This is a genomic window from Streptomyces sp. NPDC051109 (assembly GCF_044455885.1).
Taxonomy (GTDB): Bacteria; Actinomycetota; Actinomycetes; order Streptomycetales; family Streptomycetaceae; genus Streptomyces.
The window spans coordinates 1-228156 of record NZ_JBITFF010000013.1; the positions used below are offsets into that span (position 1 = coordinate 1).

Below are 228156 nucleotides of genomic sequence, written 5' to 3' on the forward strand. Positions count from 1 at the left end.
TTGTCGTCCTTCTCGCGCAGCAGCTTCTTCTCGCGCGCGTAACGGTTCACCAGACCCGTCAGCGCGGCCCGGAAGCCCTCCTCGTGCGTACCGCCCTCATGCGTGTGGATCGTGTTCGCGAAGGAGTAGACACCCTCGGTGTACTGCGAGTTCCACTGCATCGCGATCTCGACCGAGAGCATGCGCTCCTTGTCCTCGGCCTCGACGTCGATGACGGTCGGGTGGATCAGCTCGCCCTTGCGCGAGTTGAGGTACTTCACGAAGTCGACGATGCCGCCCTCGTAGTAGTACTTCACCGTGCGCGCGGTGGGCTCGGCCGCGTCCGCGTCGGGGTCGTCCGCGCCGACGGTGGCCTTGGCCGACTCGCGCTCGTCGGTCAGCGACAGGGTCAGGCCCTTGTTGAGGAAGGCCATCTCCTGGAAGCGCCGCGACAGCGTCTCGAAGGAGTACTCGGTCGTCTCGAAGATGTCGCCGTCGGCCCAGAACGTCACGGACGTGCCGTGGTCGTCGGTCTCCTCGTTCTTGGCGAGGGCCGCCGTCGGCGCACCGAGCTTGTAGTCCTGCGTCCAGCGGTAGCCGTCGCGCTTGACCTCGACCGCGACCTTCGTCGACAGGGCGTTCACGACGGACACGCCCACGCCGTGCAGACCGCCGGAGACGGCGTAGCCGCCACCGCCGAACTTGCCGCCCGCGTGCAGGACGGTCAGCACGACCTCGACAGCCGGCTTCCCCTCCGACGGCACGATGTCGACCGGGATGCCGCGGCCGTTGTCGATGACCCGCACGCCGCCGTCGGCGAGGATCGTCACATCGATGGTGTCCGCGTGCCCGGCCAGGGCCTCGTCGACCGAGTTGTCCACCACCTCGTACACGAGGTGGTGGAGCCCGCGCTCACCGGTCGAGCCGATGTACATGCCCGGCCGCTTGCGGACCGCGTCCAGGCCCTCCAGGACCTGGATGTTGCTGCCGGTGTACGAAGACTCACCGGCTTCACCGGCTGTGGACTCGTTCTTCTCGTTGGGGTTGCCCGAATCGGCCACGAAGCGCCCTTTCTGGCACAGCACAGGCCGTACTCCGGGCCAGCAGGCATGCAAGCAGGAGCGGCTGCGTCGATCTGCGTTGTCAGCGTTTGTCAGCGAGATCCCGCCCGAAGGCGGGATTGGCTTCAGTCTACCGGTACCACGGACATGAATGGGGGTTTGCCGGTACCTGAGTACGCATGTGCCGCCCTGAACCTCCTCTCTCCGACTCCCCATATCCGGGATGGGGCTCCAAGAGGCTCACGCGGGCGTCCAGCGCTTCGGCCTGTCAACCTCCCACTACCGTGAGGGACGCCACGCGGTCCGGGGCTATCCGTACGTGTCCCCCGGGCCCGTACTGCCCGGCGCGCGCAGCGGCCCGTACCGCTTCGGGCGCCCGCCCGGGCCCTGGACCTTGATCATCCGGACGGTGCCCTGGCCCAGGTCCGCGTTGAGCCGCGCCACCAGCTGCGGGGCCAGCAGCTTCAGCTGCGCCGCCCAGGCCGAGGAATCACAGCGCACGACCAGTTCACGGTCCTCGTACCGGTCCGGTTCACAGTGCGCCGCGATCTCCGGCCCGACGATCTCCGGCCAGCGCTCCATCACGCCCGCGACCGCCATCGGCATCTCCCAGCCGTGCTCGGTGCGCAGCCGGTCCAGCGCCGCCATGAGCGGCATCGGGTCGCGGCCGTCCGCGCGGGCGCCCGAGCGCAGGCCGGGGCGGTGCTTGTTCTTCCCGCCGGCCCCGTTGCCCCGGGCCCGCGCCTGCTCGCGGGCCGCCGCCAGTGCCTGCCGGGCGAGGTCCACGCCCGAGGGCTCGGGGACCTTGCGCGGTTCCGTCGTACGGGGTTCCTGCTCGCCGCCGCTCACAGCCGGGTCACCTCACCGCCGGACACCCCGAACCGGGCCCCCGCCAGCACCCCCGGAACGTCGTCGTTCACCGCCGCCGTGACCAGAACCTGCTCGCCCGGGGCCACCAGCTCCGCGAGCCGCTCCCGGCGCCGCGCGTCCAGCTCGGCGAACACGTCGTCCAGGATCAGCACCGGCTCCGCGCCCTCCGAGCGCAGCAGCTCGTACGAGGCCAGCCGCAGCGCCAGCGCGTACGACCAGGACTCGCCGTGGCTCGCGTACCCCTTCGCCGGGAGGTCGCCCAGGCGCAGCAGCACGTCGTCCCGGTGCGGGCCCACCAGGGTCACGCCGCGCTCGATCTCCTGCTTGCGGACCTCGGCCAGGGCCGCCAGCAGCACCTCGTACAGCGCTTCGCGGGTGCGGGCCCCGCCGCCCTCCACGGCGTCCCCGGCCTCGCCGGCGGCCGAGGACTTGTACGCGAGCCCCAGCGGGCCGCCGCCGGGCGCGAGCTGCTCGTACGCCTTGTCCGCGAGCGGCAGCAGCGTCGCGATGAGGTCGAGGCGCTGCGCCAGCAGCTCCGCGCCCGCGCGCGCGAGGTGCTGGTCCCAGACGTCGAGGGTGGAGAGGTCCATGGAGCGGCCGCCGTGCCGGCGGGCCATCGCCGCCGACTTCAGCAGGGTGTTGCGCTGCTTGAGCACCCGCTCGTAGTCCGACCGGACCCCCGCCATCCGCGGCGAGCGGGCCGTGACGAGCTCGTCGAGGAACCGCCGGCGCTCCCCGGGGTCCCCCTTCACCAGCGCCAGGTCCTCCGGCGCGAACAGCACCGTCCGTACGATCCCCAGGACGTCCCGGGGTCTGACCTGCGAAGACCGGTTGATGCGGGCGCGGTTGGCGCGCCCCGGATTCAGCTCCAGCTCGACCAGCTGCTGCCGCGCTCCGTGGGTGACGGCGGCGCGGATGACGGCGCGGTCCGCGCCCATCCGCACCAGCGGGGCGTCCGAGGAGACGCGGTGGCTGCCGAGCGCGGCCAGGTAGCCGATGGCCTCGACCAGGTTCGTCTTGCCCTGGCCGTTGGGGCCCACGAAAGCCGTGACGCCCGGGTCGAGGGGCACCTCGGCCCGGGCGTACGAGCGGAAGTCGGCCAGTGAGAGATGCGAAACATGCATACGGCGCCGACCTCCCCCGGCTTCCTGCTGCTCTGCTCTGTGCTGCTGTGTGCTCCTGCGGAGCGGTGGTGGAGCGGTCGTGGACTAGGCCTTCTCGACCGCGTGGCCGCCGAACTGGTTGCGCAGCGCGGCGATCATCTTCATCTGCGGCGAGTCGTCCTGGCGGGACGCGAACCGCGCGAAGAGCGAGGCGGTGATCGCGGGCAGCGGCACGGCGTTGTCGATCGCCGCCTCCACCGTCCACCGGCCCTCGCCCGAGTCCTGCGCGAAGCCGCGCAGCTGCTCCAGGTGCTCGTCCTGGTCGAGGGCGTTCACGGCCAGGTCCAGCAGCCAGGAGCGGATGACGGTGCCCTCCTGCCAGGAGCGGAAGACCTCGCGGACGTCGGTGACCGAGTCCACCTTCTCCAGGAGCTCCCAGCCCTCGGCGTAAGCCTGCATCATGGCGTACTCGATGCCGTTGTGGACCATCTTCGCGAAGTGGCCCGCGCCGACCTTGCCGGCGTGCACGGCGCCGAACTCGCCCTCCGGCTTGAGGGCGTCGAAGATCGGCTGTACGCGTGCGACGTGGTCCTTCTCGCCGCCGTACATGAGCGCGTAGCCGTTCTCCAGGCCCCACACGCCGCCGGAGACACCGCAGTCGACGAAGCCGATGCCCTTGGCGGCCAGCTCGGCGGCGTGCTTCTCGTCGTCGGTCCAGCGCGAGTTGCCGCCGTCGACGACGACGTCGCCGATCGAGAGCAGCTCGGCGAGCTCGTCGACGGTGGACTGCGTCGCCGCACCTGCCGGGACCATCACCCACACGACCCGGGGGGCCTGCAGGCTGTCCACAAGTTCCCGCAGGCTGTGGACATCGGCAAGGTCCGGGTTGCGGTCGTATCCGATGACGGTGTGGCCTGCGCGGCGGATGCGCTCGCGCATGTTGCCGCCCATCTTGCCGAGACCGACGAGACCAAGCTCCATCAGGTGGTTCCTTAAGCGTTGTGGCCGTCTGTGCCGGGTTCCCCGCACAACACCGGGGGGACCCAGGCTCCGAGCCTACGCCGGGCGCTGCCGCGGGGCGCCACGGGCGCTCCAGAGAGGGTCGTACGGGGCCGTAGGAAGGGGCCGCGGGCCCCGTACGGGATCTGCGTACGGACGTCCGGCGCGGGCCGTTCCGTACGGGCTCCGCGTTCGGGGCGAACGCCGTCGGGCCCGGCCCCGCGCCTGCGAGACCGGGCCCGACGTACGCGCGCGTCAGCCGGACAGGCGCACCGGCATGATCAGGTACTTGTACGCCTCGTCCGCCTCGGCGTCGACCGCCGGGCGGCCGCTCAGCAGCGCCGGCTTGGTGGACGTGGTGAAGCTCAGCTGCGCGGCCGGCGAGTCGATCGCGCTCAGGCCGTCCAGCAGGAAGGTCGGGTTGAAGGCGATCGAGATGTCGTCGCCCTCCAGCTTGGCGTCCACACGTTCCACAGCCTGTGCATCGTCGGAGGAGCCGGCCTCCAGGATCAGCACGCCCTGCTCGAAGCTGAGGCGGACCGGGGTGTTGCGCTCGGCGACCAGGGCCACGCGCTTGACGGCCTCGACGAACGGGGCGGTCTCGATGACGGCGATGGAGTTGAACTCCGTCGGGAACAGCGTGCGGTACTTCGGCAGGTCGCCTTCGAGCAGGCGGGTGGTGGTGCGGCGGCCGGCGCCCTCGAAGCCGATGAGACCCTCGCCCGCGCCGGAGCCGGACAGCGCCAGGGTGACCGTGTCACCGCTGGTCAGGGACTTGGCCGTGTCCAGGAGCGTCTTGGCGGGCACCAGGGCCACGGCGGAGGCGTCCGGGTTCTCCGGCTTCCACAGGAACTCGCGGACCGCGAAGCGGTAGCGGTCGGTGGAGGCCAGGGTGACGCGGTCGCCCTCGATCTCGATGCGGACACCGGTCAGCACGGGCAGCGTGTCGTCGCGGCCGGCGGCGATGGCGACCTGGGCGGCGGCGGAGGCGAAGACCTCACCGGGCACGGTGCCGGTCGCGGTCGGCATCTGCGGCAGCGCCGGGTATTCCTCCACAGGCAGGGTGTGGAGTGTGAACCGCGAGGAGCCGCAGACCACGGTCGCCCGTACACCGTCTGTGGAAATCTCCACCGGGCGGTTGGGGAGGGCGCGGCAGATGTCGGCGAGCAGCCGGCCGGAGACGAGGACGGTGCCGTCCTCCTCGACGTCCGCCTCGACGGAGACGCGGGCCGAGACCTCGTAGTCGAAGCCGGAGAGGGACAGCGTGCCCTCCTCGGCCTTCAGCAGCAGGCCCGCGAGAACGGGCACCGGCGGCCGGGCCGGGAGGCTACGGGCAGCCCAGGCCACCGCCTCCGCGAGTACGTCGCGCTCCACCCGGATCTTCACCGGAACCGCCTCCTGCTGTTGCTCGCTCGTCTGCCGGCCTTCGTTCTCGGCCCGGTGCCTCGATGCCCTCGATGGCTCGGAGCCTCGGTGCCGGGCACCAGTCTGACGTACGGCGCCGACAGTCGGTGCTGCCGGAGGTCAAGTCGGGAGCGAGGTGTCGGGGAGGCGTCCCCACCGAGTTGTGCACAGGACCCGCTTGAAAACCGAAACCGGGCTAACTCTCTATGGGGGTAGTAGTAGGGCCTGTGGAAACGGTGGATAAGCCCGTTTTCGCAGGTCAACCCGCGTTTTTTATCCACCGGCCCTGTGGGTGACACCGGTGGACAACACCGTGTGTCTGTGGAGAACGAAAACTTCTGCACAGGCCATCCCCAGATGACCCCGACTACTCCACAGGTGTGTCCCCAGGTTTCCCCCAGTACTCCACAGCCCAAACGTCGACTTCCGTGTGACGGCTTTCACTCCGGGTGGTGACGGGAGGTGGAATGTTGCCGAACAGTGGACAGCGGTGTGGGTAACTCATCGGATCCTGTGCACAGAGTGCGGGAACCTGTGGGTCACCGGTGGACAGAGGAGTGGATGACCCTGTGGATGAAAGTTCTGTCCACAGCCTGTGGATGACGCTTGCGCACAAATCCACAGGGGGCTGACCAGTGCTGATGGTGCCTCATCCCGTAGCCCTGTGGACAGATTGTGGGCGACGGAAGCAGTCCCCAGCCTGTGGACGGAAGAAAGTCGGGGAATCTGTGGATGAGTTGCTCCACAGGGGGCGTATTCGAACAGACCAGGGGCGCACGGACGAAGAAGGGCGCCCCCGAAGTACCCCGGGAGCGCCCTCTGGAAGCGTTTGAAGGGGCTCAGCCGGGCCGTCGGCTGAGCTGGAGAGGCCCCTGGCTCAGCCGTTCTTGATGCGGTTGGTGAGCTCGGTGACCTGGTTGTAGATGGACCGGCGCTCCGCCATCAACGCCCGGATCTTGCGGTCCGCGTGCATGACCGTGGTGTGGTCGCGGCCGCCGAACTGCGCCCCGATCTTGGGCAGGGAGAGGTCCGTGAGCTCCCGGCACAGGTACATGGCGATCTGCCGGGCGGTGACCAGGACGCGGCTGCGCGAGGAGCCGCACAGGTCGTCCACGGTGAGGCCGAAGTAGTCCGCGGTGGCCGCCATGATGTCGGTGGCCGTGATCTCGGGGGCGGAGTCCTCGCCGCCGGGGATCAGGTTCTTGAGGACGTCCTCGGTCAGGCCCAGGTCGACCGGCTGCCGGTTCAGGCTCGCGAAGGCCGTGACCCGGATCAGCGCCCCCTCCAGCTCGCGGATGTTGCGCGAGATGCGGGAGGCGATGAACTCCAGTACCTCCGGCGGGGCGTTGAGCTGCTCCTGTACGGCCTTCTTGCGCAGGATCGCGATACGGGTCTCCAGCTCGGGCGGCTGGACGTCGGTGATCAGGCCCCACTCGAAGCGGTTGCGGAGCCGGTCCTCCAGGGTGACGAGCTGCTTGGGCGGCCGGTCGGAGGACAGCACGATCTGCTTGTTGGCGTTGTGGAGCGTGTTGAAGGTGTGGAAGAACTCCTCCTGCGTCGACTCCTTGCTCGCAAGGAACTGGATGTCGTCGACGAGCAGGATGTCCATCTCGCGGTAGCGCTTGCGGAACGCGTCGCCCTTGCCGTCGCGGATCGAGTTGATGAACTCGTTGGTGAACTCCTCGGAGCTCACGTACCGCACGCGGGTGCCCGGGTACAGGCTCCGCGCGTAGTGCCCGATGGCGTGCAGGAGATGCGTTTTGCCAAGGCCCGATTCCCCGTAGATGAAGAGGGGGTTGTAGGCCTTCGCGGGCGCCTCGGCGACGGCCACCGCGGCGGCGTGCGCGAAGCGGTTGGACGCTCCGATGACGAACGTGTCGAACAGGTACTTGGGGTTGAGCCGGGCGGTCGGCTCCAGCGGGCCCGAGGTCGATCCGCCCGACGGGGACGGGGGAGGTGCGGGCCGGCCGGGCGCCGGGCGCGGGGCCGGCTGCTCGTACTGCTGCTGCTCGTACTGATGGGACTGCTGGGGCTGGCGGGGCTCGTACTGCTGCTGCTCGTACTGCTGCTGGTCGAAGGAGCCCTGCTCGTACCCGCCGGAGTCGGACTGCTGGAGGTAGCCCGGCTGCGGGGAGGCGTACGGATCGCGCTCGGGGAAGCCGCCGAGGCGGGGCTGCTGCCAGCCGTAGTCGTCCTGCTGGCCTCCGCGGGGCCAGGAGCCGGGCTCGGGGCGCGACTGCTGGTAGTCGGGGTAGGCGGGGCGGGCGCTCGGGAGCTGGTCGTCGTTGGGGCCGCCGGCGCCGTTGTGGCCACCGCCGCGCTGGCCGCCGTACGGCTCGTACGACTCGGAGCGCTGCTGGGTGGAGGCGGGCAGGGGTGCGGGCTCGCCGGCGGAGTCGTCCACGGTGATCGCGATGCGGATGGGGCGGCCGCACTCACGGCTGAGCGCATCGCTGATCAGCGGGGCGAGCCGGCCCTCCAGGACGCGCTTGCCGTACTCGTTGGGGACGGCGAGCAGCGCGGTGTCGGCGACGAGGGCCAGGGGCTGGCAGCGTTCGACCCACTGCTTGTCCTTGGGCTCGATCGCCTGCTGTCCCTCCCCGAGGAGCTTTTCGAGCACCCTTGGCCACACTGCGGCAAGATCGGCAGGTACGTCAGCCACAGAGCACGCTCTCTCACAGGGGTCCCACGAATGTGTGGTTCTTTGGGACGGTCGGGACAAAAAAACCGGGATCAGACAACGGTAGTCAGGCCGACGGGTACGGTTCAAGTCGTTGTCCACAGCCTGTGCACAGTGTGGGGGCACGTCGCCTCGGTTTGACCGGATGGCGTAGCCGCGCGTACCGTAACGAGGTCGAGTTGTCGATGGCTGCTGCCGCCTGCCTACCGATGGGCGAAGATCACCTTTTGTGATCGTTTAGCGGTGCCACTCGGGCGAACACGCGAGTTTCCTCGTGGGCGCACGGTGACAGCCAGGCGATGTCCCGCCACAACGATTCATTCTCTGGAGCCCCCGAGTGAGCAAGCGCACCTTCCAGCCGAACAACCGCCGTCGTGCCAAGACCCACGGCTTCCGTCTCCGGATGCGTACCCGTGCCGGTCGCGCGATCCTGGCGAACCGCCGCAGCAAGGGCCGCGCCGCCCTCTCCGCGTAACAACACGCAGGTCGTGACGTCGTGCTGTCTCCCGAAAATCGGCTGAGGCGGCGTGAGGACTTCGCGAGCGCGGTACGTCGGGGCAAGCGGGCAGGTCGCCCGCTCCTCGTCGTCCACCTACGTACAAGCGGTGCAACGGACCCGCACGAGCCGGGGGAGATCGATCCCTCGACGCGTGCGGGTTTCGTCGTCAGCAAGGCCGTGGGTGGTGCCGTCGTCCGTAACCGGGTGAAGCGCCGTTTGCGCCATCTTGTCCGCGAGCGGCTCTCCCAGCTGCCCGCCGGTAGCCTGGTGGTGGTGCGGGCATTGCCCGGAGCGGGTGACGCCGGTGCCGATGAACTGGCCCGGGACCTGGATGCCGCTCTGACGCGGCTCCTGGGAGGCGTGGCTCGATGAAGTACCCGCTGCTCGCATTGATCAAGCTGTACCAGTGGACGATCAGTCCGCTGCTCGGGCCGGTGTGCCGTTATTACCCCTCGTGCTCGCACTACGGGTTCACGGCCATCGACCGGCATGGTGCGGTGAAGGGGACGGTTCTGACCGGCTGGCGGATCCTGCGGTGCAACCCGTGGTCCGCCGGCGGTGTCGATCATGTCCCACCCCGTAAACGCCCGCGTTGGCACGAGCAGCTGCGCAGTGCGTTGCGTAGATCTCGCAATGCTCAAGGAGCCTGATTAGTGGACACGATTGCCAGTCTGTTCAGCTTTATCACCACGCCCGTGTCGTGGGTCATCGTCCAGTTCCACAGCCTGTACGGCGCGATCTTCGGCCCGGACAGCGGCTGGGCCTGGGGCCTGTCCATCGTGTCCCTGGTGGTATTGATCCGCATCTGCCTGATCCCGCTCTTCGTGAAGCAGATCAAGGCGACGCGTGGCATGCAGGCGCTCCAGCCGAAGATGAAGGCGATCCAGGAGCGCTACAAGAACGACAAGCAGCGCCAGTCCGAAGAGATGATGAAGCTGTACAAGGAGACGGGTACCAACCCGCTCTCCTCGTGCCTCCCCATCCTGGCGCAGTCCCCGTTCTTCTTCGCGCTGTACCACGTGCTCTCGGCCATCGCCAACGGCCAGACCATCGGCGTCATCAACCAGTCGCTGCTGGAGAGCGCGCGTCAGGCGCACATCTTCGGTGCCCCGCTGGCGGCGAAGTTCACGGACAGCGCCGAGAAGGCGGCCTCCCTGGGCGCCTCGATCACGGACGTCCGCATCGTGACCGCGGTCATGATCGTCATGATGTCGCTGTCGCAGTTCTACACCCAGCGTCAGCTGATGCAGAAGAACGTCGACCTCTCGGTCAAGACGCCGTTCATGCAGCAGCAGAAGATGCTGATGTACATCTTCCCGCTGATCTTCGCGGTCATGGGCATCAACTTCCCCGTGGGTGTTCTCGTCTACTGGCTGACCACGAACGTGTGGACCATGGGCCAGCAGATGTACGTGATCAACCAGAACCCGACGCCCGGCAGCAAGGCGCAGGACCAGTACCTCACGCGCCTGCTGAAGCACGTCAGCACGCACGGCGAGGTCAAGGGCCGGGGCAAGAAGAAGATCGTCGCGGCGATCGTGGCCAAGGGCCCGGACCGCAACGACAACGAGCGCAAGTTCATCACGGCTCTCACGAAGCAGGGTATGGCTGCTCAGGCGGACGGGACCGTGATCAAGAGTGTCGAGGCCACGGCCGATGCGGACGCGGCGAGCGGTGGTGCCGCCAAGCGGCAGCAGCCCAAGCGGCAGACGAAATCGCAGCGCCAGACGCCCCCCAAGCCCTCTTCCAAGAAGTAAGAAGGAGTCCCTCCCGTGACGGAAGGCACCACCACCGCCGCCGCTGAGAGTGGCGACACCCTGACCCGCCTTGAGCAGGAGGGTGAGATCGCGGCCGACTACCTCGAAGGTCTGCTGGACATCGCCGACCTGGACGGGGATATCGACATGGACGTCGAGGCCGACCGGGCCGCGGTGTCGATCGTCAGCGACTCGGCCAGCCGTGACCTCCAGAAGCTCGTGGGTCGCGACGGTGAGGTCCTGGAGGCTCTGCAGGAGCTGACCCGCCTCGCCGTGCACCGCGAGACCGGGGACCGCAGCCGGCTGATGCTGGACATCGCGGGCTTCCGCGCGAAGAAGCGCGAGGAGCTGGCGGCGCTCGGTGCCCAGGCGGCGGCGGACGTGAAGGCGTCCGGTGAACCGCTGAAGCTGGCGCCGATGACGCCCTTCGAGCGCAAGGTCGTCCACGACGCCGTGGCGGCTGCCGGTCTGAAGAGCGAGTCGGAGGGCGAGGAGCCGCAGCGCTTCGTCGTCGTGCTCCCGGCCTGACAGCAAGCCTGAGTGTTCGGCCCCGTCTGTGTCGCAGACGGGGCCGAAGTTTGTCAGCCTGGCAGTGCCGGTCTCGGTGGTGCCAGTTCACGCAGTGCGTTTTCAACGATCCATGCGGTACGGAAGGACGGTCCCCGTGACGGAGGCAGCGGAGCTTCCCCCGGCGCCTGAAGAGGCGCGCGCGGTGTTCGGCGAGTTTTTCCCGGAAGCTGTGCGGTATGCGGAGCTGCTGGCGGACGCGGGGGTCAAGCGCGGCCTGATCGGCCCGCGTGAGGTGCCGCGACTGTGGGAGCGGCACCTGCTGAACTGCGCGGTGCTCTCGGAGGTGGTGCCCGAGGGCGTCACCGTGTGCGATGTCGGTTCTGGCGCCGGCCTGCCCGGCATCCCGCTGGCTCTGGTGCGGCGCGATCTGAAGATCACGCTGTTGGAGCCGTTGCTGCGGCGGACGACCTTCTTGCAGGAGGCCGTGGAGCTGCTGGGCCTGGACCACGTCACGGTCGTGCGCGGCCGGGCCGAGGAGATGCTCGGCAAGGTGCAGCCGGTACACGTGGTGACGGCGCGGGCCGTGGCGCCGCTGGACCGGCTGGCGGGCTGGGGCGTGCCCCTGCTGCGTCCGTACGGGGAGATGCTGGCGCTCAAGGGCGACACCGCCGAGGAGGAGCTGGTGGCGGCGAAGACCGCACTGGCGAAGCTGGGTGTGGTGAAGACCTCGGTGCTGCAGGTGGGCGAGGGTGTGGTGGATCCCCTGTCCACCGTCGTCCGGGTGGAGGTCGGAGAAAGCCCCGGCGGGGTGAGGTTTGCGGCCAAGCGGGCTAAGGCCGCCCGTACCAGCCGAACCCGTCGGCGTCGCTGATTTCTGGGGCGTTGAGCCCCATAGGTATGGATTTCGGAGTGTCGTAGCGGCCCGAAGACCCTGTCTGGGCACTGTCCGGGCATCGTGTTTCACGTGAAACGTCGCTCTCTGCTGCACGGAATCATCAGCCGCGGCCGTGCGGCTGCGTCCCCCCGTCCCCGTAAAGGAGAAGGGGGGACGGAGTTGTCCACAACGGTGGATTCATCCACAGGAGTACGGGCCCCGCTGGTTCGCGACCCGGGTGTCATGGCAGGCTCTGTTCATCGCGAGCCTGATGCCGAGGAGAGTGACACCGTGCGGTCCGACGCCAACCTCGCGGGGCCGATGGCCGACCCGGTCCCCGGTCCCCGCTCTGAATCAGCGGGCGACGATGTTTCACGTGAAACATCGTCGCCCCTTGTAGACAACGACACGCCCATCGGCCGTGCCGCCCAGCTGGCGGTCGAAGCGCTGGGGCGCGCCGGCGAGGGGCTGCCCCGCCCGGCGCAGACACGGGTCATCGTGGTCGCCAACCAGAAGGGCGGCGTGGGCAAGACCACGACGACCGTGAACCTGGCGGCCTCACTGGCCCTGCACGGCGCGCGGGTCCTCGTGGTCGACCTCGACCCGCAGGGCAACGCGTCCACGGCGCTCGGGATCGACCACCACGCGGATGTGCCCTCGATCTACGACGTGCTCGTGGACAGTCGGCCGCTGCTGGAGGTGGTCCAGCCGGTCGTCGACGTGGAGGGGCTCTTCTGCGCTCCGGCCACGATCGACCTGGCGGGTGCGGAGATCGAGTTGGTCTCCCTCGTGGCTCGCGAGAGCCGGCTCCAGCGGGCCATCCAGGCGTACGAGCAGCCGCTGGACTACATCCTGATCGACTGTCCGCCCTCGCTGGGGCTGCTGACGGTGAACGCCCTGGTGGCCGGCGCCGAGGTGCTGATCCCGATCCAGTGCGAGTACTACGCACTGGAGGGTCTGGGTCAGCTGCTGCGCAACGTCGATCTGGTACGGGCTCACCTGAATCCGGCGCTGCACGTGTCGACGATCCTGCTGACGATGTACGACGGCAGGACGCGGCTGGCCTCGCAGGTGGCGGAGGAGGTGCGCACCCACTTCGGCAAGGAGGTGCTGCGCACGAGCATCCCGCGTTCGGTGCGCATTTCCGAGGCCCCCAGTTACGGCCAGACCGTGCTCACCTACGATCCGGGTTCGAGTGGTTCTCTTTCCTACCTGGAAGCAGCGCGCGAGATCGCGCTGCGGGGGGCCGGTATTTCGTACGACGCCCAGCACGCCCATCTGGGCGCGGGCATGAACAGCACGCAGAGTGTGGCGGAGGGGATCCAGTGAGTGAGCGACGTAGGGGTCTGGGGCGGGGGCTCGGCGCGCTGATCCCCGCCGCTCCCCAGGAGAAGATGCCGCCGGTGATCAGTAGCGGCTCGACGTCTCCGTCGGCGGTGCCGATGTTGCCTTCGGAGCGCGGGGTCGCGGCGGCGAAGCTGGCTTCGCTGGCGCAGGCCGATGTTTCACGTGAAACATCGCTTGCGGCGACGGCTGCGCTTGCTGTGGCGGATGAGCCGGACGCGGTGGAGTCCGAGGCCAATGTGGTGGCCGGGGCGACGTTCGCCGAGCTCCCGATGGACTCGATCACGCCGAACCCGCGACAGCCCCGTGAGGTGTTCGACGAGGACGCGCTGGCGGAGCTGGTCACCTCCATCCAGGAGGTGGGTCTGCTCCAGCCGGTGGTGGTGCGGCAGTCGGCTCCGGGCCGCTACGAGCTCATCATGGGTGAGCGTCGCTGGCGGGCCTGCCGGGAGGCCGGGCTGGAGCGTATTCCTGCGATCATCCGGGCGACCGACGATGAGAAGCTGCTGCTCGACGCGCTGCTGGAGAACCTGCACCGCGCGCAGCTGAACCCCCTGGAGGAGGCGGCCGCGTACGACCAGCTGCTCCAGGACTTCAAGTGCACGCACGACCAGCTGGCGGACCGGATCGGGCGATCGCGTCCGCAGGTGTCCAACACGCTGCGGCTGCTGAAGCTCTCGCCGCCGGTCCAGCGCCGGGTGGCCGCGGGTGTGCTGTCCGCCGGACATGCGCGGGCGTTGCTGTCGGTGGAGCACTCCGAGGCCCAGGACAAGCTGGCGCACCGGATCGTCGCCGAGGGCCTGTCGGTGCGTGCGGTCGAGGAGATCGTCTCGCTGATGGGCTCGGAACCCGAGGGACCCGTGAAGCCGAAGGGTCCGCGGGCCGGCGCCCGAGTGGCTCCCGCGCTCAGTGAACTGGCGACGCGGCTGTCGGACCGGTTCGAGACGCGCGTGAAGGTGGATCTGGGCCAGAAGAAGGGCAAGATCACCGTCGAGTTCGCTTCGATGGAGGATCTGGAGCGGATTCTGGGGACGCTGGCGCCGGGCGAGGGCCGGGTGCTGGAGCAGGGTCTGTCCGGGGAGTGACCCCCCGGCCGCCGAGGGGCGGATCGTGCCGGTGCGAACCGGCGCGGTCCGCCCCTTTGCCTTGTTGCGGTTTCGCCTGATTCGGGCTGTGGATACGATGCGCTCATGGGGCGTCGGTTGGTACCACTCACGCTGGACAACCTCCAGGACCTGCCTCGGCGTTGCCGGGCCTGTGTGTTCTGGGAGTTGGATCCCGTCAGTGGTGAGGCCGCCGTGAAGGCGGGCACCCCGGCACTGGAGAAAGAGGCGTGGATCTCCGCCGTTCTGCTGGAGTGGGGTTCGTGCGGCCGCGTGGTCTACGTGGACGAGGTCCCGGTGGGATTCGTGCTGTACGCGCCGCCGGCGTACGTACCGCGGGCCACGGCCTTCCCGACGAGTCCGGTGTCCCCGGACGCGGTCCAGCTGATCACGGCGTGGATCATGCCTGGCTATCAGGGTCAGGGCCTGGGACGGGTGATGGTCCAGACGGTGGCCAAGGACCTGCTGAGGCGGGGGTTCCGGGCGATCGAGGCGTTCGGGGACGCGCGCTGGGAGGGCCCGGCCTGCCTTTTGCCGGCGGACCACTTGCTGGCCGTGGGCTTCAAGACGGTGCGGCCGCACCCCGTCCATCCGCGCCTGCGGCTGGAGATGCGCTCGACGCTCTCGTGGAAGGAAGACGTGGAGCTCGCGCTCGACCGGTTGCTCGGTGCGGCACGCAAGGAACCCGCGCTGCGCCCGCTGTGATGTGAGAACGGGGCCGCCCCTCAAAGGGGCGGCCCCGTTTCACGTGAAACATCCCCGGCTGCCGCCGGGTGGAGCTTCCAGCCGTCAGACGGCCGGCTTGATGGTCACGAAAGCGTCGAGGTCACGCAGGATGGCGGCCTTCGGCTTGGCGCCCACGATCGTCTTCACGACCTCGCCGCCCTGGTAGACGTTCAGGGTCGGGATGGACATGACGCCGTACTTGGCGGCCGTGTCCGGGTTCTGGTCGATGTTGAGCTTGACGATCTCGATCTCGTCGCCGTACTCGGCCGCGATGGCCTCCAGGGACGGGGCGATCTGGCGGCACGGACCGCACCACTCGGCCCAGAAGTCCACCAGAACAGGCTTGTCGCTGTTCAGGACCTCGGTGTCGAAGTCGGCGTCGGTCACGTTCTTGAGGGTGCCGGCCACTGCGGCCTCCTAATTCTTTCCTGCGGGGTGTGGGGTGTGGGGATGGGCGAGGGGTCAGACCGTCGCGTGCGCCTTCTCGGCGTCCGCAAGGGCGGAGAGGAAGCGCTCGGCGTCCAGGGCCGCGGAGCAGCCGGTGCCCGCGGCGGTGATGGCCTGACGGTACGTGTGGTCCACGACGTCTCCGGCGCCGAACACGCCGGTGAGGTTGGTGCGCGTCGAGGGGGCCTCGACCTTGAGGTAGCCCTCCTCGTCGAGCTCCAGCTGGTCCTTGAACAGCTCGGTGCGCGGGTCGTGGCCGACGGCGATGAAGAGGCCCGTCACGGGGAGCTCGGAGGTCTCACCGGTCTTCGTGTTGCGCAGGGTGAGGCCGGAGAGCTTCTGCTCGCCGTGGATCTCGGCGACCTCGCTGTCCCAGGCGAACTTGATCTTCGGGTCGGCGAAGGCGCGGTCCTGCATGGCCTTGGAGGCGCGCAGGGTGTCACGGCGGTGCACGATGGTGACGGACTTGGCGAAGCGCGAGAGGAAGGTGGCCTCCTCGATCGCGGTGTCGCCACCGCCGACGACGGCGATGTCCTGGTCCTTGAAGAAGAACCCGTCGCAGGTCGCGCACCAGGAGACACCGCGGCCGGACAGGGCGTCCTCGTTGGGGAGTCCGAGCTTGCGGTGCTGGGAGCCGGTGGTGACGATCACGGCCTTGGCGCGGTGCACGGTGCCGGCGGTGTCGGTGACGGTCTTGATGTCACCGGTGAGGTCCACGGACACGACGTCGTCGGGGACGAGCTCGGCGCCGAAGCGCTCGGCCTGGCCGCGCATGTTGTCCATGAGGTCCGGACCCATGATGCCGTCCTGGAAGCCGGGGAAGTTCTCGACCTCGGTGGTGTTCATCAGCGCGCCACCGGCGGTGACCGCGCCTTCGAAGACCAGCGGCTTGAGCGAAGCGCGTGCGGTGTACAGGGCGGCGGTGTAGCCGGCCGGCCCGGAACCGATGATGATCACGTTTCGTACGTCGCTCACGGGTTTCTTCCTCGTCTCTGTGGACTGCACGCTGCTTGCCTGAAGGGGCCGTGTGTTGTCTCACCCCACCCAACGGATCCTACGGCGCATGCATTCCCGGCCCGCTCCCTCACGGTCGCGAAGGTGTCAGCTTCGAGGATATGTCCTGGTCAGTAGTGGTTTGTCGGTGACTGTCGACGGGGTGTTCGTGCACCTGACGTCCACGAGGTAGGCGTCCACCTTGGCAGAGTCGCCGGGGTGCGGCAGGACGAGGAGGTAGACCTCGGTGCCCTGGTAGCTGCCTCGTTCGGCCGCGAGCGGGGTCTCGGAGCGACCGGTGGCGTCCTGGACGCAGGCCGGCACGGAGGAGGCGGTCGTTCGGTTGCCGTCTCCGGGAGCCAGGCCCGGCGAGGGCATGGTGTTCTCCAATCCGTACGTGTTGTTCGGCTGTTCCTGCTGCGGGACGGCCTTGGCGCCGGGCCCGGAGGCCAGGAGCCGGTGCACGTTGTCCGGGAGGCCCTGCGCCGTGTACGTGCCGTCGGTGGGGGCCGCGGTCGTCGCGCTCGTCGCGGATCTGCGGGCGGCGGTGTCCGGGGAGCCGGTCCCGATCAGGTTGCCCGCGAGGAAGATCCCGAGAGCGCAGGCGGCCGCTCCTGCCAGGCCGGCGATGACGGCGATCCTCCGGCGTGCGCGACGGCGCCCGGGACCGGTTGCTCCGGCCGGGTGACCCGCGGGCCGGCCGGTACCCGGACCAGAGGGTGCGGCGGGCAATGTTTCACGTGAAACATCGGCGGCCGGAACGGGCTCTGCTCTGGGCGCGGTGGAGTCGAGGAGGGCTTCGGCGGCGAGGGCGGCGTCGATGCGCCCGGCGATGTCAGCGGGCATCCGGGGCGGCCCCGGCAGGGTGCCCAGGAGCCCGCGGATCTCCTCCAGGGAGGCGTGGACGTCGGCGCACAGCGGGCAGCCGCCCAGATGGCGTCGTACTTCGGCGGTCCGGGCCGGGGAGAGGAGCCCTTCGGTCAGGTCGGAGATCTCCGAGACGTCAGGGTGCCGGATCGTGCCGGTTGTGGGAGTCACGTTCGTCCACCTCCGCCCTTCACCGTGTCTGCGTCTGGGGCTGGCTGACTGGGGTCTGCCGCTGGTGGGACGGGTGTCCCCGGCGTCCGGTTCCTTCCCCGCTCGGCGGCGGTGTTATCCCCGGCATTCGAGCGCAGATGAGTGAGCATCGGGAGGAGTTTCGCCCGGCCGCGCGCACACCGGCTCTTCACGGTGCCGGTGGGGACGTCGAGGATGCGGGCGGCCTCGGCGACGGGGTATCCCTGCATGTCCACCAGGACCAGGGCGGCCCGCTGCTCGGCCGGGAGCGTGCCGAGAGCGGCCAGGAGCTGCCGGTGGAGCTCCTGGCGCTCCGCCGGCGCCTCGGCGGACTCGTGGGGCTCCAGAAGGCGCTCCAAGCGCTCCGTGTCGTCGAGGGGCGAGGTCCTGCGGGAGGCGGCCTTGCGGGCCCGGTCGAGGCAGGCGTTGACGGTGATGCGGTGCAGCCAGGTGGTGACGGCCGATTCGCCGCGGAACGTATGGGCCGCCCGGTAGGCGGAGACGAGGGCGTCCTGCACCGCGTCGGCGGCTTCCTCGCGGTCGCCGAGGGTGCGCAGGGCCACGGCCCACAGCCGATCGCGGTGGCGCCGCACCAGCTCCCCGAAGGCGTCGGGATCGCCGGCGGCATGCAGCGCCAGCAGCTCCTGGTCGCTCCGGTCGTCTCCCGTGGCTGAATGCATCACACCTCCCCTCCGGAAGGGAGCGTACGGGTCGGGCGGGCTGAATACGAGGCACCGCTGCGCAGACTGCGCAGCGGTCCCGTATCTGTGGCGGCCCGTCCTATTCGGCCGTGCCGAGGACCTTGATCTCGTTGATGCCGCCCCGGTAGCCGCCGGTGCCGTCCGAGGGCAGTTCGATGACGTGGACCAGCACGTAGCGGGTGCGGATCGGGGTGTCGAGCGTGGCCTGGAGCTTCTTCTGGGCCGTCTCCGGCTTGGTGATCGCCTGGTTGAAGTCCGAGAACGAGTCCGGCGGGGAGGCGTCCGCTGCCGCGGCGCGCACCTGGACCTTCTGGCCCGGCACGCTCAGCTCTATGTCGACTTCCGACACGTTCTGCACGCTGCCGAGGTCGACGATGATCCCGCTGCCGTCCAAGCGTCCGGTCAGGTTCCCGAAGTTGGCGTATCCCTCGTACCGGGGAGTGATCCATCCCGAGTCGGGGTTGTTGTCGACGGCCTTTCCGCTGTCCTTGGCGTTCACCCCGTCCTCGCCTCCGTACGCGATGACGGAGGCGTGCTTGATGGTGAGCGGCTTGCCCGGTTCCTTGTTCTTCGGGGCGTCCTCGGTGTGCGGATTGGGCTGCGAATTCCCTGAGCCGGCGTTGTTGCGTCCCAGCAGCGTGTCGGCGAGCTGCCAGCTGCCCAGGCCGAGGGCGGCGATGAGCAGGGCCGCGACACCCCACTTGAGGACCCGGCCGGTACGGCTCTGCAGCGGCGGTGGCGGAGGCGGAACAGCGCGCGGCGGGGCCGCGGGCGCGCCGGGCGGCATGGGACGGCCGTAGTTGCCCTGCTGGTAGGTGGTGTGCTGGTACTCCGGCGGAGCGGTGAAAGCGGGCTCCGGCGGCCGGATGCGCGGCATCGCGGCGACGGCCTTCGCCAGTTCCTCCGGGGTGGTGCAGGGCGGCTCCTGCCGGGAGGCGGTGGCCCCGTCGTTGGCGAGGGCGCGCATGGCGAGCTCCCCCAGCCCCCGGTGCACTCCGGCACGGACCTGGTCGGGCGCGATCAGGCCGACGCCCTTGGGCAGGCCGGTCAGCCCGTACGCGTCGTTCTCGTACGGCCAGCGCTGGGTCAGGGCGGCGTACAGCAGTGCGCCGATGGCCTCGGTGTCCGCACGCTGCGGGGTGTCGCTGGTGATGCCGCGCAGGGCGGCGTTCACGGCGAGCCCGCGGATGCGGTACTGACCCGTGGAGGTGCGCAGTATGGCGCTGGGCGTCAGCCGCAGGTGGGCCAGGCCCTCGCGGTGTGCGGCGGCCATGGCCTGGGAGACCTGGGTGACGAGCTGGTAGGCCTCGTGGGGCTCCAGGGGACCCGCGGCGAGGATCGCGGTCAGCTCGGTGGCGTCGGGCAGCCACTCGTGGACGACGTAGACGAGGTCGTTCTCCTCCACGGCGTCGAGGACGTGGACGAACCGCGGGTCGCCGAGCAGCGCGGAGGAACGGGCGGCGGCCAGGACGGCGCGGGCCCGGGGGTGGTCGGCGGGCAGCAGATGGACGCCCACGGCACGGCGTAGCTTCTCGTCCATGGCGCGCCAGCTGCTGAATCCGTCCAGACGGGTGACGCACTCTTCGAGGCGGTAGCGCCTGGCGAGCTTGTGGCCGCTGTGGAGTTCGGGGGCGGCAGCAGGAGCCGCTTTTCTGCGTTCGCCGTCCTTTTCGGGCATGGGTCCGTCCGCGGCTCGTCCGTTCTGGGTGTCCACCCCGTCGGCCGTGGCCTTCGCCGCATCTGCGGCCGGCGGCTCGTTGCCGCCGTTGTCGGCCACGTCGACGGCAGCCGTGCTACGTTCCGCCACCGTCGTTCCTGCCTCCCCATCCGTTACGCGCTGTCGGCCAGTCTGCGAAGCCATGCCAATTGTGCCCACAGTCCGGCGCTATGCACGACACGCGAAGGGGTCCGACGGTTGTGCGCATCAGCGACCCATGCGGCCGCGGACCATTCCGACCATGGCGTTGAGCTCTTCGATGCGCATCCGCTTGGCCGCCACGAGGAAGACGGCGGCCAGTGCGACACCGCCGGCGGCCAACGCCGCGAGGGAGCCGGTGACTCCGCTGCCGAGCCACTGGGTGACCGCGTAGGCGGCCGCGCCCGCCACGGCGGCCGCGGGGACGCAGGCACCGGTGAGGCGGGCGTAGGTGCGCATCACGTGGGCGCCGTCGAGGTCGCCGCCCAGCCGGGTGCGCAGGCGCCGCCAGGCGACGCCGACACCGACGGTGTAGCCGAGGCCGTAGGCGGCGGCCATGCCCACGACCGCCCAGCGCGCGGGGAGCACGAAGAACGCGGCGGTGGAGACGGCCGCGTTGACGCCGGCGACGATGACCGTGTTGTAGAAGGGCGTCCGGGTGTCCTCGTAGGCGTAGAACCCGCGCAGGACGACGTACTGGACGGAGTACGGGATGAGTCCGAGGCCGAAGGCCATCAGGACGTAGCCGATGTTCTGGGCTCCGGAGCCGGAACCGGCGTACAGCAGCGTGGCCATGGGGACGCCGAGTGCGAGGAACGCGAACGCGCAGGGCACGATCGCGACGGCCGAGGTGCGCAGCCCGTAGGAGATGTCGTCGCGGACCGCGGCGGCGTCCCCGTCGTGGGCGGAGCGGGAGATGCGCGGCAGCACGGCCGTCATGACGGAGACGGTGATGATGGCCTGCGGCATCTGCCACAGCAGCAGCGCGTAGTTGTAGGCGGTGATGCCGGTGCCGGGGTGGCCCTGCTTCTCCGCGACGGATCCGGCCCAGGTGGCCAGCTGCGTCACGACGACGAGGCCGACCTGGTTGGCCAGGACGAAGAAGAACGTCCACTTGGCCAGGCGTGCGGCCTTGCCGAGGCCGTGGCCCCGCCAGTCGAAGCGCAGGCGCGGCCGGAAGCCGGCGTCGCGCAGGTAGGGCAGCATCGCCAGGGCCTGGACGGTGAGGCCCAGGAGGGTGCCGAGACCGAGCAGGCGGACGCCCTCGGGGGTGACGGTGGTCGCGCTGACACCGGAGGTGGTGAAGCCGCCGAAGGCCCAGATGAAGGCTCCGAACGTGGCGATGACGACGATGTTGTTGAGGACGGGGGTCCACATCATCGCGCCGAACCGGCCGCGTGCGTTGAGGATCTGACCGAGGACCACGTGCACGCCCATGAAGAACATGGTCGGCAGGCAGTAGCGGGCGAAGGCGACCGCGACGTCCATCTGCTGCGGGTCGGAGGCGAGCTTCGGCGACATCATCGTGATGAACACCGGCGCCGCGAGTACGCAGATCGTGGTGATGGCGGCCAGCAGCACGACGACGAGCGTCAGGAGGCGGTTGGCGTAGGCCTCGCCCCCGTCGTCGTCCTGCTTCATGGCCCGTACCAGCTGGGGGATGAAGACGGCGTTGAGCGCGCCGCCGCCGACCAGCACGTAGATCATCGTCGGCAGGGTGTTGGCGATCTGATACGTGTCGTTGAACGTGCCGACGCCGATGGCACCGGCGATGACGAGGGTCCGCAGGAAGCCGGTGATGCGGGAGACGATCGTGCCGGCGGCCATGACGGCGCTGGACTTGAGGAGGCCCGAGGCGCGGCCGGCGGGCTTGCTCGGCGCCGGGGCGGCGACGGGGGCGTCCTCCGCCGGGGTGCCGACAGTTCCCTGCTGGTCCCGGTAGAGGTGTGCGAAGGCGTCGGGTTCGGGCTTCTCGTCCGCCGCCTTGGTGACCAGGGAGTCCACGCCGACGAACTGGGTGGTCGTGGCGTGGTCGCCGTAGGGCAGGTGCCGGGAGGGCCCGTCCGGCTCGGGCGGCGGGGTCTGGGCCCAGACCTGCGGGTCGGGGGCGTGCGCGGGGGCCTGCGGGGCCGCGTAGAGCGGTCCGGGCTCCTGGTAGGTGCCGGGCGGGGGCGGAGGGTGCGAGGCCCGGTCGTAGAGGACCTCGGCTACGGGGTCCTGGGCTGACAGGTCCTGGGACCGGTACGGGTCGTAGTCGTAGGCGTCCTGGACGTACGGGTCACGGTCCGGCGCGGGCGCAGGCGCGGGGACCTGCCCGGCCACCGGGGTGCCCGGGGCAGCGCCCTGGTAGGGCGCGGGCCCACCAGTGCCCTGCGCGCGGTCACCGTCGTACGGCGCGTTCATCGAAACCCCACCTCATCGTCCCCAGGCCGACCGGCCACGGCATCGCTCAACGGTCCACTGTCTCACCCGTGCCGGACGGCCCGGTGCTTTGCGGTCCGGTGTCCGGGGTCTCGTCACTCGGCTGCGTGCTCTCCTCGGCGGCCGCACGGGCCGCGACGCGCTTGCGGCTGGCGTACATCTTGATGCCCGCCAGGACCAGGAGGAGGACGCCGCCGGCGATGACGAGCATGACCGTCGGGGTGATCTCGGTGGCCTCCACGGTGAACTTGCGTGCCTTGCCGTAGGGCACGCCGTCCGTGGTGAAGAGCTGTGCGGTGACCTCGACGGGACCGCTCGCGGTGGCGTTGGCGGTGAACTTGACCGTCTGGCTGTGTCCGCCCGTGACGGTCACTTCCTGCTCCGCCTGGCCGCTGTCGCCGAACATCAGGCGGGTGGGGTTGGCGGACTTCACCCGCAGGACGAGGTTGTGCACGTCCTGGACGAGGCTGTTCTGGACGCTGACCGGGATGGTCGCGCTGTGTCCGGACAGGGTGGCGTCCGACTTGGGGACGACCTTGACCTTCTCGGTGAGACCGATCAGGTACTCCTGTACCTGGTCCCGGTAGAGCCGCGCCTCCTCGGGGCGGCCGCGCCAGGAGGTGGACATCTCGCGGTTGGTGGTGTTGCCGAAGGGGATCTCCACGCGGTCGGGCGCGCTGAGGATCACCTTGAAGTGGTCCAGGGTGTTCTGGGTGGTGCGGATCTTCTCGAAGGCGGAGACCGGGAGCTCCGTCTTGCGCAGCGCCTCGGGGTACTGGCCGGCGCCCGGGACCTGGGTGTTGACGCCCGCGTCGGGCTTGGCCGCGGCCGCGGCGTCGAGGTCGGCCGGCTGGGTCCAGCGGCCCGCCTGCAGGCCCCGTACGGCCGCCGCCATCGTCTGCACCTGGCTGGTGGACGGCATCCGCTGCGGGGTGACGACGAAGCTGCGCTGGTTGTCGGTCTTCTGCAGGTTCAGGGCGAGGCTCTGGGCGAGGAACCGCTGCACGGCCAGCGTGGCGTTCCCGGCGTTCAGCATGTCGCCCGCGAAGGCGGTGGACAGGTCGGCGTCGGCGACCACGGCGGTGGTGCCCGCGCCGATGGGACGGGCCGCGGAGGGCGTGTAGCCGAGGGCGCCGGTCTCCTGGAGGCTGTCGCTGCGCGTCAGTACGTTATGGGCCCCCGCCGAGGTCGCCACGTTGACGATCGACGGGTCGATGGCGCCGTCCAGGGGCCAGGAGAAGTCGGTGGACGGGGTGACGTGCAGGACGGTCTCCACGGCCTGCTTCGCCTTGTCGGTGGCCGGCCGCAGCTGCCCGAGGGTGCCCGAGACGTCCTTGCCCTGGTGGGCGAGGGAGGCGATGTCGGGGTCGGCGAACGGCAGAGCGACGATCTTCTTGCCCTGTACCGCGGCTTCCAGGGAGCTCAGCCACTGCTCGGCGACGGCCTTGTTCTTGCCCTGGACGATCCGGCCGTCCGGCATGCGGTAGCGGTAGCCCTTGGTCATGGCGTCGACCGTGTAGAGCAGGTCGGGGTCGATGACCCAGGTGACGGGCAGGTCCTTGCCGAGGGCGACCATCTGCTGGAGCCGCCCGCCGGGCTTGAGTTCCTCGGCGAGGGAGTCGTCGAGGAAGACGGGGGTCTGCAGCTCGTCCGAGCCGGTCTCCGCGGTCAGACGCGTGGTGGAGATCAGCGGCCACAGGTACGTGAGCTGGGACCGCTTGGAGGCGGCCTCCGGCTGCCAGGGCAGGAAGGTCCGCTTGATGCCGAGCACCTGCTCGTACTGGCGGCTCTCGGTCTCCCCGGACAGCGAGACGCCGAGCTGGTAGACGCCGTCCTTGTCCAGCTCCAGCTTGTTCACCGGGACGTTGAGGGTGAATTCCTGCTTGGCCTTGGACGGCAGCGGGGGGATCTTCACGGCATAGGCCGGGTCGATCTCACCGGGATCCGTTCCGGGCCGGAACCCGGCGCGCTCCGCCGCCTCGTCGATGGAGGCACGGTCGCCCAGGGCGGGCCCGACCCGCAGACCCACGTGCGCGCCGGTGATCGTCTCGCGGCCGTTGTTGACCACGCTGCCCGAGATGGTGAGCGTGTCGCCCTTGACGGGGGCCGCGGGGGCCATCCCGTCCAGCTGTACGTCGACGCTGCCCGAGTCGGCGGCCTGGGCGGCCTGCGGGGCGGGCGAGTAGACCAGAGCGGCGAGCACGGGGGTCCCGGCCAGCAGCACGACTGCCCGCCGCAGCCAACGACGCCGGGCAGGTGCGGGGGGTGCCCCCTGGATGTCTGCCGCCTCGGCCACGCGCTAGCCCGTCCCTCGAAGTGTCAGTGGTCGTCGTTTGTGCGTCCACGCATGGTAACGAGACCCGCTGTGCGCGAGTGCCGCGCCTTGCCCCACATGATCGGGGCCACCCCGGGGGCGCCGCATGCCGGGGCGGCCGTAAACGCGGGAGCCCTCGCCGGGCGGGGCACGTACCCTTTTCTGTTGTGCCGAACGCCAACGAAGACAACCCCAGTGCCCTGAGTCAGGTGCAGCTCCGCGCGGTCAGTGAACTGCTGCGGGTCGCTCCTGTCGCCGACGAGCTCGGCCGCCGGTTCCAGGAGGCCGGCTTCCGCCTTGCCCTGGTCGGCGGGTCCGTACGCGATGCGCTGCTCGGGCGTCTCGGCAACGACCTCGACTTCACCACCGACGCCCTCCCCGAGGACGTCCTGAAGATCGTCCGGCCGTGGGCCGACTCGGTGTGGGACGTCGGCATCGCCTTCGGCACCGTCGGAGCCCAGAAGAACGGCTTCCAGATCGAGGTGACCACGTACCGTTCGGAGTCGTACGACCGCACCTCGCGCAAGCCCGAGGTCTCTTACGGCGACTCGATCGAGGAGGACCTGGTCCGCCGTGACTTCACCGTGAACGCGATGGCGGTCGCGCTCCCGGAGAAGGAGTTCGTGGACCCGCACGGGGGCCTGGAGGACCTCCAGGCGGGCGTTCTGCGCACCCCCGGCACCCCGGAGGACTCCTTCTCCGACGACCCGCTGCGGATGCTGCGTGCGGCGCGCTTCGCCGCCCAGCTCGACTTCGAGGTCGCTCCCGAGGTGGTGGCGGCGATGAAGGCGATGTCGGACCGGATCGAGATCGTCTCGGCGGAGCGGGTGCAGGGCGAGCTGAACAAGCTGCTGCTGTCCGCGCACCCCCGCAAGGGCCTGGGCCTGCTCGTGGACACGGGGCTGGCCGACCACGTGCTGCCCGAGCTGCCCGCCCTGCGGCTGGAGAGTGACGAGCACCACCGGCACAAGGACGTCTACGACCACTCGCTGATCGTGCTGGAGCAGGCCATCGCGCTGGAGCACGACGGCCCGGACCTGGTGCTGCGGCTGGCAGCCCTGCTCCACGACATCGGCAAGCCGCGCACCCGCCGGTTCGAGAGCGACGGCCGGGTCTCCTTCCACCACCACGAGGTGGTGGGCGCGAAGATGACCAAGAAGCGCATGACCGCGCTGAAGTACTCCAACGACATGGTCAAGGACGTGTCCCGGCTCGTGGAGCTGCACCTGCGCTTCCACGGCTACGGGGACGGTGAGTGGACCGACTCCGCGGTGCGGCGCTACGTCCGCGACGCCGGACCGCTCCTGGACCGGCTGCACAAGCTCACCCGGTCCGACTGCACCACGCGCAACAAGCGCAAGGCCAATGCCCTCTCCCGCACCTACGACGGCCTGGAGGAGCGCATCGCGCAGCTCCAGGAGCAGGAGGAGCTCGACGCCATCCGTCCCGACCTGGACGGCAACGAGATCATGCAGGTCCTGGGCGTAGGTCCCGGTCCGGTGATCGGCAAGGCCTACGCGTTCCTGCTGGAGCTGCGGCTGGAGAACGGCCCGATGGAGCGTGACGCCGCCGTCGCCGCCCTCAGGGAGTGGTGGGCGGCGCAGGCCTGATCAGAGGCCGGCCGGGTCGATGTTTCACGTGAAACATCGACCCGGCCGACGCGGTCGTCACGTCACGCTTGCGCGCCCCGCCGCATCAGGTAGACCGCGGTCACCGCGTAGAGGGCGGCCACGCTCATGATCAGCGTGGCGGAGCGCCCGTCCGGGGGGAGCATCAGGGCGGCCACGGCCGCCGCACCCACGAATGCGATGTTGAAGAGCACGTCGTAGACGGAGAACACCCGGCCGCGGAAGTCGTCGTCCACATGGGACTGGATGGCCGTGTCGGTGGAGATCTTGGCGCCCTGGGTGGCAAGGCCCAGCACGAAGGCCGCGACCAGCATCGGGCCGGGCGCGAAGAACAGGCCGAGCGGGGGCACCAGGACCGCTGCCCCGGCGGAGCAGGCCGTGATCCAGCCGCGGGTACCCAGCCGGCCCACCATCCAGGGGGTGACGACGGCTGCCGCGAAGAAGCCGGCCCCGGAGACGCCGACCGCGATGCCCAGCAGGGCGAGGCCGGCGGACTCGCTGTCCGACCAGGAGTACCGGCAGAGCATGAGCAGCATCACGAACAGGGCCCCGTAGCAGAAGCGCATCAGGGTCATGGCGATGAGCGTCTGGGCCGCCTCGCGCCGGGAGGCCAGGTGCCGCAGCCCTTCGGCCATGCCCCGGACGGTCAGGGCCATCCCCTGGGCGACCGAGGGGTGGACCCGCCCCGCGGGGTGGTCCGGGCCGAGCAGGCCCACGGCCAGGCGCAGCGAGATCAGGGCGGCGCACAGGTAGAGCCCGGCGCCGAGCAGCACGACCAGGGCGTTGGAGTCGGAGGCCAGCAGCCGGACGAGGAAGGCGAGCCCCCCGCCGGCGACGGCCGCGAGCGTCCCGGCCGTGGGGGAGAGCGAGTTGGCGGTGACCAGCTGGGCGGGGGCGACGACGCGGGGCAGCGAGGCGGCGAGCCCGGCCAGGACGAAGCGGTTGACGGCGGTGACCGACAGGGCCGAGGCGTAGAAGAGCCAGTCGGGGACGTGCGCGACGATCAGCACGCCGGTGACGCAGGCCAGGAGCGCCCGCAGGAGGTTGCCGTAGAGGAAGACCTGGCGGCGGCGCCAGCGGTCGAGCAGCACCCCGGCGAAGGGGCCGATCACCGAGTAGGGGAGCAGCAGGACCGCCATGGCCGAGGCGATGGCCGCCGGCGAGGTCTGCTTCTCGGGGGAGAACACCACGTACGTGGCGAGCGCCACCTGATACACGCCGTCGGCGGCCTGGGAGAGCAGCCGTACGGCGAGCAGGTTGCGGAAGTCCCTCAGGCGCAGGAGTACGCGCAGATCACGTACGACAGGCATGAGGGCAAGGGTCACATACGCGGAGGGTCCCCGGGCACATTGCCCGGGGACCCTCCGCGGAAGAACAGTCGAGGACCAGGTGTCCGAAGACCCTTGGGCTCCGACTTAGCGCTCGACCTCGCCCTTGATGAACTTCTCGACGTTGGCCAGGGCCTCGTCGTCGAAGTACTGCACCGGCGGGGACTTCATGAAGTAGCTCGAAGCCGACAGGATCGGGCCACCGATGCCGCGGTCCTTGGCGATCTTCGCGGCGCGCAGGGCGTCGATGATGACACCGGCGGAGTTCGGGGAGTCCCACACCTCAAGCTTGTACTCAAGGTTCAGCGGGACGTCGCCGAAGGCGCGGCCTTCGAGGCGGACGTAGGCCCACTTGCGGTCGTCGAGCCACGCCACGTAGTCGGACGGGCCGATGTGGACGTTCTTCTCGCCGAGCTCACGGTCGGGGATCTGCGAGGTGACGGCCTGCGTCTTGGAGATCTTCTTCGACTCCAGGCGGTCGCGCTCCAGCATGTTCTTGAAGTCCATGTTGCCGCCGACGTTGAGCTGCATGGTGCGCTCAAGTCGGACACCGCGGTCCTCGAACAGCTTCGCCATCACGCGGTGCGTGATGGTGGCGCCGACCTGCGACTTGATGTCGTCGCCGACGATCGGGACACCGGCCTCGGTGAACTTGTCGGCCCACTCCTTGGTACCGGCGATGAAGACCGGGAGGGCGTTGACGAAGGCGACCTTGGCGTCGATGGCGCACTGGGCGTAGAACTTCGCCGCGTCCTCGGAGCCGACGGGCAGGTAGCAGACCAGAACGTCGACCTCGCGGTCCTTGAGGACCTGGACCACGTCGACCGGGGCCTCGGCGGACTCCTCGATCGTCATGCGGTAGTACTTGCCCAGGCCGTCCAGGGTGTGGCCGCGCTGCACGGTCACGCCCGCGTTGGGGACGTCGCAGATCTTGATGGTGTTGTTCTCGCTGGCGCCGATGGCGTCCGAAAGGTCGAGGCCGACCTTCTTCGCGTCGACGTCGAACGCGGCGACGAACTCGACGTCACCCACGTGGTAGTCGCCGAACTGGACGTGCATCAGACCGGGGACCTTGGCCGCCGGGTCGGCGTCCTTGTAGTACTCGACGCCCTGCACCAGCGAGGCGGCGCAGTTGCCCACGCCGACGATGGCTACGCGAACCGAACCCATTCCGGTTGCTCCCTGTTTGTTCTCGGACGAGGCCTGCGAGATGCAGGCCTCACTTTGCTGTTTCGTCGGGCGGACCGGGTCGTCTCTGATCCCTTCCCGCCCGCTCACTCTCGATGAGCTCGTTCAGCCAGCGCACTTCGCGCTCCACGGACTCCATGCCGTGCCGCTGCAGCTCAAGCGTGTAGTCGTCGAGGCGCTCCCGCGTACGGGCGAGTGAGGCGCGCATCTTCTCCAGGCGCTCCTCCAGCCGGCTGCGGCGGCCCTCAAGGACCCGCATGCGCACTTCCCGCTCGGTCTGACCGAAGAAGGCGAAGCGCGCGGCGAAGGACTCGTCCTCCCAGGCATCGGGGCCCGTGTGGGACAGGAGCTCCTCGAAGTGCTCCTTGCCCGCTGCCGTCAACCGGTAGACGATCTTGGCGCGGCGCCCTGCGAGTGAAGTGGCGAGAGCGTCTTCCGGGGCGTTGCCCGGCTCTTCGATCAACCAGCCGTTGGCGACCAGCGTCTTGAGGCAGGGATAGAGAGTGCCGTAGCTGAACGCCCGGAACACCCCAAGCGAGGTGTTGAGCCGCTTGCGGAGCTCGTACCCGTGCATGGGGGATTCGCGGAGCAGGCCGAGGACGGCGAATTCGAGGATGCCTGAGCGCCTGCTCATCCGCCTGCCTCTCCCTCGCCTCTGAGTTTTATACCGAGCTGATGTATCGGCTCGATACATCCAGACGATAGAACGGGCCGTCTTCGACGACAAGGGGTGACGTGGTGACCGGCGTCACATCACCAATTCGTACCAGGCGAGTTGCCTGATTTGGGGTGAACTTCGGCACTGTTCGGGTTTTGAGCGTGCGTAGTCTGTGGGCCATGACAACGGGGGAACCGGAATTCACCTGCCGCTTCCAGGCCACTCGCCTGCCCGAGGAGTAGTCGTTCGATGAGCGAGCACCGCCGCAAACCGCCGCAGCCCGAGGGGGGCGGACGTGCCTCGGCCCGTCGGGCCGCCCAGCGCCCCGGCCGGGGTGCCGGACCCGCACGCGACGTGCCCACCGCGTCGCCCAGCGGACCGTACGCAGAGCCGCCCGGTCACGGCGGCCGTGCCGACGCGCGCCGGGCCGCCTCCCGCGGATCCGGAGGGCGGGCACGCGGCGCCGCTGGCGCAGGCGCGGGGCGCGGCGCGGGCCGCCCTGACAAGCGACTGATCAACTACCCGCGCTCCGACAAGAGCGGCTGGCAGCGGTTCGTACCGTCCTGGAAGCTGGTCTGCGGCACGGCCCTCGGCTTCTTCGCCGTCGTCACGGCGGGCGCCGGCATCGGCATCGCGTCGGTGAACACCCCCGACCCGAACAAGGCGGCCCAGGCCCAGAACAACGTCTTCTTCTGGGCGGACGGCACCCAGATGGTGGCCACCGGCGGCTCGATGAACCGCCAGATCGTGCCCATCGACAAGATCCCCAAGTCGATGCAGAACGCGGTGATCGCCGCGGAGAACGAGTCCTTCGAGACGGACAAGGGCGTCGACCCGATGGGCATCGCCCGCGCCGTGTGGAACATGGCCAAGGGCGGCTCCACCCAGGGTGGCTCGACCATCACCCAGCAGTACGTGAAGAACACGTACCTGGACTCGGACCAGACGCTGAAGCGGAAGGTCACCGAGCTCTTCATCTCGATAAAGCTGGGTGTGTCCGAGGAGAAGGACACGATCCTCGCCGGCTACCTCAACACCGCCTACTACGGCCGTGACGCCTACGGGATCCAGGCGGCCGCGCGGGCCTACTTCGGCAAGGACTGCAAGGACCTCACACCGTCCGAGAGCGCCTTCCTGGCCTCCGTCCTCAAGGGGCCCAACCTCTACAACCCGGACGGCGGCGTCGGTACCGCGGCCACCCCCGAGAAGAACACCGAGCGGGCCAAGGAGCGCTGGGCCTGGGTCCTGGACCGCGAGGTCGCGGTCGGCAGGATGCAGAAGGCCGAGCGGGACCAGTTCACGGAGTTCCCGAAGATCGTCGACTCCGAGCAGGCCCGGAGCCTGTCCGGACAGACCGGCTACCTCGTCGACACGGCCAAGAAGTACGTGATGAAGGTCACCGGCCTCACGGCCGAGGAGATGGCCCGCGGCGGCTACCAGATCAAGACCACCTTCCAGAAGCCCAAGGTGGACGCCCTGGTCAAGGCCGTCGAAGACACCCGCAACAACTTCCTGGACGAGAAGGCCCGCCCCGAGTACGACACCTTCGTTCAGTTCGGGGCCGCCTCGGTGGACGTGAAGAGCGGGGCGATCGTGGCCCTGTACGGCGGCCCGGGCATGGACAAGAAGTACTTCAGCAACAACGCCGACACGCTCGGTGTCCCGGTCGGCTCGACCTGGAAGCCGTACGTCTTGGCGGCCGCGATGCAGTACGGCACCCAGAACTCGCACGGCCAGGGCATCTCGGCCGACAGCAAGTACAACGCGAACGACCTGACCGTCATCAACAACCGCGACGGCAAGCCGCTGCGGGACGCCTCGGGCAAGCCGTTCAAGCAGAAGAACGAGAGCACGTACCCCTACGGCTACGTGACCCTCAACGAGGCGATGGAGAAGTCCATCAACGTGCCGTTCGCGCAGCTCGTCTTCGACGTCGGCCACAACAAGGTCCGGGAGGTGGCCGAAGCCACGGGCATCCTCAAGGACTCGATGAACCCGAACAACGACGCCTCGTTCGCCCTCGGCACCTCGACCCCGAGCGCCATCCGCATGGCCGACTCGTACGCCACCTTCGCCGCCTCCGGCACCCACCACGACCCGTTCTCCGTGACCAGCGTCGAGAAGGACGGCAAGGAGCTCCCCGGCTTCGGGGCCCCCAAGGACCAGCGGGCGATGGACGACGCCATCGCCGACAACGTCACCAAGGTCCTGGAGAACGTCGTCGACAACGGAACCGGCACCAAGGTCAGGAAGCTCGGCTTCACCCGGCCCGCCGCGGGCAAGACCGGAACCACCGACCAGAACAAGTCGGCCTGGTTCGTCGGCTACACCCCGGAGCTGTCCACCTCGGTCGCCCTGTTCCGTACCGACCCGAACTCGGCGGACAAGAAGCTGATCTCCATGAACGGCGTGGGCGGCGTGGACTCCATCCACGGTGGCGACATCCCGGCCGCGATCTGGACCGAGTACATGAAGGAAGCCCTCAAGGGCGCCCCGGTCAAGGACTTCCCCGAGGCCGAGAAGATCGGTGTCACCGCGGACGCGTCCGGCGCGCCCACGCCGTCCCCGTCCTTCTCACCGGCGCCCTCCCCCTCGCCCTCGCCCTCGGCGAGCTCCTCCCCGCCGGTCTCCCCCTCTCCGACGAAGGGCGGCAAGCCGACCTGCAAGCCGTGGGAGCTGTACTGCGTCCCGGACCCCACCGGCGGTACCAACAGCGGCAACACCAACGGGGGCCCCGGCGGAATCGGCGGACCCACCGGGTCACCCTCGGGAACCCCGTCGGGCAAACCGGGCCGCCCCGGCGGCACCAGCTGGGGGACCTCGATGGGAACCGCGGGCTGACCCGCCCCCCTGCTCCGGCGAGGGCCGTCGCACACCGTGCGGCGGCCCTCCCGCATGTCCGGCCCCGTACGGCAGGATGAGCGCATGACGAAGGTGCACGAGGACCGGCCCGTACTGCCCACCCAGCAGGACGAGGTCGCCGCGGCCGGCAGTGAGTTCCTCGGCGGCCCCATGGGCCGCTACGCCCGGCTGGGCGGCCACTGGCTGACCCCGGTCCGCGTCGTGGTCCTCGTGGCCCTCGGGATGTTCGCGCTCGGCATGGTGCAGAAGCTGCCCTGCTACGACTGGGCGTGGTTCCGGGGAGCCGGCTCCCAGTACACGCACGCCTGCTACTCCGACATCCCGCACCTGTTCTCCGTACGCGGCTTCGCCGACGGGCTCACGCCCTACTTCGACCGCCTCCCCGGCGACATGGAGTACCTGGAGTACCCGGTCCTCACCGGCCTCTTCATGGAGGTCGCCTCCTGGCTGACCCCCGGCAGCGGCTCCATGCAGCACCGCGAGCAGATGTACTGGATGGTCAACGCCGGGATGCTGATGGCGTGCACCGCGGTCATCGCCGTCTGCGTCGTGCGCACCCACCGCCGCCGGCCCTGGGACGCACTGCTGTTCGCCCTCGCGCCCGCCTTCGCGCTCACCGCGACGATCAACTGGGACCTGCTGGCCATCGCCCTGACCGCCGCGGGGATGCTCATGTGGTCCCGCGGCCGCACCCTGCTCTTCGGCGTCCTCATCGGCCTGGCCACCGCCGCCAAGCTCTATCCCGTCCTGCTGCTCGGCGTGCTGTTCGTGCTGTGCTGGCGGGCCGGGAAGTGGCGGGCGTTCGGCTCCGCAGCCCTCGGCGCGGCCGTCGCCTGGCTGGTGGTGAACCTGCCCGTCATGATCTACGCCTGGGACGGCTGGAAGAAGTTCTACACGTTCAGCCAGGAACGCCCGATCGACTTCGGCTCCGTGTGGCTGCTCATCTCCCAGCGCTCCGGGAACCCCCTGCATGACGCCAACACGTACGCGACGGGCCTGACGCTGCTGCTGTGCGCGGCCATCGGCCTGCTGACGCTGACCGCCCCCCGCCGGCCCCGCTTCGCGCAGCTGGCCTTCCTGGTCGTGGCCGCGTTCATCCTGGCCAACAAGGTCTACTCGCCGCAGTACGTGCTGTGGCTCATCCCGCTCGCGGCGCTGGCCCGCCCGCGCTGGCGGGACTTCCTGGTCTGGCAGGCCGGCGAGGTCGTGTACTTCTTCGGGATCTGGCTGTACCTCGCCTACACGACCAGCGGTGACAAGCACCAGGGCCTGCCCGTGGAGGGCTACCAGCTGGCGATCGCCGCCCACCTGCTGGCGACCCTCTACCTCTGCGCGGTCGTCGTCCGCGACATCCTGCTGCCCGAGCGGGACGTCGTACGCCGCGACGGGTCGGACGACCCGTCCGGCGGCGTCCTGGACGGGGCCGAGGACGTGTTCGTGCTCTCGGACGCAGCGAGGGCGCCGCAGGACGCGGCGCCCTCGGAGGGACAGCGGGTGGAGTGGGGCATGGCCCGCAGGGACTGACCGGTCAGGCGTCGAGCACCCGGTCGAACTGGGTGGTGGTGTGGCGCAGGTGCGCCACCAGCTCGTCGCCGACCTTCGGCTCGGGGGCGTCCGACGGCACGAACAGGATCGACACCTGCATGTGCGGGGGCTCCGCGAACCAGCGCTGCTTGCCCGCCCACACGAACGGCGACAGGTTGCGGTTCACGGTCGCCAGACCCGCCCGGGCCACGCCCTTGGCGCGCGGCATGACCCCGTGCAGGGCCTTGGGGGCTTCCAGGCCCACCCCGTGCGAGGTGCCGCCCGCGACCACGACCAGCCAGCCGTCGGATGCTGCCTTCTGCTGGCGGTAGCCGAACCGGTCGCCCTTGGCGACGCGCGTGACGTCCAGGACGGCGCCGCGGTACTCGGTCGCCTCGTGGTCGCCCAGCCACAGCCGGGTGCCGATCCGCGCCCGGAAGCGGGTCTGCGGGAACTGCTGCTGGAGCCGGGCCAGCTCCTCGGCCCGCAGGTGGCTGACGAACATGGTGTGCAGCGGCAGCCGGGCCGCGCGCAGCCGGTCCATCCAGCCGATGACCTCCTCGACGGCGTCCGAGCCGTCCGGGCGGTCCAGCGGCAGGTGCAGGGCGAAGCCCTCCAGGCGCACGTCCTCGATCGCCGCGTGCAGCTGGCCCAGGTCCTGCTCGGAGATGCCGTGGCGGCGCATCGAGCTCATGCACTCGATGACCACGCGGGCGCCGACCAGGCCGCGGACCCCGTCCAGCGAGGACACCGAGCGGATCACCCGGTCCGGCAGCGGCACCGGCTCCTCGCCCCGCCGGAACGGGGTGAGGACGAGCAGGTCGCCGCCGAAGAAGTCCTTGATGCTGGCGGCCTCGTACGTGGTCCCGACGGCCAGCACGTCGGCGCCCAGCCGGGTCGCCTCCTCGCAGAGCCGCTCGTGGCCGAAGCCGTAGCCGTTGCCCTTGCAGACCGGGATCATCCCGGGGAACTGGTCCTGGATCTGCTTCTGGTGCGCACGCCAGCGCGCGGTGTCGACGTAGAGCGTGAGCGCCATGCCCGTCCGGAGCCTCTCTCGAAAAAGCTGCCTGTGCAGCGGTGCGGTGTGTGGGTGGTGCGGCAGCGGGTCAGCGGCGCGACATGTAGATGTCGAGCGCCTTGTGCAGCACCTTGTTGAGCGGGAAGTCCCATTCGCCGACGTACTCGACGGCTTCGCCGCCGGTGCCGACCTTGAACTGGATCAGGCCGAACAGGTGGTCGTTCTCGTCCAGCGTGTCGCTGATGCCGCGCAGGTCGTAGACGCTCGCACCGAGCGCGTACGAATCGCGCAGCATGCGCCACTGCATCGCGTTGGAGGGCCGCACCTCGCGCTTGTGGTTGGCGGATGCGCCGTACGAGTACCAGACGTGCTGGCCGACGGTGAGCATCGTGGCGGCGGCCAGCGGCTCCCCCTCGTGCTTCGCGATGTACAGCCGCATCCGGTTCGGGTCCTCGGAGTTGAGGGCCGTCCACTGGCGCTGGAAGTAGCTGAGCGGGCGCGGGCGGAACTTGTCGCGCTCCGCCGTGATCTCGTACAGCTCCTGCCAGACCGGCAGGTCCTCGTAACCGCCCTGGACGACCTCGACACCGGCCTTCTCGGCCTTCTTGATGTTGCGGCGCCACAGCTGGTTGAAGCCCTTGAGGACGTCGTCCAGCGAGCGGTTGGCGAGCGGCACCTGGAAGACGTAGCGCGGCTGTACGTCGCCGAAGCCGGCGCCGCCGTCCTCGCCCTGCTGCCAGCCCATGCGGCGCAGCTTGTCGGACACCTCGAAGGCGCGGGGCTCGATGTGGGAGGCCTCCACGTCCCGCAGGCGCTTGACCTCCGGGTCCTGGATTCCGGCCTTGATGGCGGCGGAGTTCCAGCGGCGGATGACGACGGGCGGACCCATCTTCACGGTGAAGGCGCCCTGGCGCTTGAGGTGGGCCAGCATCGGCTGGAGCCACTCCTCCAGGTTCGGGGCGTACCAGTTGATGACAGGGCCCTCGGGCAGGTACGCGAGGTACCGCTTCACCTTGGGGAGCTGCCGGTACAACACCAGGGCGGCACCGACCAGTTCGTCGTTCTGGTCGAACCAGCCGAGGTTCTCGGCGCGCCACTCGTTCTTCACGTCGGCCCACGCCGGGACCTGGCAGTGGCTAGCCGAGGGCAGGCTCTGGAGGTATCCCAGATGCTGCTCTCGGCTGATGGTCCTCAGGGACAGGCTCATGCGGGGCGTCTCCTCCGGCGGCTTCGCTGGCTATGGCGCGAAGCCTACTGCGACAAGGGCGCCACCCATCTGGGGGACGGGCCGGGCCCGGGCCGGTGAGTGGCCGGCGCCCTGTCGCCGAGGAGCCCCGGTCAGCCCGCCCAGCCGCCGAAGAGACCGCCGTGCGCCATGCCGAGGTAGAAGCCCACGGCCGAGGCGCCAAGCCCGATGATCAGTGCGAAGCGCTCGCGTGTCGTCTCCGAGATGAACTGTCCGTACGCGCCGGTCAGGATGCCGACGAGCCCGGTCCACGAGCTGAGCAGGTGCAGATTGTCGAAGAAGCCCGTGACGAACGCCACGGCGCCGAGCACCACCGTGGCCACCATGAGGGTGTCCTGCAGCGGGTGGGGTTTGCCATCGGTTGCGAAGAGCGAGATGGAGGACTGGGACCGCATTGCCTGTGCCATCGGAAGGCACCTCCTGGCTGAAGCAGAGCGGTGCACGGGCGCCTCCGGCAGGGGCCGGGGGCATAGCACCGAGCACACCCGATGAATACAGAGTGTGGCCTCCTCCCGCCGGATTTCAACCGGAAGGAGTCGAGCAGGTAGTCTGTACAGCTGCGCGGTGTCTGCTCACAGACGCCGTGCGCACGCATCACGACCCTCCTGCCACGGAACGACCGTGGCCGCTGAGTCCGAAGGAGGTGGGTTCCACATGCGTCACTACGAAGTGATGGTCATCCTCGACCCCGATCTCGAGGAGCGCGCTGTCTCCCCGCTGATCGAGAACTTCCTCTCCGTCGTCCGTGAGGGCAACGGAAAGGTCGAGAAGGTCGACACCTGGGGCCGTCGTCGTCTCGCTTACGAGATCAAGAAGAAGCCCGAGGGCATCTACTCGGTCATCGACCTTCAGGCCGAGCCTGCGGTCGTCAAGGAGCTTGACCGACAGATGAACCTGAACGAGTCGGTTCTCCGGACCAAGGTCCTTCGCCCCGAGACCCACTGAACTTCGGTTCAGCGGTAATCGGGACCGAGTAGCACAGCAGCCCAGCAGCAATCCCCGCCGAGAGGTTCATCCATGGCAGGCGAGACCGTCATCACGGTCGTCGGCAATCTCGTCGACGACCCCGAGCTGCGCTTCACCCCCTCGGGTGCGGCGGTCGCGAAGTTCCGTGTCGCGTCCACCCCCCGCACCTTCGACCGCCAGACCAATGAGTGGAAGGACGGCGAGAGCCTGTTCCTGACCTGCTCGGTGTGGCGGCAGGCGGCCGAGAACGTCGCCGAGTCCCTTCAGCGAGGCATGCGCGTCATCGTGCAGGGCCGGCTGAGGCAGCGGTCGTACGAGGACCGTGAGGGTGTCAAGCGCACGGTCTACGAGCTGGACGTCGAGGAAGTCGGCCCCAGCCTGAAGAACGCCACGGCCAAGGTCGCCAAGACCACCGGTCGCGGTGGCCAGGGTGGATACGGCGGCGGTGGCGGCCAGCAGCAGCAGGGCGGCGGCGGTGGCTGGGGCGGAGCCCCCAGCGGCGGCGCCCCGCAGGGCGGCGGAGCTCCCTCCGACGACCCGTGGGCGTCCAGCGCGCCGGCCGGCGGCCAGCAGCAGCAGGGCGGCGGGGGCGGCTGGGGCGGAAGCTCCGGCGGCTCCAACGGTGGCTACTCGGACGAGCCTCCCTTCTAGGGAAGCTCGCATCCCCACTTCTTGATCACACAGGAGAGACACAATGGCGAAGCCGCCTGTGCGCAAGCCTAAGAAGAAGGTCTGCGCATTCTGCAAGGACAAGACCGCGTACGTGGACTACAAGGACACGAACATGCTGCGGAAGTTCATTTCCGACCGCGGCAAGATCCGTGCCCGCCGCGTCACCGGCAACTGCACGCAGCACCAGCGTGACGTCGCCACGGCCGTGAAGAACAGCCGTGAGATGGCGCTGCTGCCCTACACGTCCACCGCGCGATAAGGAAAGGGTGACCGACTAATGAAGATCATCCTGACCCACGAGGTCTCTGGCCTCGGCACCGCCGGCGATGTCGTCGACGTCAAGGACGGTTACGCTCGCAACTACCTGGTCCCGCGTGGTTTCGCGATCCGCTGGACCAAGGGTGGCGAGAAGGACGTGGCGCAGATCCGCCGCGCCCGCAAGATCCACGAGATCGCGACCATCGAGCAGGCCAACGAGGTCAAGGCCAAGCTTGAGGGCACGAAGGTCCGTCTGGCCACCCGTTCGGGTGACGCCGGCCGTCTCTTCGGCTCCGTGACCCCGGCCGACATCGCCACGGCGATCGAGGCTTCCGGTGGTCCGAAGGTCGACAAGCGCCGCGTCGAGCTGGCTGCCCCGATCAAGACCCTCGGTTCGTACCAGGTCTCCGTGCGTCTGCACGCTGAGGTCGCCGCGAACGTGGGCGTCGAGGTCGTCGCCGCCTAAGTGCTGCGAGCGAAGGGCCGCACCCCTGTGGGGTGCGGCCCTTCGTCGTTCCCGGGATCCCGCTGGCCGGTGTTTCACGTGAAACACCGGACGGTCCCTCGCGTGTTTCACGTGAAACAACGGCTCGCGGTCAGCGGGTCGCCCCCGACACCAGCCAGCGTCCGGAGCGGGCGCGCAGTTGGAGGGTGGCCATCCGGACCAGCATCATCAGGGTCATGGCCCACCAGAGCGCGGTGAGACCGCCGCCGAGGGTCGGGACGAGCAGGGCGGCCGGGGTGAACACGGCGAGCGTCACGAGCATGGCCCAGGCGAGGTAGCGGCCGTCGCCCGCGCCCATCAGGACCCCGTCGAGCACGAAGACGATGCCGCACACGGGCTGGGACACGGCCACGACCAGCAGGGCCGGCAACAGAGCGTTCTCGACCACGGGGTCGCCGGTGAAGAGTGGGATGAACAGCGGGCGGGCGGCGACCACCAGAGCGCCGAGGACGATGCCGGAGGCGATCCCCCACTGCACCATGCGGCGGCAGACGGCCTTGGCACCTTCGGTGTCGCCCGCGCCCAGGTAGCGGCCGATGATGGCCTGCCCGGCGATGGCGATCGCGTCGAGGGCGAAAGCGAGCAGGCTCCACAGGGAGAGCAATATCTGGTGGGCTGCGATGTCCGCGTCGCCGAGTCGCGCTGCCACGGCGGTGGCGATCATCAGGACGGCGCGCAGGGACAGCGTGCGCACCAGCAGCGGAACACCGGCTTGGGCGCAGGCCCGGATGCCTGCGGGGTCGGGGCGCAGGGAGGCGCCGTGCGTACGGGCTCCGCGGACGACCACGAACAGGTAGGCGCCGGCCATGGCGCACTGGGCGATCACCGTGCCCCAGGCGGAGCCGGCGATGCCGAGGCCGGCTCCGTACACGAGGGCCCCGTTCAGGCCCGCGTTGAGGGCGAAGCCTCCGATGGCGACGTAGAGCGGGGTGCGGGTGTCCTGGAGGCCGCGGATGACGCCGGTCGCGGCGAGCACCATCAGCATGGCCGGGATGCCCAGGGCGGAGATCCGCAGATAGGTGACCGCGTAGGGGGCGACGGTGTCCGAGGCCCCGAAGAGGGAGACCAGCCAGGGCGCCGTCGGCAGCAGGACGGCGACGACGGCGGCGCCGATCAGGAGGGCGAGCCAGATGCCGTCCATGCCCTGTCGGATGGCTGCTCGGAGGTCGCCCGCGCCGACCCTTCTGGAGACGGCCGCGGTGGTGGCGTAGGCGAGGAAGACGAAGACGCTGACGGCGGTGGTGAGCAGGGCCGCGGCTATGCCGAGGCCGGCCAGCTGGGGAGTGCCGAGGTGCCCCACGATGGCGCTGTCGGCCATCACGAACAGGGGTTCGGCGACGAGCGCGCCGAAAGCCGGGACGGCGAGCGCGAGTATCTCGCGGTCGTGCCGTCTCGGAGCAGCCTTCAGCGGGGCGATGGCCTGTGTCATGCGCTCAATCTAATCTTCCACAGGTAATGGACGCAATGCTCTTTGGATCCTTACCTGCGAGTTGGTTCACACGTTCTCGACACCCCGTTGGAGGCGTTCTCGAAACTGGGGCCAAGAAATTTCTCCCCCACAGCCCGTGGAGGAAGAAATCGCAGGTCAGGATGGGTGGTTGGGTAGGGCAGGTGATTTTGTCCACAGCGCCGTCCCCCGGTCCGTGCACAGCTTCCGGCGACTTACCCACAGCATTGGGTCGGTCATCCACATCTCATCCACACAGCCTGTGGATAACAAGATTGGCTGACGTCGCTCCCGGCCCTACCGTTGTGCGTTGCCCGACTCGCCGACGGCGGGATTCGGGTGCCCCACATGTCAGAGCCGTGTCGTAGAAAGAGTGGCACGGCGAGGTCCGCGTTGCGGACGGGAGGAGGCGGCCCGGTGAGTATGCCCGAGCCCATGGACGACCCTTGGGCCGACAGCGGTCCGGGTGACCGTCTGCCCGCCCGTCCGCGCCGTAACAGCGAAAGCCGGGGCCGCGGGGACGAACAGCACGAGCGGGGGCGCGAGGCCGGCTCCTGGGACGGCGGCGGCTTCGAGCGCGTCCCGCCGCAGGACCTCGACGCCGAGCAGTCGGTGCTCGGCGGCATGCTGCTGTCCAAGGACGCGATCGCGGACGTCGTCGAGGTCATCAAGGGCCACGACTTCTACCGCCCCTCGCACGAGACGATCTACCAGGCGATCCTCGACCTGTACGCCAAGGGCGAGCCGGCCGACCCGATCACCGTCGGCGCCGAGCTGACCCGCCGCGGCGAGATCAGCAAGGTCGGCGGTGCCTCCTACCTGCACACGCTCGTCCAGTCGGTGCCGACCGCGGCGAACGCCGAGTACTACGCGGAGATCGTCCACGAGCGGGCGGTCCTGCGCCGCCTGGTCGCCGCCGGCACCAAGATCACGCAGATGGGATACGCGGCGGACGGCGACGTCGACGAGATCGTCAACAGCGCCCAAGCCGAGATCTACGCCGTCACCGAGCAGCGGACCTCGGAGGACTACCTGCCGCTGGGCGACATCATGGAGGGTGCCCTCGACGAGATCGAGGCGATCGGCTCGCGCAGCGGCCAGATGTCCGGCGTCCCGACCGGTTTCACGGACCTCGACTCACTGACCAACGGCCTGCACCCGGGCCAGATGATCGTCATCGCGGCCCGCCCCGCCATGGGTAAGTCCACCCTCGCGCTCGACTTCGCCCGGGCCTGCTCCATCAAGAGCAACCTGCCCAGCGTGATCTTCTCCCTCGAAATGGGGCGCAACGAGATCGCGATGCGCCTCCTGTCGGCCGAGGCCCGGGTCGCACTGCACCACATGCGCTCCGGCACCATGACGGACGACGACTGGACCCGGCTGGCCCGCCGGATGCCGGACGTCTCCGCCGCCCCGCTCTACATCGACGACTCCCCGAACCTGTCGATGATGGAGATCCGGGCGAAGTGCCGACGCCTCAAGCAGCGCAACGACCTCTCGCTCGTGGTCATCGACTACCTCCAGCTCATGCAGTCGGGCGGCTCGCGCCGCCCCGAGAGCCGCCAGCAGGAGGTCTCGGACATGTCCCGAAACCTCAAGCTGCTGGCCAAGGAGCTGGAGGTGCCGGTGATCGCGCTGTCGCAGCTGAACCGTGGTCCCGAACAGCGCACCGACAAGAAGCCGATGGTCTCCGACCTGCGTGAGTCGGGCTCCATCGAGCAGGACGCCGACATGGTGATCCTGCTGCACCGCGAGGACGCGTACGAGAAGGAGTCGCCCCGCGCGGGTGAAGCGGACCTGATCGTGGCGAAGCACCGTAACGGCCCTACGGCGACGATCACGGTCGCCTTCCAGGGCCATTACTCGCGGTTCGTGGACATGGCCAACACGTAGCATCCGATCATGGATGCCGTATCTGAAGACCTGGATCTGCTCCCCACGACCCGGCGTGCTCTGAGGCACCGGATCGCCATCGCCCAGAGCGAGGGGCGGGCGCCGTCGGTGGTGGCGGCCGTGGCCCGTGGCGGCGAGGTGGTCTGGGAGGGCTCCCGGACCTCCGTCGAGGGGCACGGGCCCGACGGGAACGTGCAGTACCGGATCGGATCGATCAGCAAGACCTTCACCGCCGTTCTGGTGATGCGCCTGCGGGACGAGGGTCTGCTGTGCCTTGAGGACCCGCTGGAGAAGCACCTGCCGGGGACGGGCGCCGGAGAGGTGACGATCGCCCAGTTGCTCTCCCACACCGGCGGGTTGGCGGCGGAGACGCCGGGCGAGTGGTGGGAGCGCTCGCCCGCGGCGCTGCGGCCCGAGCTCGCGGACGTGCTCGGCGAGGAGCCCTTCCGCTTCCGGCCGGGCCGGCGCCACCACTACTCCAACCCGGGCTACACGCTGCTGGGTTCGCTCGTCGAAGCCGTGCGCGGCAAGTCGTGGGACGAGGTGCTCCGGTCCGAGGTGCTGGAGCCGTTGGGCCTGGACCGTACGACGGCGCAGCCGCAGGCCCCCCACGCGGGCGGTTGGGCGGTGCATCCCTGGGCCGACGTGATGATGCCCGAGCCGTCGGAGGACCTGGGGCTGATGGCGGCTGCCGGACAACTCTGGTCCACGACGCGGGACTTGGCGCGGTTCGCGGGGTTCCTCGCCCGGGGTGACGAGCGCGTGCTGAGCGCGGCGTCGGTCCGGGAGATGCGGACGCCGGCTGCGCCGCCGGAGCCCGGTTTCGCCGACGGCTACGGGTTCGGCGTGCAGCTGACGGACACCGGTGGGCGCAGGCTCGCCGGCCACACCGGTTCGCTGCCGGGGTTCGTCGCGGGGCTGTGGCTGAGCGAAGCCGACGACGTGGCGGCCGTGGTGCTGGCGAACTGCACGTCGGGGCTGCCCGCCGCGACGGTGGCCGCGGAGCTGGTGGCGATCGTCGCGGACGCGGAGCCGCCGTTCCCGCAGCCGTGGCGGCCTTTTAAGGAGGCCGATCCGGTCGCCCTGGAACTGTGCGGCCCCTGGTACTGGGGTACGTCGCCGCAGGTGCTGCGGCTGAAGGCGGACGGGCTGATGGAGCTCGCGCCGGTGAGCGCGACGGGTCGGGCGGCCCGGTTCCGGTCGGAGCCCGACGGCAGTTGGACCGGCCTCTCCGGCTACTACGCGGGGGAGACCCTGCGGGCGGTCCGGCGCGAGGACGGTTCGGTGAGCCATCTCGACCTGGGTTCGTTCGTGTTCACGAGAGAGCCCTACGACGCACAGGCACCGGTGCCCGGCGGGGTGGACCCGCAGGGCTGGCGGGGAATCGGCTAGCGCGTCCGGCGGGCTCAGGCCACGAGTTCGCGTTCCAGCGGGGTGCGGAAACGCGGGGTGATGCGGGCGTCGCCCACCCAGCGGGCGAGGCGGGCGGCCTCGGCTGCGACGGCCCCCTCGGCTGCGCGGCCGGGGTCGCCCAGCAGCCGCCAGACGATCTCGCCGTCCGCCCGCTGGGCCCAGCCGCCGACGATCTCACCGTTCCACCAGACCGTGGGGCCGATGTTGCCGGCGTAGTCGAAGAGTGCGGGCCGGTGCGCGGGGTCGAGGTGGAAACTCCGGTCGGCCCAGCCCATTCCGCTGGGGTCCAGGCCGGGCAGCAGCGCGGCCCAGGGTTCCGGGGCGGGTTCGGACGCGGTGTCGCCGGGCCCGACCAGGGCGGTGCTGCCGTCTTCGAGGCGGACCTGGTCCGGGCCGATGGCGGCGAGGGCCTTGCGGACGTCGGTGAGAGTCCAGCCCGTCCACCACTTCAGGTCCGCCTCGGTGGCCGGTCCATAGGCGTGCAGCCAGCGGCGGGCGATCTCGGAGCGGGCCTCGGCGGGAGGTACGGCGGGCCAGGGCTCGGTGTGCACCCAGCGGAACTGGCTGGAGGTCCACGATCCGCGCGGCCGGTCACGGCGGATCCGGCCGTCCGCGGCCAGGAGCCGGATCACACGGGTGGCGACGCCGGTCTCGGCCTCGTACTTCTTGCCCCGGCCGACGGTGATCTTCCGGCGCAGTGCGGGCACGGCCGCTGAGAGCTGGCTGCCGGTGCAGGGGCCGTGGGCGTCGAGGGCGTCGAGTGCGGCGGCCTCGGCCCTGGCCAGCCAGTCGGCATCGAGGCCCTGGCCGTCCTCGTCGAGGTGCTTGAGCAGCGTGAGGCGCTCCTTGACGGCGATGCCCCGTGCGGTGGAGGAGTCCACGTACGGGGCGAGTTCGTCGGAGACGGCGAACAGGGTCCTGCGCATGCTGAGCAGTCGCACGAGGGAGACGTCCTCGTAGAGCGCCTTCTCGACGGCGGCGGGGCCGCCTTCCGCGAGCCGGGCGCGGGCCGAGAGGAACAGGGTCGCGGCGTCGGTGGCGTGCAGGGCGACGACGGCGTCCGCGGCCTCGGCCACCGTGGCGGCACGTGCCGAGGGAGCCAGGCGGTGTCTGCGCCCGAGCCGGTGGCGGCGCTCGGCGGTGGTGATGAGAGGGAGGCTGGGGCTCATCCTCCCGATCGTAGGCCGGGCCGCCGACGTCGGCCCGGCCTGCCGTGCGGGCGATCAGAGGGAGAGCTTGAACCCGACGTGGGACGCGGTGAACCCGAGCCGTTCGTAGAAGCGGTGGGCATCGGTGCGGGTCACGTCCGAGGTGAGCTGCACGAGTCGGCAGTTCTCACGGCGGGACTCCTCGATGGCCCATTGGATGAACCGGGTCCCCAGGCCGCTGCCGCGCTCGTCGGCGTGGACCCGGACGCCTTCGATGATCGAGCGAGTGGCTCCCTTGCGGGACAGCCCGGGGACGACGGTGAGCTGGAGGGTACCCACGACGCGCCCCTTGCGGACCGCGACGACCACGTGCTGGTTGCGGTCGTCGGCCAGGCGCTTGAACGCAGCGATGTACGGGGTGAGGTCGTCGGGCGACTCGCGAGTGGCTCCGAGCGGGTCGTCGGCCAGCATGGCGACGATGGCGGGCAGGTCCTCCTCGGTAGCGGGGCGGATCACCGGCTCGTCGGGATCGGTCATGCAGAGGTTCCTTTCTCGGCCGCCGCTCTCAGCCCGCTGCCACGGTGAGCGGGGCCCAGCGACGGGTCCAGTCGCCGGGCAGTCCCGGGATGTCGCGGGTCATGACGGCGTTGAACGCCACGGAGCCGAGGCCGCGGTCCTTGAGCCAGGCGAGGAGATCCTCGTGGCGCACGTCGATGTCGGTCCGCAGCGGACGGTCGGTGGCGGCGGCGAGTGCGGTGACGAGTGCCTGGGCACCGGCCGTGTCGCGCGCGATCAGCGGCCCGATCACATGGGTCTCCATGTTGGGCCAGATCGCGGCATAGCCGACGAGCTCGCCCCGGCCGTCCTCGGCGACCAGCAGCCGGTCCGCGAAGGCCGGAAGCCGCGTGATCATGTGTGTCCGGTCCGTGCCGAAGACCTCGGTGTCCAGCTGGACGATCCGCGGGATGTCCTCACCGGTCGCCGGCCGGACCGCCACGGGGCCCGCCTCGGGCGCCGGGTCCGAGGCCTCCCGGCGGAAGCTGCCCCGGAGCATCTCGGCACTGCCGGTGGCGTCGAAGCCGAGTTCCTCGTAGAGGGGGCGGCCGTAAGGAGTGGCGTGGAGGGTGAGCGGGACGCCCTTGAGCAGGTCGTCGCAGACATACGTCATCAGCCTGCGCCCCAGGCCGCGGCGGGCGTAGCGCTCGGCGACGAGGACCATCCCGATGGCGGCCAGCTCCGGTCCGGCGTGGGTCTGCCCGTACGAGGTGACGACGCAGGCGGCCGCGAGCCCGTGTCCATCGGGGGCGTCGATGCCGTAGCCGTTGCCGGCAGCGAGGAGCAGCCCCCATTTGTGCTCCTCGCGAGGCCACCCGCGGTCTTCGGAAAGGTCGGCGCAACTGCGGAGATCGTCCACGGTCAGCGCACGGATCGGCAGGTCGGTGAGGTGTGGTGGTGTCACGGGCCCAGACTGGATCATCAGCCGGGGGGCGTCCAGAGGATTTGGGGTCGATGTTTCACGTGAAACATCGCGAGGTCTCGCACCCGGACTTCCGCGGCGAGGTGACGTGGTGGGGACGGGCGATGTTTCACGTGAAACATTCGCTGCCTCTGCCACTCCGCGGGGAGGTGCCCTGGTGAACTGAACGGGCTAGCCTCGCCTGCCATGACCCTCCTTCACCTCTTCGATCTCGACGGGACGCTGATGTACGGCTCGGCGGCGCCCGTTGAGATCTCCCGGCAGCTCGGCCTGAACGCGGAGATCGCCGCGCTGGAGCGTGCGTTCGGTGCGCAGGAGATGGGGCCGCACGAGTTCTCGGTGGCGGCGCATGCGCTGTGGGCGGGGCTGACGCCCGGGCACGTCCGGGCGGCCTTCGACGGAGCACCGTGGTTGACCGGGATTCGCGAGGTGTGGCGGGAGATCAGGGAGCGCGGCGACTACTGCGCGGTGGTCTCGCTGTCGCCCTCGTTCTTCGTGGAACTCCTGTTGGAGTGGGGTGCGCACGCGGCACACGGCTCGGTCTTCCCGGAGGTGCCCTTCACCCGTCCCGTGGAGGCGGCCGGGATCCTGACGCCCGAGGGCAAGGTCGCGGTGGCGGACCGGCTCTGCGCGCAGTTCGGGGTGAGCCGGGCCGACTGCGTCGCGTACGGGGACTCGTCGACCGACGCGATGCTCTTCGACGCCGTTTCGGTGTCCGTTGCGGTCAACGCACGGCCATACCTGGCGGAGCGGGCGACATACGTCTACGAGGGCCGGGACCTGCGAGAGGCGTATCAGCTGGTCGCAGTGGCACGCACTGAAGTCCAAGCATCTTAAGAGGAAAGGCGGTTCGCAACGCGGACTTTCCGGGTTTTCCCGCGAGTAGTTGGGGCGGCTGGCAGGCTCTGAGGCCCAGAACCACGGATTCGAAGGCCGTGGCGTGCTTACCGACCGAGATGTTCGAAGCGAGGCACCGCATGGACGCTCCGCCCACCAGATCGGCCAGACGGACGGCCCGGATACCGTCCGGGGGCGGTGCGGTCGAGCCCTCCCCGGACGCGGTGCTCATCCGCCGCACCCTCGAAGAGATCGCACCCATCGCCGACAGGGTGACTTCGTACTTCTACGCCCTGGTCTTCACCGGGCACCCGGAGGTGCGGGGCATGTTCCCGGCCGCCATGGACGCACAGCGAGACCGGCTGCTGAAGGCACTGCTGACCGCCGCCGAGCACATCGACGACCCGGAAGTGCTCGTCCCGTACCTGCGCAGGCTGGGCACCGGGCACCGGAAGTACGGGACGATGGCCGGGCACTACCCGGTGGTCGGCGAGGCCCTCATCGGCGCGCTGTCCCGGTACGCACAGCAGACCTGGGGCCCCGAGACACAGGCCGCGTGGGTGCGGGCGTACACGGTGATGTCCCAGACCATGATCGACGCCGCGGCGGAAGACGAGGCGAGGAGTCCCGCGTGGTGGCACGCGGAGGTGGTCTCGCACGATCTGCGCACCCCCGACATCGCGGTGCTGACGGTCCGCCCCGACCAGCCGTACTCCTTCCTCGCGGGCCAGTACACGACCCTGGAGACCCCGTGGTGGCCCCGGGTGTGGCGGCACTACTCCTTCGCCTCGGCGCCGCGCGCCGACGGGCTGCTGTCCTTCCACGTCAAGGCCGTTCCGGCCGGATGGGTCTCCAACGCACTGGTGCGGCACGCCCGGCCCGGCGACGTCTTGAGGCTCGGGCCGCCGGCCGGGTCGATGGTGGTGGACCACAGCACCGACAACGGGATGCTGTGCCTGGGCGGCGGGACCGGCATCGCCCCGATCAAGGCGCTGATCGAGGACGTGGCGGAGCACGGCGAGCGCCGCCCGGTGGAGGTGTTCTTCGGAGCGCGCAGCGACGGCGACCTCTACGACAAGGACACCCTGCTGGGGTTGCAGCGCTCGCATCCCTGGCTGTCGGTGCGCCCGGTGGTCGGCGAGGGCCTCGCGGGCCAGCTGCCCCAAGCGGTGGGCGAACACGGACCGTGGAGCTCGTACGACGCGTTCGTCTCGGGGCCGCCCGCGATGATCCGCAGCGGTGTGAGCGAGCTCAAGCGGATCGGGATCCCCGGCGACCGGATCCGCTTCGACGCGGTCGAGGAGCTGGTGGGCGCGGCGGGCTGAGGCCGGGGCGTCCTGCCGGGGCTGCCTTCCGGGGCCCGGGCCGAAGCGACCCGGGCCGAACAGATCGCGGAACGGTCAGGGATCAGCCCAGGTCGGGGGCGTGCATGGCGCGAACACCTTCGATGTTGCCGTCGAGGTAGTGACGCAGGGACAGCGGGACGAGATGCACCGCGGCGATGCCGACCCGGTTGAAGGGCACGCGGACGATCTCGTACTCGCCGGCGGGCTCGTCGACTTCGGGGCCGTGCCGCTGGCTGGGGTCCATGGACTCAAGGTGGCAGACGAAGAAGTGCTGCACCTTCACTCCGGTCACCCCGCCGTCGGCGATGTGCTCGACGGTGTCGACGAAGCAGGGCACCACATCGGTGATCTTCGCGCCGAGTTCCTCGTGGAGCTCTCGGTGGAGGGCGTCGACCACGGTGGCGTCCGTGGGCTCCACTCCCCCGCCGGGGGTGACCCAGTACGGATCGACGCCGGGCTTGGTGCGCTTGATGAGGATCAGGTCGCCACCGTCGAGCAGGATCGCGCGGGCGGTGCGTTTGACCACGGGACGTTCGGTCATGGGAGAAGAGTGGCCCAGACGGAGGTGTCTGAAACGCGTGTCGGCGAAACGCGCCGCACACCGGAAGCGGAGGCTCACCAGTGGGCGGCGGCGCGCAGCAGCCGGTCGTGCGCACGGGCGAGGTGGGCGAGGGCGAGACTGCCGGTCCGAACGGCGAGGAACCAGGTGCGCAGCGGCGGTACGGGCGGCTCCAGCAGGGCGACGATCTGCCCCCGGTCGAGGGCGTCCTGGCACAGATACCGAGGCAGGACGGCAAGTCCGGCTCCGGCCCGGACGCACTCCAGTACGGCCCGGAGGTCGGGGGCGACGACGGTGGCGGCATCCGGCCGGGTGCCGGGCCGGGTCTCGAAGACCGCGGCCCAGTAGCGGGCGACGAGCGGCAGCGTCTCGTGGACCTCGACGAGCGGAATGCCGTCGAGGGCGACCGGGCCTGCCTCGCGCAGCCGGTCCGGATCGACGAGGGCGGCCCAGTAGGGCGCGGCGACCAGCACGTGCTCCTCGTCGCACAGGGCGGTCGCGCTGAAGAGCCCGCCGCGCGGGCGTGCGGTGGTCACGACGAGGTCGTGGTGGCCGGCGGCGAGCCCGTCGAGGGCCTCCTCGGCTCCGGCCTGGAGCACGGTGCGCAGGGTGTGGCCCTGACCGACGAGCGGAGCGAGGGCGGGCAGGACGCGTACGCACAGGAACTCGGGCGGACCGGCCAGGTGCAGGGTGCGTAACGCGCCGGCGGCTTCGCGTTCCGCCTCGGTTATCCGCAGCAGGGCGTCGAGGTGCGGGGCGGCCTTGTGGGCGAGTTCGTCACCCACGGCGGTGGGGGTCACCCCGCGGGCCCTGCGGTGGAACAGCGGTCGGCCCAGCTGGCGTTCGAGGGTGCGGATCTGTGAGGTGACGGCGGGCTGCGACAGCCCGAGGAGCGCGGCGGCCCGGGTGAACGAGCCCGCCCGGTGGACGGCGACGAAGGTGCGCAACAGGGCCAGGTCCATGAAGGCCCCTCTCGGTGGGGGCCTTCAACTATAAATATGCCGATAGGCCCCTGTCGTTACCGTGATTGGACTCTGACGCTGAGTCAACTAGCCTTGTGCGCGTGGTTCTTCGCGCGCGGAACCCGGAGCGGTCCGAGCCACTAGGGGGGAGGCTCGGACCGTTCTCGTTCCGGCTGGTCAGGCGCCCGTACCCGCCGAGTCGAGGGCCCCCAGCACGTCCGCGACCAGGTCATCGGTGTCCTCGGCCCCTGCGGACAGGCGGATGAACCCCTCAGGCACGGGGTCGCCGCCCCACCGTCCGCGCCGCTCCGCGGTGGACCGTACGCCGCCGAAGCTGGTGGCGTCCTCGACCAGGTGCAGGGCGGCCATGAACCGTTCGGCGTGCGCGCGGTCCGGCAGGGTGAAGGAGACGACGGAGCCGAAGCCCCGCATCTGCCGGGCGGCCGTCTTGTACGACGGATCCGAAGGCAGCCCGGGGTAGCGCAGCCCGGTGACGTCCGTACGGTCTGCCAGCGCCTCCGCGACGGCCAGCGCGTTGGCCCACTGGCGCTGGGCGCGCAGCTGGATGGTGGCCAGGGAGCGGTGGGCCAGCCAGGCCTCCATCGGGCCCGGGATGGCACCGACGATCTTGCGCCAGCGCCGGACGGCGGCGGCGAGCTCCGGGTCGCGGCAGACGACGTAGCCGAGCAGGAGGTCGCCGTGGCCGGTGAGCCCCTTGGTGCCGCTGGCGACGGAGAAGTCCGCGCCGAGTTCCAGAGGCCGCTGACCGAGCGGGGTGGCGAGGGTGTTGTCCACGGCGACGAGGGTGCCGCCCGCGTGGGCGGCGTCGACCAGGCGGCGGATGTCGCACACGTCGAGCCCGGGATTGGAGGGGGTCTCGATCCACAGCAGCCTGGCCCCGCCGAGCACGGCGAGCTGCGCGTCGTCGCCGGTCGGGGCGGTGCGGACGTGGATCCCGTACGTTTCCAGCTGCTCGCGTACCAGCGGCAGCGCCTGGTAGCCGTCGTCGGGCAGGACGACGGTGTCGCCGGTCCGGGCCTGGGAGAGCAGGACGGCGGAGACCGCGGCCATGCCGGAGGCGAAGACGACGGTGTCCACGCCGTCCTGGCCGGGTGCTTCGAGTTCCCCGATGGCCCGCTCCAGGAGGGTCCAGGTGGGGTTGGTGTCGCGGCCGTAGGTGTACGGGCCCGCCACATCGCCGGGAAGGTGGAAGTGGGCGGCGAAGACGGGTCCGGGCAGGGGCGGTTCGTTCTTGACGGGGGCGGGCAGGCCGGCGCGCACGGCCCGGGTGCCGTCGCCGATCCGGTCCGCCGGGGCTCCGGCAGCCGCTCCTGCTCCTGCGCCGGCCGCCGTCGGCCCCTCGGCGTGGTCGGTCATGCGGTGTGCTCCTTCACTGCCTCGCGTACGGCGTCCAACAGGCCCGTGCTCGCCGCCTCGACGAGTTCCAGGCACTGCTCGAATCCGTCGAGGGAGCCGTAGTAGGGATCCGGTACGTCGGCCTCCGCGGTGCTCGCCGCCGGGTCGTAGGAACGCAGCAGCCTTACCTTGGCGGCGTCCTCGGGGGTGGGTGCGAGCGTCCGCAGGTCCCGCAGGTGCCCGGCGTCGAGAGCGATGACGAGGTCGAGGCCGGCGAACCAGGAGGCCCGGAACTGCCGGGCCCGGTGGCTCTGCTCGTATCCGGCGGCCTCCAGGACGGTGACGGTGCGCGGATCGGCGCCGTCCCCTTCGTGCCAGCCGCCGGTGCCGGCGCTGTCCACCTCGACCACGGCGTCGAGCCCCGCCTCGGCGACGCGGGCGCGGAAGACGGACTCGGCCATCGGGGAGCGGCAGATGTTGCCGGTGCAGACGAAGCACACGCGGTACATGGCGGTCGGCTCAGTTCTTGTCGGGCAGGGCCATGTTCACGGCCCAGGAGACGACGGAGATGATCAGGCCGCCGATCAGCGCGGTCCAGAAGTTGTCCACGTGGAAGCTCAGGTCGAGCTGCTTGGACAGCCAGGAGGTCAGCATCAGCATCAGGGCGTTCACGACGAGGGTGAACAGTCCGAGGGTGAGGACGAACAACGGCAGCGAAAGGAGCTTCACCACGGGCTTGACGATGAGGTTGACCAGGCCGAAGACCAGCGCGACGAGGATGAGTGAAAGGGTCCGGTGGCCCAGGGAGCTCTTGTCGTCGAGCGTGATGCCGGCGAGCAGCCAGATGGCGACGGCCAGGGCCGCCGCGTTCGCGAGCGTCTTGACTACGAAATTTGTCATGTGTCTGATCGTGGCAGAGAAGATCCCGGTGGGACATCGGCAGATCAGCGGATGCCAGGGAACGTGAGAGAGCAAGGGGCACAAAGACGATGAAGGCCTTCCGGCTGGACGAGCTCGAGGCGGAGCGGCTCGCGAACGACGGCGCCTATCTGCAGTTCCTGCGTGAGCGGAACATGTCGGTCGGGCTGTACGCCCTCGACGCCGGCCAGAGCGACCCGCAGCAGCCGCACCGCCAGGACGAGGTGTACTTCGTGGTGAGCGGCCGGGCTTCGGTCACGGTCGGGGAGGAGACGACGACGGTGGCGCGCGGCAGCGTCGTCTACGTGCCCGCCGGGGTGGTGCACAAGTTCCACCACATCACCGAGGACCTGCGGGTATTGGTGGTGTTCTCCCCGCCGGAGGCCTAGCCGGGCGGCCCCGACCCAGGGTCGGACCCCCTGATTCCCCTAGGGGGCGGATCAGGGGAGTCCGGGGGCTGGCGGGCCCCCGGGAGGTTGGGCGGCCTCCTAGCATCGAGAGCAGGAAGTCACGGCTCAGGAAGCTCAGGAAGAGGTTGACGACATGGACGGCATCCGAGAGACATTCGCAGGCATGCCCTGGTGGGTTAAGTGGGTCGCGATCCCGCTTTTGGTGCTCTTCGTCTTCGGCGGTGTCATCACCAGCATCCTCGGCGCCCTGATCTCGTTCGTCTTCAAGCTGCTGCTCTTCGTCGGCCTCGTAGCCGGCCTGGTCTTCATCGTGAAGAAGTTCACCGGCAGCGGTACGAAGTCCTCCTCCCGCGACTGGTAGGTCTCCATGGCACGGGCCAATCCCCGGGTCAATCCCGGGGATTAACCCGAGCGGGGGAACGTCAGGTGGCAAATCGCCCACACCGCGGGAATCGGCGGATAGAGTGGCAATCTGTGCCGTTCCCTGGACGTCGGACGCCGGTGATGCCGCCCTGACCTGCGGTTTCTCCAGATCCGGCCACGTGTGACCCCCCGGGAGTCGCGGCATGTGCGGGGGCGGCCCCCGCAGGGCGGGCCCTCCCCAGGCCCGCCGCCACGCCTGGGGGTGAGCTTTGTCTTCGGTTCACAATGCCGGTGTGCCGACGCTGATCGGTTCGGTGCAGCGCGCGTTGAGGCTGCTCGAAGCAGCGGGTTCCCATAGCGACGGAGCCCCGGCGAAGCAACTGGCGCGCGAGGCCGGGCTCCCACTCCCCACCGCGTACCACCTGCTGCGCACCCTCACGCACGAGGGCTATCTGCGGCGCGAGAGCGGCGTGTTCGTGCTTGGTGCCGCCGCCGGGCGGCTGGCGGGCGGCGGGCTGCAGCAGAAACGTCGCAGCATGATCGTCGACTCCCTCGCGCACTTCCGCGACGCGGTCGGGGCCCCCGTCTACTTCGCGGTGTTCCGTGAGGGTGAGATCGAGCTCGTGGGTGTTTCGGACACTCCGGCCAACCCCGCCGTCGAGGAGTGGGCCGATTTCCGCGCGACCGGCCATGCGCACGCCATCGGACAGTGCCTGCTGGCCCAGCTCGATGAGAAGACGCGCAGGGACTACTACGAACGGCACCCGGTCGAGGCCGTCACCCAGTACACCGTCAGGGACCAGAGCGCCCTCGAATACCGCATCGGCTCTCTCGGACGCATGGAGCCGGTTACGGAGCGTCAGGAGTACGCGCTGGGCACGGTCTGTGCAGCCATCCCCATCACCGCGGGCGATACCGCCGCAACAATGGCGATTTCCCTCCCTTTGCACCAGGAGGAAAGATTGCTGTATGTGGTCGATCGACTACGGAGTGAAGTAGGCGCGCTGTTGAGCACCCTCTCGTTCTCTATCAGTATCTGAAAACTCACTCCTTGTGATCTGCATGAGCTTCCACCACCCTTGTCAAGAGGGCCTTGGGGGTTCATTCCTGGCCACTTCCACTACAGCGGGGTAGTCCATGCGCGAGTCGGTACAGGCAGAGGTCATGATGAGCTTCCTCGTTTCCGAGGAGCTCTCCTTCCGGATCCCGGTGGAACTCCGGTACGACACCCGTGACCCCTACGCAGTGCGCCTGACGTTCCACCTTCCCGGAGACGCCCCTGTGACCTGGGCGTTCGGACGGGAGCTGCTCCTCGACGGCATCAACAAGCCGTGCGGCGACGGCGATGTGCACATCGCCCCCACCGACCCCGAGGACCTGTCCGACGTCCACATCCGGCTCCAGGTCGGCTCTGACCGGGCCCTCTTCCGCGCCGGCGCGGCGCCGCTCGTCGCCTTCCTCGACCGTACCGACCGGCTTGTTCCGCTCGGTCAGGAGCGCAACCTCGGCGACTTCGAGGACAACCTCGACGAAGCGCTGGACAGGATCCTGGCCGAGTCGCGGCAGAACGAGCAGAACGCGGGCTGAGCGGACCGCACGCGCCGAGCCGCCCCGGGCCCCCGAGCCACCCGGGTCGCTCAGCGCTTGCGCCGCCGTCCCCGGCCTCCGCGGACCGGCGCGGAGGCCGCCGCTCCGGCCGGGGATCCCGGCCGGTCGGCAGAGACCACCAGCGCGGCGAGCGCCGTTGTCATCGGAACCGAGGCCACCAGGCCGATCGATCCGACGAGGGTCCGTACGATCTCCTCCGCGACCAGCTCGCTGTTGGCCACCGAACCCATGCTGCTGTTCGCAATCGAGAACAGCAGCAGAAGCGGAAGCGCCGCGCCCGCGTAGGCCAGGACCAGGGTGTTGACCACCGATGCGATGTGGTCGCGGCCGATCCGGATGGCCGCACGGTACAAGGAGCGGGACCCCATCGACGGGTCGGCCTGGTGGAGTTCCCAGACCGCCGAGGTCTGGGTGACCGTCACGTCGTCCAGCACACCGAGGGATCCGATGATGATGCCCGCGAGCAGCAGGCCGCTCATGTCGATCTCCGGGTAGAGCCCGTGGATCAGCCCGGTGTTGTCGTCGGTGTTTCCGCTGAGGAACGCCCAGTCGACGAACACCGAGCCCAGCAGCCCGATCAGCAGCAGCGAGGCGAGCGTGCCCAGAACGGCGACGGAGGTACGGGCGCTCAGTCCGTGGCACATGTAGAGCGCGATGAGCATGATCGCGCTGGCGCCGACGACCGCGACGACCAGCGGGTTCGAGCCCTGGAGGATCGCCGGCAGGATGAAGAGTGTCAGCACGCCGAAGCTGACGACCAGCGCGATCAGAGCGAACAGGCCGCGCATCCGGCCGACGACGACCACCGCTACCGCGAAGATCGCGGCCAGCACCGCCAGGGGCAGCTTGCGGTTCACGTCGACCACGGAGTACTGGAGATCCCGGGGCGCGTCCGGCGCGTACGCGACGACCACCTCTTGGCCGTCCTTCAACTGCCGTGGTGCGCCCGGCTGGACGATCTCGAAGAACGTGCGGCCCTTGTCGGGTCCGGTGGTGACCTCGATGGTGGCCTTCTTGCACTCGCCGGTCTGCGCGGCCTTGGCCTCGCGCCCCTCCGGGGTGGAGACACTGCCGGTGGCCGGCACCTGCGAGGCGTTCACGGATTTGCAGTCGACCTGTTCGAGCGCGGTGACGACGCCCTGCTGGGTCTGCCGGTCGAAGCCCACCCCGGAGCGCTCGTGGGCGGGTGCGCCGCCCGGCCAGAGCACCACCATGCCGACGAAGACGGCGACGGCGAAGGGGATCAGGACCGCCGCGATGACCTTGCGCAGGTGCTTCGAGACGGGGGCCGCTGGTCCGTGGCCGTGGGAATGACCGTGGGAGTGGCCCTGGGCCGGGCCCTGGGCATGTCCGTGGTCATGCCCGTGGTCATGCCCGTGGCCCCCGTGTGCGTGGTCGTTGTGACCCGTGGGCTCGGTGGGCTGGGTGGGAGGCTGCGGCGAGGACGTCACCGGCAGATCATCGCAAGAGTTGAGGGGGCCCACTGTTCAGCACGCCACAGATGACGCTAGCGTGGGGGCACCTTTGCACAACGCGGGAGCTCGGAGCACCGGGCTGAGAGGGCGCTGATCACCGTACGCGCAGCACACATGCGTGCGGGAAGAGGCTGCGTCGACCGCCGAACCTGTTACCGGGTAATGCCGGCGTAGGGAGATCAGGTCTCATGACCATTCATGACGCACGCACGCCTGCCGTCAGCCAGGACGGCGACGGCCCCACCGAGCGCCAGCCGGGCTGGCACAAGGGCTACGTGGCGGGCTCCCGCCCCGACATCCGGGTGCCGGTCCGCCAGGTCCACCTCACCAATGGCAAGGACGTGACGCTCTACGACACGTCCGGGCCGTACACCGACCCGCAGATCGAAACCGACGTACGGCGCGGCCTGCCGCCGCTGCGCGAGAACTGGATCATCGGCCGCGGTGACACCGAGGAGTACGCGGGCCGCCCCGTGCGCCCCGAGGACGACGGCATCAAGCACACCTCGCCGCGCGGTGGCCTCAAGAACCTCGACGCGGTCTTCCCGGGCCGCCCGCGCCAGCCCCGCCGGGGCCGTGGCGGTGCCGCCGTCACGCAGCTCGCGTACGCCCGCCGCGGTGAGATCACCCCGGAGATGGAGTACGTCGCGATCCGCGAGAACGTCTCCCCCGAGGTCGTCCGCGAGGAGATCGCCGCCGGTCGCGCGGTGCTCCCCGCGAACGTGAACCACCCGGAGATCGAGCCGATGATCATCGGCAAGCGATTCCTGGTGAAGGTCAACGCCAACATCGGCAACTCCGCGGTCACCTCCTCGATCGAGGAGGAGGTCGACAAGATGACCTGGGCGACGAAGTGGGGCGCCGACACGGTCATGGACCTCTCGACCGGTCGCAACATCCACACCACCCGCGAGTGGGTGCTGCGCAACTCCCCTGTCCCGATCGGCACCGTGCCGCTGTACCAGGCGCTGGAGAAGGTCGATGGCCGTGCCGAGGACCTGACCTGGGAGATCTACAAGGACACGGTCATCGAGCAGGCCGAGCAGGGCGTCGACTACATGACGGTCCACGCCGGCGTGCTGCTGCCGTACGTGCCGCTGACCGCCCGCCGCAAGACCGGCATCGTTTCCCGCGGCGGCTCGATCATGGCCGCGTGGTGCCTGGCGCACCACAAGGAGAACTTCCTCTACACGAACTTCGAGGAGCTCTGCGAGATCCTCGCGGCGTATGACGTCACGTACTCGCTGGGCGACGGCCTGCGCCCCGGCTCCATCGCGGACGCCAACGACGCGGCGCAGTTCGCGGAGCTGAAGACGCTGGGCGAGCTGAACACCATCGCCAAGCGGCACAACGTGCAGACCATGATCGAGGGGCCGGGCCACGTCCCGATGCACAAGATCAAGGAGAACATCGACCTCCAGCAGGAGATCTGCGAGGAGGCGCCGTTCTACACGCTCGGCCCGCTGACCACGGACGTCGCTCCGGCGTACGACCACATCACCTCCGGCATCGGCGCCGCGATGATCGCCTGGTGGGGCACGGCGATGCTCTGCTATGTCACGCCGAAGGAGCACTTGGGCCTGCCCAACCGCGACGACGTGAAGACCGGCGTCATCACGTACAAGATCGCTGCGCATGCGGCCGACCTTGCCAAGGGGCACCCGGGCGCCCAGGAGTGGGACGACGCCCTGTCGGACGCGCGGTTCGAGTTCCGCTGGGAGGACCAGTTCAACCTGGCCCTCGACCCGGACACGGCCCGAGAGTTCCACGACGAGACGCTTCCGGCCGAGCCGGCCAAGACCGCGCACTTCTGCTCCATGTGCGGTCCGAAGTTCTGCTCGATGAAGATCTCCCAGGACATCCGCCGTGAGCACGGCGGCGACCTGAAGGCTGATGAGATCGAGGCCGGCATGGCGGAGAAGTCCGCCGAGTTCGCGGCGAGCGGCAACCGGGTGTACCTCCCGCTGGCCGACTGACCCGCCCTGGCGGTCGGCGCTGCTCTGGGGAGGAGGAGGGGACTTCCCAGGGCAGCGCCCCGGCTGCTCTGGGGAGGAGGAGGGGACTTCCCAGGGCAGCGCCCCGGCACGACGCGATGTTTCACGTGAAACAGGGACGGACGGACCGTTGCGGGCCGGGCCGCGGTATTACTGCGTGCCGCCGTCCGGGCTGCTGAAGTCCGGGCTGGTGAAGTCCGGCGGGGTGTAGCCGGGGCGGGGGCCCTGTGACGGGGACCCCGGGCTGGTGAAGTCGGGCCGGGTGTATCCCAGGTTGGGGATGCGCCCGGCCTTCGGCGTGTGCGGGGCCGGATATGCCGGCGCCGCGCTCGGATCGGCCAGCGCGTCCCGCAGGAACGGCAGGATGCCCCGCTCCAGCAGGGCACGCCGCCAGGCCTCGCGGGCCCGCGTGACCTCGTCGGGTATCGCATTGGCCTCATCCTCGGCCACCACCTCGGTCGCCCGGTTGCGGACGGCCGTCACCAGCAGCCCGATCACCGCGAACAGCAGCGAGACCACGGTCAGTGCACCGAACAGCCAACCCGCCGTCAGCATCGTTTGCGCGAAGGCGGGTTCGGGCTCGACCGCCTTCAGGATGTAGCCCACGAGCAGGAAGATCAGCATGGCGGTGCCCGCCAGGACCGGTGCCAGCACGGCGACCACGGCACTGACGCCCGCGCCGTCCTCGCCCTCGCCCTGCTGCCCGGCACCTTGGTCCCCGGCCGAACCGGGGGTGGACAGTACCTCGTCGCGCCGCTCTCCGCGGAGTTTCACGTAGTGGTCGTATTCGGCCGCGGCAGCGGCCGTCAGCAGCGCGCTGGCCCCGATGGCCATCGTGCGCAGTTGTTCGGCGTTCAGGCGCTCGCCGAGGGCGGCGAGCTCGGGCCGTTCGTGCGCGGTGCGCAGCGCCTCGTCGAGGAGCCGATCGAACTCGGGTCGGTCTTCGGTCAGCAGGTGCGGAGCGCTGTTCATGTGCATCCCCCGATGCTCCGTAGGGACCGGTTTGCCCGCGTAGACCCGGGCGCCGGCACAAACGGAGGAGAGCCTGCTACGGATAGGGCGATGGTAGAGCGCCCATGCCACGGCGTGACAGGGGCTTTCCCGAAATTACCCCCGTTCTGATAACCCTCAGTCGTTCAACGGGAGTTGCACGACCAGCAGTTTGCCCGCCATCGTGACTCCGCCGTCCATCGCGATGGCGAGTCCCTCCGCGTACACGTGCGGGCCGTTCACGGCCTCCGGGCCGCGCGACTCGTCGCCGTCCTCGGTGCCCACCTCGCCCAGCAGGTACGGGATCGGGCTGTGTCCGTGCACGACGCGGCCGCCGCCGTAGGTGTCGAGGAGTTCGCGTACGGCCTGGGGGCCGGTCTCCTCGTCGCGGAAGGCGAACCGCTTGGTGAACTTGCGGAACAGGTCCCAGGTGATGTCGGCGTCGTTGCGGTTGAGCAGCTCGTGGATGGTGTCGTTGACGTCCTCGACGGAGTCGCCGTAGTCGAGGTACGCGGTGGTGTCGGAGTGCAGCAGCAGGTGCCCGTCCTCCAGCACGGCGGCGTCCAGCCGCTGCATCCACTGCAGGTGTACGTCCTCCAGGCGCTCCATGTCGGTGCGCTGGCCGCCGTTGAGGAGCCAGGCGGCCTGGAAGGTGGCGGTGCCCGCGCCCGAGGCGACGGGGGTGTCGCCGAACCGCTTGGCGCCGATGAGGAGCAACTCGTGGTTGCCCATGAGGGCCTTGCAGTAGCCGCCCGCGGCGGCGGCCTCGGCGGACAGCCGCATGACGAGGTCGATGACGCCGATGCCGTCGGGGCCGCGGTCGGTGAAGTCGCCGAGGAACCAGAGGCGGGCGTTGCCGGCCGACCAGCGGCGGTCGGCGTCGATGAGGCCCTGGGCCTGGAGCTCGTGGACGAGCTCGTCCAGATAGCCGTGCACATCGCCCACCACGTACAGCGGTCCGGGGCCCGCGGCCGGGGACTCCTGGGGAACGTAGTGAATCTGGACGGTGTCGCCCGGTCCGCCGCGGCCGATGATCGGCAGGTCGCGGTGGGTGGGCGTGTAGCCCTCGTCGAGTTCGTCCCCGTCGGCCGGGGCCGGTCCGCCCGTGGCGGGGTCCTGGCCCGTGGGCGGCTGCGGGGGCACCGAGGGCTGCGGGGGTACCGGCGGGGGAGGGGGCACCGGCGCGCCCTCCCCGTAGTACGCGGGGTACTCGCCGTACACCGGGGCCTCTTCGGGCTGCGCGCCGGGCACGCCGTACGGGACGGGCTCGGTGACCGGGACTCGGAAGTCCCGCAGCGTCTCCGTCCGCATCGCGGGTCCCTGACCGGCCCCCTGAGTCATCGACCCCTCCACCACCGTCGCGCTGCCGTACACCTGCGGACCCTCCTGACCTCCTGGGCGGAGGGTCCGTGATGTCGTGCGCCCATCATAGGAATGCGGCTCGCGCTCTGTGACGCACCAGGGGTGGTGAATCCTGGGCGGAACCAATAGTTCCTGCCGCTTTCTCCCGAAATAGGTGTTGCCGAAATCCCCGGCGGGGCCGTCGGCCCCGCCGGTATCGCGTGGCGACCGTCAGTCCTTGGCCGGTGAGCGGGGCGGGCTGACGGTCGTACGCGGCTGCCTGCGCTGCGAGGAGGTACGGATGATCAGCTCCGTCGGGACCACCTGTTCCACCGGGCGGCCGGTGTCGACCCCCTCGATGGCGTCGATCAGCAGCTGTACGACGGCGGTGCCGATGCGGCGCGGTTTGAGGGAAAGGGTGGTGATGGGCGGTTCGGTGTTGGCGTACACGGTGGACTCGCTGCAGCAGACGAGCAGCAGGTCCTCGGGGACGCGCAGGCCGTAGCGCCGGGCGGCGGCCAGCAGATCGGTCCCGTTGGGGTCGAAGAGCCCGTAGACGGCGTCGGGCCGGTCGGGCCGGGCGAGCAGCCGGTCCGCCGCGACGGCGCCCGCGCAGGGGTCGTGTGCGGGGTAGGACTCGTAGACGGGGTCCTGGCCGACGCGCTCGCACCAGTTGAGGTAGGCGGTGGTGGACAGCCGGGTGTAGGTGTCCGTGGTGGTGCCGGTCAGCAGCCCGATCCGGCGGGCGCCGGCGGCGGCGAGGTGGTCGAGCAGGTTGAGCACGGCGGCTTCGTGGTCGTTGTCGACCCAGGCGGTGACGGGGAGGGAGCCGGCCGGGCGGCCGTCGGAGACGACGGGGAGGCCCTGGCGGACCAGTTCGCTGACGACGGGATCGTGGTCGGAGGGGTCGATGACGACGGTGCCGTCGAGGGCCACGTTGGACCACACGTCGTGTCGGGAGGTGGCGGGGAGGATGACGAGGGCGTAGCCGCGGGCGAGCGCGGCGGAGGTGGCGGCCCTGGCCATCTCGGCGAAGTACGCGAATTCGGTGAAGGTGAAAGGTTCATCCCCGTACGTGGTCACGGTCAGGCCGATGAGGCCCGACTTGCCGGTACGGAGGGTGCGGGCCGCGGCGGAGGGGCGGTAGCCCAGTCGATCGGCGACCTCGCGAACGTGGCGGCGGGTGGCGTCCGGCAGCCGTCCCTTGCCATTGAGCGCGTCGGAGACGGTCGTGATCGAGACGCCGGCCGCGGCGGCCACGTCCCTGATGCCGGCCCGGCCCTGTCGGCCGGCGGCCCGCCGGGTGGTCTCGGTCCGGCTCACCTGATGCTTCCCTGCTGCTGTCATGGCGAGCCGATAGTAGGGCTCCGTGGGGTGGGTGGTCCGGGTGCATATGCACGCGTTGACAGGCACGATTCTGCATGGTTCGCCACCCCCAATGACCTTGGAAATGAAGGAATTTGTACGCGGAGAGTAAGCTGGGCGTTTGTCACCGGGTACGGGCATGCCAAACCGGTGTGGTCTCGGGACGGTCTCAACTCACCTGTACGAGGGATGCGCGCCACGGCGTGGGCCACCGGCGCACGCATATATGCGTGCGCTCCCCCGCAATCCCGGCGCCGCCCATTTTCGGGAGGGCGGAATCCTCATAAGGTGAGCAGTATTGAGTCGACGGCGACGTCGTACGGGACGGTCGAGGAGGACCTGCGGTGAGCGAGAAGAGCCCGAAGCTGCGCGCCGAGCTGGACGGCATTCCCACCTACAAGCCCGGGAAGCCCGCTGCCGCGGGCGGGCCCGTCGCGTACAAGCTGTCCTCGAACGAGAACCCGTACCCCCCGCTGTCCGGGGTGCTGGAGACCGCGATCGCGGCGGCCGGACAGTTCAACCGCTACCCCGACATGGCCTGCACGGGCCTGGTGAACGAGCTCGCCGAGCGGTTCGGGGTGCCGGTCGAGCACATCGCCACCGGCACGGGCTCCGTGGGTGTGGCCCAGTCGCTGATCCAGTCGACGGCCGGCCCGGGCGACGAGGTCATCTACGCCTGGCGGTCCTTCGAGGCCTACCCGATCATCACGCAGATCTCGGGTGCCACGTCCGTGCAGGTCCCGCTGACCGACGGGGACGTGCACGACCTCGACGCGATGTTCGACGCGATCACCGAGCGCACTCGGCTGATCTTCGTATGCAACCCCAACAACCCCACCGGCACCGCGGTGCGCCGTGCCGAGCTGGAGCGGTTCCTGGACCGGGTCCCCTCGGACATCCTGGTGGTGCTGGACGAGGCGTACCGCGAGTTCGTCCGCGACACCGAGGTGCCGGACGGCATCGAGCTCTACCGCAGCCGCCCGAACGTCTGCGTGCTGCGTACGTTCTCCAAGGCGTACGGGCTGGCCGGCCTGCGCGTGGGCTTCGCCGTGGCGCACGAGCCGGTGGCGGCGGCGCTGCGCAAGACGGCGGTGCCGTTCGGTGTCAGCCAGCTCGCGCAGGACGCGGCGGTCGCCTCGCTGCGCGCCGAGGACGAGCTGATGGGCCGGGTCGGGGCCCTGGTGGGCGAGCGTGCCCGGGTCCACAAGACGCTGCTCGGCCAGGGCTGGACCGTGGTGCCCGACACGCAGGCGAACTTCGTGTGGATGCGGCTGGGGGAGCGGACCGCCGAGTTCGCGGCGGCCTGCGAGAAGGCCGGTGTGGTGGTCCGGCCCTTCGCGGGCGAGGGCCTGCGGGTCACGATCGGTGAGCCCGAGGCGAACGACATCTTCCTGCATACGGCGGAGGCGTTCTTCAAGGAGATGTAGCCCTCGGGGACTGCGCCGGCTCCGAGCGGCTACGCGAGTTCCACGCGGATCGGGTCGCCGTCGCGGACGGTGGAGAGCAGGCGGGGGTCGCCCTCGAACGAGCCGAGCACGTTGCACGGGCTCGCCAGGCGGCTCTCGCCTGCGCGCGATATGGGCGTGGGGCCGTAGGGCAGCGCGAGTGCGTCGCCCTCGGTCCAGAACGCGACCGTGCCCGGCTCGACGACCTGGCGGGCATCGTGTTCCAGGGCCACGGAGACGCCGGTGTCGAAGTAGACCTCCTCGCCCCAGGTGTTGGCGGAGGCGGAGATCGGAAGGGCCTCGGCCAGCGCTTTGCTGGTCGGGGTGTCGTCAAGGGTTGCCGTGAGCTGGCCCGCGGGCCAGGAGATACGAATCCTCATGGGCGGCATTCAACAATCTGTTGAACAGGTTGGCTAGGGGGACCCCCGCCTGAAACGCGCCGAAGCCGGTACGACATAATGCTTGTGAATGTGAACGCGTTCACAAGCGTGCCCTGCTTCGTCCGTATTGGGTAGGGCATGCCAGGCAGCGGCAGTGACCCACGGCGCACCGAAGGAGACGACGACGTGGACGTAGCTTTGGCGCCAGAGACGTTGGCGCGATGGCAGTTCGGCATCACCACCGTCTACCACTTCCTCTTCGTCCCACTGACGATCTCGCTCGCCGCGCTCACGGCAGGCCTTCAGACCGCCTGGGTGCGTTCGGGGAAAGAGAAGTACCTCAGGGCCACCAAGTTCTGGGGCAAGCTTTTCTTGATCAATATCGCCATGGGTGTGGTCACCGGCATCGTGCAGGAGTTCCAGTTCGGCATGAACTGGTCCGACTACTCGCGCTTCGTCGGTGACGTCTTCGGGGCGCCGCTGGCCTTCGAGGCGCTCATCGCCTTCTTCTTCGAGTCGACCTTCATCGGCCTGTGGATCTTCGGCTGGGACAAGCTGCCGAAGAAGATCCACCTGGCCTGCATCTGGATGGTCTCGATCGGCACCATCCTCTCCGCGTACTTCATCCTCGCGGCCAATTCCTGGATGCAGCACCCGGTCGGCTACCGGATCAACGAGGAGCGGGGCCGTGCCGAGCTCACCGACTTCTGGCTGGTCCTCACCCAGAACACCGCGCTGACCCAGTTCTTCCACACCATCACGGCGGCCTTCCTGGTCGGCGGCGCCTTCATGGTCGGCATCTCCGCCTTCCACCTGGCCCGCAAGAAGCACATCCCCGTGATGCGGACCTCGCTGCGCCTCGGTCTGATCACGCTGATCATCGCCGGCATGGGCACCGCCATCAGCGGTGACCTGCTCGGCAAGGTGATGTTCAAGCAGCAGCCGATGAAGATGGCCGCCGCGGAGGCGCTCTGGGACGGCGAGGCGCCCGCGCCCTTCTCCGTCTTCGCCTACGGAGATGTCGAAAAGGGCCACAACAAGGTCGCGATAGAGATCCCCGGCCTGCTGTCCTTCCTGGCCAACGACGACTTCACCTCCTTCGTCCCCGGCATCAACGACGTCAACAAGGCCGAGCAGGAGAAGTTCGGACCCGGCGACTACCGGCCCAACATCCCGGTCGCCTACTGGGGTTTCCGCTGGATGATCGGCTTCGGAATGGCCTCCCTCGGCGTCGGCGTGCTGGGGCTCTGGCTCACCCGGAAGAGGTTCATGCTGCCTCCGGGGCTGCGCACCGGCGAGGACGAGGTCCCGCACCTGGTCCTCTTCAAGAAGGCGCTGAGCCCCCGGTTCGCCACCTGGTACTGGATCGTCGCCCTCTGGACCATGGGATTCCCGCTCATCGCCAGCTCCTGGGGCTGGATCTTCACCGAGATGGGCCGCCAGCCCTGGGTGGTCTACGGAGTCCTGCGCACCCGCGACGCGGTATCGCCGCACGTCTCCCAGGGCGAGGTGCTCACCTCGATGATCGGCTTCACGCTCCTGTACGCCGTGCTCGCGGTGATCGAAGTCCGGCTGCTGGTGAAGTACGTGAAGCTCGGGCCGCCCGAGCTGACCGAAGCCGACGTGAACCCGCCCACCAAGATCGGCGGGGACGACAAGAACCCCGACCGGCCGATGGCCTTCTCGTACTGAGGCTGAGGGGACCACACCATGCAACTCCATGACGTCTGGTTCGTGCTCATCGCCGTCCTGTGGACCGGCTACTTCTTCCTGGAGGGCTTCGACTTCGGAGTCGGCGTCCTGACCAAGCTGCTCGCGCGCAACCGCACCGAGAAGCGGGTCCTGATCAACACGATCGGGCCCGTGTGGGACGGAAACGAGGTCTGGCTGCTCACCGCGGGCGGTGCCACCTTCGCCGCCTTCCCCGAGTGGTACGCCACCCTCTTCTCCGGGTTCTACCTGCCGCTCCTGGTCATCCTGGTCTGCCTGATCGTCCGCGGTGTCGCCTTCGAGTACCGGCACAAGCGGGCCGAAGAGCGGTGGCAGGCCAACTGGGAACACGCGATCTTCTGGACCTCTCTGATCCCCGCGTTCCTTTGGGGCGTGGCCTTCGCCAACATCGTGCGCGGAGTGAAGATCGACGAGCACATGGAGTACGTCGGCAGCCTCTTCGACCTGCTCAACGTCTACTCCCTGCTCGGCGGACTCGTCACCCTCACCCTCTTCACCTTCCACGGAACGGTGTTCACGTCACTCAAGACGGTCGGGGACATCCGGGAGCGTTCGCGCACGCTGGCGACCCGGCTGGGCGTGCTCACCGCCGTGCTGGCCCTCGTCTTCCTGATCTGGACGCAGGTCTCGCACGGTGACGGCAAGAGCCTGATCGCCATGGCCATAGCGGTCCTCGCACTGGTCGGGGCCCTGGGCTTCAATCTGGCGGGCCGCGAGGGCTGGTCGTTCGCCCTGTCCGGGATCACCATCGCGGCTGCCGTCGCGATGCTGTTCCTGACCCTCTTCCCGAACGTGATGCCGTCCTCTTTGGACGAGGCCTGGAACCTCACGGTCACCAATGCCTCGTCCAGCCCGTACACCCTGAAGATCATGACCTGGTGCGCGGGAGTGGCCACGCCGCTCGTCCTGCTCTACCAGGGCTGGACGTACTGGGTGTTCCGCAAGCGGATCGGTACGCAGCACATCGTCGACGCGCACTGACCCCTGACCCTGCTTCCCGACCCTGCTCTGGGAGATGTTTCACGTGAAACCGATCGACCCGCGCCTGCTTCGGTACGCCCGCTCCACCCGCCTCTTCCTGGCGGCCGTGGTGGTCCTGGGGCTGGCCGGGGCAGGGCTGGTCATCGGTCAGGCGATGCTGATCGCCGAGATCGTGGTCGGAGCCTTCGAGCAGGGACTGGACGGCGAGGCACTGCGGACGCCGCTGCTGCTGCTCGCGGCGGTCGCGCTGGGGCGAGGTCTGCTCGCCTGGCTCACGGAGCTGGCGGCCCACCGGGCCAGTGCGGCGGTCAAATCGCAGCTGCGGGGCCGGCTGCTGGACCGGGCCGCGGACCTGGGGCCCGGCTGGCTGAGCGGGCAGCGGACCGGCTCACTGGTGGCGCTGGCCACCCGGGGCGTGGACGCCCTCGACGACTACTTCTCCCGCTACCTGCCCCAGCTGGGGCTCGCAGTGGTCGTCCCGGTGGCGGTCCTCGCCCGGATCGTCACCGAGGACTGGGTGTCGGCCGCCATCATCGTGGTCACACTGCCGCTCATTCCCCTGTTCATGGTGCTGATCGGCATGGCCACCCAGTCCCGGATGGACCGCCAGTGGCGGCTGCTGTCCCGGCTGTCGGGGCATTTCCTGGACGTGGTGGCCGGGCTGCCGACACTGAAGGTCTTCGGCCGGGCCAAGGCCCAGGCCGAGTCGATCCGCAAGATCACCGACGACTACCGGCAGGCGACGGTGCGGACGCTGCGCATCGCCTTCCTGTCCTCCTTCGCACTGGAGCTGCTGGCGACGCTGTCGGTGGCGCTGGTCGCCGTGACCATCGGCATGCGGCTGGTCCATGGAGAACTCGACCTGTACACCGGGCTGGTCATCCTGATCCTGGCGCCCGAGGCGTACCTGCCGCTGCGTCAGGTAGGGGCCCAGTACCACGCGGCCGCCGAGGGGCTGGCGGCCGCGGAGGAGATCTTCGAGGTGCTCCAGACCCCCGTCGCCGTCTCCGGCGGCGTGGCCCCGGTGCCGGCCGCGGGGCTGCGGATCGAGTTCGACGGGGTCGCGGTCCGCTACGAGGGCCGGGGTGAGGACTCGCCTGGACCGGTCTCGCTGGCGGTCGGACCCGGGGAGTGCGTCGCGCTCACCGGGCCGAGCGGGGCGGGCAAGTCCACCCTGCTCCAGGTACTGCTGGGCTTCGTCGAGCCGACTGCGGGGCGGGTGCGGATCGGGGGCGTGGACCTCGCCTCGCTGTCGCCCGAACAGTGGCGGGAGCGGATCGCCTGGGTGCCGCAGCGGCCGCACCTGTTCGCCGGGACGATCGCGCAGAACGTACGGCTGGCACGGCCGGACGCGTCCGCGGACGCGGTGGCCGATGCACTGAAGGACGCCGGGGCATGGGAGTTCGTGGCCGAGCTGCCGCGCGGTGTCGAAACGGAGCTGGGGGAGGGCGGGGTCGGACTGTCCGCCGGACAGCGCCAGCGGCTGGCACTGGCGCGGGCGTTCCTCGCAGACCGTCCGGTGCTGCTGCTGGACGAGCCGACCGCCGCTCTCGACGGGGAGACCGAGGCGGCTGTGGTGGACGCCGTACGACGCCTCGCGGTGGGGCGGACCGTGCTGCTGGTCGTCCACCGGCCGGCGCTCCTTGCCGTGGCCGACCGCGTGGTGCGGGTGGGCGCGTCGGGAATCCTGCCGAGCGATGCGGGCGTCCTGCCGACGCCGTCCGCCGCCTGGCCCGGGCGGGCCGCTGCCGGGGCCTCCGAGGGCCTCGGCGGGGAGCGCAACGGGCGGTCCGACGCCGGGGAGTGGATCCTCGGCAGCGCCCCCGAGAGGGCGGCCGAGACCGGCGGCGCCGACTCGGGCGGGGGCGATCCGCTCCGGCGGGTGCGGGCGGTGGCCAAGGCGTGGCAGGGGCGGTTCCGGCTCGGCCTGCTGCTCGGGGCACTGGCCGTCGGGTGCAGCGTCGGGCTGATGGCCGTTTCCGGATGGCTCATCTCGCGGGCCTCGCAGCAGCCGCCCGTGCTCTATTTGATGGTGGCCGTCACGGCCACCCGGACCTTCGGGATCGGGCGGGCCGTCTTCCGGTACGCGGAGCGGCTGGTCTCCCATGACGCCGTGCTGCGGATGCTCGCCGACCTGCGGGTCTCGGTGTTCCGCCGGCTGGAGCGCATCGCGCCCGCCGGGCTGCGCGAGCAGCGGCGCGGAGACCTGCTGGCCCGCCTCGTGGCCGACGCCGACTCCCTCCAGGACTACTGGCTGCGCTGGCTGCTGCCGGTCGGCACCGCGGTACTCGTCGGCACCGGCTCGGTCGCCTTCACCACGTGGCTGCTGCCCGGGGCGGGAGCCGCACTCGCCGTCGGGCTGCTCGCCGCCGGGATAGGGGTGCCACTGGTCAGTGCAGCCTGCGCCCGGCGTGCGGAGCGGCGGCTGGCGCCGGCCCGGGGAGAACTCGCCACCCGGGTGGCCGATCTGCTGACCGGGACCGCCGAGCTGACGGTCGCCGGTGCGCTCGCCGGGCGGAAGGACGCCGCGAAGGAGGGCGACCGGACGCTGACCGGCATATCCGCCCGGGGCGCCGCCGCCACCGGGGTCGGCAGCGGCCTGACCGCCCTCGTGTGCGGGCTGACCGTGGTGGCCGCCGCGGCCCTGGCCGCCGACGCCGTGCACGACGGACGGCTGTCGGGGGTGGCCATGGCCGTGGCCGTGTTGACCCCGCTCGCCGCCTTCGAGGCGGTCAACGGGCTTCCGCAGGCCGTCCAGTACCGGCAGAGGGTGCGCCGCAGCGCCGAGCGGATCCACGAGGTCATCGACGCTCCCGTCCCGGTCGCCGAGCCGGAGCGGCCGGCTGCGGTACCGGCCTCCCCGTTCCCGCTGCGGCTGACCGGACTCGCCGCCCGGCATCCCGGGCAGGAGCAGGAGGCGCTGCACGGGCTGGACCTCACCTTGGAGGCCGGCCGGCGGATCGCCGTCGTCGGCTCCTCGGGTGCGGGCAAGACCTCGCTGGCGCAGGTCCTGCTGCGGTTCCTGGACCCGCACGAAGGTACGTACACCCTGGGCGGCACCGACGCGCGCACCCTCGACAGCGACGAGGTCCGCCGGATGGTGGGCCTGTGCGCGCAGGACGCGCACCTCTTCGACAGCTCGGTACGGGAGAACCTGCGACTGGCCCGGACCGGGGCGAGCGAGGAGCAGCTGCGGGAGGCCCTGAAGGCGGCCCGGCTGCTGGAGTGGGCCGAGGGCCTTCCGGACGGGCTGGACACCCTGGTCGGCGAGCACGGCGAGCGGATCTCCGGAGGCCAGCGCCAGCGGCTGGCCCTGGCCAGGGCGCTGCTCGCCGACTTCCCCGTCCTCGTGCTCGACGAGCCGGCCGAGCACTTGGACCTCACCACCGCGGACGCCCTGACCACGGATCTGCTCTCCGCGACCGAGGGCCGGACCACCGTGCTGATCACGCACCGGCTGGCCGGCCTGGAGGCGGTCGACGAAGTGCTGGTACTGGAGCGCGGAGCGGTCGTACAGCGAGGCGCGTACGCCGAGCTGGCCTCAGCCGAGGGGCCGCTGCGCAACCTGCTGGAGCGGGAGCGGTCGGCCGATGGCGCCCTGGCTGACTTTCCCCGGTAAAAGGGACTAACTAGTCTCAAGGGCATGTCAGTGCAGGAGTCGCAGGAACCACCGGAGCCACTCCCCGGAACACCCGACCCGCTGGAGGCGGCCACGCAGGCCACCCGGAGTCTGCAGGGCCTCTCCACCGAGCTCACCGCCCGGGTGCCACAACTGCTGGAGGCCATGCGCTCCGTGGGTACCGGCCTCGAACTGCACTCTACCCTCGACCGCATCTGCGAGACCGCGGCCGAGCTCGCGGACGCCCGGTACGCGGCGATCGGGGTCGTCGACACCGAGGGCCGCGGCCTGTCGGACTTCGTCACCTTCGGCCTCGACGCCGAGACGGCCCGGAAGATCGGGCACCGGCCGGACGGGAAGCGCGGCCTGCTCGGCGCGCTGATCTCCCACCCCGACACGGTGCAGCTCGCCGATCTCACGAAGGACCCGCGCTCGGCCGGGTTCCCGCCGCACCACCCGCCCATGAAGACCTTCCTCGGTGTCCCGATCCGGGTGCAAGGGGAGATCTTCGGCAATCTGTACCTCGCCGAGAAGAACGGCGGCGGCCGGTTCAACGACTACGACGTCCACATGGTCCGGGTGCTGGCCACCGAGGCGGGCATCGCCATCGGCAACGCCCGGCTGTACGAGGCCGCCACCCAGCGGGAGCGGTGGATCGACGGCTCGGTGGCCGTCACGACCGCCCTCCTGTCGGGCGGGGACGCGGACGACGCCCTCTCGGTGGTGGCCGAGCAGGCCCGCCACCTGGCGGATTCCGCCGCCGGGATCGTGCTGCTGCCGGCCGAGGAGGGCGGCATGGAGATCGTCGCCGTCTCCGCCGAGAGCGCTGCCACCTCGCTCGGCCTGGTGATCCCGGCCGAGAGCCCGGTGGTGGCGAAGCTGCTTGAGGGCGAGCCGGTCTTCGTGGAGGACGCTGCCAGCGACCCCCGCATGAGCAGTCGGCTGACCAGCCAGTACGGGCCCTGCATGATGCTGCCGCTGCACAGCGGCGGGCGGGTGCTGGGCGCGCTGGTCACCCCGCGGGCCCGCGGCAAGAGGCCGTTCAGCGAGGCCGAGCGGACGCTGGCCACCCAGTTCGCCTCCCAGGCGGCACTCGCGCTGATGATGGCCGAGGCGCAGCGCGACCGGGAGCGGCTCGCGGTGTTCGAGGACCGCGACCGGATCGCCCGGGACCTGCACGACCTGGTCATCCAGCGGCTGTTCGCCACCGGGATGATGCTGGAGGGCGCCCAGCGGCGGTCCGTCGTCCCCGAGGTCGTTGACGGAGTCGGCAAGGCCGTGGACGAGCTGGACGTGACGATCCAGGAGATCCGCACCGCGATCTTCGCGCTCCAGCAGGGACCGGCCGAGGCTCCGTCGGGGCTGCGCACCCGGGTCCTGCGGGAGATCAACATGGCCGCGGTGCCGCTGGGTTTCAAGCCGGCGCACCGGTTCCTCGGGCCGATCGACGCGGTCGTCGGCGAGCTGGTGGGCAAGAACCTGATCGCGGCGCTGCGCGAGGCCCTGTCGAACGCCTTCCGGCACGCGGAGGCGTCTCGGATCGAGGTGGTCGTGGACTGCACCGGCACGCTGGCCGACGGCAGGCCCGGGGTACGGCTGGAGGTCGCCGACGACGGGGTGGGCATCCCCGAGGACGGCCGGCGCAGCGGGCTGCGGAATCTGCGCCGGCGGGCCGAGTCGCTGGGCGGGGCGAGCTCGTACGGCCCCGGCATCGGGGAGGACGGCACCGGGACCACCCTGGTGTGGGAGGCCCCGCTCTGAGGTCCCGGGGCTCGTCCTGGCGCTCGCTCCGGCACTCGTCCTAGCGCTGCTGCGCGGCGCGATCCGCGAGGATGCGCTCGATGACGACGGCGACGCCGTCCTCGTTGTTGGCGACCGTACGGCCGGAGGCGGCCGCGATCACGTCCGGGTGGGCGTTGCCCATCGCGTACGAGGTGCCCGCCCAGCGGAGCATCTCCACGTCGTTCGGCATGTCCCCGAAGGCGACGACCTCGGCCGGTGCGATACCGCGCTCGGCGCAGCACAGCTCCAGGGTGCTGGCCTTGGAGACCCCCAGTCCGCTGATCTCCAGCAGGGCGGTCGGGCTGGAGCGGGTGATCGACGCGTAGGCGCCGGCGGCCGAGCGGGCGAGCGCCAGGAACTCGTCCGGGGCGAGCTCGGCATGGTGCGCGAGGAGCTTGAGGACGGGAGCGGAGGTGTCGTCCGCCTCCTCCTCCAGCAGCTTCTCGGCCGTGGCCACATGGGCACCCGGGTCCTGGAAGAAGGGCGGGTACAGCGGCTCGTAGTTGATGCCGGTGGTCATCTCGACCGCGAAAGAGGTGCCCGGCGCGGCGGCGCGCAGAGTCTCCACGACCGTCAGTGCCGTGGCCCGCGGCAGCGCGCGGACCTCCACGAACTCCCGGCCGGCGTGGAGGTCGACCACCGCGGCCCCGTTCGCGCAGATCGCCAGGCCGTGGCCGTGGACGTGGTCGCTGACCACGTCCATCCAGCGGGCCGGGCGGCCGGTCACGAAGAAGACCTCGATCCCGGCCTCCTCGGCCGCGGCGAGCGCGGCGACCGTGCGGAGCGAGACGGATTTGTCGTCGCGCAGCAGGGTGCCGTCGAGGTCGGTGGCGATGAGCCGGGGAGTGGGGGTTGGCCCGTCCGGGCGCTGGGGAGCCGAGGTCACGGATCCATCTTCACCCATGGCCTTGCGACAGCCGACCAGAGCGGGCCGGGCTCCTGCGCCGGATGGCGATGTTTCTCCCCCGGCCGCCGACCGCCGGGTGCCCACGGTGACCCGGGGACAGGCGATGTTTCACGTGAAACATGAGCGGGGCCGTAGGCTCGAACGCATGAGTCTGCGTCTGAGCACTGTGATCCTCCCGGTACGCCCGTGGCGTGAGGGCGGCCGTGACCAGTGGGCGCGAGCCGAGCGGCTCGGGTTCCACACCGCCTACACCTACGACCACCTGACCTGGCGGTCTTTCCGCGACCGGCCGTGGTTTGGCGCGATCCCGACCCTGACCGCGGCGGCCGCCGCCACCGAGAAGATGCGTCTGGGCACGCTCGTCACCTCGCCGAACTTCCGGCACCCGGTGACGCTGGCCAAGGAGCTGATGTCGTTGGACGACATCTCCGGCGGCCGTATCACCCTCGGCATCGGCGCCGGAGGCAACGGGTTCGATGCCTCCGCCCTGGGACAGGACCCGTGGACCCCGCGTGAGCGCGCGGACCGCCTCGCGGAGTTCGTACCGCTCCTGGACCGGCTGCTCACCGAGGCCGCGGTCAGCGAGCGCGGCACCTTCTACTCCGCCGACGAGGCCCGCAACCTCCCCGGCTGCGTGCAGCAGCCGCGACTGCCCTTCGCCGTCGCCGGGAACGGCCCGCGGGGCATGAAGCTCGCCGCCGCCCACGGCCAGGCCTGGGTGACCACCGGCGATCCGAAGCTCTTCGACGAGGGCACCCCCGAGCAGTCGGTGGAGGCCATCCGCGGCCAGCTGGCCCGGCTCGACAAGGCATGCGCGGAGATCGGCCGGGCGTCCGAACCGATGGAGAAGATCCTGCTGACCGGCTTCACCCCGGACCGCAACACGATGCTCGACTCCGTCGACGCGTTCGTCGACTTCGCCGGCCGCCACCAGGCGCTCGGCATCACCGAGATCGTGATCCACGCGCCGATCCCGGACTCCGAGTTCGCTGCCGACGAGAACGTCTTCGAGCAGATCGCCACCGAGGGCCTGGCCCAGCTGGCCGGCTGAAACGGAGAGGATGCCCCCGTCGCCGCCGGGCGACGGGGGCATCGCACTCAGGACCGCAGGCTGTCGAGGGCGGACTGGGCGCGCTCCAGCAGATCCTCCGGGACCCCCTCGGGCAGGGCCCGGAATTCCTCGATCAGTGCCGAGAGCCGAGCGGCTCCTGCCTCATCGCGACCGATCTCCTGTTCGGTCCAGGCGGCGTACTGCACGCACTGGAGCCGGTCCCCCAGATGGTCCGGACCCAGTTCCGCGTACAGGTCACCGGCCCGCGCGGTCAGCTCGATCTCCTCCAGCCGCAGCGCCGCGGTGTCCAGTTCAGCGCGGCGGGAAACCTCGTCGTCCCCGCTGTCCTCGTCGCCGTCCTCGTCGTCGGCCTGCTCGTGCGAGGTGACCCGCCAGTCGAGCACCTGCGCCAGCTGCAGCCAGGTCTGGGCGAGCTCGGCCCGCAGCTGCGGGACGGAGTGGCCCTTGCCCTCGCCGGTCTCCGCGTTCTCGGCCAGCGCGGTCTCCAGGACCCCGGCGGCCTGGTCCATCAGGTCCCGCGCCCGCGCCCATGCAGGCGCACCGGTGTCTGCGCGCGGAGCCATCCAGGCCAGGGAGCGCAGGATCCGCGCCTCGGCGATCGGGGCATCCCCCGCCATCCGGAACAGCTCCAGGGACCGCTCGTACGCGGCGAGTGCCTCGTGGTCCAGGCGCGCGGCGGACAGCTGTTCCGCCGCCGCCTGCGCCAGGGTGGCCTGCGGGCGGGGGTCCTCCCAGCCCTTGGCCACTTCCGCCGCCAGCAGGTACTGCTCCGCCGCTGCCCGGGAGTCGTTCAGCCGGCGCAGCAGATCGCCGAGGAACTCCCGTACGGAGACGGCCTGTCCCTTGCCGTGCTCCAGCAGATCGGGCAGCGTCGACTGCAGCACCTCCGCCGCGTCGGCGTGCCGGCCCTCCCGCGCGTACGCCCGGGCCAGCACCAGCCGGGCCTGCGCCCCGCCGTCGGCGGTCAGACCTGCCTGGTCGAACCAGTGCGCCGAGGTGAGGGCGTGCTCGGCCGCTTCCGCCGCCGCGTCGGCCCGGCGCAGCAGGATGTCCGCGAGGGTGAGCCGTACGACGCCCTGCGTCTCGGCCTCCGTCAGCTCAGCGGAGTGCTCCAACGCGGAACGCGCCGCCTCCTCGGCCTCCTCGGGCCGCTCCACCGACATCAGCACACCGGCCCGCAGCACCAGCGCGTCCACCGACTGCCACGGCAGGCCCGCCGACACCGCCCGGGCCGCGGAGGCGGCCAGCAGCGGCAGGGCCCGCTCGGGCTCGCCCTGCGACAGCGCGATGCGGCCCAGCATCTCCTCGGCCTCGGCCGCCAGATCGGGCAGAGCCTGCGCGTACGCGGCGACGAAGGCGCCGAGTTCGGCCGCCAGCTCGCCGTGCCCGTGGTCCTGGCCGGGCTCGTGGAGGTGCTCGTGCTCGGGACCGGCCTCCAGCGAGCGCAGGTACGACTCCACGCGGATCGACGACAGCTCCGCCAGCGCTATCCGGCGCCCGCGCAGCGGCTCGTCCGAGTCCAGGGCCTCGGCGGCCTTCAGGGCCGCCGCCAGCAGCTCCCGGATCCGCTGCGGCCCGGCCCCGGACTGCGCCGCCGCGCTCGCCAGCCGCAGCTCCGCCAGCGCCGCGCGCTCCATCTGGCCGAGCTCGCGGTAGCGGTCGCGGACCGCCTCCAGCAGCTCCGCCGCGTTCCCCGCCCCGCCGCGGGCCGCCATCAGGGCCCGGTGGTCCGCCACGTCAGCGGCAACCAGCGGGTCCACCTCGTCCTCCGGGCGCGCGTCCACCCGTGCGCCGACCTCGGCCCAGAGCGCGTCCGCGGCCGGATGCCGCTGTTCCCGGGCCTGTCGGGCCCGCTCCACCAGCTCCTCGAAATCGGCCGCGGGCGGCGCCGGTACGACTGCGGCGGCAGGGGCGTTCACCGCGGCGGCCGGCTGTGGCAGCGCCGTACTGCGCACCCCCAGCGGCAGTACGCCGACCAGCGGGTCCCGCCCGATCCGGGCGAGGAAGCGGTCGGAGACCCGGGTGGTGCCGTTGCGGACGTCGAAGCGCCGGGCGATGTCGAGGGAGCTCGCGCGCAGCACCGCGTAGAGCTCGGAGACGGTGTGCGGGGCGCCCCCGTACGGTACGGCCGGGCTCTGCCCGTGCCCCAGCTCCGTCAGCCGGCGCAGCAGTACGAGGATGCCGCCGTGGAAGGCCATCTGGTCGTCGACGTTGACCAGCGGGTTCATGTGGGCTGCGTGCTCGGCGAGGATCTCCAGGCCGCGCGACTCGTTGCCGCTCAGGGCGCAGAACTCGATGTGCTTGCCGATGGAGGGCAGCAGGCTCTCGTTGCCGCGGGCCATGCGGTAGCCGCGTACGTGGTGTGCACGCGCCTCGTCGAAGCGGCCCAGGCGCAGCAGCGGCAGCAGCGAGGTGGCGAGCAGCCGGTGGGGCTCCTCGGCGCAGGTCCGCTCGCCCGCCAGGACGGGCCGCCAGAGCTCCAGGGCCCGGGCGTCGTCCCCGCGCAGCACGGCGTACGCGCCCTGGCCGTTGAGCTCGCAGGCGTGGCAGTCGCTCATGTCGTCGCGGTCGGCGGCCAGCCAGGCCCGGTGGGCCCGCTCGGCCCGGTCGTCCTGGCCGATCGCGTCGGCGAGCCACAGCTCGGCCTCGCGGACCGGTCGCTCGCTGTAGCCGGCGATCCGGTAGCGGCGCTCCATCTCGTCCAGCCAGCCGGCGGCGGACTCCAGCGGGATCTCCGGGGAATCGCTGATGGCCGTGGCCACCCACTTGAACTGCCAGAACAGCGAGTGGGCTTCCCACCGGTCGAAAGCGCCGGGGTCCTTGTCGTACTCCTGGAGCAGCCGGGCGAATGGCACCAGCATCTTCGAGGACTCGGCACTCCAGAGATAAGCGTTGATCAGGTTGTCCAGGGCCGTGCGGAACAGTGCCCCGTCACCGATCGCCTCCGCAGCGCCCACGAGCACCTCGGCGTGCGCGTTGCGTGCGGATCCGTTCGGGGAGTTCCTGTTCTCCAACAGGCCCTTCTCGATTTCCTCGCGCGTCAGCATGGTCACTTCTGTCCCTCCGGGGAGTCGGTGGAGTGGGTCGCCCATTCCAGGAGTCCGAGGAAGGCCCGGTTGAGCAGCGTGGAGTCGGCGGGGCGCAGCGGCCGCTGGGACATCAGCAGCGCCTGCCCGTACAGCGACTCGACGGCCGTGCCGGTCAGGGCCTCGTCGGGCAGGGCCGAGATCCGGCGGATCAGCGGGTTGTTGTGGTTGAGCACCAGTCGGGCGCGCGGCGCGGAGCCCCGCAGGGCGCCGAGGATTCCGCTCCACAGCGAGTCGGCGCTGTCCAGCGCCGCCGTACGGTCGCGCTCCTGGCGGGCCTGGCGGTCGTCGAGGTAGAGCGCGGGAACGGACACGGGCTGGAAGGCGCGCAGCACGACGTCGCAGCCCTGTGCCTCCAGCCGGGTGCGCGCCGTGGACAGGAAGGGCGCGAGGGCCAGTTCGGCGGAGGTCGGGACCGGGTCGAGCCGCTCGGTGACGGCTCCGGCGTCCAGCTCCGTGACCTTGAGGTCCGGCCGCACGGTGGGCAGCAGGGCGAGCAGGTCGGCGTCGTACGTGTATCCGGCGTTGATGACGCCGAGGCCGTGGGCCGCCGCGATCGGGGCGATCTGGCGGAACTCCTCCACGGTGCGCGTGAAGTGGATCTCGCTGTGGGCGGCCGTGAACTCCTGGAGGCTCATCGAGCCCTCGCTCGTCTCGAACGGCAGCCAGGGCAGCATCAGGCCGAGCAGTTCGGCGTCGTGCCGGGCCAGGGACTTCACCCCGAGGTGGTGGACGCTCAGGAAGGCGGCCAGGCGCTCCGGTTCGCTCGCGGCGAGCTCGGCGAGCCAGGCCCGGACCCGGGCGCCGAGGGCCTCGCGTACCGCGGACAGGGTCTCGTCGTCGTACAGGTTCTCGCGGGAGGCGGTGGGCCGCAGCGTGTCCGTGTCGATGACCGCGCGGACGAAGAACGCCCAGTCCGGCAGCAGGTTGTCGGCGTGGTCCGTGAGCAGCATGCCCTTTGAGGTGGACGCGGTGTCCGGCCCGGTGGGCGGGGCTGGTCGGCTCGGGGAGGACGTACGCCACTCCGCGCACGCCGGCGACGGGCAGGTCGAGGTCGATGCTGTCGAGCGGGGTGAAGCCGAAGAGCTGCGCGCAGTGGCCGGCGAGCGCGACGCGGCGCGCGGCGGGGGTGGGGAAGGGGCGGTCCCACACGGCGGGCCGGTCGGTGATGCCCCGCGGCTCGGCGCCTTCGCCGCCCGCGCCCGCGCCCGGCCCCTCGCCTTCGGTGAAGGTGATGTCGTACGGGAGCAGGGAGCCGTAGTCGCGTGCCAGCTGCTCGACCTTGGCCGGGACGGTCCACTCCTCCGCTCCCGGGCGGGCCTGCAGGATGACGGTGGTGCCGGGCTCCCGGCGGGCCTCGTCGGGCAGTTCGCGGACGGTGTACGAGCCGTCGTCCGTGGCCAGCCATTCGACGGGCGAGACCTGGGGGTCCCGGGCGGAGCGGGTGATGACACGGATCTGGCGGGCCACGACGAAGCAGGCGAGCAGGCCGATGCCGAACTGGCCGAGGAACTCCCGGCGGGTGGTCTCCAGCCCGTGGTCACCGCCGCGCTTGGAGCTGCGGCCGATGGTCGCGAGGAGGGAGTGCGCCTCGGCGGCGGTCAGGCCGATGCCGCTGTCCTCGATGGTCACCCGGCCCGCGGACGCCGACAGGCGGATGCGGATCTCCGCCTCGGGGTCGAGTGCCTGGCGGGCGGTGACGGCGTCCACCGCGTTCTGCAGCAGCTCGCGGACGTAGACGCGCGGGCTGGAGTAGAGGTGGTGGGAGAGCAGGTCGACCAGGCCGCGCAGATCGACCTGGAAGCTGTTGGCGGACGGGTCGGAGTGGGTGGAGGAAGGGGATGTGGACGTCACGGGGCGTCACCTCGCGTGCTCGCATGGATGGTTCGGCGATCGCGAGGCACCCCCCTCACGGATCGGAATGAGGAACAGAGTAGGGGGATGATCTGACAATCCCGTCCTGAATTCCTGCGCTAGGAAAAGCGCAGGAACTGCGGCGGTACGGCGTCCGCCAGCCACACTCCGTTGGCGCTGACGCGGAAGACGTGCCCGGCCGCGCGCATGGCCCCCGCGTCCACGGCGAGCACGACCGGCCGCCCGCGCCGCGCGCCCACGCGGGTGGCGGTCTCCCGGTCGGGGGACAGGTGCACGTGGTGGCGGGCCATGGGGCGCAGTCCCTCGGCGCGGATCGAGTCCAGGGCGGCGGCCACGGTGCCGTGGTAGAGGTACGCGGGCGGCTCGGCCTCCGGCAGGTCCAGGTCCACGGGAACGGTGTGGCCCTGGTTGGCGCGGATGCGGGTGCCGTCGACGGCGAACCGCTGCTTGTCGTTGGCGGCGACGACGTGGTCGAGTTCGGCGCGGCTGATGGGGAAGCGGTGGGCGGCGGCCGCGCGGAGAAGATCGTCGATCTCCACCCAGCCCTGGGGGTCGAGCACCAGTCCGATGCGTTCCGGCTGATGCCGCAAGTGTTTCGAGACGTATTTGGACACCTTCACGGTGCGTCTGTCGTCCATGAGCCCAGCTTGCCCGGTCGGCCAGGGGTCGAGCAGGGATTTATCGGCGCTCTGCCGGGCCGGGCACCGGGACGCCCACTATCGCGTTTCCAAGATACGGAATACATTTTCCGCTGTACTGCTGCCCCAGGGGGAGGACCCATGACAATCCATGCTTCCCTGCCGCGCCGTGCGGTCGCCGAGCTCGTCGGCACCGCCGGCCTCCTCGTGGTCGTGATCGGTTCCGGTATCCAAGCCGCCGGCGTCAGCCGCGACACCGGTGTCGCCCTCGTCGCCAACTCGCTCGCCTCGGCCATCGGCCTCGGACTGATCATCACCCTCTTCGGGCCGCTGTCCGGAGCCCACCTCAACCCGGTCGTCAGCCTCACCTCCTGGTGGGCGCGCCGGACCGGGGGCGAGGGGCTCGGCGGCCGGGAGGCCCTCGTCTACGCTGCCGCCCAGACCGCCGGCGCCATCGGCGGGGCCGTCCTCGCCGAGGTGATGTTCGGCCGCACCCCCGGCACCTTCTCCACGCAGGTCCGCGACGGCGGCCACCTGCTCGTCGGCGAGATCGTCGCCACCGCCGGGCTCGTCCTCGTCATCCAGGGCCTGGAGCGCATCGGGCGTCCGAAGCTGATCCCGGCCGCGGTCGCCGCGTACATCGCCTCCGCGATCTGGTTCACCTCGTCAGGCTCCTTCGCCAACCCGGCGGGCACCATCGGGCGCGCCTTCAGCGACTCCTTCACCGGGATCGCCCCGCAGTCACTGCCCGGATTCGTCGCGGCCCAGGTGGTCGGCGGCGTCCTCGGCCTGGCCCTCGCCGCACTCCTGTACGGGAGCACCCGCCGCGGTGTTCAGGAGGCGTCGGTCGGCACCGTCAGAGTCCCCGGCCCCGCCGGCGCCATCGGCGGCCCCAGCCCCGTGAACCCCGCGTACGAGACCATCGGTTGAGCCGCCCGCACGGGCTTCCACAGGGCTGTCCACAGAGTTGCCCACAGGAAACACCGACTTGTCCACAGCCGGTTGGGCGGGATTTGCGGTCAAACGAGTGGTCCGCCCTGTGGACTACCGACGGGGTGCCACCGGCCGTTACCCGCCGCCCCGGCGAGCCAGCTCGTTCATCGTGCGGGCCTGGAGCTCCCGCTCCGTCGCGGCCCGCACGAACTCCCCCACGTGCTCGGCGCCGACCAGCTCCTGCACCGCGCGTACGGTCTCCGCCGGCAGGGCCACCGGCGCGGGGCCCGAAGGCTGCGGGGAGCCGGTCGCCCCCAGATGGCGCTGCAGATGCCGGGTGGCGAACAGCCGCATCGCCCGAGCCAGCTCGGCGTCCACCGTCTGCTGGGCCAGGGGGCGCAGTCTCCGTACCATCGTCGCCGCCTCCGCCGCGTCCGCGTCCGTCGGCGGAACCTCCCCGAGGTAGCGGGCGAAGACGTGCTCGGTGGTGAACTCCAGGAACCGCGAGGCGATGTGCTCCACCTGTCCGCGCAGCTCCCGCAGGTGCCCGGTGATCGCCGACAGCGGCACCCCGGCCGCGTACAGCTCGGCGGCCACGGCGAGCTCCTGCGGGGAAGGAACCAGGAACTCGTCCGGGCGCCCCGGGATCGCCTCCAGCACCCCCAGCTCGCACGCCTCGCCCACCGCGTCGTCGTCGGGCCGGCCGCCGAACCGCTCGTTCAGCTCGGCCCGGTTGATCCGGGCGGCCTCCTCGTCTGTCCACGGTCCGTGCACCTCGGCGACGAGCCCCAGCACCCCGCCGAGCCCGCGGCCGGCGTCCCAGGCCTCCAGCAGCTCCTTGATGGAGGCCAGGGTGTAGCCGCGGTCCAGCAGATCGGCGATCTGGCGCAGCCGCGCCAGATGCGTGTCCCCGTAGACGTTGGAGCGGCCGCGCCGCTCCGGCTTCGGCAGCAGCCCACGGTCCTGGTACGCCCTGATCGTGCGCACCGTCGCCCCGCTGTGGTGTGCGAGATCCTCGATCCGGTACTCGGCCACCGCCTGTTCTGACAATCCCGGCTCCCTACGACATGGCGGCTCGGCCGACCGCGGACGCCGCGGCCCGGGCGGCAGGCGAAGCCGCAAGGTACTCGACCGCCCTGCGCAGCGAGCCCTCCTGCGAGGGATGGTACGACCGCCGGAAGAAGTGGGATATGGCCGTGCGCGGCTCGGTCGCGCTCACAGCCGTGGCTCCAGTTTCGCGAGCCGCCGCAGGGCGCCCGGCGCGAACCGGGACATCCACAGCGCGCCCTTGGACTCCGGGGTCACCGGCACCACGGCCTCGTTGCGCACCACGGCCCGCAGGATCGCCTCGGCGACCTTCTCCGGCGGGAAGTTGCGCAGTCCGTACAGCCGCGAGGAGCGCTCCTGGCGGCGCTTCTCCTCCGCCGCGTCCACCCCGGCGAAGCGCGAGGTGGCGGTGATGTTGGTGTTGACGATGCCGGGGCAGATCGCGGAGACCCCGATCGACTGCGGCGCGAGCTCGGCGCGCAGGCACTCGCTCAGCATCAGTACCGCGGCCTTCGAGGTGCTGTACGCGGGCAGCGTCCTGGACGGCAGGTAGGCGGCGGCTGAGGCGGTGTTGACGATGTGCCCGCCCTGGCCGCGCTCGGCCATCTGCCTGCCGAAGATCCGGCAGCCGTGGATGACACCCCACAGGTTGACGTCGAGGACCTTCTTCCAGTCCTCCGAGGTGGTGTCCAGGAAGGGCCCCGACAGGCCGATCCCGGCGTTGTTGACCAGGACGTCCACGATGCCGTACTCGGCGGCGGTCTTCGCCGCGAGCTTCTCCATCGCCTGCTCGTCGCTGACGTCGACGCACTCGCCCCAGGCCTCGGGGGCCCCGACAAGCCGTGCCATGTCTGCGGTGCGTGCCGCGCCCTCCGCGTCCCGGTCCACGCACACCACCCGGGCCCCGGCCTCGGCGAACGCGAACGCGGTGGCCCGGCCGATGCCGCTGGCGGCACCGGTGACCAGTACCAGCTGGCCGCCGAACCGGTCGGCGTGCTTGCCCGGAGCCTTCTGCTCCGGCACCCGGGTGGCGGGCTCCTCCCGTGCGGTGACGAACTCCGTGATCCACGCGGCCAGCTGGTCGGGCCGGGTCCGCGGCACCCAGTGCTTGGCGGGCAGGGTGCGCCGCACCAGGTCGGGGGCCCACAGCTCCAGGTCGTCGTAGAGCCGCTCGGAGAGGAAGGCGTCCGCGGTCGGGGTGATCAGCTGGACGGGTACGTGCGCGTACGCGTCGGGGCGCGGCCGGCGCAGCCGGGGCCGTACGTTGTCGCGGTAGAGCCAGGCTCCGTGGGCGGCGTCCGTGGGCAGCGAGGCCGTCGGGTAGGAGCCGGCCGGGACCTTCTCCACGCGCTCCAGCATCCGCGGCCACCGCTTGCCGAGCGGCCCGCGCCAGGCGAGCTCCGGCAGTACCGGGGTGTGCAGCATGTACACGTACCAGGACTTGGCGCCCTGGCCGAGGAGCTGCGCGGCCCGGCGCGGGGTGGGCCGGGTCATCCGCTTCTTGATCCAGTGCCCGAAGTGGTCCAGGGAGGGGCCCGACACCGAGGTGAAGGAGGCGATCCGGCCCTCCGTACGGGCGACCGTCGCGAACTCCCAGCCCTGTACGGAGCCCCAGTCGTGGCCGATCAGGTGCACCGGCCGGTCCGGACTGACCGCGGCCGCCACCGCCAGGAAGTCATCGGTCAGCTTCTCCAGGGTGAAGCCGCCGCGCAGGGGCACCGGCGCCGTGGAGCGCCCGTGGCCGCGTACGTCGTAGAGCACCACGTGGAAGCGTGCCGCCAGCCGCTCCGCGACCTCCGACCAGACCTCCTTGCTGTCCGGGTACCCGTGCACGAGCACCACGGTCGGCCGGTCCGCCTCGCCGAGCTCGACGACGCACAGCTCGATGCCGCCGGTGCTCACCCGGCGCTCGCGCGCCCCCGCGAGCCCCGACCCCTTGATCCCGTTCATGCCGCTCATGCTGCCTTCTCCTCGGCCCAGCGCCGCACGTGCGGCAGATCGTCGTCCAGCCAGAACGCGCTCTCCCCGGGATCCCGTGAGTCGGTGACGACCAGGATCTCCTCGAACTTCGCGCCGGTGCCCCGGAACCCCAGGTGCGGTTCCACCGCCCACAGCCCGGGCTGCGGCGGGTGGTCGGAGAAGCGGTACGGGCTCCACAGCGGGGACCAGCCCTCGCGGTGTCCGTGCAGGGCGTCGGAGGCCAGCCCCTTGAGGGCCTGGGTCCCGAAGCCGAAGGCGGTCGGGGACCAGCGCCGCTCCCTGACCCGGTCCACCTTGTGGGCGATCACGCCGAAGGGGTAGGCGCGGTGCCGGTTGGCGTACCCCTGCCGGATCATCAGCCGCTCGACGTTCTCGTAGATCTCGCGCAGCGGGCGGCGCTCGCGGACCTGCTCCAGGATCAGCTCGCGGTGCACCCGCAGGTCGGACATGAGCCGGTCCTGTACCGGGTTCAGCCCGAGGCTTCCCGAGTACCCGATGTCGGCCGCGTACCCCTTGTGCACGGGCGCCATGTCGAGGATGAACGGCATCCCCGGCTCCAGCTTCCGGTTCGTCGGGAAGAACTGGAGCGGGATCTTGAAGTTCGCGAAAGCGGTACGGTCCCCGAACCACGCGAACGGCAGGTGGAACCAGTCCCGCACCCCGCGCTCGCGCAGCCACTCGCGCTGCATCCGCGCCGCCTCGCGCTCGGTGACCCCCGGCCGCAGCTGCGCCGCGACGGTCTCCGCGCACTCGTACGAGAGGCGTTGCACTTCCCTGAACCCGCGCAGGTCCGACGAGAGTTGCGCGGTGCGTTGCCTGGTGTCCGCAGCCATGACAGCCGTCCGTCCGTAGAGCCGTACGCGCCCGTAACTTGACACTGATGAATGTGACAATGACCGGAGATCACGTCAAGGGTCGTGCACGGACCTGTGGACAACTTGTCCGATCCACCGCGTACGGTCCGCTTCGTCGGCCCCTTCGACCGGTCCGCATCAGCCTTTCGTCAGGGTGTGTAGTCCTGAAGGCGGAGACGGGATGACGCTCCAGGTCTGACGATCGGCGCGGTCCGCGCCACTAACGTCGAAGCCGTGACTGTCATCGCGACCGAAAGCCTGAGCAAGCGGTACCCCCGAGTGACCGCAATCGACCGGCTCTCCCTGGACATCGGGCCCGGAGTGACCGGCCTCGTGGGTGCCAACGGAGCCGGCAAGTCCACGCTGATCAAGATCCTGCTTGGACTGTCCCCCGCCACCGAGGGCCGCGCCGCCGTGCTCGGACTCGATGTCGCCACCCATGGCAGCGCCATCCGCGAGCGCGTCGGCTACATGCCCGAGCACGACTGCCTGCCGCCCGACGTCTCGGCCACCGAGTTCGTCGTGCACATGGCGCGCATGTCCGGACTCCCGCCGACCGCCGCCCGCGAGCGGACCGCCGACACCCTGCGCCACGTGGGCCTGTACGAGGAGCGCTACCGCCCCATCGGCGGCTACTCCACGGGCATGAAGCAGCGGGTCAAGCTGGCCCAGGCGCTCGTCCACGACCCCCAGCTGGTCCTGCTCGACGAGCCCACCAACGGCCTCGACCCCGTCGGCCGGGACGAGATGCTCGGCCTGATCCGCCGCGTCTACACCGACTTCGGCATCTCCGTCCTGGTCACCTCCCACCTCCTCGGCGAGCTGGAGCGGACCTGCGACCACGTCGTGGTCGTCGACGGCGGCAAGCTGCTGCGCTCCAGCTCCACCAGCGACTTCACGCAGATCACCACGACCCTCGCGGTCGAGGTCACCGACACGGACACCCACCCGGACGGCACCGCCGCCCTGCGCAAGGCGCTCGCCGAAGCGGGCCTGACCCTGCACGCGGGCGAGGAGCAGGGCCTGCCCGGAGCCGGCCACATCCTGCTCCTGGAAGCCACCGGCGAGGAGACCTACGACATCGTGCGCGACACCGTCGCCGACCTCGGCCTCGGCCTGGTCCGCATGGAACAGCGCCGCCACCACATCGCGGAGGTCTTCCGCGACAACGACCAGCAGCAGCTCGTCCGGAAGGGAGCCGGTTCCGATGGCGCCTGACACCTCGACCCAGATCCACAACATCGGCTACCGGTCCTACGAGGGAGCCCGGCTCGGCCGCGCCTACGCCCGCAAGTCGCTGTTCTCGCAGTCCCTGCGCGGTGCCTACGGACTCGGCCGGTCCGCCAAGTCCAAGGTCCTCCCGATGCTCCTCTTCGCGGTGATGTGCGTCCCGGCGCTGATCATCGTCGCGGTCGCCATCGCGGTGCCCGGCTCCACCAGCCTGCCGATCAAGTACACGACGTACGCCCTGACCACCCAGGTGATCATCGGCCTCTTCCTGGCCTCGCAGGCACCGCAGTCGGTCTCCCGGGACCTGCGCTTCAAGACGGTGCCGCTCTACTTCTCGCGGCCCATCGAGCGCGTCGACTACGTCCTCGCCAAGTTCGCGGCGATGGCCTCGGCGCTGTTCATCCTCACCGCCACCCCGTTGCTGATCATGTGGATCGGCTCGTTGCTGGCCAAATTCGACTTCGCGGACCAGACCAAGGGGTTCGCCCAGGGACTGGTCTCCGTGCTGCTGCTCTCGGTGCTGTTCGCCGGCCTCGGCCTGATCATGGCCGCGCTCACCCCGCGCCGCGGCTTCGGCGTGGCCGCCATCATCGCCTTGCTCCTGATCCCCTTCGGCGCGGTGAGCGCCGTCCAGGGCATCGCTTACAGCACCGGTTCGAACGGTGCCATCGAGTGGATGGGCCTGTTCTCCCCGATCACCCTGATCGACGGCGTGCAGACGGCCTTCCTCGGCGGCACCTCCGCGTTCCCCGGCGGAGAAGGCCCCTCGGCCGGCGTCGGCTTCGTCTACCTGCTCGTCGTCCTCGCCCTCATCGCCGGCTCCTACGCCGCCCTGATGGCCCGCTACCGGAAGGCCGGGCTGTGACCACCATCGACATCGACCACACCTCCCGCTGGTTCGGGAACGTCGTCGCCGTCAACGACGTGACCATGCACATCGGCCCCGGCGTCACCGGGCTGCTGGGACCCAACGGGGCGGGCAAGTCCACCCTCATCAACATGATGGGCGGCTTCCTCGCCCCCTCCACGGGCACCGTCACCCTCGACGGCGCGCCGATCTGGCAGAACGAGCAGGTCTACAAGCAGATCGGCGTCGTGCCCGAGCGCGAGGCCATGTACGACTTCCTCACCGGCCGGGAGTTCGTCGTCGCCAACGCCGAACTCCACGGACTCGACGACGCGGCCGCCCAGCGGGCGCTCGCCACCGTCGAGATGGAGTACGCCCAGGACCGCAAGATCTCGACGTACTCCAAGGGCATGCGGCAGCGCGTGAAGATGGCCTCGGCCCTCGTCCACGACCCGTCCGTGCTGCTCCTCGACGAGCCGTTCAACGGCATGGACCCGCGCCAGCGCATGCAGCTCATGGAGCTGCTGAGGCGTATGGGCGACGACGGCCGCACGGTGCTCTTCTCCTCCCACATCCTGGAGGAGGTCGAACAGCTCGCCTCGCACATCGAGGTGGTCGTCGCCGGTCGGCACGCCGCCTCCGGAGACTTCCGCAAGATCCGCCGCCTGATGACGGACCGCCCGCACCGGTACGTGGTCCGCTCCTCCGACGACCGGGCCCTCGCCGCGGCCCTGATCGCCGACCCCTCCACCGCGGGCATCGAGGTCGACCTCAAGGAAGGCGCCCTGCGCATCCAGGCCGTCGACTTCGGCCGCTTCACCGAGCTGTTGCCGCAGGTCGCCCGTGCGCACGGCATCCGGCTGCTGACGGTCTCGCCCTCCGACGAGTCCCTTGAGTCGGTCTTCTCCTACCTCGTCGCGGCCTGAAGGAGCTGGCATCCATGTACAACCCCACCGTCGCCCGGCTCACCTACCGCGCGCTGCTCGGCCGCCGCCGCGCTCTGATCCTCTGCGGACTGCCCCTCCTGCTGATCGTCATCTCCCTCGCCGTCCGCGCATTCACCGGCCTGGACGACAAAGAAGCCGCGGACCTGCTGGGCGGCTTCGCCCTCGCCACCATGGTTCCTCTGATCGGCGTCATCGCCGGCACCGGCGCCATCGGCCCCGAGATCGACGACGGCTCGATCGTCTACTTGCTCTCCAAGCCGGTGAAGCGCCCGACGATCATCATGACCAAGCTGATCGTCGCGATCGGCGTCACGATGGCCTTCTCCGCGATCCCGACCCTGATCGCCGGGTTCATCCTCAACGGCAATGGCCAGCAGATCGCCGTGGCGTACACCGTGGCGGCCCTCGTCGCGTCGATCGCCTACAGCGCCCTGTTCCTCCTGCTGGGCACCATCAGCCGGCACGCGGTCGTCTTCGGCCTGGTCTACGCCCTGATCTGGGAGTCGCTCTTCGGCAGTCTGGTCTCCGGCGCGAAGACCCTCAGCGTCCAGCAGTGGGCCCTGGCCCTCGCCGAGAAGGTCGCCGGCGAAGGCTACGTCGATGCCACCGTCGGCCTGCCCACCGCGGTGATCCTGCTGTGCGTGGTCACCGTGGGCGCCACCGTCTACGCCGGCCAGAAGCTGCGCCGCCTCACCCTGGCGGGCGAGGAGTAGGACCCCGCCGTACCGGCTTCACGCCCGGTGCCCCGCCCGGCCCACAGGCCGGGCGGGGCACCGTCGTACGGGGCAAAATCAGGGCATGGTCGAGCACCCCGAGCCCGAGCAGTCCAGGCCCGTACGGTCCTGGATACGCTCCTCGCCGGGTACGCACATATGGCTGCTGCTCCTGGCCGTCACGAGCATCATCGTCGTGATCGCGCCCGACCACCTTGAGCACGTCCTGCTGCACCGTCACAGCAGCAACATCCACGAACTCACCCGGCACCCCGTGCGGGCCTTGCTCTCCAGCGCCTTCTGGATCGAGGACCCGGCCTCGCTCGCCCTGTACGCCGTCCTCTTCGAGCTCTTCCACGCGCCCGTGGAGCGCTGGCTCGGCACACTGCGCTGGCTCGCCATCGTCGCGACCGCCCACATCACGGCCACCCTGGTCAGCCAGAAGGTGGTCCTGATGGCCATTCAGGACCACCGGGCGCCGCACAGCATGGTCCACGTCGTCGACGTCGGCGTCAGCTACGGTCTCGCGGCCTCGGTCGGGGTCCTCACGTACCGGCTCCCGAACCCGCTGCGCTGGCTCTACCTCGCCGGTGTCGTGGCCTTCTTCGGGCTGCCGCTCCTCACCGGGGGCACCTTCACCGACCTCGGGCACGCCATCTCGCTCTCCGTCGGCCTGCTCGCCTGGCCGCTCACCCGCCACCCGCACCCCAGGCATGTTTCACGTGAAACAGAGCACCAGGCCGACCACGGCTGACCCGCGGAAATTGACTGGTACGGGATCTGCGCCCCGGGCAGAGTGAGTCGTGCGGGGAGCAACAAAAAGGTCCGGAGCAGCCACTTCGAGCGCGCCTCACGGCGCGGGCTGTTCCGGACCTTCCCCGGCTTCCGGGCGGGCCGTCGTTTCCGGCGGGCCGTCAGGCGGCGCCCAGCAGTCGCTCCAGCACCACCGCGATGCCGTCCTCCTCGTGGGAGGTCGTCACCTCGTCGGCCACCGCCTTGAGCTCCGCGTGGGCATTGGCCATGGCCACACCGTGCGCCGCCCAGCCGAACATCGGGATGTCGTTGGGCATGTCGCCGAAGGCGATCGTCTCCGCCGGCTTCACACCCAGCCGGCGCGCGGCGAGCGAGAGGCCGGTGGCCTTCGTCAGCCCCAGCGGCAGGATCTCCACTATCCCCGGACCGGCCATGACGATGTCGACCAGGGATCCCACGATCTCCCGGGCCACCTTGACCAGCGCGTCGTCGCCGAGCTCCGGGTGCTGGATGTACAGCTTGTTCAGCGGAGCCGTCCACACCTCCGCGGTGTCCGCCAGATAGAGGGCCGGCAGGCCCTCCTGCACCTGGTAGCCGGGGCCGAACAGCACGTCGCCGTCCACCCCGTCCCGGCTCGCAGCGAGCGCCAGCGGACCCACCTCGGCCTCAAGCTTCGACAGCGCCAGACCGGCCAGCTGCCGGTCCAGCGTCACCGAGGTCAGCAGCCGGTGCGCCCCCGCGTCGTAGACCTGCGCGCCCTGCCCGCACACCGCGATCCCCTTGTAGCCGAGATCGTCCAGCACGCCCCGGGTCCAGGGCACGGCCCGGCCGGTGACGATGATGTGCGCCGCGCCCGCCGCGGTGGCCGCGGCGAGCGCTTCACGGGTGCGTTCCGAGACGGTGTCGTCGCCACGCAGCAGCGTGCCGTCGAGATCGGTCGCGACGAGCTTGTACGGGAACGGGGCCGGGCTCACTTGGCGATCGGCTCCAGGACCTCGCGGCCACCCAGGTACGGGCGGAGCGCCACCGGCACGCGGACGGAACCGTCGGCCTGCTGGTGGTTCTCCAGGATCGCCACGATCGTGCGCGGTACGGCGCACAGCGTGCCGTTCAGCGTCGAGAGCGGCGCGGTCTTCTTGCCGTCGCGGTAGCGGATCGACAGGCGGCGGGCCTGGAAGCCGTTGCAGTTCGAAGCCGAGGTCAGCTCGCGGTACTTGCCCTGCGTCGGGATCCACGCCTCGCAGTCGAACTTGCGCGAGGCGGAGGCCCCCAGGTCACCGGTGGCGACGTCGATCACCTGGAAGGGCAGCTCCAGGCTGGTCAGCCACTGCTTCTCCCACTCCAGGAGGCGCTGGTGCTCGGCCTCGGCGTCCTCCGGTGCGACGTACGAGAACATCTCGACCTTGTCGAACTGGTGGACGCGGAAGATGCCGCGGGTGTCCTTGCCGTACGTACCGGCCTCGCGGCGGAAGCACGGCGAGAAGCCGGCGTACCGCAGCGGCAGCTTGTCGGCGTCGATGATCTCGTCCATGTGGTACGCGGCGAGCGGGACCTCGGAGGTGCCGACCAGGTAGTAGTCGTCCTTCTCCAGGTGGTACACGTTCTCCGCGGCCTGGCCGAGGAAGCCGGTGCCCTCCATGGCGCGCGGACGGACCAGCGCCGGAGTGAGCATGGGGATGAAGCCGGCCTCGGTGGCCTGGGCGATCGCCGCGTTGACCAGGGCCAGCTCCAGCAGGGCGCCGACACCGGTCAGGTAGTAGAAGCGCGAGCCCGACACCTTGGCGCCGCGCTCGACGTCGATGGCGCCCAGCGACTCGCCGAGCTCCAGGTGGTCCTTGGGCTCGAAGCCCTCGGCGCCGAAGTCGCGGATCGTCCCGTGCGTCTCCAGGACGGTGAAGTCCTCCTCGCCGCCGACCGGGACGTCCTCGTGGACGATGTTGCCGAGCTGGAGCAGCAGCCGCTTGGCGGCCTCGTCGGCCTCGTTCTGCTCGGCCTCGGCGGCCTTGACGTCCGTCTTGAGCTGCTCGGCCTTCTTCAGCAGCTCTGCCCGCTCCTCAGGGGAGGCCTTGGGGATGAGCTTGCCGAGCGACTTCTGCTCATTGCGCAGTTCGTCGAAGCGCATGCCGGAGGACCTGCGGCGCTCGTCGGCGGAGAGCAGTGCGTCGACGAGGTCGACGTCCTCTCCACGGGCGCGCTGCGAGGCGCGGACACGGTCAGGGTCTTCACGGAGCAGCCGGAGGTCAATCACCCCTCCAGGCTACCGGGCTGGGCTTCCTGGGGTCACACCGATATCACGCTGCGTGTCACTATGTCCCGATTGTGGGGAATGGAAAACCCGGAACCCACTGGCTGGAAGTGCCCCTTGCCGGGTGGTCAAGAAAAGCGCCCCATTCCCTGAAAAGGGGCGCAAGGGCGGTATCCGGGCAGCCTCTGAGCAGGGCGGGAGAGTCTTCCTTGTCCACAGGAATTGCGCACGGCGGGGACTTGTCCACAGGCTGTGCGCCGTATCTGTGGACACGGAAACACATCAATCCCCATCCGCGGCCTGGCGGGACGATTCACAGTTCAAACCACCCTCACACACTCATTCGGGTGGGAATGGCTCGCTCCAAAGAGTTGATCGGCGATGCAGGGGTGACGCCGTTCACCTTCCGCTCCCCAGCGCGAAACCTGCGCCCCCCGACCGATTTGTCGACCTTGTCGCGTCGGGATGTCGACTAGTCCACAGGTCCCCATCTCTGCCTGTGGATAACTCTGTGGACAGTGGAGGAGGAACTACGCCCGGCCGTCGAGGCAGCGTGTCAGCCAGTCGGAAGCGGCCATGAAGTCACCGTCCGAGGTTCCGGGCCGCGGAGCGCGCGCGTCACCCTGAGCGACACCGGCGCGCGGATACGAGCCGAGGAAGCGGACCTGGGGGCAGGTGCGCTTGAGCCCCATGAGCGCCTCGCTGACCCGGCGGTCGGAGATGTGGCCCTCGGCGTCGACGGCGAAGCAGTAGTTGCCGATGCCTTCGCCCGTCGGTCGGGACTGGATCAGCATCAGGTTGACCCCGCGTACGGCGAACTCCTGGAGGAGCTCCAGCAGTGCACCGGGGTGGTCGTCGCCGAGCCACAGCACGACGGAGGTCTTGTCGGCGCCGGTCGGTGCGGCCGGCCGGGCGGGCCGCCCGACGAGCACGAACCGGGTCTCGGCGTTCTCCGCGTCGTGGATCTCGGTGACCAGCGGGACGAGACCGTACGTGGCGGCTGCGAACTCGCCCGCGAAGGCGGCGTCGAAGCGGCCCTCCTGGACCAGCCGGGCCCCGTCGGCGTTGGATGCGGCCGACTCCCACACCGCGTCGGGCAGGTTAGCCCGCAGCCAGTTGCGCACCTGGGGCTGGGCGACCGGGTGCCCGGTGACGGTCTTGACGTCCGACAGCTTGGTCCCGGGTCGCACCAGCAGCGCGAACGCGATGGGCAGCAGCACCTCGCGGTAGATCATCAGCGGTTCACCGGAGGCCAGCTCGTCCAGGGTGGAGGTGACTCCCCCCTCCACCGAGTTCTCGATCGGTACCAGGGCGGCCGCGGCCTCCCCGTTGCGTACGGCGTCCAGGGCGGCCGGGACCGACACCATCGGGACGAGCTCCCGGGTCGCGGCTTCCGGCAGTGTGCGGAGGGCGGCTTCGGTGAAGGTGCCCTCGGGACCGAGATAGGTGAAGCGGGTGGCCGACATGTGATCAGCCTAATGCCGGGGCCCCGACCGCCGGGCTGCTGTTCATCCTTCGAGCAGCCGCTGCCCCACGTACTCCCCGTCGCGGGGTCCGGGCGGGACCGCGTACAGCCCGCTGGACTCGTGCCGGATGAACGCCGACAGGGCGTCTCCCCGGTCCAGCTTGCGCTGGACGGGGACGAAGCCGCGCAGTGGATCGGCCTGCCAGCAGATGAAGAGGAGCCCCGCGTCCGGGGTGCCGTCGGCGGCGATCCCGTCGTGGAAGGAGAACGGGCGTCGGAGCATGGCGGCGCCACCGTTCTGCTCGGGGGCGGAGATCCGGGCGTGCGCGTTGGACGGGATGACGGGCCTGCCGTCGGGGCCGATCTTGTCGAGGGCCATCTTCGTGGTCTCGGTGCCGCCGGTGAGGGGCGCGCCGGTGGCCTTCGTACGGCCTATGACCTGCTCCTGCTGGGCCAGGGACTGCTTGTCCCAGTCGTCGAGGAGCATCCGGATGCGCCGTACGACGGCGTACGAGCCCCCGCCCATCCAGGCGTGCTCGGTGGGTCCGGGTCCGGCGGCGGGGACGAAGATCCGCTTGTCGAAGTCCGGCTGAGCGGGCTTCGGGTTGCCGGTGCCGTCGATCTGGCCCATGAGGTTGCGGGCGGTCATCGGTGCGGCGGTGGCGCCGGGGGACCGGTTGAAACCGTTCATCTGCCAGCGGACCCGGGCGGCCTCCCCGGCCTCTTTCTGGACGGCGCGCAGGGCGTGGAAGGCGACGAGCCCGTCGTCGGCGCCGATCTGGACCCACAGGTCGCCGTTGCTGCGCTGGGCGTCGAGCCGATCGGCGGAGAAGTCGGGCAGCGGGTCGAGTGCGGTGGGGCGGCGGGCGGCGAGCCCGGTGCGCTCGAAGAAGGAATGGCCGAACCCGAAGGTGATGGTGAGGGAGGACGGCCCGGCGTCGAGGGCGATCCCCGAGTCCGAGTCCGAGGCGGGCTTGCCCTCCATCAGCAGGCGGGCGGTGTCCGACCAGCGCCGCATCAGGGCGGCGGCCTCCTTGCGGCCGGCCCCGGGAGCCAGGTCGAAGGCGAGGACGTGGCCCTTGGCCTGCAGCGGGGTGGTGATGCCGGCCTGGTGCTCGCCGTGGAAGGCGACGTGTGTGGCGCCGAGGGAGGCGAGGCTCCCGGCGGGCCCGGAAGCGCCGGCCGGGGAGTCGCCGAATGCGGAGTGCACGAGGGCGCCGCCGGTGGCGCCGAGCGCGAGCCCGGCGGCCCCTGCGGCGCCGACGGTGCCCAGCAGTCGGCGCCGGGAGATCTCGATGTCGGGGTTGCTCTCGGTCACGCTGGTCAGCCGATCTTCACGTTCTTCTGCACGGTCGTCTGGTCGATGTCGGAGGTACGGACGGTCACGTCGATCCGCCATTCCCCGGCCAGCGGCAGCTGGACGCCGGACGCGCTCCAGTGTCCGGGGGCCGCCCGCTCCGGAAGGAGCGGCAGGGGGCCGATGTCCTTGGCGGGGAGGGTGAAGGCGACCTTGATCTCGGGGATGTCGAGCGGCTGCCCCTCGGGGTCGTCGACCCACACGTGGAGCGAGTTGGCGCCGACCCGGCCCGGGTCGACCTCGATCCGGACCGATCCCTTGCCGTTCTGGCCGCCGGTCTCGAACGGCAAGGTGACCTTGATGGCGCGGTTGGGGACGGCGGTGGACGCGGAGTCCCGCCCGCTCGCCTGCGCGGCGGTCCGGCCGGGTTCGGTGCTGGTGAGGACGGTGGTCACGGCGAGCAGGGCGATGGCGACCCCGGCCTCGGCGAGGACGGAGCGCCGCAGCCCCGCCCGGGCCGGATCGGCGTCGCGCACCTGCTTCTCACGCGCGCTCTCCCGGGCGGCTCGCTGCCGGGCGAGCTGGGCAGCCCGCTTGGGGTCTGCGGGGACGGTGACGGAGGCCGGCGATGTTTCACGTGAAACATCGCGTTGCCGTGCGATCTTGGCCGGCTTCCCGGCGGCGGCCTCGGTGAGTCGTGCGGTCCACGAGCGGGAGACGTAGGCGACGGCGACGAGGACGGCGACGAGCCCGACCTTCAGCAGCAGGAGCTGTCCGTAGCTGGTACCGGTGAGGGCCGACCAGCTGCCGACCTGGCGCCAGGACTGGTAGACGCCGGTGACGGCGAGGATCACGACACTGACGAACGCGACCCGCGAGAACCGCTGGACCGCCGCCCGCTCGATCCCGGGGACCTTGTGGAGGGCGACGAGCAGCGCAGTGAGTCCGCCGAGCCATGCGGTGACGGCCAGCAGGTGCAGGATGTCGACGGGCATGGCGATACCGGGCTGGATGCCGGTCGAGGCGTGCTCGGACAGGGCCCAGGTGGCGGCGATGCCGCCGGCCACGACGGTACCGCCGATGCCGAGGCCGAAGAGCAGGTCGTCGGCCTCCTTGTCCGCCCCGCCGCCCTTGTCCGCCCCACCGTCCTTCTCCGCGCCGCGGCCCTTCTCCTTGCCCGTCTGCTTGGCCGCTTCCCCGGCCTCGGCGGTCCGGCGGGCGTAGGCACCGAACAGCACGGCGATGAACAGCGCGGCGGCGCCAAGGAGCAGCAGCCGGGAGACGAGTGAGGCACCGGTCTTGGTCTCCAGGACCGCCTTCAGGCCGTCGAGGTCCAGCGCGTCGGCGAACTTCCCCGACCCCGTGTACGGGGTGCGGAGCACCAGCATCACGAGAGTGGCGGCGGTGAGCGTGACCCACGCGCGCACGATGAGCTTCTGCAGCGGGCGCTGCGCTGCGCCGCGCCGCCAGCACAGCAGGATGAAGGCCGCGCCGCCGACGAGGACGGTGAAACCGGCGTAGGCGGCGTAGCGCGCGATGTCGTACGCGATGCCGACCGGCCCGCCGCCCGCCTGCGCGGTGGGCAGGGCCACGCTGGTCGCCGAGGGGGCGCCGATGGAGAAGGTGAAGGCCCCGGAGACGGGGTGGCTGTCGGCGGAGACGGCCTGCCAGGCGACGGTGTAGGTGCCGTCAGGCAGTCCGGAGTGGAGCGCGGTTCCGTAGCGGACGGTGGTTCCGCTGCACATGTCGCGCAGCTCGCCGGTGTCCACCCGCCTGCCCTGCGGGTCCATGACGCGGATGGAGTCGTCGCCCATGGCGACCTGCTCCGAGAAGGAGAGGGTGACCTGGGCGGGGGCCGTGGCGACCACCGCCCCGTCCTTGGGGTCGCTCGCGGTGAGTGCGGCGTGTGCCGAGGCCGTGCCGGCCGCGGTGAACAGGGCCGCCAGCAGGGCCGCGAGGACCAGCACGAGCCGCGGCAGGAGTGCCGGGGCCCGGACGCGGGCCGGGGAGGGGGCGATGGCCGTCATGGCGTGTCAGTACCTCGGTCCGTCAGTGGGCGCTGGTGTTCTGGGCGTTGTACGTCCGCTCCTTGACGTCCAGCTCGACCTTGACCGGGTCGGCCTTCTCGAAGCGCAGCTCGACGGTGACCTTGTCGCCGACCTTCGGCGTGCTCTTCAGCCCCATCAGCATGACGTGGCTGCCGCCGCGCTCCAGCCGGAGCTCACCGTTGGCAGGCACGTCCATGGCCGCGACCTGCTGCATCTTCTGATCCTTGGTCTCATGGATCTGAAGATCGTCGGAGATCGGGCTGGTGACGGCCGTGAGCTTGTCGGCCGTCTTGGACTCGTTCTTGATGACCATGAACGCGCCGGCCATCTTGTCGTTCACCGGCTCCGGCATGAAGGCGCCGCTGACCGCCATCTTCGGCTTGTCGGCGCCGGCCTTGGCGTCGGAGTCCGAGGAGCAGCCGGATATGGCGAGGACTGCCGTCAGGGAGAGGGCGGCGGCGAGGGTGCGGGTGGTGCGGGCGTTCACGGGTTCTCTCCCTTGAGGATCTTCGGCAGGTCCTTGGTGTAGTCGTCGACGGTGGTGCCCTCGCCGTAGAGGAGGTATCCCTCGTCGTTCTTGGGCGAGAACGCGATGACCTGGACACCGTGCATGGAGATGACCTTGCCGTCGGCCAGCTTCGTTGGTGCCTCGATACCGATGCCGAGCTTGCGCGCGGCGGCCTGGATGGTGGCGAAGTCTCCGGTCAGTCCGGTGAAGGCCGGGTCCTGGGCCTTGAGCCACGCGCCGAGGGAGTCGGGAGTGTCCCGTTCGGGGTCGGTGGTGACGAACACGACCTGGAGCTTGTCCTGGTCGCCCTGGGGCAGTGCCTTCTTGGCGACGGCGATGTTGCTCATCGTCAGCGGGCACACGTCGGGGCAGTTGGTGTAGCCGAAGTAGATGAGCGTCGGCTTGCCCTTGGTCTGCTCGCGCAGGTTCCACGGCTTGCCGGTGGTGTCCGTCAGGACCAGCTCGGGCTTGTCGAAGGGGCGGTCGAGGACCGTGGCCTTGCCGGCCTTGGCCTGGCCGGTGAGCGAGGTGACCGCGTCGGTCTTGGGGGTCTCACCGCCGCAGGCGGTGAGGGTGAGCGCGGCCGCCACCACGAGGGCGGCGACCGTCACACGAGTGGTGCGCATGGAGAGATGTCCCTGGGATCGGGGATGTGGTGCGGGCGGGCCGGCCTCGAAGGAGGGCAGGCCGCGCGCACGTTCTGGACAAGGGGGTACGGCCTGCGGCCGCGCCGGGTCAGGAGGCGCGGCGGCGCGAGGCGACACCGAAGGCGACACCGCCGAGGCCGATGACGATGCCCGCGATGCCGAGGGCGCGCGCGGTCGTGTCGGAGGCGCTCTTGGCGGCCTCGTCGTGGCCCGTGTCGTCCTTCGCCGCGGCGGCGTTCTTGTCGTCGTGGTGGTCGTCGGCGGCCTTGGCTGCGGTCAGCTTCAGGACCGGAGCCGGGTTCTGCGGCTCCGCCGCGCCCGCCTTGGTCTCCTCGATCCAGCGGACGACCTCGTTGTTGTCGTACGTCTGGATCGCCTTGAAGACCATCTGGTCGGCGCTGTCGGGCAGCTTGCCGACGGAGACCGGGAACTGCTGGAACTTGCCGGGCTCGATCTTGCCGCCGCTCCAGGTCACCTTGGTGACGACCTCGTTGACCTGCTTGCCGTGCACGGTCAGCGGCTTGTCGAGCTTGGTCTTCTCGACGGCGGAGGTCCAGCCGGGGATCTCCTGCGGCATGACGGACGTCAGCGGCTGGTCGACGGGGAAGTTGACTTCCAGCTGCGTGGTCGAGGCGTTGTCGCGCTCGTTGGGAACCTTGAAGTTGAGCGTCGCGTAACCACCCTTGGCGGCTTCGCCGATCGGCTGCACGCTGACGTGCGCGAAGGCGGTGCCGGACAGGACGAGGACGGCGCCGGCGGCAACGGCGGCGGCGAAGGAGACGCGAGAGGTCTTCATGGCAGAAACACTCCACAGAGGCAGGGGTGACGGCGGTTCCGCGCACGGGTGCGCACGGAGTTCGCGGCACCGGTGCTTCCGCCGGGTGCTCCGGGGAGGGTGCCGCGTCAGGCTGCGAGGACGAGCGCAGTGCGGGGCGGCCCGCGCCTGATCACCGTGTGCTGGAGTGCCTCCCGGCCGGTGTGCGCGGCGGGTTCGGCAGCGGTACGGACGACCCGCGGGCCGCCGGAGGGCGTACCCGCGAGCCCGGCGCCGAGGGCCCGTACGAAGGCCAGCGCGGCGCGCAGCGGACGTACCGGATCGGCTTCGGCGGAGCTGCGGGACAGTTCCACGAGCCGGAACAGGGCGGCGTCGCCGCGCCCCAGCAGCCAGCCCGCGGCCAGCGCGGCCAGCAGGTGCCCGATGAGCATGCCGGTGCTGAACAGGCCGGTGGCGGGCGCCGCGGCGGCCTGTGCGAGGTGCGCGTGGCCGGCATGGACCGGTGCCGCTCCCTGCGCCGCGGCCTGGGCGGCCATGGCGGCCGGATCCAGTCCGGCGGTCTCCAGGATCTGCCGGGCGTCGGCCGGGCTGAGGGGGACGGAGTTGCCCCCGCAGACCAGCCGGGCGGCGAGTTCCGCGAGCGAGGTGTCCGCGGGGACGGGTGCCTGGGCCGCGGCGGCGCTGTGCTGGCCGAGGCCGAACACCGTGTGCAGGCCGAGCTGTCCGAAGGCGAGCCCGGCGGCGATGCCGGGCAGCGAGCGCCGGCGGCCCGCCAGCGGGGCGGCGACCGCGAACACGCCGAGGAAGGCGATGACGAGGGCCCACCAGGGCACCGCGGCACAGGACGCCAGGGCGTGCCCGGCCGCGGACAGCACGACGCAGACCGCGGTGAACACCGCGGCCCGGATCAGCCGGAGTCCGGCTCCGGCGGGCGTCGCGTGGGGGACAGTCATGGCCGGGCCATCATCGCACTGCCCTCACACCGTCCATACGGCAGGTCCGGAAGGTCGTGAGTGCCCCTGTACGCGGGCTTCACCTCCGGTGTCCCCGCCGGGGGCGGAGGCTCGTACGCCGCCGCATACACGGCTGCTTCGGAGTGCCGCATCGGCCGAATGAGGGTTGCGGCGGCCGCCGGGGGCTTACGCCCCGCCGTGGGCGGCAATACGTAACCGTATGAGCATCTGGTGGTCTCTCCACTTGAGGCGCGAAGCCGCGAGCGTGCCGCTCGCCAGGCGGTTGCTGCTGGGGACGATGGAGACCGCGGGGGTGGACCCGGACATCTCCTTCGATCTCTCGGTGGCACTGAGCGAGGCATGCGCGAACGCGGTGGAGCACGGCGGTCCGGCGGCCGAAGCCGGTGCCGGCGTGGAATCCGTCCCGGAGGCGTGCGCGGCGTACCGCGTCACGGCGTACCTGGACGGGGACTGCTGCCGCATCGAGGTGACCGATTCGGGCCCCGGTTTTCCTGCGGCGACGGTCTCGGGGCGCAGACCCCCGCCGGCCGGCCCCTCCGCACGGTCGGATAACGAGCACGGCCGGGGCCTGTGGCTGATCGCGGAGCTCGCCGACCACGTCAGATTCCGCAACCGGCCGGGCCAGGGCGCGGTGGTCAGCTTCGACAAGATCCTGAAGTGGCGTGAGGGAGCGCTGCTGAAGGTGTCGTAGCGGCGGAAGGGCTCCCGGATACGCCGATGGACGGGACTCGCGTACGAGATCCCGCCCATCGGAGGCGAACCCAGGACCGGCCGCAGAGCCGGTCGCAGAACCGGCCGGAAGCCGGTCGGGTCCCGGCCGCAGGACCGGCAGGCGTCAGCCCTTGAGACGCGCCATCCAGGCCTCGACATCGGCCGACGCACGGGGCAGCCCGGCCGACAGGTTCCGGTTGCCGTCCTCGGTGACCAGGATGTCGTCCTCGATCCGGACGCCGATGCCCCGGTACTCCTCGGGCACGGTCAGGTCGTCGGCCTGGAAGTAGAGGCCGGGCTCGACGGTGAGGCACATGCCCGGCTCCAGCGTGCCGTCCACGTACGCCTCGGTGCGCGCGGCGGCGCAGTCGTGGACGTCCATGCCGAGCATGTGGCCGGTGCCGTGCAGGGTCCAGCGGCGCTGCAGGCCGAGCTCCAGGACGCGCTCGACCGGGCCCTCCAGCAGGCCCCACTCCACGAGCTTCTCGGCGAGCACGTGCTGCGAGGCGTCGTGGAAGTCGCGGAACTTGGCACCCGGCTTGACGGCGGCGATGCCGGCTTCCTGGGACGCATAGACCGCGTCGTAGATCTTGCGCTGGATGTCGGTGTACGTGCCGTTGATCGGCAGCGTGCGCGTGACGTCGGCGGTGTAGAGGGAGTGGGTCTCCACGCCGGCGTCGAGCAGCAGCAGGTCGCCCGAGCGGACGTCGCCGTCGTTGCGGACCCAGTGCAGGGTGCAGGCGTGGGGGCCGGCGGCGCAGATCGAGCCGTAGCCGACGTCGTTGCCCTCGACGCGGGCGCGCAGGAAGAAGGTGCCCTCGATGTAGCGCTCGGACGTGGCCTCGGCCTTGTCCAAGACCTTCACGACGTCCTCGAAGCCGCGGACGGTGGAGTCGACGGCCTTCTGGAGCTCGCCGATCTCGAACTCGTCCTTCACGGCGCGGGCCTCGGAGAGGTAGACGCGCAGCTCCTCGTCGCGCTCCTTGGTGACCTTGTCGGTCAGGGCGGTCTCGATGAGGGAGTCGTGGCCGCGGACGTTCCGGACCGGGCCCTCGGCCTCGGCCAGTTCGTCGGCGAGCTTGCGCACGTCCTTGGCCGGGATGCCCAGCAGCTGCTCGGCCTCGGCGAGGGAGTGGCGGCGGCCGACCCACAGCTCGCCCTGGCCGGACAGCCAGAACTCGCCGTTCTCGCGGTCGGAGCGGGGCAGCAGGTAGACGGTGGCGGTGTGGCCGGTCTCGCCCGAGGGCTCCAGGACCAGCACGCCGTTCTCGGTCTGGTCGCCGGTCAGGTACGCGTACTCGGTCGAGGCGCGGAAGGGGTACTCGGTGTCGTTCGAGCGCGTCTTGAGGCGGCCCGCGGGCACGACCAGGCGCTCGCCGGGGAAGCGCGCGGACAGGGCGGCGCGGCGGGCGGCGGTGTGCGCGGCCTGGGCGATCGGCTCCAGCCCGTGCAGCTCGGTGTCGGCCCAGCCCGTGCGCATGTTCTCCGCGAGTTCGTCGCTGACGCCCGGGTACAGCCCGTTCTTGCGCTGCTTGTGCTTCTTCTGGGGCTGCTCTTCTTCCGGGGTCTCCGGGGTGAGCTCGTCAGCCACGTCTTCTCCTCAGCTACGACACGTACGACAGCTACTACAGGACCGGGTAGGACCGCATCCATCGTATGTGCGAGGGGAAGACGCCCGGCGGCGGGTGTGATGAATCAGTCAAAACGGGCAGCGAGTAGAACGATGTCCTCCACCCCGTCCCCCGTGGCGGCCATCGCGGCGGTGGTGGCGGAGGCGGCGGAAGCCGCCGGGGCGGGGACCGGGCCGACCGGCGCGACCGCGGGGTCGTCGGCGGGCAGCACCGCCCGCAAGATGTGGTCGCAGAGGGCCGCCGGGTCGTCCCGGATGCCCCGCGGGACCCCCGCGGCGGCGGCGTGCAGCCGTGCGTAGGCCCGGTCCATGGGGTCGCCGGTCCGCCGCAGCAGCCCGTCGGTGTACAGCAGCACCGTTTCTCCAGGTGCGGGTTCGATCTCCACGCTCGGCGCCTCCCAGCACGACAGCATCCCGAGCGGCGCGGAGAGCGTGGTCTCCACGTACTCCGTGCGGTGCTCGCCGATGAGCAGCGGCGGGGTGTGTCCGGCCCCGGCCAGGACGATCTTCCTTCCCTGGCCGTCCGGGGACCCGGCGGGCTCGCAGTAGGCGAAGAGCGCCGTCGCGCAGCGCGCGGGCTCGGTCAGGCGCAGCAGCAGCTCCAGGTCGGACAGGACCGCCACGGGGTCCTCCCCCTCCATGACGGCGTACGCGCGCAGCGAGGCCCGCAGCCTTCCCATCGCGGCGACGGCGCTGGGGCCCGCGCCCGTGACGGAGCCGACGGCCAGCCCCAGGGCGCCCTCCGGCAGCGGCAGCGCGTCGTACCAGTCGCCGCCGCCGCGCGGTCCGGTGTGGTGGCGGGCGGCGAGCTGGACCCCGGGGATCCGGGGGAGCCGGCTGGGCAGCAGCTCCTCGGCGACCGTGGCCAGGCGGCTGCGGGAGCGTTCCACCTCCACCATCCGGGCCAGGTGCTCGGAGGCGTGCCGGACGTAGAGCCCCGCGAGATCGCGCTGGCGTTCGCTCGGCTCGGCCTGCTCGTCGTAGAGCCAGACGGCCGCGCCGAGCCGGCCGGTGGCCTCGGCGGCCAGCGGCAGCGCGTAGCTCGCGGCGTAGCCGAGCCTGGCTGCGACCTCGCGGTGGCGGGGGTCGATCGGGGTGCCGTACCCGCCCGAGCCGGGGGCGGCGTCGGGTTCGGGTTCGGGCAGTACCTCGGAGCCGCCCCGGGCGTCGGGGAGTCCGTCGAGGATCCGGCCGTACGAGGTCGCGGCGCGCGGGATGGTCTCGATGTGCCCGAGGTCCGCGCGGCCGAGACCGAGGCCGATGGTGGTCGTCGGGCCGAGGCCGTCGGAGGGCTCCATGACGATCAGGCCGCGGCGGGCGCCGACGAGGACGGCTCCGGCGCGCAGGAACTCCTGGAGGGAGGAGTCGAGATCACAGGCGCGGGCGAGGCGTTCGGTGAGCTCGTGGAGGGTGGTCAGGTCGGAGACCATCCCCGCCAGCCGGTCCTGGATCACGGTGCTCGGTCCGGGGACCGCTGCCGCAGCCGGAGCGGGGGCGGTTCGGGCGGGCGTGGGCGCCGCAGTCTGCGGGACTGCGGTAACTGCTGAATCGATTCCAGCCACTTTCGGCAGATGCGGGGCGCTCATGGCGTCCGCCTTTCCACCTGGTGCGATTCGCCATATAGCATCGCAAACCCCCAGATCGTGCTGCGCCGCCATCAATGAATCCACATCTACACGCACACGAGGATCGATGTCCAGCATTGCCCAGGTGGGAATCCTGGTGTCCGTGGGACGGCAACTCACTGTCCAGCCAAGGCTAGAACTTGGCTGGAAAAAGCTGGAAGCGGACGGTTTTTGCGATCGACTGGTCAGGCGCCGCAGTGGCTCCGGGTACCTAATCGGTGGTGCCCGGGGAGAGTTGGCGCAGCCCGGCGGTCGCCGGGAACCGCCCGGCGCGGTCCGTCGTCCTTAGCGGCGGCAGCCGGTCTCGGCATCGGCGCGGGTCGCGTTCCGCCCCCGCCAGACGTTTCATGGACCCGTAAGAAAACTGCACGAACCGTGTGAACCTGCTTCAAGGCGGACAGTGACGCGAAACGTGTACGTGTGGTGAAACACCGGTTACATGGTGTGATGTGGCCCTCGGCGTTCAACGGAAAGGAACGAGCGCTCATGCGCGAGATCCTCGGAAGGCGTCTCCAGCGGCTCCGCAATCGCTTGAAAACCCTCCGCCCCGCCCCCGGGCAGAGCGGTGATCCGGCCCTCCTCCTCGACGCGGCGCTCACCTGCGCCACCGCCTGGCAGTGGCCGGTGCTGCCCGGCGTCGGCCGTTCCGGCGCCGACAGCAACCGGTGCGCCTGCCCCGACCCCGACTGCGTCGTCCCCGGCGCGCACCCCTTCGACCCCGGGCTGCTCGCGGCCACCACCGACCCCCGGATGGTGGCCTGGTGGTGGACCAACCGGCCGACCGCTCCCGTGCTGCTGGCCACCGGCGGATCCGCGCCCTGTGCCGTGAGCCTGCCGGCCAACGCGGCCGCGCGTGCCGTCGTACGGCTGGACGCGCAGGGCATGCGGCTCGGTCCGATCGTGGCCACGCCCACCCGTTGGGCGCTGCTGGTCGCGCCCTACTCGCTGGAGCGGCTCGGCGAACTCCTGTACGCCAAGGACCACGTGCCCTCGGCGCTGCGCTTCCACGGCGAGGGCGGCTACCTGCTGCTCCCGCCCTCCCCCGCCTCCGGCGGCGGGCAGGTGCGGTGGGAGCGCGACCCCGCGGACACCGGCGGCCTGTGGCTGCCGGAGGTCGAGGCCGTCGTGCACGCGCTGGTCGAGGCGAGCAGCGGAGCCTCGGGCGGCGGCAGCCGGCTCGCGTACTGATCCGGTGCTCCAGCGCTCGCCGATCACTCGTACGGGTGCCAGCGCGACGAGTTTCCAAGGGAATTGGGCGCGGGGATCTCCGTGCCCCATTCCCGGATCGCTATCTTCGCCGAATGAATCTCCGCTTGATCGGTATCAGCGCCGGTGTGCTGATCATCTTGTCGCTCCCGCTGGCAGGAGCGATCGCCGGACCGGATTTCGCCGGTCAGGACGACGGAAAAGGCGGCGGGCTGCTCTCCTCGCTCGGACTGGCCGGTCCGCAGGGCGGATCGCGTACGTCGACACCCGCCGCCGGATCCGCGCGGCAGGCCGATCCACCACGGGCCGGGGAGCCGCAGCGGGGGCATCCGGGGCAGCCGCATGCGCGGCCGCCGCAGCCGGGCCCGTCCGAGCAGCCCCGTACGGATTCCCGGTGCGGCCCCGAACTCTCCTCCCCGCAGGGCCTGGAGGCGCAGACCTGCATCCTGGCGGGCGAGGGCCGGACCTGGGGGCGCAGCTACTACCGCAACACCAGCGGGCGCGCACTGGACGCCGTTCTGACGGTGATGGGGCCGGCGGGGCACACGGTGCAGATCCGCTGCGCGGTGGGGGCAGCCGACGAGCCGGGGCTGTGCGAGACGCCGCGTGAGCACTCGGCGGGGGCGCCGGACGCCTACTCGGCAGTTGCGGAGTTTGCAGTTCCGGATGATGAAGGGCAGCTGCTGCTGAGGTCCGGGAGCAACTCACCGGCACCGGCCGACGGTTGAGCGGCGGCGAAAATGTAAGGGCCCGGTCGCTGGCGACGGGGGATGCACCAGCGACCGGGCTACAAGAACGGTAACAAGAGATCGCCTGTTCGCAAATTCGATCTCTGATATTCAGACACCGATTTGCAGGCGATTAGCGGGAGTTGTGACCCCAGTCACCGGTCCTGCGGGTGCTCGGCGGTCAGCTGAGCGTGACCTGGCGGTTGGTCAGTCCGCCGCGCGCCCGGCGCTCCTCCGCGGTCAGCGGGGCGTCCGCGGCCAGGGCCGTGGCCAGCCGCTCCGCGAACTCCGCAGCGGGCTTCTCCACGTCGTCGGCGGTGACTCCGGTGGGCAGGTCCCAGACGGGGACCATCAGGCCGTGCGCCCGGAACGAACCGACCAGTCGGGTGCCTTCGCCGAGCGAGGAGGTGCCCGCGGCGTGCAGCCGCGCGAGGGCGTCGAGCAGCTTCTCCTCGGGGTGCGGCATGACCCAGCGCAGGTGGTTCTTGTCCGGGGTCTCGCACCAGTAGGCCGCGTCCACACCGGCCAGCTTGACGGTGGGGATGGCGGCGGCGTTGGCGCGCTCAAGGGAGGCGGCGATCTCCGGGGAGGCGTTCTGGGCGCTCTCCGCATCCGGAATCCAGAATTCGAACCCGCTGTGCACAACCGGCTCGAAAACGCCGTCCGTGTCCAGGAGATCCTGAAGTCGCGGACCCTCGGCGGGAACGCGGCGGGCCGCGACCGGGGTGCCCGGTTCCGCGACGAGCGCGCGCTCCAGCGTGTCGGCCATGTCGCGGGCGAGGTCCCCGGTGGTCGAGTCGTTCTGGAGGCCGAGCAGGACGGACCCGTCCTCGCGGCGCAGCGCCGGCCAGGCCATCGGCAGTACGGTCACCAGCGTGACGGACGGTACGCCCTCGGGCAGTCCGCCCTTGAGCGTGAGCGGGATGGTCGCCGCGGGTACGAGCTCGCGCAGCGCCACCCAGTCGCACTCGCCGGGCAGGCCCTCGAAGGGGCGCGCCACGTGCTCGGTGACGGCGTGTGCGGCGGCTGCGCCGTGGCAGGCCTTGTAACGGCGCCCGGATCCGCAGGGGCAGGGCTCGCGTGCGCCCACCACCGGGATCTCCCCGTTCTTGAGCTGCGGCTTTGCAGTCTTCGCTGCGGGGCGCTTCTTGGCCATCGTGGGTGTCTCCCGGTTGCGGCGGTACGGCGTTGTGTCTGGGCGCGAGCCTAGCCGTTCGTGCCGCCGCAACAGGGAGGGTGCGGCCGGGAGCACGGTCGGCGTGCGCTCCCGGCGGCCGCTTGTTCGGATGGCTGGTGTTGCCGTCGGGGATCCGGGTCAGGGATCCGGTTCGTCATCGGGGTCGTGATCGGGTCGTGGATCGGGGATCCCGGTCGGGGATCCGGTCACGGATGAAGGTCGTCGAAGGCCGTGCTGAAGTCGATCGCCGGGGGCGCAACGCGCGTAGCGAAATCCTCGTGCCGGGCCCCGCACGCAACCGTCACCCATACGGTGACCTCGCCTGCCGCTCCGTCCCGGACACCCCAGTCCTGGGCGAGGGCGCTGATGATGTTCAGCCCCCGGCCGCCGCGCGCGGTGACCGAGGGCGTGGCCGGAACCGGGCGGGTGGGACCGCCCCCGTCCGTGACCTCGACCGTCAGCCGCCCCGCCTTGTCGATGCGCCACGCGGCGCGTATCTCCCCGTCGCCGACCTCTCCGGCGCCCAGCGGTCTGCCGTGCCGGCAGGCGTTGCTGAGCAGTTCGGAAAGGATCAGTACGGCGTCGTCCACGACCGATTCGGACAGCCCGCTCATACGCAATTGTTCGCGCATGCGGCGCCTCGCCTCGCCCACGCCCGCAGGACCATGGCATACGTCCATGCGCGAAGACGTGGGCACCTCCTGTGCCATCACCAACGCCACCCCCGGAACCTCCTTAGCCCCACGCCATGGTCTGGATGCCCCAATGGCCTGGACCGGAAACCGATCACGCGGAGGCCCCCGACGCATTCATGTCGAGCGATTGCGGAGCGGATGCGCCGGTGCACACCCTGTTACATCCGTGGCGTGCGGGACGGGTGGGCAAATGGGGACGTCAGCGCCCGAGCTGTGACAGAACTTGTCGTGGTCTGTTCGTGATGATTGCTTCCACACCCAGATCAGCGCAGAGCTGAACGTCTTCAGGTGCGTTCACGGTCCATACGTGCACGGAGTGGCCCGCGCTCTGGAGCTTGCGGATGAACCCCGGGTGGTTGCGCACGATGCGCATCCCGGGTCCCGCGATCCGCACCCCGGCCGGCAGTCGCCCGTCGCGCATCCGGGGCGAGATGAACTGCATCAGGTACACGGTCGGAATCGTCGGCGCGGAGGCCCGCACCCGGTGCAGGGAGCGCGCGGAGAAGCTCATGACGCGGACCGGGTGCGGACCCTCGGCGGGCGGCGCGTCCAGCCCGAAGCGCTTGAGGAGGAAGAGGAGGCGCTCCTCCACCTGTCCGGCCCAGCGGGTCGGATGCTTCGTCTCGATGGCGAGCTGTACCGGCCGGCCGGCGTCCGAGACCAGCTCCAGCAGCCGCTCCAGCGTGAGCACGGAGGTGCGCTCGGGGTCGGCGTCCCAGTCCGGGGACTCCTCGCGGTCCTTCCAGGAGCCGAAGTCGAGCGCGGCGAGGTCGGCCAGTTCGAGGGCGGAGACGGCGCCGCGGCCGTTGGAGGTGCGGTTGACCCGGCGGTCGTGGACCAGCACCAGATGGCCGTCGGCGGTGAGCCGGACATCGCATTCGAGGGCGTCGGCGCCGTACTCGATGGCCTTGCGGTAGGCGGCCAGGGTGTGCTCGGGGGCATCCTCCGAGGCGCCGCGGTGGGCGACGACCTGGATGGGCGGCAGTGCGTGGGTCACCGGGTCATGGTGCCACCGAGCGGCCCCCGGATGTCGGGCTCCGCCGTGCGGATGCGCCCGGAATGCCCGATATAAAGAATGGGGAAGACGCACAGGTCCGGCTTACAGTGCTCTGACGGGTCATGGGGAAGGCTTTTCCCAGGAACTTGTGCGGCACGTCGAACGTTCAGTCGGGCCGAATCGCCAGTTTTTCTGAAGCCGTGTGTGACGAGGAGAAGAGCGCTGTGAGCACCGAGAACGAGGGCACCGCGGCCCCGACACCCCCCGCGGCCGCGTCCGCACCCCCGGTGGCCGCTCCTGCCCCCGAGGCGCCTGCACCCGCACCGGCCGCGGAGGTCCCCGTGACCCCGGCGCCGGAGCCGGTCACCCAGCAGCTCCCGCCGACGCCCGCGCCCGGCACGGAGCCGACCCAGCAGATCCCGCCCACCCCGGCCCCCGCACCGGCCCCGGCCTACGCCCAGGAGCCTGCGCCGCAGGCCCCGGCAGCTCACGGCGCCGCGGGCTGGCCGCCCCCGCCGCCCGCGGTCCCGGCGTACGGCTCGGCCGGCGGCCACGGCGGCGGCTGGGGCGCGCCCCCGACCGCCGACGGCTACCCGCCCGCCAAGCCGAAGGGCAAGGGCGGCATGATCGCCGCCGTGCTCGTCGCAGCCCTCCTGGCGGGCGGCGTCGGCGGAGGCATCGGCTTCTGGGCCGCCGAGCGCAGCGATAACGGCGTCGGCTCGACCACGGTCGCCGCGGCCAACACCCCCAAGGACCTCAAGCGGGAGTCCGGTTCGATCGCCGGCCTGGCCGCCGGCGCGCTGCCCAGCGTCGTCACCATCGAGGCCTCGGCCGGCGACGGCGAGGGCGGCACCGGCACCGGCTTCGTCTACGACCAGCAGGGCCACATCCTCACCAACAACCACGTGGTGGCCTCCGCCGCGAACGGCGGCAAGCTGTCCGCGACCTTCTCCGACGGCAAGAAGTACGAGGCCGAGGTCATCGGGCGGGCCCAGGGCTACGACGTGGCCGTGCTCAAGCTCAAGAACCCGCCGTCCGGCCTGAAGCCGCTGCCGCTCGGCGACTCCGACAAGGTCGCGGTCGGCGACTCGACCATCGCGATCGGCGCCCCCTTCGGCCTGTCCAACACGGTCACCACCGGCATCGTCAGCGCCAAGAACCGCCCGGTGGCCTCCGGCGACGGCTCCGGCGGCAAGAACTCGTACATGAGTGCGCTCCAGACGGACGCCTCGATCAACCCCGGCAACTCCGGCGGCCCGCTGCTCGACGGGCGAGGGGCGGTCATCGGCATCAACTCCGCCATCCAGTCGGCCGGCAACGGCGGCTTCGGCGGTGGCCAGGCCGGTTCCATCGGCCTCGGTTTCGCCATCCCGATCAACCAGGCCAAGAACGTCGCCGAGTCGCTGATCAAGACCGGCAAGCCGGTCTACCCGATCATCTCGGTCTCCGTGGACCTCCAGTCCAAGACCGACGGCGCCAAGATCTCCGACCAGGGCGCTCCCGCCAACGACCTGGTCGACCCCAACGGTCCGGCAGGCAAGGCGGGCCTCAAGCCCGGCGACGTCATCACCCGCTTCGGCGACAAGCCGATCGACAGCGGCCCGACCCTCATCAGCGAGATCTGGACGCACAAGCCGGGCGACGTGGTGAAGCTGACCTACCTGCGCGACGGCAAGCCGAACACCGTCGACATCACCCTCGGCTCGCGGGTCGGCGACAAGTAGCGACGGCCGACGGCCGCCCCGGCACGCGAGGGACCGGGACCGCTGGCTTGATGGGAGGGGCCGTGGGCGCGATTACGCCTACGGCCCCTCCCAACGTCCGCTTATGCTTCCCTTGTGTTCGATTCGCGGCACATACGCACTTTCCACGAGGTGGTCGCCTCCGGGTCGTACTCGGCGGCCGCCCGTGCCCTGGGGTACACCCAGCCCGCGATCACCCAGCAGATGAAGGCGCTCGAACGCGCCGTCGGCACGCCGCTCTTCACCCGGGTCGGCCGCAAGATGCAGCTCACCGAGGCCGGCGAGTCCATGGCCCGGCACGCCGAGTCCATCCTCGGCAGTCTCTCGGCCGCCGAGGCGCAGCTCAAGGCGTACGCACGCCTGCGCACCGGGCGGGTCCGGCTCTGCGGGTTCCCCAGCGCCAACGTGACCCTGGTCCCCGAGGCCCTGAGTGACCTGGCCAAGGACCACCCGGGCATCCAGGTCGAGCTGTTGGAGGGGGAGCCCCCGGAGTCGCTGCGCCGGCTGGAGCGCGGGGAGTGCGACATCACCCTGGCCTTCACCTATCCCGGGCTCCACGAGGAGGTCCCGGAGGAGGTCGCCGAGGTCCGGCTCCTGGAGGACCAGCTCACCGTGCTGCTCCCCACCGGGCACCCGCTGGCCCGGCGGCGGGCCGTGCACCTGGCCGACCTCGCGGAGGAGCGCTGGATCGCCGGCTGCCCTCGCTGCCGGGCGAACCTGCTGCACGAGTGCGCCGAGCTGGGCTTCGTGCCCGACATCCGGTTCGCCACGGACGACAACCTGGTCGTGCAGAGCATGGTCGGACAAGGGCTCGGCGTGGCGATGATGCCCGCGCTCGTGCTTCCCTCCCTCTCCCTGAACAAGGTGTGCGGGCGGCCGCTCCAGCCCGCCGCCCGCCGGCACATCGCCGCGTACGTCTACCGAGACCATCTGCGCGTCCCGGCGACCTCCGTGGTCCTCAATACGCTCAAGCAGGTGGCTTCGAACCGCGTCGGCTGCTGACCGCCGGGCCGTTTGTTCCCCGAATTCATAAGCAGTGCTTGGGATTTCAGGTGAGAACTGTCGTTGGACGTGATGGGTCGGCTGTTCGACGCTGCCCATATGACCACCACTACGCCGGCCCGTACGACCGCGAGGATGGCCGCCCTCGTCCGTGAGATCCGTACGGTCGTGGACCGGGGGCTGGCCCCGGACCTGACCGCCTACCTCGTCGGCGAGCGCGTCGCCCCGCACCTGGGCACGCCGGATCTGCTCACGCCGGAGCAGCGCGAGGGTGACCCCGACCGGTACCGGCAGCACGTCCTGCACGCCGAGTCGGACGGCAGCTTCTCGGTGGTCGCGCTGGTGTGGATGCCCGGCCAGGAGACCGCCATCCACGACCACGTCTCCTGGTGCGTGGCGGGGGTGCACGAGGGTCAGGAGAGCGAGCTCCGCTACCGGCTGGCCCCCGCGACGGGAGACAGCTGCGCCCGGTTGGTGGCGACCGAGCACGTGGTCAACGGGCCGGGTGACGTCTGTGGATTCGCCCCGCCCGGCGATATCCACAAGGTCTACAACTCCTGTCGCACCACGGCGATATCCCTGCACGTCTACGGAGCGGACGTCATCCGCCTGGGCAGCAGCGTCCGCCGCGTCTACACGCTTCCCACAGGCTGATGGCGCTGCTGAACCGCCCTGTACGCGGGGCGGATACCGAGGGCGCCGGGCCTGTTTCACGTGAAACGTCCTCGTCCTGGCCGGGGTTGGGGATGGCGGCCGCCGGAGTACTGGTGGCGTGGTCCGTGCACCGGCTGGTGCCCGCGGTACCCATGCTGACCGCGTCGGTGGTGCTCGGCATCGCGGTGGCCCATCTCCCGGGCACACGGGAAGTCGTACGGGGGGCAGCGCGCCCGGGCCTCTCGCTGGCCGGCCGGCGGCTGATGCGGATCGGCATCGTCCTGCTGGGCCTCGGCCTGGGTCTGGACCAGGTGCTCCGGCTGGGCTGGGCCACGGTGGCGATGGTGGCCGCGGTGGTCGCCGCCACCTTCTTCGGCACCCTCTGGCTCGGCCGCCGGCTCGGGCTCCCGGGCGACCAGCCGCTGCTGATCGCCACCGGGTACTCGATCTGCGGGGCCTCGGCCATCGGAGCGGTGAGCCAGGTATCGGGCAGCGACGAGGAGGACGTGGCCGCCTCCGTGGCACTGGTGACCCTCTGCGGGACACTGGCCATCGCGGTCCTCCCGCTCCTCCAGGGCCCGTTGGGGCTCTCGGACCCGGCCTTCGGGCGCTGGGTCGGCGCGAGCGTCCACGATGTCGGTCAGGTGGTGGCCACCGCCCAGACCGCGGGCCCGGGTGCTCTCGGCGAGGCCGTCCTGGTCAAGCTGATGCGGGTGGCCCTGCTGGCTCCGCTGGTGGCCGCGGTGGCCTTCTCCGTACGGGCACGGCGGCAGGGTGTGCGCATGCCCTCGGGGCGCCGCCCGGCGCCGGTCCCGCTGTTCGTGGCCGGGTTCCTAGCCGCGGCCGCGCTGCGCGCCACCGGGGTGCTGCCCGAGGCGGCACTCGACTGGGCACACACGGCGCAGGAACTGCTCTTGGCGGCAGCCCTGTTCGGGCTGGGCAGCGCGGTGGACCTTCCCCGGCTGGCCCGGACCGGCGGCCGGGCCGCGGTGCTGGGGCTCGGGGCCTGGCTGGTGGTGGCCGGGGTCTCGTACGCGGGCGTGCTGCTGACGGTATGACGTCAGCGGGCGGGCTCCCGCGGTCCATCGAAGGGAGTTGGCCAATTCCTGGCCGGAACCGACCGAACGTTCCGACCGTCTCCTGACTTCTCGGGCCGCACGTGCGACCCTGCGGCCGATCCGCACCGACAGCTCTTCACCCCCACCCTGCCCGCTCCGACGGGACCGGGCACGGCAGAAGGAGTCCTGCGTGAATCGTCATCGCACGGCAGCATCGGTCCTCATGGCGGCGGGCGCCCTGATCGCGGGCGCGCTGACTGCGGCCGCCCCCTCGGCCGCAGCCGACTCCCCGGCCTCGTTCAAGCAGCAGCACACCCAGGGTTTCTGGACCGCCGAGCGGATGCGCGGCGCGACTCCGCTGGACGTGACGGCGGCGCCGGGAACCGGGCGGGCGCCGGTCGCGGCCGCCGCCCGGCCCACGGCGGTCGCCCCGACGGCGGCCTCCGCCGCGTCGGCCTCACCGACATCGTTCCCGCAGGCGGGCGGCGCGTGGACCGGCGGCGGGGCGGTGGTCAAGACCTCGGGCCGGGTCTTCTTCACCTTCGGCGACCGCACGGCGTCCTGCTCCGGCGACTCGATCACCAGCGCCAACGGCAGCACCGTCATCACCGCCGGGCACTGCGTGAAGTACCAGGGCGCCTGGCACACCAACTGGATCTTCGTACCCGCGTACGACAACGGGAACGCACCCTACGGGCAGTGGTCGGCCACCAAGACCTTCGCGACGGACCAGTGGGCCGCCAGCGAGGACATGAACATGGACGTCGGCCTCGCCGTCGTGGCCCCGCTGAGCGGCCAGAAGCTCAGCCAGGTCGTCGGCGCCCAGGGAATCCTGTTCAACGGCGGCTACAACAAGAAGATGTACTCCTTCGGGTTCCCCGCGGCCGCGCCCTACGACGGCACCAAGCTGGTCTACTGCAGCGGGAACACCAGCAAGGACTTCCTGCTGACCAAGGACCACGGCCTGGGCTGCAACATGACCGGCGGCTCCAGCGGCGGCCCCTGGTTCCAGGACTTCAACGAGGCCACGGGCCTCGGCACCCAGGTCTCGGTGAACAGCTTCGGCTACACGTTCCTGCCGAACCGGATGTTCGGCCCGTACTTCGGCAACGAGGCGAAGGCGGCCTACGACAAGGCCCAGAATTCCTGACCCAGCCGCCCCCCGCCTGCCGGTACTCTGTACCGGCCAGGTGGGTTGCCCGAGCGGCCTAAGGGAACGGTCTTGAAAACCGTCGTGGCGCGAGTCACCGTGGGTTCAAATCCCACACCCACCGCACCAGGCCGGCGTAGCCGCGGGCCGGAAGGGGCGCCCCTCATCAGGGGCGCCCCTTCGTCATTCGGCCTGTTTCACCTGACGGCACCGCCCGCCGGTCCTTGCCCGTGTGCCACCGGCCCGGCGGGTACGCGAAGAGGGTCTCGCCGGGGAGTACGAAGCCGGCCGTGCGGCAGCCGGCATTGGATGCCGCTAGGCCCTTTGAGTGGTGTTTGTCCGAAGATCGGCGCGGGTGGTGGGGACGCTGCGGTTGCGACCACATCATGACGAATGTATGCAGATCCGCCCGTCGGAACATCGCGAAACGAAGGACCTCGTCATGGCTCACCGCATCACCGTCACGTCGATCTGGACCGCAGTCGTCGCCGTCGTCGTCGCGCTCCTCGCCTCCCTCGGGTTCGGCTCCAAGGCCGCGCCGGCCGCCGCCTCCACCGCCTCCGCTCCTTCCCGCCGCGGGGCCGCCGCCGTACGCCGGACGGCCCGGCCGATGGGCCGGCGGAGCTGGCGGGCGATGATGCGGGGCGGATCTCTCCCGCCCACCATCAAGCAGCGGATCCGCGCCGAGGCGCACGGCAAGGCCCCGTCGGTCCGCCGCTCGACCACCGCCGCCGCGTCCCTGGCCGGAAGCACCGCCGGAGTCGGTCGCGAAGGGCTCGACCTGGTCGCGTAGGGCCCGTACGGCGTCGCGCGCTTCGCGCGGTAGGCAACAGGCAGGAAGCAGGAGAGAGCGTTAACGGCAGCAGCAGGCGCTGGAGCCCGGTCGGCAGGTCGCGGCCGCGGATCGCGCCGGCGATGTGCCCCGGAGCGGGGGCGCGGTGGCATGACCCCGGCGGGCACCGGGGGCGCGCAGGGGGCGTGAAGCCTGGCATTGCAGGGCCGCAGGCCCGGGAGACGGTGGGGTTCCCGGACGGAGCGGCCCTTTTCGGCATGTTCGGCGCACAAGAGTTTGAGGAAACGTTTCAGCTCAGATCCGGCCGGGGTTTCGGCGGCCTCCGCCTCGCTGACCAGCGGCTTTGGGATGCGAATGAGGTTTATCCGATGTTGCTCATGCTTGCGGGGGAATCGTGGACTCCGGGCTGGTTCGCCGGGGATTCGGTGGGCAACTCTGGTCTCGCGACGTCGTCACCACGCAACGACCGAGGCGGTCGGCCAACTGCCTTGGAGCAAGCCCCACTCGCTTTTCTGGAGGATTCAGACATGGCAAGCATCCGTACCGCCCGCGTCTTCGCCGCCGTCGCCGCTCTCCCCCTCGCCGTCTCCCTCTTCGGCGGTGTGGCCTCGGCCGACAACGGCTCCTTCGCGAACGACGGATCGAATGCGAGCGTCGCCAGCGTCATCGGCAGCGGTGTCGGCGGGAACAACAGCGGCAATTCGTCGACTTCCCAGCAGGTGGCCACAGGCTCCGGTGCGTCCAACCAGAACAACACCGCGCAGGTCAACGGCTCCTCCTTTACGGCGATCCAGCAGGGCAACCTCGCAGCCAACTTCCACCCCTGGTGGTAGGTGCTCCCCGAGTCCTCTGAGTCTTGAGGGCGCCTGTGCCACCGGACCCGCTGGGGTCCGGTGGCACAGGCGCCCTCGCGCGTTCGTGCGCCGCCCCTCCCGGGCTCTCCCGACCTTGACATCCACAGTGAATCTGACGGACAGTCAGGTTTACTCGATGATGTGATGCCGGGAGGCCAGCGCCGTGCACCTCGCCCCGACCGAAGGCCAGTTGCGGCTGCGCGCCGAACTGCGGGAGTACTTCCACGATCTGCTGCCGGACGGGCCCCCCGAGGAGCCCGCCGCCCAGCGCGCACTGCTGCGCCGCATCGGCGACGACGGACTGCTCGGCCTGGGCTGGCCGGTCGAGTACGGCGGCCAAGGACGCGGCCCCGACGAGCAGTTCGTGTTCTTCGACGAGGCCTACCGGGCCGGCGCCCCCGTCTCCATGGTCACGCTCAACACCGTCGGCCCGACCCTGATGAAGTACGGGACCCCGGAGCAGAAGGACTACTTCCTTCCCCGGATCCTCAGCGGCGAGACCGTCTTCGCCATCGGCTACTCGGAGCCCGAGGCGGGCACCGACCTGGCCTCCCTGCGCACCCGCGCCGTACGCGACGGAGCCGACTGGGTCGTCGACGGGCAGAAGATCTTCACCTCCAACGCCCAGAACGCCGATTGGATCTGGCTCGCCTGCCGCACCGATCCCGACGCCCCCAAGCACAAGGGCATCTCGATCATCCTGGTCCCCACCGAGGCCCCCGGCTTCGGGTGGACCCCGATCGAGACGGTCGGAGGCCTCACGACCACGTCGACGTACTACGACGGGCTCCGCGTGCCCGCCGAAAACCTCGTCGGTCCCGAGCACGGCGGCTGGGGGCTGATCACCAACCAGCTCAACCACGAGCGCGTGGCCCTCGCCGCCATCGGCATGCAGGCCGAGGACTTCTACACGAGCGCCCGGCGCCATGCCCGCACCCCCGATCCGGTCACCGGTGAGCGCCCCGCCGACCGGCCCTGGGTGCGGTCCCGGCTCGCGGAGGCCCACGCCCGGCTGGCGGCCGTACGCCTCCTCAACTGGCGTCTCGTCCAGGACGTGGGCGCCGGCACCCTGGCCCCCGGCGACGCCAGCGGGGTGAAGTTCCTCGGCACCGAGTCCACCGTCGAGGTGTACCGCATGTGCCAGGAGGTGGTGGGCGAGGAGGCGCTCGTACGGGGGCCCGCGGCCTTCGCCGGCGGCGAGCTGGAGCGGATGAACCGGGCCGCGCAGATCAACACCTTCGGCGGCGGGGTCAGCGAGGTCCAGCGGGAGATCGTCGCCATGATGCGGCTCGGCATGAAGGGAAGGAAGCGATGACCGCCACGCCGGAGCAGGCAGCGGACACGGGAGCGGATGCGGGAGCGGGCGCGGGCCCGGAGGAGGCCGCCCGGTTCCACGCACTGCTCACGTCCTTCGAAGGGCGGCCCGCCGCCACCGCGGGCCGGGGCAAGGACCCCGTCAACCAGCCGATGATCCGCCACTGGTGCGAGGCGATGGGCGATACCGACCCCGCTTACACCGGCCCGGACGCCATCGCCCCGCCCACCATGCTCCAGGCCTGGACGATGGGCGGGCTCTCCGGGCACGGCGACCGCTCCACCGCCTACGACGAGCTCCTCACCCTGCTCGACCTCGCGGGCTGCACCGCCGTCGTGGCCACCGACTGCGAGCAGGAGTACCTGAGACCGCTGCGCCCCGGCGACACGGTCACCTACGACGCCGTCATCGAGTCCGTGTCCCCGCGCAAGACGACCAAGCTGGGCACCGGCCACTTCGTGACCACCCGCATGGACGTCCGCGCGGACGGCGAACTCGCCGGGACCCACCGCTTCCGGATCCTCAAGTACGCACCCGCCGGCCCGCGCGAGAAGAAGCCCGCGGCCCGGCGCCCCCGCCCGGTGGTCAACCGCGACAACCAGGGCTTCTGGGACGGGGTCGCGGACCACAAGCTGCTGATCCAGCGCTGCACCGCCTGCGGGACCCTCCGTTTCCCCTGGCTGCCGGGCTGCAACGGCTGCGCGAGCCTGGACTGGGACACCGTCGAGGCCTGCGGCGCCGGCACGGTGTTCAGCTACGTCGTCATGCACCACCCGCCCTTCCCCGCCTTCGACCCGCCGTACGCGGTCGCCCTCGTCGAACTCGCCGAAGGCGTGCGGATGGTCAGCAACATCACCGGCGTCCCGTACGACAAGGTCCGCATCGGGATGCCCGTGCACCTGGAGTTCCTGCGGGTCGACGAGGACCTGGAACTGCCGGTCTTCCGGGGGAGCGAGGGCTGATGGACTTCCACCCCACCGAGGAGCAGGCCGCGGCGGCCGGGCTCGCCGCCCGCATCTTCCGCGACCTCGCCACCCACGAACGCCTCGCCGCGGCCGGCACCGGCAGCGACGCCGAGCTGTGGAAAGCCCTCACCACCGCCGGACTGACCGCCGCCGTGGCAGACGTCGGCCTGCTCGGCCTGGTGCTGCTGCTGGAGGAGCAGGGCCGCACCACCGCGCAGGTCCCGTACGCCGCCACCTGCGCGTACGGAATCCTGCCGGTCGCCGCGCACGGCAGCGAGGAGCAGCGCGCACGGCTGCTGCCCGCCCTGGGCTCGGGCGAGGCGGTCGCCACCGGTGCCTTCCCGGCCCGTGGCCGCATCACCGCCTCGCCGGACGGCCGGCTGACCGGGACCGCGCCCGTCGTGCCCTGGCTGCGCGACGCCACCCACGTGCTGGTCCCGGACGCCGACCGGGCCCTGTGGCTCGTACGGACGGACGCACCCGGCGTCGGGACGCCCGAGGTCGAGACCACCGCCCCCTGGTCGGCGGGGCGGCTGACCCTGGCCGGGACCGAGGCCGAACGGCTCGGCGACGGCCGGTCCTACGAAGAGGTACTCGCCACCGCCCGCACCGCCTTCGCCGGGCTTCAGGCGGGGGTCTGCGCGGGCTCCCTGGCCCGTGCGGTCGAGTACACCTCCACCCGCGAGCAGTTCGGCCGGCCGCTCTCCACGAACCAGGGGGTCATGCTGCGCGCGGCCGACGCGTACATGGACACCGAGGCCATCCGGGTCACCGCGTACGAGGCCGCCTGGCGGATCGACGAGGGACTTCCGGCGCGCGAGCACGCCCTGACCGCGGCCTGGTGGGCCTCGGAGGCGGGCAAGCGGGTCGTGCACGCGGGCCAGCACCTGCACGGCGGGATGGGCGCAGACCTGGACCATCCCGTCCACCGGCACTTCCTCTGGGGGCGCCAGCTGGACGCGTACCTGGGCTGCGGCAGCGAGCTGCTGGCCGAGCTGGGCGCGCTCCTGTCCGACCACGCAGCACCCGAGGGGGACGACGCATGAACGTCGGCGACACACTGGCGCCGCTGGAGATACCGGTGACGCGCACGCTGATCGTCGCGGGCGCGATCGCCTCGCGCGACTACCAGGACGTCCACCACGACGCCTCGCTCGCGCGCGAGAAGGGCTCCCCGGACATCTTCATGAACATCCTGACGACCAACGGCCTGGTCGGCCGGTACGTCACCGACCGCCTCGGGCCGGGCGCCGTCCTGCGCAAGGTGGCGATCCGGCTCGGCGCCCCGAACTACCCGGGCGACACCATGGTCCTGACCGGCACCGTGGTCGCCGTCGACGGGGACCGGGTGGAGATCCGGGTCGTCGGCGCCAATGGTATCGGCCACCACGTCACCGGCACGGTCACGGCCACGGTCACCGCGGAGGTGGCGGCATGAGCGTCCGGCACCGCGACACGCTCGGCGGGCGCGCCGCCATCGCCGGCATCGGGGCGACCGAGTTCTCCAAGGACTCCGGCCGCAGCGAGCTGCGGCTCGCCGTCGAAGCCGTGCACGCCGCCCTCGACGACGCCGGGCTGGCCCCCGCCGACGTCGACGGCATGGTCACGTTCACCATGGACACCAGCCCCGAGATCACCGTGGCCCAGGCCGCCGGCATCGGGGACCTCTCCTTCTTCTCACGGATCCACTACGGCGGCGGCGCGGCCTGCGCCACGGTCCAGCAGGCCGCCCAGGCCGTCGCCACCGGGGTCGCGGAGGTCGTGGTCTGCTACCGGGCCTTCAACGAGCGCTCCGGTCGCCGCTTCGGTTCCGGCGTGCAGCAGCGCGAGCCCTCGGCGGAGGGTGCGGCGCTCGGCTGGTCGCTGCCCTGGGGGCTGCTGACCCCGGCCTCGTGGGTGGCCATGACCGCCCAGCGCTATCTGCACACCTACAACCTGACCCCCGAGGCCTTCGGCCACGTCGCGGTCACCGACCGCCGGTACGCGGCGAACAACCCCGCCGCGTACTTCCACGGCAAGCCCATCACCCTCGCCGACCACGCCGCATCGCGCTGGATCGTCGAACCGCTGCGGCTGCTGGACTGCTGCCAGGAGACGGACGGCGGTCAGGCGCTGATCGTCACCAGCACCGAGCGCGCCCGGGACCTGCGCCACGCGCCCGCCGTGATCACCGCGGCCGCGCAGGGCGCCGGCCGCCGCCAAGAGGGCATGACCTCCTTCTACCGCGATGACCTCACCGGGCTGCCGGAGATGGACGTGGTCGCCCGGCAGCTGTGGCGGACCAGCGGGCTGCGGCCCTCGGACATCGACGTAGGCATCCTCTACGACCACTTCACCCCGTTCGTCCTGATGCAGCTTGAGGAGTTCGGCTTCTGCAAGCCCGGCGAGGCCGCCGACTTCGTGGCTGCGGCCGCGCTGCCGCTCAACACCCACGGCGGCCAGCTCGGGGAGGCGTACCTGCACGGCATGAACGGCATCGCCGAGGCGGTCCGCCAGCTGCGCGGCACCTCCGTGAACCAGGTGGCGGGCGCCGCCCGTGCGCTGGTCACGGCCGGGACCGGGGTACCGACGTCCGGACTGATCCTCGGCGCCGACGGCTGAGCCCGGAGCCGCGCCCCGGTCCCCGGCCGGCCCCCGGGCCGGGACCCGCGGCCTGCCCCTCCTCCACCTTCAGGAGGTGGGGCAGGCCCCACCCGTACAACCTGAGGTGGATCCAGCTTCGGCACTTGCGGCCGATCCCAGGTCCGGGCCGCGCTTCTAGCGTGGAGCCATGACCACGCCTGTGTGCACGCTCGCCTCGAACCCGACGCCGTACCCGTCGTTCTCGGCGTACGTCCGGACCCGCGGCTCGGTCCTGATGCGCACCGCGCGCTCACTCACCGCCAACCCGTGCGATGCCGAGGACCTGCTCCAGACGGCCCTCACCAAGACGTACGTCGCGTGGGACCGCATCGAGGACCACCGCGCCCTCGACGGCTACGTCCGGCGGGCCCTGGTCAACACCCGTACCTCCCAGTGGCGCAAGCGCAAGGTCGACGAGTTCGCCTGCGACGAGCTGCCGGAACCCGAGGGGACGCCCGCATCCGACCCCGCCGAGGCGCAGGCACTGCGCGACGCGATGTGGCGAGCGGTGACCCGACTTCCCGACCGGCAGCGCGCGATGGTCGTCCTGCGCTACTACGAGGACCTGAGCGAGGCGCAGACCGCCGAACTGCTCGGGGTCTCGATCGGCACGGTCAAGAGCGCCGTCTCGCGCGCTCTGGTCAAGCTCCGCGAGGACCCGGAGCTCACCCCGGTCCGCTGAACCGACCCCTGTTTCACGTGAAACATCGGTGTTTCACGTGAAACGTCGGCGATTGGTTGCCGTGTTAGTACCCCCGGGTAGTGACATGCCGACCGGTACGTGCGCAGAATCGGCAGCATCCGTAGCCGCCGCAGCGCCGCAGCGCTCACCGGGAGGACGCTTTGCTGAGCACCATGCAGGACGTACCGCTCCTCGTCACCCGCATACTCCAGCACGGGATGACGATCCACGGGAAATCCCAGGTCACGACCTGGACCGGGGAGGCCGAGCCGCACCGTCGCAGCTTCGCCGAGATCGGTACCCGCGCCACCCGCCTCGCCAACGCCCTGCGCGACGAACTGGGCGTCCAGCAGGACGACCGGGTGGCGACCCTGATGTGGAACAACGCGGAGCACGTCGAGGCGTACTTCGCGATCCCCTCGATGGGTTCCGTACTCCACACCCTCAACCTGCGCCTGCCCCCCGAGCAGCTGATCTTCATCGTCAACCACGCGGTCGACCGGGTCGTGCTGGTCAACGGGACCCTGCTGCCGCTGCTGGTCCCGCTGCTGCCGCACCTGCCCACCGTCGAGCACGTGGTCGTCTCCGGCATCGGCGACCGCTCCGGCCTCGAAGCCCTCGCGCAGGAGCGCGGCTTCCGCGTCCACGACTACGAGGAGCTGATCGCGGACCGCGCGACCTCGTACGACTGGCCGGAGCTGGACGAGCGCCAGGCCGCCGCCATGTGCTACACCTCCGGCACCACCGGCGACCCCAAGGGCGTCGTCTACTCCCACCGCTCGATCTACCTGCACTCCATGCAGGTCAACATGGCCGAGTCGATGGGCCTGACCGACAAGGACACCAGCCTCGTCGTGGTCCCGCAGTTCCACGTCAACGCCTGGGGCCTGCCGCACGCGGTGTTCATGACGGGCATCAACCTGCTGATGCCGGACCGGTTCCTCCAGCCCGCCCCGCTCGCCGAGATGATCGAGCGGGAGAAGCCCACGCACGCCGCGGCCGTCCCCACCATCTGGCAGGGCCTGCTCGCCGAGGTCACCGCCAATCCGCGCGACCTGACCTCGATGAAGCAGGTCACCATCGGGGGCGCGGCTTGTCCGCCCTCCCTGATGGAGGCCTACGACAAGCTGGGCGTCCGGCTCTGCCACGCCTGGGGCATGACCGAGACCTCCCCGCTGGGCACCATGGCGCACCCGCCGGCCGGCCTGAGCGTCGAGGAGCAGTGGCCCTACCGGATCACTCAGGGGCGCTTCCCGGCGGGCGTCGAGCCGCGCCTGGTGGGCCCCGGGGGCGACATCCTGCCCTGGGACGGCGAGTCGGCGGGCGAGCTCGAAGTACGCGGCACCTGGATCGCGGGCTCCTACTACGGCGGAGCCGCGGGTGAACCGCTGCGCCCCGAGGACAAGTTCAGCTCGGACGGCTGGCTCAAGACCGGCGACGTCGGTGTGATCAGCCCCGACGGGTTCCTCACGCTGACCGACCGGGCCAAAGACGTCATCAAGTCCGGCGGCGAGTGGATCTCCAGCGTGGAGCTGGAGAACGCGCTGATGGCGCACCCCGAGATCGCCGAGGCGGCGGTCGTCGCCGTCCCGGACGAGAAGTGGGGCGAGCGTCCGCTGGCCACCGTCGTCCTCAAGGAGGGCGCGACCGTGGACTACGACGGGCTGCGCGTCTTCCTCGGCCGGTCCATCGCCAAGTGGCAGCTGCCCGAGCGCTGGACGACCGTCCCGGCCGTCCCGAAGACCAGCGTCGGCAAGTTCGACAAGAAGGTCATACGGAGGCAGTACGCGGACGGCGAGCTGGATGTCACCAAGCTCGACTGAAGCGATCACTCGACTGAAGCGATCACGCGGCTGAGGCGATCACGCGGCTGAGGCACGCCACCCGAGTGAGGCGACCGACTCGGCGGTGGCGCGAAGCCTTCCCGCTCAGCCCTGGCCGGCCTTCGTCAGCCAGGGCCGCAGCAGCCTGCTGACGGCCGGCATCGCCAGGTAGGTCATCAGCGTGCTGAAGACGACGGCGAAGGCGGCCGTCCGCAGGACGAAGTGCACGTTCACCAGGTACGGCCCGAGCACCGCGTTGCCTACGAGCGAGATCGGGAAGATGGCCAGCCCCGAGCTGATCGCCATCTTCCACCGTGGCGGCGCGGGCCGGGTCGTACCCGGCTTGGCGAACCAGGTCTCCATGCCGTGCAGTTCGCGCCGGGCTATCTCGGTGTGGTGGTGGCCCAGGCAGTTGGAGAACCACTGGGCCCGCTCGGCGGAGTCCTGCCACCGCTGGAAGGCCCCGTGGTCCCGGAAGCGGTGGACCAGGAACCACGGGCCGCCGTCCGCCGCCGGACGGAACAGCCCGTACCCCAGATGCCCGGGGAAGGTCGCGGCCGTCTCCAGGATGCCGTGCGCCCAGGCCTCGAACGCCTCCTCGTGGCCCGGCTCCACCTGTCGGGCGATGAGCAGGTTCACCTCCCCGTTGTCGGCGGGGACGGTCTGCTCGCTCGCGTCGATGATGGCCATCGGGCCAGGATGACTAGTTCGTGCCGATCTTGGCCAGCAGGTCCACGATGCGGCCCTGGACGTCCGCCGTGGTGGCCCGCTCGGCGAGGAAGAGCACGCTCTCCCCGGAGGCCAGCCGCAGCAGTTCGGCCGACTCGATCCCCGTCGCCGTGTAGACCACCAGCGGAGTCCGGTTGAGCAGCCCGTTGGCACGCAGCCAGTCCACGATCCCGGCCCGCCGGCGCCGGACCTGCATGAGGTCCATGACGACCAGGTTGGGCCGCATCCGCGTCGCCAGCTCCACCGCGTCGGTGTCCGCGCCCGCCCGGGCCACCTGGAGGCCGCGCCGTTCCAGGGCGGCCGTCAGCGCCGTCGCGATCTCGTCGCGCTCCTCGATCAGCAGCACCCGGGAGGGGTGCTGCTCGCTGTCGCGCGGCGCGAGCGCCTTGAGGAGGACGGCCGGGTCGGCCCCGTACGCCGCCTCTCGCGTGGCGTACCCCAGCCCGGCCGTGACCAGTACGGGGACCTCGGCGGCCACCGCGGCCTGGCGCAGGGACTGCAGGGCGGTCCGGGTGATCGGCCCCGTCAGCGGGTCCACGAACAGCGCGGCGGGGAACGCGGCGATCTGCGCGTCCACCTCCTCGCGGGAGTGCACGATCACCGGGCGGTAGCCGCGGTCGCTGAGCGCCTGCTGCGTCTGTACGTCGGGCGCCGGCCACACCAGCAGGCGGCGCGGGTTGTCCAGGGGCTCCGGAGGCAGCTCGTCGTCCACGGGCAGCGGTACGGGCCGGTTGACCACCTCGACGGCGCCCCCGGGCCCGTCCAGCGGTTCGGGGCCCTCGTCGGCGCCCGCCTCGGGGGCTCCTATCGCGAACGCCCGTCCCTGGGGCGCGGGCTCGGCGAGCCGGCGACGGCGGCCGGAGCCGCCCGTACCGCCCGCGCCGTTGGTGGATCCGGAGTCGACCGAGATGCCCTGGCCGAGCGTCCCAAGGGCGCGCACGCTGATCGGCTGTGCGGCCTCCGCCGGGGCTTCCTTGGGCTGCCGGGCCCCGGGCACGGACACCGGGCCGGCGGGCTCCTCGTCCTCGGGAGCGGTCCGGGCCGCCGGGACCGGCCAGGCCGGAGTGGCGGGCAGCGCCCGCCGCCTACCGGTCGGCGGTACCGGCTCCTCCGCGGCAGCGGCCGGCTGCGCGGCGGGGGCCGAAGGCTCGGCAGCGGGCGCACCCAGCACCCGGCGCCCGCGCCGCCCGGCCGGGGCGTCGCCCTCGGTGTCACCGGGAGCGGGGGCCGGACCGGCCATGGCGGGACTCTGCGCGGGAGCCGCAGCCGGCTCCGGCGCGGGAGCCGCTGCCGGGGTCGGGCCTGCAGGCAGTGCGAAGCCGCCCTCGGGGGCGATGGGCCGTACGGGGGCCTGCGGGGCGGCGCCCGGAGCCGGGCCGAGGCCCGTCGCGGGCACGGGACCGGGTTGCGGCGCGGCGGCCGCGCCCAGCGCACGCCGCCGACCGGCGGGATGCTCGGTCACCGGGACCGGCGGCACGGCGGACATCGGCGGTACGGGCGGCACCGGCGCGCCCGGCTGCACCGGGGAGCCCGGCGGCATCGGGGCCACACCGGGACCGCGACCGGGGCCGGGAGAGCCCTGCGGCGCCGGCGGGAGCGCGGGCATGGCGCTCCCCTGCGGGGGCACGGGCCGGCCGGGGCCGCCCTCGCCGCCACCCGTACCGCTTCCGTCGCCGTCCCGGCCGCGCCGGCGCCCGGTGCCGAGGCCCGCCGGGTTCACCGGGGACTGCGCGAGCCCGGGAGCCGCGGCGTCGACGGCACCCGCCTCGCCCGCTCGCCGCCGCCCGGACGGCAGCGCCAGCGCGCTCCCGCCCTCGGCGGGGCCGTTCGGCTTGGCTTCTTCGGCCGCGTCCTCCAGGAACGCGTCCACTCCGCGCCGGGCGCGCCGACCGGCGGGCCCGTTGCCCGCGCCCTCGGCGGCCGCCGGCTCCTTCACGGGCTCCGGCTCGGGCAGCGTCACCGTTCCGGCTCCCGCGCCCAGCGGCAGCTCCAGCACGTAGGCACCGCCGGGCGCGCCCGGCACCTCCACCGTCTGCAGCACACCCCCGTGCGCGGCCACGATGCCCCGCACGATCGGCTCGTGCACCGGGTTGCCGCCCTCGTACGGCCCGCGCACCTCGATCCGTACGACCTCGCCCCGCTGCGCGGCGGCCACGACGATCGTCGAATCGCTGTACCCGCTGCCCTGGCGGGTCTTGCCGGTGGCGTCCACCCCCGCGACGTCGGCGACCAGGTGCGCGAGGGCGCCCGCGATCCGCTCGGCGTCCACCTCGGCCTCGATGGTCGGCGCGTGGACGGCGAACTGCACGCGGCCCGGGCCGATCAGCTCGACGGCGCCGTCGATGCCGGCCGCGACGACCCCGTCGATCAGGACCTTCTTCTTCTTGAGCTTCTCGGCCCCCGCGTCGAGCCGCTGGAAGCCGAGCACGTTGTCGACCAGCGCGGTCATCCGGGAGTACCCGGCGGCCAGGTGGTGCAGCAGCTGGTTGGCCTCGGGCCACAGCTGCCCCGCGTCGTCGGCGGCCAGCGTGGCCAGCTCCCCGCGCAGCTCCTCCAGGGGCCCGCGCAGGGAATCGCCGAGGACGGCCAGCAGCTGGGCGTGCCGGGCGGCCAGGGCGTCGTAGGGCCGCCGGTCGGTGAAGGTCATGACGGCGCCGACGAGCAGCTCCCCGTCCCGTACGGGCGAGGTGGTCAGGTCGACGGAGACGGGCTGCCCGGCCTTGTTCCACAGCACCTGGCCGCGCACCCGGTGCTTGCGGCCGCTGCGCAGGGTGTCGGCGAGCGGGGACTCCTCGAAGGGGAACGGCGAGCCGTCGGCGCGCGAGTGCTGGATCAGCCCGTGCAGCTCCCGGTTGCCGAGGTCGGTGGCGCGGTACCCGAGGATCTGGGCGGCGGCCGGGTTGACGAGGACGACCCGGCCGTCGGTGTCCGTGCCGACGACGCCCTCGGCGGCGGCCCGCAGGATCATCTCGGTCTGCCGCTGCGAGCGGGCCAGCTCGGCCTCGGTGTCCACGGTCTCGGAGAGGTCGCGGACGACGAGCATCAGCAGCTCGTCACCCGTGTACGCGGGCTGCGGCTCGCGGTAGGCGTCACGGCCGTCGAGGTGGGCGGCGGTGACCTCGACGGGGAACTCGGTGCCGTCGGTGCGGCGCGCGACCATCCGCTTGGGCTTGGCCCGGCCGCCCTCGTCCTCGCCGGGCCGGCGCATCGAGCCGGGGATCAGCTTGGAGTCGAACTCGGGCAGGAGGTCCAGCACGCCGCGGCCGACGAGCCCGGTGCCGGGGCTCTCCATGACCTCAAGGGCGATCGAATTCGCGTTGACGACCGTGCCGTTGGCGTTGACGAGCAACAGCGCGTCCGGAAGAGCGTCGAGTATTGCTGCGAGGCGAGCAGCGCCTCGGGATGGCCTGCTGCTCACGACGAGCTTCCTCCCTGACCACGACTACCGGCATGTCACGGGAGGAGTCTAAGGGCACGGCTCCGGCCTGAGATGGCGGATGTTCGGTGGATACCGTGCATCCTTCGCATCCTCCCAGGTCAGGAGCGCCCACCCGGAAGCACAGGTTCCAGGTTGTTCCAGCGGGCGATCTCGCATCCGTTGGTCCGCCGGAACGCCGCGTCCACCTTCTGGCCTTGCCACGTTCCGGTGATGTGCGCGGTGGCCGGCCCGCCGTCCTGCATGGTGCAGATCTGACGCTTGGCGATGGGAGCGAAGGGGTCCTTGTCCTGTTTCGCGAGGACGTCGAGCCGCTCGCAGGCCCGCTCGGCCTCGGGGTGGTTCCCCCCGACGGGGTTGCATTCGAGCAGGTACTCGCCGTTCGCCCGGGGGTTGCCGGTGGCGGACACGGTGATGGTGAGGCGGTCGGGCGGGGCCAGCAGCCGGCCCAGCGGGGCCAGCGGGGGCAGCGGCCCGGCGGCCGTGGCCGCCGAGGCGGCCAGGGCGGAGGTGACGGCGAAGGCGGCGAGACGCAGCATGGGGCACTCCAGGTCGTCCGTACGTCGTACGCCTGACCAACGACGCGCGCCCGCCGACGTTGCGTACGGGCGGGCGTACGGAGGAGTGTGCGGGAGGGTGCGTGCCGGGAGGCTTAAGGCTTTGCTCTGGTGGCGGCTGTCCTTGTACCGTGGGAGCGGATTGGTGAGCGGCCCGGTGGCTGTGTCATCATCTGCACGCACCCTCGTACGCGGGGGTGTGCTGGAGGCGTCGCCTAGTCCGGTCTATGGCGCCGCACTGCTAATGCGGTTTGGGTCTTAAAGCCCATCGAGGGTTCAAATCCCTCCGCCTCCGCACCTGCCGAAGCCCCGGTCCTCACGGACCGGGGCTTCGGTGCGTTCCGGGGTCTTGCTTTGACGCGTTCCGGCCAGGCCGCCCTCTGCCCCAACCCCGCCCCGACATCGGTGCGAACCCATCCAGACGATCTTCATCTGGAGCGTTTCCGCAGGTCAGGCGTGGTTTGGCTAATGGATTTCGCGTCCCGCCGAGGTCCATGTATTGTTGTTCTCGCAAGGCCAACGGGGCGCAAAACCCCGAGAAGCCCAAGCACTCGTAGCTTAACGGATAGAGCATCTGACTACGGATCAGAAGGTTGCAGGTTCGAATCCTGCCGAGTGCACAGCCGAAGAGGCCCCCCGGTTCGCCGGGGGGCCTCTTGCGTTGTCCGGCTCCTTCTTGGTGGGGAGAGGGGTCTCGGGGTTGTTCGGGGGTGGGGGTCGGTCCTGCGGGGGATGATCGGCGGTCCCGGGGGTGGATACGGTCCTTGGAGACGGTTCGGAACGGGTCGGGCCGCGAGAGGGGGGCTGTCATGGGGCTGTTCGGGAACGCGCACACGGTCGATCCGATGTCGGCGCAGCGGGACTACGCGCGGCTCCTCGGGCAGGGGGAGCAGGTCCACGCCGCGTATCTGTTGATACGCGACACGATCCTGTTCACCGACCGGCGGCTCGTGCTCGTCGACAAGCAGGGGCTCACCGGGAAGAAGGTGGAGTACCACTCCATCCCGTACCGGAGCATCACGCACTTCTCCGTGGAGACCGCCGGGCATTTCGATCTCGACGCCGAGCTCAAGATCTGGCTCTCCGGGAGTGCGGCGCCGATCGAGAAGACGTTCACCAAGGGCGTGGACATCTACGAGGTGCAGGCCATCCTGACGCAGTTCGTCGCCCGGTAGCCGGCTCGGCGGAATCGTTTGCCCAGGATCTCCTACAGGTGCTGAATTTTATTCGGTCTCCTGGTGGCACAACAGGATCCTGTACCGTCGGCGCGAGGGGTTCCAGGGATGTGGGAGGAAGATCGCGTGGACGACACCGACCGGGCGCTCGTCCTGCGCTTGCAGCAGGACGCGGGTCAGTCGTACGCAGCCCTCGGCGCCGCCGTGGGGCTGTCGGCCGGGGCCACCCACGAGCGCGTACGCAAGCTGCGCGAGCGCGGGGTCATCCGGCGCACGACGATCGAGGTGGATCCCGCAGCCGTCGGGAGCGGCGTGCTCGCGTACGTGATGGTCGACTCCAACGCCTGGATGGGGGATTCGAAGGCGGCCTTCGAGGAGATCGCCGAGATCCAGGAGGCGCACGTCATCGCGGGGAGCGCCTCGGTCCTGGTGAAGGTGCGCACGGCCACGACCGGCCAGCTCCAGGACGTCCTGCGCCGCCTCTACGCCATCGACGGGGTCAGCGGTACGCACGCCACCGTCGTGCTGGACACCTTCTTCGAGCGGCCCCTCCCGCTGTGACCTGGCGGTGCACCGGGATCCGGTGGAACGACGGCGTCCCCGCCATCGGGTGGTACGCCGAGGGGCGGGGAGAGCGCAGCAGCCCGCTCGCGTACGGGCAGCGGCTCGCGTTCACGGCCCGCGGGGAGCGGCACTGCCTCGGCGTGCGGCGTGCCGGGAAGCGGACCCCGTGCCCCACGGGCGCCACCGTGCCCGGCCGGGCCGCGAACGCCCAGTGCCCCGAATGCGCCCGCCTGGACCGGTCGTTCTCGGTGGCCGCCGACACCAACGCCGCCGATCCGCGCACCTACCGCGTCTACCTGGCCTGGTTCGGGCCCGAGATGGTCAAGGTCGGCATCACCGCCGAGGAGCGCGGCCCGGCCCGGCTGCTGGAGCAGGGGGCGGTGACCTGGACCTGGCTGGGGCGGGGGCCGCTGATGGCCACCCGCCGCACCGAGGAACTGCTGCGGGCCGCCCTCGGGGTGCCGGACCGGATCGCGTACGCCCGCAAGCGCGCCGTACGGGGCCACCTGCCGGCGGCGGCCGACCGGGCCGGGGAGGTCGCCGAGCTGCACGCCCGGGCCGCGGCCCTGCCGGGGTGGCCGGAGTCGCTGGAGCGGCTGGAGTGCGAAACCGCCGATCACGCCGGGCTGTTCGGACTGGACGGGCTGCCCGCCCCCGCGCGGGTGGTCACCGCGATGGTCCCCGGCGGGGCCGTCGTGGGCCGGCTCGCCGGTGCGGCCGGTCCCGATCTGCACTTCGAGGACGGGCTCGTGGTGGACACCCGGCTGCTCGCCGGCTGGGAGCTCACCGGCCCCGCCGCGCAGGACACCACCGCCGTGCCGGTCGCCGAACTGCCGCCCCCCGCTGCCCCCGGCGGACAGGACGGGCTCTTCTGATCAGCGGGCCCCCGCCCGAAGACCGGCAGGGCGGCCAAGGTCAAAACTTGGATCCCTTTGGGCTTCCGGGCCCCCGTCCTGTGGACATGCCGGGGGCGCGCGGCCGAGGGTGGTGGCCATGAGCATCCAGCCCGTGCCCGCTTTCGAACCGCCGTACGTGATGGCGGTTTTCAGCAATGTCCGCACCCCTGACGACACCGGATACCCCGAAGTCCTCGACCGGATGAAAGAGATCGTGGCCGCGAACCCGGGCTTCCTCGGCTACGAGTCCGCCCGCACCCCCGGCGGCCTCGGCATCACCGTCGCCTACTTCCGCGACCACGAGTCCCTCGCCGTGTGGCGGCAGGACCTGGAGCACCAGGCGGCCATGAAGAAGGGCCGCGCCGACTGGTACGAGAGCTACACGCTGCACGTCGCGACCGTCGAGCGGAGCCACGGCTTTGCCCGCAACGGCTGACGTCGTCCGCGCCTTCCGGGAGCGGCTCGGGGTGCCCGGACTGGTCGACGTCCACACGCACTTCATGCCCGAGCGGGTCCTGGCCAAGGTGTGGGACTACTTCGACGCCTTCGGACCGCTGAACGGCGTCGAGTGGCCCATTACCTACCGGCACGAGGAGGAGCAGCGGGTCGCGCTCCTGAGGGAGTTCGGGGTCCGGGCCTTCACGTCCATGCTCTACCCGCACAAGCCGGCGATGGCCGCCTGGCTCAACTCCTGGTCCGCCGACTTCGCCGCGCGGACCCCCGACTGCCTGCACACCGCGACCTTCTTCCCCGAGGACGGGGCCGAGGCGTACGTGCGGCAGGCCGTCGAGGCCGGGGCCCGGGTCTTCAAGGCGCACCTCCAGGTCGGCGGGTACGACCCGAACGACGACCGGCTCGACCCGGTCTGGGGGCTGCTCGCCGAGGCGGGCATCCCGACCGTGATCCACTGCGGGTCGGGGCCGGTCCCGGCCAAGCACACGGGACCCGAGCCGGTCGCCCGGCTGCTGGCCCGCCACCCCCGGCTGCCCTTGATCGTCGCGCACATGGGCATGCCCGAGTACGCCGACTTCCTGGACCTCGCCGACCGGTACACCGCGGTGCGCCTCGACACCACCATGGCCTTCACCGACTTCTCCGAGCGGTTCCGCGGCTTCCCGCAGCCAGAGCTCGGGCGGCTCGCGGACCTCGGCGACCGGATCCTGCTCGGCACCGACTTCCCGAACATCCCCTACCCGTACGAGCACCAGCTGGAGGCCCTGGAACGGCTCGGCCTCGGCGACGACTGGCTGCGCGCGGTCTGCCATGACAACGGGGCCGGGCTGTTCCGCCTGGTCTGAGGGGCGGCCGGGCGGCTCCCGGGGTTTCTCAGGAAATTCACAGGTAGGGAAAAGAACGCTCTCAGAGGCCGGGGCCAGCGTGGTCGCATGACTGCGACGACCACCTCCCATGCGTCCACGTCCACCAGCAACCCGACGGCCCTCGTCCGGCCCGACGGCGGCCCCTGCCGGGTGCTCGTCGTCGACGACGAGGCCTCGCTCTCCGAGCTGCTCTCCATGGCCCTGCGCTACGAGGGCTGCGAAGTCCGCAGCGCGGGTGACGGGGCCGGCGCGGTCCGGGCCGCGCGGGAGTTCCGGCCGGACGTCGTGGTCCTCGACATCATGCTGCCGGACATGGACGGGCTCGCCGTCCTCGGACAGCTGCGCCGGGAGATCCCGCAGCTCCCGGTGCTCTTCCTGACCGCCAAGGACTCCGTCGAGGACCGCATCGCCGGACTGACGGCGGGCGGCGACGACTACGTCACCAAGCCGTTCAGCCTGGAGGAGGTCGTGGCCCGGCTGCGCGGCCTGGTCCGCCGCTCGGGAGCGGCGCAGGCCGCCCGCGGGGGCTCCGTCCTGGCCGTCGGCGATCTGCGGCTCGACGAGGACAGCCACGAGGTGTCCCGGGGCGGCCGGGAGATCCACCTGACCGCCACGGAGTTCGAGCTGCTGCGCTACCTGATGCGCAACCCGCGGCGCGTGCTGAGCAAGGCGCAGATCCTGGACCGGGTGTGGTCGTACGACTTCGGCGGCCAGGCCAACGTCGTCGAGCTGTACATCTCCTACCTGCGGCGCAAGCTGGAGAGCGGCCCCGGCTACCCGCCCATGATCCACACCCGGCGCGGCGCCGGCTACCTGATCAAGCCGGCCGAATAGTGGCCCTCCGCCTGCCGCGGCCGCTTCGCGCCTTCCGACCGCCCCGCCTCTTCCGCCCGGTCCGCTCCTGGTCCCTGCGGTCCCGGCTCGTCGTCTCGGCGGTGGCGCTGATCGCCGTGGTGGGCACGGCCATCGGGGCCGTCACCACCCTCGCACTGCGCTCGTACCTGGTCGACAAGCTCGACGACCAGCTGAGGGTCTCCGTCGAGATGGGCATCCGCAAGCCCCTCGGGGACAAGGTGATCCGCGACAAGGACGACAAGTTCGTCCTGGCCCCCGGGTCGCCGCTGGGCGCCGCCGGGATCCGGCTCCTCGCCGACGGCGCGGTGGCCAGCACGGCGCGCAGCGCCGCCATCGGTGGCCCCGGGTACGACCACATCCAGCGCCTGACCGAGGCCCAGACCACGGTCCTGGCCCGGGCAGCCCGCAAGGCCGCCGCCCACCGCATGCCCGGCCCCGTGGACCTGGACCTGCCGGACCTCGGGGCGTACCGGGTGCTCACCGCTCCGGACGGGAGCCTCGTCCTCGGCTTCCCGCTCGCCGAGGTCGACTCCACCGTGAGCACACTGATCGCCGTGGAGGTCTTCGTCACCCTCGCCGGGCTGATCGCGGCCTCCCTCGCCGGGCAGGCCCTGGTCGGGGTCGCCCTGCGTCCGCTGCGCCGGGTGGCGGCCACCGCGACCCGCGTCTCCGAACTGCCCCTGCACAGCGGTGAACCCGCTCTCCACGAGCGGGTCCCGGAGGCCGAGGCCGACCCCCGTACCGAGGTGGGCCAGGTCGGCGCCGCCCTGAACCGGATGCTGGGTCACGTCTCCTCCGCCCTCACGGCCCGCCAGCAGAGCGAGACCCGGGTACGGCAGTTCGTCGCGGACGCCAGTCACGAGCTGCGGACTCCCCTGGCCTCCATCCGCGGTTACGCCGAACTGACCCGCCGGGGACGGGAGGAGCCCGGTCCCGACACCCGGCACGCCCTGGGCCGCATCGAGTCCGAGGCGACCCGGATGACCGGACTCGTCGAGGACCTGCTGCTGCTCGCCCGGCTCGACGCCGGCCGCCCGCTCAGCTCGGCCGACACCGATCTCGCCCCGCTCGTCGTCGACGCCGTCAGCGATGCCCGGGCCGCCGGACCCGAGCACCACTGGCGCCTTGAGCTTCCCGACGAGCCCGCGCCCGTCCGCGCCGACCCGGCCCGGATCCAGCAGGTCTTGGTCAACCTGCTCGCCAACGCCCGCACGCACACCCCGCCCGGCACCACCGTCACCGCCCGTGTTTCACGTGAAACATCCGCAGTCCGGCTGCGGATCGAGGACGACGGGCCCGGCATCCCGCCCGCCCTGCTCCCCCACGTCTTCGAGCGGTTCGCCCGTGGCGACGCCTCCCGCTCCCGGGCCGCCGGCTCCACCGGCCTGGGGCTGGCCATCGTCGAGGCCGTCGTGACGGCGCACGGCGGACAGGTGGACGTCCAGAGCGAGCCGGGGCGCACCCGCTTCGAGGTACTGCTTCCGCTCGCCCCCGGCCAGCCCCCGAAGACGGGCCCCCGGAGGGACTCACGGACGGACGCGAAGACCGACGCGAAGACGGACTCACAGACGGGCCACAGGCTCACCACACAGCGGTGACAGCCCGCCCGGAGAGGGTCGGCACATGCGAACCGACACCTCCTCCGGCGCCCTTCCGGCACGGGCGCACCTCGCGCCCGTGCCCGGCGAGCCCGTACTCGACGTGGTGATCCCGGTCTTCAACGAGGAGAGGGACCTCGGCCCGTGCGTGCGCCGGCTCCACGACCACCTCACCCGTACGTTCCCGTACCCGTTCCGCATCACGATCGCCGACAACGCGAGCACCGACCGCACCCCCGAGGTCGCGGCCCGCCTCGCCGCCGACGTCGACGGCGTATGCAGCACCCGGCTGGAGGAGAAGGGCCGCGGCCGCGCCCTGCGGACGGTCTGGTCCCGCTCCGAGGCGCCCGTCCTCGCGTACATGGACGTGGACCTGTCCACCGACCTCAACGCGCTGCTGCCGCTGGTCGCCCCGCTCATCTCCGGGCACTCCGACCTCGCCATCGGCACCCGCCTCGCCCGCTCCTCGCGCGTGGTGCGCGGCGCCAAGCGGGAGTTCGTCTCCCGCGCCTACAACCTGCTCCTGCGCTCCTCCCTCGCCGCCCGCTTCAGCGATGCCCAGTGCGGATTCAAGGCCATCCGGCGGGAGGTCGCGGAGCGGCTGCTGCCGCTGGTGGAGGACTCGGGCTGGTTCTTCGACACCGAGCTGCTGGTGCTCGCCGAGCGGGCCGGGCTGCGGATCCACGAGGTGCCGGTGGACTGGGTGGACGACCCCGACTCCACCGTCCACATCGTCAGCACCGCCACGGAGGACCTCAAGGGCATGTGGCGGGTGGGTCGGGCGCTAGCCGTCGGCTCGCTGCCGCTCGACCGACTCGCCCGCCCCTTCGGCGACGACCCGCGAGACCGCAGTGCCCTGCCCGGAGTGCCGCGCGGGCTGGCCCGCCAGCTCCTCGGCTTCTGCGCCGTCGGGGTGCTGTCCACGCTCGCCTACCTCGCCCTGTACTCCCTCCTCCGGCTCGGCGCCGGATCGCAGCTCGCCAATGCCGGCGCCCTGCTGGTCTCCGCCGTCGCCAACACGGCCGCCAACCGACGGCTCACCTTCGGGGTCCGCGGCCGCGACCGGGCCGTACGCCACCAGGCCCAGGGCCTCGTCGTGTTCGGCGTCGGACTGGCCCTGACCAGCGGCTCGCTCGCCGCCCTCGGCGCCGCCACCGCCGACCCCTCCCACAGCACCGAACTGGCCGTACTGATCACGGCCAACCTCGCCGCAACCGTGCTGAGGTTCCTGCTCTTCCGCGCCTGGGTCTTCCCCGAGCGGCGCGCCACTCCCGCGAAGGACGCCACCTGATGACCACGGCCGTACCACCCATGGACTCCCCGTTTCCCGAACGCGCCCCGACCGCACCCCCCGCTCCGACCGGGTCGAGCGCCACCGCCGGTACCGCGCCCGCAGGACGCCCCCGCTGGGAGCGGCCCGCGTACGCGGCGCTCCTGCTGGCCACGGCCGTCCTGCTGCTGTGGAACCTCGGCGCCTCCGGCTACGCCAACTCCTTCTACTCCGCCGCCGTCCAGGCGGGCAGCGAGAGCTGGAAGGCCTTCTTCTTCGGCTCCTCCGACGCCGGGAACTCCATCACCGTCGACAAGCCCCCGGCCGCCCTGTGGCCCATGGCCCTGTCCGTCCGGCTGTTCGGGCTCGGCGGCTGGCAGATCCTGGTCCCGCAGGCCCTGATGGGTGTCGGCACCACCGCGGTGCTCTACGCCGCCGTGCGCCGCCATTTCGGGCCCGCGGCCGCACTGCTCAGCGGCACGGTCTTCGCGCTCACCCCGGTCGCCGCGCTGATGTTCCGCTTCAACAACCCGGACGCGCTCCTCACCCTGCTGCTGACCGTCACCGTCTACTGCGTCCTGCGGGCCCTCGACGGCGCCCACACCAAGTGGCTCGTCTGGGCGGGCGTCGCGGTCGGCTTCGCCTTCCTGACCAAGACCCTTCAGGCCTTCGTCATCCTGCCGCCGCTCGCCCTCGTGTACGCGGTCTGCGCGCCGACCCGGCTGCGCCGCCGGCTCGGTCAACTGCTGCTCGCCGGCGCCGTCATGGTCGTGGCCGGGGGCTGGTGGGTGGCGATCGTGGAACTCTGGCCCGCGTCCTCCCGCCCGTACATCGGCGGCTCGCAGAACAACTCCTTCCTGGAGCTCACCCTCGGCTACAACGGCCTCGGCCGGATCAACGGCGACGAGACCGGCAGCGTCGGCGGCGGTGCCCGCCCCGGTGGCGGTGGGGGCGGCGGGGGCTGGGGAGAGACCGGCATCGATCGGCTCTTCTCGGCCAACATCGGCGGACAGATCTCCTGGCTGCTCCCGGCGGCCCTCGTCATGCTCGTCACCGGACTCGTGATCACCTGGCGGGCCCGCCGGGCCGCCGACTCCCTGGAGGGCATGGCCCGGGCGGCGTTCCTGGTGTGGGGCGGCGCCCTGCTGATCACGGCGCTCGTCTTCAGCTACATGCAGGGCATCTTCCACGAGTACTACACCGTGGCGCTGGCACCCTTCGTGGCCGCGCTGGTCGGCATGGGCGTGGCCATGCTGTGGGAGGAGCGGGGCAGCAAGGCCGCCGCGCTCACCCTGTCCGGCACCCTCGCGCTGACCGCGTGGTGGTCGTACGTCCTGCTCGGCCGCTCCAGCGGGTACCTGCCGTGGCTGCGCTGGACCGTCCTCGTGGCCGGCCTCCTCGCCGCGGCCGGGCTGCTGCTCGGCGCCCGACTCGGCCGCCGGTTGGCGCTGGGCGCGGCGGGGCTGGGGCTGGCGGCCGCGCTGGCCGGTCCGTTCGCGTACTGCCTGACGACGGCGGACTCCACGCGCGGCGGGTCGATCGTGACGGCGGGGCCCGCGGTCTCGGGCGGCCGGGGCGGCATGGGCATGCGCTTCGGCGGCGGTGAACTCCCGCCGGGCGCGGCGTCGCAGGGGGCGCCGCAGGGCGGCCCGCAGCAGGGGCGGCAGGGCGGCGGTCCGCAGGGCGGGCCCCGGCAGTTCCGCGGCGGCCCGGGGTTCCCCGGTGGCCAGGGCTTCCCGGGCGGTCAGGGCGGTCAGGGGGCCGCCGGGGCGCGCGGTGCCCGCGGGGCGGAGAACTCCGCGGGCGGCCCCGGCGGCGGCTTCGGCGGCCTGCTGGGCGGTACGAAGGCCGACAAGGAGGCCACGGCGGCCCTGCGCAAGGACGCGGGGAAGTACACCTGGGCGGCGGCCGCCGTCGGTGCGCAGAACGCGGCGAGCTACCAGCTGGCCTCGGGCGAGCCGGTGATGCCGATCGGCGGGTTCAACGGCAGCGACCCGTCCCCGACGCTGGCCCGGTTCCAGGAGTACGTGCGCTCGGGCAAGATCCACTACTTCATCGGCGAGGGCGCCCGCGCCGGCGGCGAGGGGCAGACCGGACAGGCTGTGCGCGGTGGTCAGGGCGGTGGCCCGGGCGGCGGCACCAGCAGCGCCATCACGAGCTGGATCCAGGCCAACTACCGGTCCACGACGGTCGGCGGCGCCACCCTCTACGACCTGACCGCCCCCCTGAACGGCACGTCCGCCCCGTCCTGAACCCGCCGAAACGCGAGAGGCACCCTCTAGCATCAAGGGGGCGGACCGGGCATTCCGGGCTGATCCAGCTGTTGTGAGGAGGGTGCCTCCATGGTGACCGCGGCCGATCCCGGCGATACCCGGACCAGCGTGTGGCTGGCCCCCGGGCACACCGCACCCGCCCGGCGCCGCACTGAGGCGCCCTCCGGCCTCGACCGGGACCGGATCACCGGAGCCACCGTCCGGCTGCTCGACGCCGAGGGACTGGCCCGGTTCTCGATGCGGCGGCTCGCGGCCGGCCTCGGGGTCACCGCGATGTCCCTGTACTGGTACGTCGACACCAGGCACGATCTGCTCGAACTCGCCCTGGACCGGGCCCTGGGCGAGCTCCCGCTGTCCCGTACCACCGCCCCGGCCGAGCCGCCCGCCCCGGTGCACGAGGGCTGGGCCGGCCGGCTGCGGTCGCTGGCCTGCGGCTACCGGCGACTGCTGGCGGAGCACCCGTGGGTGGCGCCGCTGACCGCCGCGTACCCGAACATCGGCCCGCACGCGCGGGCCTTCGACTCCGCCCTGCAGAGGGTGCTCGACGCCACGGGTCTGGCAGGTGGCCGCCGGACCGGCGCACACCTGGCGGTTTCGCAGTTCCTGCACGGCTGCGGGGGCGCCGCCCGGCGGGCGCCCGACGGGGACTTCGTCCTCGCGCTCGACGTCCTGATCGCGGGCATCGAGGCGCAGGCCGCCGCCCGGCCGGCCCGGCCGGCCCGGCCCGCCCGGCCGAGGACGTAGAAGACCCCCGCCGGGCGCCGCTCCCGGAGGAGGGGCGGCCCGACGGGGGCCTGCGGATACCGCTCGGTGCCGCTATTCCGCCGAAGCCACGGCCGGCGCGGGAGCCGAAGCCGAAGCCGGAGCCGTGGACGCCGACGCCGTCGGGGCGTGGGCGGCCGGCTTGGACTTCAGGGCGACCTCCTTGATGAACAGCACCAGGACGAGCGAGAGCAGCGCGAACGGCGCCGCGTAGAAGAAGACGTCGCCGACGCCGTGGCCGTACGCGGACTCGACGACCGTCCGGAACGGCGCGGGCAGCTTGTCGAGGTCGGGGATCCCGCCGCCGGCGGTGCCGCCGTGGCCCATCGCCGCCGCCTTCGGGCCGAGTGCGGCCAGCCCGTCCTTGACGTAGTGGGTGACCCGGTTGGCCATGACCGCGCCGAGAGCCGAGACGCCCACGGCGCCGCCGAGCGAGCGGAAGAAGGTGACGACCGAGCTGGCCGAGCCGAGGTCCTCGGGGGCCACCTGGTTCTGCGTGGCGAGGACGAGGTTCTGCATCATCATGCCGAGACCGAGGCCGGTCAGTGCCATGTAGATCGCGATGTGCCAGTACGGGGTGTCGTACCGCAGGGTGCCCAGCAGCCCGAGGCCGGCCGTCAGGAGGACGCCGCCGGAGACGAGCCAGGCCTTCCACTTGCCGGTCTTGGTGATCACCTGACCGGAAACCGTGGAGGAGACGAAGAGGCCGCCGATCATCGGAATCGTGAGGATTCCGGACATGGTGGGGGACTCGTTGCGGGCCAACTGGAAGAACTGGCTGAAAAACACCGTCCCCGAGAACATCGCGATGCCGACGAACAGGGAGGCGGCCGAGGCGAGGGTGATGGTCTTGTTGCGGAACAGGCGCAGCGGGATGATCGGGTCGCTCGCCCTGGACTCGACGAGGATGAAGAGCAGGCCGAGTACGACGGCGCCGCCGGTCATCGCCGCGGTGGTCCAGGAGATCCAGTCGTACGAGTCGCCGGCCTGCGTGACCCAGATCAGGAGCAGGGACACGGCCCCGCTGATCAGGAACGCGCCGAGCCAGTCGACCTTGACGTCGCGGCGGACGACCGGGAGGTGCAGGGTGCGCTGGAGGACGATCAGGGCGATGATCGCGAACGGCACGCCGACGTAGAAGCACCAGCGCCAGCCGAGCCACGAGGTGTCGGTGATGACGCCGCCGAGCAGCGGGCCGCCGACGGTGGCGACGGCGAAGACCGCGCCGAGGTAGCCGCTGTACCGGCCGCGCTCGCGCGGCGAGATCATCGCGGCCATCACGATCTGGGCCAGGGCGGAGAGGCCGCCGACGCCGATGCCCTGGACGACGCGGCAGGCGATCAGCATGCCGGTGTTCTGGGACAGGCCCGCGACCACGGAGCCGAGGACGTAGATCACCAGGGATATCTGGACCAGCAGCTTCTTGCTGAAGAGGTCGGACAGCTTGCCCCAGAGCGGGGTCGCAGCGGTCATCGACAGCAGGGCGGCCGTGACGACCCAGGTGTACGAGGACTGCGTGCCGCCGAGGTCGCTGATGATCTGGGGCAGGGCGTTGGAGACGATCGTGGACGACAGGATCGCCACGAACATGCCGAGCATCAGCCCGGACAGCGCCTTCATGATCTGCGGGTGGGTCATGGGGGCGGGGGAGCCGGAGCCGGGGGTGGACGCGGGGTCGGACGTGGTCTCCGACCGGCTGCCTCCCTGCGCACCGGTGGGTGCGGTGGTCGCCATGTGGTTCCTTTGTCTAGAAGCTCGATCGGAGCCGGGTCAGCAAGGTGTTGAGTACGTCGATGTCGTGGGGGGACCAGTCGGCCAGGGCCTTCTCCAGTGCGCCGGTGTAGCGGGCGCCGAGTTCGGCGAGGAGGGCGTGCCCGGCCGGGGTGAGCCGCAGGATGCGGCAGCGGCCGTCGCCGGGGTCGGTGTCGCGGGTGATCCACCCGCGGTCGGCGACGTGGGCGACGTGGCGGCTGGTCACCGAGATGTCGATGGCCATGAGGTCGGCGAGGCGGCTGAGCCGTATTTCCCCGTGGCGGTCGAGCAGGGTGAGGACGGCGGCGGAGCCGGGCGGGCAGTCCGCGGGGAGCAGGCGGGCCAGGTCGCGCTTGACGGCGCCGATGCCGGTGAGCTGGCGGGCCAGTTCCTCGTAGCGGCTGGTGGGGGCGTGTTCCGCGTGCGGCGCCGGTGGTGCAGGGGGCGCTTGTAGCGTCCGGGTTTCGGTGGTCATGGGGCTCCCCCCTCCCTTTCCTCGTATCCCGATGTTGTTGCTTAGGGCAACCATAGAAGCGATTGGTTGCTACAGGCAAATGAATGGGGGGGTGGGGGCGGTAAAGGAATCGGAAAACCCGCTAGGGTCCTGAGGCATGGCTGCGAACCACAACTCACAGGGACCCGAGGGCAACTACGACCCCGCGGGCAGCACTCAGATGTTCCGGGCGTTCGTCGAAGAGGCGGCGCCGACCGGGCCGGGCCCCGCGGTGCAGGGGTCTCGGCGGCGGCAGGCCGCACAGGGCTCGGGGTCGAAGACCGGACTGTGGCTGGGCGTCGGGATCGCCGCCCTGGTCCTGATCGGGGTGGTGGCCTGGCTGGCTCTGTAGCCGGCCGCGCAGTGCCGGGACGGGCAGGGCGCCCGGGACGGGCGGGTCGGGCAGGGCAGTCGGGGCGGGCAGGGCGGCCGGGGCGACCGGCGCGACCGGGGCGGGCGGGACGGCCGGGGCGACCGGGTCCTGCGCGACCGGAGCGGGCAGGACGGCCAGGGCGACCGGGTCCGGTGCGGCCGGGGCCGGTGCGGCTCCCCGGCGGACCGGATTCGCCCAGGCGCCGTCAGCTCCAGGTGGCCGTGGCCTTTCGGGTCTCCACGTGCATGCCCAGGGGCACTCGCCAGGATTCGACGCAGACCGGGTAGGTCTGCGTCTTTGCCGCGCCCCCGGGGATGGGGGCGGGCAGGGGCTGGGTCGTGGTGATCGTGGCCCAGTCGATGCCGAGCGCGCCGATGACGTGCGTCGAGAACGTGACCGTGCCGGACGTGGCCGGTTTCGTTCCCGTGTTGGTGAACGCCACCGTGACCTTCTCGCACCAGCGGTCCGCCGTCTGGGTGCGGACGGGCGGGCCCAGGGTCAGCTGCGCCGGAGTGGCCGGGGGTGTCGTCCCCGGAGCGGGTCCGGGGGGTTTCGAGGCCGGCGGGGCCTGCGTCGGCGGGCCCGAAGGCTGCGGGCCCGAAGTCTGCGGGCCTTGGGCCGGCGGGGGCTGGGGCGGCTGCGCGGTCCCGGGCGTGGTGGCCGTCGATCCGCCTCGGGCGGAGGCCGCAGGGCTGCCGCGGTCCGGAGTACCGGGCGACGTACTCCCTGTCGGGGGAGGCGGGTCGTCGCTCAGCCGCCGGAGCTCCACCGGGGACTGCGGCGGCACGTTGTCGCCCGCCCGGCGTTCCGGCGCCGCGGCCACGGCGCCCGCGGCGGCGTAGCCGTCACGTGCCGGGCCGCCGCACCCCGTCAGGCATGCGGCGGCCAGAGAGCAGCACAGGGCGATGAGGGTGAGCGTTCGGCGGTCCACTCGCATCGCCGTAGTTTTGCTGACGTTGCGTCAGGTGTGAACCCCTCGTCCGCGGCTACTCCCCGATCAGGCCCACCCGCAGCTGTGCCAGCGTGCGCGTCAGCAGCCGGGAGACGTGCATCTGGGAGATGCCGACCTCCTCGCCGATCTGCGACTGCGTCATGTTCGCGAAGAACCGCAGCATGATGATCTGGCGTTCCCGGGGCGGGAGTTTGGCGAGCAGCGGCTTCAGCGACTCGCGGTACTCGACGCCCTCCAGCGCGGTGTCCTCGTACCCGAGCCGGTCCGCGAGCGAGCCCTCGCCGCCCTCGTCCTCGGGAGAGGGCGAGTCGAGCGAGGAGGCGGTGTACGCGTTGCCCACGGCGAGGCCGTCGACGACGTCCTCCTCCGACACCCCGAGTACGGCGGCCAGTTCCGGCACCGTCGGCGAGCGGTCGAGCTTCTGGGCGAGCTCGTCGCTGGCCTTGGTGAGGGCGAGGCGCAGCTCCTGGAGGCGGCGCGGGACGCGCACGGACCAGGAGGTGTCCCTAAAGAATCGTTTGATCTCGCCCACGACGGTCGGCATCGCGAACGTCGGGAACTCCACGCCGCGTTCGCAGTCGAACCGGTCGATCGCCTTGATCAGGCCGATCGTGCCGACCTGGACGATGTCCTCCATCGGCTCGTTGCGGCTGCGGAAGCGGGCGGCCGCGTACCGCACCAGCGGCAGGTTCAGCTCGATCAGGGTGTCGCGTACGTACGCACGTTCGGGGCTGTCCACGTCCAGGGCGGCAAGTCGCTGGAAGAGGGAGCGGGAGAGGGTGCGGGTGTCGATGGCTTCCGAGCGGACAGGCGCTGCAGGCACAACAGGCGCTGCAAGTGCTGCCGGCGCTGCGCTCTTTTCGAGCGTGAGCACCTTGGAGCTGCCCTGGTCTACGGACATGCCACCCCCTTGAGGTCGCGGACGGTCGCGTACGGCGCGCCCGTCGGAGGAACGCAGCCTCCACCTGAATACCGGAGGCGGGGCTGCGGCAAACGCGGTTCCAGCAGAATGTCACATGTCGGCAACACGCTGTAGCGCCAAGTCGACATATATCTCCAGCGACAGAGCGGAATGAGCCCATTCTGTGGGGAAACGGCGGAGCGGGTTCCACCCGTTCCGGCTACGCCTCGATCCTGTTTGCGGATCGGAGCCGGGCGAAGCTGCGGGCGAGCAGTCGCGAGACGTGCATCTGGGACACGCCGAGCTCCGCGCTGATCTGGGACTGCGTCAGATTGTTGTAGTACCGCAGCAGCAGGATCCTTTGTTCACGCTCGGGCAGCTGTACGAGGAGGTGGCGGACGAGGTCGCGGTGCTCGACCCCGGCCAGCTCCGGGTCCTCGTAGCCGAGGCGGTCCAGCAGCCCCGGCAGCCCGTCGCCCTCCTGGGCGGCCTCCAGTGAGGTGGCGTGGTAGCTGCGGCCGGCTTCGATGCAGGACAGCACCTCGTCCTCGGTGATCCGCAGCCGCTCGGCGATCTCGGGCGTGGTGGGCGTGCGCCCGTGCAGGGTGGTGAGGTCCTCGGTCGCCGCGTTCACCTGGACCCACAGCTCGTGGAGCCGGCGCGGCACGTGGACGGTGCGGACGTTGTCGCGGAAGTACCGTTTAATCTCGCCCACCACGGTGGGCATGGCGAACGTCGGGAACTGCACCCCGCGGTCCGGGTCGAACCGGTCGATCGCGTTGATGAGGCCGATCGTGCCGACCTGGACCACGTCCTCCATCGGCTCGTTGCGGCTGCGGAAGCGGGCGGCCGCGTACCGGACGAGCGGAAGGTTCGCCTCGATGAGGGCACCGCGCACCCGGTGGTGCTCGGTCGTCCCCGGCTGAAGGCCCTTCAGCTGGCCGAACAGGACCTGGGTGAGGGCCCGGGTGTCCGCGCCCCGGCTCTGCGGCCTCGGGGGCGCTGGAGGCTCCTCAGGGGGCTCCTGCTGGGGTGGCACCTGAGGCGCAGTACTGGCCGGCACGGTCACGCCACCCCTTCATGTCAACTCATCCGTCAAAAGCGGTCATAGCATCACAAGACATGTGCACTGTGTGCAAGCACCGTATATCGCCGTGTTGAGGGCAAGTTGGGCATAATGGGGTGTTTTGGGTGCGGGTATTGCGGGGGCGCGGGAACGCGAAAGCCCCCCACCCGTCGGAGTGGGGGGCCGGTCGTTCGGAAGGCCGCGTCAGCGTACGGGTTCAGCGCACCAATTCGGTCATGAACGCGCCGATGCCGTGCGCTGCGTCCGATATCCCCTGGAAGCCTATTTTGACGATGTCGGCCGCTTTGACCGGCTGGGTGATGATCACGAAGAGCACGAACACGACGAGCCCACTCATGATCATCTTCTTGGTGTCCACGAGCGGTGTCGGCCTCCCCAACCGGTCCTGCTAAGTCCGGTGAGTCTAACCGTTCGTCTTCGGACACTCACCTGGCCTTTATGGACCAATGACCCGGCGGTCCGGGCCCTTTGCCGCGATGAGGGAGGGCGCGGGTGGCGCAGTATGGAAGGCGAGCCCACCGGTTCTGGCAGGAAACCGGTGGGTGAGGGACAGGACCTCACTGCGGGGTCCGAGCCGCAAGCTTCGCCCTGACTGCGGTTCGGACTGGCAGGTTCCGTCCTCGTCGGGGGAAGCGGGTTGTCCCCCCGATGCCGCTTCCCCCGTCCGTACGTCGAAGGCCCCGACCCCGGTCGGGGCCTTCTTCGGGTGCTGCGGCCCTTCGAGGCCCTCAGGGTCTCTTGGGGGCTTTCCGGGGCTTTCCGCCCGGCCTCCTCGGCTACTGGATGGCGCCGAGCAGGCCCAGGACGGGCGCCACGGGGGCGATGACGGGTGCCAGGTCGTTCGGCAGGTCCGTCAGCCGGCCGAGCTTGTTCACCTCGGTGAGCTTCCCGCCGATCTCCCGGACGGAACCGGGCGTGGCCCCTTGCGGCATGCCCGGGGCGGCCTGCGGCAGGTCGGGGAGGGTGATCGGGACCGCGGGGGCGGCGGAGGCGGCGGGAGCGGCGAGGCCCGCTGCGGCCCCCGCGAGGGCGAAGGCGGCGAGCATGCGCTGGGTCTTGGTCATGCCGTGACAACGGCCGAGCGGGGCCCCGGTCACGCGGACGTCATCCGTAAAGACGCGGCGGATCACGCCGGCAAAAACGCCGAGAGCCCCGTCCCTTGCGGGGCGGGGCTCTCGAACGAAGCGGTAGTGGAGGGATTTGAACCCCCGATGGGTTGCCCCATACTCGCTTTCGAGGCGAGCTCCTTCGGCCACTCGGACACACTACCGAGATGGATCCTAGCCTAAGGATCGGCATCAAATGAAATCGATGCCGCCGAGCCTCCTCAGCGGTCGCGGAAGAAGTCCGTCAGCTGCCGCGCGCACTCCTGCGCGAGCACGCCGCGGATCACCTCCGGGCGGTGGTTGAGCCTGCGGTCCCGTACGAGGTCCCAGAGCGACCCCGCGGCGCCCGCCTTCTCGTCGTCGGCGCCGTAGACGACCCGGGCCACCCGCGATTGCACGAGCGCGCCCGCGCACATCACGCACGGCTCCAGGGTCACCACGAGGGTGCACCCCGGAAGCCGCCATTCCCCGAGCCGGGCGGCCGCCCGGCGCAGCGCCAGCACCTCGGCGTGCGCCGTGGGGTCGCCGGTGGCCTCGCGCTCGTTGTGCCCGGTGGCGAGGAGCTCTCCGTCCGGGCCCAGCACGACGGCGCCGACCGGCACGTCGCCGGCCGGCACCGCCCGGGCGGCCTCCTGGAGCGCCAGGCGCATGGAGTCCCGCCACGGGTCCCGTAAGGGATCGGGGCCGTGCAGGGGGTGGTGCGTGGCGATCACTAGCGGACGGCCTCCAGCACCTCGGTGGCGCCGAGGGACTCGGCGATCTCCGAGAGGGCGTCCCCGTCGAGGGTCATCAGTTGTTTGTTGCTGACGCCGAGATCGTCCAGCAGCCGGGGGTCGCCGAGCGGGCCGGCGGGTACCGGTTCCGCGCCGGGCGGGTCCTCCTCGTCCTCGTCGTCGGCACCGGTGAACGCGGCGATCGTGTCCTCCTCGCCGTCCTCGGTGCCGTCCAGGTCCAGTTCGTCGAGTTCGTCGTCCTCCTCGTCGCTGCCCAGCAGCTCGTCGGTCAGCATCGAGCCGTAGGAGCTGCGGGAGGCCGCGGAGGCGTTCGACACGAAGTACCGCGGGTCCTCCTCGCCGTCCACGCGGACGACGCCGAACCAGGCGTCCTCCTGCTCGATGAGGGCGACCACCGTGTCGTCGTCGACAGCGGCGGCACGGGCGAGATCGATCAGATCACTCAGGGACTCGACGTCGTCGAGTTCCATGTCGCTCGCTTCCCACCCGTCTTCGGTGCGCGCGAGCAGTGCGGCGAAATACACCGTGACTCTCCCACTGGTCATAGGCGTGCCGGTTGGAGGTCCCCCCGGCCGGAGGTGGGGAGGGTTGGAACGGCTGTCCTGCTCGCCGTTTCGTGCCCCGCCCAATCGGCATCGTGGCAGAAAGCGCGGCTTTGCGAGAGGTCTTCGGCGCTTGCGTCGTTCCGCGCCGTGCGCTCAGCGGGTTGTACGGGGGCCGCTGCGGCGCGCTGCGGCGGCCTCGCGGCACGCACGGGATCCCGGCCGGCTCCTCGGCGCGGCGCCGCCCGGGCGACCCGCTCCCGGGCCCGCCCCCGACCGCCGCCGGGCCCGCGGGCGGTCACCAGCGGAAGGTGCGCATGCGCATCTGCTGGCGCATGCGGGCGGCGCGGGCGCGGCGGGGCTGGACGCGGTCGCGCAGGGCCTGCGCCTCCATCAGGTCGCGCAGGAACTGCGCGCGGCGCGCCCTGCGCTGCGCCGCCGTCTCCGGCTGCTGCGGCGTGTCGTTCTCTCGGCTCGGCTGCGTGTCGGGCATCCGCCACCACCCCGGCTGGTCCGGTCGTCCTCCTCCGCCGGCGCGAAGCAGACCCCCCGCATCCCACCTTCCCCCGGATGGCGCGATTGATGCCACCCCTTCGCAGCTCAGAAGGGTTGCCACGGTGCTGCTACGCGCCGTCCGACAGCGTCGGGACCACCGCCACCGGGCCGTGCGCGTGGTGGAGCACCGCGTGGGCCACCGAGCCGATCATCAGGGACCCGACGCTGCGCCGCGGGTGGTGGCGGCCGACCACCACCAGGGCCGCCGACCGGGAGGCCGTCACCAGGCGCTCCGCCGCGTCTCCCGGGACCGCAGCCTGCTCCACCGGCACCTGCGGCCACCGGGCCCGGAACGGCTCCAGCCGCTCCGTCTGGGAGCGCAGCATCTCCCGCTCCGCCGGCACCGCGTCCCCGTCGTCGGCCAGGCCCTCCGGCGGGATCACCTGGAAGGGGTTGTCCACCGCCATGGTCGGCGCCGGGGGGATCGCGTACGCCGAGACCACCTGGACGGTGGTCCCCCGTGCGGCCGCCTCGGCGAAGGCGAAGGCCACCACGTCGTCCGCCGTCTCCGCTGCGTGCAGGCCGAGCACCACGCGCCCGCCGGACGGCCCGGCCCCGGCCTCGGCGCTGCGCGCCGCGTGCGGGACCACCACCACCGGGCACGCCGCCGTCGAGGCCACGGCGCGGCTGTTCGAGCCGAGCAGCAGGGCCGCGAAGCCGCCGCGGCCCCGGGAGCCCATCACCAGCATCCGGGAGTTCTCCCCGGTCATGCGCAGGGCCTCGGGCACGGAGCCCTCCAACGACTCGTACCGCACGTCGGCCGGGAGCTCGGCGGCCCGGGCGAGGATCGCCTGTACGTCTTCGCCGACGGGGTCGGCGTACTCCGCCGGCTGCGAGGGGTCGGCGAGGGAGGAGCGGCGCGCCGCGTACAGCTGGGCGCTGTCGGGCAGCACGTGCGCGACCACGAGCCCGGTGCCGTGCCGGAGCGCCTCGGTCCGCGCCCATTCCAGCGCTCTGAGGCTGTGCTCGGATCCGTCGACCGCCGCGATCACCGGTGCGTTGCTCATCAGTCCAGCGTGCTGGGCCTCCGGGCGGGCCGCATCCCCGGGACGCCGGCAGCACGTCCGCAGGGCGTCCGGAGCCGATGCGCAGCCGATCCGCGGCGGATCCGTGGGCGCGGGTGCCGGTTCGGACGCAGGGGGGTGCGCGCACCGCGTAGCCTTTTGACCGTGGGTCGCGAAAAAGTGCGGCCGTTTTTGCAGGTCGCAGGTCGAAACCCGGCAGCTGAGCCTTGGAGGATGTTGTGCGTTTGCAGGTCGTCGATCACCCCTTGGTGGCGCACAAACTGACCACCCTGCGCGACAAGCGCACCGACTCCCCCACCTTCCGTCGGCTCGCCGACGAGCTGGTGACCCTCCTCGCGTACGAGGCCACCCGCGACGTGCGCACCGAGCAGGCCGACATCGTCACGCCCGTCGGCCCGACCACCGGCGTGAAGCTCTCGCACCCCCGCCCGCTGGTCGTGCCGATCCTGCGCGCCGGCCTCGGCATGCTGGACGGCATGATGCGGCTGCTGCCGACCGCCGAGGTGGGCTTCATGGGCATGGTCCGCAACGAGGAGACCCTGGAGGCCTCCACGTACGCGACGCGCATGCCGGAGGACCTCTCCGGGCGGCAGGTCTACGTCGTCGACCCGATGCTCGCCACCGGCGGCACGCTCGTCGCGGCGATCCAGGAACTGATCAAGCGCGGCGCCGACGACGTCACCGCCGTGGTGCTGCTGGCCGCGCCCGAGGGTGTCGAGGTCATGGAGCGCGATCTCGCGGGTACCCCGGTGACGGTCGTGACGGCCGCGGTGGACGAGCGGCTCAACGAGCACGGCTACATCGTTCCGGGCCTGGGCGACGCGGGCGACCGCATGTACGGCTCGGCCGAGTAGGACCCGCCGGCCCGCCGCCGGCACGAAACAGCCGGCCGCCTCTTTCCGAGGCGGCCGGCTGTTTCGCGTTCAGCAGGTCTTGGCGGGTGCGGGCTGCGGGTTGGCCAGCAGGTACAGCTCCTTGTCCGCGGCCTCCTTCGGACTGAGCTCCTTGAAGGCGTCGCCGAGGATCAGGTCGATGTCCGAGCCCTCGCGGGCGTCGGTCTGCTGGGTGTCGCCTTCGAGCTGGGTGCCCAGCACGGAGAAGGCGGCCTTGTCGGTCTTGGGCGAGCCGATCAGTATCCCCGTCCCGGGGACCTTCTTGTCGAAGTCGGCGGGCGCGTTGCCGACCTTGCCGACCGTGAAGCCGCGCTTCTTCAGCTCGTCGCCGACCGCCTTGGCGAGCCCGGCGCGCGGGGTCGCGTTGTAGACGTTGACCGTGATCTCGCCGGGTTGTGGCAGGGCCACGGCCGGCTTGGCGGCGGCGGGGCTGGCGGCCGCCGCGGCGCCCGCCCTGGGCTTCGGGGTGGCGCAGTCCTTGCCCGCGGCGCTCTGGTGTTTGCCGGAGCCGCCCTCGCCGCGGAACACGTTCATGAGCTGCACGGATCCGTAGCCGAGCAGGGCCAGACCGAGGACTGCTCCGAGCACGGTGAAGACAATGCGGCGGCGGCGCCGCGGTCGCCTCATGCGGGGGTAGGCCGCTCCCGTGACGCGGTACTTTCCGCCCATGCCGGGGGGAGTGAGCATGCTCATGGGCGCAGCGTAATACCGCCCGCCTGCGATGCCCACCAAATGATCTGTTGATAGGGCAAGACCGACCCGAAAGGCGCAATTCCCGCGAACCGGAAACCCAAGCGGCGCCCGGGCAGGAGCGTTTCTCGGGCTCGCCTACGGCGTGTTCGGGCTCAGTAGTCCATTTCGAGTACGCGAGCGTGCAGGACCTGGCGCTGCTGCAGGGCCGCGCGCACGGCACGGTGCAGCCCGTCCTCCAGGTACAGGTCGCCCTGCCACTTCACGACGTGGGCGAAGAGGTCCCCGTAGAACGTCGAGTCCTCGGCGAGCAGCGTTTCGAGGTCCAGCTGCCCCTTGGTCGTCACCAACTGGTCGAGCCGGACCGGGCGCGGGGCGACATCCGCCCACTGCCGGGTGGTTTCCCTGCCGTGGTCGGGGTACGGCCGCCCGTTTCCGATGCGCTTGAAGATCACACGGAAAGCCTACCGGGCCGGTGCCTGCGGGCGCAGCCTTGCCAAGCCGGTGCAAAAGTGGCAGCCAGGGCTATTTCGGGAGTGATGATGAGCGAGAGCACCGACCCCGCGTCCCCGGCGGACCAGATCGCCGCCGGGTACGCCCTCACCGGACCCGCGCTCGAGCTGGGTGCCCTGCTCTGGGACGGCGCCTGCCTGCCGGAGCGGCAGATCCGCATCCCGCTGTCGATGCTCAACCGCCACGGCCTGGTCGCGGGCGCCACGGGCACCGGCAAGACGAAGACCCTCCAGCTCATCGCCGAGCAGCTGTCGGCGGGCGGTGTCCCGGTGTTCCTCGCCGACATCAAGGGGGACGTGTCCGGGATTTCGGTGCCGGGCACGGCCGACGAGAGGATCGGGGAGCGGGCGAAGGAAGTCGCCCAGCAGTGGGAGGGGACCGGATTCCCGAGCGAGTTCTATTCGCTGGGCGGAATCGGACCGGGCATTCCGGTACGGGCCACCGTGACGGCTTTCGGTCCGGTGCTCATGTCGAAGGTGCTCCAGCTCAACCAGACCCAGGAGCAGTCGCTCGGCCTGATCTTCCACTACGCCGACACCAAGGGACTGGAGCTGATCGACCTCAAGGACCTGCGGGCGGTCGTCGCCTTCCTCGTCTCCGACCAGGGGAAAGCCGAGCTCAAGGGCATCGGCGGGCTGTCCACGGTGACGGCGGGGGTGATCCTGCGCGCCCTGACCGCCTTCGAACAGCAGGGTGCCTCGGAGTTCTTCGGCGAGCCGGAATTCGACACCGGTGAATTCCTGCGGACGGCCGCCGACGGGCGCGGGCTGGTCTCCGTACTGGAACTCCCGGCGGTCCAGGACAAGCCGCAGCTCTTCTCCACCTTCCTGATGTGGCTGCTGGCCGACCTCTACGGCGACCTGCCGGAAGTCGGGGACCTGGAGCGGCCGAAGCTCGTCTTCTTCTTCGACGAGGCCCACCTGTTGTTCAACGGCGCCTCGAAGGCGTTCCTGGAGTCCATCACCCAGACCGTGCGGCTGATCCGCTCGAAGGGCGTCGGCGTCTTCTTCGTGACGCAGACCCCCAAGGACGTGCCGGCGGACGTGCTCGCACAGCTCGGCAACCGGGTGCAGCACGCGCTGCGCGCCTTCACCCCGGACGACGCGAAGGCGCTGAAGGCCACGGTGAAGACCTTCCCGAACTCCGCGTACGACCTGGAGGAGCTGCTGACCCAGCTTGGGACGGGCGAGGCGGTGATCACCGTACTCAGCGAGAAGGGCGCCCCGACCCCGGTGGCGGCCACCCGGCTGCGCGCCCCGCAGTCGCTGATGGGCCCGATCGACGCGGCCGCCCTCGACGCGGCGGTGAAGTCCTCGCTCCTCTACTCGCGGTACGCGGAGCCGGTCGACCGCGAGTCGGCGTACGAGAAGATCAGCGCCGAGCAGGCTGCGGCCGAGGCGGCGGCGGAGGCGGCCGCGGCCGAGGCGGCGGCCGAGAAGCAGGCCAAGGAGGCCGCGAAGGCGGCGCGCAGCGCCCCGAAGCCCGATCCGTCGCTCGCCCAGCAGGTGGTGGGGAGCGGGCTGTTCCGCTCGCTGGCCCGGTCCGTCGGCACCCAGTTGGGGCGGGAGATCTCGCGGTCGCTGTTCGGGACGGCGAAGCGGCGCAGATGAGGGCCGCGGCGTCTGCGGCGTGCCGCCCGCCCGGCGTACGTGACGGATTCCGGCGGCCGGATGCGCCGCCGGGGTGCCGCCGGAGCCTCCGGCGCTGACAGACTTCGCCCCATGCGGACCGAACTCACCGACACCACGTCCAGCAAGATCGACCGGGCTCTGCTCGATGCCCGCCGGGCCATCGGCAGCCCCACGATGGGCCTGGTGCTGACGCTCGTCATCGCCACCGACGAGGAGAACGCGTACGACGCCGTCCGTGCGGCCTCGGAGGCCTCGCGCGAACACCCCTGCCGCATCATCGTGGTGATCAAGCGCACCTCGCGCGGCTCGCACAAGCTCCGCCAGACCCGGCTCGACGCCGAGCTGCGGGTCGGATCGGACGCCGGGACGGGGGAGCTCGTGCTGCTGCGGCTGCACGGGGCGCTCACCGGGCAGGCGGGCTCCGTGGTCCTCCCGCTGCTGGTGCCGGACGCGCCGGTGGTGGTGTGGTGGCCGGCCGACGCCCCCGCCGACCCTGCCCGCGATCCCCTCGGCGCGCTCGCGCAGCGACGGATCACGGATGCGGAGGCCGTCGCCGACCCGGTGGCGGTACTGGACCGTCAGGCCGCCGCGTACGCCCCCGGGGACACCGACCTCGCGTGGACCCGGCTGACGCCGTGGCGGGCGCTGCTGGCCGCTGCGATGGACCAGAAGCCGCTGCCGGTGACGGGCGCGGCGGTGGAGAGCGAGGCCGACAACCCGAGCGCCGAGCTGCTGGCGCGCTGGCTGCAGGACCGGCTCGGGGTGCCGGTGGAGCGGGTCACCACGGACGGGCCCGTGATCACCCGGGTCCGGCTCGCGACCGCGGCGGGCGAGATCACGGTGGACCGCCCCGACGGGGCGCTGGCCACGCTGATGCTGCCGGGCAGCCCCGACCGCAAGGTGGCCCTGAAGATCCGCAGCAAGGCCGAGCTGATCTCGGAGGAGCTGCGCCGCCTCGACGCGGACGAGGTCTACGCGTCGGCGCTCCGCAGGGGTGCGGCCCCGTCCCCGGCTTCGGCCCAGGCCCCCGCCGCGCTCTAGGCGCCCTTGTCGGCCTTTTCGGCCTTGTCGGCCTTCGCGGTCTTCTCGGCTTTGGCGGCGGCCTTCATCTCCTGTTTGTGCGCCCGCACCTTGGCCAGGGACTCCGGCCCGGTGATGTCCGCCGCCGAGCGGTAGACGTTCGCCGGGCCGTAGCCGCCGGCCGCCTCGCGCCACCCCTTGGGCCGCACGCCGAGCTGCTTGCCCAGCAGCGCCAGGAAGATCTGGGCCTTCTGCTCGCCGAACCCGGGCAGTTCCCGGAGCCGCTTCAGCAGCTCGTCCCCGGTCCGCACGTCGCGCCAGACGGCCTCCGCGTCCCCGTCGTAGTGCTCCACCAGGTACGCGCACAGCTGCTGCACCCGCTTGGCCATCGACCCGGGGTAGCGGTGCACGGCCGGCTTTTCGGAGAGCAGCGCGGCGAAGGCCTCGGGGTCCTGGGCGGCGATCGCATGGGCGTCCAGATCGTCGGCCCCCATCCGCCGGGCGATCGTGTACGGGCCCGAGAACGCCCACTCCATCGGCACCTGCTGGTCGAGCAGCATGCCGACGAGCGCGGCGAGCGGGCTGCGGCCGAGGAGCTCGTCGGCCTCCGGCTGCTGGGCCAGCCGCATCGTGATGTCCATGGACCCAGCCTCCCGCGTGGCCGCCTTCCCCGCGCGGTCGGCGCACCGCGGGCCTAGCGTGAGAACCGCGCAAAAGCGACCCACGACACAAACCACGACACACGCACGAGGACACAGGAGTCGATCGATCATGGCTGAGTTCCCGGAAGGCGCTCCGTGCTGGGTGGACGCGATGTTCAAGGACGTGGAGGGCGCCAAGACCTTCTACTCCGACGTGCTGGGCTGGACCTTCGGTGAGTCGTCCAGCGAGTACGGCAACTACACGCAGGCCTACTCCGACGGCAAGGCCGTGGCGGCCGTCGTCCCGCCGATGCAGGGCGGCGAGGCCCCGTCGCAGTGGTGTCTGTACTTCGCCTCGCCGGACGCGTCGGCCACCGCCGAGAAGATCAAGTCGGCCGGCGGCGAGCTGATGATGCAGCCGATGCAGGTCGGCACCTTCGGCACGATGGCGATCGCCAAGGAGCCGAGCGGAGCGGTCTTCGGCGTCTGGCAGCCGGGCGAGCACAAGGGCTTCGAGAAGATCGGCGAGCCGGGCGCGTACGCCTGGGCGGAGGTCTTCACCCGCGACCCGGCCAAGGCGGACGGCTTCCTCTCGAAGGTCTTCCCGTACTCCGCCCAGAAGATGGAGCCCGGCGACGACCCGGAGGCGGCCGGGATGGACTTCAAGGTCTTCAGCGTCGGCGGCAGCGGGAACCCGGTCCTCGGCCGGATGAGCATGGGCGACGAGTTCCCGGCCGAGATCCCCCCGTACATCCAGGTCTACTTCTCGGTCCCGGACTGCGACGAGGCCGTGGCCAAGGCCAAGAAGCACGGCGGCAAGCTCCACTTCGGCCCGATGGACAGCCCCTTCGGCCGCTTCGCGGCGGTGACGGACCAGCAGGGCGCGGCGTTCGCCGTCATCGACATGTCGAAGACGACGGGCGAGATGCCGAAGATGTCGGACGCGTAGCCGACCCCCTCCGGTCGGGGCGGGGCCACCCGGCGTGGGCGGCGCCGCCCGCCCGCGCCGTCATAAGGGGGTGCAGCCCTTGCAGGTGCCGGGGGTGGGGGCGCGGAAGGCGCGGTCGCACTTCCCGCAGGTCTGGAAGGGGTCCGGCGGGATGAACGCCGGGCCGCGCCGGAGGGGCGCCAGGAGGGGCGGGAGCTGGGCCGTCAGGCGGTGGGCGATCAGGCCCGCCGGGTTGCGGAGGCGGTCCGGGAGGTTCGCCGTCAAGGCGCCGGTCACCGCGCGGTGGTCGGCCCCGCGCTCCAGCCAGGCCTCGACGCCGCCCGTGAGGCGTCGGACGTCCCGGGCGCCGAGGAGCAGGCGCGGATCGACCCGGCGGAGCTCCGCCAGGACCTCCTCGGCCAGCTGCCGACGGGCCGGGTTGTCGGGGTTGCGGGGCACCGGGAGGGCCGCCGGGGGCTGCGGCGGCGGTGCCGGTTCGGGGGCGGGGGCGGAGGCGGGTTCGGGGGCGGGTTCGGGGGCGGGTTCGGGCTCCAGGGCGGGCTTCGGTTCCGGGGCAGGTTCCGGTTCCGGGGCGCGTTCCGGCTTCGGCTCGGGGTTCCGCCCGGGCTTTCGCTCGGGTGGGGTGACGGCCTCGGGTTCGTTGTAGAACACCGTACGGGTGACGATCTGCCCGTTCGGGAGCTTCTCCGGGAGCCGCCTGAGGTACCCGTACGCCTCCAGCTCGCGCAGCGCCTTGCCGATCGCGTTCTCCCCGAGGGGCAGCTGCCCGGCCAGGGCTTTCACGCCGACCGGGGTGCCCGGGGGCACCGACTGGATGTACGTACCGAGGGCCCGCGCCTGCATCGACAGGTGGGGATGCCGGATCAGGTCGTTGCTGACGACCGTGAAATTGCGGGTCTGCCGGACGTTGGCGTGTTGAACGCCGTACGTGCTGCGCGAGGGCGCGTTAGAGTGCTGGGAAGCCATTGGGAAGCTGGATCCTTCTCGTGGTCAGGCCCTCGTCGGGATTGCGAGTCCCGGCGGGGGCCGTCCTGTGCCCGGAGTTGTCGCGGCGAGCATATGCCAGGCAACCGGCATGAAATCCAGCTGAGTTGGGACCATTCACCCGTGTGAGTGAGCGGCGCTCCGGGGAGGCTGGAGGGGCAGGGCTGGAGTTCTTTCTCCCGGTTCTTGCAAAGAAAAGCGTCGTGGCGCGCCGGGTCGCGCCCTGCCGCGACCCGGCGGCGCGAGCGGCCCGCACGTATGTCCACGACTTCGTCCAGAGCTGTCGAGACGGCCTCAACGTGAGTGACGGGTAAGGCGCGTTGAGGAGGTGGATACGCATGCTCGGCGTCAGATGCGGGCGTGGCGCGAGGCGTTGGGGCTGCCGGTAGCCGACCCGGCGGCGGAGACCGCGTACGGCGAGGCCCTGATCTGCGAGGTCGAGGGCGGCAAGCGGACTGCCAAGCCGGAGTACTTGGACAAGCCGGACGACGTGCTGAGGGCGGATCACGCCGCTCGACTGTGAGGTTCACGCGGGAATGGGCGGCGGTATCGAGGCGCTGCAGTCCGGCGACGGAGCGGCGGTCGGCGGCTCGGACGGAGCGTTCAACGGGCGTCCCGCCTCGGACGCGAAGCCGCTGCGGACCTGCCCCGAGGCCTGTGCGCCCGGGATTCCACGGTCCTCGACGGGCCCCGGCTTCTCGTTCTCGCTCGCGCCGCAGGACTGGGCCGGCTTCGTCCCGTACGCGCCCCAAGGCCAGGACTTTCATCCCCGGGACATTCGGAGGATCGTGGGGAGTGAACCTTCGCCATACCGGGAGGCGCGTCATGCGCAAGGTCATGGACTGCAGGGAGTACCCCAGCGACATCGGGTGCACCCTGACGATCACGGGTGAGGAAGACGAAGTCATGGGGGCGGCCGTCCAGCACGCGGTCGCCGTGCACGGGGAAGAGGACACTCCGGAGTTCCGCGACGCGCTGCGCGGCATGCTGAAGCCCGAGGTGCCCCAGCACGCCTGAACGCGCGCCGCCCGCAGAGACGAGCCGCGACGAGCCGCACGGGTGGTACCGGCTGGCGGATGCGATGGGTCGAATGCGGGCCGGGCAAGGGGTGAATACGGTCGATCTCGCGCGGTTCCCCCGGACCGCGCGAGGTCCCTACCGAAGAGGTCGAGCAACCCCATGAGCCTGAGCATCCGCAACCAGATCGCCGGTACCGTCACCGCCGTCACCACCGGGGAGGCCATGGCCACGGTCAAGGTCCGTCTGGAAGGCGGTCAGGACATCACCGCCGCCATCACGGCCGACGCCGTGAAGGACCTCGGCATCGCCGAGGGGTCCCCGGTCAAGGCGCTCGTCAAGGCCACCGAGGTGGCGCTGGCCACCGGCGCCGTCGACGGCATCAGCATCCGCAACCAGCTGGCCGGCACCGTCTCCGACGTCACCACCGGCGGCGCCATGGCCTCGGTCAAGGTGGACGTCCACGGCGGCGGGCTGACCGCCGCCATCACCAGGGACGCCGTCGAGGCGCTCGGCCTGGCGGCCGGGTCCCCCGTGGTCGCGCTGATCAAGTCCACCGAGATCTCGCTCGCGACCACCTGAGCGACCTCTGCTGCGCCGGGGCCGACGGCCTGGTGTATCGATCCTCCGGCCCGCCCGGTGGAACAACCGGGCACCCTGTCCGCCCTGTTGTCCGGGGTTGCGCAGGAGGCCGGTCGGTCTACGCGGCGCGGACGCCCGGTGCGCGCGGGGACGGAATGCCGCGCGAGACGCCGGAGGTGTTCCTGGCCAACACTGCATCCGGACGCGCACGGCCGAGCCCTGCACGGAGGCGGCCGTCCCGTTGCCCGTCGGCGGCTGCGGCCGCGGCTCACCGGCCCGCTCACGCCCGGCAGTCCGGCGGCCTGCCCGGTGGACTACGACGACGCGCCCGCCCCCTACGGCTGCCCGGCGGCCTGGGCCTTGGCCTGGACGGCGGCGATGTAGCGGACGGTGAAGAGCATCGGGGCGGCGAACCCGGCGGCCTGGACGAGCGTGGCGGAGGTCGAGTGGCCGTGGCCTGCGTGGGCGAGGGCCGCGAGAGCGCCGGCGGTGACCGCGAAGGCCGCGGTCCACACGGCCGTGATGACGGCGTTGGTCCGGATGAACGGCCGCAGTCCCCAGACCTCGCGCGGCGTGGTGCGCTTCGCGATGCCCAGGGTGAACGGCTTGCCCACGAGCAGCGAACCCCCTGCGATGAGGGCCAGGGTGGCCGAGGAGAGGGCCGCCGAGTAGTCGTGCACGTCCGAGTGCGGGTCGGCGAAGGCGATCGCCGTCAGGGCCGCGAAGAAGACCGCCGAGCCGAGTTCGATGATCAGCGCGTCGAACCCGGCTCCGGCCAGGCGCTGCTGGACGGCCACCGCGACGGCCGCCACGAGACCGGCGAGCGCGCCCCACTGCCACTGGGCGGACGGAAACACCGCGAAGACGATCCACGGAAGGAAGGTGCGTACGTACGACATGGGAACCCCCGGGCCCGGCTGCTTACATTCCTGTTCTGACATGTCGAAAGTAGACGTTGCAGTACTGACATGTCAATCCTGGAATGTATGGTGGGGGGCATGAGCCTTCGACACGCCCTCCTCGGACTTCTGTCAGAGCGCCCGGCCAGCGGTTACGACCTGCTCAAGCGCTTCGAAACCTCGCTGGCCAATGTCTGGCCCGCCACCCAGAGCCAGATGTACACGGAGCTGGCCAAGCTCGCGGACGCCGGAATGATCAGCGTCTCGGCGGAAGGCCCGCGCGGGCGCAAGGAGTACACCCTCACCGACGAGGGCCTGGCCGAGCTCCGCCACTGGCTGACGGAGACCAAGCCCCAGCGCAACACCCGCAGCGACGTCCTGCTGAGGGTCTTCTTCCTCGGCGTGCTCACCCCCGGACAGGCGCGGGGCTACCTGACCGAACTGGCGGAGCTGTCCGAGCAGGAGTACGAGGACCTGCGCCGGCTCGACGCATCCATCGACTGGGGGGACGACACCCTGTCGGTCCACGGCAAGATCGCCCTGGAGTACGGTCTGCGCTTCAACGCCATGCGCCGTGAATGGGCGCAGTGGGCGGCCGACCAGATCCGGTAGGCCGCTTCCGGCTGGGCCGCCTCGTCCTGCCGGTCAGAGCGCGGCGCCGTCCACCCCGTCCGCGTTCCACGCACGGAGCTTCTCCGGATTGCGGACCGCCCAGATGTGCGTGATGCGGTCGGCGGTGAGGTGGAACGCCGCCACGGTCACGGTGGTGCCGGCGTACTGGGCCACCAGGCCCGGCCGGCCGTTGACCGTCCGCTCCAGGAGCGTCAGCCCGGGAGCCTTGGCGGCCATGTGGATCAGGTATTGGGCGATGCGCTCGCCGCCCTCGACCGGGCGGAGCGCCGCACCGACGAGTCCGCCGCCGTCGGCGGCCATCGTGGCGCCGGGGTCGAGGAGGCCGACGAGGGCCTTGATGTCCCGGGCCTCCCACGCCTCCTTGAAACGCCGCACCAGGACGGCCTGCCCGGCCGTCGCGGCCGTGGTCGCAGGGACCTGTGCGGCGCGGACGCGCCGGCGGGCGGAGGCCGCCAGCTGCCGGCAGGCGGCAGGTGACCGGGCGACGATCCCGGCGATCTCGGCGAAGGGGTACCGGAAGACGTCGTGCAGGACGAACGCCACGCGTTCGGCCGGCGTCATCGACTCCAGCACGACGAGGAAGGCCATGTTCACCGACTCGTCCATGGCGACCCGGTCGGCGGGGTCGACCGGCCCGTCACTCCACTCCGTACGGCCGGGCAGCGGCTCCGGTATCCACGCGCCGACGTAGCGCTCGCGGCGGACCCGCGCGGAGCCGAGCAGATCCAGGCAGATGCGGCCGGCCACCGTCGTCAGCCAGGCGCCCGGCGACTCGACGGCCTCCTGCTGTTGCGGCGGCATCGCGTACCAGCGGGCGTAGGCCTCCTGCACGGCGTCCTCGGCCTCGGACAGCGAACCGAGCAGCCGGTAGGCGATGGCGATCAGATGGCGCCGCTCGCCGAAGATCGCGCGCGGATCCGGCTCGGAGGTGCTCACGGCAGCGACCGCTCCCCGTTCCTCTCGTTCGCCTCACATTTCGCGGGCCCACGTCGTCGGACGGTCGAGACAGTACCGAGCCACCGCCGCGAGGCAGAAGAGGGGACCGACCATGGCCACCCGGACGACCGCAGACCAGCCGACCACAGACCAGCCGACCACAGCCCCGACGCCCGCGGAGCGCATCCGCACCTTCCTGCGGGTCGCGATCGCCCTGCAGACCCTGGCCGTCTTCTTCCAGGCGGTCACCGCCGGACTGCTGCTGTCCACGTCCTACGGCGAGACACTGCACGGCGTCGGAGCGCGTGTGATGTACGGCGCGTCCATGCTCTACGTGCTCGCCGCGGTCCTGGCCTGGCGCCCGGGCGGCGGAACTCCCCGCCCGATCCTGTACTCGTCCGGCTTCCTGGTCCTCGCCTCGGTGCAGGTGGTGCTGGGCGTCGCGCACATACCGTCGCTCCATGTACCCCTGGGCGTCCTGATGTTCGGCCTGAGCCTGCTCGCACTCGGCCAGGCGCTGTCTGCCGCCCGCCGGGGGCCGTACCCGTCCTGACCTGCGGTAGAGCGTCCAGGGTGACCCTGTCCGGACGGGGCCGGACAGGGCTGAATGAGACCAGAGAGTGAGACCGGGCTCGGGCTCTGCTGAACGGTGTCACCCGGCAGGCTTCTGCTGCTCAGCCTTCCACTCGCTGTCGAGCCGCTTTCGCCGCAGAACGCTTGGAGAGCCGGGACCGTCCTCCTCCAGAGGCGCACGAAGGGTGGCAGGATCGCGCATCCGAAGGCGGTACGGCCGGATGGACCATGACCAGCTTCTCTTCAAGATCAGGGCGGCCATGGTCAGAGAGTCCACCTCCAGGTCGCCCAGTGCTGCACGTGCCTGGGGCCATGTCAGTTCGCCGTGTGTCTCCAGTGCTGCGGTGAGCGCGGTATCCACCCGGGGGTCGACGGATCGGTTCTCAAGGAGGCTGAGCGTGCGGTTCCCGTCGGTGGCGATGAGCCCCCAGCCCCGGTCGCGGCAGAAAGCTTCGACCGCACGGTACTTGGCGACGTTGACGGCCATCGCCATCTCGTAGACGGGCTTCACCTCGATGAGGATGCACTGGCCGTCGACTGTGGTCATGAGGAGATCGGGGTAGTAGGTGCGCTGCCGCCCGGCGAACCGGTAGCTGATCGCAAGAGGCTGTTCCTGGTAGTAGGCGACCTGGGGGGCGAAGCTGAGCAGCTGGATCACCCGGAGTTCCGTGTCCGACTCGTACGCCACCTCCCGGCCCAGCTTCGGACAGTGCCACATTCCGAAGTCGCCTCCGCCGCCCTTCTCCCTGAGCACTTCCAGCTCTTCACGCGCGGGCGCCGGCTCAGCCTTCCCGAACCAGTTCACGTCAGCGGACAGCGCGTCCCAGCGCTGGGCAGCCCGGTCGATGCGCGCCTGACGTGCTGTTTCGCGGCGAGCGGCCTCGTGGCGCAGCATGCGCACCGTGGCGGCCTCGGCGGCAAGGTTCTCCGCCCGCACCTTGTCTGCGCCGGCCAGACGGGCCAGCAGTGGCACTGCTTGTCGCAGCGCCACCGAGGGAAGCAGTGCGTCGGCCAGGTCGAGCAGACGTTCCGCCTCCGGCGGCCCTGCGCCCGGTGGCAGACGGTCCACGCGGCTCAACTCCGCCAGCACCGTGCGGACCTTCCTGGACGCCGGGCCGACGGTGCGGCACATGCTGCGGATGGCTCGCGTCTGCAGCTGCCGGACCCGCTCTCGGGATATTCCGAGGGCATCGGCGATCTTCTCCAGCGTCTGAGCCGACTCGCCGTACAGACCGAGGCGCCGGGAAAGTACCTCCCGGTCTCGTTCCCTGACGAGCTCTCCCACGGCGGCAGCGAGCAGCTCGCGCGAGACCAGCAGCACGTCTGCATCCCGCTCGGCGATGCGGTTCCAGTCGGCCGTCAAACCCACGGCACCGGGACACACGCATTCCAGCAGCCAATCGTCGAGCAGAAGTCGTGTGTCGGCCCGCCACAGCCGTCGGGCAGCCGCTCGTCGCACGTCGGAGGTTACGGCCGCCAGATCGTGCACCACTGCGCGAGCGAGGAAGGCGTCGCGGCGTTCGGGACGGAGAACGTGACCAGTCGTCTGCTCCCAGTCAGCCAGCACCTCGGCAGCATCTGCCGCACTCCGCTGTTGGGCAGGGGTGGGCACGCGGTCGCTGCGTTCTTGACGCTCGCGCCGCTCGCCGAGTCGACGCTCGTCCAAAATGCTCTGCCACGAGAACGCGGGGTCGACGGCCAGTCGAGCCCTTAACCACCCGAGCGGGTCATCGGCGGCCGGTTCGGGAACCATCCGAGCCAAGCGCGCACGGATGGCACCTGCCGTACGGCCGTGCCGCTCGGCAAGTTCTTCTAGGGAGAGTTCCTCCCGCACACCGTCGACAAGCCGGGCGTCCTCTGCCTCACTCCATGTTTGACCGCGCCTGTATTCCGATCCCTGCTCCTGCACTCGATCCCCCGATTCCGTGACTGTGTGGGCAGTATGCCCATCTGCACCGACGACCAGAATTGAGAGTCCGCCGCCATCCCGGTGGGGCTGTAGGCGAGGACACCGTGTGCGGGCCCGGCCAGGGCTCTCGGGGCGGCGTTGCCCGGCGTCGCCGCTGGTGAACTCGATCACGACTGAGTCCCTGCGGTCGGCGAGGTTTCTCCACCTCGCCCACGGGTGGACCGCTGATCCCGAACACGGACTGTCACCGGTGGAAGCAGCTGCTTCAGGACGCGGGGGTCCGGGGATGGGCGGCTCCATGGCGCACGCCACACAGCGGCGACGGTGCTCCTGCTCCTGAGCGTCCCGGATGTCGTCGTCGACGCGATCATGGGGTGGGAGCCGGGTGGCGCCGCCCGGATGCGAGCCCGGTACATGGACGTGACCGGGCCGCTCCTGAAGAAGGCCGCCGAACAGGTCGGCGAAGCGCTGTGGGGCCCGTCGCAGGACAAGTGAGACGGAAAGTGAGACGGAGCAACGCAGAAGGCCCCGGCCGGTTTCCCGGTCGGGGCCTTCAAGTGCCCGGTGAGGCACTGGCGGAGGATACGAGATTCGAACTCGTGAGGGGTTGCCCCCAACACGCTTTCCAAGCGTGCGCCCTAGGCCACTAGGCGAATCCTCCGCCGCAAACAATACAAGACGTTGAGGGGTGCTCGCGAACGTGATCGCCGGCAGGGGATCGGGGCGGCAACCTGGTCGGGTCCGAGGCGGGGGCGGGGTCGATCGCGGGGGCTTTCATCCGCTAGGGTGGGGCCCAGCCCCTCACGTGGCGCTATCTCACCCAACTCCCCCAGGGCCGGAAGGCAGCAAGGGTAAGTGGGCTCTGGCGGGTGCGTGGGGGGCGCTTTGCGTTCCGGGGCGGCCCGCGCGGCCGTCGGCGGGACGTCTTTGTCGGTGGGCCCGGATAACCTCGTAGACGTGTCGTCCCTTGCGCTGTACCGCCGCTACCGCCCCGAGTCGTTCGCCGAGGTCATCGGGCAGGAGCATGTCACTGTCCCCCTGATGCAGGCCCTGCGGAACAACCGGGTCAATCACGCGTACCTGTTCAGTGGGCCGCGAGGCTGCGGCAAGACCACCAGCGCGCGCATCCTGGCGCGGTGCCTGAACTGTGAGCAGGGTCCCACTCCCGAGCCCTGCGGCGAGTGCCAGTCCTGCAAGGACCTGGCGCGCAACGGACCGGGGTCGATCGACGTCATCGAGATCGACGCCGCCTCGCACGGTGGCGTGGACGACGCCCGTGACCTGCGGGAGAAGGCCTTCTTCGGGCCCGCCTCCAGCCGGTACAAGATCTACATCATCGACGAGGCCCACATGGTCACCTCGGCGGGCTTCAACGCCCTGCTGAAGGTGGTCGAGGAGCCGCCGGAGCACCTCAAGTTCATTTTCGCGACGACCGAGCCCGAGAAGGTCATCGGGACCATCCGGTCCCGTACGCACCACTATCCGTTCCGGCTCGTGCCGCCCGGGACGCTGCGCGAGTACCTGGGCGAGGTCTGCGGGCGCGAGGGCGCCAAGGTCGAGGACGGCGTACTGCCGCTCGTCGTGCGGGCCGGCGCCGGATCCGTGCGTGACTCCATGTCCGTCATGGACCAGCTCCTCGCCGGTGCCGGTGAGGACGGTGTGACGTATGCCATGGCCACCTCCCTGCTCGGGTACACCGACGGGTCGCTGCTCGACTCCGTCGTCGACGCCTTCGCCGCCGGGGACGGGGCGGCCGCGTTCGAGGTCGTCGACCGTGTGGTGGAGGGCGGCAACGACCCGCGCCGGTTCGTCGCCGACCTGCTGGAGCGGCTGCGGGACCTGGTGATCCTGGCCGCCGTGCCCGACGCCGGGGAGAAGGGGCTCATCGACGCCCCTGCCGATGTCGTCGAGCGGATGCAGGCCCAGGCGTCGGTGTTCGGGGCCGCCGAGCTGAGCCGCGCCGCCGACCTGGTCAACACCGGGCTCACCGAGATGCGCGGGGCGACCTCGCCGCGGCTCCAGCTGGAGCTGATCTGCGCCCGGGTGCTGCTGCCCGCCGCCTTCGACGACGAGCGGTCCTTCCAGGCCCGGCTCGACCGGCTGGAGCGGAGCGGGTTCACCCCAGGCGCCGGTATGGCCGCCGCCCCGGCCGGCGGGCCCGCCATGGGCTACGTGCCCGGGCCCGAGGCCCACGGCATGGCTCCGGCCGGCCCCGGCGGGCCCGTCGCCGCGGCGCGGGCCGCCGCTGCCGCCGTACGGGCTCCCGAGGCTCCCGCAGCCGCGCCGCCGGCGCCCGCTTCCGCGCCGGCTCCCGTCCAGGCCCCGGCTCCGGCCCCCGCTCCCGCGCAGGCCCCCGCCGCCGCGCCCGGAGCGTGGCCCGGGGCCGCGCAGCCCGGCGGCGGAGCCGCCCCCGGCGCCTGGCCCGGAGCAGCCGCCCCCGCTCCGGCAGCCGCCCCCGCGCCCGCCGCCGGTGCCTGGCCCAGTGCTGCCGCGCCCGGTTCGGGCCAGCCCGCTCCGGCCGCCCCCGCCCCGGCACAGGCCGCCCCGGCCCCCGAGGCAGCCGCTCCCGCCGCCGCCCCCTCGCCCGGCATGGCCGCCGGCGCCGGGCAGGTCCAGGCGATGTGGCCCGGCATCCTTGAGGCCGTCAAGAACCGCCGCCGCTTCACCTGGATCCTGCTCAGCCAGAACGCCCAGGTCACCGGCTTCGACGGGACGACGCTGCAGCTGGGCTTCCCCAACCCCGGAGCCCGCGACAACTTCGCGAGCAGCGGCAGCGAGGACGTGCTCAAGGCGGTCCTCGCCGAGCAGTTCCAGGTCCACTGGAAGATCGATGCCGTGGTCGGCGGGGGCGGCGGCCAGCCCGCACCCGCCTCGGCGCCGTCCTCGTACTCCGCCCCGGCCGCCCCCGCCTACAACCCGCCGCCCGCCGCCCCGGCCCCCGCCCCGCAGCCGGGTCCCGCCCCGCAGCAGCCGTACCAGCCGCCGCAGCCCCCGGCCCAGCAGGGCGGTTCCTCGCAGCAGCCCCCCGTACGGCAGGCGCCGCCGCCGGTCGCGCCCGAGGACGACGTACCGGAGGAGGACGATCCGGACCTGGTCGACAGCGCCCTGACCGGACACGACCTCATCGTGCGCGAGCTCGGAGCCACCGTCATAGAGGAATACACAAACGAGTAGGGCCGTCTCATTGGGTGGCCGCACGAAGGTCATCCCGCCGCGCGGGCTAGGCTGCAGGGCGTGAAGGTCCTCGTCATCGGCGGCGGCGCCCGCGAACACGCCCTGTGCCGCTCTCTGTCCCTCGACCCCGACGTCAACGCGCTGTACTGCGCTCCCGGCAACGCCGGCATCGCCGAGGTGGCGGAGCTGCGCCCGGTCGACGCCCTCGACGGCGCGGCCGTGGCCCGCCTCGCCACCGAACTCGAAGCCGACCTGGTCGTCGTCGGCCCGGAGGCGCCCCTGGTCGCCGGCGTGTCCGACGCCGTCCGCGCCGCCGGCATCCCCGTCTTCGGCCCGTCCGCGGAAGCGGCGCAGCTGGAGGGCTCCAAGGCGTTCGCCAAGGACGTGATGGCCGCGGCCGACGTCCCGACCGCCCGCAGCTACGTGTGCACCACCCCGGAAGAGGTGGACACGGCCCTCGACGCCTTCGGCGCCCCGTACGTCGTCAAGGACGACGGCCTCGCCGCCGGCAAGGGCGTCGTCGTCACCGAGGACCGGGCCGCCGCCCGCGCGCACGCGCTCGGCTGCGACCGCGTCGTCATCGAGGAGTACCTCGACGGCCCCGAGGTCTCCCTCTTCGCCATCACCGACGGCGTCACCGTGCTGCCGCTCCAGCCCGCGCAGGACTTCAAGCGCGCGCTCGACGGCGACGAGGGCCCCAACACCGGAGGCATGGGCGCGTACTCCCCACTGCCCTGGGCCGACCCGAAGCTGGTCGACGAGGCCATGGAGACGGTCCTCCAGCCGACCGTGGACGAGCTGCGCCACCGCGGCACCCCGTTCTCCGGGCTCCTGTACGCCGGCCTCGCGATCACCTCGCGCGGCGTCCGCGTCATCGAGTTCAACGCCCGCTTCGGCGACCCCGAGACCCAGGTGGTCCTGGCCCGGCTGCGCACCCCCCTCGCGGGCGTGCTGCTCCACGCCGCCAACGGCACCCTGGACACCGAGCCGCCGCTGCGCTGGAGCTCGGACGCGGCCGTCACGGTCGTCATCGCCTCCCACAACTACCCGGAGACCCCGCGCACCGGGGACCCGATCGAGGGCCTGGCCGAGGTGGCCGCCGAGGACGGACCCGACGCGTACGTCCTGCACGCCGGGACCCGGCGCGAGGGCGAGGCGGTCGTCAGCGCGGGCGGCCGCGTGCTGTCGGTGACGGCGACCGGTTCCGATCTGGCACAGGCCCGCGAGAAGGCGTATAAGGCCGTCGCGCGGATCCGGCTGGACGGCTCCCAGCACCGCACGGACATCGCCGCCAAGGCGGCCGAAGGCCGCTGAGCAGGCCGAGCGGCGGGACTTCCGCCCTGCGGGCCCGGTACGCACCCCGGTGCGCACCGGGCCCGCGCGCGTATCCGCGTGCGAGTGCATCCGGCCGCGTTCGAACGCAGCCACCTTTACCCAAAGCCATTCCATCGGGTGATGGTCACCCGGTCCTGCTGACTGCCGGTCGCTCCCCAACTAGGGTGCGATGCCAAGCATTCCGGCACATGGCCCACCGGCATTGCGATGTCAGTGGCGGGTGTCACAGTGGGGGAGTGAGCAAAACCGCCGCAGGGCAGAGGGGGTGAGGTCCGGCCGTGTCCGGAACCGGTTCGATCGTGGAAGGGGGCGCGCCGTCCGCGCGCTCCCGGGCCCTGGCCGTGCTGCGGGTCCGCAGCCGGGCACTGGCCCTCGGGGTGCTGCCCGCCGCCCTCGCGGTGGTGCTGCTGAGCGCCCGGATGACGGGCCGGCTGGCCGGTGACCCCTGGCCCGCGGTGACGCTCGCCGCCTGCGTGGTCGCCGTACTGGTGCTGCTCGTCGGCGGGGTGTTCGCCGCGGTGGTGCTCCGGGCGAGCCCGGCCGTGACGCCGACGGTGCCCCTGCCGGAGTCCGCCGCGCCCGACCTGTACCGGATGGTGCGGGACCTGGCCGACCGGATGGACGTGCCAGCGCCCTCGGCCATAGCCCTGACGCCGGACTGCGACAGCTGGCTGGAGGACCGTACGCACGGGGCGCACCGGCGCACCGGCATATCGGGCGGGCGCGAGGCGGAGCCGGGCGCGGCTCCCGTGCTGGTGATCGGCTCGCCGTTCCTGTGGTGGATGCGGGTCGCCGAACTGCGGGCGGTCCTGGCGCCGGTCGTCGCCGGTACGGGTCCTTCCGCACATCCGGACATAGCCGATGCCCGGGGCTTCGTGCGCGGGCTCGACGCCGCGGTGGACGTGGGCAGCCGGCCCGGCCTCGGCTGGATCGGCCGGCCGGCCCGCCTGCTGCTGAGGCTGTGCCAGGCGGATGCCGCCGAGATGGAGCGCGGGGTCGCGGCCGCCGCCTCGGACCGTGCACAGGGTGTGGACTACGGGCTGCGCATCGTCGCCCAGGAGCAGGTCGGCCTCGCCTACGCGGGCTGGGACCGGCTGCTGACCCGGGTCGCGCTGCCCGCGTGGCGGATGGGCCGCTGGCCGGCGCACCTCGACGCCGGGGTGGTCTCCGCGCTGACCGAGCTGTCCCGGCGCGACCGGCTGGCCGAGGGCTTCACTTCGCGGCTCGGCGAGCGGCCCGCCTGCGATCTGCTGGAACGGCCCGGGGTGATCGACGAGGCGGCTTCGCTGCTCGCCGCCCGGCTCTTCCACGGCGGTCCGGCCGAGGCCGGTCCGGACTGGTCGCCGGTGGACTGGGCGGCGTATCCGGAGGAGGTCGTGGACCGCAAATGGCGTGCGGAGGCGGCCCGGCTCCACGCGGCGCTGGACGGCCTCGCCGTCCCGGCCGGCCCGGGGCCGACGCTCGACCGGGTCCTGGGCTACCTCACGGACGCCGCCGGGGAGTGCACGGCCGCGGAAGCGCTGGCCGGCCGGCTCAGCGGCGACCTGGCCAGGGAGGAACGTTCCGCGGGAACCGGCGCGAGGGCGGGCGGCGGGGGCGCCGCAGTGGCGCGCGGGGCGGACACCGTGCCGCTGTTCCCGCTCCAGCCGCCCCGCAGCGGGCGGGACCTGCTCGCCGACCACGTGACCGCGATCGTGTGCGCCGCGGCCGTCGACTCGGCCGACGCCGCACCGGGGCTGGACTGGCTGGACGGCCCGGTCCTCCTGGTCGGCGACGAGCGGCGCGCGGACCTGGCCCCCCGGGTGCTGAGCCTGGTGGAGGACGGGGACCCGGAGCCCCTGCGCGACTGGCTCGCGGAGCTCGGCGTCCGCCCGGAGAAGCCGGTCCGCCTGGTCTGACCGGTCGGCGGCCGCGAGTGCGACGACGGCCGCGGCCGCGCCCGTGCCGGGGGCCCCGAGGCGCTTCCTCCGCCGGGTCGGCCGATCCCGCGAATCCTGCACTCCGAGCCTCCGGATGTGGCGAACGGTGACGGAATGAGTGCGTTATGTGATGTGCTGGGACCGGTAGCGGTTCGATGTCCGGAAACCGTGCCGTGTCGGAGCGTTCAGAGACCGTTCGGGGGAGCGAGGGAGGGGAGCGGTATGGGTGGTGCGGACCAGATCCGGCGTTGGGAATCAGGTGCGCTCGCGCACGCGGTGACCGATCCCTTCGGCCAGGGCCCGCTGCCGTGGTTCCGGGGCAGCGAGCTGTACTTCGACGACACCGGCCAGGTCGTGCCCTGGTACGTGGACCCGGCGCTCGCCCCCGGCCAGATTCCCCGCGCCCGCGGCAACGGCGGCCCGCGCACCGCCGACGACGTGCACCGGCAGATCAAGGGCTTCGCCTCCACCGGCGCCGTCGCACCCGGCGAGGCCATCGACTTCCACATCACCGTGGACCCGCCCCAGCAGTTCTCCGTCGACGTCTACCGCATCGGCCACTACGGCGGCGACGGCGCTTCCAAGATCACCACCAGTCCCCGGCTCTCGGGCATCGTCCAGCCGGCCCCCCTCACAGCCGACCGCACCGTCTCCTGCCACCACTGGTGGCTCTCCTGGCGGCTGCAGGTGCCCTCCTACTGGAGCGTCGGCGCGTACGTCGCCGTCCTCACCACCGCCGACGGGTACCGGTCCCACATCCCCTTCACCGTCCGCGACGACCACCCGGCCGACCTGCTCCTCCTGCTGCCCGACATCACCTGGCAGGCCTACAACCTCTACCCCGAGGACGGGCACACCGGCGCGAGCCTCTACCACGCCTGGGACGAACAGGGCCGGCTGCTCGGCGAGCCGGACGCGGCCATCACCGTCTCCTTCGACCGGCCCTACGCCGGCGCCGGCCTGCCCCTGCACGTGGGCCACGCCTACGACTTCATCCGCTGGGCCGAGCGCTACGGCTACGACCTCGCCTACGCCGACACCCGCGATCTCCACGCCGGCCGCGTCGACCCCACCCGCTACCGCGGCCTGGTCTTCCCCGGCCACGACGAGTACTGGTCGGCCCCCATGCGCCGCACCGTCGAGCGCGCCCGCGACCACGGCACCTCGCTCGTCTTCCTCTCCGCCAACACCATGTACTGGCAGGTCGAGCTGGGGCCCTCCCCCTCCGGGGTCGACGACCGGCTCCTCACCTGCCGAAAACGCCGCGGCCCCGGCCGCCCCAGCCTCTGGCGCGAGGTCGACCGCCCGGAGCAGCAGCTGCTCGGCATCCAGTACGCGGGGCGGGTCCCCGAGCCCGCGCCCCTGATCGTGCGCAATGCCACGCACTGGCTCTGGGACTCCACCGGCGCCGTCGAGAACGACGAGCTCCCCGGCCTGGTCGCCGGGGAGGCCGACCGGTACTTCCCGCGCACCCAGCTCCCCGAGCACCAGGACCGCATCCTGCTCGCGCACTCCCCGTACCGCGACAGCGAGGGCGCCAAGCGCCACCAGGAGACCTCCCTGTACCGGGCACCGAGCGGCGCGCTGGTCTTCGCGTCGGGCACCTTCGCCTGGTCCCCGGCCCTGGACCGCCCCGGCCACGTCGACGAACGGGTCCAGCGGGCCACCGCCAACCTCCTCGACCGGATCTGCAAACGGGACTGAGCCGGGCCCGCACCCCGCCGCCACCCCGCCGCACACCCCCGGAGCCGGGCACGGGCCCCCGTGCGGGAGAATGGGGTGCGCTCGTACAGAACCACAGGGAGACCCCGTGTCCGGATTCGTCGAAAAGCCCGAGCCGGTTCAGGTGCCCGGCCTCGTCCACCTCCACACCGGCAAGGTGCGCGACCTCTACCGCGACGGCGACGGCAACCTCGTCATGGTCGCCAGCGACCGCATGTCCGCGTACGACTGGGTGCTCCCCACCGAGATCCCGGACAAGGGCCGCGTCCTGACCCAGCTCTCGCTCTGGTGGTTCGACCAGCTGAGGGACCTCGTCCCGAACCACGTGATCGGCACGGACCTGCCCGCGGGCGCCCCCGCCGACTGGGCCGGCCGCACGCTGATCTGCAAGAACCTCGACATGGTCCCGGTCGAGTGCGTGGCCCGCGGCTACCTCACCGGCTCCGGCCTCGCCGAGTACGAGAAGACCCGTACGGTCTGCGGACTCGCCCTCCCCGAGGGGCTCGTGGACGGCTCCGAGCTGCCCGCCCCGATCTTCACGCCGGCCGCCAAGGCCGAGGTCGGCGAGCACGACGAGAACGTCTCGTACGAGGAGGTCGCGCACACCACCGGCGCCGAGACGGCGGCGCTGCTGCGACAGACCACCCTGGCCGTGTACGGCCGGGCGCGGGACATCGCCCGCGAGCGGGGGATCATCCTGGCGGACACCAAGTTCGAGTTCGGCTTCGACAAGGACGGCACGCTCGTCGCCGCCGACGAGGTGCTGACCCCGGACTCCTCCCGCTTCTGGCCGGCCGACCAGTGGGAGCCGGGCCGCGCCCAGCCCTCCTACGACAAGCAGTTCGTGCGCAACTGGCTCACCTCCCCCGCCTCCGGCTGGGACCGCACGGGCGAACTCCCGCCGCCGGCCCTCCCGCAGGAGGTCGCCGAGCAGACCAGCGCCAAGTACATCGAGGCGTACGAACGCCTCACCGGCCTCTCCTGGGCCTGAGGCCTGACGCCTGAGATCTGATGTCCCCGGGACCCGAAAGGGTCCCGGGGACACGAAGAAGCCCCCGGTCACAGGACCGGGGGCTTCTTCGATGGAGCGGACAACGCGACTCGAACGCGCGACATCCACCTTGGCAAGGTGGTGCTCTACCAACTGAGCTATGTCCGCAGGTGCGCCGTAACGCGAGAACTACTATACCCAACCCCGCTCGCGTGCGAGACGCACTGCCGTATGCCGGTTCTCGGCGCCCAGCTTCGTCGCCGCCGACGAGAGGTAGTTCCGTACGGTCCCGGGCGAGAGCGAGGCCCGCTCCGCGATCTCCGCGATCGGCGCGCCGTCCCCGGCGAGTTCCAGCACCTCGGCCTCGCGCGCGGTCAGCGGGGAGTCCCCCGCGCTGATCGCGTCGGCCGCCAACTCCGGGTCCACATAACGGCCTCCGGCGTGCACGGTGCGGATCAGCTCGGCCAGCCGCTGCGCCGACACCGTCTTCGGCGCGAAGGCCCGCACCCCGGCCGTGAGGGCCCTCTTCAGGTGCCCGGGACGGCCGTGACTCGTCACGATCATGGTCTTGCAGTGGGGGAGTTCGGTCCGCAGCGATGTGGCCACACTCACACCGTCCGCCCCGGGCATCTGCAGGTCCAGCACCGCCACGTCCGGCCGGTGGGCGCGCGCCATCGCGAGGGCCTCGGGCCCCGAGGCCGCCTCCGCGACGACCAGCAGATCGTCCTCCAGGGCCAGCAGCGCGGCGAGCGCGCCGCGGATCAGGTGCTCGTCGTCGGCCAGCAGTACGCGTACGGGGCTCATGCCCGTGCCTCCAGTCCTCGCAGTCGTCCGCCCGGGATCCGGGCCAGCAGCCGGAACCGGCCGCCGCCGACCGGGCCGGCCTCCAAGGTGCCGTCCAGTGCGGCGAGCCGCTCCCGCAGGCCGGTGAGTCCGGAACCCGGCGGTCCGGCCGGCACCTCGGGGGCCCCGTCGTTCTCCACCACCAGCGTCAGCGCGCCCCCGTCGGGTGCCGTGAGACGGATCACGCAGTTGCGGGCGTCGCCGTGCCGCAGGACGTTGGTCGTGGCCTCCCGGACCACCCAGCCCAGCGCCGACTGCACTTCCGGGCGCAGCGCACCGTCCGCCTCCACCTCGACGCGGCAGTCCATCCCGGCCGCGCCGAGCACCCCGCGGGCGCCCTCCAGTTCCACGGCGAGATCCGCCTCGCGATAGCCGCGTACGACCTCGCGCACCTCGCGCTGGGACTCGGCGGCGATCCGCTGGACCTCGATCATCTGGTCCACGGCCTCCGGGCGTTCGCGCCGGGCCAGCTGGACGGCCAGTTCGCTCTTGAGCGCGATCACCGCCAGATTGCGGCCCATCACATCGTGCAGGTCCCGTCCGAAGCGCAGCCGCTCCTGGGCGACGGCGAGCTGCGCCTGGAGCTCCCGGGCCCGGTCGAGCTCGTACACCGTCTTCAGCAGCCAGGAGGAGAACCCGCAGGCCAGGACCAGAAGGCAGCAGGTGAGGAGGACGCCGACCCCGTAGCCGGCCGCCTCCCCGGCGGGGTGCCCCACCGCCAGAGCCACGGCTGCGGCCGCGGCGCCCGCGGCGGGGGCCACGCAGAGCATGTGCCGGACCCGCGCCAGTGCCAGCGTCAGCGAACCCGAGGCGAACGCGACCGTGTTGACCACGAGGGAGGGGGCGACGCCCGCGTGGGAGAGGGCGCCGGCCGAGCGCAGGACCAGCACGGCGACCGCCAGCGCGGCGGTCAGCGCGCCGAGCGCCACCGCCAGGCGTACGGGTCGCTCACGCCGGCCGAGCACCCAGTCCAGCGCCCTGGACGCCACTACCGCGGACAGCGCGATCTGCGCGCACAGGGGCGGGATCAGGGCGCCGGTGACGGCACCGAGGCCCTCGGGGGCGAGTCCGAAGAGCACCGCAAAGGATTCGAGGAGCACGAAGAAGTGCAATGACCAGCGGGTGTAGAGCTCGACCTTGGCCGCACTGCTGCGGTTCCTCCACCACCCCGTCAGCTTCGACACGGTCCCAGCCCCCCGATGACGTTGGTCGACAGCAGCCGACGTCCACACGTCCACGGTAAGCGCATACGACAAAGGCCCTGATCATCGATCAGGGCCTTTGCTCGCTGAGCGGACGACGCGACTCGAACGCGCGACATCCACCTTGGCAAGGTGGTGCTCTACCAACTGAGCTACGTCCGCATGCTGCTCCGGCACGAATGCCGTTGCGATGCGTGCATCACTCTACCCGATCCACCGGAGTGGTCTGTAAAGCGTTGCAGAGCGGGTGACAGGGATCGCACACTGCGCCTTCCCCCTGGAAGGGGGATGTTCTGCTACTGAACTACACCCGCACGACCTTCGGGGCTTTGACCTGCGGCCTCGCCCCTCGGCGTGATCCACACACTAGCGGATCGGAGGGGGTGGATGGCAAATCGGCCCCCGCCCCGCCCCGTTAGCGGGCCCGGCGGGCCTCAGTGGGCCTCGTTGTACGCCGCGTACACCCGCTTCGGGATGCGGCCGCGCGGCGGCACGTCGAGGTTGTTGGACCGGGCCCAGGCGCGGACGACCGCCGGGTCCGGGGCCAGCGAGGTGTGCTTGTACGTCTTCCCGGAACGGGCCTGCCGGCGTCCTGCGGCCACGAAGGGCGCGAGGCTCTTCCGCAGTTTCTTTGCGTTGGCCAGATTGAGGTCGATCTCGTACGACTTACCGTCCAGGCCGAACGTGACCGTTTCCGCCGCTTCTCCGCCGTCGATGTCGTCGGAGATCGTGACTACTACGCGCTGCGCCACGGATATCGGTCCCTTCGTGCGACGCCGCTCACCCGTCGGACGTGCGGTGATGTCGCCTGTGTGGATGTTTCGGAGCAATGCATCATTCCGTCCCGAGTCGTGCGGCAAAAAATGCCGCCGTCCCGGTGGAATCCTTTGTACCTTGATTCTCATTGCATTGCGAAGCCCAGTTAATTATCTCCGCGTGTCCTGCCGCAATGCCGGGCACGTGGTTTTCCGGTGGATTTTGCGAAGCGTTGGTGAAGCCGAAACGGGCGGGTGATCGGGGTCCCGGAGGCGCCCGGAGATATCTACCCGCGTAGAAATTTCGGCCGGGTACGCTGAGGGAACCGCCTTCGCACCAACCACCCATCGGGAGTGCCAGTGGCACGCGTCGTAGTCGACGTCATGCTCAAGCCGGAGATCCTCGACCCTCAGGGCCAGGCGGTGCAGCGTGCACTGCCGCGCCTGGGCTTCGAGGGCATCGCCGACGTCCGCCAGGGGAAGCGCTTCGAACTGGAAGTGGAGGGACCGGTCGACCAGGCCGCCCTCGACCGCATCCACAAGATGGCCGAAACGTTCCTCGCCAACACCGTCATCGAAGACTTCACCGTGAAGGTCGAGGCCTGACGGTGACCACTCGCATCGGAGTCGTCACGTTCCCCGGAACGCTCGACGACCGTGACTCGCTGCGCGCCGTCCGCCTCGCGGGGGCCGAGCCCGTTTCGCTGTGGCACCGCGACAAGGACCTGCACCAGGTCGACGCGGTCGTCCTCGCGGGCGGCTTCTCCTACGGGGACTACCTGCGCGCCGGAGCCATCTCCCGGTTCTCGCCGGTGATGGAGACCATCATCGAGCAGGCCAAGGCCGGCATGCCGGTCCTCGGCATCTGCAACGGCTTCCAGGTCCTCACCGAGGCCCACCTGCTGCCGGGGGCGATGCTCCGCAACAACCACCTGCACTTCATCTGCCGCGACCAGAAGCTGCGGGTGGAGAACGCGGAGAGCGCGTGGACCGGCGACTACACCGCCGGCCAGGAGATCTCCGTACCGCTCAAGAACATGGACGGCCGGTACGTGGCCGACGAGCGCGTCCTCGACGAGCTTGAGGCCGAAGGCCGCGTGGCCTTCCGGTACGTGGACGTGAACCCGAACGGGTCGCTCCGCGACATCGCCGGCATCACCAACGCCGCGGGCAACGTGGTCGGCCTCATGCCGCACCCCGAGCACGCGGTCGAGCCGCTGATCGGGACGGGCCGCACCGACGGCCTCCCGTTCTTCACCTCGGTCCTGAAGAAGCTGGTCTCCGCATGAGCCTCGACACCGTCAAGAACGCCACCGAGACGCCGGACGCCTCCCAGCCCTGGAAGGAACTCGGCCTCAAGGAGGACGAGTACGCCCGCATCCGGGAGATCCTCGGCCGCCGCCCCACCGGCGCCGAGCTCGCCATGTACTCGGTCATGTGGTCCGAGCACTGCTCGTACAAGAGCAGCAAGGTCCACCTGAAGCAGTTCGGCGAGAAGGTCCCGCAGAACGACGCGATGCTCGTCGGCATCGGCGAGAACGCAGGCGTCGTCGACGTCGGCCAGGGGTACGCGGTCACCTTCAAGGTCGAGTCGCACAACCACCCGAGCTACATCGAGCCCTACCAGGGCGCGGCCACCGGCGTCGGCGGCATCGTCCGCGACATCCTCGCCATGGGCGCCCGCCCGGTCGCGGTCGTCGACCCGCTGCGCTTCGGCGCGGCCGACCACCCCGACACCAAGCGCGTCCTGCCGGGCGTGGTCGCGGGCATCGGCGGCTACGGCAACTGCCTGGGCCTGCCGAACATCGGCGGCGAGGTCGTCTTCGACGCCTGCTACCAGGGCAACCCGCTGGTCAACGCCGGCTGCATCGGCGTGATGAAGCACGAGGACATCCACCTCGCCAAGGCCTCCGGCCCCGGCAACAAGGTCATCCTCTACGGCGCCCGCACGGGCGGCGACGGCATCGGCGGCGTCTCGGTCCTCGCGTCCGAGACCTTCGACGACACCAAGCCGACCAAGCGCCCCGCCGTGCAGGTCGGCGACCCCTTCCAGGAGAAGCTCCTCATCGAGTGCACCCTGGAGATCTTCAAGGAGAAGCTGGTCGCGGGCATCCAGGACCTCGGCGGCGCCGGGCTGTCCTGCGCCACGTCCGAGCTGGCCTCCGCCGGTTCCGGCGGCATGCGCGTCGAGCTCGACACCGTCCCGCTGCGCGACGCGACGCTCTCGCCCGAGGAAATCCTCATGAGCGAGTCGCAGGAGCGCATGTGCGCGATCGTCGAGCCGCAGTACGTCGACCGCTTCATGGAGATCTGCGAGAAGTGGGACGTGATCGCCACCGTCATCGGTGAGGTGACCGACGGCGAGCGCCTGGAGATCTTCTGGCACGGCGAGCAGATCGTGGACGTGCCCCCGGGCACCGTCGCCCACGAGGGCCCGGTCTACCACCGCCCGTACGCGCGCCCCGAGTGGCAGGACGCCCTCCAGGCCGACGACGCGGGCAAGCTGCCCCGGCCGCAGACCTCCGAGGAGCTCCGCGCGCAGGTCCTGGCGCTGGTCTCGTCCCCGAACCAGGCCTCGAAGTCCTGGGTCACGGACCAGTACGACCGCTTCGTCCAGGGCAACACGGTGCTCTCGCAGCCCGAGGACGCGGGCATGGTCCGCATCGACGAGGAGTCCAACCTCGGCGTGGCCATGGCCACCGACGGCAACGGCCGCTTCGCGAAGCTCGACCCGTACACGGGTGCGCAGCTCGCCCTGGCGGAGGCGTACCGCAACGTCGCCGCGACCGGCGCCAAGCCGCTGGCCATCTCCGACTGCCTCAACTTCGGCTCGCCGGAGGACCCGGGCGTCATGTGGCAGTTCGCCGAGGCCACCCGCGGTCTCGCGGACGGCTGCCTGGAGCTGGGCACCCCGGTGACCGGCGGCAACGTCTCGCTCTACAACCAGACCGGTGACGTCGCGATCCACCCGACCCCGGTCGTGGCGGTCCTCGGTGTGATCGACGACGTCAACCGCCGGACGCCGATGGCGTTCGCGGAGGCCGGCCAGCTGCTGTACCTGCTCGGCGACACGGCCGAGGAGTTCGGCGGCTCGGCCTGGTCCCAGGTCGTCCACGACCACCTCGGCGGCATGCCGCCCAAGGTGGACCTGGGCCGCGAGAAGCTGCTCGGCGAGATCCTGATCTCGGCGTCCCGCGACGGCATGGTCGACGCGGCGCACGACCTGTCCGACGGCGGCGTGATCCAGGCGCTCACCGAGTCCTGCCTGCGCGGCGGCAACGGTGCGCGGATCGTGGTCCCCGAGGGCCTGGACGCGTTCACCTTCCTGTTCTCCGAGTCCGCGGGCCGGGCCATCGTGGCCGTCCCGCGCAGCGAGGAGCTCCGCTTCACCGACATGTGCGGTGCGCGGGGGCTGCCCGCCACCCGTATCGGCGTGGTGGACGGCGAGGAGATCGAGATCCAGGGCGAGTTCACGATCCCGCTCGCGGAGCTGCGGACCGCTCACGAGGCGACGATCCCGGCGCTGCTCGCCTGATCCCGCCCGCGCTCGTTCCCGAGCCCCCGTCCGGAGTCCTCCGGGCGGGGGCTCGGGCGCTCGGGCCCCCGCCCGTTGCCGGCACCGCCGGATAGGGTCGGCCCATGCCACCCGCCAAGAAGAGGGCGCGTACCTACGACGCCGCGAAGATCCGTGCAGCCGTTATTGCACAGTTCGGGCACGTGGCCGACGCCGTACGGGAGCTGGGCGACGAGCAGCTCGCGCGGCCCAGCGGGGTGGGCGGGTGGAGCGTCGCCGAGCTCGCCGCGCACATCGCGTGGATCGCCGACTCGCTGGCCGCCGGGCTGGCCCGGCCCCCGGCCGCCGTACCGGAGCTGACGGCCGTCGAATGGCCCTTCGCCACCGCCTCGCTCGCGGGGAAGATCGCAGAGGCGGCCAAGGAGACCCTGGAGGGCGCCCCGCTGCCCGAGCTGTACGAGCGGGCCGGCGCCCGTCTGGCCGAGCAACTGGCCGTGAATCCGGGCAGCCGGGTGCTGGACCTGTGGATCGGGGACATGACCCTGGCCGATTTCCTGGTCACCCGGACCGTGGAGCTCGTGGTGCACACCGACGACCTCAACCGCGCCGCGGGCCTGGACGTCCCGATCGAGCGGCAGGCCCTGGCGGCCTGTACCCGGCTGCTCGCCGACGCCCTCGCGCTGAAGGCACCGGGCGGCTCGGTGGAGGTACGGATCCCGCCGTTCGCGGTGGTCCAGTGCATCGAGGGGCCCCGGCACACCCGCGGCACCCCGCCGAACGTGGTGGAGACGGACCCGCTGACCTGGATCCGGCTGGCCACCGGGCGTACGGCCTGGGCCGTGGCCGTGGAGGACGCGCAGGTCAGGGCCAGTGGCGAGCGGGCCGACCTGTCGGCGCTGCTCCCGGTCATGAGCTGACCCGGCCCGGGGGAACCGGTTCCGCGCCGGATCCGTCCCAGGGGCATGCGTACGCCTCGGCACCTTCCCGCTGCCCTCGTCGCCGCCCTGACCCTGGCCGCCGCCACCGCGTGCAGTGACGGCGGTACGCACGGCACCCTCCCTGGCCACGGTTCGGCCGGGACCTGGTTCGTGCAGAGCCTGACCGTGGGCGGGAAGACCCTCACGGCGCCCTCCGCCGCCCGGGTCACCTTCCCGCAGTCCGAACCGGAACAGGCCACCGGCAACTACGGCTGCAACGGCTTCACCGCCGCGGTCACCCACGACGGCGCGAGCGCCATCACCGTGAAACCGGGCTCCACCACCGCCATGGCCTGCGAGAACACGGAGTTCGAGACGGCCTTCGCCAAGCTCTTCACCGGCCGCCTGGCGGTCGACCGGCAGGCGAACCGGCTCACCCTGACGACCGCCGACGGGAGCGCCATCGCGATGAGCTCGGAACCCCCCGCCCCGGACGCCCCGCTCACCGCCACCGCGTGGACCGTTACCTCGCTGGTCAGCGGCCAGAGCGCCACCGCCACCTCCTTGCCGGCCGAGGCGGCCGGCAAGGCCGTCTTCACCATCAGCGCCGACCTGGCCACGAGCGGCAGCCTCGGCTGCAACCGGTTCAGCGCCAAGGCCACTGGTGACGGAGCCCAGCTCACCTTCGGGCCGCTGACCACGACCCGGATGGCCTGCGAGGGCCCGGTCGGCGAGGTCGAGCGGAAGCTGACCGAGCTCTTCTCCGCATCTCCGCTCACCTGGAGCATCAAGGGCGGAACACTCACCCTCACCGCGCCGGACGGCACGGGCCTGACCGCGACGGCCGCCTCGGCCGCCGAATGATCCCGCGAGGACCGGTACCCGGGGGTCAGCCCGGGTAGGGCAGCAGCCCCGCGTCCACCTTCTCCCAGGCCGCCCGCAGCTCCGCCAGCCGGGCCGGCTCAAGGGCAGCCCTGTCGGCCTGTTCGCGGACGTCCCCGGCGAGGTTGAACAGCTGGTCCTTGCCCGCCTTGCCGCGGTAGTACTTCCAGTCCCCGCGGCGCAGGGCCCGCTCCCCGCGCACCCGCCAGAACAGGTTCCGCTCCGGGGCCTCCTCGCCGCGCAGCAGGTACCCGGCCAGGCTCACCCCGTCCAGCGGGTGCGCCGGGTCGGGGCGGGTCCCGGCCAGCTCCAGCAGGGTCGCCGTCCAGTCCGGGGTGAAGACCGGGACCCGGCTGACCTGGCCGCCGTCGATCCGGGCGGGCCAGCGCACGATGTTCGGCACCCGGATTCCGCCCTCCTGGAGGGAGGCCTTGTTGCCGGAGAGCGGCCAGTTGTACGAGAAGCGCTCGCCGCCGTTGTCGCTGGAGAAGAAGACCAGGGTGTCGTCCTCCTGACCGGAGCGCCTGAGGGCCTTGAGCACCTCGCCGACCGAGCGGTCGAGGTCCTCCACCATCTGGCGGTACTTCTCGACGGAGCCGCCGTCCTGGTGCCACAGGGCCCGCGCGTCGCCCGCCTTGATCCGGCGCTCGACCTCGGCGCTCTCCGCGGTGTCCCCGTCGGCGATCCACGGCCAGTGCGGGGTGGTGAAGTTGAGGTTCAGCAGCCAGGGCTTGCCGCCGTGGTCGCGGGAGACGTACTCGGCGGCGCGCTCGGTGAGGATCCGGGTGTAGTAGCGCAGGTCCTTGTAGGCGGCGTCGCCCTCGTAGAGGTCGTACTCGCCGCCCAGGCCCAGCTTGGAGTAGTACTCCAGGGCCCCGCCGAAGTTCCCGAAGAACTCCTCCCAGCCCGACCTGGTCGGGCTGTAGTCGGGCAGGTAGCCGCAGTGCCACTTGCCGATCAGCGCGGTCGCGTAGCCGGAGGCGCGCAGCAGTGAGGCCAGCGTCGGGTGGGTGGGCTCCAGGCCGGCGCTCTTGTCGGCGATGGGCTCGGCGAGCCCGCCCGCGGTCCGGCCCGGGTAGCGGCCCGTGTACAGGCTGAACCGGGTCGGCGAGCAGGTGGCGGAGCCGGAGTAGGCATCGGTGAAGCGGACCCCCTGGCGGGCCAGCCGGTCCAGGTTCGGGGTCTTGATGTGCGGGGATCCGTACGAGGACAGGTCGGCCCAGCCCAGGTCGTCGCCGAGGATGAACAGGACGTTCGGGCGCCGGGAACGCCGGCCTCGGGCGGCCCGGAACGGACGCTCCTCGGGGCCGGTCCGAGCGGTGTCGGAGGCGGCGGCCGGGCCGGCCCCGAGCCCCACCGCGGCGGCCGCCGCGCTCACTCCGACGGCACTTCCGAACGCCCGGCGGGACAGATGGCTGTTGTACGAAGACACAGGAACTCCAAGGCACGGCTCGGCGGCCCCGCCCCGGGCGGGCGCGGGACGGCGCGCGGCACGGCAGGGCGGGGCTGGGCGGAGCGAAAGGGAAAAGGAAGACGGAGAGTTGTGGCTACGCAGAACAGCGACAGATGGCGCTCGCGACACGGACCAGGTCTACGTGGCGGCGCTCGACGAGGGTGACGGAGTGGTCACCGAGAGGCTGCATGGGGCGAGAGCCTGTACGAATACCTTCGTAGATGTCAACAAAGGCTCCGAATAGCGAGACAGAGTCGTACCGTCACCCTCTGTGCTGTGAGATTTCCCGGCCATCCCCAATTCGGACCAGTGGTCGATCTCGCCTACACTCGGAAGCGTGCCTCGTGGTGATGGACGACTCAACCACGACCTGCTCCCCGGCGAAAAGGGCCCCCAGGACGCTTGCGGCGTCTTCGGTGTCTGGGCTCCGGGTGAAGAGGTCGCCAAGCTCACCTACTTCGGACTGTATGCCCTACAGCACCGTGGACAAGAGTCCGCGGGAATCGCTGTGAGCAACGGTTCCCAGATCCTCGTCTTCAAGGACATGGGCCTCGTTTCCCAGGTCTTCGACGAAACCTCTCTCGGCTCGCTCCAGGGTCATATCGCGGTCGGTCACGCCCGCTACTCGACCACCGGAGCCTCCGTCTGGGAGAACGCGCAGCCCACTTTCCGCGCGACCGCCCACGGCTCCATTGCCCTGGGTCACAACGGCAACCTGGTGAACACCGCCGAGCTCGCCGAGATGGTCGCCGACCTCCCCCGTCAGGACGGCCGCGCCACCCAGGTGGCGGCCACCAATGACACCGACCTGGTCACCGCCCTGCTGGCCGGCCAGACGGACGACGACGGCAAGCCCCTGACCATCGAGGAGTCGGCCACCAAGGTCCTCCCGAAGGTCAAGGGTGCGTTCTCGCTCGTGTTCATGGACGAGGGAACCCTCTACACCGCCCGTGACCCGCAGGGCATCCGCCCGCTGGTCCTCGGCCGCCTGGAGCGCGGCTGGGTGGTCGCGAGCGAGACCGCCGCCCTCGACATCTGCGGAGCCAGCTTCGTCCGCGAGGTCGAGCCGGGCGAGCTCATCGCGATCGACGAGAACGGCCTGCGCACGTCCCGCTTCGCGGAAGCAAAGCCCAAGGGCTGTGTCTTCGAGTACGTCTATTTGGCGCGCCCGGACACCGACATCGCCGGCCGGAACGTCTACCTCTCGCGTGTCGAGATGGGCCGGCGCCTGGCCAAGGAAGCCCCCGTCGACGCCGACCTGGTGATAGCGACGCCGGAATCCGGCACGCCCGCCGCCGTCGGCTACGCCGAGGCCAGCGGGATCCCGTACGGCTCCGGCCTGGTCAAGAACGCCTACGTCGGCCGGACCTTCATCCAGCCCTCGCAGACGATCCGCCAGTTGGGCATCCGCCTGAAGCTCAACCCCCTCAAGGAAGTCATCAGGGGCAAGCGCCTGGTGGTCGTCGACGACTCGATCGTCCGCGGCAACACCCAGCGCGCCCTGGTCAAGATGCTCCGCGAGGCCGGCGCGGCCGAGGTCCACATCCGGATCTCCTCGCCGCCGGTGAAGTGGCCGTGCTTCTTCGGCATCGACTTCGCCACCCGGGCCGAGCTGATCGCCAACGGCATGACGGTCGACGAGATCGCCACGTCGCTCGGCGCGGACTCGCTCTCGTACATCTCGCTCGACTCGATGATCGAGGCGACGACCATCCAGAAGCCGAACCTCTGCCGTGCCTGCTTCGACGGCGAGTACCCCATGGACCTGCCCGACCCGCAGCTCCTGGGCAAGCAGCTCCTGGAGAGCGAGCTGGCCGGCGGCACCGACGCCGCCGACGCGCTCCGGCGCCCGTAGCGCCGCGACCCGCGACCCCGGCTCCACCTGCGCCGGGCCCTGTCTTTACGAGTGCTTCTCCCAGGGCCCGGCACCACCCGCAGTAACGACACGAAAGCTCTCTCCTGTCATGACAGAGAAGACCACCGGTGCCAGCTACGCAGCCGCGGGCGTCGACATCGAAGCGGGGGACCGCGCCGTCGAGCTCATGAAGGAGTGGGTGAAGAAGACGCAGCGCCCCGAGGTCCTCGGCGGCCTCGGCGGATTCGCCGGCCTCTTCGACGCCTCCGCCCTCAAGCGCTACGAGCGCCCGCTGCTGGCCTCCGCGACCGACGGCGTCGGCACGAAGGTGGACATCGCCCGCCAGTTGGGCGTGTACGACACCATCGGCCACGACCTCGTCGCGATGGTCATGGACGACATCGTCGTCTGCGGCGCCGAGCCGCTCTTCATGACGGACTACATCTGCGTGGGCAAGGTCCACCCGGAGCGTGTCGCGGCGATCGTGAAGGGCATCGCCGAGGGCTGCGTCCTCGCCGGCTGCGCCCTGGTGGGCGGCGAGACCGCCGAGCACCCGGGTCTGCTGGGCCCGGACGACTTCGACGTGGCGGGCGCCGGAACCGGTGTCGTCGAGTACGACCGCCTGCTCGGCGCGGATCGCATCCGTACGGGTGACGCCGTCATCGCGATGGCATCCTCCGGCCTTCACTCGAACGGGTACTCGCTGGTCCGGCACGTCCTCTTCGACCGCGCCGGCATGTCGCTCGACCAGCACGTGGAGGAGCTCGGCCGGACCCTCGGCGAGGAGCTGCTGGAGCCGACCAAGATCTACTCGCTGGACTGCATGGCTCTCACCCGTACGGCCGAGGTCCACGCGTACTCGCACATCACCGGCGGCGGACTCGCGGCGAACCTGGCCCGGGTCATCCCGGACCACCTGCACGCCGCGGTCGACCGTACGACCTGGGCGCCCGGCGCGATCTTCGACCTGGTCGGCAAGGCCGGTCAGGTGGAGCAGTTGGAGCTGGAGAAGACCCTGAACATGGGCGTCGGCATGATGGCCGTGGTCCCGCAGGAGTCGGTGGACGTGGCGCTGACCGCGCTGGCCGACCGGGGCGTGGACGCCTGGGTCGCCGGCGAGATCCTCGACCGGGGCGACCGTACCGAGGGTGCGACCCTGACCGGTTCCTACGCGAGCTGAGCAGCACTGAACCCGGTCCGGGGCGATGCCCTGGACCGGGTTCAGTGCTGTTTGCGTTTATGTCCTCGTGCAGACGCGAAAGAGACGCGGGAGAGCGTCAAGCGCCGCGACGCTGTGCCGACGGACCGGACTCTTCGTCCTCGTCGTCGTCATCATCGCTGTTGTACAGATCCGCGTACTTGGCGTACGGGTCGTCGTCGTCCAGATCGTCATCGACTTCGACCGGCTCGCTGACAGGCAGCAGCGGTTCCGTCGGCGATGCGCCCAGCTCATTGGCCAGACGCGAGAGGTCAGTCCCGCCGCTGTTGTACTTCAGCTGGCGGGCGACCTTTGTCTGCTTGGCCTTGGCCCGGCCGCGCCCCATGGCTCGACCCCCTCGGTGACGGGGCTCGACGGCCCCAGAGTCTGACACGCGTTCATGGTTCGGAGCGGGCTCTCCGTGGAGAGACCGTCCGTAGGGGTTTAACGGTACCTGCTTCCGCGGCCATACGGTACGCCGCCCGCATGACGTGCCCCGGTGCAGGACCAATGAGGCGCCCCGTCCTCGCTGGTCAGCTGCGATTTTAACCCTTTCCTGGCGGGCGACCCGCCGAAGTGCAGTGAGTTCCGTCTCGCCGCAACCCCGGCGGGCGCACGTCAGGGGTCGTTACGACGCGTCGACGGCCGGCGACGAGCCCTTGGCGGCCTTCGCCGCGCGGGCGTCCGCCATCCGCTGCTCGGCGATCCGGTCGGCCGCCGCGGCCGGCGGGATCCCGTCCGCCTTCGCACGAGCGAAGATCTCCAGCGTGGTGTCGAAGATCTTCGTGGCCTTCGCCTTGCAGCGGTCGAAGTCGAAGCCCCGCAGTTCGTCGGCGACCTGGATGACCCCGCCCGCGTTCACCACGTAGTCGGGCGCGTAGAGGATCCCGCGGTCCGCGAGGTCCTTCTCCACGCCCGGGTGGGCGAGCTGGTTGTTGGCCGCGCCGCAGACGACCTTCGCCGTCAGGACGTTCACCGTCCCGTCGTTCAGGGCCCCGCCGAGCGCGCAGGGGGCGTAGATGTCCAGGCCCTCCACGCGGATCAGCGCCTCCGTGTCGGCGACCGCGGTGACCTTGCCCGGGTGCCTGTCGAGGATCCGCTGCACGGACTCCTCCCGCACGTCCGTGATGACGACCTCGGCGCCGTCCTCCAGCAGGTGCTCGACCAGGTGGTGGCCGACCTTGCCGACGCCCGCCACGGCGACCTTGCGGCCGCGCAGGGTCGGGTCGCCCCACAGGTGCTGGGCGCTGGCCCGCATGCCCTGGAAGACGCCGAAGGCGGTGAGGACCGAGGAGTCGCCGGCGCCGCCGTTCTCGGGGGAGCGGCCGGTCGCCCAGCGGGTCTCGCGGGCCACGACGTCCATGTCCGCCACGTACGTGCCGACGTCGCAGGCCGTGACGTAGCGGCCGCCGAGGGACTCCACGAACCGGCCGTACGCCAGCAGCAGTTCCTCGGACTTCAGTACGTCGGGGTCGCCGATGATGACGGCCTTGCCGCCGCCGAGGTCGAGACCGGCGAGGGCGTTCTTGTACGACATGCCGCGCGAGAGGTTCAGCGCGTCGAGGACGGCCTCCTCGTCCGAGGCGTACGCGTGGAAGCGCGTACCGCCGAGGGCGGGGCCCAGGGCGGTGGAGTGGATCGCGATGACGGCCTTCAGGCCGGAGGCTCGGTCCTGGCACAGCACGACTTGCTCGTGGCCGCCCTGTTCCGTGCGGAACAGGGTGTGCAGGACGCCGTCGGTCATTTCGGTCACGGTGGTGACTCCCATGGAAGAGATGCGGCGGAATGACGCCCGCCCTGCGGGTGGGGGAGGGCGTGCTGGGAGCAGAGTAAGACCTGCGGGCCGTGCGCAGGCGACCTGTCCGGAGATCGGGACACTCCCGAAGTACGGGAGCCTCCCGCCGCGGGGCCGCCGCGGGGCCGCCGCGGGGCCGGCGCGGGGCCGGCGGGCGCCCGGCGAGTAGCTCCCGGCGGGGCGGGGGAGGACGAGAGCGTGAGCGAATCCCCCGACCCCAAGCTGCCCGCGGCGCGCTCCGCGCCGACCGTCCCGTACGCCTCCTACCTGCGCGTCTACGAGCCCCTGGCGGCCTTCGCGGAGCCGGAGCGCACGCACTGGGCCTCGTACGCGCGGCGCGGCGTGGTGGCGACGGCCCAGGACGAACTGCGTCGCTCCCTCTCCGACTTGGTCCGGGTCCCGGTGGTCGGGGTGCCGGCGCACGAGAGCGCGGACGCCTTCACGGCCGAGGTGGAGGGGGTGCTGCTGGTCTGCCCGTGGCGGACCAGGCTGCGCGGCTGGCTGGCGCTCCAGGAGCTGGACGGCCAGTTCCCGCCGCCGGTGTTGGACGCGGCGCTCCCGCCGGGGGCGCGGCGGCGGGCGGCCGAGGAGTACGAGCGCTTCCGCGAGCGGAACCCGGACGCGCGCCCGTGGATCCGTACCGCGGTGTGGCAGGTACCGCTGCGCTGGTTCGTGCTGGTGGCCGACGACGAGCGGGAGTACCTGCCGGGCGAGCGGATGCGCTACCGGACGCCGATGGTGCAGGCCCGGCGGCGGCTCGCGCGGGCACTGCGGATCCTGCGGGCGGCCGAGGGGTACGCGGGCCTCGCGGAGGGGCTGGTGGACGTCGGCAGCTGGCTGGAGGAGTTCCACCCGCGCTCGATGGTCGAGCTGGACTACGCGGGGCTGGTCCACGCGCTGCCGGCGGACCGGCTGCGCACCGACCGCTCGGCCCGGGACGTGGCGGTGGGGATCGCGGCGCTGCGGGCCGGGGACGAGGCCGCGGCGGCGGAGGCGTACGCGGAGCTGGCGGAGCGCTGGAGGGAGGTCCGGGAGAGACTGTTCGCGAATTGACCTCCGGAGCGGCCCCCAGGTTCTTGATCACGCCACATTCGGGCCTTAGTTCCAGGACCTACGTCCCGATACGGGCCATTGACTCAAGCGTGACGGACCGCACTATCTACACCCTTGCGCCCTTCCCCTACCCTCGTGCCAAAATAGGACAAGGAGTCCGGGGAGGGTTCCTTCCACCCAACTTTGGGCGGAATGCTCGGCATTGCACTCTACGGGGGGTCCTGACGACTCCTGATCGCTCTGTGACTGATCGTCACAGTGGGGTGACTGTCCGTTATGGGGCGGTCCATCGGCTTCCGCCGCTGATGAACACCTCGGAGGGCAATTCCATCGGTTTGGCCGTCGAGGCTGGACGGATGGTGTAGTTGTAGTGCCGAGGACAAGCCGTTCGTCCTATAACCGACTCGGCCCGCGTGTGTCCATTTCGGGCAACGCGGGCCAAGGTGCAGAATTTAGAGGAAAGAACCGAGATGGTTCGGTTCTCCCGAGGAGGCCGCTCATGACCGCTCGCACCCCTGATGCCGAGCCGCTGCTGACCCCGGCTGAGGTTGCCACGATGTTCCGCGTGGACCCGAAGACGGTCACCCGCTGGGCCAAGGCTGGCAAGCTCACGTCCATCCGCACCCTGGGTGGACACCGCCGTTACCGCGAGGCCGAGGTTCGCGCACTGCTCGCGGGCATTCCGCAGCAGCGCAGCGAGGCCTGAGGTCGCGCAAGCACCCCGCTTTACCGGGCTTGAATCGGGTCCCCCAATCCGATGAAACCCAAAGGCTTCAAACGCTTGGACCTGCCCCAACAGGTTCTTGTCGTCGGATCGCGCTGGACTCCGCCGGGTCCAGCGCGATCTTTTTTATGCCCGGGGAGGGGCGGGATCGGGCGCGCGCGGAGGTCCGGCAGAGTGGGTGCCATTGCACATATTAAATCGAGCACGCGTATGGGTGCCATAAATGTGCGAGTCTCGAAAACTCATGTGGTGACTCCCGTCACAGGCAGTAACTCTTGTGCAACCCGCAATGCACCCGTAAGGGGACGTGCGTCGCAGAGTGCCTCATGCGGACGGGGGATTTTCGCCGCAGGTGTCCGGAGTGGCCGCTGCGGCTCCCGGGACTCCCGCGGCTGCCGGGGCTCCGGAGGCACCCTAGGGCTCCTCCAGGCAGACCAAACGAAGCAGGGCCCGCATCCCTTGGGGATACGGGCCCTGCTCTTCCTGCGAACCTGACGGGACTTGAACCCGCGACCTCCACCTTGACAGGGTGGCGAGCTAACCAACTGCTCCACAGGTCCTTGATTTGCGGCCGCTGGGCGGCTGCGAATCAGACTGTACCCCAGCTCAGGGGGTGCAGTCGAACCCGATCAGCGGGCGGGCCCCGGGGCCGCCGCGTCCACCGCCTTCACGATCCGCTTGTCGGAGATCGGATACGCCGTCCCGAGCGCGTGCGCGAAGTAGCTGACCCGGAGTTCCTCGATCATCCAGCGGATGTCGGTGACCGCGGACGGCACCGGCCGGCCCTTCGGCAGCTGCTCCAGCAGCCATGCGTACTCGTCCTGCATCTCGTGGACCTTCTGCATGCGCGTGGTGTCGCGCTGGGCGCCCGTCGGCATCTGCTGGAGCCGCCGGTCCACCGCCACCAGGTAGCGCATCAGGTCCGGCAGCCGGCGCAGGCCCGTCAGAGTGACGAAGCCGGCCGGTACGAGGGCCGCCAGCTGCGTCCTGACGTCCTGCACGTTCGCCACCACGGCCAGGCTGTTCGTGGCCTTCAGACGGCGCTCACAGGCCTGCCAGGCGGCCAGCACCTGCTGAACCTGGGCCACCGTCCGCACGGTCGTGTCCACCAGGTCGGCGCGGACGGCCTCGAAGAGGGCGCGGAAGGCCGCCTCGTCCCAGGCCGGACCGCCGTGGTCGGCGATGAGCTTGTCGGCCGCGGCGGTCGCGCAGTCGTCGAACAGCGCCTGGATGGAGCCGTGCGGATTGCGGGACAGGGCCAGCTTCTGCTGGTTGGTCAGGTGGTCCGAGGCGAACTTCGCCGGGTTCACCGGGATGTTCAGCAGGATGAGCCGCCGCGTGCCCAGCCACATCGCCTGCTGCTGCTCGGCCTCCGTGTCGAAGAGCCGTACGGACACGCTCGCACCCTCGTCCACCAGCGCCGGGTACGCCTTCACCGGCTGGCCGGCCCGCCGGGTCTCGAAGACCTTGGTCAGCGTGCCGATCGTCCAGTCGGTCAGCCCGGTGCGCTCCAGCGACTCCCCGCCGGCGCGCTCGGCGGTGGCCGCGGCGGCCTTGGAGAGCGCCTGGCGGGCCTTCGGCTTCAGCTTCAGCCGCAGGGCCTCCAGGTCCTTGTCCTCGGCGAGGTTCTTGCGGCGCTCGTCGACGATCCGGAACGTGATCTTCAGGTGGTCCGGGATCCGGCTGAGGTCGAAGTCCTCCGCGGTGACCGGGACCCCGACCATCCGCTGCAGCTCGCGGGCCAAGGTGACCGGCAGCGGCTCCTGCAGGGGCACGGCCGTGGCCAGGAAGCGGGTCGCGAAGTTCGGTGCGGGCACGTAGTGCCGGCGGATCGGCTTCGGCAGCGACCGGATGAGCTCGGTGACGACCTCTTCCCGCAGGCCCGGGATCTGCCAGTCGAAGCCCTCGTCGGTGACCTGGTTCAGCACCTGGAGCGGGATGTGGACGGTCACGCCGTCCGCGTCCGCGCCGGGCTCGAACTGGTAGGTCACCCGGAACTTGAGCTGCCCCTGGCGCCAGGTGTCCGGGTAGTCGGCCTTCGTGACCCCGGCCGCCTTCTCGGTGAGCAGCATCTCGCGCTCGAAGTCGAGGAGTTCCGGCTCCTCCCGCTTCTTGTGCTTCCACCAGGAGTCGAAGTGCGCCCCGGAGACCACGTGCTCGGGGATCCGCTGGTCGTAGAAGTCGAAGAGGGTCTCGTCGTCGACCACGATGTCGCGGCGCCGCGCCCGGTTCTCCAGCTCCTCGACCTCGGTGAGGAGCTTGCGGTTGTCGGCGTAGAACTTGTGGTGCGTGCGCCAGTCGCCCTCGACCAGCGCGTTGCGGATGAACAGCTCGCGCGAGACCTCGGCGTCGATCCGGCCGTAGTTGATCTTCCGCTGGGCGACGATCGGCACGCCGTACAGCGTGACCTTCTCGTACGCCATGACGGCCGCCTGGTCCTTCTCCCAGTGCGGCTCGCTGTACGTGCGCTTGATCAGGTGCTGGGCGAGCGGCTCGACCCACTCGGGCTCCACCTTGGCGTTGACCCGGGCCCACAGCCGCGAGGTCTCCACCAGCTCCGCCGACATCAGGAACTTCGGCTGCTTCTTGAAGAGCGCCGAGCCCGGGAAGATCGCGAACTTGGCGGACCGGGCCCCCAGGTACTCGTTCTTGTCGGTGTCCTTGAGGCCGATGTGCGAGAGCAGGCCGGCCAGCAGCGAGATGTGCACGCTCGTCTCAGGGGCGTCGCCCTCGTTGACGTGGATGCCCATGCCCTTGGCGACCGTGCGCAGCTGCGAGTAGATGTCCTGCCACTCGCGGATCCGCAGGAAGTTCAGGTACTCCTGCTTGCACATCCGGCGGAACGAGGACGAGCCGCGCTCCTTCTGCTGCTCCCGGACGTAGCGCCACATGTTGAGGAACGAGAGGAAGTCGCTGGTCTCGTCCTTGAAGCGGGCGTGGTTCTGATCGGCCTGCGTCTGCTTGTCCGAGGGCCGCTCGCGCGGGTCCTGGATGGACAGGGCCGCCGCGATGACCATGACCTCGCGGACGCAGTTGTTCTTGTCCGCCTCGACGACCATGCGGGCCAGGCGCGGGTCCACGGGGAGCTGGGAGAGCTGGCGGCCCATCGGGGTGAGCCGCTTCTTGGGATCCTTCTCGGCGGGGTCCAGCGCGCCGAGCTCCTGGAGCAGCTGGACGCCGTCGCGGATGTTGCGGTGGTCCGGCGGGTCGATGAAGGGGAACTTCTCGATCTCGCCGAGGCCGGCCGCGGTCATCTGGAGGATGACGGAGGCCAGGTTCGTGCGCAGGATCTCGGCGTCCGTGAACTCGGGGCGGGAGAGGAAGTCGTCCTCGGAGTAGAGGCGGATGCAGATGCCGTCGCTGGTACGGCCGCAGCGGCCCTTGCGCTGGTTGGCGCTGGCCTGGGAGATTCGCTCGATGGGCAGGCGCTGGACCTTGGTGCGGTGGCTGTAGCGGGAGATCCGGGCGGTGCCCGGGTCGATCACGTACTTGATGCCGGGGACGGTGAGGGAGGTCTCGGCGACGTTGGTCGCGAGAACGATCCTGCGGCCGGTGTGCTGCTGGAAGACGCGGTGCTGCTCGGCGTGCGAGAGGCGGGCGTAGAGGGGGAGGACCTCGGTGAAGCGGAGATTCCGCTTGTTCAGGGCGTCCGCCGTGTCGCGGATCTCCCGCTCGCCCGAGAGGAAGACCAGGATGTCGCCGGGCCCCTCGGACTGGAGCTCGTCGACGGCCTCGCAGATCGCGGTGATCTGGTCGCGGTCGCTCTCCTCACTGTCCTCCTCCAGGAGGGGCCGGTAGCGCACCTCGACGGGGTAGGTGCGGCCGCTGACCTCGACGATCGGGGCCTCGCCGAAATGCCGGGAGAACCGCTCCGGGTCGATCGTGGCCGAGGTGATCACGACCTTGAGGTCGGGGCGCTTCGGCAGCAGCTGGGACAGGTAGCCCAGCAGGAAGTCGATGTTGAGGGACCGCTCGTGGGCCTCGTCGATGATGATCGTGTCGTACGCGCGCAGCTCGCGGTCCGTCTGGATCTCGGCGAGCAGGATGCCGTCGGTCATCAGCTTCACGAAGGTCGCGTCCTGGTCCACCTGGTCGGTGAACCGGACCTTCCAGCCGACCGTCTGGCCGATCTCGGACTTGAGCTCCTCGGCGATCCGCTCGGCGACCGTGCGGGCGGCGATCCGGCGGGGCTGGGTGTGCCCGATCATGCCCCGGACGCCGCGGCCCAGCTCCATGCAGATCTTGGGGATCTGCGTGGTCTTGCCGGAACCGGTCTCACCGGCGACGATCACGACCTGGTGGTCGCGTATCGCCTCGGCGATCTCGTCCTTCTTCTGGCTGACGGGCAGGTTCTCGGGATACGTGACCTCCGGCATCCGCGAGGCACGGCCGGCCAGTCGCGCGGCGGCCTTCTCGGCCTCCGCGGCGATCTCGTCGAGCACGGCCTGCTTGGCCTCGGGCTTTCGGATGCGGCGGGCGCCTTCGAGGCGACGGCCGAGGCGGTGCGCGTCACGGAGGGAGATCTCACCGAGAAGCGTCTGCAGGGCGGCGAAGGAAGTAGACATACCTGATCGAGGATCTCACCCGCGGGCGCCGGGTGGCGAACGCATTTGTGCCCCCTCCCCGTACCATTTCGGGACGAGATCGCCTGAACCGACCCGCTGACCGAGTGAGAGGCCTGCCATGTCCCGCGCCCGTGGTGTGTGGTGGCTGCTCGCTGCCGTGCTCGCGGTGCTGGTGGGGTGTGCGGTGCCTGCGGCGGCGCTTCCGGTTCCGGGTTCTGCTTCTGTTCCGGTTTCGGGCGCGGTGTCCGCTTCGGGGGCTGCTTCGGCGGCCGCCCCGGCGGCTGCGCCGGAGCACGCCGTGGCGGCCGCCGACCGGGGGCCCTCGTGTGATCCGGGGAGCCGGGACCGCGGGCAGGCGCCGGGCGTGCCGCCGCGGGGCGCCGGGGAGCACGCGCACGCCCCGGTGGGGCGGCCGGCGGTGGAACAGGCCTGGGCGGACCGGGCGCCGCCTGCGCGGGTGCCCGTACGGGGGCCGGACCAACCGGCTCCGGGTCCGGTGGAGCTGTCCGTGATGCGGGTGTAGAGGACCGGCCCTCCCGCCGGTCCGATTCACCACCCGCAGCTCTGGAGCACCCGTATGTCCTCTTCGCGTCCGCGTTCCTCTTCCTCGTCCGCCTCTTCCTCCGCTTCCGCGCGCAAGCGGCTGCTGATCTCCGCCGGGGTCGCGATCGCCGCCGTCACCCTCGGGATCGTGTCCTGGCAGGCCACCGCGCCCGAGGACAGGCCCGCCCGGACCTCCTCCGCCGCGGCCCCGCCCAAGGGCTCGGACGTCCGCGCCGAGCTGGCGAAGCTGGCACGGCGGGAGGCGGGCGACAAGCTGGCCGCCGGCCGGGCGGACGCCCCCGTCGTACTGATCGAGTACTCCGACTTCAAGTGCGGCTACTGCGGCAAGTTCGCCCGCGACACCGAGCCCGAACTGGTGAAGAAGTACGTCGAGGACGGAACGCTGCGCATCGAGTGGCGCAACTTCCCGATCTTCGGCGCCGACTCCGAGGCGGCCGCCAAGGCCGCCTGGGCCGCCGGGCAGCAGGACCGGTTCGCGCAGTTCCACGCGGCCGCGTACGCCGACGGCTCCAAGGAGAAGGGCTTCGGGCAGGCGCGGCTGCTGGAACTGGCCCGCGAGGCCGGGGTCCCGGACCTGGAGCGGTTCCAGCGGGACACGGCCGGCGGGGCCGCCGCGGCCGCCCTGCAGAAGGACCAGGAGGAGGGCTACCGCATCGGCGTCACCTCCACCCCGTCCTTCCTGGTCAACGGGCAGCCGATCGCCGGCGCCCAGCCGCTCGACGCCTTCGCCGCGGCGATCACGAAGGCCAAGGCGCAGGCCGGCGGCCAGGCCGAGCCGCAGGCCGCCCGGTGACCGGCGTCGGTGACATCGGCTATCTGGCCGCCCTGCTCGGCGGCCTCCTCGCCCTGCTCAGCCCGTGCAGCGCGCTGCTGCTGCCCGCCTTCTTCGCGTACTCGATCGACTCCACGTCGCGGCTGCTGGCGCGGACCGGGATCTTCTACGCGGGCCTCGCCAGCACCCTCGTACCGCTGGGTGCGGCCGGCTCGTACGCCGGGCGGTTCTTCCACGGCCACCGCGACGGGCTCGTCCTGGCCGGCGGCTGGCTGATCATCGCGCTCGGGGCCGCGCAGATCCTGGGCCTGGGCTTCGCTTCGAAGCGGATCTCGGAGCTGTCGGGGCGGATCCGGCCGACCACCGCCGTATCGGTGTACGCGCTGGGCGCCGTCTACGGGCTGGCCGGGTTCTGCGCCGGCCCGATCCTCGGCAGCGTCCTGACGGTGGCCGCGGTCAGCGCCAGCCCGGTCTACGGCGGCCTGCTGCTGGCGGTGTACGCGCTGGGGATGGCCGTACCGCTGTTCCTGCTGGCACTGCTGTGGGAGCGGTTCGACCTGGGCCGGCGGCGCTGGCTGCGCGGGCGGGCCGTCCGGGTGGGCCGGTTCGAGCTGCACACCACCTCGCTCCTGTCGGGGCTGTTCTTCATCGCCCTCGGCGCGCTGTTCCTCGCGTACGACGGGGCGAGCGCGCTGCCGGGGCTGCTCGACGTGGACGACTCGTACGCGGTGGAGCAGCGGGTCCGGTCCTTCGCGGACGCGGTCCCGGACCGGGCGCTGCTCGGGCTGGTGGCGGTGGGCGCGGTGGCGGTCGGCGTGACGCAGTGGCGTCGTCGTACCGGTCCGGAGGGCGGGACCGGGGAGGCCGAGTAACGCAGAAGGCCCCGTCCGCTGGACGGGGCCTTCTTGTGGTGGCTGGGGCCGGGGTCGAACCGGCGACCTATCGCTTTTCAGGCGATCGCTCGTACCAACTGAGCTACCCAGCCACGAGACCGTTTCCGGCCTCAGCGATCCTGACGGGACTTGAACCCGCGACCTCCACCTTGACAGGGTGGCGAGCTAACCAACTGCTCCACAGGACCTTGCAGTGTGCGAGACCAAGTCTTGCACACGGTAATGCGTACCCCCAACGGGATTCGAACCCGTGCTACCGCCTTGAAAGGGCGGCGTCCTGGGCCACTAGACGATGAGGGCTAAAGGCCCGCCTGGGCGCTTTCCAGCGCGTCGGGGACGTGAGAAGCATATGGGATCCGGGGAGCTATCGCCAAAACGGTTTCCCCCGCATGCGGGAGGTGTCCCTGCCGGAGGGACAATGGCCCGGTGCTGGAGATGACGCGCGAGGAGTTCGAAGAGCTCGTCGCAGAGGCCCTGGACCGCATCCCGCCGGAGCTGACGCGGCTGATGGACAACGTCGCTGTGTTCGTCGAGGACGAACCCCCGGCGGACGATCCCGAGCTGCTCGGCCTGTACGAGGGAACCCCGCTCACGGACCGCGGCGAGTGGTACGCCGGGGTGCTGCCGGACCGGATCACGATCTACCGGAACCCCACCTTGCGGATGTGCGAGGACCGGGAGAGCGTGATCGCGGAGACGGAGGTCACCGTGGTGCACGAGATCGCCCATCACTTCGGGATCGACGACGAGCGGCTGCACGCGCTGGGCTACGGATGACCGGGTCGGAGCAGCGCGGTGGAGGCGGGGGCCGAGCCGGGGGCGGAGTCGCGGGCCCCGGCGTGGATCCGGCCGCGGGCGTGGGCTCGGAGGCCATCGATCCGGACGTCGACCTCCATGTGCCCGGGCAGCGCGCCGAGCGGCCCGGCCCGGTGCTCGCGGCGATCGCGGCGGGCGGCGCGCTCGGCGCCTCGGCGCGGTACGGGGCCACGCTGCTGTGGCCGGCCGCCGGGCCCGGGGCCTTCCCGTGGACGACCTTCTGGACCAACGTGGCGGGCTGCGCGCTGATCGGGGTGCTGATGGTGCTCATCAGCGAGGGCGGCCGGTCGGCCCCGCATCCGCTGGTCCGGCCGTTCGTCGGGGTCGGGGTGCTCGGCGGGTTCACCACGTTCTCCACGTACGCGGTGGACTTCTCCCGACTGCTGGACGCCGGGGAGGCCGGGCGCGCGCTGGCGTACGCCGGGCTCACGGTGGTGGCGGCGCTGGGCGCCGTGTGGGCGGGGGCCGCGGCGACCCGCCTCGCGACGGGTCTGTCCGTACGGGGCGGTCTGCGGGGGCGTGCGTGAACTGGCTGCTGGTGGTGGTGGGCGCGGTCGTGGGGGCGCCGCTGCGCTATCTGACGGACCGTGCGGTGCAGGCGCGGCACGATTCGGTGTTCCCGTGGGGGACCTTGGTGGTGAACGCGGGGGCGTGCCTCGTGCTCGGGGCGCTGACCGGGGCGGTGCTGGCCGGCGCGGCCTCCGCGCGGCTGAACCTGCTGCTCGGGCCGGGGCTTTGCGGGGCGCTGAGCACGTATTCGACGTTCTCGTACGAGACGCTGCGGCTGTACGAGCGCGGTTGGCGGTTCCTGGCGGCGGCGAACGTGGCGGCCTCGGTGCTGGCGGGGCTGGGCGCGGTGACCCTGGGGTCGCAGGTGGCGCGGCAGTTGTTCGCCTGAGCCGTCCGGTGTTCGCCCAGCCGTCCGGTGGGCGGGTGGTGCGCGGGTGCCGGTGCGCGGGCGGGCGGGGCCGGCGGATTGCGGACAGGCGGTGTCCCCAAGGGCGTGTCTCTTACGGGGCAAAGGGAGTTGGGCACATTGACCCGCTCACCGCGGACCCTGACCGCCCACCCCGGCTGCCGCCGGGGGACCCCCAGGAGGTGCCCCGTGCGCCAGTTGTCCGCTTCCCTCCGGCTGGCCGCCGCCGTGCTCGCGGTCGCGGCCTCGGCGGGCTGCATGAGCGTCGGCGAGGACGGGGCGAAGCCCGGGCCCTCCTCGTCGGCTGACCGCAAGGCGGCCGCGGAGGCGGCCGGCGGTTCCGCTTCCGGCAGGGGGTCGGGGGTCCACGGCAACGGTCACGGCTCGAAGCCGGGCGCGCCGGGCGCGGACGGGAAGCCGGCCGAGGACGGCAAGGCGTCCGGTGCCACCGGGGCCTCCCCCAGCCCGGGCGTGCCCGCCGGCCGTCCCGGGGCCCCCTCGCCGTCGGCCGGTCCGGGCGGCGGACCCGGCGGCCAGGGTGGGCAGCAGCCGACCTCGGGCGGATCCGGAAGCGGTGGTTCCGGTGGGACGCACGTCACGCCGCCGCCGGTCCAGTCGCCGACCCCGGAGCCGCCCGTGACTTCGCCCACTCCGCCGGCCCCGACGCCCCCCGCTCCGGAGCCCAGCGCGTCGGCCACTTAGCGGCGGTCGGCGGCCTCCGGGGGTGGCGTGGGGCGGGGGCCGGTCTTCCCGGATCGGGTGGATCGTCGCAGGTCAGGGCGTTCTGGCCGGAGCGACTTGCCAGACCCGGGGGAGGGTGCGTATGGTTATAGATCGTTTGATCCCATTGCCCGGCGCCGAATCCGAAGAGCGCCGTGTGGCGCGTACTCTCCCTAGCCGTGGCTGACCGCATTGAGGCGGTCGATTTGCGATTCACGGAGTTTGGGCGCGTGCCGAGACTCCGGAAGGTTTCGCATTTCGCATGTCCATTTCCAGTTCTGACCGTGCCGTCATGCCCGAGAACGACTCGAACGAGATCGTCGACGCCGTCGAGGCCCTTGTGGTCACCGAGGCGATCGAGGCCGCTGAGGCGGACGAGATCATCGAGGCCCTTGAGGCCGACGTGACGACCGACCAGTCCACCGACGCCGAGGCGGACGACGCCGACGCCGAGCCCGGCATCACCTTCGGCGACCTCGGTCTGCCCGAGGGCATCGTGCGCAAGCTCGCCCAGAACGGTGTCACCGCCCCCTTCCCGATCCAGGCCGCGACCATCCCGGACGCCCTGGCCGGCAAGGACATCCTCGGCCGCGGCCGCACCGGCTCCGGCAAGACCCTCTCCTTCGGTCTGCCGACCCTGGCCTCGCTGGCCGGCGGCCACACCGAGAAGAAGAAGCCCCGCGCGATCATCCTCACGCCGACGCGTGAGCTCGCGATGCAGGTCGCGGACGCCCTCCAGCCCTACGGCGACGTGCTCGGCCTGAAGATGAAGGTCGTCTGCGGCGGTACCTCCATGGGCAACCAGATCTACGCCCTGGAGCGCGGTGTCGACGTCGTCGTCGCCACCCCCGGCCGCCTGCGCGACATCATCAACCGCGGCGCCTGCTCCTTGGAGAACGTCAAGATCGCGGTCCTCGACGAGGCCGACCAGATGGCCGACCTGGGCTTCCTGCCCGAGGTCACCGAGCTGCTCGACCAGATCCCCGGCGGCGGCCAGCGCATGCTCTTCTCCGCCACCATGGAGAACGAGATCGGCACCCTGGTCAAGCGCTACCTGTCCAACCCCGTCACGCACGAGGTCGACAGCGCGCAGGGCAACGTCACGACCATGACGCACCACGTCCTCGTCGTGAAGCCGAAGGACAAGGCGCCGGTCACGGCCGCCATCGCCGCCCGCAAGGGCCGCACCATCATCTTCGTCCGCACCCAGCTGGGCGCCGACCGCATCGCCGAGCAGCTCGTCGAGGCCGGCGTGAAGGCCGACGCGCTGCACGGTGGCATGACGCAGGGCGCCCGTACCCGCGTCCTCGCGGACTTCAAGGACGGCTACGTCAACGCGCTCGTCGCGACCGACGTCGCCGCCCGCGGCATCCACGTCGACGGCATCGACCTGGTCCTCAACGTGGACCCGGCCGGCGACCACAAGGACTACCTGCACCGCTCGGGCCGTACCGCCCGCGCCGGCAAGTCGGGCGTCGTGGTCTCCCTGGCCCTGCCGCACCAGCGCCGCCAGATCTTCCGCCTGATGGAGGACGCGGGCGTCGACGCCTCGCGCCACATCGTCCAGGGCGCCGGTGCCTTCGACCCGGAGGTCGCCGAGATCACCGGTGCGCGTTCGCTCACCGAGGTCCAGGCCGACTCCGCGAACAACGCCGCCAAGCAGGCCGAGCGTGAGGTCGCCGACCTCACCAAGCAGCTGGAGCGTCTGACGCGCCGTGCCGCCGAGCTGCGCGAGGAGGCCGACCGCCTGGTCGCCCGTTCCGCCCGTGAGCGCGGCGAGGACCCGGAGGCCGCTGTCGCCGAGGTGGTCGAGGCCGCCGAGGCCGAGGTCGCGGCAGCCGTCGCGGCCACGCCGGCCGCCGAGGAGCGTCCGTCCTTCCAGGCCCGCGACGACCGCGGCAACTACGAGCGCCGCGACAACCGTCGTGACGACCGTGGTGGCGACCGCGGCGGTGACCGTGGCGGCTTCCGCCGCGACGACCGTCCGTCGGGCGGCTTCAACCGTGACGACCGCGGTGGCGACCGTGGCGGCTTCCGCCGCGACGACAACCGTGGTGGCGGCTTCCGCCGCGACGACCGTCGTGACGACAACCGCGGTGGCGGCTTCCGCCGCGACGACCGTCCCTCCGGTGGCTTCCGCTCCGGCGGCGACCGCCCGTCGGGTGGCTTCAACCGTGACGACCGCGGTGGCGACCGTGGCGGCTTCCGCCGCGACGACCGTCCCTCCGGTGGCTTCCGCTCCGGCGGCGACCGTCCCTCGGGCGGCTTCCGCTCCGGCGGCGACCGCCCGTCGGGTGGCTTCAACCGTGACGACCGCGGTGGCGACCGTGGCGGCTTCCGCCGCGACGACCGTCGTGACGACAACCGTGGTGGCGGCTTCCGCCGCGACGACCGTCCGTCGGGCGGCTTCCGCGCCGGCGGCAGCGACCGCCCGTACGGCCGCCGCGACGACAACCGCCCCTCCGGCTCCGGCTCGACCGGCTCCTTCGGCGGCCGCCGCGACGACAAGCCCCGCTGGAAGCGCAACGGCTGATCCGGCCCCTCGCGCCGGCAGCTGAGCTGACTGCCTGACAGGGCCCCCACGACACCGTCGTGGGGGCCCTGTTTGCGTTTTGTGAGCCGCGCCGGGCCCGGTCAGCCGATACTCGATCGGCTGACGGTTGGTCTCCGGCTATGCTCTGGGGTGAGCACGCGCGGGCCATTAGCTCAATTGGCAGAGCAGCGGACTTTTAATCCGTTGGTTGTCGGTTCGAGTCCGACATGGCCTACAGCTCACGAAGCGCCCCACCCGATTCCCGGGTGGGGCGCTTCGGGTTTTCAGGACCAGCCCGGGTCTTGGGGGGCCGACACCGACCAGCCCGGGTCCTTGGGCGGGGACGCGAGGTTCTGGGCCTGGCCCGCGGTGCCGGTGGCGATCACGGCGATCAGGGCGGCGGCGGTGACGGTGATCAGAGTGACGAACTTGCGACGCATGGTGACGGTGCCTCTTATCGGGCCGGTGCGGATGCGGATGCGGACGGGGCGGGAGTGTTTGGCCGGATCTCTCGCTCCGGCATGCCGCCATCGTGCCGAGGAGGGCAGGGCCGTGTCGCCGGTTTGAGCTGGCACAAAGCGATCTGACATATCCGTGCCAGGCCGCTCGCCGTGTCCGCGTGATGGACGGTGTTTGTGCGGTCGCTGGCTGGTATGGACAATCCAGGGTGCAAGATCGGCCCGTCGGAGGGGCCGCAGCCGCCAGCGTTGTCGGTTCAGGTTCACAGTCGTGCTGCCGCTCCGAACCGCGAGCTGGGGGGCTCCTCTTGTTGGTTTCTCTTGGGCTGACCGAACGTTCCGACGCGCTCTACCGCCTCGTCCTCAGACGGCCGGACATCGCCGTCGCCGATGTCGCCGCCGAACTCGCGGGTTCCGAGGGCGACGTACGCGCGGACCTGGAGGAGCTGACGCGGCTCTCCCTCCTCGCGCCGTCCTGGCGGACCGACGGGCGGCTGCGGGCGGTGAACCCGAAGGCCGCGCTCGATTCGCTGCTCGCCCATCAGCAGGCGGAGATCGCCCAGCGCCACCGCGCCCTCGCCGAGAGCCAGGCCGCCGCGAGCGCGCTGCTGTCGCAGTACGCCGAACTCCACCCGGCCCCACCCGCGCACGAGGCCGAGCGGTTCCTCGGCGTCGAGGCGGTCCGGGCCAAGCTCAGCGACATGTCCGCCCGGACCCGCCGCGAGTCGATCAGCTTCCATCCCGGAGGGCCGGTCCCCGCCGCGCAGTTCAAGGCCAGCGAGCCGATCACCGAGGACCTCATCGCGCGCGGCGTGAAGATCCGGACCGTCTACCAGGACGCCATCCGCAACGACGCCGGCAGCCTGGAGCACGCCCGCTGGCTGACCGAGCGGGGCGGCGAGGTGCGGACGGCTCCCTCGCTGCCGATGCGCATGGTCATCGCCGACCGGGAGTTCGCGCTGATGCCGATCGACCCGGCGGACAGTGCGCAGGGCGCGGTGCTGCTGCGCGAGCCGGGCGCCGTCGCCGCCTTCTGCGCGCTGTTCGACTCGGTGTGGGAGACGGCCACCCCCTTCGGCGAGCCGCCCCGGCGCAGCCTGGAGGACCCCGGCTCGCAGCCGCGGGAGCTGCTGCGCCTGCTGGCCCAGGGCTATACGGACGAGGCCGCCGCGCGCCGGCTCGGGATCTCCCTGCGCAGCGAGCGGCGGCTCATCTCGGAGCTGATGGAGAAGCTGGACGCGCAGAGCCGCTTCCAGCTCGGGCAGCGGGCCGTCGAGGAAGGCCTGCTGTGAGCAGGCCGTCCCGGCTCAGCAGCCGCAGGCCGCGCCCTCCCCGACCGGGGCCGTCAGCGGGTCCGGCGGCGACTGGCGGGTGCCGGCGGAGTCCTCGACCGGGAAACCCTCCCGGGACCAGTACTCGAAGCCGCCGAGCATCTCCTTGACCTGGTACCCGGCGCTCGCGAAGGCGTACGCCGCGCGGGTCGCGCCGTTGCAGCCCGGGCCCCAGCAGTAGGTGACCACCACGCTGCCCGGCGCCACCAGTTCGGCGGCGCGCGTCCCGATCTCGTCGGTGGGCAGGTGCACGGCGCCCGGTATGTGGCCCTGCGCCCAGGCCTCGGCGCTGCGGCTGTCGACGAGGACGAAGCCCCCGGCGCCGGATTCCACGTCCGCGTGCACGTCGGCGACGTCGGCCTCGAAGGTGAAGCGGCGGTGGAAGTGGGCCGCGGCGGTCGCCGGGTCAGCCGGCGGAACGCGCAGCACCTTCGAGGACGCGGAAACGGTCTGAGTGGTCATGGTCGGTGGGCTCCTGAGGACGGGGGCGGCGTACGGCCGCCACGGCGATGAGGGTGTACAGGGCCGCGGTGGCTGCACCGGGGCCGATGAGCAGGACGGGCAGGTCCCAGCGGGCGGCCCGCCCGACGGCGAGCACCGCGAGGGCGGTCAGGCCCGCGGCCGCGAGCCCGCCGCGCCGGGTCCGGCCGGTCAGCTCGGTCCAACGGGCGGCGGTGGCCTGGAGGTTGGTACGGCAGTACGTCCAGCAGAGCGCGGCGGAGCCGAGCCCGAGGGCGGCTGCCGCAGCCGGGGGCGCCGTCTGCGCGGCGGTGGCCGGCGGGCCCAGCAGTACGGCGTACAGCGCGGCCGCGAGTGCGATGCCGAGCAGGGCTCCGCCCAGGGCGCGCCGCCGCGGCAGGGCGGGGACCGCCCCTTCGAGGCCGACCCAGCCGAAGAGCAGGGGTACGGCCGCGAGCAGGGCGGCCCCGGTCCAGCCTCCGGTCCGGCCTCCTGCCCAGCCGTCGGTTCCCGGTCCGGGCAGGGGTCCGCCGAGGACCCGCCAGGAGACGGCCAGCGCCAGCACCGCGGCCAGTCGAAGCCGCCGCCCCGCCGGGGAGAGCCCCCGGGGGACGCGCCAGGCGTACGCGGCGGCGCTGCACAGCACCCCGGCGGCGACCGCGTACGTCCGCCAGCCGGAGTCCCCGAGCGGTGTGAACTCGGCGGCGCCCAGGGCCACGCAGGCCTGCCCGGTGGCGAAGCCGCCGAAGTAGAGGGCGGTGGCCGCGCGGGCCGGCCCCGGGCCGAGGCGGTCCCGTACGAAGGCCACGGGCCCGGAATCCTCCGTACCGCCGGCGGCGGCGACCAGCAGGCACCAGCCGGCCAGCACGCCCGCCACCGCGATCCCGGTCCAGGGGCCGGGCTGCGGGGAGAGGGCCGCAGGGAGCAGCAGGGCCCCGGCGCCGAGGACCGCGCCCAGCGCCTTCGCGGCGCCCGCGGACCAGGTGTCCGTACGCGTCACGACAACTCGTGGAAGAACAGCGGGGTGGCGGCTGGCAGCGCCGCGCCCTCCGCGAGCAGCCGCCCCTCCACGCCGTCCCACACGGGCATCCGGGTGGCGAGGTCCACCGGCAGGCCCAGGTGCCCGGCGAGGAACGCGGACCAGCCCGGCATCAGCGGAGCCGCGGTGACCGCGACCGCGGCCAGCAGCTCCACGTGCGCCGCGAGCCGCCCGGCGTACTCGGAGCGCGGTCCGGCGGCCCGCAGCAGGGCCAGCTGCCGCAGGTCGGCGTCGGCCCGCTCGATGACGGTGGCCAGGACGTCGGCGGCGCGCTGCGGGGAGAACGCCTCGGCGCCGAGCGCGGCCGTGATCTGCCCGGGCAGCGCGGCGCGTTCGGCGGCCAGCGGGCCGTCTGCGGGCCCGGCGGCCGGCACGACGGAGTCGAAGTCCTGCGCGAGCAGGTCCAGTACGGTGTCGGTCCACCGCTCCAGACCGCCGGCGAGGACGGTGCTGAGGGTGTCCGCGAACTCCTTCATGGAGAAGTTGTTCTGCGCCCGCTCCGGGCCGGTCAGGCACAGGTGGAAGCGGAGCGCGTCCGCGTTGACCCGGCGCAGGAACTCGCCGCCCCAGATCGCGTGGCCGCGGCTGGTGGAGAACTTGTCGCCCTCCAGCCGGTAGAACTCGTTGATGACCACCTGTGCGGGCAGGGTCAGTCCACCCTGGGCGAGCAGCAGCGCCGGCCACAGCACGGCGTGCGAGAACGAGCAGTCGAAGCCGATGAAATTGACGATCCGGGTCTCGGGGTCGGTCCACAGCCGCTCCCACTCCGAGCGGTCGCCGTTCGCCTCGGCGACCCGGGCGGTGCCCGCCGCGTAGCCCCAGATGCCGCTGAACCAGGTGTCGAGGACGTGGCCCTCCCAGCCGGGCAGTGGGACCGGGATGCCGTAGTCGGCCTCGCGGCTGATCGCCGTGTCGGGCAGGGCCCGCTCGAACAGGCCGTCCAGGTAGGAGACCAGCCGTGGCCGCCACTCCGCCTTGGCCTGCGCCTCGGCGTAGTACGCCCGGAGGCGCTCGCGGTAGCGCTCCAGCGGGAAGACGATGCGGCGCATGGTCGTGGTCTCGGGGGCGTTCCAGCAGGCGGTGCACCGGGGGGCCGCGAGCCCGGCCGGGTCCTGGGGCAGTCCGCAGGCCTCGCAGTACACGCCGTCGGAGGGTTCGGCACAGAACTGGCACTCGCCGCGCACCTCCGCCTCGTACAGGTACCGCTCGCAGGGCGCGCAGTGGAAGACGGGCAGCTCCTGCACCTCCAGGCCACCGGACTCCCACAGTTCGAGGAAGAAGCGCTGCACGAACTCGGTGTGGGTGGAGTCGGTGAGCGGGCGGGTGAACCAGTCGTGGTGCATGGCGCCCAGCGAGAGGGTCTCCTCCATGCGGTCGCCGAAGAGCTTCGCGGTCGGGTACGCGGTGGAGCCGATCTCGGCGGCCCTGCGCGGTACGTAGCAGGAGTGCTCGTCGGAGTAGCCCACGTAGCGCACGTCGTGGCCCCGCTGGCGCAGGTGGCGGGTCAGGACGTCGGCGCCGAGGAAGGGGCCGGAGAGGTGGCCGAGGTGGAGGTCGCCGTTCGGGTTCGGCGGGGCGCTGGTGACGACGTACGAGGTCATGATGCGTGGGTTCCTTCGGGGACGGTCAGGGCGGAGGAGTCGAGGGGGGCCGCGGTGTCGAGCGGCGGCAGGGCGGCGGAGGCGGCGGCGACGACGCGGCTGCGCGGCGGAAGGTCGTCGAGGACGACCGAGTGCGCGCCGATCCGGGAGTCGGCGCCGATGGTGACCGGGCCGAGGACGCTGGCCCCGGTGCCGATGACGACGCGGTCGCCGACGACGGGGTGGCGGCGGGATCCGGAGGGGCGGCGCAGGTCCTTCCACCAGCCGACCGAGCCGAGCGTGACCTGGTGGTAGAGCATCACGTCGTCGCCGATCCGGACGGTCTCGCCGATGACGACGGCGGTGCCGTGGTCGACGAAGAAGCGGCGGCCGATCCGGGCCCCGGGGTGGATCTCGATGCCGGAGACGGCGCGGGCCAGCAGGGACAGGGCGCGTGCGCTGACCCGGTGGCCGCGGCCCCAGAGCCAGTGCGCGACGCGGTAGGTCCACAAGGCGTGGATGTGCGGGTAGAGCAGCACCTCGGCGCGGGAGGCGGCGGCCGGGTCCTTGGCGAGGACGGTCTGCACGTCCTCGCGCAGCACCTCGCGCAGCGGTCGGCGCACTTCGGCCTCCGGGCGGGTCTCACATGTGGTCATACGGGGCCTCCGGACGGATCGGGCGGCCCGCGAGGAAGCGCTGCGGCCGGTAGGGCTCCAGCAGCTCCTGGACGGCCTTCCCGGGGACGGCCCCGCCCTCGGTGATCTCCTTGGCGGCGAGCTCGGCGACCGCGGGCGCCAGCTTGAAGCCGCCGCCGCTGAATCCGAGGGCCAGGTACAGCCCGTCGGGGCCGGCCGCGCCCACGACCGGGCGCTTGTCGGGCGTGTAGCCGTCGAGCCCGGAGCGGGTGCCGGCGAGCGGGGCGGTGGCGGCGGCCGGGACGCGGTCCGCGATCGCGGCGATCGCCGACTCCAGCTCGGCCTCGGTCAGCGGCTCCACGTCGCGGCCCAGTTCGGTGTCGGGCTTGCTGGGGACGCCGAAGTAGAAGCGGTTGAGGCCGTCGGGCCGGAAGTAGCTGCCGGTGGTGTCGTCGATGCAGGTCGGTACGGAGGCCGCCGACCCGCGCCGGCCCGCCCCCGGGAGCTCGGCCTGGGCCAGCCCGATCCGGCGCGCGGTGACGGGGATGTGGATGCCGAGGTGCTCGGCCGGGGCGGAGCCCCAGGCGCCGCCGGCGAGGACGACCAGAGGGGCGTCGATGCGGCCGATGGAGGTGAGGACGCCGGTGACGGTGCCCGCGCTCTCCAGCACCTTGATGGCGCGGATGCCCTCGGAGGGGGACACTCCGAGCCGGTAGGCGGCGGTGAGCAGCGAGGCGGAGGCGGCCATCGGGTCGGCGTACCCGCCCTCGGGCTCGTACGCGGCGAGGGCGACGCCCTCGGTCCGCAGGCCGGGGTAGATCTCCTTCAGTTCGGCGGCGTCGATGACCTCGACGCGGCGGTATCCGGCGGCGTCCGCGGAGGCGGCGGCGTTGTACCGCAGGTCCTCGGCGTGGTTCTCGCCGACGATCATGACGAAGCCGGTGCGGCGGTAGCCGCAGTCGCCGCCGATGACGTCCGACCACTGCTCGAAGACGGGCAGGCTGCGGGCGGCGAGGCGGGTGTCGGCGACGGCCGTGTGGTGCAGCCGCAGCAGCCCGCCGGAGCGGGAGGTGGCGCCCTGGGCGTTGACCCGGCCCTGGTCGCACAGGACGATCCGGCCGATGCCGGCGAGGGCGAGCTGGTGCGCGATGGCCGCGCCGATCACCCCGCCGCCGACGACGATGGCGTCGGCGTGCGCGTGGACGATGGGACTCATGCGTCCACGCTCCGGTCCTGCGTGGCGGCGCCCGGGTCGGTGATGCCGAACGCGGCGGCCCACTTGGCGCGGTCCCGGGCCACGGCGTCCGAGCCGCCCCACCAGATGGTGACGAAGCGCAGCCGGACGTCCCCGTCGTTGGTGAGGTCGTGGTCCTGGAGCGGGGTGATGAACACGGTCTCGCCGGCGCGGACCCGGCGGGTCTCCGCTCCGATCCGCATGACCCCGCTGCCTTCGACGATGAAGAACATCTCGTTCTCGTCGTGGTCGTGCGGGGTGGAGGTGGCGCCGGGCGCCACGTCGACCCAGGCGCCGCCCCAGTTGGGCTCCTCGACGGCCTCGGGCCAGGGGAAGATCCGCCGGCCGCTGACGTTGTAGGGCTCCTCGAAGACCATGTCGTCCTCGTGGGCGGTGAAGATGTGCATCGCGTACGGGTCCAATCAGGCGGCGACGGGCCGGCGCAGGCGTGCGCGCAGGTCGCGGTGGATGGTGTCGGCCTTGGCGGCCATCTGGCTGAAGGAGGTGGCGCTGCCGATGCCGTGCCGCCACTCGGTGAGTCCGTCGAGGTAGATCCCCACCTCGCAGTCGCCGGTGGTGCGGGCGCGGTAGGCGCGGGTGACCTCGGGGCGGCCCTGCGGGTCCAGGCGCAGGTACGGGACCAGGGCGGCGAGCTGGCGGGGCAGGGCCGCCTCGCGGTAGCCGGTGCAGACGATCACGGCGTCGGCCTCGATCAGGCCGCCCTCGCCGGTGAACACCTCGCCGGTGCGCAACAGCACCCGCCCGTCCGGGGCCCGGTCCACGGCGGTGACCTCGGTGCGCTTGTGCATGTGCAGGCGCTGCCGGCCGGTGAACCGGTCCTGGTAGACGGCCTGGTAGAGGGCGGTGGAGACGTCGGGGTCCACGGCCGCGTAGTTGGTGGCCCGGGCCTGGTCCAGGGCGCGTTCGCGCTGCTCGCCTTCGAGTCCGTAGAAGTAGTCGGTCTCGTCGGGGAAGTACACCTCGTTGCTGAAGTGGCCGAGCTCGTACATCCGGAAGCCCGCGTGCCGTACCACCGAGTGGATCTGTGCGTCAGGGTGCTGGGCCGCCAGGTGCAGGACGATCTCGCCGGCGGTCTGCCCGGCCCCGATGACGGCGATGCTGCGCAGCGGCCGGTCGCCCAGGGCGGCCAGTCCCGGCAGGAGCTTCGAGGCGTGGAAGACCCGCTCGCCCAGGTGCGGGCGGAACAGCTCGGGTACGTACGCCTCGTGGCCGGTGGCGAGCGCGATGTTGCGGCCCTCCACGGTGTGCAGGGAGCCGTCGCGGGTGTCCCGGGAGAGTACGCGGGCGGTGCGGACGCGGCCGTCGGTGCCGGTGACGGGTTCGACGCTCAGCACTTCGCGGTGGTAGTCGACGGGGCCGCGGACCTGGCCGGCGGCCCACTGCACGTAGTCCGACCACTCCAGGCGGCTGACGTAGCCGCCCATCAGCGTGAACGGGTAGAAGCGGCCGCTCTGCTGGAGGTAGTGGGGGAAGGTGAAGCGGGAGCGGGCGTCGCGCGGGGTGGCGAAGTCGCGCAGGAAGTGGTGCTGGATGTCGGTGCCGGGCAGGACCAGGTTGGGCTGCCACGCGGAGTCGGCGGCCTTCTCCAGGTAGCGCGCGGCCAGCGGGGCGGCGCCGGTGGCGTCGTCGTGGTCCTCGACGGCGGCGGCCAGGGCGATCCCGGAGGGGCCGAACCCGGCCACCACCAGGTCCTGGACGGCTGTGTCGTGCGTGGTCACCGGGCACCCGCCGTCGTCAGGCCGAGTGCGGCCAGGGCCGCGGTCAGGGATTCACGGATGATCCGGCCGGCCTGGTCGATCTCGCGGGCCGAGCAGTTCAGTGGCGGCAGCATGCGCACGACGCAGTCGTCCCGGCCGCCGAGCTCGATGATCAGGCCGCGGCTGACGGCCTCCCACTGGACCTGCTTGGCCAGCTTGTCGGCGGGCAGCCCGGTCTGCGGGTCGGTCAGCTCGACGCCGGTCATCAGGCCGAGGCCGCGCACGTCGGCCACGTACGGGCTGAGCTCGCGCAGGCCCTGGAGGTGGACCATCAGCTGGTCGGCGCGGGCCCGGACGTTCTCCAGGACGCGCTCGCGGCGGACGACCTTCATGGTGGCGACGCCGGCGGCGAACGCGGGCTGGTTGCCGCGGAACGTGCCGGAGTGGGCGCCGGGCTTCCAGACGTCCAGCTTCTCGTCGTAGAGGATCACGGAGGCCGGCAGGCCCATGCCGGACAGGGCCTTGGAGGCGCACACGACATCGGGCTCGATGCCGTACTGCTCGAAGGCGAACCAGGTGCCGGTGCGGCCGCAGCCGCTCTGCACCTCGTCGACGATGAGCGGGATGCCGAGCCGCCGGGTGACCTCGCGGATCCGCTGGACGAACTCGACCTCGGCGGGGATTACCCCTCCCTCGCCCTGCACCAGCTCCATGATCACGGCGGCGGGCAGGGTGATCCCGCCGTTGACGTCGGTCAGCGCCTTCTCCAGGAACGCGGCGCAGTTGACCTGGCAGTTGTCCTGCTTCAGACCGAGCGGGCAGTTGTGGCAGTTGGAGTACGGGAAGAAGTGCACGCCCGGCATCCGGCCGCGGACCGGCTCCTTCTGCTCGACGAGCCCGGTGACGCTCAGCGCGGCCAGGGTCGCCCCGTGGAACCCACCCTGGAAGGTGATGATCTCCTCGCGGCCGGTGGCGGTCTTGCAGAGCTTGAGGGCGGCGTCGACGGCGTTCGCGCCGGTCGGCCCGCAGAAGTGGATCCGGGTGCGCTCGCGCATCGGCTCCGGCAGCATCCCGATGGTCAGGTCGGTGAACTCGTCCTTGACCGGGGTGGGGAAGTCCAGCCCGTGCACGAACTCGTCGAGCTGTCGGTGGGCGGCCGCGAGTGGCTCGGGGTGGTTGTGGCCCAGGGAGAGCACCCCGGCGCCGCTGAGGAAGTCGAGGAAGACGTTCCCGTCGAGGTCCTCCACGTACGAGCCCTTGCCGCGGCGGATCGCCATCGGCAGCTTGCGCGGGTAGGAGCGGGAGTTGGACTCGCGGCCGACTTGGCGGTCCAGCAGCTCGGCGCTGCGCGGACCGGGCAGCGGGCCGGTGATCACGGGGGCGGTGTAGCCGCGCGGGTCCGACGCGACCGGGGTGTCGAGGGTGGCGGTCATGGGGAAACGGGGACCTTTCCGGTCAGGCGGCGGCGAGTACGGCGCTGCGGTCGGCGGCGGTGGTGGCGGTGCCGGTCAGGCGGGCGGTCAGGGCGTCGGTGAGGGTGGCGGCGCGCAGCGACAGGAGGCTGAAGGAGCCCGCGTCGCCGATGCCGTGGCTGGATTCGCACAGCCCGTTCAGGAAGAGCGGCGGGGTGCCGTCGGCGACCGGTTCGAGCGCGTAGTCGGCGGACACCTGCAGGCGGCCGTCCGGCTCGGTGGCGAAGAGCTCCGCGAGCGGGGCCATCAGCGGCGGGCACAGCTCCTCGTGCGGGCCGGGGCCCATGTTGCGGAAGCCGGTGGCGAGGACCGCGAAGTCCACGGTCTCGCTGATCCGCTCGCCGGTGGTCCGCTCGACGAAGTCCAGGGCGATCCGGTCCCCGCCCTCCGGGGCCACGCCCACGGCCTCGTGGTTGCCGCGGACGAACACCTTCTGGTCGCCGTCGAGCTCCTGCTCGTAGATCGTCATGTAGAGGTCGCGCAGCACGTCGCCGTCGGCGGAGGAGTAGTTCGTGCCGTGCATGTACGCGTCCAGGGCCTTCTTGCCCTCGCGGGAGGCCCGGAAGTAGTACTCGGTGAACTCGGGGAAGTAGCCCTCCTCGCTGAAGGGGCTGGTGTCCTTCAGGCGCAGCGAGTGCGAGCGCGTGTACGTGGTCACCTTGGTGCGCGGGAACCGGCGGTGCAGGTCCAGGGCGAGCTCGACTGCGCTCTGGCTGCCGCCGATGACGGCCACCGACTCGGGGGCGCGCCCCTCGCCGGTCAGCTCCGCCAGCTTCGGCAGGTACTGGGTCAGGTGGAAGACGCGCGGGGTGCGCAGCGTGTCGTACGGGGCCGGGACGTACGGGGTGCGGCCCGGGCCCATCACCAGCGTGCGGCCGAGGTAGCGGCTGCCCGACATGGTGGTGACCTCGTAGAGCCGCTCGCCGGACTCCTCGACGACCTCGACGCGGGCGGCCCGCTGGTTGCAGTCGACCAGGTGCGAGAAGAACCCGGCGGCCCAGCGGATGTAGCCCGCGTACTCCTTGCGGAGCGGGAACTCCGAGGGGAGGTTGAGGTGGCGCAGCAGCCGGCCCTGCTCGTGCAGGTAGTTCAGGAAGGTGTAGCGGCTGCGCGGGTTGCGCAGGGTCACCAGGTCGCGGCTCGGGTGGTTCTGGATGTCGGAGCCGTCCAGCAGCATCCCGGGCTGCCACTCGGGGCTCGGGCGGGCCTCCAGGAAGCGGGCCGTCAGCGGCGACTCGCGCTCCTCCAGGGCGATCGCGAGGGCCAGGTTCGCCGGGCCGAAGCCGATGCCGAGGATGTCGTGGACGGGAGTCGTGCTCGCACTCATCGGGGGGTCTTCCTTGCCTTGACAGTGGTGAGGGTGGGGTTTCCGTCGAAGTCGATGCGCAGGCCGGTGATCCGGCCGGCGGCGTGGACCCGCTGGTCGGTCCGGTACCAGAGCGGGATCAGCGCCAGGTCCGCCATCGCGGTACGGTCCGCGCGGCGCCAGGCGTCGGCGCGCTCGGCGGGGTCCGTCGAAGCCCGGGCGCGCGCCACGAGGGCGTCGAACTCCGGGTTCGCGTACCGGCCTTCGTTGTCGCCGTGGGCCGTGCCCTCGGCGTCGGGCGCCGTGCACGAGGAGTGCAGCAGCGGGAAGAGCATGTTGTCGGGGGTCGGGTAGTCGCAGGCCCAGCCGGCCCGGCAGAACCCGGCCGCCGCGATCGAGGTGCGGTGGTCGACCAGCCCGCGGGCGTCGGTGCGCAGCAGCTCGACCCGCCAGCCCAGGACCTCCTCCAGGCCGCGGGCCAGGGCCTTGACCCAGTCGTCGTGCCCGGCGCCGGTGTTGTAGGCGAACGCGACGCTGCTGACGGGCCCGAGGCCCGCCCGCAGGGCCGCCGCACGGGCCCGCGCGGGGTCGAAGGCCGACCAGCCGGAGTCGGAGTCCGGATCGGCGGCGAGCTCCGCGAGCGGGGTGTGGGCCTTGCCGAACCACGGGGAGAGCAGGGAGTGGGCCGCGGTGCGCCGCCCCTGGAAGTAGGTGTCGATCAGCCCCTGGCGGTCGATGGCCGCGGACAGGGCCCGGCGGGCGTCCAGAGAGTCCATCGGCGCCTGGTGGCAGAACGGGATCAGGTAGAAGAGGCCGGCGCCCTCCTGCTCCAGGAAGCCGTCGAGAGCGGCCGCCTCGGCGGTGCGCGCCGGGGGGATCCGGGCGTAGTCGTAGTCCCCGGCCAGGAACCGGGCGTACTCGTCGTCCAGGCCGGTGACCGCGTCGAGGATGTCGATGTGCACCTCGCGCACCTCCGGCGCGGGCCCCGCCCACAGCTCGTTGCGCTCCAGCCGGATGGCCACCCCGTGCTCCCAGGGACCGGCCATCTTGAACGGGCCGTTGCCGACCGGCATGTCGTTGTACTCCGGGTTCAGCGCCGGGCCGGCGCACTCCGGCACCGGGCTGAAGATGGGTTGGAGGGTCTTCAGGTCGAACTGCACGTCCGGCTGGGACAGTTCGACCACCAGCGTGGTGTCGTCCACCGCAGTGAAGGAGTCCACGCCTGCCAGGTGGTACGCGGTCTCCGTGTTCGCCTCGGGGTCCAGCGCCCGCGCCCAGCCGCGCACGAAGCTGTGCGCGGTGACCGGCTCGCCGTTGCTGAACACGGTGCCGGCGCGCAGCGTGAAGGTCCAGGTCGTGGCGGTCGGATCGCTCTCCCAGGACCGCGCGGTGGCCGGGATCGGCGCGCCGTCCTCGTCGAGGGCGAGGAGCCCGGTGAACAGGGCCTTGCAGACCAGGATCCCCTCCCCTTCCTGGGCCTTGTACGGGTCGATGGCGGTGGGCTCCGTGATTCCCATCCGGAACACGGGGTCGTTGGCGTGCACGTGGGGCTCTTTCCGCGGTCGTGGAGTGTGGAGTGGAAGGGCGCCGGGCGAAGTGCGGGGCGGCGCCGGATGTTTCACGTGAAACATCGCCTCGGGAAGTGGGCGGTCGGCCGTGGGCGGTGCGCGCCGGAGGGGCGCGCGGCCGGTCAGGCGGCCGGTACGACGACCACGTCGAGCCGCTCGTCGAGGTCGGCGGCGATCCGCTCCACCCGGTCGATGTCCGCGGCGCTCCGGTAGGGCGCGGCCACCGCGAGCGAGCCGGCGATCTCGTACCAGCCCTCGGGGGCGCGCCGCAGCCGGTCGCCCGGCTTCGAGGCCGGGATGTACGAGCGGAAGTACGGGGAGTGCGTCGCGTCGCCGGAGTTGTTGCGGACGAGGGTCCCGGTCCGGTACGCGAACTTGATGCAGGTGGCGGCGCGCGGGACCGCGGCCCGGAGCACCTCGCCGTCCAGGAGGGTGCCGAGGGCGGACGCGTCGTCCCCGGCGAGCACGGCCTTGGCGTAGAGGCGGACCGCGTCGATCCCGTGGACCTCGCGCAGGTTGCGGTAGTTCTGGCCGCCGCTCATCCGGGTGGCGAACTCCACGACGCGGTAGCGGCCCTCGGAGTCCTGCCGGAACTCGGCGTTGAACAGGCAGTGCCGCACGCCCAGGCCCGCCACGATGCCCTCGGCGACCGCGACCAGCTCCGGCTCCTCCTCCGGGGTGCGGAACGGGAGGGTGTAGAAGTCCTCCTCGAAGTACGGGCCCGGCATCTGCATCTTGTTGGTGACGCCGACCAAGTGGAACGTGCCGTCCAGGACCACCCCGTCGAGGGTGACCTCCTTGCCCGGGAGGAACTCCTCCAGCAGCGCGATCTCGGGGCCGTCGCTGGGGAAGTAGCCGCCCCACTCCTCGGCGAGGCGGGCCACGTCGGTCAGCGCCCGTTCCAGCTCGGCGCGGTCGCGGACCAGGCTGACGCCGATGCTGGCGGCCAGCGCGCTCGGCTTGACGATGAACGGGTACGCGAAGGCCTCCGCGGCGGCGAGACCCGCCTCGACCCCGGTGACACCCGCGAACTTCGGGCCCGGCAGACCGTGCCGCTCCAGGAAGGAGCGCTGCAGCTGCTTGTCGCGGGAGACCAGGTCGGCCTCGGGGCGCGGCCAGGCGTGCCCGAGGAGCTGGTTGACCCGGGAGGTGACGGCGATGTCGCTGTCGTAGAACGTGATCGCCGAGGCGATGCCCAGCCTGCGGGCCGCGGTCGCGCAGAACTCGGCGAGGTCCGCCCCCTCCAGCTCCTCCGGGATCGGTACGACGTTCGCGAACCGGCCGTCGTCGGCGGCCTGCGCGACCCGGGTCGCCAGGTGGATCTCCAGACCCATCCGTTCCAGGGTCTCGATGTGCTCGCGGTGCCACGCGTACGTGTTCCGCATGATCAGCAGGATCTTCATGACGCGGTCTCTCCATGGGAGGCGTGCAGGGGGGCGGTGCGGGTGGTGACGACGGTGACCTTCTCGGTGAGCCGCTCGGCGGTGGCGACGGCGGCCTCGGTGTCCGCCCCGGTGACCAGCACCTGGCCGACCCGGTCCCAGTTGCCGCGCAGCTCCCCGACGGTGTCGCCGGGCCGCACGGCGGTCTCCACGTCGATGACGCCGGGCAGGGCCCTGGCGTCGTCCGCGCCCTGGATCTCCACGACCGTGCCCGGCTCGGCGGACAGGAAGCGGGTGGCCGCCGCGTGGCGGGGAACGGGGCGCTCGGTGAGGGCCGGGATCAGCCCGAACTGCCAGGCCACGATCCACTCTTCGAGATCGATGCCGTAGGCCGAGGCCAGCAGGTCGAAGATCCGGTCGCCGCCCATGCGGTTGTGGCTCTCGATGATCTGCGGGCCGCTCGGGGACAGCCGCAGCTCGGTGTGGGCGGCCCCGTCGGTGAGGCCCATCGCGTCCAGGAAGCGGGCGACGGCCTCTTCGACGCGCTGCTCGTCCGCCGGGTCGAGGCGGGCCGGAAGGGCGTGGCCGAGCTCGATGAACCCGCCGCCGGTGAGCTTCTCTGTCACCGCGAGGACGATGTGCCGGCCGGCGAACGAGAAGCTCTCGACGCTGTACTCGGGGCCGGGGATGTACTGCTCGGCGATGAAGCGGCCGATGGTGAAGAACGCACCCCACTGGAGGTCGGTGCGGGCCCGCAGGGCCTCCACCCCGGCCCAGGCCTCGGCGGCCTGCTCCGGCCCGTCGATCCGTACGACGCCCAGGCTGGCGGTGGCGTCCACGGGCTTGAGCACGAACGGGTAGCCGTGCTCGGCGCCGAAGCGGGTCAGCGCCTGCGCACTGTCGACCTCGGCGGCTGCCACCGACAGGGCCCGGACCTGCGGGGAGGGGGACGCGGCCAGGTGGCGCCGCATCGCGTGCTTGTCGCGCAGCAGCTCGGCGACCTCCTCCGAGGTGTTGCCGAGCCCCAGGTGGTCGCTGATCCGGCCGGCCGGGACCAGGCCCGGCTCGGTGATCGAGGCGACCCGGGTGAACCCGTACGCCCGCTGCGCGGCCTCCACCAGCGGACGGGTGACGTCCCAGTCGGTGTAGTCGGCGATGAGGACGGCCTCGGCCAGCTCGGCCGCCTCGGGCACGAACTGGTCCTTGTGCTGTATCAGCACGAAGCGGATTCCGAGGGCCGCCGCCTTGCGTAGCGTCTGTATCCGTCCGCCGACGACGAGAAGCATGTGTTCGGTCATGGCCAGAACACTGCAGCAGAATTCCGGGCCGGGAAATGGATGCGGGCTGGCACAAGAATGCCCGGCACGAATGACGCAGCGGCCGCCCTTGGGTGATCTTGGGTGATCTTGAAACGGGCAGGTCCCGGTGCCCAGGCAGGAATGTGCCAGCCCCCTTTGTGCCAGCCCTCAGCCCTGTTCAGGGCCTTGACCGGCGAGTTTCATGGTGGACGCCACCGCATCCGTGATGCATCCCCGATCGAGAAGGGCGATGCGTCCCCCGATCGAGAAGGAGCCCCCCATGGCCGGCGAGGACCCCTTGCGCCGACGATTGCAGGACCTGCCCAGAAGCGCCTGGGTGATCTTCTCCGGAATGTTCCTCATCAAATTCGGAAATTTTCTGAACGTATTCCTGGTGCTCTTCCTGGTCGCCCGGGGATTCTCCGCATTCCAGGCGGGCGTGGCCCTCGGCGTCGTCGGAGTCGGCGCTTTCATAGGCAATGCGGTGGGCGGCACGGTCGCCGACCGGTTCGGCCGGCGCACCGCCATCGCCGTGTCGATGTTCGGCAGCAGCGCCGCCACGGCCCTCGTCCCGCTGACGGACGGGCTGTTCGAGACCACCGCGCTGGTCGGGCTCGTCGGCGTCTTCGCCCAGCTGTACCGGCCCGCGGCCGGCGCGCTGCTCGTCGACGTGGTACCCGAGAAGCAGCGGGTGACGGCCTTCGCCGTGCTGCGCCTCGCCATCAACGTCGGCATGGCGGTCGGCCCGCTCGTCGGCGGCCTGCTCAGCGGAGCCTCGTACACGTACGTCTTCCTCGGCGACGCGCTGTTCTCCTTCGCCTTCGGCGTGCTCGCGCTGAGCACGCTGCCGGGCGGGCGCCCGCCGGTGGAAGCACCCGCGGGCGAGGCGGCGGCAAAGGCCAAGGGCAGGGGCAGGGGCAAGGGCAAGGGCAAGGGGGGCTACCGGGAGGTGCTCTCCGACCGCCCGTACCTGCTCTTCCTCGGCTCGATGGTCGCCGCGACCTTCGTGTACGGGCAGTCCACCGCGACCCTCCCGCTGCACGTGACCGACGCCGGGTTCGACAACAAGGTGTACGGCCTGCTGCTCGGCCTCAACGCCCTGCTCTGCGTGGTCATCGAACTCCCGCTCACCAAGCACACCGAGCGCCGCAACCCGCGCCGGGTGATCGCCGCCGGACTCGCCCTGCTGGGCATCGGCATGGCCCTCACGGGCGCGATGCAGGCCGTCTGGCTGCTGGCGCTGACGGTGGTGGTGTGGACGGTCGCCGAGACCGTCTACACCCCGATCGCCAACGCGTACCCCGCGGAGTTCTCACCGGCCCACCTGCGCGGCCGCTACCAGGGCGCGGAAGGCATCGCCCACACCCTCGGCGGCGCCCTCGGCCCGGCCGTCGGCGGCCTGCTCTACAGCATCTCGCCGCCGCTGCACTGGACGGCCTGCGCGGCCGTCGCCGCCCTCGGCGCCCTCCTGGTCCTGGGCGCCGACCCGGGCAACCGCCGGGAGGTGAGCGCCCCGCAGCCCGCCGACACCCCCGAACCGGCCGCGGCGGCCTGACCTCTTCCGGCGCCGGGATCCGCAGTACCCGTACCCGCCGTGCCCGCCGGGATCCGCAGTACCCGTACCCGCCGTACCCGCCGTACCCGCCGGGCTCCGCAGTACCCGTACCCGCCGTACCCGCCGGGCTCCGCAGCACCCGCAGTACCCGTACCCGACCAGCCCACCCACCCGAAAGGCACCTCGACATGACCACCCGCACCGCAGCCGTCGCCGGCGTCCACCGGATCGACATCCCCTCCGCCACCGAGGACCCCGCCGCGTACGTCTCCGCCCTCCTCGAAGTCGCCGGCGAGCGCGACGCGTTCGACGTGCTCGCCAAGACCCCCGTCTGGGCGGCGCAGCTCTTCGCCGACCTGCCCACCGAACTCGCGGAGACCGTGCCCGAGCCGGGCGAGTGGCCCGCCGCCTTCATCGTCGGCCACCTCTTCGACGTCGACATCGTCTACGGCTTCCGCTGGCGCCTCGTGGCCACCGAGGACAACCCCGTCTACCCCGGCTACGACGAGCAGCTGTGGGCCCCGCTGCCCCGGCTCCCGTTCCGCCAGATGCTCGACGCCTGGACCGGCCTGCGCGCCTCCAACGTCGCCCTCCTCGCCGCGCTCCCGCCCGAGGACTGGCAGCGCACCGGCCGCCACGGCGAGCAGGGCGGCGAAACGATGGAGGTCATGATCCGCAAGGTCATCGGCCACGACATCGCCCACATCAACCAGATCTACCGGGCCATCCGCCTCGTCCGCGAAGCCGCCGGCCTCGACGTCGCCGAACTGGACGCCACGTACGAGTCGCTGGGCCTGCGCTGAGCCCCCGCTTCCGCCTTCCACCGCCTCCAGCAGAGAGAACACCGCCGTGACCACCGTCGCCCACAAGCCCGCCCCCGACACCATCACCTCCGTCGGCCCCGACCTCCGCGAGACCCTGCGCGAGCAGCGCTACGCCCTCGTGTCGGCCGCCGACCTGACCCTGGCCCCCGAGCTCGCCGCCGCCTTCGACGACCTCCAGGCCTCCTGGGCCCGGCTCACCCCCGACACCCACTTCGGCGGCGGCGACTGCGCCGTCCGCACCCGCCGCTACAGCGACTTCACGTACGTGCCCGCCACCGGCGAGCTCGCCCCGCTCGACCACGTCGCGTACTACCAGAGCGAGGCGATGAACGCCTTCGTCGGCGGCATCGAGCGCCACTTCGGCGACGTCGAGGAGGCCACCCGCCGCAACCCGCTCTTCCAGGCCCTGGTCCGCTACGACTTCGACAACCTGCCGATCGAGGACGAGTACCGCGACCGCGCCTGGGTCTGCCAGATCCACCAGATCCGCATCGAGATCAACCCGGGCAAGTACAGCGAGCTGGTCCCGGAGGGCATCCACTCCGACGGCTATCCGTGGGCCGGCCTGCACCTCATCTCCCGCGTCGACGTGGAGGGCGGCCACAGCACCGTGTTCACCTGGGACGAGGAGCCGCTCGCCAGGGGCACCTTCCTCACCCCGCTCGACTCGCTGATCTTCGAGGACCGCGCCATGAAGCACCACGTCACCGGCCTCAGCGCGGCCGAGGACAAGGGCGGCTACCGCGACGTCCTCGCGATCTCCTTCTCCCTGCCCGGCTCCCCGTACGAGACGCTGGTCTGATGAGCGCCGCAGCTCTGGCGCTCGACGAGCCGCACGTACTGGTCGGGCCGTACGAGCCCCGTACCCCTGCCCCGGCTCCGGCCGCACCGGCCGCCTCCGAGCCCATGACGGCGGCCGACGTCCCGCAGGTGATCGAGCTGCTGCGGGCCGCGCCGCAGGCCGCGTACTGCGAATGGGAGGACGAGCGGCTGCTCTCCGGGCACCTCGCCCATTCCTCCGACCTCTGCCGGGTGATCCGCACCCCGGCGGGCCGGGTCGTCGCGGCGCTGCTCGCCGGTTCGTTCGGCGTACGGGGGAGCATCAGCCACGCCGTGGTCGACCCGGGCCACCGCAGGCTGGGGCTGGCCCGGGTGATGGCGGTCGACACCTTGGCGGCCTTCCGCCGCCGCGGGGTCAACCGGATCTTCCTCGCCGTCCTCGACGGGAACGAGGCCGCGACCGCCCTCTGGACGGGCGTGGGCTTCCGCCCGGCCCTGGGAGAGAGGACCTTCGAGTGCGATCTGTAGCGACCGACCCCCCGGCCCCGGCGCACCACGCCGCGGCCGGGGCCACCGGGGCGGGGGCCGTCCGACCGGCCGCCCCCGCCCCGGCCGGGCCGGGCCGCGGGCCCCGCCCGCCCAAGGCCGCCTGGGCGGCGGGCTTCGGGCAGGCCGTGCCCGTGGTGCTCGGATACGTGCCGGTGGCCTTCGCGTTCGGTGTGCTGGGCCACACCGCGGGCCTGCCCTGGTGGGCGATGGTCGCCATGTCGGCCTTCGTGTACGGGGGTTCCTCGCAGTTCGCGGCCCTTCAGCTGCTGGCCGTGGGAGCCGCCCCGTACGCCATCGTCCTGACCACCTTCGTGGTCAACCTGCGCCATCTGCTGCTGTCCGCCGCGATCGCGCCCCGGCTCGCCGGGTGGCGCCGCCGCGAGCAGGCGCTCTTCGCGTTCGAGCTCACCGACGAGGCCTTCGCGGTGCACTCCGCCCAGTACGCGGACCGCGCGGAGCGCCCGAGGGCGGAGGTCTTCACCTTCAACACGGCCGTGCACGCCTCCTGGGTGGCGGGCACGCTCGTGGGCGTGCTGGCCGGGGACCTGGTGACGGACGTGGAGGCGCTGGGCCTCGACTACGCCCTGCCCGCCATGTTCATGGCCCTGCTGGCGGCCGGGATCATCGCCGACGGGCGCGGGCTCGCCGTCGCCGTCGTCGCGGGAGGCGGCGCGGTGGGCCTGACCCTGCTCGGCCTCCAGTACTGGGCCGTGCTCGTCGCGGCGGCCGCCGCGGCCACCTTCGGCCTGGCCGTCGCACCCCGCGAGGCACACACGGACGCCCGGGCCGACCGCCCGGACCGCCGCGACGAGGAAGGAGCACCGGGCTGATGAGCGACCTCACGCTCGCCCTGACCATCGCCGGCATGGCGGCCGTCACCTTCGGCCCCCGCCTGGTGCCCACCCTCTTCCTCGCCGCGGCGGCCCTGCCCCGGCCCGTCGTGGTCTGGCTGCGGCAGGTGCCGCCCGCCGTGATCGCCGCCCTGCTCGCCCCGTCCCTGTTCGCGCCGTCCGGCACGCTGGACCTCGGCCCCGGCAATTACGGCCTCTGGCTGGCCGTGCCGACCCTGCTGCTGGCCTGGCGCACCCGGAACTTCTACTTCACCATCGCCTTCGGCATCGGGTCCCTGGCCCTGCTCCGCCTGGCCACGGGCTGATGCAAGCCGTCTTTCCGGCCTTCCATACCGCTCTGACCTGCAGATATGTCGGTCCTGGAGGGGGCGGGAAGGTTAATTGGCGCAGCCCCTCCCCGCGATGACGTAGAGTTGTGTTTACCGACGCGGGGTGGAGCAGCTCGGTAGCTCGCTGGGCTCATAACCCAGAGGTCGCAGGTTCAAATCCTGTCCCCGCTACTCAGTACGAAGGCCCGGTTCCCCTTGGGAACCGGGCCTTCGTCGTTCTCGCCCGTCCCGTCTCCGGGCTCGCGATCGGCTCGCGATCGGCTCGCCTCGGTGCGCGAGGGCGAGCCGGAGCGCATGCGTACCGTACCCGTGGTCGCTCGGTGACGGTGCGTGAGTGAACGGGTGGGCCCTCAAAGGTTTATGACGGCACGTCAAGGGGCGCGTGTGGCTGGAGAGATGTGGATCTTGCTTGATTTTTGCCCGAGTTGATCCGCTTAAGTGGCTTTAGTTATGGCCAATGCCCCGCAGAGGGTGGCTGATTAGCGCCACCGATCCATCGCAACAGCTTGGAATCACTCCCCTCCGTACATTACCGTTCGATAACGCAGCGCGGTCGTCCCAGCCGTCGCAAGAGACGGCGCCGTGCGCGTGCGCGTCCCCCTGAGGAGTGTGGCCCGGTGGCCTCCAACTCGCCTGCCCCCGAAGGCATAGAGCTCCAGGAAGAGCCCACCGCGGGCGCCTGGGGCGAGTGGAACCCCACCGAGGACTCGGCCCGCCCGCCCCGCGGCAAGCACCGGGTCGCCAAGCAGCGCGGGGGACTTGCCCGCAGCTCCACCGTGCTCGGCGTCGGCGTGATCGCGGCCGTCGGAGCCGGCGGCATCGCCACCGCGCAGGACCGGCCCCAAGTCGCCATCTCCATGCCGTCGTTGCCCGACTTCGGCATGGGCGGGGGCGACGGGCAGCGGCACGCGGAGGCCGAAGGCGCCGCGGCGGACACCGCGGCCTCCGGAAAGCCGACCGGGATCATCGCGCAGCAGGCGGCCCGGCACACCGACGCCGGCGCGACCCTCGTGGGCCGCATCCTCCAGCAGGCCGATTCCCAGGAGAGCGCCGCCGAGGCCCAGACCCGGGCGCAGGCCGAGCGGGAGGCGCAGGAGGCCGCCGCAGCGGAGGCCAAGGCCAAGCGGGAGGCCGCCCAGAAGGAGGTGGAGGACGCCCGCCTGGCCGCCGAGAAGGCGGCGAAGGAGGCCAAGGAGGCCGCCGACGCCAAGGCGGAGCAGGAGCGGATCGCCAAGATGGCCGGCGGCTACTCCCTCCCCACCTCCGCCTACACCCTCACCTCGCACTACGGCGACGCCGGCTCCATGTGGTCCTCCGGGCACCACACCGGCCTCGACTTCGCCGCCCCGACCGGCACTCCCGTCAAGGCCGTCGGCGCCGGGAAGATCACCTCGGCCGGCTGGTCCGGGGCGTACGGGTACCGGATCGTGCTGGAGCTCGATGACGGTACGGAGATCTGGTACTGCCACCTGTCCTCGATGTCGGTGACCTCCGGCTCGGTCGGCGCGGGCGACACCATCGGCCGCGTCGGCGCCACCGGCAACGTCACCGGACCCCATCTCCACCTGGAAGTACGCAGGGGCGGCTCGACGGTCGACCCCCTGGCGTGGCTGGAGTCCAAGGGGCTGAACGTCTAGCGGGCGGTACGAAGACCCGCTCCAGGGGTTCCAGGGGAGCGAGGGGGACCGGGCGGGGCGGAAGCAGCTCCTCCAGGACCGCGGCCCGGGCCAGTGCGGGCCCCGCCGTCGCCTTGCGCAGCCACAGCCGGTGCAGCAACTCCCGCTCCCGGCAGGCGAAATCCGGCACCCCCGCCGGCCCGCCGTGCCGGGCCCGGTGCCGCAACAAGGCCAGCGCGGCCGCGTCCGCCTCGTACCGGGCGACGGCCCGGCCCGCCGCCCGGCCCCCGGTGGACCGGGCCAGCGCCCGGGCCAGCGACCGGGCCGGCATCGACACCAGGGCCGGCACCTCGGCCGGGCGCAGCCAGCCCGCGGCCGCGTACACCGCCAGCTCCCCGGCGACGGCCCGCAGCCGGCGCCGCCTTATGCGCACGGCCAGCCACAGCAGCAGCCCGAACACCGGGACCATCACGCAGCCGTAGACCACGTAGAACCCGTACTCCCCGAACCGCGACGAACTGTTCCACAGGGCGTGCAGGCCCATCGCGGCCAGCAGCCCGAGCAGCGGCAGACCGATCCGGCGCATCCGGCCCGCGCCGAGCGCGGCCGCGCCGAAACCGAGCCCGGTGAGCACCGTGAACAGCGGGTGCGCGAACGGCGAGACCACGATCCGTACGAAGAAGGTCGCGGCCGTCACCGAGTCCAGCGCGGCGGCGCCGCTCTCCACGTCCTCGCCGAACGCGTTGCCCAGATAGAGGACGTTCTCGGTGCAGGCGAAGCCGGTGGCGGTGAACCCGGCCACCACGAACCCGTCGGCGGGGCCGGTGAACTGGCGCCTCCGGAACACGAACACCAGCAGCAGGGCCGCAGCCTTGGCGCTCTCCTCGACCACCGGGGCGATCGCCACCGAGCCGAGCCGGTCGGCGGCCGAGGCATCGGCGGTGGCCGCCGTTATCCACTCGGTGGCGAAGTTGTTGGCCAGTATCGCGATCAGGGCCGCGGTGCAGGCGCCCCAGCCGAAGCAGGACAGCAACTGCGCCCAGGGGCGGGGGGCGGCCCGGCCGAGCCACCGGAAGGCCGCCAAGAGCGGCGGCACCGGCAGCACGGCAAGCCCGAGGCCGACGAAGAACCCCGCGGTACCGGTCTGCTCCCGCACGAGTTCGAGGATCGCCAGCCCCGACAGCGACAGCACGGCGAGCACGCACGCACGGACACCGCGGACAGCAGGGAGCGCTCGGAACACACGATGACTCTAGCGAGCCGCTCCGACACGAGGAGTGACGTGTCCGGTTTCTCTACTCGTTCGGGGAAGCGTGGCCCCGTCGGGTGAAGAGCAGATCGTGCACGACGTGGCCCTTGTCGAGACCCTGCCCCTCGAAGCGGGTGAGCGGCCGGAAATCGGGCCGCGGCGCGTAGCCGCCGTCCGCCTGGGTGTTCTCGAACTCCGGGTGCGCGGTGAGCACTTCGAGCATCTGCTCGGCGTACGGTTCCCAGTCGGTCGCGCAGTGCAGTACGGCCCCGGGGGCCAGGCGGGTCGCAGCCAGGTCGAGGAACTCGGGCTGGATCAGCCGCCGCTTGTGGTGGCGGGCCTTGGGCCACGGGTCCGGGAAGTACACGCGCAGGCCGGCGAGGGAGTCGGGCGCCAGCATCTCGCGGAGCAGGATGATGGCGTCGCCGTTGGCGACGCGGACGTTGTCGAGCCCGCCCCGCTCGGCGAGCGCGAGCAGGTTCCCCTGGCCGGGGGTGTGCACGTCGGCGGCGAGGATCCCGGTCGCGGGATCGGCGGCGGCCATCTGCGCGGTGGCCTCGCCCATACCGAAGCCGATCTCCAGGACGACGGGCAGCCCGCGCCCGCCGAACAGCTGGTCGAGATCGATGACGGAGTGTCCGTCGATGTCGAGCCCCCAGGTCCCCCAGAGCCGCTTCAGGGCCTCGCCCTGCCCGGTGGTGACCCGGCTGCGCCGCGGCTGGAAGCTCCGGATCCGCCGCTCGTGGTGCGAACCGGCCGGATCGGGGGCGGGCCCGTCGGGAAACCGCGGCTCGGTCCGCCACTTCGGGGGCACGTAGGAATTCGCCTCCGGCACGGTCTCCGGGGCGCTGGGCTGGGGGGTGAGGGACTCAGACACAATGCCCAGATTCTACGACCCCGGCCCCGGTCCGGCCCCGCCGGCGTTCGCGGCCCGGGTCCGGGGCCGGGCCCGGGTCCGGGGCGGAGCCGGCGGCCTGCGAGGTCCGGGCTGCGAGGTCCGGGCTACGAGGCGCGGAGCGACGACAGGGCCCGGCGGGCGATTTCACGGCCGATCGGGAGCGAAGCCGTCGCGGCCGGCGACGGCGCGTTCAGGACGTGCACCGTGCGCGGCCCCTCCTTGATCAGGAAGTCGTCCACCAGCGTCCCGTCCCGCAGTACGGCCTGCGCCCGGACCCCGGACCCGGCCGGGGCCAGGTCCGCCGCCGACACCGCCGGCAGGAGCCGCCGTACCGCCTCCGTGAACGCCTGCTTCGACAGCGAGCGGTGGATCTCGCCCGCCCCGTACCGCCAGTGCCGCCGGGCCATCCGCCAGGATCCCGGCCAGGCCAGCTCGTCCGCGACGTCCCGCGGCCGGACCACGCCCCACCCGTACCCCTCGCGCGCCAGCGCCGGCACCGCGTTCGGCCCGACGTGGACCCCGCCGCCGATCCCGCGCGTCAGGTGCACGCCGAGGAAGGGGAACGCCGGGTCCGGGACCGGGTAGACCAGCCCCCGGACCAGCGAAGGGCGTGCCAGGTCGTAGTACTCGCCGCGGAACGGCACGATCCGCATGCCCGGGTCGTCCCCCGCCAGCCGCGCGACCCGGTCGCACTGCAGGCCCGCGCAGTTCACGAGGACACGGGAACGGACCACCAGCCCGGACGTGGTGCGGACCGCCACCCCCGACGCGCGCCGCGAGATCAGGTCGACCGCCCCGCCGTAGACGATCTCCGCCCCCGAGGACTCCGCGAGCTGCCGCGCCACCTGCCCGTAGTCCACGATCCCGGTGGTGCCGACCTGGATCGCGGCCAGACCCTGCACCTCGGGCTCGTACTCCGAGATCTGCGCCGGGCCCAGCTCGCGCACGGGGATGCCGTTCTCCCGGCCCCGCTGCACCAGTGCGTGCAGCCGCGGCAGCTCGTCCCGCTCGGTGGCGACGATCAGCTTCCCGGTGACCTCGTGGGCGATCCCGTGCTCCGCGCAGAACTTCACCATCTCGGCGGCCCCGCGCACCGCGAAGCGCGCCTTGAGCGACCCCGGCCGGTAGTAGATCCCGCTGTGGATCACCCCGCTGTTGCGGCCCGTCTGGTGCCGGGCGGGGCCGGACTCCTTCTCCAGCACCACCACCCGCGTCCCCGGAGCCAGCTGCGCCAGGGCGTGCGCCGTCGACAGGCCGACGATGCCACCGCCGATCACCAGCACATCGCAGTCGACCCTGCCCGCGCTGCCCACGCCGCCGCCCAAGCCGCCACCTCCCACCCCTGCATACTGCACCCCGCCACTGACAATGCGGCCACGCGGGTCCGCGCCCGCGCTGCCGGGCGGGTCCGCGCCCAAGCCGCCGGCGGGTCCGCGCCCGCGCTCCCGGCGGCTCTAAGCCTGCGCCACCAGCAGCGGCCGTGCCCGCTCCCGCAGCTCCGCGACGCGCGGCTCGTCCCCGTACGGTTCGAGCCGGTGCAGCAGGTCCCGTACGTACTCGGTCGTCCGCGCCGAGGAGATCCGGCCCGCGACCTCCACCGCCCGGGTGCCGGCCGCGCACGCCGCGTCCAGGTTGCCCGACTCCAGCTCCGCCACCGCGCTCACCACCAGCCGCAGCCCGTGCGAGCGCACGTACTCCTCCGTCGGGCGCGACAGCGCCTGCTCGGTGAAGCGCCGTACCTGCCGCGGCAGCTTGAGGTCCCGGTAGCATTCCGCCGCGTCCGCCGCGAACCGGTCGTACGAGTAGAAACCGAGCCAGGTCGGATCCGGGTCGCCCTCGCGCGCCCGTTCCAGCCAGCCCTCCGCCGCCCGCAGCGCCGCCCCGGCGGCCGCCGAATCGCCCGCCTTCGCGTGCGCCCGCGCCTCGACGAGCCGGAAGAAGCTCATGGTGCGCGCCGTGGCCAGCCCGCGGTTGCGCTCCACGGCCGCCTGCGCCAGGTCCACGCCCTCGTCCGGGAAGTCCCGGTACGTCGCCTGGAGCGACATGGAGGCCAGTACGTACCCGCCCAGCGGTACGTCGGCGGCCGCGCGGGCGAGGCGCAGCGCCTGGATGTAGTAGCGCTGGGCCGCCTCCTGCTGCCCGGTGTCGAAGGCCATCCACCCGGCCAGCCGGGTCAGTTCGGCGGTCGCGCCGAACAGCGCACGGCCCACGTCGTCGCTGTACGAGCCGAGCAGCAGCGGCGCGGCGTCGACGCGCAGGCATTCCGGCACCATCGACGAACGCCAGTCCCCGCCGCCGTACTTGGAGTCCCAGCGGCGCGCGTCCTCGGCCGCCTCGCGCAGCTTGGTCACGTCGCTGTGGCCCACGCGCTGCGGCGCCGGGTCGTACAGCCCCACGGCCGCGGAGGCGGGGACGGCCGCCGGTACGGGCGCCTGCCCGGGCGGGGCGTGCGGCGGGGCGTGCGGCGTTTCGCCCGAAGACTGCGCGGGCAGACCCGTGGACGAAGAAGACAGCGAAGAAGACGGCGAAGAAGACGACGGAGACGCAGAGGAAGGCGACGAGGACATCGGCGAGGGCGAGGCCGTACCCGCCGCCGGCTCGCGCGACGCCACGGTCTCGCGGGACGGGGCCGCGGGCTCGCGCGCCACCGAGCCGTCCGCCGGAGATATCAGCCAACGCGAGGCGGGCGTCGCGTACGCGGACACCGCGAAGGAGCCGGCCAGGGACTGCCAGATCCCGCCACCGCCGCCGGCGCCGCCCCTGCGGCCCGCGAGGTCCAGCCGGTACAGATCCGTGGCCGAGCGCACCGCCTCGCCCACGTCCCGCGGAAAGGCCAGGCCGACCTCGGGCGCGGGGTCCGCGTCCGCCAGCCCGATCTCGTGCAGCGGCACCGGCCGCCCCAGCTTCGCGCCGATGGCGGCGGCGATCAGATGCGGGGCCGCTCCCTGCGGCACCATCCCCTTCGACACCCACCGCGCCACCGACGTCTTGTCGTATCGAAGCGTCAGGCCGCGCTGGGCGCCGAGGTCGTTGACCCGCCGGGCCAGCCCGGCGTTGCTGATGCCCGCGAGGGCGAGGACGGCGCCGAGCTTCTCATTGGGCTCCCGGAGCTCCCTGGACATGCGCCACCCCTCGTCACACGCGGAACGCACACAACGCATACGCCGCCGAGGCATAGTTGCCCGGCATTTCGTAAACCCAGCGTAGTTCCCCGCCTCCCAAGCGTTAAGGCCCCGACTTCCGTATGGCGGGATTGTTGTCCGCCCGCACAGTCGGGGCGGGGCCCGCGCCGCGGGCGCACGCCCCCCTCCCGTGCTCCGTGCGTGTGGCCGTGCGCCCGCCCGTGCGCTCTGGCCGGTCAGCGGGCCCGGCGATTCGATGTGCCCTGCGTGGGTCGGCCCGCTGCGTGGATCCGGCGGGCCGGGGGATGCCGCCGCCTCAATCCCCGCGGGTGGCGGAACGGTCCGGGGGGCGGATCCCGCCTCCCGGGCCGCGCCCGCGGGCCGGTGCGGCCGGGCGCCTCCACGGCGTGCGGCGGCGCCACGTGCGGGCCCGGTGGGCCGGCAGTGTGCTCGTGGTGTGGCCGCAGTGCGGCCCCGCTGCGGCCTCGGCATGGCCGCGGTGCGGCCGCGGTGTGGCCTCAGTGCGGCCGAAGAATGGCCGAAACCGACCTATGGGGCGGTGGGAACGGAACGCCAAATACCGCGTGTCCGCGGCGTGTTCGTTTGCACGTGCGCCCTCATGGGTCACTCTCGCACGCCTGTCTCGTGGCAGCATGGACCCCGAGCCACCCGGGGTCCCGTCGGCCGCGCCCTCAGCGCTGACCATGACGTTCCCGCCCCGGTCAATTGCCCACAGGCTGGGGAGGCGGCGGTGCGCTGGTTGGTCGGGTGGAGCAGTATCGCCGCGAGCTTCGGCACGGCCGGCCGCGTCTTCGGCCAGGGCGGATCCGGCCCCGTCGGCTCCTACGCCCCCGGCGGTCCCGGCGGCCCGGTGAGCGGCGGCCTCGCGGACGCCGACGCCGCCCATCCGGACGACCCCGCCGCCGAACGCACCGTCATCCCGGTCGGCGCCCAACTGCTCTGGGGAGACCCCGACCCCCTCTGGGCCGTCGGCGACTGGCGCCCCGACGAGATCCGCACCCTGGCCGCAGACCCCGCCGACCCCTTCACCCGGCTCGCCGTCCTCGGCTGCTGCGGCGCCACCGACGCCGAACTGCGCAGCGCGCTCCTCGCCGCCCGCGGTGGAGCCCTGCGCCACCTCACCCAGTGGTCCGGCAGCTACACCGCCGTCGTCCAGACCGGCCGCCGCATCACGGTCGTCGGCGACCTCGCGGGCGCCCGGCCCGTCTTCTACACCCCGTGGGCGGGCGGGACGGCGTACGCCACCGCCGCGCTGCCGCTCGCCGACCTCATCGAGGCGCAGCTCGACATCGGCCACCTCGCGGCCCTGCTGGCCTGCCCCGACAGTCCGGAGGCACTGGGCGACGGCACACCGTACGTCGGCGTGCGGCGCATCCCGCCCGGGCACGCGCTGATCCTGCGCGAGGGCTCGCGCGAGATCACCGGGTACGAGCCGGTGGCCTCCCTCGCGGTGGCGGCGCCCACGGCCGATCCCGAGCACGCGGTGGAGGGCGTACGCGAAGCACTGGTGGATGCCGTGCGCGCCCGGCTCACGGCTCCGAGGCATGCCCCCGACATGCCGCCCCACGACCCCGGCCCGGTGCCCGGAATGGGCCCCGCCGACCGGCGCGCGGCCCGGGGCGCACCCGCACCCGCGCCGGGCGTGGGCGCCGACCTCTCCGGAGGCAGCGCTTCCGCGACCCTCGCGCTGCTCGCCGCCGGCCTGCCCGGAGCGCCCGGCACGGTGACGAGGCAGTCCGGCGGCCGGCTGCTGGCCGTCACCTTCAACGACCTCGCCACCCCCCAGGGCCGGGAGGCCGAACTCGAACGCGCCCGGGCCATCGCCTCCAACCCCCGGCTGCACCACGTCGTCGTGGCCGCCGCCGAGGAGGCCCTCCCGTACGCCGACCTCGACGGCCCCCTCACCGACGAACCCGGCCCCTCCCTGGTCACCGCCGCCCGCGAGCGGCGCCGGCTCGCGGCCGGTTCGGCGGACCACTTCGTCGGGCACGGCGCCCGCCAGGTCCTCGACGCGCACCCGGCCCGGCTCGCCGACCTCCTGATGGACCGCCGCAGACGCCACCTGTTGCGACCGGTCGCCGCGCTGGCCCGCTCGGCGCCGGGCGACTCCGCCCTGTCCCTGCTGGTCCCGTTCTCCGTGTACTCGGCGGCCCGCCGACTCGCCCGTACGCCGTACCGCGCGGGCATGGAGGCGGCGGCGGCCCGGTTGCGCGAAGGAGCCGTCACGGGCGGTGCGTCGAACCCGGTGGACGCCTCGCTGGCGGCCCTGACCTGGTCCCGCCCGGGCCCGGCGGCGGCCTGGCTGACGGGGGAGGCCCTGGCGGAAGTATCGATCCGCCTGACCACCGCCGCAGGCCGACCGCCCCTCTCCCTACGCCCCGGCGAGGCCCGGGCCCGCGCCGCGCTGACCCGGCACGCGGCCGACCACCGGGTCTTCGAGCAGGCCGTGGAGGTCCGCAGCCAGCGCCTGCACGCCCCGTTCCTGGACAACCAGGTCGTACGGGCGGCCCGCGCCCTCCCGGAATCCCTGCGGGTCCAGCCCGGCGCCCGGGCCGCGATCCTGCGCACCGTCCTCTCCTCGACGGGCGTACGCGAACTCCCGCCGGGCTGGGGCGCCCCGACCCACACCCCGAACGAAACGGCGACCCGGGTGGGCCTGAGGGCGGCGCTGCCCTCCCTGCTGTCCCTGTTCACCGCCCCCCTCCTGGCGGACGCGGGCCTGATCGAGGCCCGGGTGGTCCAACAGGCCCTGCTGGACGCGGCGGAGGGCCGCCCGGTCCCGCTGGACGGCCTGGCGGAACTCGTCTCGATGGAACTGTGGCTGGGCCGCCTCCTGTCCCGCCGGGGCACCTGCTGGACGGGCACGTCCACCCCCCGCCGCAGAGCAGTCCCCCAGGGGGTCCCCACCCCCCGCCCGGCGTTGTCCTGAGGCGGGGTGGCCGGGGGCTCCCCTGGGAGCTCCAGGACCGCGGCGCCGCCCCGGCACCCCGGGCGGGTTCCGGCAGTGCGGCGGCCGCGATGGCGGCGGCGGAGGCGCCTCGTCCGGCAGGGGAACGAACGGGGCATCGGCCGACCGCCGCCCCGCCGCCCCCAGCGGGCCCGGGCACGGCAACGACTGAACACGGCTACCGGGCAGGTCACATGGAACCGCGCAGCACTCATGCGGCTTGGCCAATGCTTGGGACGCGGGCACCGGCGGCCCCTGCTCACGGCCGTGGCTCCGGCGTGTCCAGTGCATGCTCGGCCGGCATCCGCTCGGCGAGGGCGGGGACGCGGGCATCGAGCGGCGCGGTACCTGCTCACCGGCAGACCCGCCGGCGCGGGCCTGCCCCGGCACATCCGGCGCTCCAGGGCGGAGTCCCAAGAGGGGAGCGGCGCTGCCCGGCAGCAGTGCTCCCGGCATCTGAGGGCCGGGCCCCGCGAAAACCCCCCGGCGCCCCCGGCAGG

The 228156-nt window shown here is 71.5% G+C and carries 202 protein-coding genes, 14 tRNA genes, 1 other RNA gene, 5 pseudogenes and 1 riboswitch; of the genes and pseudogenes, 111 read left to right on the top strand and 111 right to left on the bottom strand.

Translation table 11 applies throughout. The features are described 5' to 3' along the window. The 7 genes and pseudogenes from ACIBAD_RS23240 to dnaA (ACIBAD_RS23270) form a co-directional block, all read right to left on the bottom strand. Positions 1 to 1064 (bottom strand): ATP-binding protein (locus tag ACIBAD_RS23240; protein WP_398908239.1); only part of this gene is annotated, 1064 nt, incomplete at its 3' end. A 285-nt stretch (positions 1065 to 1349) separates the two neighbouring features. Beyond that, complete coding sequence (locus ACIBAD_RS23245; protein ID WP_398908240.1) at positions 1350 to 1889, bottom strand: DUF721 domain-containing protein; 540 nt, start codon at positions 1887 to 1889, stop codon at positions 1350 to 1352. Continuing rightward, a complete protein-coding gene (gene recF, locus ACIBAD_RS23250; protein WP_398908241.1) occupies positions 1886 to 3034 on the bottom strand; it encodes a DNA replication/repair protein RecF in 1149 nt (382 codons plus the stop codon). Before recF ends, ACIBAD_RS23245 begins: the two co-directional genes overlap by 4 nt. An 84-nt stretch (positions 3035 to 3118) precedes the next feature. Continuing rightward, positions 3119 to 3994: a phosphogluconate dehydrogenase (NAD(+)-dependent, decarboxylating) gene (gene gnd, locus ACIBAD_RS23255; protein WP_134072850.1), complete on the bottom strand. Its 876-nt coding sequence runs from the start codon at positions 3992 to 3994 to the stop codon at positions 3119 to 3121. 273 nt (positions 3995 to 4267) lie between these two features. Then, complete coding sequence (dnaN, locus tag ACIBAD_RS23260) at positions 4268 to 5398, bottom strand: DNA polymerase III subunit beta (protein ID WP_030153167.1); 1131 nt, start codon at positions 5396 to 5398, stop codon at positions 4268 to 4270. Between the two features lie 895 nt (positions 5399 to 6293). Then, positions 6294 to 7406: pseudogene (gene dnaA, locus ACIBAD_RS23265) on the bottom strand (chromosomal replication initiator protein DnaA); the annotation flags it as partial. A 167-nt stretch (positions 7407 to 7573) separates the two neighbouring features. After that, positions 7574 to 8078: pseudogene (dnaA, locus tag ACIBAD_RS23270) on the bottom strand (chromosomal replication initiator protein DnaA); the annotation flags it as partial. Between the two features lie 355 nt (positions 8079 to 8433). Between dnaA (ACIBAD_RS23270) and rpmH the strand changes: the two are divergent. The 9 genes from rpmH to ACIBAD_RS23315 all read left to right on the top strand — a co-directional run bounded on the left by rpmH (position 8434) and on the right by ACIBAD_RS23315 (position 14888). Continuing rightward, a complete protein-coding gene (rpmH, locus tag ACIBAD_RS23275) occupies positions 8434 to 8571 on the top strand; it encodes a 50S ribosomal protein L34 (protein ID WP_018547628.1) in 138 nt (45 codons plus the stop codon). A 21-nt stretch (positions 8572 to 8592) separates the two neighbouring features. Next, positions 8593 to 8967 (top strand): ribonuclease P protein component, encoded by a 375-nt coding sequence (gene rnpA / locus ACIBAD_RS23280; RefSeq protein ID WP_134072854.1) that lies wholly within the window; start codon positions 8593 to 8595, stop codon positions 8965 to 8967. Continuing rightward, a complete protein-coding gene (gene yidD, locus ACIBAD_RS23285) occupies positions 8964 to 9245 on the top strand; it encodes a membrane protein insertion efficiency factor YidD (protein WP_078613072.1) in 282 nt (93 codons plus the stop codon). The genes rnpA and yidD overlap by 4 nt, the downstream gene beginning before the upstream one ends. Before the next feature lie 3 nt (positions 9246 to 9248). Continuing rightward, the gene (gene yidC, locus ACIBAD_RS23290) at positions 9249 to 10352 is read left to right on the top strand and encodes a membrane protein insertase YidC (protein WP_134072856.1); all 1104 of its coding nucleotides are present in this window, start codon (positions 9249 to 9251) and stop codon (positions 10350 to 10352) included. A 15-nt stretch (positions 10353 to 10367) separates the two neighbouring features. After that, positions 10368 to 10880: a R3H domain-containing nucleic acid-binding protein gene (locus tag ACIBAD_RS23295; protein ID WP_030153171.1), complete on the top strand. Its 513-nt coding sequence runs from the start codon at positions 10368 to 10370 to the stop codon at positions 10878 to 10880. A gap of 112 nt (positions 10881 to 10992) precedes the next feature. Next, the gene (gene rsmG / locus ACIBAD_RS23300) at positions 10993 to 11733 is read left to right on the top strand and encodes a 16S rRNA (guanine(527)-N(7))-methyltransferase RsmG (protein ID WP_037835282.1); all 741 of its coding nucleotides are present in this window, start codon (positions 10993 to 10995) and stop codon (positions 11731 to 11733) included. A 246-nt stretch (positions 11734 to 11979) separates the two neighbouring features. Next, a complete protein-coding gene (locus tag ACIBAD_RS23305; RefSeq protein WP_134072858.1) occupies positions 11980 to 13065 on the top strand; it encodes a ParA family protein in 1086 nt (361 codons plus the stop codon). Then, a complete protein-coding gene (locus ACIBAD_RS23310; protein WP_134072860.1) occupies positions 13062 to 14165 on the top strand; it encodes a ParB/RepB/Spo0J family partition protein in 1104 nt (367 codons plus the stop codon). The genes ACIBAD_RS23305 and ACIBAD_RS23310 overlap by 4 nt, the downstream gene beginning before the upstream one ends. 105 nt (positions 14166 to 14270) lie before the next feature. Further along, entirely contained in the window at positions 14271 to 14888 is a 618-nt protein-coding gene (locus ACIBAD_RS23315) for a GNAT family N-acetyltransferase (protein WP_134072863.1), read from the top strand. Between the two features lie 84 nt (positions 14889 to 14972). On the opposite strand, the gene trxA is transcribed toward ACIBAD_RS23315, so the two are convergent. The 7 genes from trxA to ACIBAD_RS23350 all read right to left on the bottom strand — a co-directional run bounded on the left by trxA (position 14973) and on the right by ACIBAD_RS23350 (position 24519). Next, a complete protein-coding gene (gene trxA / locus ACIBAD_RS23320; protein WP_134072865.1) occupies positions 14973 to 15317 on the bottom strand; it encodes a thioredoxin in 345 nt (114 codons plus the stop codon). Between the two features lie 54 nt (positions 15318 to 15371). After that, entirely contained in the window at positions 15372 to 16331 is a 960-nt protein-coding gene (gene trxB, locus ACIBAD_RS23325) for a thioredoxin-disulfide reductase (RefSeq protein ID WP_053687847.1), read from the bottom strand. Between the two features lie 126 nt (positions 16332 to 16457). Next, positions 16458 to 17387 (bottom strand): anti-sigma factor family protein, encoded by a 930-nt coding sequence (locus ACIBAD_RS23330; protein ID WP_398908242.1) that lies wholly within the window; start codon positions 17385 to 17387, stop codon positions 16458 to 16460. Continuing rightward, positions 17384 to 18085, bottom strand: coding sequence for an RNA polymerase sigma factor SigM (gene sigM / locus ACIBAD_RS23335; RefSeq protein ID WP_134072869.1), 702 nt, complete (start codon positions 18083 to 18085; stop codon positions 17384 to 17386). Before sigM ends, ACIBAD_RS23330 begins: the two co-directional genes overlap by 4 nt. Before the next feature lie 100 nt (positions 18086 to 18185). After that, positions 18186 to 19913: a protein kinase family protein gene (locus ACIBAD_RS23340; RefSeq protein WP_134072871.1), complete on the bottom strand. Its 1728-nt coding sequence runs from the start codon at positions 19911 to 19913 to the stop codon at positions 18186 to 18188. A gap of 117 nt (positions 19914 to 20030) precedes the next feature. Beyond that, entirely contained in the window at positions 20031 to 22205 is a 2175-nt protein-coding gene (gene murJ, locus ACIBAD_RS23345) for a murein biosynthesis integral membrane protein MurJ (protein ID WP_134072873.1), read from the bottom strand. Positions 22206 to 22251: 46 nt separating this feature from the next. Then, positions 22252 to 24519 carry a DUF6049 family protein gene (locus ACIBAD_RS23350; protein WP_208329014.1) on the bottom strand — a complete coding sequence of 756 codons (2268 nt, stop codon included), beginning with the start codon at positions 24517 to 24519 and terminating at the stop codon, positions 22252 to 22254. 185 nt (positions 24520 to 24704) lie between these two features. On the opposite strand from ACIBAD_RS23350, the gene ACIBAD_RS23355 reads away from it, so the two are divergent. Then, on the top strand, positions 24705 to 26147 hold the full coding sequence (locus ACIBAD_RS23355; protein ID WP_398908243.1) for a CCA tRNA nucleotidyltransferase: 1443 nt from the start codon (positions 24705 to 24707) through the stop codon (positions 26145 to 26147). 62 nt (positions 26148 to 26209) lie between these two features. Here the strand turns inward: ACIBAD_RS23355 and ACIBAD_RS23360 are convergent, their stop codons facing one another. From ACIBAD_RS23360 to ACIBAD_RS23370, 3 genes are all read right to left on the bottom strand, one after another. Next, positions 26210 to 27475 (bottom strand): MFS transporter, encoded by a 1266-nt coding sequence (locus tag ACIBAD_RS23360; protein WP_398908245.1) that lies wholly within the window; start codon positions 27473 to 27475, stop codon positions 26210 to 26212. Between the two features lie 105 nt (positions 27476 to 27580). Further along, a complete protein-coding gene (locus ACIBAD_RS23365; protein ID WP_134072877.1) occupies positions 27581 to 28663 on the bottom strand; it encodes an inositol-3-phosphate synthase in 1083 nt (360 codons plus the stop codon). Positions 28664 to 28712: 49 nt separating this feature from the next. Further along, entirely contained in the window at positions 28713 to 29315 is a 603-nt protein-coding gene (locus ACIBAD_RS23370; RefSeq protein ID WP_030292615.1) for a PadR family transcriptional regulator, read from the bottom strand. A gap of 273 nt (positions 29316 to 29588) precedes the next feature. Between ACIBAD_RS23370 and ACIBAD_RS23375 the strand changes: the two genes are divergently transcribed. Both ACIBAD_RS23375 and ACIBAD_RS23380 read left to right on the top strand, forming a co-directional pair. Next, the gene (locus ACIBAD_RS23375) at positions 29589 to 32180 is read left to right on the top strand and encodes a transglycosylase domain-containing protein (protein WP_166682067.1); all 2592 of its coding nucleotides are present in this window, start codon (positions 29589 to 29591) and stop codon (positions 32178 to 32180) included. 84 nt (positions 32181 to 32264) lie between these two features. Continuing rightward, positions 32265 to 33725: a glycosyltransferase family 87 protein gene (locus ACIBAD_RS23380; protein ID WP_398908246.1), complete on the top strand. Its 1461-nt coding sequence runs from the start codon at positions 32265 to 32267 to the stop codon at positions 33723 to 33725. A 4-nt stretch (positions 33726 to 33729) separates the two neighbouring features. On the opposite strand, the gene ACIBAD_RS23385 is transcribed toward ACIBAD_RS23380, so the two are convergent. From ACIBAD_RS23385 to ACIBAD_RS23395, 3 genes are all read right to left on the bottom strand, one after another. Continuing rightward, the gene (locus ACIBAD_RS23385) at positions 33730 to 34761 is read right to left on the bottom strand and encodes an alanine racemase (protein ID WP_030857746.1); all 1032 of its coding nucleotides are present in this window, start codon (positions 34759 to 34761) and stop codon (positions 33730 to 33732) included. A 70-nt stretch (positions 34762 to 34831) separates the two neighbouring features. Further along, entirely contained in the window at positions 34832 to 35950 is a 1119-nt protein-coding gene (locus ACIBAD_RS23390; RefSeq protein ID WP_134072881.1) for a peptidoglycan bridge formation glycyltransferase FemA/FemB family protein, read from the bottom strand. A 131-nt stretch (positions 35951 to 36081) separates the two neighbouring features. Next, a complete protein-coding gene (locus ACIBAD_RS23395; protein WP_030153201.1) occupies positions 36082 to 36396 on the bottom strand; it encodes a hypothetical protein in 315 nt (104 codons plus the stop codon). 247 nt (positions 36397 to 36643) lie between these two features. On the opposite strand from ACIBAD_RS23395, the gene rpsF reads away from it, so the two are divergent. The 4 genes from rpsF (at position 36644) to rplI (ending at position 38351) form a co-directional block, all read left to right on the top strand. Beyond that, complete coding sequence (gene rpsF, locus ACIBAD_RS23400) at positions 36644 to 36934, top strand: 30S ribosomal protein S6 (protein ID WP_004950685.1); 291 nt, start codon at positions 36644 to 36646, stop codon at positions 36932 to 36934. 72 nt (positions 36935 to 37006) lie between these two features. Further along, positions 37007 to 37606, top strand: a complete 600-nt coding sequence (locus ACIBAD_RS23405; RefSeq protein ID WP_134072883.1) for a single-stranded DNA-binding protein — start codon at positions 37007 to 37009, stop codon at positions 37604 to 37606. Positions 37607 to 37649: 43 nt separating this feature from the next. Further along, positions 37650 to 37886, top strand: a complete 237-nt coding sequence (gene rpsR / locus ACIBAD_RS23410; RefSeq protein ID WP_005315025.1) for a 30S ribosomal protein S18 — start codon at positions 37650 to 37652, stop codon at positions 37884 to 37886. An 18-nt stretch (positions 37887 to 37904) separates the two neighbouring features. After that, positions 37905 to 38351: a 50S ribosomal protein L9 gene (gene rplI, locus ACIBAD_RS23415; protein WP_030153214.1), complete on the top strand. Its 447-nt coding sequence runs from the start codon at positions 37905 to 37907 to the stop codon at positions 38349 to 38351. 130 nt (positions 38352 to 38481) lie between these two features. On the opposite strand, the gene ACIBAD_RS23420 is transcribed toward rplI, so the two are convergent. Then, positions 38482 to 39819: an MATE family efflux transporter gene (locus ACIBAD_RS23420; RefSeq protein ID WP_398908247.1), complete on the bottom strand. Its 1338-nt coding sequence runs from the start codon at positions 39817 to 39819 to the stop codon at positions 38482 to 38484. Between the two features lie 453 nt (positions 39820 to 40272). On the opposite strand from ACIBAD_RS23420, the gene dnaB reads away from it, so the two are divergent. Next, on the top strand, positions 40273 to 41730 hold the full coding sequence (dnaB, locus tag ACIBAD_RS23425) for a replicative DNA helicase (RefSeq protein WP_134074489.1): 1458 nt from the start codon (positions 40273 to 40275) through the stop codon (positions 41728 to 41730). 9 nt (positions 41731 to 41739) lie between these two features. After that, positions 41740 to 43122: a serine hydrolase domain-containing protein gene (locus ACIBAD_RS23430; RefSeq protein WP_398908248.1), complete on the top strand. Its 1383-nt coding sequence runs from the start codon at positions 41740 to 41742 to the stop codon at positions 43120 to 43122. Positions 43123 to 43136: 14 nt separating this feature from the next. On the opposite strand, the gene ACIBAD_RS23435 is transcribed toward ACIBAD_RS23430, so the two are convergent. From ACIBAD_RS23435 to ACIBAD_RS23445, 3 genes are read right to left on the bottom strand one after another with little or no spacing between them, the layout of a single operon-like run. Beyond that, the gene (locus ACIBAD_RS23435) at positions 43137 to 44312 is read right to left on the bottom strand and encodes a winged helix DNA-binding domain-containing protein (protein WP_398908249.1); all 1176 of its coding nucleotides are present in this window, start codon (positions 44310 to 44312) and stop codon (positions 43137 to 43139) included. Positions 44313 to 44366: 54 nt separating this feature from the next. Continuing rightward, on the bottom strand, positions 44367 to 44828 hold the full coding sequence (locus ACIBAD_RS23440) for a GNAT family N-acetyltransferase (RefSeq protein WP_134072891.1): 462 nt from the start codon (positions 44826 to 44828) through the stop codon (positions 44367 to 44369). 28 nt (positions 44829 to 44856) lie between these two features. Further along, entirely contained in the window at positions 44857 to 45750 is an 894-nt protein-coding gene (locus ACIBAD_RS23445; protein ID WP_134072893.1) for a GNAT family N-acetyltransferase, read from the bottom strand. Positions 45751 to 45954: 204 nt separating this feature from the next. Between ACIBAD_RS23445 and ACIBAD_RS23450 the strand changes: the two genes are divergently transcribed. Beyond that, positions 45955 to 46605: an HAD-IB family phosphatase gene (locus ACIBAD_RS23450; protein WP_134072894.1), complete on the top strand. Its 651-nt coding sequence runs from the start codon at positions 45955 to 45957 to the stop codon at positions 46603 to 46605. Between the two features lie 140 nt (positions 46606 to 46745). Next, entirely contained in the window at positions 46746 to 47930 is a 1185-nt protein-coding gene (locus ACIBAD_RS23455) for a globin domain-containing protein (protein ID WP_398908251.1), read from the top strand. An 82-nt stretch (positions 47931 to 48012) separates the two neighbouring features. Here ACIBAD_RS23455 and ACIBAD_RS23460 read toward each other — a convergent pair whose 3' ends face one another. The 5 genes from ACIBAD_RS23460 to ACIBAD_RS23480 all read right to left on the bottom strand — a co-directional run bounded on the left by ACIBAD_RS23460 (position 48013) and on the right by ACIBAD_RS23480 (position 51728). After that, positions 48013 to 48492 carry an NUDIX hydrolase gene (locus ACIBAD_RS23460; RefSeq protein WP_134072897.1) on the bottom strand — a complete coding sequence of 160 codons (480 nt, stop codon included), beginning with the start codon at positions 48490 to 48492 and terminating at the stop codon, positions 48013 to 48015. A 74-nt stretch (positions 48493 to 48566) separates the two neighbouring features. Then, positions 48567 to 49472: a LysR family transcriptional regulator gene (locus ACIBAD_RS23465; RefSeq protein WP_134072899.1), complete on the bottom strand. Its 906-nt coding sequence runs from the start codon at positions 49470 to 49472 to the stop codon at positions 48567 to 48569. Positions 49473 to 49649: 177 nt separating this feature from the next. Next, positions 49650 to 50849 carry a cystathionine gamma-lyase gene (locus tag ACIBAD_RS23470; RefSeq protein WP_398908252.1) on the bottom strand — a complete coding sequence of 400 codons (1200 nt, stop codon included), beginning with the start codon at positions 50847 to 50849 and terminating at the stop codon, positions 49650 to 49652. After that, a complete protein-coding gene (locus ACIBAD_RS23475; RefSeq protein ID WP_134072903.1) occupies positions 50846 to 51337 on the bottom strand; it encodes a low molecular weight protein-tyrosine-phosphatase in 492 nt (163 codons plus the stop codon). The genes ACIBAD_RS23470 and ACIBAD_RS23475 overlap by 4 nt, the downstream gene beginning before the upstream one ends. Before the next feature lie 10 nt (positions 51338 to 51347). Then, positions 51348 to 51728: a phage holin family protein gene (locus ACIBAD_RS23480; RefSeq protein ID WP_134072905.1), complete on the bottom strand. Its 381-nt coding sequence runs from the start codon at positions 51726 to 51728 to the stop codon at positions 51348 to 51350. 89 nt (positions 51729 to 51817) lie between these two features. On the opposite strand from ACIBAD_RS23480, the gene ACIBAD_RS23485 reads away from it, so the two are divergent. From ACIBAD_RS23485 to ACIBAD_RS23500, 4 genes are all read left to right on the top strand, one after another. Beyond that, a complete protein-coding gene (locus ACIBAD_RS23485; RefSeq protein ID WP_134072908.1) occupies positions 51818 to 52135 on the top strand; it encodes a cupin domain-containing protein in 318 nt (105 codons plus the stop codon). A 163-nt stretch (positions 52136 to 52298) separates the two neighbouring features. Continuing rightward, on the top strand, positions 52299 to 52517 hold the full coding sequence (locus ACIBAD_RS23490; protein ID WP_134074490.1) for a DUF5326 family protein: 219 nt from the start codon (positions 52299 to 52301) through the stop codon (positions 52515 to 52517). Between the two features lie 295 nt (positions 52518 to 52812). Then, positions 52813 to 53559: an IclR family transcriptional regulator gene (locus ACIBAD_RS23495; protein WP_398908253.1), complete on the top strand. Its 747-nt coding sequence runs from the start codon at positions 52813 to 52815 to the stop codon at positions 53557 to 53559. A gap of 97 nt (positions 53560 to 53656) precedes the next feature. Then, the gene (locus tag ACIBAD_RS23500; protein ID WP_134072912.1) at positions 53657 to 54106 is read left to right on the top strand and encodes an SsgA family sporulation/cell division regulator; all 450 of its coding nucleotides are present in this window, start codon (positions 53657 to 53659) and stop codon (positions 54104 to 54106) included. A 50-nt stretch (positions 54107 to 54156) separates the two neighbouring features. On the opposite strand, the gene ACIBAD_RS23505 is transcribed toward ACIBAD_RS23500, so the two are convergent. Next, positions 54157 to 55578, bottom strand: a complete 1422-nt coding sequence (locus ACIBAD_RS23505; protein WP_398908254.1) for a YibE/F family protein — start codon at positions 55576 to 55578, stop codon at positions 54157 to 54159. Between the two features lie 72 nt (positions 55579 to 55650). Further along, a riboswitch (TPP riboswitch) is annotated at positions 55651 to 55796 on the top strand. Between ACIBAD_RS23505 and thiC the strand changes: the two genes are divergently transcribed. Then, on the top strand, positions 55791 to 57578 hold the full coding sequence (gene thiC / locus ACIBAD_RS23510) for a phosphomethylpyrimidine synthase ThiC (RefSeq protein WP_134072916.1): 1788 nt from the start codon (positions 55791 to 55793) through the stop codon (positions 57576 to 57578). Its footprint overlaps the riboswitch before it by 6 nt. A 168-nt stretch (positions 57579 to 57746) precedes the next feature. On the opposite strand, the gene ACIBAD_RS23515 is transcribed toward thiC, so the two are convergent. The 3 genes from ACIBAD_RS23515 to ACIBAD_RS23525 form a co-directional block, all read right to left on the bottom strand. After that, on the bottom strand, positions 57747 to 58574 hold the full coding sequence (locus ACIBAD_RS23515; RefSeq protein ID WP_398908256.1) for a hypothetical protein: 828 nt from the start codon (positions 58572 to 58574) through the stop codon (positions 57747 to 57749). Positions 58575 to 58724: 150 nt separating this feature from the next. Then, positions 58725 to 59927: a metallophosphoesterase family protein gene (locus ACIBAD_RS23520; protein ID WP_134072919.1), complete on the bottom strand. Its 1203-nt coding sequence runs from the start codon at positions 59925 to 59927 to the stop codon at positions 58725 to 58727. A gap of 231 nt (positions 59928 to 60158) precedes the next feature. Further along, complete coding sequence (locus ACIBAD_RS23525; protein WP_030153252.1) at positions 60159 to 61274, bottom strand: LacI family DNA-binding transcriptional regulator; 1116 nt, start codon at positions 61272 to 61274, stop codon at positions 60159 to 60161. A gap of 362 nt (positions 61275 to 61636) precedes the next feature. Here ACIBAD_RS23525 and hisC point away from each other — a divergent pair, with 362 nt between their 5' ends. After that, positions 61637 to 62719, top strand: a complete 1083-nt coding sequence (gene hisC, locus ACIBAD_RS23530) for a histidinol-phosphate transaminase (protein WP_134072921.1) — start codon at positions 61637 to 61639, stop codon at positions 62717 to 62719. A 29-nt stretch (positions 62720 to 62748) separates the two neighbouring features. On the opposite strand, the gene ACIBAD_RS23535 is transcribed toward hisC, so the two are convergent. Continuing rightward, positions 62749 to 63117 (bottom strand): cyclophilin-like fold protein, encoded by a 369-nt coding sequence (locus ACIBAD_RS23535; RefSeq protein ID WP_134072923.1) that lies wholly within the window; start codon positions 63115 to 63117, stop codon positions 62749 to 62751. Between the two features lie 186 nt (positions 63118 to 63303). On the opposite strand from ACIBAD_RS23535, the gene ACIBAD_RS23540 reads away from it, so the two are divergent. The 4 genes from ACIBAD_RS23540 to ACIBAD_RS23555 are packed head-to-tail and all read left to right on the top strand — an operon-like array spanning position 63304 to position 71209. Next, positions 63304 to 64809: a cytochrome ubiquinol oxidase subunit I gene (locus ACIBAD_RS23540; RefSeq protein ID WP_398908257.1), complete on the top strand. Its 1506-nt coding sequence runs from the start codon at positions 63304 to 63306 to the stop codon at positions 64807 to 64809. Between the two features lie 18 nt (positions 64810 to 64827). After that, positions 64828 to 65829, top strand: a complete 1002-nt coding sequence (gene cydB / locus ACIBAD_RS23545) for a cytochrome d ubiquinol oxidase subunit II (RefSeq protein ID WP_134072927.1) — start codon at positions 64828 to 64830, stop codon at positions 65827 to 65829. Between the two features lie 43 nt (positions 65830 to 65872). Beyond that, positions 65873 to 69448: a thiol reductant ABC exporter subunit CydD gene (gene cydD / locus ACIBAD_RS23550; protein WP_134072929.1), complete on the top strand. Its 3576-nt coding sequence runs from the start codon at positions 65873 to 65875 to the stop codon at positions 69446 to 69448. Positions 69449 to 69472: 24 nt separating this feature from the next. Then, positions 69473 to 71209, top strand: coding sequence for a GAF domain-containing protein (locus tag ACIBAD_RS23555; RefSeq protein ID WP_134072931.1), 1737 nt, complete (start codon positions 69473 to 69475; stop codon positions 71207 to 71209). A 40-nt stretch (positions 71210 to 71249) separates the two neighbouring features. Here the strand turns inward: ACIBAD_RS23555 and ACIBAD_RS23560 are convergent, their stop codons facing one another. Beyond that, a complete protein-coding gene (locus ACIBAD_RS23560; RefSeq protein WP_134072933.1) occupies positions 71250 to 72134 on the bottom strand; it encodes a Cof-type HAD-IIB family hydrolase in 885 nt (294 codons plus the stop codon). 148 nt (positions 72135 to 72282) lie between these two features. Here ACIBAD_RS23560 and ACIBAD_RS23565 point away from each other — a divergent pair, with 148 nt between their 5' ends. Continuing rightward, positions 72283 to 73188, top strand: a complete 906-nt coding sequence (locus ACIBAD_RS23565) for an LLM class flavin-dependent oxidoreductase (protein ID WP_134072935.1) — start codon at positions 72283 to 72285, stop codon at positions 73186 to 73188. A 47-nt stretch (positions 73189 to 73235) separates the two neighbouring features. Here ACIBAD_RS23565 and ACIBAD_RS23570 read toward each other — a convergent pair whose 3' ends face one another. From ACIBAD_RS23570 to ACIBAD_RS23580, 3 genes and pseudogenes are all read right to left on the bottom strand, one after another. Further along, complete coding sequence (locus tag ACIBAD_RS23570) at positions 73236 to 76262, bottom strand: tetratricopeptide repeat protein (protein WP_398908258.1); 3027 nt, start codon at positions 76260 to 76262, stop codon at positions 73236 to 73238. After that, positions 76259 to 78149 (bottom strand): annotated as a pseudogene (locus tag ACIBAD_RS23575) (HSP90 family protein). The gene ACIBAD_RS23570 and the pseudogene ACIBAD_RS23575 overlap by 4 nt, the downstream one beginning before the upstream one ends. A gap of 119 nt (positions 78150 to 78268) precedes the next feature. Next, positions 78269 to 78808 (bottom strand): RNA 2'-phosphotransferase, encoded by a 540-nt coding sequence (locus ACIBAD_RS23580; protein WP_398908259.1) that lies wholly within the window; start codon positions 78806 to 78808, stop codon positions 78269 to 78271. 141 nt (positions 78809 to 78949) lie between these two features. Here ACIBAD_RS23580 and ACIBAD_RS23585 point away from each other — a divergent pair, with 141 nt between their 5' ends. After that, positions 78950 to 79738, top strand: a complete 789-nt coding sequence (locus ACIBAD_RS23585) for an aquaporin (RefSeq protein WP_398908260.1) — start codon at positions 78950 to 78952, stop codon at positions 79736 to 79738. A 138-nt stretch (positions 79739 to 79876) separates the two neighbouring features. Here ACIBAD_RS23585 and ACIBAD_RS23590 read toward each other — a convergent pair whose 3' ends face one another. The 4 genes and pseudogenes from ACIBAD_RS23590 to ACIBAD_RS23605 all read right to left on the bottom strand — a co-directional run bounded on the left by ACIBAD_RS23590 (position 79877) and on the right by ACIBAD_RS23605 (position 83601). Then, positions 79877 to 80791, bottom strand: coding sequence for a MerR family transcriptional regulator (locus ACIBAD_RS23590; RefSeq protein ID WP_134072943.1), 915 nt, complete (start codon positions 80789 to 80791; stop codon positions 79877 to 79879). A 10-nt stretch (positions 80792 to 80801) separates the two neighbouring features. Then, positions 80802 to 80927, bottom strand: a pseudogene (locus ACIBAD_RS23595) (metal-dependent hydrolase); the annotation flags it as partial. A 29-nt stretch (positions 80928 to 80956) separates the two neighbouring features. Beyond that, the gene (locus ACIBAD_RS23600; protein ID WP_398908261.1) at positions 80957 to 82747 is read right to left on the bottom strand and encodes an SDR family oxidoreductase; all 1791 of its coding nucleotides are present in this window, start codon (positions 82745 to 82747) and stop codon (positions 80957 to 80959) included. Next, positions 82744 to 83601: a M24 family metallopeptidase gene (locus tag ACIBAD_RS23605; protein WP_134072945.1), complete on the bottom strand. Its 858-nt coding sequence runs from the start codon at positions 83599 to 83601 to the stop codon at positions 82744 to 82746. The genes ACIBAD_RS23600 and ACIBAD_RS23605 overlap by 4 nt, the downstream gene beginning before the upstream one ends. A gap of 255 nt (positions 83602 to 83856) precedes the next feature. On the opposite strand from ACIBAD_RS23605, the gene ACIBAD_RS23610 reads away from it, so the two are divergent. From ACIBAD_RS23610 to ACIBAD_RS23630, 5 genes are all read left to right on the top strand, one after another. Beyond that, the gene (locus ACIBAD_RS23610; protein ID WP_134072947.1) at positions 83857 to 84840 is read left to right on the top strand and encodes an ABC transporter ATP-binding protein; all 984 of its coding nucleotides are present in this window, start codon (positions 83857 to 83859) and stop codon (positions 84838 to 84840) included. Further along, positions 84830 to 85717 carry an ABC transporter permease subunit gene (locus ACIBAD_RS23615; protein ID WP_134072949.1) on the top strand — a complete coding sequence of 296 codons (888 nt, stop codon included), beginning with the start codon at positions 84830 to 84832 and terminating at the stop codon, positions 85715 to 85717. Before ACIBAD_RS23610 ends, ACIBAD_RS23615 begins: the two co-directional genes overlap by 11 nt. Continuing rightward, on the top strand, positions 85714 to 86625 hold the full coding sequence (locus ACIBAD_RS23620; RefSeq protein ID WP_134072951.1) for an ABC transporter ATP-binding protein: 912 nt from the start codon (positions 85714 to 85716) through the stop codon (positions 86623 to 86625). Before ACIBAD_RS23615 ends, ACIBAD_RS23620 begins: the two co-directional genes overlap by 4 nt. Before the next feature lie 14 nt (positions 86626 to 86639). Further along, positions 86640 to 87359 (top strand): ABC transporter permease, encoded by a 720-nt coding sequence (locus ACIBAD_RS23625; protein ID WP_053687891.1) that lies wholly within the window; start codon positions 86640 to 86642, stop codon positions 87357 to 87359. 85 nt (positions 87360 to 87444) lie between these two features. After that, the gene (locus tag ACIBAD_RS23630) at positions 87445 to 88113 is read left to right on the top strand and encodes a rhomboid-like protein (protein ID WP_134072953.1); all 669 of its coding nucleotides are present in this window, start codon (positions 87445 to 87447) and stop codon (positions 88111 to 88113) included. 160 nt (positions 88114 to 88273) lie between these two features. On the opposite strand, the gene ACIBAD_RS23635 is transcribed toward ACIBAD_RS23630, so the two are convergent. From ACIBAD_RS23635 to ACIBAD_RS23675, 9 genes are all read right to left on the bottom strand, one after another. Further along, complete coding sequence (locus ACIBAD_RS23635; RefSeq protein ID WP_134072955.1) at positions 88274 to 89086, bottom strand: HAD family hydrolase; 813 nt, start codon at positions 89084 to 89086, stop codon at positions 88274 to 88276. After that, entirely contained in the window at positions 89083 to 90360 is a 1278-nt protein-coding gene (gene serS, locus ACIBAD_RS23640; protein ID WP_053687894.1) for a serine--tRNA ligase, read from the bottom strand. Before serS ends, ACIBAD_RS23635 begins: the two co-directional genes overlap by 4 nt. Positions 90361 to 90887: 527 nt before the next feature. Beyond that, positions 90888 to 91823, bottom strand: a complete 936-nt coding sequence (gene pheA / locus ACIBAD_RS23645; RefSeq protein ID WP_134072958.1) for a prephenate dehydratase — start codon at positions 91821 to 91823, stop codon at positions 90888 to 90890. Positions 91824 to 91865: 42 nt separating this feature from the next. Beyond that, entirely contained in the window at positions 91866 to 93149 is a 1284-nt protein-coding gene (gene efeB / locus ACIBAD_RS23650) for an iron uptake transporter deferrochelatase/peroxidase subunit (protein WP_398908354.1), read from the bottom strand. Beyond that, entirely contained in the window at positions 93146 to 95146 is a 2001-nt protein-coding gene (locus tag ACIBAD_RS23655; RefSeq protein WP_398908262.1) for a copper resistance CopC/CopD family protein, read from the bottom strand. The genes efeB and ACIBAD_RS23655 overlap by 4 nt, the downstream gene beginning before the upstream one ends. A 22-nt stretch (positions 95147 to 95168) precedes the next feature. Next, positions 95169 to 95654: a copper chaperone PCu(A)C gene (locus ACIBAD_RS23660; protein ID WP_134072964.1), complete on the bottom strand. Its 486-nt coding sequence runs from the start codon at positions 95652 to 95654 to the stop codon at positions 95169 to 95171. Beyond that, on the bottom strand, positions 95651 to 96301 hold the full coding sequence (locus tag ACIBAD_RS23665) for an SCO family protein (RefSeq protein ID WP_398908264.1): 651 nt from the start codon (positions 96299 to 96301) through the stop codon (positions 95651 to 95653). Before ACIBAD_RS23665 ends, ACIBAD_RS23660 begins: the two co-directional genes overlap by 4 nt. Positions 96302 to 96410: 109 nt before the next feature. Next, positions 96411 to 97118, bottom strand: a complete 708-nt coding sequence (locus ACIBAD_RS23670; protein WP_398908265.1) for a YcnI family protein — start codon at positions 97116 to 97118, stop codon at positions 96411 to 96413. A 107-nt stretch (positions 97119 to 97225) separates the two neighbouring features. Then, on the bottom strand, positions 97226 to 98050 hold the full coding sequence (locus tag ACIBAD_RS23675; protein ID WP_398908266.1) for a hypothetical protein: 825 nt from the start codon (positions 98048 to 98050) through the stop codon (positions 97226 to 97228). Positions 98051 to 98270: 220 nt separating this feature from the next. Between ACIBAD_RS23675 and ACIBAD_RS23680 the strand changes: the two genes are divergently transcribed. Further along, positions 98271 to 98762: an ATP-binding protein gene (locus tag ACIBAD_RS23680; RefSeq protein ID WP_134072972.1), complete on the top strand. Its 492-nt coding sequence runs from the start codon at positions 98271 to 98273 to the stop codon at positions 98760 to 98762. Between the two features lie 144 nt (positions 98763 to 98906). Here the strand turns inward: ACIBAD_RS23680 and ACIBAD_RS23685 are convergent, their stop codons facing one another. Then, positions 98907 to 100373, bottom strand: a complete 1467-nt coding sequence (locus ACIBAD_RS23685; protein ID WP_134072974.1) for an aminopeptidase P family protein — start codon at positions 100371 to 100373, stop codon at positions 98907 to 98909. A gap of 104 nt (positions 100374 to 100477) precedes the next feature. Beyond that, positions 100478 to 102115 (bottom strand): PP2C family protein-serine/threonine phosphatase, encoded by a 1638-nt coding sequence (locus ACIBAD_RS23690; protein WP_398908267.1) that lies wholly within the window; start codon positions 102113 to 102115, stop codon positions 100478 to 100480. Positions 102116 to 102523: 408 nt separating this feature from the next. On the opposite strand from ACIBAD_RS23690, the gene ACIBAD_RS23695 reads away from it, so the two are divergent. Together ACIBAD_RS23695 and ACIBAD_RS23700 are read left to right on the top strand one after the other, a co-directional pair. Continuing rightward, a complete protein-coding gene (locus tag ACIBAD_RS23695; protein WP_134072976.1) occupies positions 102524 to 103225 on the top strand; it encodes a bifunctional DNA primase/polymerase in 702 nt (233 codons plus the stop codon). 113 nt (positions 103226 to 103338) lie between these two features. Then, positions 103339 to 103971 carry a hypothetical protein gene (locus tag ACIBAD_RS23700; protein ID WP_134072978.1) on the top strand — a complete coding sequence of 211 codons (633 nt, stop codon included), beginning with the start codon at positions 103339 to 103341 and terminating at the stop codon, positions 103969 to 103971. Between the two features lie 181 nt (positions 103972 to 104152). On the opposite strand, the gene ACIBAD_RS23705 is transcribed toward ACIBAD_RS23700, so the two are convergent. The 3 genes from ACIBAD_RS23705 to ACIBAD_RS23715 form a co-directional block, all read right to left on the bottom strand. Beyond that, entirely contained in the window at positions 104153 to 105127 is a 975-nt protein-coding gene (locus ACIBAD_RS23705) for a DUF5926 family protein (protein WP_030153314.1), read from the bottom strand. 227 nt (positions 105128 to 105354) lie between these two features. Continuing rightward, positions 105355 to 105957, bottom strand: a complete 603-nt coding sequence (locus ACIBAD_RS23710) for an ATP-binding protein (protein ID WP_134072980.1) — start codon at positions 105955 to 105957, stop codon at positions 105355 to 105357. Between the two features lie 85 nt (positions 105958 to 106042). After that, on the bottom strand, positions 106043 to 106840 hold the full coding sequence (locus ACIBAD_RS23715; RefSeq protein WP_134072982.1) for a glycerophosphodiester phosphodiesterase: 798 nt from the start codon (positions 106838 to 106840) through the stop codon (positions 106043 to 106045). 224 nt (positions 106841 to 107064) lie between these two features. Here ACIBAD_RS23715 and ACIBAD_RS23720 point away from each other — a divergent pair, with 224 nt between their 5' ends. The 15 genes from ACIBAD_RS23720 (at position 107065) to ACIBAD_RS23790 (ending at position 121500) form a co-directional block, all read left to right on the top strand. Beyond that, positions 107065 to 108564: a S1C family serine protease gene (locus ACIBAD_RS23720; protein ID WP_398908268.1), complete on the top strand. Its 1500-nt coding sequence runs from the start codon at positions 107065 to 107067 to the stop codon at positions 108562 to 108564. Between the two features lie 114 nt (positions 108565 to 108678). Continuing rightward, complete coding sequence (locus ACIBAD_RS23725) at positions 108679 to 109584, top strand: LysR substrate-binding domain-containing protein (RefSeq protein WP_398908270.1); 906 nt, start codon at positions 108679 to 108681, stop codon at positions 109582 to 109584. Positions 109585 to 109683: 99 nt separating this feature from the next. Beyond that, positions 109684 to 110238, top strand: coding sequence for a cysteine dioxygenase family protein (locus ACIBAD_RS23730; protein ID WP_134072988.1), 555 nt, complete (start codon positions 109684 to 109686; stop codon positions 110236 to 110238). Next, positions 110238 to 111296: a YeiH family protein gene (locus ACIBAD_RS23735; protein WP_398908271.1), complete on the top strand. Its 1059-nt coding sequence runs from the start codon at positions 110238 to 110240 to the stop codon at positions 111294 to 111296. The genes ACIBAD_RS23730 and ACIBAD_RS23735 overlap by 1 nt, the downstream gene beginning before the upstream one ends. A 190-nt stretch (positions 111297 to 111486) precedes the next feature. Then, the gene (locus ACIBAD_RS23740; RefSeq protein WP_398908272.1) at positions 111487 to 112446 is read left to right on the top strand and encodes a trypsin-like serine peptidase; all 960 of its coding nucleotides are present in this window, start codon (positions 111487 to 111489) and stop codon (positions 112444 to 112446) included. 39 nt (positions 112447 to 112485) lie between these two features. Continuing rightward, a tRNA-Ser gene (locus ACIBAD_RS23745) sits at positions 112486 to 112570 on the top strand. A 318-nt stretch (positions 112571 to 112888) separates the two neighbouring features. Beyond that, the gene (locus ACIBAD_RS23750; RefSeq protein ID WP_134072994.1) at positions 112889 to 113239 is read left to right on the top strand and encodes a DUF6344 domain-containing protein; all 351 of its coding nucleotides are present in this window, start codon (positions 112889 to 112891) and stop codon (positions 113237 to 113239) included. A gap of 527 nt (positions 113240 to 113766) precedes the next feature. Then, a complete protein-coding gene (locus tag ACIBAD_RS23755) occupies positions 113767 to 114072 on the top strand; it encodes a hypothetical protein (RefSeq protein ID WP_134072996.1) in 306 nt (101 codons plus the stop codon). A 184-nt stretch (positions 114073 to 114256) separates the two neighbouring features. Next, positions 114257 to 115408: an acyl-CoA dehydrogenase family protein gene (locus ACIBAD_RS23760; protein ID WP_134072998.1), complete on the top strand. Its 1152-nt coding sequence runs from the start codon at positions 114257 to 114259 to the stop codon at positions 115406 to 115408. Continuing rightward, positions 115405 to 116370, top strand: a complete 966-nt coding sequence (locus ACIBAD_RS23765; RefSeq protein WP_134073000.1) for a bifunctional MaoC family dehydratase N-terminal/OB-fold nucleic acid binding domain-containing protein — start codon at positions 115405 to 115407, stop codon at positions 116368 to 116370. The genes ACIBAD_RS23760 and ACIBAD_RS23765 overlap by 4 nt, the downstream gene beginning before the upstream one ends. Continuing rightward, on the top strand, positions 116370 to 117419 hold the full coding sequence (locus ACIBAD_RS23770; protein WP_398908273.1) for an acyl-CoA dehydrogenase family protein: 1050 nt from the start codon (positions 116370 to 116372) through the stop codon (positions 117417 to 117419). Before ACIBAD_RS23765 ends, ACIBAD_RS23770 begins: the two co-directional genes overlap by 1 nt. Next, on the top strand, positions 117416 to 117811 hold the full coding sequence (locus ACIBAD_RS23775) for a MaoC/PaaZ C-terminal domain-containing protein (RefSeq protein WP_398908274.1): 396 nt from the start codon (positions 117416 to 117418) through the stop codon (positions 117809 to 117811). Before ACIBAD_RS23770 ends, ACIBAD_RS23775 begins: the two co-directional genes overlap by 4 nt. Next, the gene (locus ACIBAD_RS23780; protein ID WP_134073006.1) at positions 117808 to 118974 is read left to right on the top strand and encodes a lipid-transfer protein; all 1167 of its coding nucleotides are present in this window, start codon (positions 117808 to 117810) and stop codon (positions 118972 to 118974) included. The genes ACIBAD_RS23775 and ACIBAD_RS23780 overlap by 4 nt, the downstream gene beginning before the upstream one ends. A gap of 169 nt (positions 118975 to 119143) precedes the next feature. Continuing rightward, positions 119144 to 119677 (top strand): SigE family RNA polymerase sigma factor, encoded by a 534-nt coding sequence (locus tag ACIBAD_RS23785; protein WP_134073008.1) that lies wholly within the window; start codon positions 119144 to 119146, stop codon positions 119675 to 119677. 161 nt (positions 119678 to 119838) lie between these two features. Then, positions 119839 to 121500, top strand: coding sequence for a long-chain fatty acid--CoA ligase (locus ACIBAD_RS23790; RefSeq protein ID WP_398908275.1), 1662 nt, complete (start codon positions 119839 to 119841; stop codon positions 121498 to 121500). Positions 121501 to 121605: 105 nt separating this feature from the next. Here ACIBAD_RS23790 and ACIBAD_RS23795 read toward each other — a convergent pair whose 3' ends face one another. From ACIBAD_RS23795 to ACIBAD_RS23805, 3 genes are all read right to left on the bottom strand, one after another. Beyond that, complete coding sequence (locus tag ACIBAD_RS23795; RefSeq protein WP_134073010.1) at positions 121606 to 122190, bottom strand: antibiotic biosynthesis monooxygenase; 585 nt, start codon at positions 122188 to 122190, stop codon at positions 121606 to 121608. Between the two features lie 13 nt (positions 122191 to 122203). Next, positions 122204 to 125647 carry a PAS domain-containing protein gene (locus ACIBAD_RS23800; protein ID WP_398908277.1) on the bottom strand — a complete coding sequence of 1148 codons (3444 nt, stop codon included), beginning with the start codon at positions 125645 to 125647 and terminating at the stop codon, positions 122204 to 122206. A 119-nt stretch (positions 125648 to 125766) separates the two neighbouring features. Continuing rightward, positions 125767 to 126204: an SSI family serine proteinase inhibitor gene (locus ACIBAD_RS23805; protein ID WP_134073014.1), complete on the bottom strand. Its 438-nt coding sequence runs from the start codon at positions 126202 to 126204 to the stop codon at positions 125767 to 125769. A 222-nt stretch (positions 126205 to 126426) separates the two neighbouring features. On the opposite strand from ACIBAD_RS23805, the gene ACIBAD_RS23810 reads away from it, so the two are divergent. The 12 genes from ACIBAD_RS23810 to ACIBAD_RS23865 all read left to right on the top strand — a co-directional run bounded on the left by ACIBAD_RS23810 (position 126427) and on the right by ACIBAD_RS23865 (position 136916). After that, positions 126427 to 126517: transfer RNA gene (locus ACIBAD_RS23810), tRNA-Ser, on the top strand. A gap of 252 nt (positions 126518 to 126769) precedes the next feature. Beyond that, positions 126770 to 126842, top strand: a tRNA-Arg gene (locus ACIBAD_RS23815). Between the two features lie 189 nt (positions 126843 to 127031). Continuing rightward, positions 127032 to 127397, top strand: a complete 366-nt coding sequence (locus ACIBAD_RS23820; RefSeq protein ID WP_053692457.1) for a PH domain-containing protein — start codon at positions 127032 to 127034, stop codon at positions 127395 to 127397. A 126-nt stretch (positions 127398 to 127523) separates the two neighbouring features. Continuing rightward, the gene (locus ACIBAD_RS23825) at positions 127524 to 127958 is read left to right on the top strand and encodes an Lrp/AsnC family transcriptional regulator (RefSeq protein ID WP_134073016.1); all 435 of its coding nucleotides are present in this window, start codon (positions 127524 to 127526) and stop codon (positions 127956 to 127958) included. Then, a complete protein-coding gene (locus ACIBAD_RS23830; RefSeq protein WP_398908278.1) occupies positions 127955 to 128836 on the top strand; it encodes a DUF2797 domain-containing protein in 882 nt (293 codons plus the stop codon). Before ACIBAD_RS23825 ends, ACIBAD_RS23830 begins: the two co-directional genes overlap by 4 nt. A 118-nt stretch (positions 128837 to 128954) precedes the next feature. Beyond that, entirely contained in the window at positions 128955 to 129293 is a 339-nt protein-coding gene (locus ACIBAD_RS23835; RefSeq protein WP_166682069.1) for an antibiotic biosynthesis monooxygenase, read from the top strand. Further along, complete coding sequence (locus ACIBAD_RS23840; protein ID WP_134073020.1) at positions 129277 to 130155, top strand: amidohydrolase family protein; 879 nt, start codon at positions 129277 to 129279, stop codon at positions 130153 to 130155. The genes ACIBAD_RS23835 and ACIBAD_RS23840 overlap by 17 nt, the downstream gene beginning before the upstream one ends. A gap of 87 nt (positions 130156 to 130242) precedes the next feature. Beyond that, positions 130243 to 131010 carry a response regulator transcription factor gene (locus ACIBAD_RS23845; RefSeq protein ID WP_053692462.1) on the top strand — a complete coding sequence of 256 codons (768 nt, stop codon included), beginning with the start codon at positions 130243 to 130245 and terminating at the stop codon, positions 131008 to 131010. A gap of 11 nt (positions 131011 to 131021) precedes the next feature. Continuing rightward, positions 131022 to 132629 carry a HAMP domain-containing sensor histidine kinase gene (locus ACIBAD_RS23850; RefSeq protein WP_134074493.1) on the top strand — a complete coding sequence of 536 codons (1608 nt, stop codon included), beginning with the start codon at positions 131022 to 131024 and terminating at the stop codon, positions 132627 to 132629. 25 nt (positions 132630 to 132654) lie between these two features. After that, a complete protein-coding gene (locus tag ACIBAD_RS23855) occupies positions 132655 to 133920 on the top strand; it encodes a bifunctional glycosyltransferase family 2/GtrA family protein (RefSeq protein WP_134073022.1) in 1266 nt (421 codons plus the stop codon). Next, positions 133920 to 136151, top strand: a complete 2232-nt coding sequence (locus ACIBAD_RS23860; RefSeq protein ID WP_134073024.1) for a glycosyltransferase family 39 protein — start codon at positions 133920 to 133922, stop codon at positions 136149 to 136151. Before ACIBAD_RS23855 ends, ACIBAD_RS23860 begins: the two co-directional genes overlap by 1 nt. Positions 136152 to 136241: 90 nt before the next feature. Next, positions 136242 to 136916, top strand: a complete 675-nt coding sequence (locus ACIBAD_RS23865; RefSeq protein WP_398908279.1) for a TetR/AcrR family transcriptional regulator — start codon at positions 136242 to 136244, stop codon at positions 136914 to 136916. Between the two features lie 72 nt (positions 136917 to 136988). Here the strand turns inward: ACIBAD_RS23865 and ACIBAD_RS23870 are convergent, their stop codons facing one another. Both ACIBAD_RS23870 and ACIBAD_RS23875 read right to left on the bottom strand, forming a co-directional pair. Then, positions 136989 to 138668, bottom strand: coding sequence for an MDR family MFS transporter (locus tag ACIBAD_RS23870; RefSeq protein ID WP_398908280.1), 1680 nt, complete (start codon positions 138666 to 138668; stop codon positions 136989 to 136991). Positions 138669 to 138681: 13 nt separating this feature from the next. After that, the gene (locus ACIBAD_RS23875; protein WP_398908357.1) at positions 138682 to 139074 is read right to left on the bottom strand and encodes a MarR family winged helix-turn-helix transcriptional regulator; all 393 of its coding nucleotides are present in this window, start codon (positions 139072 to 139074) and stop codon (positions 138682 to 138684) included. A 223-nt stretch (positions 139075 to 139297) separates the two neighbouring features. On the opposite strand from ACIBAD_RS23875, the gene ACIBAD_RS23880 reads away from it, so the two are divergent. Next, a complete protein-coding gene (locus tag ACIBAD_RS23880) occupies positions 139298 to 139531 on the top strand; it encodes a hypothetical protein (protein WP_134073030.1) in 234 nt (77 codons plus the stop codon). A 226-nt stretch (positions 139532 to 139757) separates the two neighbouring features. Here the strand turns inward: ACIBAD_RS23880 and ACIBAD_RS23885 are convergent, their stop codons facing one another. From ACIBAD_RS23885 to ACIBAD_RS23930, 10 genes are all read right to left on the bottom strand, one after another. Next, the gene (locus ACIBAD_RS23885; RefSeq protein ID WP_134073032.1) at positions 139758 to 140489 is read right to left on the bottom strand and encodes a hypothetical protein; all 732 of its coding nucleotides are present in this window, start codon (positions 140487 to 140489) and stop codon (positions 139758 to 139760) included. Between the two features lie 49 nt (positions 140490 to 140538). After that, positions 140539 to 141405, bottom strand: a complete 867-nt coding sequence (locus ACIBAD_RS23890; RefSeq protein ID WP_134073034.1) for an RNA polymerase sigma factor SigF — start codon at positions 141403 to 141405, stop codon at positions 140539 to 140541. A gap of 220 nt (positions 141406 to 141625) precedes the next feature. Then, positions 141626 to 142468, bottom strand: coding sequence for an RNA polymerase sigma factor SigF (locus ACIBAD_RS23895; RefSeq protein ID WP_134073036.1), 843 nt, complete (start codon positions 142466 to 142468; stop codon positions 141626 to 141628). Positions 142469 to 142688: 220 nt separating this feature from the next. Further along, complete coding sequence (locus ACIBAD_RS23900) at positions 142689 to 142850, bottom strand: hypothetical protein (RefSeq protein ID WP_165937499.1); 162 nt, start codon at positions 142848 to 142850, stop codon at positions 142689 to 142691. Between the two features lie 418 nt (positions 142851 to 143268). Next, on the bottom strand, positions 143269 to 143556 hold the full coding sequence (locus ACIBAD_RS23905; RefSeq protein ID WP_134073038.1) for a hypothetical protein: 288 nt from the start codon (positions 143554 to 143556) through the stop codon (positions 143269 to 143271). Between the two features lie 121 nt (positions 143557 to 143677). Beyond that, positions 143678 to 143762, bottom strand: a tRNA-Ser gene (locus ACIBAD_RS23910). Between the two features lie 57 nt (positions 143763 to 143819). Then, positions 143820 to 144311 carry a tRNA adenosine(34) deaminase TadA gene (gene tadA / locus ACIBAD_RS23915; protein ID WP_398908281.1) on the bottom strand — a complete coding sequence of 164 codons (492 nt, stop codon included), beginning with the start codon at positions 144309 to 144311 and terminating at the stop codon, positions 143820 to 143822. Beyond that, on the bottom strand, positions 144311 to 144856 hold the full coding sequence (locus ACIBAD_RS23920) for a hypothetical protein (RefSeq protein WP_134073042.1): 546 nt from the start codon (positions 144854 to 144856) through the stop codon (positions 144311 to 144313). Before ACIBAD_RS23920 ends, tadA begins: the two co-directional genes overlap by 1 nt. Before the next feature lie 316 nt (positions 144857 to 145172). Then, positions 145173 to 145367 (bottom strand): hypothetical protein, encoded by a 195-nt coding sequence (locus tag ACIBAD_RS23925; protein WP_053692472.1) that lies wholly within the window; start codon positions 145365 to 145367, stop codon positions 145173 to 145175. Between the two features lie 130 nt (positions 145368 to 145497). Then, positions 145498 to 146436, bottom strand: coding sequence for a universal stress protein (locus ACIBAD_RS23930; RefSeq protein WP_398908283.1), 939 nt, complete (start codon positions 146434 to 146436; stop codon positions 145498 to 145500). 236 nt (positions 146437 to 146672) lie between these two features. On the opposite strand from ACIBAD_RS23930, the gene upp reads away from it, so the two are divergent. Beyond that, positions 146673 to 147308 carry a uracil phosphoribosyltransferase gene (gene upp, locus ACIBAD_RS23935; RefSeq protein WP_030160225.1) on the top strand — a complete coding sequence of 212 codons (636 nt, stop codon included), beginning with the start codon at positions 146673 to 146675 and terminating at the stop codon, positions 147306 to 147308. Positions 147309 to 147377: 69 nt separating this feature from the next. On the opposite strand, the gene ACIBAD_RS23940 is transcribed toward upp, so the two are convergent. Together ACIBAD_RS23940 and ACIBAD_RS23945 are read right to left on the bottom strand one after the other, a co-directional pair. Next, entirely contained in the window at positions 147378 to 148040 is a 663-nt protein-coding gene (locus tag ACIBAD_RS23940; protein ID WP_134073044.1) for a LytR C-terminal domain-containing protein, read from the bottom strand. Positions 148041 to 148192: 152 nt separating this feature from the next. Then, positions 148193 to 148492 (bottom strand): type II toxin-antitoxin system VapB family antitoxin, encoded by a 300-nt coding sequence (locus ACIBAD_RS23945; protein WP_030160221.1) that lies wholly within the window; start codon positions 148490 to 148492, stop codon positions 148193 to 148195. Between the two features lie 84 nt (positions 148493 to 148576). Here ACIBAD_RS23945 and ACIBAD_RS23950 point away from each other — a divergent pair, with 84 nt between their 5' ends. Both ACIBAD_RS23950 and opcA read left to right on the top strand, forming a co-directional pair. Continuing rightward, positions 148577 to 150160 carry a helicase HerA-like domain-containing protein gene (locus ACIBAD_RS23950; protein WP_398908284.1) on the top strand — a complete coding sequence of 528 codons (1584 nt, stop codon included), beginning with the start codon at positions 148577 to 148579 and terminating at the stop codon, positions 150158 to 150160. 111 nt (positions 150161 to 150271) lie between these two features. After that, positions 150272 to 151222, top strand: a complete 951-nt coding sequence (opcA, locus tag ACIBAD_RS23955; RefSeq protein ID WP_398908285.1) for a glucose-6-phosphate dehydrogenase assembly protein OpcA — start codon at positions 150272 to 150274, stop codon at positions 151220 to 151222. Here the strand turns inward: opcA and ACIBAD_RS23960 are convergent. Next, positions 151219 to 151842, bottom strand: a complete 624-nt coding sequence (locus tag ACIBAD_RS23960; protein WP_134073050.1) for an HhH-GPD-type base excision DNA repair protein — start codon at positions 151840 to 151842, stop codon at positions 151219 to 151221. The genes opcA and ACIBAD_RS23960 overlap by 4 nt on opposite strands. 130 nt (positions 151843 to 151972) lie before the next feature. Between ACIBAD_RS23960 and ACIBAD_RS23965 the strand changes: the two genes are divergently transcribed. Then, positions 151973 to 152791, top strand: coding sequence for a VOC family protein (locus ACIBAD_RS23965; protein WP_398908286.1), 819 nt, complete (start codon positions 151973 to 151975; stop codon positions 152789 to 152791). Between the two features lie 60 nt (positions 152792 to 152851). Here ACIBAD_RS23965 and ACIBAD_RS23970 read toward each other — a convergent pair whose 3' ends face one another. Next, positions 152852 to 153757: a helix-turn-helix domain-containing protein gene (locus ACIBAD_RS23970; RefSeq protein ID WP_398908287.1), complete on the bottom strand. Its 906-nt coding sequence runs from the start codon at positions 153755 to 153757 to the stop codon at positions 152852 to 152854. Positions 153758 to 154103: 346 nt separating this feature from the next. Here ACIBAD_RS23970 and ACIBAD_RS23975 point away from each other — a divergent pair, with 346 nt between their 5' ends. The 3 genes from ACIBAD_RS23975 (at position 154104) to ACIBAD_RS23985 (ending at position 155374) form a co-directional block, all read left to right on the top strand. Further along, positions 154104 to 154298: a hypothetical protein gene (locus ACIBAD_RS23975; RefSeq protein ID WP_398908288.1), complete on the top strand. Its 195-nt coding sequence runs from the start codon at positions 154104 to 154106 to the stop codon at positions 154296 to 154298. Between the two features lie 302 nt (positions 154299 to 154600). Further along, entirely contained in the window at positions 154601 to 154792 is a 192-nt protein-coding gene (locus ACIBAD_RS23980) for a DUF1059 domain-containing protein (RefSeq protein WP_134073059.1), read from the top strand. Positions 154793 to 154954: 162 nt separating this feature from the next. Beyond that, positions 154955 to 155374 (top strand): TOBE domain-containing protein, encoded by a 420-nt coding sequence (locus ACIBAD_RS23985; RefSeq protein ID WP_134073061.1) that lies wholly within the window; start codon positions 154955 to 154957, stop codon positions 155372 to 155374. A gap of 335 nt (positions 155375 to 155709) precedes the next feature. Here ACIBAD_RS23985 and ACIBAD_RS23990 read toward each other — a convergent pair whose 3' ends face one another. Further along, the gene (locus ACIBAD_RS23990) at positions 155710 to 156273 is read right to left on the bottom strand and encodes a hypothetical protein (RefSeq protein ID WP_134073063.1); all 564 of its coding nucleotides are present in this window, start codon (positions 156271 to 156273) and stop codon (positions 155710 to 155712) included. Between the two features lie 99 nt (positions 156274 to 156372). Here ACIBAD_RS23990 and ACIBAD_RS23995 point away from each other — a divergent pair, with 99 nt between their 5' ends. Then, positions 156373 to 156885, top strand: coding sequence for a PadR family transcriptional regulator (locus ACIBAD_RS23995; protein WP_134073065.1), 513 nt, complete (start codon positions 156373 to 156375; stop codon positions 156883 to 156885). Between the two features lie 33 nt (positions 156886 to 156918). On the opposite strand, the gene sigJ is transcribed toward ACIBAD_RS23995, so the two are convergent. Continuing rightward, entirely contained in the window at positions 156919 to 157842 is a 924-nt protein-coding gene (gene sigJ, locus ACIBAD_RS24000; protein ID WP_134073067.1) for an RNA polymerase sigma factor SigJ, read from the bottom strand. Between the two features lie 112 nt (positions 157843 to 157954). On the opposite strand from sigJ, the gene ACIBAD_RS24005 reads away from it, so the two are divergent. After that, entirely contained in the window at positions 157955 to 158395 is a 441-nt protein-coding gene (locus tag ACIBAD_RS24005) for a hypothetical protein (RefSeq protein ID WP_398908289.1), read from the top strand. Positions 158396 to 158494: 99 nt separating this feature from the next. Here ACIBAD_RS24005 and ACIBAD_RS24010 read toward each other — a convergent pair whose 3' ends face one another. Continuing rightward, positions 158495 to 160324, bottom strand: a complete 1830-nt coding sequence (locus ACIBAD_RS24010; protein ID WP_166682071.1) for a TnsA endonuclease N-terminal domain-containing protein — start codon at positions 160322 to 160324, stop codon at positions 158495 to 158497. Positions 160325 to 160527: 203 nt separating this feature from the next. Between ACIBAD_RS24010 and ACIBAD_RS24015 the strand changes: the two are divergent. Then, a pseudogene (locus ACIBAD_RS24015) lies at positions 160528 to 160819 on the top strand (site-specific integrase); the annotation flags it as partial. Between the two features lie 78 nt (positions 160820 to 160897). Here the strand turns inward: ACIBAD_RS24015 and ACIBAD_RS24020 are convergent. Beyond that, positions 160898 to 160985 (bottom strand) — tRNA-Ser (locus ACIBAD_RS24020). A gap of 131 nt (positions 160986 to 161116) precedes the next feature. Here ACIBAD_RS24020 and ffs point away from each other — a divergent pair. From ffs to ACIBAD_RS24050, 6 genes are all read left to right on the top strand, one after another. After that, positions 161117 to 161215: signal recognition particle sRNA small type (gene ffs / locus ACIBAD_RS24025), an RNA gene on the top strand. A 66-nt stretch (positions 161216 to 161281) separates the two neighbouring features. Continuing rightward, positions 161282 to 163498 carry a DNA polymerase III subunit gamma and tau gene (locus tag ACIBAD_RS24030; RefSeq protein WP_134073072.1) on the top strand — a complete coding sequence of 739 codons (2217 nt, stop codon included), beginning with the start codon at positions 161282 to 161284 and terminating at the stop codon, positions 163496 to 163498. Positions 163499 to 163558: 60 nt separating this feature from the next. After that, positions 163559 to 164812 (top strand): phosphoribosylamine--glycine ligase, encoded by a 1254-nt coding sequence (purD, locus tag ACIBAD_RS24035; RefSeq protein ID WP_398908290.1) that lies wholly within the window; start codon positions 163559 to 163561, stop codon positions 164810 to 164812. A gap of 299 nt (positions 164813 to 165111) precedes the next feature. Then, positions 165112 to 166731, top strand: coding sequence for a hypothetical protein (locus ACIBAD_RS24040; protein ID WP_398908291.1), 1620 nt, complete (start codon positions 165112 to 165114; stop codon positions 166729 to 166731). A 243-nt stretch (positions 166732 to 166974) separates the two neighbouring features. After that, positions 166975 to 168456, top strand: a complete 1482-nt coding sequence (locus ACIBAD_RS24045; protein ID WP_398908292.1) for a N,N-dimethylformamidase beta subunit family domain-containing protein — start codon at positions 166975 to 166977, stop codon at positions 168454 to 168456. A gap of 106 nt (positions 168457 to 168562) precedes the next feature. After that, a complete protein-coding gene (locus ACIBAD_RS24050) occupies positions 168563 to 169465 on the top strand; it encodes a phosphoribosylaminoimidazolesuccinocarboxamide synthase (protein ID WP_134073078.1) in 903 nt (300 codons plus the stop codon). 92 nt (positions 169466 to 169557) lie between these two features. On the opposite strand, the gene ACIBAD_RS24055 is transcribed toward ACIBAD_RS24050, so the two are convergent. The 6 genes from ACIBAD_RS24055 to ACIBAD_RS24080 all read right to left on the bottom strand — a co-directional run bounded on the left by ACIBAD_RS24055 (position 169558) and on the right by ACIBAD_RS24080 (position 172262). Next, positions 169558 to 169633 (bottom strand) — tRNA-Gly (locus ACIBAD_RS24055). A gap of 24 nt (positions 169634 to 169657) precedes the next feature. Further along, entirely contained in the window at positions 169658 to 170269 is a 612-nt protein-coding gene (locus tag ACIBAD_RS24060) for a response regulator transcription factor (RefSeq protein WP_134073080.1), read from the bottom strand. Next, positions 170266 to 171492 (bottom strand): histidine kinase, encoded by a 1227-nt coding sequence (locus tag ACIBAD_RS24065; RefSeq protein ID WP_134073082.1) that lies wholly within the window; start codon positions 171490 to 171492, stop codon positions 170266 to 170268. The genes ACIBAD_RS24060 and ACIBAD_RS24065 overlap by 4 nt, the downstream gene beginning before the upstream one ends. A gap of 107 nt (positions 171493 to 171599) precedes the next feature. Then, positions 171600 to 171672, bottom strand: a tRNA-Gly gene (locus ACIBAD_RS24070). Positions 171673 to 171752: 80 nt separating this feature from the next. Next, positions 171753 to 171824 (bottom strand) — tRNA-Gly (locus ACIBAD_RS24075). A gap of 120 nt (positions 171825 to 171944) precedes the next feature. After that, positions 171945 to 172262: an Lsr2 family protein gene (locus ACIBAD_RS24080; RefSeq protein WP_134073084.1), complete on the bottom strand. Its 318-nt coding sequence runs from the start codon at positions 172260 to 172262 to the stop codon at positions 171945 to 171947. A gap of 357 nt (positions 172263 to 172619) precedes the next feature. On the opposite strand from ACIBAD_RS24080, the gene purS reads away from it, so the two are divergent. The 5 genes from purS (at position 172620) to ACIBAD_RS24105 (ending at position 177560) form a co-directional block, all read left to right on the top strand. Continuing rightward, on the top strand, positions 172620 to 172871 hold the full coding sequence (gene purS / locus ACIBAD_RS24085; RefSeq protein ID WP_008740952.1) for a phosphoribosylformylglycinamidine synthase subunit PurS: 252 nt from the start codon (positions 172620 to 172622) through the stop codon (positions 172869 to 172871). A gap of 2 nt (positions 172872 to 172873) precedes the next feature. Then, positions 172874 to 173554, top strand: a complete 681-nt coding sequence (purQ, locus tag ACIBAD_RS24090; protein WP_398908294.1) for a phosphoribosylformylglycinamidine synthase subunit PurQ — start codon at positions 172874 to 172876, stop codon at positions 173552 to 173554. Further along, positions 173551 to 175800, top strand: coding sequence for a phosphoribosylformylglycinamidine synthase subunit PurL (purL, locus tag ACIBAD_RS24095; RefSeq protein WP_134073086.1), 2250 nt, complete (start codon positions 173551 to 173553; stop codon positions 175798 to 175800). Before purQ ends, purL begins: the two co-directional genes overlap by 4 nt. Positions 175801 to 175904: 104 nt before the next feature. After that, a complete protein-coding gene (locus tag ACIBAD_RS24100; RefSeq protein ID WP_398908295.1) occupies positions 175905 to 176696 on the top strand; it encodes a sterol carrier family protein in 792 nt (263 codons plus the stop codon). Between the two features lie 45 nt (positions 176697 to 176741). Beyond that, the gene (locus tag ACIBAD_RS24105; protein ID WP_398908297.1) at positions 176742 to 177560 is read left to right on the top strand and encodes an META domain-containing protein; all 819 of its coding nucleotides are present in this window, start codon (positions 176742 to 176744) and stop codon (positions 177558 to 177560) included. A 25-nt stretch (positions 177561 to 177585) separates the two neighbouring features. Here ACIBAD_RS24105 and ACIBAD_RS24110 read toward each other — a convergent pair whose 3' ends face one another. Both ACIBAD_RS24110 and ACIBAD_RS24115 read right to left on the bottom strand, forming a co-directional pair. Continuing rightward, the gene (locus tag ACIBAD_RS24110; RefSeq protein ID WP_398908299.1) at positions 177586 to 179010 is read right to left on the bottom strand and encodes a sulfatase; all 1425 of its coding nucleotides are present in this window, start codon (positions 179008 to 179010) and stop codon (positions 177586 to 177588) included. Between the two features lie 115 nt (positions 179011 to 179125). Further along, complete coding sequence (locus tag ACIBAD_RS24115; protein ID WP_385588274.1) at positions 179126 to 179221, bottom strand: putative leader peptide; 96 nt, start codon at positions 179219 to 179221, stop codon at positions 179126 to 179128. Between the two features lie 147 nt (positions 179222 to 179368). Here ACIBAD_RS24115 and purF point away from each other — a divergent pair, with 147 nt between their 5' ends. After that, the gene (gene purF / locus ACIBAD_RS24120) at positions 179369 to 180886 is read left to right on the top strand and encodes an amidophosphoribosyltransferase (protein WP_134073092.1); all 1518 of its coding nucleotides are present in this window, start codon (positions 179369 to 179371) and stop codon (positions 180884 to 180886) included. 109 nt (positions 180887 to 180995) lie between these two features. After that, positions 180996 to 182066 (top strand): phosphoribosylformylglycinamidine cyclo-ligase, encoded by a 1071-nt coding sequence (purM, locus tag ACIBAD_RS24125; protein WP_398908302.1) that lies wholly within the window; start codon positions 180996 to 180998, stop codon positions 182064 to 182066. Positions 182067 to 182163: 97 nt separating this feature from the next. Here the strand turns inward: purM and ACIBAD_RS24130 are convergent, their stop codons facing one another. After that, entirely contained in the window at positions 182164 to 182430 is a 267-nt protein-coding gene (locus ACIBAD_RS24130; RefSeq protein WP_030292353.1) for a DUF3073 domain-containing protein, read from the bottom strand. Between the two features lie 282 nt (positions 182431 to 182712). Then, positions 182713 to 183837, bottom strand: a complete 1125-nt coding sequence (locus tag ACIBAD_RS24135; protein WP_398908305.1) for a Leu/Phe/Val dehydrogenase — start codon at positions 183835 to 183837, stop codon at positions 182713 to 182715. 240 nt (positions 183838 to 184077) lie between these two features. Between ACIBAD_RS24135 and ACIBAD_RS24140 the strand changes: the two genes are divergently transcribed. Together ACIBAD_RS24140 and bldC are read left to right on the top strand one after the other, a co-directional pair. Then, positions 184078 to 184932 (top strand): hypothetical protein, encoded by an 855-nt coding sequence (locus ACIBAD_RS24140; RefSeq protein ID WP_208329017.1) that lies wholly within the window; start codon positions 184078 to 184080, stop codon positions 184930 to 184932. Between the two features lie 499 nt (positions 184933 to 185431). After that, positions 185432 to 185638, top strand: a complete 207-nt coding sequence (gene bldC, locus ACIBAD_RS24145; protein WP_003949541.1) for a developmental transcriptional regulator BldC — start codon at positions 185432 to 185434, stop codon at positions 185636 to 185638. A 504-nt stretch (positions 185639 to 186142) separates the two neighbouring features. Here the strand turns inward: bldC and ACIBAD_RS24150 are convergent. Continuing rightward, a tRNA-Asp gene (locus ACIBAD_RS24150) sits at positions 186143 to 186216 on the bottom strand. Positions 186217 to 186285: 69 nt separating this feature from the next. Next, positions 186286 to 190221: an ATP-dependent RNA helicase HrpA gene (gene hrpA, locus ACIBAD_RS24155; RefSeq protein ID WP_398908307.1), complete on the bottom strand. Its 3936-nt coding sequence runs from the start codon at positions 190219 to 190221 to the stop codon at positions 186286 to 186288. A 577-nt stretch (positions 190222 to 190798) separates the two neighbouring features. On the opposite strand from hrpA, the gene ACIBAD_RS24160 reads away from it, so the two are divergent. Continuing rightward, the gene (locus ACIBAD_RS24160) at positions 190799 to 191578 is read left to right on the top strand and encodes a thioredoxin domain-containing protein (RefSeq protein ID WP_134073098.1); all 780 of its coding nucleotides are present in this window, start codon (positions 190799 to 190801) and stop codon (positions 191576 to 191578) included. Next, positions 191575 to 192429: a cytochrome c biogenesis CcdA family protein gene (locus tag ACIBAD_RS24165; protein ID WP_398908310.1), complete on the top strand. Its 855-nt coding sequence runs from the start codon at positions 191575 to 191577 to the stop codon at positions 192427 to 192429. The genes ACIBAD_RS24160 and ACIBAD_RS24165 overlap by 4 nt, the downstream gene beginning before the upstream one ends. A gap of 36 nt (positions 192430 to 192465) precedes the next feature. Here the strand turns inward: ACIBAD_RS24165 and ACIBAD_RS24170 are convergent. From ACIBAD_RS24170 to ACIBAD_RS24180, 3 genes are all read right to left on the bottom strand, one after another. Beyond that, positions 192466 to 192542, bottom strand: a tRNA-Phe gene (locus ACIBAD_RS24170). 22 nt (positions 192543 to 192564) lie between these two features. Continuing rightward, positions 192565 to 192638, bottom strand: a tRNA-Asp gene (locus tag ACIBAD_RS24175). A 39-nt stretch (positions 192639 to 192677) separates the two neighbouring features. Next, positions 192678 to 192750, bottom strand: a tRNA-Glu gene (locus ACIBAD_RS24180). Positions 192751 to 192876: 126 nt separating this feature from the next. On the opposite strand from ACIBAD_RS24180, the gene ACIBAD_RS24185 reads away from it, so the two are divergent. From ACIBAD_RS24185 to ACIBAD_RS24210, 6 genes are all read left to right on the top strand, one after another. Next, positions 192877 to 193227 (top strand): metallopeptidase family protein, encoded by a 351-nt coding sequence (locus ACIBAD_RS24185; protein ID WP_030160118.1) that lies wholly within the window; start codon positions 192877 to 192879, stop codon positions 193225 to 193227. Continuing rightward, positions 193224 to 193793, top strand: coding sequence for a CrcB family protein (locus ACIBAD_RS24190; RefSeq protein WP_134073102.1), 570 nt, complete (start codon positions 193224 to 193226; stop codon positions 193791 to 193793). The genes ACIBAD_RS24185 and ACIBAD_RS24190 overlap by 4 nt, the downstream gene beginning before the upstream one ends. Beyond that, positions 193790 to 194164 carry a CrcB family protein gene (locus tag ACIBAD_RS24195; RefSeq protein ID WP_134073104.1) on the top strand — a complete coding sequence of 125 codons (375 nt, stop codon included), beginning with the start codon at positions 193790 to 193792 and terminating at the stop codon, positions 194162 to 194164. The genes ACIBAD_RS24190 and ACIBAD_RS24195 overlap by 4 nt, the downstream gene beginning before the upstream one ends. Before the next feature lie 207 nt (positions 194165 to 194371). Then, positions 194372 to 194884: a hypothetical protein gene (locus ACIBAD_RS24200; protein ID WP_398908313.1), complete on the top strand. Its 513-nt coding sequence runs from the start codon at positions 194372 to 194374 to the stop codon at positions 194882 to 194884. Between the two features lie 280 nt (positions 194885 to 195164). Continuing rightward, positions 195165 to 197435 (top strand): DEAD/DEAH box helicase, encoded by a 2271-nt coding sequence (locus ACIBAD_RS24205; protein WP_398908315.1) that lies wholly within the window; start codon positions 195165 to 195167, stop codon positions 197433 to 197435. A 162-nt stretch (positions 197436 to 197597) separates the two neighbouring features. Next, positions 197598 to 197670, top strand: a tRNA-Lys gene (locus tag ACIBAD_RS24210). A 49-nt stretch (positions 197671 to 197719) separates the two neighbouring features. Here ACIBAD_RS24210 and ACIBAD_RS24215 read toward each other — a convergent pair. Next, positions 197720 to 197875, bottom strand: coding sequence for a hypothetical protein (locus ACIBAD_RS24215; protein ID WP_166682072.1), 156 nt, complete (start codon positions 197873 to 197875; stop codon positions 197720 to 197722). A 326-nt stretch (positions 197876 to 198201) separates the two neighbouring features. Here ACIBAD_RS24215 and ACIBAD_RS24220 point away from each other — a divergent pair, with 326 nt between their 5' ends. Then, positions 198202 to 199185, top strand: coding sequence for a helix-turn-helix transcriptional regulator (locus ACIBAD_RS24220; RefSeq protein WP_134073110.1), 984 nt, complete (start codon positions 198202 to 198204; stop codon positions 199183 to 199185). 15 nt (positions 199186 to 199200) lie between these two features. Here ACIBAD_RS24220 and ACIBAD_RS24225 read toward each other — a convergent pair whose 3' ends face one another. From ACIBAD_RS24225 to ACIBAD_RS24280, 12 genes are all read right to left on the bottom strand, one after another. Beyond that, the gene (locus ACIBAD_RS24225; RefSeq protein ID WP_398908317.1) at positions 199201 to 199686 is read right to left on the bottom strand and encodes a rhodanese-like domain-containing protein; all 486 of its coding nucleotides are present in this window, start codon (positions 199684 to 199686) and stop codon (positions 199201 to 199203) included. Beyond that, entirely contained in the window at positions 199631 to 200683 is a 1053-nt protein-coding gene (locus ACIBAD_RS24230) for a hypothetical protein (RefSeq protein ID WP_398908319.1), read from the bottom strand. The genes ACIBAD_RS24225 and ACIBAD_RS24230 overlap by 56 nt, the downstream gene beginning before the upstream one ends. Continuing rightward, on the bottom strand, positions 200680 to 202323 hold the full coding sequence (locus ACIBAD_RS24235; protein ID WP_134073116.1) for a class I tRNA ligase family protein: 1644 nt from the start codon (positions 202321 to 202323) through the stop codon (positions 200680 to 200682). Before ACIBAD_RS24235 ends, ACIBAD_RS24230 begins: the two co-directional genes overlap by 4 nt. Then, positions 202320 to 202958 carry a serine O-acetyltransferase EpsC gene (gene epsC / locus ACIBAD_RS24240; protein ID WP_134073118.1) on the bottom strand — a complete coding sequence of 213 codons (639 nt, stop codon included), beginning with the start codon at positions 202956 to 202958 and terminating at the stop codon, positions 202320 to 202322. The genes ACIBAD_RS24235 and epsC overlap by 4 nt, the downstream gene beginning before the upstream one ends. Beyond that, positions 202945 to 204153, bottom strand: a complete 1209-nt coding sequence (locus tag ACIBAD_RS24245) for an FAD-binding oxidoreductase (RefSeq protein ID WP_134073120.1) — start codon at positions 204151 to 204153, stop codon at positions 202945 to 202947. Before ACIBAD_RS24245 ends, epsC begins: the two co-directional genes overlap by 14 nt. Then, on the bottom strand, positions 204150 to 204578 hold the full coding sequence (locus tag ACIBAD_RS24250; RefSeq protein WP_398908321.1) for a cupin domain-containing protein: 429 nt from the start codon (positions 204576 to 204578) through the stop codon (positions 204150 to 204152). Before ACIBAD_RS24250 ends, ACIBAD_RS24245 begins: the two co-directional genes overlap by 4 nt. A 15-nt stretch (positions 204579 to 204593) precedes the next feature. Beyond that, positions 204594 to 205910, bottom strand: a complete 1317-nt coding sequence (locus tag ACIBAD_RS24255) for a SidA/IucD/PvdA family monooxygenase (RefSeq protein ID WP_398908323.1) — start codon at positions 205908 to 205910, stop codon at positions 204594 to 204596. Continuing rightward, the gene (locus tag ACIBAD_RS24260) at positions 205907 to 207322 is read right to left on the bottom strand and encodes a diaminobutyrate--2-oxoglutarate transaminase family protein (RefSeq protein WP_398908325.1); all 1416 of its coding nucleotides are present in this window, start codon (positions 207320 to 207322) and stop codon (positions 205907 to 205909) included. The genes ACIBAD_RS24255 and ACIBAD_RS24260 overlap by 4 nt, the downstream gene beginning before the upstream one ends. A gap of 22 nt (positions 207323 to 207344) precedes the next feature. Beyond that, complete coding sequence (locus ACIBAD_RS24265) at positions 207345 to 208688, bottom strand: lysine N(6)-hydroxylase/L-ornithine N(5)-oxygenase family protein (RefSeq protein WP_398908328.1); 1344 nt, start codon at positions 208686 to 208688, stop codon at positions 207345 to 207347. Continuing rightward, a complete protein-coding gene (locus tag ACIBAD_RS24270; protein ID WP_398908330.1) occupies positions 208685 to 210211 on the bottom strand; it encodes an ABC transporter substrate-binding protein in 1527 nt (508 codons plus the stop codon). The genes ACIBAD_RS24265 and ACIBAD_RS24270 overlap by 4 nt, the downstream gene beginning before the upstream one ends. Positions 210212 to 210357: 146 nt before the next feature. Then, the gene (locus ACIBAD_RS24275) at positions 210358 to 211638 is read right to left on the bottom strand and encodes an ATP-grasp domain-containing protein (RefSeq protein WP_134073132.1); all 1281 of its coding nucleotides are present in this window, start codon (positions 211636 to 211638) and stop codon (positions 210358 to 210360) included. Continuing rightward, complete coding sequence (locus ACIBAD_RS24280) at positions 211635 to 212915, bottom strand: ATP-grasp domain-containing protein (protein WP_134073134.1); 1281 nt, start codon at positions 212913 to 212915, stop codon at positions 211635 to 211637. The genes ACIBAD_RS24275 and ACIBAD_RS24280 overlap by 4 nt, the downstream gene beginning before the upstream one ends. Positions 212916 to 213195: 280 nt before the next feature. Here ACIBAD_RS24280 and ACIBAD_RS24285 point away from each other — a divergent pair, with 280 nt between their 5' ends. From ACIBAD_RS24285 to ACIBAD_RS24320, 8 genes are all read left to right on the top strand, one after another. Then, entirely contained in the window at positions 213196 to 214470 is a 1275-nt protein-coding gene (locus ACIBAD_RS24285) for an MFS transporter (RefSeq protein ID WP_398908333.1), read from the top strand. A 188-nt stretch (positions 214471 to 214658) separates the two neighbouring features. Then, positions 214659 to 215273: a DinB family protein gene (locus tag ACIBAD_RS24290; RefSeq protein ID WP_134073138.1), complete on the top strand. Its 615-nt coding sequence runs from the start codon at positions 214659 to 214661 to the stop codon at positions 215271 to 215273. Between the two features lie 46 nt (positions 215274 to 215319). Continuing rightward, a complete protein-coding gene (locus ACIBAD_RS24295; protein WP_398908335.1) occupies positions 215320 to 216096 on the top strand; it encodes a 2OG-Fe dioxygenase family protein in 777 nt (258 codons plus the stop codon). After that, complete coding sequence (locus ACIBAD_RS24300) at positions 216096 to 216602, top strand: GNAT family N-acetyltransferase (RefSeq protein WP_134073142.1); 507 nt, start codon at positions 216096 to 216098, stop codon at positions 216600 to 216602. Before ACIBAD_RS24295 ends, ACIBAD_RS24300 begins: the two co-directional genes overlap by 1 nt. Beyond that, on the top strand, positions 216590 to 217453 hold the full coding sequence (locus tag ACIBAD_RS24305) for an AzlC family ABC transporter permease (RefSeq protein ID WP_398908337.1): 864 nt from the start codon (positions 216590 to 216592) through the stop codon (positions 217451 to 217453). Before ACIBAD_RS24300 ends, ACIBAD_RS24305 begins: the two co-directional genes overlap by 13 nt. After that, positions 217453 to 217779, top strand: coding sequence for an AzlD domain-containing protein (locus ACIBAD_RS24310; RefSeq protein WP_134073144.1), 327 nt, complete (start codon positions 217453 to 217455; stop codon positions 217777 to 217779). Before ACIBAD_RS24305 ends, ACIBAD_RS24310 begins: the two co-directional genes overlap by 1 nt. A 121-nt stretch (positions 217780 to 217900) precedes the next feature. After that, positions 217901 to 217974 (top strand) — tRNA-Met (locus ACIBAD_RS24315). Between the two features lie 446 nt (positions 217975 to 218420). Next, positions 218421 to 219440, top strand: a complete 1020-nt coding sequence (locus ACIBAD_RS24320; protein WP_398908340.1) for a M23 family metallopeptidase — start codon at positions 218421 to 218423, stop codon at positions 219438 to 219440. Here the strand turns inward: ACIBAD_RS24320 and ACIBAD_RS24325 are convergent. The 4 genes from ACIBAD_RS24325 to ACIBAD_RS24340 all read right to left on the bottom strand — a co-directional run bounded on the left by ACIBAD_RS24325 (position 219349) and on the right by ACIBAD_RS24340 (position 224688). Then, positions 219349 to 220662, bottom strand: a complete 1314-nt coding sequence (locus tag ACIBAD_RS24325; RefSeq protein ID WP_134073148.1) for a PrsW family intramembrane metalloprotease — start codon at positions 220660 to 220662, stop codon at positions 219349 to 219351. The two genes, ACIBAD_RS24320 and ACIBAD_RS24325, sit on opposite strands and share 92 nt — an antisense overlap. A 52-nt stretch (positions 220663 to 220714) precedes the next feature. Beyond that, the gene (trmB, locus tag ACIBAD_RS24330; RefSeq protein WP_398908359.1) at positions 220715 to 221503 is read right to left on the bottom strand and encodes a tRNA (guanosine(46)-N7)-methyltransferase TrmB; all 789 of its coding nucleotides are present in this window, start codon (positions 221501 to 221503) and stop codon (positions 220715 to 220717) included. 167 nt (positions 221504 to 221670) lie between these two features. After that, positions 221671 to 222891: an L-2-hydroxyglutarate oxidase gene (lhgO, locus tag ACIBAD_RS24335; RefSeq protein ID WP_398908342.1), complete on the bottom strand. Its 1221-nt coding sequence runs from the start codon at positions 222889 to 222891 to the stop codon at positions 221671 to 221673. A gap of 129 nt (positions 222892 to 223020) precedes the next feature. Beyond that, on the bottom strand, positions 223021 to 224688 hold the full coding sequence (locus ACIBAD_RS24340) for a sporulation protein (protein WP_134073152.1): 1668 nt from the start codon (positions 224686 to 224688) through the stop codon (positions 223021 to 223023). A gap of 751 nt (positions 224689 to 225439) precedes the next feature. On the opposite strand from ACIBAD_RS24340, the gene ACIBAD_RS24345 reads away from it, so the two are divergent. Further along, complete coding sequence (locus tag ACIBAD_RS24345; RefSeq protein ID WP_398908345.1) at positions 225440 to 227638, top strand: asparagine synthase-related protein; 2199 nt, start codon at positions 225440 to 225442, stop codon at positions 227636 to 227638. Positions 227639 to 228156 lie beyond the last annotated feature (518 nt).

Bases quoted from the DNA above. Each gene is read 5' to 3' on its own strand.
- ACIBAD_RS23385 (WP_030857746.1), bottom strand. From the start codon at position 34,761: ATGGCGCTCACGCTCTACGTCGACACCGCGCGCTGGCGTGCGCACCAG.
- ACIBAD_RS23770 (WP_398908273.1), top strand. From the start codon at position 116,370: ATGGACTTCCACCCCACCGAGGAGCAGGCCGCGGCGGCCGGGCTCGCC.
- ACIBAD_RS24205 (WP_398908315.1), top strand. From the start codon at position 195,165: ATGTCCATTTCCAGTTCTGACCGTGCCGTCATGCCCGAGAACGACTCG.
- ACIBAD_RS24260 (WP_398908325.1), bottom strand. From the start codon at position 207,322: ATGACCGCCACCCTCGACACCCCGGTCGCGTCGGACCCGCGCGGCTAC.
- ACIBAD_RS24285 (WP_398908333.1), top strand. From the start codon at position 213,196: ATGGCCGGCGAGGACCCCTTGCGCCGACGATTGCAGGACCTGCCCAGA.
- ACIBAD_RS24005 (WP_398908289.1), top strand. From the start codon at position 157,955: ATGGCCACCCGGACGACCGCAGACCAGCCGACCACAGACCAGCCGACC.
- sigM (WP_134072869.1), bottom strand. From the start codon at position 18,085: ATGCATTCAGCCACGGGAGACGACCGGAGCGACCAGGAGCTGCTGGCG.
- ACIBAD_RS23535 (WP_134072923.1), bottom strand. From the start codon at position 63,117: ATGAGGATTCGTATCTCCTGGCCCGCGGGCCAGCTCACGGCAACCCTT.
- ACIBAD_RS23730 (WP_134072988.1), top strand. From the start codon at position 109,684: ATGACCACCACTACGCCGGCCCGTACGACCGCGAGGATGGCCGCCCTC.
- rpsF (WP_004950685.1), top strand. From the start codon at position 36,644: ATGCGTCACTACGAAGTGATGGTCATCCTCGACCCCGATCTCGAGGAG.
- epsC (WP_134073118.1), bottom strand. From the start codon at position 202,958: ATGACCACATGTGAGACCCGCCCGGAGGCCGAAGTGCGCCGACCGCTG.
- opcA (WP_398908285.1), top strand. From the start codon at position 150,272: ATGCGGACCGAACTCACCGACACCACGTCCAGCAAGATCGACCGGGCT.
- rsmG (WP_037835282.1), top strand. From the start codon at position 10,993: ATGCGGTACGGAAGGACGGTCCCCGTGACGGAGGCAGCGGAGCTTCCC.
- dnaB (WP_134074489.1), top strand. From the start codon at position 40,273: ATGGACGACCCTTGGGCCGACAGCGGTCCGGGTGACCGTCTGCCCGCC.
- ACIBAD_RS24130 (WP_030292353.1), bottom strand. From the start codon at position 182,430: ATGGGGCGCGGCCGGGCCAAGGCCAAGCAGACAAAGGTCGCCCGCCAG.
- ACIBAD_RS24250 (WP_398908321.1), bottom strand. From the start codon at position 204,578: ATGCACATCTTCACCGCCCACGAGGACGACATGGTCTTCGAGGAGCCC.
- ACIBAD_RS23305 (WP_134072858.1), top strand. From the start codon at position 11,980: ATGGCAGGCTCTGTTCATCGCGAGCCTGATGCCGAGGAGAGTGACACC.
- ACIBAD_RS24280 (WP_134073134.1), bottom strand. From the start codon at position 212,915: ATGACCGAACACATGCTTCTCGTCGTCGGCGGACGGATACAGACGCTA.
- purL (WP_134073086.1), top strand. From the start codon at position 173,551: ATGAGCCTCGACACCGTCAAGAACGCCACCGAGACGCCGGACGCCTCC.
- ACIBAD_RS23360 (WP_398908245.1), bottom strand. From the start codon at position 27,475: ATGCCTGTCGTACGTGATCTGCGCGTACTCCTGCGCCTGAGGGACTTC.
- ACIBAD_RS23560 (WP_134072933.1), bottom strand. From the start codon at position 72,134: ATGGGTGAAGATGGATCCGTGACCTCGGCTCCCCAGCGCCCGGACGGG.
- ACIBAD_RS23420 (WP_398908247.1), bottom strand. From the start codon at position 39,819: ATGACACAGGCCATCGCCCCGCTGAAGGCTGCTCCGAGACGGCACGAC.
- ACIBAD_RS23985 (WP_134073061.1), top strand. From the start codon at position 154,955: ATGAGCCTGAGCATCCGCAACCAGATCGCCGGTACCGTCACCGCCGTC.
- ACIBAD_RS23925 (WP_053692472.1), bottom strand. From the start codon at position 145,367: ATGCCCGACACGCAGCCGAGCCGAGAGAACGACACGCCGCAGCAGCCG.
- ACIBAD_RS23855 (WP_134073022.1), top strand. From the start codon at position 132,655: ATGCGAACCGACACCTCCTCCGGCGCCCTTCCGGCACGGGCGCACCTC.
- ACIBAD_RS23865 (WP_398908279.1), top strand. From the start codon at position 136,242: ATGGTGACCGCGGCCGATCCCGGCGATACCCGGACCAGCGTGTGGCTG.
- ACIBAD_RS23820 (WP_053692457.1), top strand. From the start codon at position 127,032: ATGGGGCTGTTCGGGAACGCGCACACGGTCGATCCGATGTCGGCGCAG.
- ACIBAD_RS23775 (WP_398908274.1), top strand. From the start codon at position 117,416: ATGAACGTCGGCGACACACTGGCGCCGCTGGAGATACCGGTGACGCGC.
- ACIBAD_RS23785 (WP_134073008.1), top strand. From the start codon at position 119,144: ATGACCACGCCTGTGTGCACGCTCGCCTCGAACCCGACGCCGTACCCG.
- ACIBAD_RS23565 (WP_134072935.1), top strand. From the start codon at position 72,283: ATGAGTCTGCGTCTGAGCACTGTGATCCTCCCGGTACGCCCGTGGCGT.
- ACIBAD_RS24160 (WP_134073098.1), top strand. From the start codon at position 190,799: ATGTCCTCTTCGCGTCCGCGTTCCTCTTCCTCGTCCGCCTCTTCCTCC.
- ACIBAD_RS24215 (WP_166682072.1), bottom strand. From the start codon at position 197,875: ATGCGTCGCAAGTTCGTCACTCTGATCACCGTCACCGCCGCCGCCCTG.
- ACIBAD_RS24275 (WP_134073132.1), bottom strand. From the start codon at position 211,638: ATGAAGATCCTGCTGATCATGCGGAACACGTACGCGTGGCACCGCGAG.
- ACIBAD_RS24290 (WP_134073138.1), top strand. From the start codon at position 214,659: ATGACCACCCGCACCGCAGCCGTCGCCGGCGTCCACCGGATCGACATC.
- ACIBAD_RS23735 (WP_398908271.1), top strand. From the start codon at position 110,238: ATGGCGCTGCTGAACCGCCCTGTACGCGGGGCGGATACCGAGGGCGCC.
- ACIBAD_RS24300 (WP_134073142.1), top strand. From the start codon at position 216,096: ATGAGCGCCGCAGCTCTGGCGCTCGACGAGCCGCACGTACTGGTCGGG.
- ACIBAD_RS24235 (WP_134073116.1), bottom strand. From the start codon at position 202,323: ATGACCTCGTACGTCGTCACCAGCGCCCCGCCGAACCCGAACGGCGAC.
- thiC (WP_134072916.1), top strand. From the start codon at position 55,791: ATGACCATTCATGACGCACGCACGCCTGCCGTCAGCCAGGACGGCGAC.
- ACIBAD_RS23465 (WP_134072899.1), bottom strand. From the start codon at position 49,472: ATGGACCTGGCCCTGTTGCGCACCTTCGTCGCCGTCCACCGGGCGGGC.
- ACIBAD_RS23995 (WP_134073065.1), top strand. From the start codon at position 156,373: ATGAGCCTTCGACACGCCCTCCTCGGACTTCTGTCAGAGCGCCCGGCC.
- ACIBAD_RS23940 (WP_134073044.1), bottom strand. From the start codon at position 148,040: ATGAGCATGCTCACTCCCCCCGGCATGGGCGGAAAGTACCGCGTCACG.
- ACIBAD_RS23700 (WP_134072978.1), top strand. From the start codon at position 103,339: ATGAATCTCCGCTTGATCGGTATCAGCGCCGGTGTGCTGATCATCTTG.
- ACIBAD_RS23860 (WP_134073024.1), top strand. From the start codon at position 133,920: ATGACCACGGCCGTACCACCCATGGACTCCCCGTTTCCCGAACGCGCC.
- ACIBAD_RS23990 (WP_134073063.1), bottom strand. From the start codon at position 156,273: ATGTCGTACGTACGCACCTTCCTTCCGTGGATCGTCTTCGCGGTGTTT.
- gnd (WP_134072850.1), bottom strand. From the start codon at position 3,994: ATGGAGCTTGGTCTCGTCGGTCTCGGCAAGATGGGCGGCAACATGCGC.
- rpsR (WP_005315025.1), top strand. From the start codon at position 37,650: ATGGCGAAGCCGCCTGTGCGCAAGCCTAAGAAGAAGGTCTGCGCATTC.
- ACIBAD_RS23670 (WP_398908265.1), bottom strand. From the start codon at position 97,118: ATGAAGACCTCTCGCGTCTCCTTCGCCGCCGCCGTTGCCGCCGGCGCC.
- ACIBAD_RS23475 (WP_134072903.1), bottom strand. From the start codon at position 51,337: ATGTACCGCGTGTGCTTCGTCTGCACCGGCAACATCTGCCGCTCCCCG.
- ACIBAD_RS23960 (WP_134073050.1), bottom strand. From the start codon at position 151,842: ATGGACATCACGATGCGGCTGGCCCAGCAGCCGGAGGCCGACGAGCTC.
- ACIBAD_RS23600 (WP_398908261.1), bottom strand. From the start codon at position 82,747: ATGAGCGGCATGAACGGGATCAAGGGGTCGGGGCTCGCGGGGGCGCGC.
- rplI (WP_030153214.1), top strand. From the start codon at position 37,905: ATGAAGATCATCCTGACCCACGAGGTCTCTGGCCTCGGCACCGCCGGC.
- ACIBAD_RS24045 (WP_398908292.1), top strand. From the start codon at position 166,975: ATGGGTGGTGCGGACCAGATCCGGCGTTGGGAATCAGGTGCGCTCGCG.
- ACIBAD_RS23795 (WP_134073010.1), bottom strand. From the start codon at position 122,190: ATGGCCATCATCGACGCGAGCGAGCAGACCGTCCCCGCCGACAACGGG.
- ACIBAD_RS23625 (WP_053687891.1), top strand. From the start codon at position 86,640: ATGTACAACCCCACCGTCGCCCGGCTCACCTACCGCGCGCTGCTCGGC.
- ACIBAD_RS23315 (WP_134072863.1), top strand. From the start codon at position 14,271: ATGGGGCGTCGGTTGGTACCACTCACGCTGGACAACCTCCAGGACCTG.
- ACIBAD_RS24245 (WP_134073120.1), bottom strand. From the start codon at position 204,153: ATGAGTCCCATCGTCCACGCGCACGCCGACGCCATCGTCGTCGGCGGC.
- ACIBAD_RS23390 (WP_134072881.1), bottom strand. From the start codon at position 35,950: ATGAGCCTGTCCCTGAGGACCATCAGCCGAGAGCAGCATCTGGGATAC.
- ACIBAD_RS23440 (WP_134072891.1), bottom strand. From the start codon at position 44,828: ATGACCGATCCCGACGAGCCGGTGATCCGCCCCGCTACCGAGGAGGAC.
- ACIBAD_RS23675 (WP_398908266.1), bottom strand. From the start codon at position 98,050: ATGACTGTCCCCCACGCGACGCCCGCCGGAGCCGGACTCCGGCTGATC.
- ACIBAD_RS23430 (WP_398908248.1), top strand. From the start codon at position 41,740: ATGGATGCCGTATCTGAAGACCTGGATCTGCTCCCCACGACCCGGCGT.
- ACIBAD_RS23890 (WP_134073034.1), bottom strand. From the start codon at position 141,405: ATGTCCGTAGACCAGGGCAGCTCCAAGGTGCTCACGCTCGAAAAGAGC.
- ACIBAD_RS23845 (WP_053692462.1), top strand. From the start codon at position 130,243: ATGACTGCGACGACCACCTCCCATGCGTCCACGTCCACCAGCAACCCG.
- ACIBAD_RS23665 (WP_398908264.1), bottom strand. From the start codon at position 96,301: ATGCGCACCACTCGTGTGACGGTCGCCGCCCTCGTGGTGGCGGCCGCG.
- ACIBAD_RS23515 (WP_398908256.1), bottom strand. From the start codon at position 58,574: ATGCACATGAACAGCGCTCCGCACCTGCTGACCGAAGACCGACCCGAG.
- bldC (WP_003949541.1), top strand. From the start codon at position 185,432: ATGACCGCTCGCACCCCTGATGCCGAGCCGCTGCTGACCCCGGCTGAG.
- ACIBAD_RS23655 (WP_398908262.1), bottom strand. From the start codon at position 95,146: ATGACGGCCATCGCCCCCTCCCCGGCCCGCGTCCGGGCCCCGGCACTC.
- ACIBAD_RS23765 (WP_134073000.1), top strand. From the start codon at position 115,405: ATGACCGCCACGCCGGAGCAGGCAGCGGACACGGGAGCGGATGCGGGA.
- cydB (WP_134072927.1), top strand. From the start codon at position 64,828: ATGCAACTCCATGACGTCTGGTTCGTGCTCATCGCCGTCCTGTGGACC.
- ACIBAD_RS23615 (WP_134072949.1), top strand. From the start codon at position 84,830: ATGGCGCCTGACACCTCGACCCAGATCCACAACATCGGCTACCGGTCC.
- ACIBAD_RS23375 (WP_166682067.1), top strand. From the start codon at position 29,589: ATGAGCGAGCACCGCCGCAAACCGCCGCAGCCCGAGGGGGGCGGACGT.
- ACIBAD_RS23455 (WP_398908251.1), top strand. From the start codon at position 46,746: ATGGACGCTCCGCCCACCAGATCGGCCAGACGGACGGCCCGGATACCG.
- ACIBAD_RS24100 (WP_398908295.1), top strand. From the start codon at position 175,905: ATGCCACCCGCCAAGAAGAGGGCGCGTACCTACGACGCCGCGAAGATC.
- ACIBAD_RS23460 (WP_134072897.1), bottom strand. From the start codon at position 48,492: ATGACCGAACGTCCCGTGGTCAAACGCACCGCCCGCGCGATCCTGCTC.
- pheA (WP_134072958.1), bottom strand. From the start codon at position 91,823: ATGTCGGCCACCCGCTTCACCTATCTCGGTCCCGAGGGCACCTTCACC.
- ACIBAD_RS23755 (WP_134072996.1), top strand. From the start codon at position 113,767: ATGGCAAGCATCCGTACCGCCCGCGTCTTCGCCGCCGTCGCCGCTCTC.
- hrpA (WP_398908307.1), bottom strand. From the start codon at position 190,221: ATGTCTACTTCCTTCGCCGCCCTGCAGACGCTTCTCGGTGAGATCTCC.
- ACIBAD_RS23695 (WP_134072976.1), top strand. From the start codon at position 102,524: ATGCGCGAGATCCTCGGAAGGCGTCTCCAGCGGCTCCGCAATCGCTTG.
- ACIBAD_RS23965 (WP_398908286.1), top strand. From the start codon at position 151,973: ATGGCTGAGTTCCCGGAAGGCGCTCCGTGCTGGGTGGACGCGATGTTC.
- ACIBAD_RS23630 (WP_134072953.1), top strand. From the start codon at position 87,445: ATGGTCGAGCACCCCGAGCCCGAGCAGTCCAGGCCCGTACGGTCCTGG.
- ACIBAD_RS24340 (WP_134073152.1), bottom strand. From the start codon at position 224,688: ATGTCCAGGGAGCTCCGGGAGCCCAATGAGAAGCTCGGCGCCGTCCTC.
- ACIBAD_RS24105 (WP_398908297.1), top strand. From the start codon at position 176,742: ATGCGTACGCCTCGGCACCTTCCCGCTGCCCTCGTCGCCGCCCTGACC.
- ACIBAD_RS23395 (WP_030153201.1), bottom strand. From the start codon at position 36,396: ATGGCACAGGCAATGCGGTCCCAGTCCTCCATCTCGCTCTTCGCAACC.
- ACIBAD_RS23680 (WP_134072972.1), top strand. From the start codon at position 98,271: ATGAGCATCTGGTGGTCTCTCCACTTGAGGCGCGAAGCCGCGAGCGTG.
- ACIBAD_RS24115 (WP_385588274.1), bottom strand. From the start codon at position 179,221: ATGCAGCCTCTCGGTGACCACTCCGTCACCCTCGTCGAGCGCCGCCAC.
- ACIBAD_RS23805 (WP_134073014.1), bottom strand. From the start codon at position 126,204: ATGCTGCGTCTCGCCGCCTTCGCCGTCACCTCCGCCCTGGCCGCCTCG.
- ACIBAD_RS23905 (WP_134073038.1), bottom strand. From the start codon at position 143,556: ATGACCAAGACCCAGCGCATGCTCGCCGCCTTCGCCCTCGCGGGGGCC.
- ACIBAD_RS24265 (WP_398908328.1), bottom strand. From the start codon at position 208,688: ATGAGTGCGAGCACGACTCCCGTCCACGACATCCTCGGCATCGGCTTC.
- ACIBAD_RS23705 (WP_030153314.1), bottom strand. From the start codon at position 105,127: ATGGCCAAGAAGCGCCCCGCAGCGAAGACTGCAAAGCCGCAGCTCAAG.
- ACIBAD_RS23690 (WP_398908267.1), bottom strand. From the start codon at position 102,115: ATGCTGGACATCGATCCTCGTGTGCGTGTAGATGTGGATTCATTGATG.
- ACIBAD_RS23870 (WP_398908280.1), bottom strand. From the start codon at position 138,668: ATGGCGACCACCGCACCCACCGGTGCGCAGGGAGGCAGCCGGTCGGAG.
- ACIBAD_RS23885 (WP_134073032.1), bottom strand. From the start codon at position 140,489: ATGCGAGTGGACCGCCGAACGCTCACCCTCATCGCCCTGTGCTGCTCT.
- ACIBAD_RS23470 (WP_398908252.1), bottom strand. From the start codon at position 50,849: ATGACCGACCACGCCGAGGGGCCGACGGCGGCCGGCGCAGGAGCAGGA.
- ACIBAD_RS23485 (WP_134072908.1), top strand. From the start codon at position 51,818: ATGAAGGCCTTCCGGCTGGACGAGCTCGAGGCGGAGCGGCTCGCGAAC.
- ACIBAD_RS23585 (WP_398908260.1), top strand. From the start codon at position 78,950: ATGACAATCCATGCTTCCCTGCCGCGCCGTGCGGTCGCCGAGCTCGTC.
- ACIBAD_RS23435 (WP_398908249.1), bottom strand. From the start codon at position 44,312: ATGAGCCCCAGCCTCCCTCTCATCACCACCGCCGAGCGCCGCCACCGG.
- ACIBAD_RS23605 (WP_134072945.1), bottom strand. From the start codon at position 83,601: ATGGCTGCGGACACCAGGCAACGCACCGCGCAACTCTCGTCGGACCTG.
- ACIBAD_RS23780 (WP_134073006.1), top strand. From the start codon at position 117,808: ATGAGCGTCCGGCACCGCGACACGCTCGGCGGGCGCGCCGCCATCGCC.
- ACIBAD_RS23555 (WP_134072931.1), top strand. From the start codon at position 69,473: ATGTCAGTGCAGGAGTCGCAGGAACCACCGGAGCCACTCCCCGGAACA.
- ACIBAD_RS23750 (WP_134072994.1), top strand. From the start codon at position 112,889: ATGGCTCACCGCATCACCGTCACGTCGATCTGGACCGCAGTCGTCGCC.
- ACIBAD_RS23880 (WP_134073030.1), top strand. From the start codon at position 139,298: ATGGCTGCGAACCACAACTCACAGGGACCCGAGGGCAACTACGACCCC.
- purM (WP_398908302.1), top strand. From the start codon at position 180,996: ATGACAGAGAAGACCACCGGTGCCAGCTACGCAGCCGCGGGCGTCGAC.
- ACIBAD_RS23525 (WP_030153252.1), bottom strand. From the start codon at position 61,274: ATGACAGCAGCAGGGAAGCATCAGGTGAGCCGGACCGAGACCACCCGG.
- ACIBAD_RS23380 (WP_398908246.1), top strand. From the start codon at position 32,265: ATGACGAAGGTGCACGAGGACCGGCCCGTACTGCCCACCCAGCAGGAC.
- ACIBAD_RS23980 (WP_134073059.1), top strand. From the start codon at position 154,601: ATGCGCAAGGTCATGGACTGCAGGGAGTACCCCAGCGACATCGGGTGC.
- ACIBAD_RS23520 (WP_134072919.1), bottom strand. From the start codon at position 59,927: ATGACTCAGGGGGCCGGTCAGGGACCCGCGATGCGGACGGAGACGCTG.
- ACIBAD_RS24225 (WP_398908317.1), bottom strand. From the start codon at position 199,686: ATGACCACTCAGACCGTTTCCGCGTCCTCGAAGGTGCTGCGCGTTCCG.
- ACIBAD_RS23480 (WP_134072905.1), bottom strand. From the start codon at position 51,728: ATGACAAATTTCGTAGTCAAGACGCTCGCGAACGCGGCGGCCCTGGCC.
- ACIBAD_RS23710 (WP_134072980.1), bottom strand. From the start codon at position 105,957: ATGCGTCGGGGGCCTCCGCGTGATCGGTTTCCGGTCCAGGCCATTGGG.
- recF (WP_398908241.1), bottom strand. From the start codon at position 3,034: ATGCATGTTTCGCATCTCTCACTGGCCGACTTCCGCTCGTACGCCCGG.
- yidD (WP_078613072.1), top strand. From the start codon at position 8,964: ATGAAGTACCCGCTGCTCGCATTGATCAAGCTGTACCAGTGGACGATC.
- ACIBAD_RS23950 (WP_398908284.1), top strand. From the start codon at position 148,577: ATGATGAGCGAGAGCACCGACCCCGCGTCCCCGGCGGACCAGATCGCC.
- ACIBAD_RS23835 (WP_166682069.1), top strand. From the start codon at position 128,955: ATGAGCATCCAGCCCGTGCCCGCTTTCGAACCGCCGTACGTGATGGCG.
- murJ (WP_134072873.1), bottom strand. From the start codon at position 22,205: ATGAACGCGCCGTACGACGGTGACCGCGCGCAGGGCACTGGTGGGCCC.
- ACIBAD_RS23405 (WP_134072883.1), top strand. From the start codon at position 37,007: ATGGCAGGCGAGACCGTCATCACGGTCGTCGGCAATCTCGTCGACGAC.
- ACIBAD_RS24190 (WP_134073102.1), top strand. From the start codon at position 193,224: ATGACCGGGTCGGAGCAGCGCGGTGGAGGCGGGGGCCGAGCCGGGGGC.
- ACIBAD_RS23450 (WP_134072894.1), top strand. From the start codon at position 45,955: ATGACCCTCCTTCACCTCTTCGATCTCGACGGGACGCTGATGTACGGC.
- ACIBAD_RS24310 (WP_134073144.1), top strand. From the start codon at position 217,453: ATGAGCGACCTCACGCTCGCCCTGACCATCGCCGGCATGGCGGCCGTC.
- ACIBAD_RS23970 (WP_398908287.1), bottom strand. From the start codon at position 153,757: ATGGCTTCCCAGCACTCTAACGCGCCCTCGCGCAGCACGTACGGCGTT.
- ACIBAD_RS24060 (WP_134073080.1), bottom strand. From the start codon at position 170,269: ATGAGCCCCGTACGCGTACTGCTGGCCGACGACGAGCACCTGATCCGC.
- ACIBAD_RS23365 (WP_134072877.1), bottom strand. From the start codon at position 28,663: ATGGGTTCGGTTCGCGTAGCCATCGTCGGCGTGGGCAACTGCGCCGCC.
- ACIBAD_RS23930 (WP_398908283.1), bottom strand. From the start codon at position 146,436: ATGAGCAACGCACCGGTGATCGCGGCGGTCGACGGATCCGAGCACAGC.
- ACIBAD_RS23500 (WP_134072912.1), top strand. From the start codon at position 53,657: ATGCGCGAGTCGGTACAGGCAGAGGTCATGATGAGCTTCCTCGTTTCC.
- ACIBAD_RS23370 (WP_030292615.1), bottom strand. From the start codon at position 29,315: ATGAGCAGGCGCTCAGGCATCCTCGAATTCGCCGTCCTCGGCCTGCTC.
- ACIBAD_RS23580 (WP_398908259.1), bottom strand. From the start codon at position 78,808: ATGGACGACAGACGCACCGTGAAGGTGTCCAAATACGTCTCGAAACAC.